Source organism: Nonomuraea fuscirosea, from assembly GCF_003001935.1.
Taxonomy (GTDB): domain Bacteria; phylum Actinomycetota; class Actinomycetes; order Streptosporangiales; family Streptosporangiaceae; genus Nonomuraea; species Nonomuraea fuscirosea.
Genome location: NZ_PVNG01000005.1, coordinates 225,790 through 453,664 on the forward strand (window position 1 = coordinate 225,790; position 227,875 = coordinate 453,664).

The 227,875-nt window shown below is 72.5% G+C and carries 193 protein-coding genes and 1 pseudogene (2 of these 194 running past the window's edge); 90 read left to right on the forward strand and 104 right to left on the reverse strand.

Going from position 1 to position 227,875, the window contains the following annotated elements; genetic code table 11:
* Nucleotides 1-1,078 carry the 3' portion of a serine/threonine-protein kinase gene (locus tag B0I32_RS13915; RefSeq protein WP_106238728.1) on the forward strand. Its footprint begins 614 nt before the window's first position, so 1,078 of the gene's 1,692 nt are visible here — the last part of the coding sequence; its start codon lies beyond the left edge, outside the window; the stop codon is at nt 1,076-1,078.
* A 64-nt stretch (nt 1,079-1,142) separates the two neighbouring features.
* Nucleotides 1,143-1,901 (forward strand): hypothetical protein, encoded by a 759-nt coding sequence (locus B0I32_RS13920; RefSeq protein ID WP_106238731.1) that lies wholly within the window; start codon nt 1,143-1,145, stop codon nt 1,899-1,901.
* A gap of 18 nt (nt 1,902-1,919) precedes the next feature.
* Here B0I32_RS13920 and B0I32_RS13925 read toward each other — a convergent pair whose 3' ends face one another.
* The 4 genes from B0I32_RS13925 to B0I32_RS13940 are packed head-to-tail and all read right to left on the reverse strand — an operon-like array spanning nt 1,920 to nt 5,411.
* On the reverse strand, nt 1,920-2,648 hold the full coding sequence (locus B0I32_RS13925) for an AAA family ATPase (RefSeq protein WP_245955817.1): 729 nt from the start codon (nt 2,646-2,648) through the stop codon (nt 1,920-1,922).
* A gap of 42 nt (nt 2,649-2,690) precedes the next feature.
* Nucleotides 2,691-3,761, reverse strand: a complete 1,071-nt coding sequence (locus B0I32_RS13930) for an ABC transporter substrate-binding protein (protein ID WP_106238736.1) — start codon at nt 3,759-3,761, stop codon at nt 2,691-2,693.
* Nucleotides 3,761-4,603: an ABC transporter permease gene (locus B0I32_RS13935; protein ID WP_106238738.1), complete on the reverse strand. Its 843-nt coding sequence runs from the start codon at nt 4,601-4,603 to the stop codon at nt 3,761-3,763. The genes B0I32_RS13930 and B0I32_RS13935 overlap by 1 nt, the downstream gene beginning before the upstream one ends.
* Entirely contained in the window at nt 4,587-5,411 is an 825-nt protein-coding gene (locus B0I32_RS13940) for an ABC transporter ATP-binding protein (protein ID WP_106238740.1), read from the reverse strand. Before B0I32_RS13940 ends, B0I32_RS13935 begins: the two co-directional genes overlap by 17 nt.
* Nucleotides 5,412-6,156: 745 nt before the next feature.
* Between B0I32_RS13940 and B0I32_RS13950 the strand changes: the two genes are divergently transcribed.
* The gene (locus tag B0I32_RS13950; RefSeq protein ID WP_106238742.1) at nt 6,157-10,164 is read left to right on the forward strand and encodes a S8 family serine peptidase; all 4,008 of its coding nucleotides are present in this window, start codon (nt 6,157-6,159) and stop codon (nt 10,162-10,164) included.
* A 170-nt stretch (nt 10,165-10,334) separates the two neighbouring features.
* Here B0I32_RS13950 and B0I32_RS13955 read toward each other — a convergent pair whose 3' ends face one another.
* On the reverse strand, nt 10,335-11,384 hold the full coding sequence (locus B0I32_RS13955; protein ID WP_106238744.1) for a saccharopine dehydrogenase family protein: 1,050 nt from the start codon (nt 11,382-11,384) through the stop codon (nt 10,335-10,337).
* A gap of 98 nt (nt 11,385-11,482) precedes the next feature.
* On the opposite strand from B0I32_RS13955, the gene B0I32_RS13960 reads away from it, so the two are divergent.
* Both B0I32_RS13960 and B0I32_RS13965 read left to right on the forward strand, forming a co-directional pair.
* Entirely contained in the window at nt 11,483-12,427 is a 945-nt protein-coding gene (locus B0I32_RS13960) for a helix-turn-helix domain-containing protein (protein ID WP_106238747.1), read from the forward strand.
* Nucleotides 12,428-12,793: 366 nt separating this feature from the next.
* Entirely contained in the window at nt 12,794-14,017 is a 1,224-nt protein-coding gene (locus tag B0I32_RS13965; RefSeq protein ID WP_219911784.1) for a glycerophosphodiester phosphodiesterase family protein, read from the forward strand.
* 17 nt (nt 14,018-14,034) lie between these two features.
* Here the strand turns inward: B0I32_RS13965 and B0I32_RS13970 are convergent, their stop codons facing one another.
* The 8 genes from B0I32_RS13970 to B0I32_RS14005 form a co-directional block, all read right to left on the reverse strand.
* Entirely contained in the window at nt 14,035-14,775 is a 741-nt protein-coding gene (locus tag B0I32_RS13970) for a polyprenol monophosphomannose synthase (RefSeq protein ID WP_106238749.1), read from the reverse strand.
* Nucleotides 14,776-14,784: 9 nt separating this feature from the next.
* Entirely contained in the window at nt 14,785-16,263 is a 1,479-nt protein-coding gene (locus tag B0I32_RS13975; protein WP_106238752.1) for an ArnT family glycosyltransferase, read from the reverse strand.
* Nucleotides 16,264-16,586: 323 nt separating this feature from the next.
* Nucleotides 16,587-17,261, reverse strand: coding sequence for a response regulator transcription factor (locus B0I32_RS13980; protein ID WP_106238755.1), 675 nt, complete (start codon nt 17,259-17,261; stop codon nt 16,587-16,589).
* Complete coding sequence (locus B0I32_RS13985; protein WP_245955835.1) at nt 17,258-18,355, reverse strand: sensor histidine kinase; 1,098 nt, start codon at nt 18,353-18,355, stop codon at nt 17,258-17,260. Before B0I32_RS13985 ends, B0I32_RS13980 begins: the two co-directional genes overlap by 4 nt.
* 227 nt (nt 18,356-18,582) lie before the next feature.
* Complete coding sequence (locus B0I32_RS13990) at nt 18,583-19,005, reverse strand: hypothetical protein (protein ID WP_106238760.1); 423 nt, start codon at nt 19,003-19,005, stop codon at nt 18,583-18,585.
* 31 nt (nt 19,006-19,036) lie between these two features.
* The gene (locus tag B0I32_RS13995) at nt 19,037-21,340 is read right to left on the reverse strand and encodes an ATP-binding cassette domain-containing protein (RefSeq protein WP_106238763.1); all 2,304 of its coding nucleotides are present in this window, start codon (nt 21,338-21,340) and stop codon (nt 19,037-19,039) included.
* A 103-nt stretch (nt 21,341-21,443) separates the two neighbouring features.
* Entirely contained in the window at nt 21,444-22,208 is a 765-nt protein-coding gene (locus B0I32_RS14000) for a MerR family transcriptional regulator (protein WP_106238765.1), read from the reverse strand.
* 169 nt (nt 22,209-22,377) lie between these two features.
* Nucleotides 22,378-25,320, reverse strand: coding sequence for an AfsR/SARP family transcriptional regulator (locus tag B0I32_RS14005; protein ID WP_146178153.1), 2,943 nt, complete (start codon nt 25,318-25,320; stop codon nt 22,378-22,380).
* A gap of 357 nt (nt 25,321-25,677) precedes the next feature.
* On the opposite strand from B0I32_RS14005, the gene B0I32_RS14010 reads away from it, so the two are divergent.
* The 3 genes from B0I32_RS14010 to B0I32_RS14020 all read left to right on the forward strand — a co-directional run bounded on the left by B0I32_RS14010 (nt 25,678) and on the right by B0I32_RS14020 (nt 28,535).
* On the forward strand, nt 25,678-26,778 hold the full coding sequence (locus B0I32_RS14010; protein WP_106238770.1) for a HesA/MoeB/ThiF family protein: 1,101 nt from the start codon (nt 25,678-25,680) through the stop codon (nt 26,776-26,778).
* Nucleotides 26,775-28,001, forward strand: a complete 1,227-nt coding sequence (locus B0I32_RS14015; protein ID WP_106238772.1) for a hypothetical protein — start codon at nt 26,775-26,777, stop codon at nt 27,999-28,001. Before B0I32_RS14010 ends, B0I32_RS14015 begins: the two co-directional genes overlap by 4 nt.
* 66 nt (nt 28,002-28,067) lie before the next feature.
* A complete protein-coding gene (locus B0I32_RS14020; protein ID WP_245955818.1) occupies nt 28,068-28,535 on the forward strand; it encodes a GNAT family N-acetyltransferase in 468 nt (155 codons plus the stop codon).
* Nucleotides 28,536-28,548: 13 nt separating this feature from the next.
* Here B0I32_RS14020 and B0I32_RS14025 read toward each other — a convergent pair whose 3' ends face one another.
* From B0I32_RS14025 to B0I32_RS14040, 4 genes are read right to left on the reverse strand one after another with little or no spacing between them, the layout of a single operon-like run.
* Nucleotides 28,549-29,064, reverse strand: a complete 516-nt coding sequence (locus B0I32_RS14025) for a GNAT family N-acetyltransferase (RefSeq protein WP_245955819.1) — start codon at nt 29,062-29,064, stop codon at nt 28,549-28,551.
* Between the two features lie 26 nt (nt 29,065-29,090).
* Complete coding sequence (locus tag B0I32_RS14030; RefSeq protein WP_106238778.1) at nt 29,091-29,723, reverse strand: helix-turn-helix domain-containing protein; 633 nt, start codon at nt 29,721-29,723, stop codon at nt 29,091-29,093.
* A gap of 45 nt (nt 29,724-29,768) precedes the next feature.
* Nucleotides 29,769-30,554 carry a hypothetical protein gene (locus tag B0I32_RS14035; protein WP_106238780.1) on the reverse strand — a complete coding sequence of 262 codons (786 nt, stop codon included), beginning with the start codon at nt 30,552-30,554 and terminating at the stop codon, nt 29,769-29,771.
* 37 nt (nt 30,555-30,591) lie between these two features.
* Nucleotides 30,592-31,446 carry an enoyl-CoA hydratase/isomerase family protein gene (locus tag B0I32_RS14040; RefSeq protein WP_106238782.1) on the reverse strand — a complete coding sequence of 285 codons (855 nt, stop codon included), beginning with the start codon at nt 31,444-31,446 and terminating at the stop codon, nt 30,592-30,594.
* A 138-nt stretch (nt 31,447-31,584) separates the two neighbouring features.
* Between B0I32_RS14040 and B0I32_RS14045 the strand changes: the two genes are divergently transcribed.
* Entirely contained in the window at nt 31,585-32,226 is a 642-nt protein-coding gene (locus B0I32_RS14045) for a TetR/AcrR family transcriptional regulator (protein ID WP_106238784.1), read from the forward strand.
* Here the strand turns inward: B0I32_RS14045 and B0I32_RS14050 are convergent.
* Complete coding sequence (locus tag B0I32_RS14050; protein ID WP_106238786.1) at nt 32,205-33,227, reverse strand: Lrp/AsnC family transcriptional regulator; 1,023 nt, start codon at nt 33,225-33,227, stop codon at nt 32,205-32,207. The two genes, B0I32_RS14045 and B0I32_RS14050, sit on opposite strands and share 22 nt — an antisense overlap.
* A 123-nt stretch (nt 33,228-33,350) precedes the next feature.
* On the opposite strand from B0I32_RS14050, the gene B0I32_RS14055 reads away from it, so the two are divergent.
* The 9 genes from B0I32_RS14055 to B0I32_RS14095 are packed head-to-tail and all read left to right on the forward strand — an operon-like array spanning nt 33,351 to nt 41,619.
* Nucleotides 33,351-34,616, forward strand: a complete 1,266-nt coding sequence (locus B0I32_RS14055; protein ID WP_245955820.1) for a metal-dependent hydrolase family protein — start codon at nt 33,351-33,353, stop codon at nt 34,614-34,616.
* Nucleotides 34,613-36,073 (forward strand): MFS transporter, encoded by a 1,461-nt coding sequence (locus B0I32_RS14060; protein WP_219911813.1) that lies wholly within the window; start codon nt 34,613-34,615, stop codon nt 36,071-36,073. Before B0I32_RS14055 ends, B0I32_RS14060 begins: the two co-directional genes overlap by 4 nt.
* A gap of 10 nt (nt 36,074-36,083) precedes the next feature.
* Nucleotides 36,084-36,464 (forward strand): RidA family protein, encoded by a 381-nt coding sequence (locus B0I32_RS14065; RefSeq protein ID WP_106238788.1) that lies wholly within the window; start codon nt 36,084-36,086, stop codon nt 36,462-36,464.
* A 1-nt stretch (nt 36,465) separates the two neighbouring features.
* Nucleotides 36,466-37,443 carry a threonine ammonia-lyase gene (locus tag B0I32_RS14070; RefSeq protein WP_106238791.1) on the forward strand — a complete coding sequence of 326 codons (978 nt, stop codon included), beginning with the start codon at nt 36,466-36,468 and terminating at the stop codon, nt 37,441-37,443.
* A gap of 31 nt (nt 37,444-37,474) precedes the next feature.
* Nucleotides 37,475-38,008 (forward strand): thiamine pyrophosphate-binding protein, encoded by a 534-nt coding sequence (locus tag B0I32_RS14075; protein ID WP_106238792.1) that lies wholly within the window; start codon nt 37,475-37,477, stop codon nt 38,006-38,008.
* Nucleotides 38,008-38,598 carry a thiamine pyrophosphate-dependent enzyme gene (locus tag B0I32_RS14080; RefSeq protein ID WP_106238795.1) on the forward strand — a complete coding sequence of 197 codons (591 nt, stop codon included), beginning with the start codon at nt 38,008-38,010 and terminating at the stop codon, nt 38,596-38,598. The genes B0I32_RS14075 and B0I32_RS14080 overlap by 1 nt, the downstream gene beginning before the upstream one ends.
* Nucleotides 38,595-39,977 (forward strand): aldehyde dehydrogenase family protein, encoded by a 1,383-nt coding sequence (locus tag B0I32_RS14085; protein WP_106238797.1) that lies wholly within the window; start codon nt 38,595-38,597, stop codon nt 39,975-39,977. The genes B0I32_RS14080 and B0I32_RS14085 overlap by 4 nt, the downstream gene beginning before the upstream one ends.
* A complete protein-coding gene (locus B0I32_RS14090) occupies nt 39,970-40,977 on the forward strand; it encodes a homoserine dehydrogenase (protein ID WP_106238799.1) in 1,008 nt (335 codons plus the stop codon). Before B0I32_RS14085 ends, B0I32_RS14090 begins: the two co-directional genes overlap by 8 nt.
* A 57-nt stretch (nt 40,978-41,034) precedes the next feature.
* Nucleotides 41,035-41,619, forward strand: coding sequence for a carboxymuconolactone decarboxylase family protein (locus tag B0I32_RS14095; RefSeq protein WP_106238801.1), 585 nt, complete (start codon nt 41,035-41,037; stop codon nt 41,617-41,619).
* A 15-nt stretch (nt 41,620-41,634) separates the two neighbouring features.
* Here the strand turns inward: B0I32_RS14095 and B0I32_RS56430 are convergent, their stop codons facing one another.
* On the reverse strand, nt 41,635-41,895 hold the full coding sequence (locus B0I32_RS56430) for a hypothetical protein (RefSeq protein WP_146178154.1): 261 nt from the start codon (nt 41,893-41,895) through the stop codon (nt 41,635-41,637).
* Between the two features lie 54 nt (nt 41,896-41,949).
* Between B0I32_RS56430 and B0I32_RS14100 the strand changes: the two genes are divergently transcribed.
* Nucleotides 41,950-42,744 (forward strand): maleylpyruvate isomerase family mycothiol-dependent enzyme, encoded by a 795-nt coding sequence (locus B0I32_RS14100; RefSeq protein ID WP_245955821.1) that lies wholly within the window; start codon nt 41,950-41,952, stop codon nt 42,742-42,744.
* 58 nt (nt 42,745-42,802) lie between these two features.
* On the opposite strand, the gene B0I32_RS14105 is transcribed toward B0I32_RS14100, so the two are convergent.
* Nucleotides 42,803-43,645 (reverse strand): SDR family NAD(P)-dependent oxidoreductase, encoded by an 843-nt coding sequence (locus B0I32_RS14105; RefSeq protein WP_106238802.1) that lies wholly within the window; start codon nt 43,643-43,645, stop codon nt 42,803-42,805.
* A gap of 65 nt (nt 43,646-43,710) precedes the next feature.
* Here B0I32_RS14105 and B0I32_RS14110 point away from each other — a divergent pair, with 65 nt between their 5' ends.
* Complete coding sequence (locus tag B0I32_RS14110) at nt 43,711-44,436, forward strand: TetR/AcrR family transcriptional regulator (RefSeq protein WP_106238804.1); 726 nt, start codon at nt 43,711-43,713, stop codon at nt 44,434-44,436.
* Between the two features lie 68 nt (nt 44,437-44,504).
* Here B0I32_RS14110 and B0I32_RS14115 read toward each other — a convergent pair whose 3' ends face one another.
* Nucleotides 44,505-45,353, reverse strand: a complete 849-nt coding sequence (locus tag B0I32_RS14115) for an alpha/beta fold hydrolase (RefSeq protein ID WP_106238806.1) — start codon at nt 45,351-45,353, stop codon at nt 44,505-44,507.
* 331 nt (nt 45,354-45,684) lie between these two features.
* Here B0I32_RS14115 and B0I32_RS14120 point away from each other — a divergent pair, with 331 nt between their 5' ends.
* Both B0I32_RS14120 and B0I32_RS14125 read left to right on the forward strand, forming a co-directional pair.
* The gene (locus tag B0I32_RS14120; protein WP_106239198.1) at nt 45,685-46,842 is read left to right on the forward strand and encodes a sensor histidine kinase; all 1,158 of its coding nucleotides are present in this window, start codon (nt 45,685-45,687) and stop codon (nt 46,840-46,842) included.
* Nucleotides 46,839-47,498 (forward strand): response regulator, encoded by a 660-nt coding sequence (locus tag B0I32_RS14125; RefSeq protein WP_106238808.1) that lies wholly within the window; start codon nt 46,839-46,841, stop codon nt 47,496-47,498. Before B0I32_RS14120 ends, B0I32_RS14125 begins: the two co-directional genes overlap by 4 nt.
* An 18-nt stretch (nt 47,499-47,516) precedes the next feature.
* Here the strand turns inward: B0I32_RS14125 and B0I32_RS14130 are convergent, their stop codons facing one another.
* Both B0I32_RS14130 and B0I32_RS14135 read right to left on the reverse strand, forming a co-directional pair.
* The gene (locus tag B0I32_RS14130; protein WP_106238811.1) at nt 47,517-48,317 is read right to left on the reverse strand and encodes a hypothetical protein; all 801 of its coding nucleotides are present in this window, start codon (nt 48,315-48,317) and stop codon (nt 47,517-47,519) included.
* A 66-nt stretch (nt 48,318-48,383) separates the two neighbouring features.
* Nucleotides 48,384-48,716, reverse strand: coding sequence for an STAS domain-containing protein (locus tag B0I32_RS14135; RefSeq protein WP_106238814.1), 333 nt, complete (start codon nt 48,714-48,716; stop codon nt 48,384-48,386).
* 191 nt (nt 48,717-48,907) lie between these two features.
* Here B0I32_RS14135 and B0I32_RS14140 point away from each other — a divergent pair, with 191 nt between their 5' ends.
* From B0I32_RS14140 to B0I32_RS14155, 4 genes are all read left to right on the forward strand, one after another.
* The gene (locus B0I32_RS14140; protein WP_106238816.1) at nt 48,908-49,432 is read left to right on the forward strand and encodes a DUF2243 domain-containing protein; all 525 of its coding nucleotides are present in this window, start codon (nt 48,908-48,910) and stop codon (nt 49,430-49,432) included.
* Nucleotides 49,429-50,244 (forward strand): cytochrome c oxidase assembly protein, encoded by an 816-nt coding sequence (locus tag B0I32_RS14145; protein ID WP_106238818.1) that lies wholly within the window; start codon nt 49,429-49,431, stop codon nt 50,242-50,244. Before B0I32_RS14140 ends, B0I32_RS14145 begins: the two co-directional genes overlap by 4 nt.
* Nucleotides 50,245-50,253: 9 nt before the next feature.
* Nucleotides 50,254-50,862, forward strand: a complete 609-nt coding sequence (locus B0I32_RS14150; protein WP_106238820.1) for a hemerythrin domain-containing protein — start codon at nt 50,254-50,256, stop codon at nt 50,860-50,862.
* A 77-nt stretch (nt 50,863-50,939) separates the two neighbouring features.
* On the forward strand, nt 50,940-51,386 hold the full coding sequence (locus B0I32_RS14155; protein WP_106238822.1) for a DUF4383 domain-containing protein: 447 nt from the start codon (nt 50,940-50,942) through the stop codon (nt 51,384-51,386).
* Nucleotides 51,387-51,477: 91 nt separating this feature from the next.
* On the opposite strand, the gene B0I32_RS14160 is transcribed toward B0I32_RS14155, so the two are convergent.
* From B0I32_RS14160 to B0I32_RS14170, 3 genes and pseudogenes are all read right to left on the reverse strand, one after another.
* Nucleotides 51,478-51,801, reverse strand: coding sequence for a DUF3040 domain-containing protein (locus B0I32_RS14160; RefSeq protein WP_245955836.1), 324 nt, complete (start codon nt 51,799-51,801; stop codon nt 51,478-51,480).
* 100 nt (nt 51,802-51,901) lie between these two features.
* Nucleotides 51,902-52,189, reverse strand: a pseudogene (locus B0I32_RS14165) (cbb3-type cytochrome c oxidase subunit I); the annotation flags it as partial.
* Between the two features lie 162 nt (nt 52,190-52,351).
* Complete coding sequence (locus B0I32_RS14170) at nt 52,352-52,801, reverse strand: DUF6789 family protein (protein WP_106238827.1); 450 nt, start codon at nt 52,799-52,801, stop codon at nt 52,352-52,354.
* A 137-nt stretch (nt 52,802-52,938) separates the two neighbouring features.
* Here B0I32_RS14170 and gdhA point away from each other — a divergent pair, with 137 nt between their 5' ends.
* Nucleotides 52,939-54,297 carry an NADP-specific glutamate dehydrogenase gene (gene gdhA / locus B0I32_RS14175; protein WP_106238829.1) on the forward strand — a complete coding sequence of 453 codons (1,359 nt, stop codon included), beginning with the start codon at nt 52,939-52,941 and terminating at the stop codon, nt 54,295-54,297.
* Nucleotides 54,298-54,442: 145 nt separating this feature from the next.
* On the opposite strand, the gene B0I32_RS14180 is transcribed toward gdhA, so the two are convergent.
* The 4 genes from B0I32_RS14180 to B0I32_RS57620 all read right to left on the reverse strand — a co-directional run bounded on the left by B0I32_RS14180 (nt 54,443) and on the right by B0I32_RS57620 (nt 61,361).
* Nucleotides 54,443-57,463 (reverse strand): P-loop NTPase fold protein, encoded by a 3,021-nt coding sequence (locus B0I32_RS14180; protein ID WP_146178155.1) that lies wholly within the window; start codon nt 57,461-57,463, stop codon nt 54,443-54,445.
* A gap of 52 nt (nt 57,464-57,515) precedes the next feature.
* Nucleotides 57,516-58,964, reverse strand: a complete 1,449-nt coding sequence (locus B0I32_RS14185; RefSeq protein WP_181307363.1) for an MFS transporter — start codon at nt 58,962-58,964, stop codon at nt 57,516-57,518.
* A 152-nt stretch (nt 58,965-59,116) separates the two neighbouring features.
* Nucleotides 59,117-61,018 (reverse strand): tetratricopeptide repeat protein, encoded by a 1,902-nt coding sequence (locus B0I32_RS14190; protein WP_106238836.1) that lies wholly within the window; start codon nt 61,016-61,018, stop codon nt 59,117-59,119.
* Nucleotides 61,019-61,211: 193 nt separating this feature from the next.
* Nucleotides 61,212-61,361 carry a hypothetical protein gene (locus B0I32_RS57620; RefSeq protein WP_181307366.1) on the reverse strand — a complete coding sequence of 50 codons (150 nt, stop codon included), beginning with the start codon at nt 61,359-61,361 and terminating at the stop codon, nt 61,212-61,214.
* A gap of 150 nt (nt 61,362-61,511) precedes the next feature.
* Here B0I32_RS57620 and fxsT (B0I32_RS14195) point away from each other — a divergent pair, with 150 nt between their 5' ends.
* On the forward strand, nt 61,512-64,052 hold the full coding sequence (gene fxsT / locus B0I32_RS14195; RefSeq protein WP_245955822.1) for an FxSxx-COOH system tetratricopeptide repeat protein: 2,541 nt from the start codon (nt 61,512-61,514) through the stop codon (nt 64,050-64,052).
* On the opposite strand, the gene B0I32_RS14200 is transcribed toward fxsT (B0I32_RS14195), so the two are convergent.
* The 4 genes from B0I32_RS14200 to B0I32_RS14215 all read right to left on the reverse strand — a co-directional run bounded on the left by B0I32_RS14200 (nt 64,040) and on the right by B0I32_RS14215 (nt 69,147).
* Nucleotides 64,040-65,368 (reverse strand): HEXXH motif domain-containing protein, encoded by a 1,329-nt coding sequence (locus B0I32_RS14200; protein ID WP_106238839.1) that lies wholly within the window; start codon nt 65,366-65,368, stop codon nt 64,040-64,042. The genes fxsT (B0I32_RS14195) and B0I32_RS14200 overlap by 13 nt on opposite strands.
* A gap of 10 nt (nt 65,369-65,378) precedes the next feature.
* On the reverse strand, nt 65,379-66,533 hold the full coding sequence (locus tag B0I32_RS14205; protein ID WP_219911815.1) for an FxsB family cyclophane-forming radical SAM/SPASM peptide maturase: 1,155 nt from the start codon (nt 66,531-66,533) through the stop codon (nt 65,379-65,381).
* Nucleotides 66,534-66,725: 192 nt separating this feature from the next.
* On the reverse strand, nt 66,726-68,201 hold the full coding sequence (locus tag B0I32_RS14210; RefSeq protein WP_106238843.1) for an MFS transporter: 1,476 nt from the start codon (nt 68,199-68,201) through the stop codon (nt 66,726-66,728).
* 220 nt (nt 68,202-68,421) lie between these two features.
* Nucleotides 68,422-69,147 carry an alpha/beta fold hydrolase gene (locus B0I32_RS14215; RefSeq protein ID WP_106238846.1) on the reverse strand — a complete coding sequence of 242 codons (726 nt, stop codon included), beginning with the start codon at nt 69,145-69,147 and terminating at the stop codon, nt 68,422-68,424.
* A 133-nt stretch (nt 69,148-69,280) separates the two neighbouring features.
* Here B0I32_RS14215 and B0I32_RS14220 point away from each other — a divergent pair, with 133 nt between their 5' ends.
* Nucleotides 69,281-70,201, forward strand: coding sequence for a helix-turn-helix domain-containing protein (locus B0I32_RS14220; protein WP_106238848.1), 921 nt, complete (start codon nt 69,281-69,283; stop codon nt 70,199-70,201).
* On the opposite strand, the gene B0I32_RS14225 is transcribed toward B0I32_RS14220, so the two are convergent.
* The 10 genes from B0I32_RS14225 to B0I32_RS14270 all read right to left on the reverse strand — a co-directional run bounded on the left by B0I32_RS14225 (nt 70,176) and on the right by B0I32_RS14270 (nt 78,242).
* Nucleotides 70,176-70,646, reverse strand: coding sequence for a hypothetical protein (locus B0I32_RS14225; RefSeq protein ID WP_146178156.1), 471 nt, complete (start codon nt 70,644-70,646; stop codon nt 70,176-70,178). The two genes, B0I32_RS14220 and B0I32_RS14225, sit on opposite strands and share 26 nt — an antisense overlap.
* 21 nt (nt 70,647-70,667) lie before the next feature.
* Nucleotides 70,668-71,048, reverse strand: coding sequence for a peptidase inhibitor family I36 protein (locus B0I32_RS14230; RefSeq protein WP_106238852.1), 381 nt, complete (start codon nt 71,046-71,048; stop codon nt 70,668-70,670).
* Nucleotides 71,049-71,186: 138 nt separating this feature from the next.
* Complete coding sequence (locus tag B0I32_RS14235) at nt 71,187-71,570, reverse strand: peptidase inhibitor family I36 protein (protein WP_106238854.1); 384 nt, start codon at nt 71,568-71,570, stop codon at nt 71,187-71,189.
* Between the two features lie 96 nt (nt 71,571-71,666).
* Nucleotides 71,667-72,266 (reverse strand): hypothetical protein, encoded by a 600-nt coding sequence (locus B0I32_RS14240; protein ID WP_219911785.1) that lies wholly within the window; start codon nt 72,264-72,266, stop codon nt 71,667-71,669.
* 6 nt (nt 72,267-72,272) lie between these two features.
* Nucleotides 72,273-73,124 (reverse strand): carbohydrate ABC transporter permease, encoded by an 852-nt coding sequence (locus tag B0I32_RS14245; protein WP_181307368.1) that lies wholly within the window; start codon nt 73,122-73,124, stop codon nt 72,273-72,275.
* On the reverse strand, nt 73,121-74,080 hold the full coding sequence (locus B0I32_RS14250; RefSeq protein ID WP_106238859.1) for a carbohydrate ABC transporter permease: 960 nt from the start codon (nt 74,078-74,080) through the stop codon (nt 73,121-73,123). Before B0I32_RS14250 ends, B0I32_RS14245 begins: the two co-directional genes overlap by 4 nt.
* Nucleotides 74,080-75,408, reverse strand: a complete 1,329-nt coding sequence (locus tag B0I32_RS14255; protein WP_106238861.1) for an ABC transporter substrate-binding protein — start codon at nt 75,406-75,408, stop codon at nt 74,080-74,082. The genes B0I32_RS14250 and B0I32_RS14255 overlap by 1 nt, the downstream gene beginning before the upstream one ends.
* Before the next feature lie 46 nt (nt 75,409-75,454).
* Nucleotides 75,455-76,180, reverse strand: coding sequence for a cupin domain-containing protein (locus tag B0I32_RS14260; RefSeq protein ID WP_106238864.1), 726 nt, complete (start codon nt 76,178-76,180; stop codon nt 75,455-75,457).
* The gene (locus B0I32_RS14265) at nt 76,177-77,097 is read right to left on the reverse strand and encodes a DUF6807 domain-containing protein (RefSeq protein WP_106238865.1); all 921 of its coding nucleotides are present in this window, start codon (nt 77,095-77,097) and stop codon (nt 76,177-76,179) included. The genes B0I32_RS14260 and B0I32_RS14265 overlap by 4 nt, the downstream gene beginning before the upstream one ends.
* The gene (locus B0I32_RS14270) at nt 77,094-78,242 is read right to left on the reverse strand and encodes a Gfo/Idh/MocA family protein (protein ID WP_106238868.1); all 1,149 of its coding nucleotides are present in this window, start codon (nt 78,240-78,242) and stop codon (nt 77,094-77,096) included. The genes B0I32_RS14265 and B0I32_RS14270 overlap by 4 nt, the downstream gene beginning before the upstream one ends.
* A gap of 336 nt (nt 78,243-78,578) precedes the next feature.
* On the opposite strand from B0I32_RS14270, the gene B0I32_RS14275 reads away from it, so the two are divergent.
* Nucleotides 78,579-79,598 (forward strand): LacI family DNA-binding transcriptional regulator, encoded by a 1,020-nt coding sequence (locus tag B0I32_RS14275; protein WP_245955823.1) that lies wholly within the window; start codon nt 78,579-78,581, stop codon nt 79,596-79,598.
* A gap of 71 nt (nt 79,599-79,669) precedes the next feature.
* Here B0I32_RS14275 and B0I32_RS14280 read toward each other — a convergent pair whose 3' ends face one another.
* Both B0I32_RS14280 and B0I32_RS14285 read right to left on the reverse strand, forming a co-directional pair.
* The gene (locus tag B0I32_RS14280) at nt 79,670-80,677 is read right to left on the reverse strand and encodes an alpha/beta hydrolase (protein ID WP_106238872.1); all 1,008 of its coding nucleotides are present in this window, start codon (nt 80,675-80,677) and stop codon (nt 79,670-79,672) included.
* Between the two features lie 76 nt (nt 80,678-80,753).
* Nucleotides 80,754-81,071, reverse strand: coding sequence for a putative quinol monooxygenase (locus B0I32_RS14285; protein WP_106238874.1), 318 nt, complete (start codon nt 81,069-81,071; stop codon nt 80,754-80,756).
* A 158-nt stretch (nt 81,072-81,229) separates the two neighbouring features.
* Between B0I32_RS14285 and B0I32_RS14290 the strand changes: the two genes are divergently transcribed.
* The 3 genes from B0I32_RS14290 to B0I32_RS14300 all read left to right on the forward strand — a co-directional run bounded on the left by B0I32_RS14290 (nt 81,230) and on the right by B0I32_RS14300 (nt 85,605).
* The gene (locus B0I32_RS14290) at nt 81,230-82,123 is read left to right on the forward strand and encodes an AraC family transcriptional regulator (RefSeq protein ID WP_106238877.1); all 894 of its coding nucleotides are present in this window, start codon (nt 81,230-81,232) and stop codon (nt 82,121-82,123) included.
* Between the two features lie 118 nt (nt 82,124-82,241).
* The gene (locus tag B0I32_RS14295; protein ID WP_219911786.1) at nt 82,242-83,330 is read left to right on the forward strand and encodes a LacI family DNA-binding transcriptional regulator; all 1,089 of its coding nucleotides are present in this window, start codon (nt 82,242-82,244) and stop codon (nt 83,328-83,330) included.
* Nucleotides 83,331-83,397: 67 nt separating this feature from the next.
* Nucleotides 83,398-85,605: a glycosyl hydrolase family 28-related protein gene (locus B0I32_RS14300; protein ID WP_106238878.1), complete on the forward strand. Its 2,208-nt coding sequence runs from the start codon at nt 83,398-83,400 to the stop codon at nt 85,603-85,605.
* Nucleotides 85,606-85,777: 172 nt separating this feature from the next.
* Here B0I32_RS14300 and B0I32_RS14305 read toward each other — a convergent pair whose 3' ends face one another.
* The 4 genes from B0I32_RS14305 to B0I32_RS14320 are packed head-to-tail and all read right to left on the reverse strand — an operon-like array spanning nt 85,778 to nt 90,567.
* Nucleotides 85,778-87,220: a sulfatase family protein gene (locus B0I32_RS14305; protein ID WP_106238881.1), complete on the reverse strand. Its 1,443-nt coding sequence runs from the start codon at nt 87,218-87,220 to the stop codon at nt 85,778-85,780.
* Nucleotides 87,221-87,278: 58 nt separating this feature from the next.
* A complete protein-coding gene (locus B0I32_RS14310) occupies nt 87,279-88,121 on the reverse strand; it encodes a carbohydrate ABC transporter permease (RefSeq protein ID WP_106238883.1) in 843 nt (280 codons plus the stop codon).
* On the reverse strand, nt 88,118-89,074 hold the full coding sequence (locus B0I32_RS14315) for a carbohydrate ABC transporter permease (protein ID WP_106239208.1): 957 nt from the start codon (nt 89,072-89,074) through the stop codon (nt 88,118-88,120). Before B0I32_RS14315 ends, B0I32_RS14310 begins: the two co-directional genes overlap by 4 nt.
* 8 nt (nt 89,075-89,082) lie before the next feature.
* Nucleotides 89,083-90,567 carry an ABC transporter substrate-binding protein gene (locus tag B0I32_RS14320; protein WP_106238886.1) on the reverse strand — a complete coding sequence of 495 codons (1,485 nt, stop codon included), beginning with the start codon at nt 90,565-90,567 and terminating at the stop codon, nt 89,083-89,085.
* 253 nt (nt 90,568-90,820) lie between these two features.
* Between B0I32_RS14320 and B0I32_RS14325 the strand changes: the two genes are divergently transcribed.
* Nucleotides 90,821-91,831 (forward strand): LacI family DNA-binding transcriptional regulator, encoded by a 1,011-nt coding sequence (locus B0I32_RS14325; RefSeq protein WP_181307369.1) that lies wholly within the window; start codon nt 90,821-90,823, stop codon nt 91,829-91,831.
* 17 nt (nt 91,832-91,848) lie between these two features.
* Here B0I32_RS14325 and B0I32_RS14330 read toward each other — a convergent pair whose 3' ends face one another.
* Both B0I32_RS14330 and B0I32_RS14335 read right to left on the reverse strand, forming a co-directional pair.
* Complete coding sequence (locus B0I32_RS14330) at nt 91,849-93,069, reverse strand: FAD-dependent monooxygenase (RefSeq protein WP_106238890.1); 1,221 nt, start codon at nt 93,067-93,069, stop codon at nt 91,849-91,851.
* 165 nt (nt 93,070-93,234) lie between these two features.
* Nucleotides 93,235-96,264, reverse strand: coding sequence for an AfsR/SARP family transcriptional regulator (locus B0I32_RS14335; RefSeq protein ID WP_106238893.1), 3,030 nt, complete (start codon nt 96,262-96,264; stop codon nt 93,235-93,237).
* A 152-nt stretch (nt 96,265-96,416) separates the two neighbouring features.
* Between B0I32_RS14335 and B0I32_RS14340 the strand changes: the two genes are divergently transcribed.
* The 3 genes from B0I32_RS14340 to B0I32_RS14350 are packed head-to-tail and all read left to right on the forward strand — an operon-like array spanning nt 96,417 to nt 103,860.
* Nucleotides 96,417-97,745 (forward strand): SWIM zinc finger family protein, encoded by a 1,329-nt coding sequence (locus B0I32_RS14340; protein WP_106238894.1) that lies wholly within the window; start codon nt 96,417-96,419, stop codon nt 97,743-97,745.
* Nucleotides 97,742-100,978, forward strand: coding sequence for a DUF7824 domain-containing protein (locus tag B0I32_RS14345; protein ID WP_106238897.1), 3,237 nt, complete (start codon nt 97,742-97,744; stop codon nt 100,976-100,978). Before B0I32_RS14340 ends, B0I32_RS14345 begins: the two co-directional genes overlap by 4 nt.
* Nucleotides 100,975-103,860, forward strand: coding sequence for a hypothetical protein (locus B0I32_RS14350; protein WP_146178157.1), 2,886 nt, complete (start codon nt 100,975-100,977; stop codon nt 103,858-103,860). Before B0I32_RS14345 ends, B0I32_RS14350 begins: the two co-directional genes overlap by 4 nt.
* Before the next feature lie 45 nt (nt 103,861-103,905).
* Here B0I32_RS14350 and B0I32_RS14355 read toward each other — a convergent pair whose 3' ends face one another.
* Nucleotides 103,906-104,790 carry a helix-turn-helix domain-containing protein gene (locus B0I32_RS14355; RefSeq protein ID WP_106238901.1) on the reverse strand — a complete coding sequence of 295 codons (885 nt, stop codon included), beginning with the start codon at nt 104,788-104,790 and terminating at the stop codon, nt 103,906-103,908.
* Nucleotides 104,791-104,930: 140 nt separating this feature from the next.
* Here B0I32_RS14355 and B0I32_RS14360 point away from each other — a divergent pair, with 140 nt between their 5' ends.
* The 7 genes from B0I32_RS14360 (at nt 104,931) to B0I32_RS14385 (ending at nt 111,302) form a co-directional block, all read left to right on the forward strand.
* Nucleotides 104,931-105,947 carry an alcohol dehydrogenase gene (locus tag B0I32_RS14360; protein ID WP_106238904.1) on the forward strand — a complete coding sequence of 339 codons (1,017 nt, stop codon included), beginning with the start codon at nt 104,931-104,933 and terminating at the stop codon, nt 105,945-105,947.
* 211 nt (nt 105,948-106,158) lie between these two features.
* On the forward strand, nt 106,159-106,728 hold the full coding sequence (locus B0I32_RS14365; protein WP_106238906.1) for an IS607 family transposase: 570 nt from the start codon (nt 106,159-106,161) through the stop codon (nt 106,726-106,728).
* The gene (locus B0I32_RS14370; RefSeq protein ID WP_106238907.1) at nt 106,725-107,945 is read left to right on the forward strand and encodes an RNA-guided endonuclease InsQ/TnpB family protein; all 1,221 of its coding nucleotides are present in this window, start codon (nt 106,725-106,727) and stop codon (nt 107,943-107,945) included. Before B0I32_RS14365 ends, B0I32_RS14370 begins: the two co-directional genes overlap by 4 nt.
* Before the next feature lie 158 nt (nt 107,946-108,103).
* The gene (locus B0I32_RS14375) at nt 108,104-108,568 is read left to right on the forward strand and encodes a hypothetical protein (protein WP_106238909.1); all 465 of its coding nucleotides are present in this window, start codon (nt 108,104-108,106) and stop codon (nt 108,566-108,568) included.
* A 131-nt stretch (nt 108,569-108,699) separates the two neighbouring features.
* A complete protein-coding gene (locus B0I32_RS57625) occupies nt 108,700-108,891 on the forward strand; it encodes a hypothetical protein (protein WP_181307371.1) in 192 nt (63 codons plus the stop codon).
* Between the two features lie 72 nt (nt 108,892-108,963).
* Nucleotides 108,964-110,058 carry a TOMM precursor leader peptide-binding protein gene (locus B0I32_RS14380; protein ID WP_106238911.1) on the forward strand — a complete coding sequence of 365 codons (1,095 nt, stop codon included), beginning with the start codon at nt 108,964-108,966 and terminating at the stop codon, nt 110,056-110,058.
* Entirely contained in the window at nt 110,055-111,302 is a 1,248-nt protein-coding gene (locus tag B0I32_RS14385) for a hypothetical protein (RefSeq protein ID WP_146178158.1), read from the forward strand. Before B0I32_RS14380 ends, B0I32_RS14385 begins: the two co-directional genes overlap by 4 nt.
* On the opposite strand, the gene B0I32_RS14390 is transcribed toward B0I32_RS14385, so the two are convergent.
* Nucleotides 111,297-111,731, reverse strand: a complete 435-nt coding sequence (locus tag B0I32_RS14390; protein ID WP_106238915.1) for an HIT family protein — start codon at nt 111,729-111,731, stop codon at nt 111,297-111,299. The two genes, B0I32_RS14385 and B0I32_RS14390, sit on opposite strands and share 6 nt — an antisense overlap.
* 125 nt (nt 111,732-111,856) lie before the next feature.
* On the opposite strand from B0I32_RS14390, the gene B0I32_RS14395 reads away from it, so the two are divergent.
* From B0I32_RS14395 to B0I32_RS14405, 5 genes are all read left to right on the forward strand, one after another.
* Nucleotides 111,857-115,555: a WD40 repeat domain-containing protein gene (locus B0I32_RS14395; protein ID WP_106238916.1), complete on the forward strand. Its 3,699-nt coding sequence runs from the start codon at nt 111,857-111,859 to the stop codon at nt 115,553-115,555.
* Nucleotides 115,556-115,807: 252 nt separating this feature from the next.
* Nucleotides 115,808-115,975 carry a hypothetical protein gene (locus B0I32_RS57630; protein ID WP_181307373.1) on the forward strand — a complete coding sequence of 56 codons (168 nt, stop codon included), beginning with the start codon at nt 115,808-115,810 and terminating at the stop codon, nt 115,973-115,975.
* Between the two features lie 16 nt (nt 115,976-115,991).
* Nucleotides 115,992-116,114, forward strand: coding sequence for a hypothetical protein (locus tag B0I32_RS60915; protein ID WP_281262595.1), 123 nt, complete (start codon nt 115,992-115,994; stop codon nt 116,112-116,114).
* A 10-nt stretch (nt 116,115-116,124) separates the two neighbouring features.
* On the forward strand, nt 116,125-116,655 hold the full coding sequence (locus tag B0I32_RS14400; RefSeq protein ID WP_106238919.1) for a TlpA family protein disulfide reductase: 531 nt from the start codon (nt 116,125-116,127) through the stop codon (nt 116,653-116,655).
* Nucleotides 116,652-118,505, forward strand: a complete 1,854-nt coding sequence (locus B0I32_RS14405) for an ABC transporter ATP-binding protein (protein ID WP_106238921.1) — start codon at nt 116,652-116,654, stop codon at nt 118,503-118,505. Before B0I32_RS14400 ends, B0I32_RS14405 begins: the two co-directional genes overlap by 4 nt.
* On the opposite strand, the gene B0I32_RS14410 is transcribed toward B0I32_RS14405, so the two are convergent.
* Complete coding sequence (locus B0I32_RS14410) at nt 118,466-118,957, reverse strand: S26 family signal peptidase (RefSeq protein ID WP_219911787.1); 492 nt, start codon at nt 118,955-118,957, stop codon at nt 118,466-118,468. The two genes, B0I32_RS14405 and B0I32_RS14410, sit on opposite strands and share 40 nt — an antisense overlap.
* 106 nt (nt 118,958-119,063) lie before the next feature.
* Between B0I32_RS14410 and B0I32_RS14415 the strand changes: the two genes are divergently transcribed.
* The 5 genes from B0I32_RS14415 to modA all read left to right on the forward strand — a co-directional run bounded on the left by B0I32_RS14415 (nt 119,064) and on the right by modA (nt 125,406).
* Nucleotides 119,064-119,504, forward strand: coding sequence for a S8 family serine peptidase (locus B0I32_RS14415; protein WP_181307375.1), 441 nt, complete (start codon nt 119,064-119,066; stop codon nt 119,502-119,504).
* Nucleotides 119,505-119,614: 110 nt separating this feature from the next.
* Entirely contained in the window at nt 119,615-120,514 is a 900-nt protein-coding gene (locus B0I32_RS14420) for a LysR family transcriptional regulator (RefSeq protein ID WP_106238923.1), read from the forward strand.
* Nucleotides 120,515-120,609: 95 nt separating this feature from the next.
* Complete coding sequence (locus tag B0I32_RS14425) at nt 120,610-121,623, forward strand: phosphoglycerate dehydrogenase (protein ID WP_106238926.1); 1,014 nt, start codon at nt 120,610-120,612, stop codon at nt 121,621-121,623.
* Nucleotides 121,624-121,873: 250 nt separating this feature from the next.
* Nucleotides 121,874-124,441 carry an insecticidal delta-endotoxin Cry8Ea1 family protein gene (locus B0I32_RS14430; protein WP_181307377.1) on the forward strand — a complete coding sequence of 856 codons (2,568 nt, stop codon included), beginning with the start codon at nt 121,874-121,876 and terminating at the stop codon, nt 124,439-124,441.
* A 122-nt stretch (nt 124,442-124,563) separates the two neighbouring features.
* Complete coding sequence (modA, locus tag B0I32_RS14435) at nt 124,564-125,406, forward strand: molybdate ABC transporter substrate-binding protein (RefSeq protein ID WP_245955837.1); 843 nt, start codon at nt 124,564-124,566, stop codon at nt 125,404-125,406.
* 56 nt (nt 125,407-125,462) lie between these two features.
* On the opposite strand, the gene fxsT (B0I32_RS14440) is transcribed toward modA, so the two are convergent.
* Nucleotides 125,463-128,255: an FxSxx-COOH system tetratricopeptide repeat protein gene (gene fxsT / locus B0I32_RS14440; protein ID WP_106238933.1), complete on the reverse strand. Its 2,793-nt coding sequence runs from the start codon at nt 128,253-128,255 to the stop codon at nt 125,463-125,465.
* Between the two features lie 181 nt (nt 128,256-128,436).
* On the opposite strand from fxsT (B0I32_RS14440), the gene B0I32_RS14445 reads away from it, so the two are divergent.
* Together B0I32_RS14445 and B0I32_RS14450 are read left to right on the forward strand one after the other, a co-directional pair.
* A complete protein-coding gene (locus tag B0I32_RS14445) occupies nt 128,437-128,838 on the forward strand; it encodes a cold-shock protein (protein WP_281262596.1) in 402 nt (133 codons plus the stop codon).
* A 123-nt stretch (nt 128,839-128,961) separates the two neighbouring features.
* The gene (locus B0I32_RS14450; protein ID WP_106238938.1) at nt 128,962-130,752 is read left to right on the forward strand and encodes a PA14 domain-containing protein; all 1,791 of its coding nucleotides are present in this window, start codon (nt 128,962-128,964) and stop codon (nt 130,750-130,752) included.
* An 83-nt stretch (nt 130,753-130,835) separates the two neighbouring features.
* Here the strand turns inward: B0I32_RS14450 and B0I32_RS14455 are convergent, their stop codons facing one another.
* Both B0I32_RS14455 and B0I32_RS14460 read right to left on the reverse strand, forming a co-directional pair.
* Nucleotides 130,836-131,042 (reverse strand): hypothetical protein, encoded by a 207-nt coding sequence (locus B0I32_RS14455; RefSeq protein WP_106238940.1) that lies wholly within the window; start codon nt 131,040-131,042, stop codon nt 130,836-130,838.
* Nucleotides 131,043-131,375: 333 nt separating this feature from the next.
* Complete coding sequence (locus tag B0I32_RS14460) at nt 131,376-132,008, reverse strand: TetR/AcrR family transcriptional regulator C-terminal domain-containing protein (protein WP_106238942.1); 633 nt, start codon at nt 132,006-132,008, stop codon at nt 131,376-131,378.
* 69 nt (nt 132,009-132,077) lie between these two features.
* Between B0I32_RS14460 and B0I32_RS14465 the strand changes: the two genes are divergently transcribed.
* From B0I32_RS14465 to B0I32_RS14475, 3 genes are read left to right on the forward strand one after another with little or no spacing between them, the layout of a single operon-like run.
* A complete protein-coding gene (locus tag B0I32_RS14465; protein ID WP_245955825.1) occupies nt 132,078-133,034 on the forward strand; it encodes a hypothetical protein in 957 nt (318 codons plus the stop codon).
* A 35-nt stretch (nt 133,035-133,069) separates the two neighbouring features.
* Entirely contained in the window at nt 133,070-134,260 is a 1,191-nt protein-coding gene (locus tag B0I32_RS14470) for an FAD-dependent monooxygenase (RefSeq protein WP_106238945.1), read from the forward strand.
* The gene (locus B0I32_RS14475) at nt 134,257-134,757 is read left to right on the forward strand and encodes a GNAT family N-acetyltransferase (protein ID WP_106238947.1); all 501 of its coding nucleotides are present in this window, start codon (nt 134,257-134,259) and stop codon (nt 134,755-134,757) included. The genes B0I32_RS14470 and B0I32_RS14475 overlap by 4 nt, the downstream gene beginning before the upstream one ends.
* On the opposite strand, the gene B0I32_RS14480 is transcribed toward B0I32_RS14475, so the two are convergent.
* Nucleotides 134,738-136,900 carry a hypothetical protein gene (locus tag B0I32_RS14480; protein WP_106238949.1) on the reverse strand — a complete coding sequence of 721 codons (2,163 nt, stop codon included), beginning with the start codon at nt 136,898-136,900 and terminating at the stop codon, nt 134,738-134,740. The genes B0I32_RS14475 and B0I32_RS14480 overlap by 20 nt on opposite strands.
* Nucleotides 136,901-136,963: 63 nt before the next feature.
* A complete protein-coding gene (locus tag B0I32_RS14485) occupies nt 136,964-137,476 on the reverse strand; it encodes a GNAT family N-acetyltransferase (RefSeq protein ID WP_106238952.1) in 513 nt (170 codons plus the stop codon).
* Nucleotides 137,477-137,638: 162 nt separating this feature from the next.
* Between B0I32_RS14485 and B0I32_RS14490 the strand changes: the two genes are divergently transcribed.
* Complete coding sequence (locus B0I32_RS14490; protein WP_106238954.1) at nt 137,639-137,995, forward strand: helix-turn-helix domain-containing protein; 357 nt, start codon at nt 137,639-137,641, stop codon at nt 137,993-137,995.
* Nucleotides 137,996-138,023: 28 nt separating this feature from the next.
* Here the strand turns inward: B0I32_RS14490 and B0I32_RS14495 are convergent, their stop codons facing one another.
* The 4 genes from B0I32_RS14495 to B0I32_RS14510 all read right to left on the reverse strand — a co-directional run bounded on the left by B0I32_RS14495 (nt 138,024) and on the right by B0I32_RS14510 (nt 140,930).
* Nucleotides 138,024-138,614 (reverse strand): ClpP family protease, encoded by a 591-nt coding sequence (locus B0I32_RS14495; RefSeq protein ID WP_106238956.1) that lies wholly within the window; start codon nt 138,612-138,614, stop codon nt 138,024-138,026.
* Nucleotides 138,611-139,237 carry a ClpP family protease gene (locus tag B0I32_RS14500; RefSeq protein ID WP_106238958.1) on the reverse strand — a complete coding sequence of 209 codons (627 nt, stop codon included), beginning with the start codon at nt 139,235-139,237 and terminating at the stop codon, nt 138,611-138,613. The genes B0I32_RS14495 and B0I32_RS14500 overlap by 4 nt, the downstream gene beginning before the upstream one ends.
* A 96-nt stretch (nt 139,238-139,333) precedes the next feature.
* Nucleotides 139,334-139,930, reverse strand: coding sequence for a TetR/AcrR family transcriptional regulator (locus tag B0I32_RS14505; RefSeq protein ID WP_181307379.1), 597 nt, complete (start codon nt 139,928-139,930; stop codon nt 139,334-139,336).
* A gap of 79 nt (nt 139,931-140,009) precedes the next feature.
* Entirely contained in the window at nt 140,010-140,930 is a 921-nt protein-coding gene (locus tag B0I32_RS14510) for an endonuclease/exonuclease/phosphatase family protein (protein ID WP_106238961.1), read from the reverse strand.
* Between the two features lie 714 nt (nt 140,931-141,644).
* Here B0I32_RS14510 and B0I32_RS14515 point away from each other — a divergent pair.
* Complete coding sequence (locus B0I32_RS14515; RefSeq protein ID WP_106238963.1) at nt 141,645-142,742, forward strand: hypothetical protein; 1,098 nt, start codon at nt 141,645-141,647, stop codon at nt 142,740-142,742.
* A 28-nt stretch (nt 142,743-142,770) separates the two neighbouring features.
* Here the strand turns inward: B0I32_RS14515 and B0I32_RS14520 are convergent, their stop codons facing one another.
* Nucleotides 142,771-143,607, reverse strand: coding sequence for an alpha/beta hydrolase (locus B0I32_RS14520; RefSeq protein ID WP_106238964.1), 837 nt, complete (start codon nt 143,605-143,607; stop codon nt 142,771-142,773).
* Between the two features lie 318 nt (nt 143,608-143,925).
* On the opposite strand from B0I32_RS14520, the gene B0I32_RS14525 reads away from it, so the two are divergent.
* Both B0I32_RS14525 and B0I32_RS14530 read left to right on the forward strand, forming a co-directional pair.
* A complete protein-coding gene (locus B0I32_RS14525; protein WP_106238966.1) occupies nt 143,926-145,452 on the forward strand; it encodes a serine/threonine-protein kinase in 1,527 nt (508 codons plus the stop codon).
* A 101-nt stretch (nt 145,453-145,553) separates the two neighbouring features.
* On the forward strand, nt 145,554-146,330 hold the full coding sequence (locus B0I32_RS14530; protein ID WP_106238967.1) for a phosphotransferase: 777 nt from the start codon (nt 145,554-145,556) through the stop codon (nt 146,328-146,330).
* A gap of 25 nt (nt 146,331-146,355) precedes the next feature.
* Here the strand turns inward: B0I32_RS14530 and B0I32_RS14535 are convergent, their stop codons facing one another.
* Nucleotides 146,356-146,568: a hypothetical protein gene (locus B0I32_RS14535; RefSeq protein ID WP_106238969.1), complete on the reverse strand. Its 213-nt coding sequence runs from the start codon at nt 146,566-146,568 to the stop codon at nt 146,356-146,358.
* A 240-nt stretch (nt 146,569-146,808) separates the two neighbouring features.
* Here B0I32_RS14535 and B0I32_RS14540 point away from each other — a divergent pair, with 240 nt between their 5' ends.
* Genes B0I32_RS14540 through B0I32_RS14550 form a run of 3 tightly spaced genes read left to right on the forward strand, consistent with a single transcriptional unit; the run spans nt 146,809 to nt 150,651 of the window.
* Nucleotides 146,809-147,504, forward strand: coding sequence for an NUDIX hydrolase (locus tag B0I32_RS14540; RefSeq protein WP_106239215.1), 696 nt, complete (start codon nt 146,809-146,811; stop codon nt 147,502-147,504).
* A gap of 13 nt (nt 147,505-147,517) precedes the next feature.
* A complete protein-coding gene (locus tag B0I32_RS14545) occupies nt 147,518-148,660 on the forward strand; it encodes a 5'-methylthioadenosine/S-adenosylhomocysteine nucleosidase family protein (protein WP_245955826.1) in 1,143 nt (380 codons plus the stop codon).
* Nucleotides 148,657-150,651: a hypothetical protein gene (locus B0I32_RS14550; protein WP_106238972.1), complete on the forward strand. Its 1,995-nt coding sequence runs from the start codon at nt 148,657-148,659 to the stop codon at nt 150,649-150,651. The genes B0I32_RS14545 and B0I32_RS14550 overlap by 4 nt, the downstream gene beginning before the upstream one ends.
* 158 nt (nt 150,652-150,809) lie before the next feature.
* Here the strand turns inward: B0I32_RS14550 and B0I32_RS14555 are convergent, their stop codons facing one another.
* The 5 genes from B0I32_RS14555 to B0I32_RS14575 all read right to left on the reverse strand — a co-directional run bounded on the left by B0I32_RS14555 (nt 150,810) and on the right by B0I32_RS14575 (nt 157,811).
* A complete protein-coding gene (locus B0I32_RS14555) occupies nt 150,810-153,794 on the reverse strand; it encodes a golvesin C-terminal-like domain-containing protein (RefSeq protein ID WP_219911789.1) in 2,985 nt (994 codons plus the stop codon).
* A gap of 226 nt (nt 153,795-154,020) precedes the next feature.
* Nucleotides 154,021-155,298: an ABC transporter substrate-binding protein gene (locus tag B0I32_RS14560; RefSeq protein ID WP_106238973.1), complete on the reverse strand. Its 1,278-nt coding sequence runs from the start codon at nt 155,296-155,298 to the stop codon at nt 154,021-154,023.
* A 7-nt stretch (nt 155,299-155,305) separates the two neighbouring features.
* Nucleotides 155,306-156,184, reverse strand: a complete 879-nt coding sequence (locus B0I32_RS14565; protein ID WP_106238975.1) for a carbohydrate ABC transporter permease — start codon at nt 156,182-156,184, stop codon at nt 155,306-155,308.
* Entirely contained in the window at nt 156,181-157,020 is an 840-nt protein-coding gene (locus B0I32_RS14570; RefSeq protein WP_106238977.1) for a carbohydrate ABC transporter permease, read from the reverse strand. Before B0I32_RS14570 ends, B0I32_RS14565 begins: the two co-directional genes overlap by 4 nt.
* Nucleotides 157,017-157,811 (reverse strand): IclR family transcriptional regulator, encoded by a 795-nt coding sequence (locus B0I32_RS14575; RefSeq protein ID WP_106238978.1) that lies wholly within the window; start codon nt 157,809-157,811, stop codon nt 157,017-157,019. The genes B0I32_RS14570 and B0I32_RS14575 overlap by 4 nt, the downstream gene beginning before the upstream one ends.
* 47 nt (nt 157,812-157,858) lie before the next feature.
* Here B0I32_RS14575 and B0I32_RS14580 point away from each other — a divergent pair, with 47 nt between their 5' ends.
* From B0I32_RS14580 to B0I32_RS14590, 3 genes are all read left to right on the forward strand, one after another.
* Entirely contained in the window at nt 157,859-158,995 is a 1,137-nt protein-coding gene (locus B0I32_RS14580) for a mandelate racemase/muconate lactonizing enzyme family protein (RefSeq protein WP_106238980.1), read from the forward strand.
* A complete protein-coding gene (locus B0I32_RS14585) occupies nt 158,996-159,865 on the forward strand; it encodes a dihydrodipicolinate synthase family protein (RefSeq protein WP_106238981.1) in 870 nt (289 codons plus the stop codon).
* Nucleotides 159,866-159,929: 64 nt separating this feature from the next.
* Nucleotides 159,930-160,646 carry an SDR family NAD(P)-dependent oxidoreductase gene (locus B0I32_RS14590; protein WP_106238983.1) on the forward strand — a complete coding sequence of 239 codons (717 nt, stop codon included), beginning with the start codon at nt 159,930-159,932 and terminating at the stop codon, nt 160,644-160,646.
* A gap of 16 nt (nt 160,647-160,662) precedes the next feature.
* On the opposite strand, the gene B0I32_RS14595 is transcribed toward B0I32_RS14590, so the two are convergent.
* Together B0I32_RS14595 and B0I32_RS14600 are read right to left on the reverse strand one after the other, a co-directional pair.
* Entirely contained in the window at nt 160,663-161,676 is a 1,014-nt protein-coding gene (locus B0I32_RS14595; RefSeq protein ID WP_106238984.1) for an NADPH:quinone reductase, read from the reverse strand.
* Between the two features lie 13 nt (nt 161,677-161,689).
* Nucleotides 161,690-162,391, reverse strand: a complete 702-nt coding sequence (locus B0I32_RS14600; protein WP_106238986.1) for an NADPH-dependent F420 reductase — start codon at nt 162,389-162,391, stop codon at nt 161,690-161,692.
* Between the two features lie 91 nt (nt 162,392-162,482).
* Between B0I32_RS14600 and B0I32_RS14605 the strand changes: the two genes are divergently transcribed.
* Entirely contained in the window at nt 162,483-163,037 is a 555-nt protein-coding gene (locus B0I32_RS14605) for a TetR/AcrR family transcriptional regulator (RefSeq protein ID WP_106238987.1), read from the forward strand.
* A 118-nt stretch (nt 163,038-163,155) separates the two neighbouring features.
* On the forward strand, nt 163,156-167,040 hold the full coding sequence (locus B0I32_RS14610; RefSeq protein ID WP_106238989.1) for an nSTAND1 domain-containing NTPase: 3,885 nt from the start codon (nt 163,156-163,158) through the stop codon (nt 167,038-167,040).
* A 44-nt stretch (nt 167,041-167,084) separates the two neighbouring features.
* Here the strand turns inward: B0I32_RS14610 and B0I32_RS14615 are convergent, their stop codons facing one another.
* Nucleotides 167,085-168,335 carry a serine hydrolase domain-containing protein gene (locus B0I32_RS14615; protein ID WP_106238990.1) on the reverse strand — a complete coding sequence of 417 codons (1,251 nt, stop codon included), beginning with the start codon at nt 168,333-168,335 and terminating at the stop codon, nt 167,085-167,087.
* Between the two features lie 108 nt (nt 168,336-168,443).
* On the opposite strand from B0I32_RS14615, the gene B0I32_RS14620 reads away from it, so the two are divergent.
* Nucleotides 168,444-169,097, forward strand: a complete 654-nt coding sequence (locus tag B0I32_RS14620; protein ID WP_106238992.1) for a TetR/AcrR family transcriptional regulator — start codon at nt 168,444-168,446, stop codon at nt 169,095-169,097.
* A 20-nt stretch (nt 169,098-169,117) separates the two neighbouring features.
* Nucleotides 169,118-170,062 carry an MBL fold metallo-hydrolase gene (locus B0I32_RS14625; RefSeq protein WP_106238993.1) on the forward strand — a complete coding sequence of 315 codons (945 nt, stop codon included), beginning with the start codon at nt 169,118-169,120 and terminating at the stop codon, nt 170,060-170,062.
* On the opposite strand, the gene B0I32_RS14630 is transcribed toward B0I32_RS14625, so the two are convergent.
* From B0I32_RS14630 to B0I32_RS14655, 6 genes are all read right to left on the reverse strand, one after another.
* Nucleotides 170,059-170,565 carry a monooxygenase family protein gene (locus B0I32_RS14630; protein ID WP_106238995.1) on the reverse strand — a complete coding sequence of 169 codons (507 nt, stop codon included), beginning with the start codon at nt 170,563-170,565 and terminating at the stop codon, nt 170,059-170,061. The genes B0I32_RS14625 and B0I32_RS14630 overlap by 4 nt on opposite strands.
* Nucleotides 170,566-170,578: 13 nt before the next feature.
* Nucleotides 170,579-171,865 carry an MFS transporter gene (locus tag B0I32_RS14635; protein WP_106238997.1) on the reverse strand — a complete coding sequence of 429 codons (1,287 nt, stop codon included), beginning with the start codon at nt 171,863-171,865 and terminating at the stop codon, nt 170,579-170,581.
* A gap of 23 nt (nt 171,866-171,888) precedes the next feature.
* The gene (locus tag B0I32_RS14640) at nt 171,889-172,704 is read right to left on the reverse strand and encodes an alpha/beta fold hydrolase (RefSeq protein ID WP_106239000.1); all 816 of its coding nucleotides are present in this window, start codon (nt 172,702-172,704) and stop codon (nt 171,889-171,891) included.
* A 234-nt stretch (nt 172,705-172,938) separates the two neighbouring features.
* Nucleotides 172,939-176,199, reverse strand: coding sequence for an ATP-binding protein (locus B0I32_RS14645; protein WP_219911790.1), 3,261 nt, complete (start codon nt 176,197-176,199; stop codon nt 172,939-172,941).
* On the reverse strand, nt 176,196-177,098 hold the full coding sequence (locus tag B0I32_RS14650; protein ID WP_106239003.1) for a bile acid:sodium symporter family protein: 903 nt from the start codon (nt 177,096-177,098) through the stop codon (nt 176,196-176,198). Before B0I32_RS14650 ends, B0I32_RS14645 begins: the two co-directional genes overlap by 4 nt.
* A gap of 119 nt (nt 177,099-177,217) precedes the next feature.
* The gene (locus B0I32_RS14655) at nt 177,218-177,940 is read right to left on the reverse strand and encodes a TetR/AcrR family transcriptional regulator (protein ID WP_106239005.1); all 723 of its coding nucleotides are present in this window, start codon (nt 177,938-177,940) and stop codon (nt 177,218-177,220) included.
* 203 nt (nt 177,941-178,143) lie between these two features.
* Between B0I32_RS14655 and B0I32_RS14660 the strand changes: the two genes are divergently transcribed.
* Together B0I32_RS14660 and B0I32_RS14665 are read left to right on the forward strand one after the other, a co-directional pair.
* Nucleotides 178,144-179,274 (forward strand): FAD-dependent monooxygenase, encoded by a 1,131-nt coding sequence (locus B0I32_RS14660; protein WP_106239008.1) that lies wholly within the window; start codon nt 178,144-178,146, stop codon nt 179,272-179,274.
* Nucleotides 179,275-179,306: 32 nt separating this feature from the next.
* Nucleotides 179,307-179,876 (forward strand): hypothetical protein, encoded by a 570-nt coding sequence (locus B0I32_RS14665; RefSeq protein ID WP_106239010.1) that lies wholly within the window; start codon nt 179,307-179,309, stop codon nt 179,874-179,876.
* Nucleotides 179,877-179,888: 12 nt separating this feature from the next.
* Here B0I32_RS14665 and B0I32_RS14670 read toward each other — a convergent pair whose 3' ends face one another.
* The 3 genes from B0I32_RS14670 to B0I32_RS14680 are packed head-to-tail and all read right to left on the reverse strand — an operon-like array spanning nt 179,889 to nt 183,057.
* Entirely contained in the window at nt 179,889-181,358 is a 1,470-nt protein-coding gene (locus tag B0I32_RS14670) for an MFS transporter (protein WP_106239012.1), read from the reverse strand.
* On the reverse strand, nt 181,355-182,512 hold the full coding sequence (locus B0I32_RS14675) for an MFS transporter (RefSeq protein ID WP_219911791.1): 1,158 nt from the start codon (nt 182,510-182,512) through the stop codon (nt 181,355-181,357). The genes B0I32_RS14670 and B0I32_RS14675 overlap by 4 nt, the downstream gene beginning before the upstream one ends.
* Nucleotides 182,509-183,057 (reverse strand): SRPBCC domain-containing protein, encoded by a 549-nt coding sequence (locus tag B0I32_RS14680; RefSeq protein ID WP_106239015.1) that lies wholly within the window; start codon nt 183,055-183,057, stop codon nt 182,509-182,511. The genes B0I32_RS14675 and B0I32_RS14680 overlap by 4 nt, the downstream gene beginning before the upstream one ends.
* 126 nt (nt 183,058-183,183) lie before the next feature.
* Between B0I32_RS14680 and B0I32_RS14685 the strand changes: the two genes are divergently transcribed.
* A complete protein-coding gene (locus B0I32_RS14685; RefSeq protein WP_181307381.1) occupies nt 183,184-185,967 on the forward strand; it encodes an ATP-binding protein in 2,784 nt (927 codons plus the stop codon).
* A 6-nt stretch (nt 185,968-185,973) separates the two neighbouring features.
* On the opposite strand, the gene B0I32_RS14690 is transcribed toward B0I32_RS14685, so the two are convergent.
* From B0I32_RS14690 to B0I32_RS14700, 3 genes are all read right to left on the reverse strand, one after another.
* On the reverse strand, nt 185,974-187,335 hold the full coding sequence (locus B0I32_RS14690) for a sensor histidine kinase (RefSeq protein ID WP_181307383.1): 1,362 nt from the start codon (nt 187,333-187,335) through the stop codon (nt 185,974-185,976).
* A gap of 212 nt (nt 187,336-187,547) precedes the next feature.
* A complete protein-coding gene (locus B0I32_RS14695) occupies nt 187,548-187,832 on the reverse strand; it encodes an MBL fold metallo-hydrolase (RefSeq protein ID WP_219911792.1) in 285 nt (94 codons plus the stop codon).
* Nucleotides 187,833-187,861: 29 nt separating this feature from the next.
* Nucleotides 187,862-188,692, reverse strand: a complete 831-nt coding sequence (locus B0I32_RS14700) for an alpha/beta fold hydrolase (RefSeq protein ID WP_106239021.1) — start codon at nt 188,690-188,692, stop codon at nt 187,862-187,864.
* Between the two features lie 94 nt (nt 188,693-188,786).
* Between B0I32_RS14700 and B0I32_RS14705 the strand changes: the two genes are divergently transcribed.
* The 3 genes from B0I32_RS14705 (at nt 188,787) to B0I32_RS14715 (ending at nt 190,726) form a co-directional block, all read left to right on the forward strand.
* Nucleotides 188,787-189,209, forward strand: coding sequence for a MarR family winged helix-turn-helix transcriptional regulator (locus tag B0I32_RS14705; protein WP_106239023.1), 423 nt, complete (start codon nt 188,787-188,789; stop codon nt 189,207-189,209).
* Between the two features lie 103 nt (nt 189,210-189,312).
* Nucleotides 189,313-189,891, forward strand: a complete 579-nt coding sequence (locus B0I32_RS14710; RefSeq protein WP_106239025.1) for a TetR/AcrR family transcriptional regulator — start codon at nt 189,313-189,315, stop codon at nt 189,889-189,891.
* 61 nt (nt 189,892-189,952) lie between these two features.
* Nucleotides 189,953-190,726 carry an SDR family NAD(P)-dependent oxidoreductase gene (locus B0I32_RS14715; protein WP_106239028.1) on the forward strand — a complete coding sequence of 258 codons (774 nt, stop codon included), beginning with the start codon at nt 189,953-189,955 and terminating at the stop codon, nt 190,724-190,726.
* Between the two features lie 182 nt (nt 190,727-190,908).
* On the opposite strand, the gene B0I32_RS14720 is transcribed toward B0I32_RS14715, so the two are convergent.
* Nucleotides 190,909-191,892, reverse strand: a complete 984-nt coding sequence (locus tag B0I32_RS14720) for an amidohydrolase family protein (RefSeq protein ID WP_219911793.1) — start codon at nt 191,890-191,892, stop codon at nt 190,909-190,911.
* Nucleotides 191,893-191,965: 73 nt separating this feature from the next.
* Between B0I32_RS14720 and B0I32_RS14725 the strand changes: the two genes are divergently transcribed.
* Together B0I32_RS14725 and B0I32_RS14730 are read left to right on the forward strand one after the other, a co-directional pair.
* Complete coding sequence (locus tag B0I32_RS14725; protein WP_106239030.1) at nt 191,966-192,955, forward strand: CPBP family intramembrane glutamic endopeptidase; 990 nt, start codon at nt 191,966-191,968, stop codon at nt 192,953-192,955.
* Nucleotides 192,952-193,689, forward strand: coding sequence for a helix-turn-helix domain-containing protein (locus B0I32_RS14730; protein ID WP_106239032.1), 738 nt, complete (start codon nt 192,952-192,954; stop codon nt 193,687-193,689). The genes B0I32_RS14725 and B0I32_RS14730 overlap by 4 nt, the downstream gene beginning before the upstream one ends.
* 58 nt (nt 193,690-193,747) lie before the next feature.
* Here the strand turns inward: B0I32_RS14730 and B0I32_RS14735 are convergent, their stop codons facing one another.
* The 4 genes from B0I32_RS14735 to B0I32_RS14750 all read right to left on the reverse strand — a co-directional run bounded on the left by B0I32_RS14735 (nt 193,748) and on the right by B0I32_RS14750 (nt 198,128).
* Nucleotides 193,748-195,268 (reverse strand): tripartite tricarboxylate transporter permease, encoded by a 1,521-nt coding sequence (locus tag B0I32_RS14735; RefSeq protein ID WP_219911794.1) that lies wholly within the window; start codon nt 195,266-195,268, stop codon nt 193,748-193,750.
* Between the two features lie 90 nt (nt 195,269-195,358).
* Entirely contained in the window at nt 195,359-195,919 is a 561-nt protein-coding gene (locus B0I32_RS14740) for a tripartite tricarboxylate transporter TctB family protein (protein ID WP_181307385.1), read from the reverse strand.
* A gap of 14 nt (nt 195,920-195,933) precedes the next feature.
* Nucleotides 195,934-196,914, reverse strand: a complete 981-nt coding sequence (locus tag B0I32_RS14745) for a tripartite tricarboxylate transporter substrate binding protein (protein WP_106239037.1) — start codon at nt 196,912-196,914, stop codon at nt 195,934-195,936.
* A complete protein-coding gene (locus tag B0I32_RS14750; protein ID WP_106239038.1) occupies nt 196,911-198,128 on the reverse strand; it encodes an acyl-CoA dehydrogenase family protein in 1,218 nt (405 codons plus the stop codon). Before B0I32_RS14750 ends, B0I32_RS14745 begins: the two co-directional genes overlap by 4 nt.
* Before the next feature lie 193 nt (nt 198,129-198,321).
* Between B0I32_RS14750 and B0I32_RS14755 the strand changes: the two genes are divergently transcribed.
* The 5 genes from B0I32_RS14755 to B0I32_RS14775 all read left to right on the forward strand — a co-directional run bounded on the left by B0I32_RS14755 (nt 198,322) and on the right by B0I32_RS14775 (nt 203,520).
* The gene (locus B0I32_RS14755; protein ID WP_106239224.1) at nt 198,322-199,536 is read left to right on the forward strand and encodes an acyl-CoA dehydrogenase family protein; all 1,215 of its coding nucleotides are present in this window, start codon (nt 198,322-198,324) and stop codon (nt 199,534-199,536) included.
* Nucleotides 199,533-200,360, forward strand: a complete 828-nt coding sequence (locus B0I32_RS14760; RefSeq protein ID WP_106239041.1) for an enoyl-CoA hydratase/isomerase family protein — start codon at nt 199,533-199,535, stop codon at nt 200,358-200,360. Before B0I32_RS14755 ends, B0I32_RS14760 begins: the two co-directional genes overlap by 4 nt.
* A 7-nt stretch (nt 200,361-200,367) precedes the next feature.
* Complete coding sequence (locus tag B0I32_RS14765; RefSeq protein WP_106239043.1) at nt 200,368-201,498, forward strand: CaiB/BaiF CoA transferase family protein; 1,131 nt, start codon at nt 200,368-200,370, stop codon at nt 201,496-201,498.
* A 32-nt stretch (nt 201,499-201,530) separates the two neighbouring features.
* Nucleotides 201,531-202,538, forward strand: coding sequence for a LysR family transcriptional regulator (locus tag B0I32_RS14770; protein ID WP_106239045.1), 1,008 nt, complete (start codon nt 201,531-201,533; stop codon nt 202,536-202,538).
* 73 nt (nt 202,539-202,611) lie between these two features.
* Complete coding sequence (locus tag B0I32_RS14775; protein WP_146178162.1) at nt 202,612-203,520, forward strand: hypothetical protein; 909 nt, start codon at nt 202,612-202,614, stop codon at nt 203,518-203,520.
* A gap of 4 nt (nt 203,521-203,524) precedes the next feature.
* Here the strand turns inward: B0I32_RS14775 and B0I32_RS14780 are convergent, their stop codons facing one another.
* From B0I32_RS14780 to B0I32_RS14800, 5 genes are all read right to left on the reverse strand, one after another.
* Nucleotides 203,525-205,654: an FtsX-like permease family protein gene (locus B0I32_RS14780; RefSeq protein WP_106239049.1), complete on the reverse strand. Its 2,130-nt coding sequence runs from the start codon at nt 205,652-205,654 to the stop codon at nt 203,525-203,527.
* Nucleotides 205,651-208,905, reverse strand: coding sequence for an FtsX-like permease family protein (locus B0I32_RS14785; RefSeq protein WP_181307386.1), 3,255 nt, complete (start codon nt 208,903-208,905; stop codon nt 205,651-205,653). The genes B0I32_RS14780 and B0I32_RS14785 overlap by 4 nt, the downstream gene beginning before the upstream one ends.
* A gap of 16 nt (nt 208,906-208,921) precedes the next feature.
* A complete protein-coding gene (locus tag B0I32_RS14790) occupies nt 208,922-209,701 on the reverse strand; it encodes an ABC transporter ATP-binding protein (protein WP_245955827.1) in 780 nt (259 codons plus the stop codon).
* A complete protein-coding gene (locus tag B0I32_RS14795; protein ID WP_106239228.1) occupies nt 209,698-210,630 on the reverse strand; it encodes an ABC transporter ATP-binding protein in 933 nt (310 codons plus the stop codon). Before B0I32_RS14795 ends, B0I32_RS14790 begins: the two co-directional genes overlap by 4 nt.
* 113 nt (nt 210,631-210,743) lie before the next feature.
* The gene (locus B0I32_RS14800) at nt 210,744-211,373 is read right to left on the reverse strand and encodes a TetR/AcrR family transcriptional regulator (RefSeq protein WP_106239051.1); all 630 of its coding nucleotides are present in this window, start codon (nt 211,371-211,373) and stop codon (nt 210,744-210,746) included.
* 42 nt (nt 211,374-211,415) lie between these two features.
* Here B0I32_RS14800 and B0I32_RS14805 point away from each other — a divergent pair, with 42 nt between their 5' ends.
* The 3 genes from B0I32_RS14805 to msrA all read left to right on the forward strand — a co-directional run bounded on the left by B0I32_RS14805 (nt 211,416) and on the right by msrA (nt 215,092).
* On the forward strand, nt 211,416-212,873 hold the full coding sequence (locus tag B0I32_RS14805; RefSeq protein WP_106239054.1) for an FAD-dependent monooxygenase: 1,458 nt from the start codon (nt 211,416-211,418) through the stop codon (nt 212,871-212,873).
* A 134-nt stretch (nt 212,874-213,007) separates the two neighbouring features.
* Nucleotides 213,008-214,408 (forward strand): sensor histidine kinase, encoded by a 1,401-nt coding sequence (locus B0I32_RS14810; protein ID WP_106239055.1) that lies wholly within the window; start codon nt 213,008-213,010, stop codon nt 214,406-214,408.
* A 177-nt stretch (nt 214,409-214,585) separates the two neighbouring features.
* Nucleotides 214,586-215,092 carry a peptide-methionine (S)-S-oxide reductase MsrA gene (gene msrA / locus B0I32_RS14815; protein WP_106239058.1) on the forward strand — a complete coding sequence of 169 codons (507 nt, stop codon included), beginning with the start codon at nt 214,586-214,588 and terminating at the stop codon, nt 215,090-215,092.
* A gap of 163 nt (nt 215,093-215,255) precedes the next feature.
* Here the strand turns inward: msrA and B0I32_RS14820 are convergent, their stop codons facing one another.
* The gene (locus tag B0I32_RS14820; RefSeq protein WP_219911795.1) at nt 215,256-215,885 is read right to left on the reverse strand and encodes a TetR/AcrR family transcriptional regulator; all 630 of its coding nucleotides are present in this window, start codon (nt 215,883-215,885) and stop codon (nt 215,256-215,258) included.
* A gap of 162 nt (nt 215,886-216,047) precedes the next feature.
* Between B0I32_RS14820 and B0I32_RS14825 the strand changes: the two genes are divergently transcribed.
* Nucleotides 216,048-216,965 (forward strand): NADP-dependent oxidoreductase, encoded by a 918-nt coding sequence (locus B0I32_RS14825; protein WP_106239059.1) that lies wholly within the window; start codon nt 216,048-216,050, stop codon nt 216,963-216,965.
* Here the strand turns inward: B0I32_RS14825 and B0I32_RS60920 are convergent.
* From B0I32_RS60920 to B0I32_RS14855, 7 genes are all read right to left on the reverse strand, one after another.
* On the reverse strand, nt 216,946-217,071 hold the full coding sequence (locus B0I32_RS60920) for a hypothetical protein (protein ID WP_281262597.1): 126 nt from the start codon (nt 217,069-217,071) through the stop codon (nt 216,946-216,948). The genes B0I32_RS14825 and B0I32_RS60920 overlap by 20 nt on opposite strands.
* A 55-nt stretch (nt 217,072-217,126) precedes the next feature.
* The gene (locus B0I32_RS14830; RefSeq protein WP_219911796.1) at nt 217,127-218,047 is read right to left on the reverse strand and encodes a serine protein kinase RIO; all 921 of its coding nucleotides are present in this window, start codon (nt 218,045-218,047) and stop codon (nt 217,127-217,129) included.
* 183 nt (nt 218,048-218,230) lie between these two features.
* Nucleotides 218,231-219,685, reverse strand: a complete 1,455-nt coding sequence (locus B0I32_RS14835; protein ID WP_106239065.1) for a condensation domain-containing protein — start codon at nt 219,683-219,685, stop codon at nt 218,231-218,233.
* A complete protein-coding gene (locus tag B0I32_RS14840; RefSeq protein ID WP_245955828.1) occupies nt 219,682-219,936 on the reverse strand; it encodes an acyl carrier protein in 255 nt (84 codons plus the stop codon). Before B0I32_RS14840 ends, B0I32_RS14835 begins: the two co-directional genes overlap by 4 nt.
* Nucleotides 219,933-220,136 (reverse strand): MbtH family protein, encoded by a 204-nt coding sequence (locus B0I32_RS14845; RefSeq protein ID WP_106239067.1) that lies wholly within the window; start codon nt 220,134-220,136, stop codon nt 219,933-219,935. Before B0I32_RS14845 ends, B0I32_RS14840 begins: the two co-directional genes overlap by 4 nt.
* Nucleotide 220,137: 1 nt before the next feature.
* Entirely contained in the window at nt 220,138-225,678 is a 5,541-nt protein-coding gene (locus B0I32_RS14850; protein ID WP_245955829.1) for a non-ribosomal peptide synthetase/MFS transporter, read from the reverse strand.
* On the reverse strand, nt 225,675-227,875 hold the final stretch of the coding sequence (locus B0I32_RS14855; protein WP_106239072.1) for a non-ribosomal peptide synthetase. It continues 4,147 nt past the right edge of the window; only the last 2,201 of its 6,348 coding nucleotides appear in the window; its start codon lies beyond the right edge, outside the window; the stop codon is at nt 225,675-225,677. The genes B0I32_RS14850 and B0I32_RS14855 overlap by 4 nt, the downstream gene beginning before the upstream one ends.

Below are 227,875 nucleotides of genomic sequence, written 5' to 3' on the forward strand. Positions count from 1 at the left end.
GCCGGAACGGCTGCGCGGCGAGCCCACGGGCCCGGCCTCCGACCACTGGTCGCTGGCCGCCACCCTGTACACGGCGGTGGAGGGGCAGAGCCCGTTCCGGCGCGACACCCCCATGGCGATGGTGGCGGCGGTGCTCACCCAGCCCCCGCTGCCCGCCGTGCACGCGGGGCCGATCGGCGGCCTGCTCATGGCGCTGCTGGACAAGAACCCGGCCGCGCGCCCGCCGCTCTCCGTGATCAAGGACGTGCTCGGCCCGATCGCGGCCCCCCTGCCCACCCGCCGCCCGGTCGGGGGCTCCGTCACCCCCGCCAGGCCACCCACCGACCCCTCCACCGGCGTCGCCACGATGCCGGTGACCCGGAGCAGGAGCAGGCTGCCCCTGGTGCTGGCCGCTCTGACGGCCGCCACCGCCGTCACGGTGAGCGTGGTGCTCCTGGTCAACGCCGCCAACGGGACGACCCCGCCCCCGGAGACCCGCCCGATCGCCCAGCCGTCGAACGGGCCCTCGAACGAGCCGTCCAGTGGACCGCCCTCCAGCCCGCCACCGAGTCCCACGGCCGGCACGACCGCGTCCCCGCGCGCACCGGGCGACGGCAAGTTCGCCACCGCGCCCAGCGCGTGCGGCCTGGTGCCGGAGGACCAGGCCGCGAAGATCATTCCCGGCCTGGCCAAGCGGCAGTCCGGGATGGACCCCGCCGAGTGCGGCTGGAACGGCGGGGAGGACGTGATCACGGTCAAGGTCACCCGCTCGGCCACGGTGGCGGCGGCACGCAAGGTCTTCGGCGGCAGGAAGGAAGCTCAGGCCTCCAAGACGGGCAGCAGCGGCGGTTCGACCTACCAGGCCGTACGCGATCTCCCCGGCGTCGGGGACGGCGCCTTCGGCCAGAACTGGTACGCGACGACGTTCACCCAGACCCACAGCATCGTGTGGCTGCGGGTCAGCAACGTGGTCGTGCAGATCGACGCGGCCACGTTCGGCGAGTCCAAGCCCCAGGCCAAGCACCAGAACTGGGCGCTCAAGCTCGCCGGAGCGGCGGCGGACACCCTCAGGAACACCTCGCCCCAGGACACCGGCTGATGCGGGCAGCAGTTCCCCCAGACTCGCGGAGAGGAGACGTGGCGGCCGCCCCGCCACGAACGAGATGAACGACTACCCGAACACGGCTCCCACCAAGCGGCCCGGTCTCCGGATGACGCCCGGCCTGCTCAGCGGGGCGATGGCGGTGCTCGTGCTGATGGTGTTCACCATCGTCTTCCTGGCCACCAGGCAGCCGCCGCCCGCGCCCGTCATCACGCAGGTCTCCGCGCGGACGTCCCGGCCCACGGAGAAGGCCACGGAGCCCGGCACGCCGCCGCCGGCCTCGCCCACCGAGCAGCCTTCGACCAGCGAGCCGGTGCCGACGGGGGAGGCGAAGTTCACCAAGGAGGTCGATCCGTGCAAGCTCGTCGGTGAGGACCTGCGGGTCAAGCTCGTGCTCTTCCCCAAGGAGACGAAGATCTACAAGGAGGAGTGCGAGTGGGGGACGCTGCCCAGGTTCGGCGCCGGGATCCCGGACAACATGTACCACAAGCTGAAGGTGTACACGAAGGTGTTCACCGGCGGTGTGGCCGAGGCGCATGAGCAGTTCGTCGCCCGCAGGGGCGAGGCCGCACTGATCCCCAAGGGCTACACCAAGCCCGACCCGATCGTCGGGGACGACTCCTTCGTCACCGGGTGGACCCTGCCGGGCGACACGGGCAAGGGACCGACGACGGCGGTCGTGGGGGTCCGCGTGAGCAACGCGGTGATCGAGGTGACGTACGACCGCCGCGTCACCGAGGACCCGGAGGGCAGGCTGACCCGGGGCGCGATGGAGGTGGCCAAGGCCGTCGCCGACAAGCTCAGCTCCGGCGCGGGGTGAACGAGGCCGTGGTCGTCGTCAGTCCTCTTCGAGCACGTACCGCAGGTAGAGGTCCGGCTTGGTGAGAAAGCGCCGCCAGTCGTCGACCAGCTGGAGTGACTCCCACTCGGTGCGCTGGACGCCGTGGTCGCCCAGTTCGACGATCTGCGCTCCCGGCAGGCCGGCCAGGATCGGCGAGTGCGTCGCGCAGATGATCTGCCCGCCTTCGCCGGCGACCTGGTGCATGAGGGCGAGCAGGCGAAGGCAGGACCGGAACGACAGGGCCGCTTCGGGTTCGTCCAGCAGATAGAGCCCCGGCCCTGACACCATGCGGTCGAGGACCGTGAAGAACCCTTCGCCGTGCGACTGCTCCGTGAGGTCGTCCTCCCAGAACCCCTTCATGCCGGACACGTGCTGTCCCAGGGTGAACAGCGTCTCAGCCCGGAAGAAGAAGCCCCGCCGCCCGCGCCGGGGACCGCGCAGCAGGCGAAGACCTGTCGTGGTGAGTTCGACGTCCAGCGCCTCCCCGAGCGGAGAGGGCATCCCCGTGGAGGCGTATTTCGTCCCCGCCTTGCCGCCCTCGGAGTTGATGTCGCACGCGTCGGCGATGGCCTCCACCAAGGTGGACTTCCCCGATCCGTTCTCCCCCACCAGGAACGTCACCCGCTCGGTGAAGGTCAGCCCTTGCGACTCAAGATGGCGAACCACGGGGAGGGCGGCGCACCAGTCGGTCGGGGGCCGGGACAGTTCGAGCCGCGTCAAAAGCACGTCCACCACCTTTCCACGACATCGAGAAGTTTGTCCGCAGGACTACGAGCCGTTCTCCTTCTTGACCGTGTCGAAGACGATGTCGCGCCAGTCGGCCGGGGTCTTCTTGATCACGCCGACCTCCTTCATGAAGGCGCTGAGCTTGAGTACGCCGTGCGGCGCCGTGGTGAACTCGATGCCGGTGTAGGTCAGGTACTCCTGGTACTTCTCCGGCGCGATCTCGCCCTTCTCCGCCTCCGAGAGGATCTCGGCGGCCTCGGCGGGTGACGCGGTGATGAGCTCGTTGGCGCGGGTGACGTTCTTGTGGAAGGAGGCGAGCACGTCGGGGTTGGCCGCCGCGTACTCCTCGCTGGTCACCACCGCGTTGAAGCCGTGCGGGCCGAAGAGCTCGTAGCTGTCGACCAGTTTGCGCGCCCCCTGCTCCACGGCCTGGAACTGGAACGGCGGCGAGGTGTAGGCGCCCGCCAGTTGCCCGGCGACCAGGGCCTGCAGCGCCTCCGGGTGGGCCATGGCCACGATGTTCTTGTCCAGCGCGTGCGCGTCGCCGAGTTGCTGCTGGGCCGCGCGCTGCAACATCACCGACTGGATCGAGCCGGGCGAGACGGCGGCGATCTGGTCGGCCGGGCCGAAGTCCTTCAGGCTGCGGAACTTCGGGTCCTTGGCCACCAGCCACAGCGGCATGTCGTTCAGCGAGCAGACGACCTTCCAGGGGACGCCCGCGTCCCAGCCGATGAGGTAGGGGCCGTAGCCGCTGACCCCGAGCTGGAGGCTGCCCGAGACGATCCCGTCCCTGGTCGCGGCGCCGCCGCTGACGGTCTTCCAGTTGATCGTCCGGCCGGGGAGGTCCTGCTCCAGCCAGCCCTTGGCCTGGATGATGATCAGCGCGGCGTAGCTGATGCCCGAGCCCTGGGAGATGTTGATCTCGCCGCCGGAGCCGCCCGAGCCGCCCGACCCACCGGAGCCGCCCGGCCCGCCCGAACCCCCGCCGCCGCACGCGGCGGTCAGTGCCAGCAGGCCGGCGCCGGTCACGCCGAGGCGCAGCGCGTCCCTGCGGCTGTACGAGCACCGCCCGGCGGGGGCGAGGCGGTCCCCGGCGGCGCGGGAGAGTGTCATCACGTTCCTTCCTTCATGCCCCACCGGGTCACCGTGTGCCGTTCGACCAGACTGAAGACCAGGTCGAGGGCGATGCCGATGAGAGCGATCGTCACCAGGCCGGCGAACACGTCGGGCGTGCGCGCGTAGTAGCGGGCGTTGTTGATGAAGAAGCCGAGCCCGCCGTCGGTCCCGGCGGTGCCGAAGACCAGCTCGGCGGCGATGATCGTGCGCCAGCCGAACGCCCAGCCGGTCCTCAGGCCGGAGATGGCGTGCGGCAGCGCGGCGGGCATCATCACGTCACGGGTCAGCCGCCAGCCGCGCAGGCCCAGGTTGCGGCCGACCATGAGGAGGGTGGCGGGCGTGGTGCGCAGGCCCATGCTGACGTTGACGGTCATCGGCCACAGGACGGCGTTGGCCGTGACGAAGATCAGCGCCGTGTCGGTCAGCCCGAACCAGAGCATCGCGAGCGGCAGGATGGCCACCGACGGCAGCGGGTTGATCATGGAGGACACCAGTTGCAGCGCGTCGTTCCCGATCGTGGTGGTGGCGGCCAGCACGGTGAGCAGCACCGTCAGCACGATGCCGATGGCCATGCCGGTGCCCAGCAGGCGCAGGGTGGTCAGGGTGGAGACGGCCATCTCGCCGTCGGCCCAGCCGCCGGCCCAGGCCACGGCCACGTCCCAGGGTCCGGCGAAGACGAACGGGCTCACCCCGGACAGGGACGCGTACGCCTGCCAGATCCCGATCAGGACGACGAGGATGATCGCGCGCCGCGACCAGGCAGGCAGGCGCGTCCACGAGCCGGCCGTAGCGGGCCCCGCCGCGCGCGCGACCGCGGGGGCGCTATTCGAAGACGGCACCGTCGAGGTCCTCCCCTTCCTCGGCGAGCAGCGCGCGGAGCCGCTGCCGGGCCTCGGCGAAGCCGGGCGCGTCGGAGCCGTCCAGGCCGGACACGTCCACGATCTCCCTGACCCGCGAAGGACGGCCGCCGAGCACGACCACCCGGTCCCCGAGCAGCACCGCCTCGTCGATGCTGTGCGTGACGAACAGCAGCGCCACCCGGGTGCGCGTGACGATGTCGGCCAGCTCGCGCTGCAGCCGTCCGCGCGCCTGGGCGTCCAGGGCGCCGAAGGGCTCGTCCATGAGCAGCATCAGCGGGTCGATCGCGAGCGCCCGCGCGATGGCGACCCGCTGCTTCATCCCGCCGGACAGCTGGTGCGGATAGCTGTCGAGGACGTCGTGCAGGCCCATGAGCTCCAGGAATTCGACGGCCCTGCGCCGCGCCCCGGCCCGGTCGGAGCCGGTCACCTTGAGCGGGTGACTGACGTTGCCGAGGATGGTGCGCCACGGGAACAGCTGGTCGAACTCCTGGAACACGAACGCCCGGTCGGGGCCGGGCTCCGGCGCGTCCCTGCCCCGCAGGACGACGCGGCCCGACGTGGGACGCAGGAACCCGCCGACGGCCTTGAGGATGGTCGACTTGCCCGACCCCGAGGGGCCGAGCAGCATGACCTTCTCCCCGTACGCCACCTCGAAGGTCGCCTCCTCGACGGCGGGCACGTGCCGGCCCTGCCGCTGGTAGCCGATCGCCACCTGGTCGACGAGCAGCAGCGGGCCGTCGGAGGGCGGGTCGTCGCGCGGGGTGGCGACCGTCGTTGCGGATGTCACGGCAGGTCCCTTTCGGAGCGTCCACGCAGCAATTGGAGGGTAATCCTACAGACAATGTAGGAAATATACGACACGTGGAGGTGCGCCCGCCGGGAAGCAGCGGCGGCGTGATGTTGAAGCCGTCCGCCGCGCCGCCCAGGAACCACTCCTGGAGCTGGTCGGCCATCTGCTCGGGCGTCCCCGCGAAGACCCGGTGCCCACGCCCGCCCGGGCAGCGGCCCGTCCAGGTGCTCCTCGGTCAGCTCAATGCCGGTCATGCGGGAGAGCTGGGCCAGCCCGTACGCGGGGATCAGCAGCTCTTCGAGCCCCTTCTCCAGGGCGTGCGCCTCCCGCTCGGTCGAGCCGATGATCGGTGGGGCGGCCCTGGCGTAGCGGGTCGCGTGCGCGGGACGTTCGACGCCGAAGTCGCGCGGCTCGGCCTCGCCGGTGGAGGTGGCGGGTCAGCGGTTCGAGCCCGCGGAGCGTGTAGTGCCGCACGTCGCCGGAGAGCGCCACGCCGTCGGCCAGGAAGACCGCGTCGAGCTTGCCGCGCTCGGCGATCCTGGCCGGCTCCAGGTGACGAGCGGTTATGTGTTTCCTACCAAATTTGCATGAAATACTTTTCGGTGTGTCGTGTTCATGACATGGCAGGATTTCGCCGTACCGAAAACCTTGAATCGGACAGGGTCGCTGGGCCAGGCTGCTCGACGGCGTTCACGGCGCCGTCGAAAGCGATGGCCGGGCGCCTGTGTGCTTGGAGGCCCCGGTGCGGCGCAACCCCCCTTCCACCCGGCTGCGCCGTGGCGCGTTCGTCCTGCTCGGCGTGCTGCTGGCGCTGACAGGAGCGGTCGTTCCCGCTCAGGCGGAACCCCCTGGACCGCTGCCGCCCGACCTGTCGGCGCGGCTGACCGCCGACGGCGGCGCCACCGACTTCTGGGTGGAGTTCAAGGAGCAGGCCACGCTGAAGTCGGCGGCCGCGATCAAGGACTGGTCGGCACGCGGCGAGGCCGTGCTGCGGGAGCTGCGCTCGACCGCCGAGTCCAGCCAGGCGCGGGCCCTCGGCCTGGTGCGGGCCGCGGGCGCCGAGGCCACGTCCCTCTACATCGACAACTCCCTGTACGTACGCGGCGGCTCCGCCGAACTGGCCACGAAACTGGCCGACGATCCCGCGGTCGAGCGGGTCCGGGTGCCGCGCACGTACACGCTGCCCCGGCCCACCCCGGGCGAGCGGGTCGCCGCGAGCGGCCCGGTGGAGTGGGGCGTCAGCGCCATCCACGCCGACCAGGTGTGGAGCGAGTACAAGAGCACCGGCCAGGGCATCGTGGTCGGCAACATCGACTCCGGAGTGGACTACACCCATCCCGCGCTGGCCGGCTCGTATCGGGGCGCGAACGGCGACGGCGGCTTCACCCACGACTACAACTGGTACGACCCCACCGCGCTCTGCGCCGAGGCCGCGCCGTGCGACAACTTCGGCCACGGCACCCACACCATGGGCACGATGACCGGCGGCGAGGGCATCGGCGTCGCGCCCGGCGCCCGCTGGATCGCGGCCAAGGGCTGCCGCGACTACCAGTGCGGCGAGCTGACGCTGGCGCTGTCGGCGCAGTGGATGCTCGCCCCGACCAAGGCCGACGGCTCCGACCCCGACCCGGCCCGGCGGCCCGACATCCTCAACAACTCCTGGTCGTCGGGGACCGGGAACCCCTGGTACCAGGACTACGTGCGCCAGTGGGTCGCGGCGGGCATCTTCCCCGTCTTCGCGGCCGGCAACGACGGGCCCGCGTGCGGGACCCAGCACTCGCCGGGCGAGTACCCGGAGTCGTACGCCGTCGGAGCCGTCGACCAGGACGGGAACGTGGCCGGCTTCTCCTCGCGCGGCGAGGCGGGCCTGTCCGACAGCAAGCCCGACATCGCCGCGCCCGGCCAGAACGTGCGGTCGAGCATGCCCGGCGGCGGCTACCAGGTGCAGCAGGGCACGTCCATGGCCGCGCCGCACGTCAGCGGCGCCGTGGCACTGCTCTGGTCGGCCGCGCCCGCCCTCGTCGGTGACGTCGCCGCGACCCGGGCGATCCTCGGCGGCACCGCCCGCGACCACGCCGACACCACCTGCGGCGGCACCGCCGGCGACAACAACGTCTACGGCGAGGGCATGCTGGACGTCTACCGCGCCGTCGGCGCCGCCCCCCGCACCGGCACGGGCGTGCTGACCGGCCAGGTCACCGACCAAAGCACCGGCGAGCCGGTCGCCGGCGCCCGCGTCACCGCCACCGGGCCGCGCGTGCTCGACACCATCACCGGCGCGGACGGCGTCTACCTGCTGCACCTGGACGAGGGCGACTACGACGTCGCCCTGTCGCTCTTCGGCTACGACGCCGCGAAGCTCGGCGGCGTGCGGGTGACCGGGGACGAGAGCACGACCAAGGACGTCGCGCTGTCCCCGACGCCGACGAAGAAGGTGACCGTGCGGGTCGCGGACGGCTCGGGTCACGGCTGGCCGCTCTACGCGGAGCTCTCCGTCGAGGGCGCTCCGGCCACCTGGTTCACGGCTCCGGGCGACGGGCGGGCGCGCCTGGACCTGCCGGTGGGCGGCACGTACGAGGTCACCGCCACTCCGCGCTACCCCGGCTACCGGCCGGTCACGGCGCAGGTCTCCGGAACCACGCTCGAACTCAAGGCGGAGATCGACCCCGCGGCCTGCTCGGCGCCCGGCTACGCCACCGACGGTGGCACGTGCGCGCCGGTGGCGGGCGGGCTCGTGTACGGCAACGTGACCGACGCGAACACCCGCGAGCCGGTCGACGGCGCGACCGTCACCCCTGACGGCGGAGCCGGCCACGACACCGCCGCCACGCCCGACGACCCGGCGCTGGCGGACGGCTTCTACTGGGCGTTCGCGCCCATGCCGCGGGCGGGCCGGCGGGTCCTCACCGCCGTCCAGCGCGGTTACCAGAGCGCCACCGTCCCGCTGCGGTCCGGGGCCGACCAGGTGTCCAGGGCCGACTTCGCGCTCAAGGCGGGGCGACTGTCGGTGAGCACGGACGAGGTGACGGAGCGGGCCCAGCTCGGGGGGCGGGCGAAGGCCCGGGTGACCCTCACCAACCGGGGGTCGGCGCCGCTGACGTACGACCTCGCCGGGGCGAAGGGCAGCGCGTTGGCCCAGGCGCAGGGTCAGGGCACGCCCGCGACCCGCATCGAAACACCCGGCCTCACCCCCGCCGCCCGCACCCCCGCCGGCCGCACCCCGGCCACCGGCCCTGAGAACGGCCCTGAGAACGGCGCTGAGAACGGCGCAACACCCGAACCCGCTGCCACCGCCACGGACGGTGGCACCCGGGCGGCGGACGGTGGGACGCCTGCGGCGGATGGTGGGACGCCTGCGGCGGATGGTGGGACGCCTGCGGCGGATGGTGGGACGCCTGCGGCGGTGCCTTGGACGGATATATCCAACTATCCGACCACGATCAGGGACAACGCCGTCGGGTACCACGACGGCCGCGTCTACTCCTTCGGCGGCTCCCTGCGCGGCGAGGGCGGCACCCCCGCCTCCTACGTCTACGACCCGGCCGCCAAGACCTGGACCCGGCTGGCCGACATGCCGGACGCCAGGCAGAAGCCCGCCTCGGCGTTCGTGGACGGCAAGTTCTACGTGGTCACCGGCTGGGGTCAGGACGGCACGCCCGCCGCCCGTACCCTCGTCTACGACCCGGAGGCCGACACCTGGAGCACCGGCGCGGACAACCCGCACCCGTGGGGCGCGGTCGGATCCGCCGTGCTCAACGGCAAGATCTACACGGTCGGCGGATGCACGGGCGAGTGCCAGAGCGCGACCGACCAGGTCACCGTGTACGACGTGGCGAGCGACACCTTCACCGAGGCGGCCCCCTACCCCGAGCCGATCTCGTGGGCAGCCTGTGGCGGCATCGACGGGAAGGTCCACTGCGCGGGCGGCCTGGCGGCGGGCCCGCACGGCACCACGCACGCCTACGCGTACGACCCGGCGCGCGATGCCTGGTCCAAGTCCGCCGACCTGCCGATCGACCTGTGGGCCAGCGGCTACGCCGTGGCCGGCGGCCGGCTCGTGGTGGCGGGCGGCGTGACGAACGGCGGCAGCGCGCTGACCAACGAGGCGTTCGCGTACGACCCGGACGCCGACGCCTGGACGGCGCTGCCGAACTCCCGCAACGCCCTCTACCGCGGCGCCGCCGCCTGCGGCCTGTACAAGATCGGCGGCGCGAACGGGCCGCGCGTGACCCCGTTCGGCGAGGTCCTGCCCACCCTGGACGCCTGCGACCCGGCGGGCACGGCCGCGCCCTGGCTGAACGCGGACCCCGGGCACGGCACCCTCGCGCCCGGCCGCAGCGTCCGCGTCACCCTCACGCTCGACGCCCGCGAGATCGCCGAGCCCAGGACGTACGAGGCACGGCTGACCGTCAACGAGGACACCCCGTATCCGGCGCCGGCCATCGACGTGACCCTCAAGGTGGACGCGCCCTGGCACTGGGCCCGGCTGTCCGGTGAGGTGAGCTCGAAGGCGTGCGACGGGAAGGCGGGCCCGCTGCCGGGCGCGACAGTGACGCTGCGGCGCGGCCGCGACACGTGGACGGCGACCACCGACGCGCAGGGCCGTTACTCCCTGTGGCTGCCGGGCGGCCTGGGGAAGCAGGAGGTCAAGGTGAGCGCCGACGGCCACAAGCCGGCCTCGTTCAACGTCCGCCTGCTCCCGCACACGCAGATCCGCCACGACACCACCCTGCCCCGCACGGCCTGCTGACCCCGACCTGGCGCAACGCTGGAAGGCCCCGCCACAACAGGGCCTTCCAGCACCCGGCCGGCACGTGCACCCCGACCGAAATCGGGCCACGTCGGACGGTCAAGCCCCCCTTGGCCGCCCCAAGCACCCGACCGGCCAGAGCACCTCGACCGGATCGGCACCCCTGCCGGTCAGGGTGCCTTGGCCGGTTCGGGGGTCTCGACCGTCAGGTGCGGCTCCAGTGAGCGCAGGAAGTCCGTCGCGTCGAACATCGCGCCGGCCGAGGCGAGCCCCTTCACCCGGAAGTCCCCCGCCAGGATGCGCGCCACGGCCTCCACCGCCAGCGGCGCGGTGATCGCGTAGATGTCGCGGCCGGCGGCCGTGGCGCGGCGCTCGACGCCGTCCTTGCGCACCACGACGTCCACGACGAAGGTCTGGTCGGAGCGGCCAGAGGCATCGGCCGCCTCCGGTGCGGGGGTGTCGGCGCCGGCCAGATCCCGCGCGGCCACGACCGTCATGTAGCCACGCACCTCGGGCACGTCCAGGTGGCTCGGCACGGTCACCACATCCGCCATGGTGAACTCCGCCAGCACCGCCCGCCGGCCCATCGGCTCGGGGAAGGGCCAGTCCTGCTCCGTCAACTGGTCGTCGTGGTACTCCAGCGCGCCGTTCCTGAACCGCACCCGGCGACCCGCGCGGCGCTCGTGGGACACCCGGCCCGCCGCCCTGGTCCCCTCCGTGGGATGCCAGCCGCTCAGCCCGTACGCGACGTGTACCACGTCGGCGTCCGTCGAGCCACCCATGGCCGCGGTGGCCAGCAGGTCGCCGAGCCCGCCGTAGAAGGCCATCGCCGGCACCACGGGCGTACCGGCCCGCGCCGCCCGTTCCGCGTAGGTGGCGAACATCGACGCGTTCGCCTCGATCTCGGCCGCGACGTCCACGTACGGGATGCCGGCTCGCAGGGCCGCCTCGACCACGGGACCTCCCGTCACCGCGAACGGCCCCGCACAGTTGACCACGGCGGCCGCACCGGCGAGCGCCCGATCCAACGCCTGCGCATCATCCACCGCGGCCGCCCGCACCTCCACCCCACCCCCGATCTCTTTGGCCAGTGGCGCCAGGCGGTCCGCGTCGCGGCCCGACAGGATGGGGGTGAAACCGCGCCGGAGCAGTTCGGCCACGACGAACCGTCCCGTGTGCCCCGTAGCCCCGTAGACCACCACCGCGTCCGACGTACCCATGACTTCCCCGATCTTCGATCTGCTGAGGAGTCCACTCTCCACGGTCGCCGACCCCGGCCGTGAGAGTCCGGAACGACAGCATGCGTACACTTTCCGACATGCACACCGTCGCGCTGGCGACCGCCGGTCACCTGCTGCACTTCGAGCTGGGCGTGGCCTACGAGATCTTCGGCAACCCGCCGCAGGAGGCCGTGGACGGCTGGTACGACGTCCGGCTGTGCGGGCCGGGCCCGGTGCGGGTGGGCCCGTTCGCGGTCGAGCCGGACCACGGGCTGGACCGGCTCGCCGAGGCCGGCACCGTGATCCTGCCCGCGTGCGCCGACATCGACGAGCCGCCGCCCCCTGAGCTGGTCGAGGCCGTACGGGCGGCCCACGCGGCGGGGGCCAGGATCGCCTCCCTCTGCACCGGGGCGTTCACGCTAGGGGCGGCGGGGTTGCTGGACGGACGGCGGGCCACCACCCACTGGGCGCACACCGCGGAGCTCAGCGCCCGCCATCCGCGCGCCGTCGTGGACCCGGACGTGCTCTACACCGACAACGGCAGCGTCCTGACCGCCGCGGGTAAGGCCGCCGCCGTCGACCTCTGCCTCCACCTGGTCCACCTCGACCACGGGGCGGCGGTCGCCAACGCGGTCGCCCGCCGCCTGGTCATGCCGCCTCACCGGCCGGGCGGGCAGGCCCAGTTCGTGTCCACGCCGGTGCGGGTCACGGGCGATCACGCGCTCGCCTCCGTACTCGCCTGGGCCATGGAACGGCTGGACCAGCCGCTCACGGTGACGCACCTGGCCCGGCAGGCGAACACGAGCCCGCGCAACCTCGCCCGCCAGTTCCGCGCCGTGACCGGGCAGACGCCGCTGCGGTGGCTGCTGACCCAGCGGGTACGCCGTGCCCAGGAGCTGCTGGAGACCACCGACGAGAGCGTGGAGGCGGTCGCCACCGCCACCGGCATGGGCACCGCCACGACTTTGCGCCGCCAGTTCAAGCGGATCGTCGGCGTCCCACCCGACAACTACCGCCGCTCCTTCCGCGCCTCACCCCGCTGACCCACCCAGGTGCCCGAGGCGCGTCACTCGTGCCGGACCTCGGATGCGGCGCGAGACGGCCGGAACACCGGCCCTCGGGGGCGCCATGAGATCATCTCGGCTTGCGGGGGCGTCCGCCGTCTGTTCATATGAGCGACATGTCGCCATTACAGGGTCTATGTCCATGATTCGGAAGCTTTGTCGTGGCCTGGCCATCGCCGGCCTGGTCGGCACCGCCGCCCTGACCTCACTCCCCCCGGCCCCCGCGGCGGCGACCGCAGAGGCCACCCTAGGGGTCACTGGGCCCGGCGGGATCGACCGCGTGCACCAGCGGCTGCTCAAGCACGGCCGCGGCGCCCCGCTCATGATCGCCTCCCACCGCGGCCAGTGGCGCGAGGCCCCGAGAACTCCCTGGCCGCGATCGACGCCGCCATCGGAGACGGCGCCGAGGTCGTCGAGATCGACGTACGCCCCACCAAGGACGGCCACCTCGTGCTCATGCACGACGACAGCGTCGACCGGACCACCGACGGCACCGGCCGGGTCGCCGACCTGACCCTCGACCAGATCAGGTCGCTCCACCTCAGGCAGGGCCTGGGCGGCGGCCAGGCCGCGATCACCGAGCACACCGTGCCGACCTTCGAGGAGGCGATGCGGGCCGTCAAGGGCAGGGCGCTGGTCAACCTGGACAAGGGCTGGCCGGTCAGGGCGCAGATGTACGAGGTGCTGAAGCACACCGGCACCGTGGACCACGGCCTGTTCAAGGGCGCTCCCACGGTCGAGGAGGCCGCCGCCTTCATGGCCGGGGACCCGGAGATCCTCTACATGCACATCATCGACGACGCCACCGCCGGCGTCGTCGGCACCTTCCCCGGCCGTCAGCCGGTGGCGTACGAGGTGGTCTTCGACAGCACCGACGACCCGCAGGTCACGCGCGAGACGCTGGCGAAGATCGCGCGGCACAGCCGCGTCTGGATCAACAGCATGTGGTACGGTCTGGCGGCCGAGTACACCGACGAGGCGTCCCTGCGCGACCAGGACCTCGGCTGGCGCACCCTGGTCAGGACCTACGGCGCGAACATGATCCAGACCGACAACGTCGAGGCGCTCGCCTACTGGCGCGCCGGCGGCGACCTGTCCCGCTACGGCCGGCAGCCCGGGAACCGGACGATCCGCGTCGAGGGCGAGGACTTCGCGCCGGGCGGCGAGGGCGTCGGCTACCACGACCTGGACCCCAACCGCTGCACCGTGGCCCGCCCCGACGAGGGCGTGGACATCTGCGACCTGGAAGGCGCCGTCGCGGTGAACTGGATCCGCGGCGGCGAGTGGCTCAAGTACCGCTTCGAGGTCAGGAAGGCGGGCCTCTACCAGGTCTCGGCCCGCGTCTCCTCGCCCTACTCCCCCGCCGGCGCCGTCGTGCTCGACTGGGGCACCGGCTCCGGTACGACGGCCCCGATCGCGAACACCACCAGCCACGACGCGTTCACCCTCCAGCCCCTGGAACGCCGCCGGCTCACCAAGGGCACGCACGAACTGGTCCTGCGCATGCCGGAGACCGCGTACCAGAACTTCAACCTCGACTACCTGCAGCTCGACCTGGCCGGCCGCTGACGGAAGCGCCCGGCCTGTCATGATCGTGGGCCGGTGGGCGCGGGTGCGGGCCCGGAGAGGGCGCGGAAGGCCCAGGCGGTGATCCGCCAGAGCGCCTCGAACAGGACACCCGCGCTCATCTTGCTCGTCCCCGCCGTACGGTCGACGAAGGTGATCGGCACCTCAGCCACCGTGCAGCCCTGGCGTACCGCCCGCAGGGTGAGATCCACCTGGAAGCAGTAGCCGCGCGACTCGACACCGCCGAGCAGGATCCGGGAGAGCGCGGCGGCGCGGTAGACGCGGAACCCGCCGGTGACGTCGGCGACGGGCAGCCGGAGCGCCAGCCGGGCGTACCGGTTGGCCAGGCGCGAGAGCAGCTCCCGCCGGCGCGGCCAGTTCGCCACCCGGCCGCCGGGCGTCCAGCGCGAGCCGATGACGAGGTCGGCCCGCTCCGCCGCGCGCAGCAGCGCGGGCAGCCGCTCGGGCGGGTGCGAGCCGTCGGCGTCGATCTCCACCAGCAGGTCGTACCCGCGGGCGAGCCCCCAGCGGAAGCCCGCCGAGTACGCGGCACCGAGCCCCTGCTTCCGCTCGCGGTGCAGGACGTGCACACCGGGCAGCTCGGTCGCGAGCCGGTCGGCGATCCGGCCGGTGCCGTCGGGGCTGTCGTCGTCGACGACGAGCAGGTGCGCGGCGGGTACGGCGGCGCGGATCCTGGCGACGATGCGGGGCAGGTTGTCGCGTTCGTCGTAGGTCGGGATGACGATCAGGACGTTGCTCATGACGGCTCCTCAGCTCGCGTGCTTGTAGTCGGTCCAGCCGGTCGGCCACGGGGTGTGCGGTTCCGAGCAGATCGTGATGGGCAGGCCCAGCTCTTCGTTCGGGACGCCGGTGCCGTGGTCGACGGCTCCGGCGGACGAGCACTGCGCGAAGCGCGACCGCAGCTCGGCGGGCGGCAGCCCCACGGCGACCACCGTCCGCGCCGTCGCGGGCGGCGGACCCTGGTACCAGAGCTCGTTGTGCCCGCTGTAGACGGGAACGTCCGGGGCGAACCGGTTCAGCGCACCGGCCTCGCCGTAGTTCGCGGTGAGGACGACCGTCCCCGGCGGCAGCGCCCGCTGCACCCCGGCCACCTGAGCGGCGAAGCGCGGCCAGCCCACCGACTCCCTGGACACCTCGTTCGGCGAGTAGCCCAGCGCCGCCGGCGGGAGCAGCGGCAGCGCCACGGCGACCCCGATGAGCGAGGTGCCGAGCAGCCCGCACCAGACCGCTCCGCGCCGGGCGGTCCTGCGCTCCATCCACGCGGCGACGGGCACGCAGCCGGCCACGAAGGCGAAGATCAGGCTGCCCGCGACGTAGTCGGCCCGGCCGCCCGACGCCCAGCCGAGCAGGATCGTCACCAGGGTCGCGATGGCCAGCGGCCGGGTCTCGCGCCGCCCGCTCAGCCAGCGCCACCCGACGACGGCGATCACGAACGCTCCCATGCTGAGCAGCGCCACCGTCATCGGCACGAACATGATCCGGTTGATCGGCTCGCTCAGCGTGGCGGCCATGGTGAGCTGCGGCCAGCCGTTGACGGCCTGGTAGACCAGGTTCGGGGCGGCGAGCACGGCGGCCACGCTCGCTCCCGACCAGAACCATCTCTCGGCGAAGACGGCGCGCGGGCCGCGCACGGCCAGTCCGACGCCGATGAGCAGTCCGGTGACCAGCCCGGTGATCAGCAGCACGATCAGGTGCTTGTTGTACGTCGCCGCTCCGGTGACGGCGCCGGCCGCCAGCCACCACCGTCCGTCGCCGCGCAGCAGGGCGCGCAGCACGAACAGGATGCAGGTCGTCCAGAACACGAAGTCGGCCGACTGGGTCAGCAGGGTGTGCCCGACGACCAGCGGGAACATGCCGGTACCGAGCCCGGCGGCGGCCAGCGTCTGGGCGCCGGCCCGGCCGCCGAGCTCACGGGTGATCGCCGCGCCGACCAGGATCAGCAGCCCCGCGCACAGGGCGGGGACGACCCGCAGCCCGACGATGGTGTCGCCGAACAGCTCCGTGGAGAGCCTGGCCAGGAGCGGGGTCAGCGGGGGCTGGTCGAAGTAGCCCCAGGCGGGGGTCTGGCCGAGGAGACGGAAGTAGAGCTCGTCGCGGTGGTAGCCGTAGAACGGGCTCAGGATCAGCAGGGTGACCACGACGGCGGCGGCGATGGGGCCGATGATCCGCCAGGCGAAGGCGGGCAGCGGCAAAGCGGAGGTCTGAGGGCTGGGGGCTTTGACTAGCATGCCTCCACGGTCTTCGAACCCGCCCCGCCTGTCGTCTGGCCACAAGCAGAACCTGAAGTCAGACCCCGGTCATAGCCGCCGCCCCACCAAGGCAGACCCGGACACGCCCGGTCCACCTGAACGGCCGACGCCATGGCCGAACCCGGGGACAGACTCCAGACGCGGACGACCCACCCGGGAGGCGGACCAGCCATGGCCGAACCCCTATGCAGCCTCCGAACGCAGACGACCCGCCGGAACGGGCCATCTTGTGCCCGAGCCCAAGGTCAGGTTTCCGGCGCGGGCGGCCACCGGAGCGGAGCACGCCGTAGCCGAACCCCGGGTCAGGCTCCGGGAGCGGGTGACTCGCCGGGGTGGACCACGCCGTGGTCGAAGGCGAAGACGACCGCCGCCGCGCGGTCGCGTACCGCCAGCTTGGTGAAGATGCGGCCGACGTGGGTCTTGATCGTGCCCTCGCCGATCACGAGCTGCCGGGCGATCTCGGCGTTCGTGAGCCCACGGCCGATGAGTTTGAGCACGTCGAGCTCGCGGGAGGTGAGGTCGCCGAGCCGGCGGACCGCGTCGGGGTCGGTCACCGGATCCGTGCGGTAGCGCCGCAGCACCCGCCCGCAGACGGCCGGGTCGAGCCAGCCGTCACCCGCCGCGACCGCCCGGACCGCGCGCTGGATGTCCTCGGCCGGAGCGTCCTTGAGGCAGAACCCCGACGCGCCCGCCCGCAGCGACGCCGCCAGCACGGCGTCCTCGCCGAACGTGGTCAGCACCAGGACCCGGCAGGCCGGATCGGCGGCCAGCAGCGCACGGGTGGCCTCGACGCCGTCCATGTGCGGCATGCGGATGTCCATGACGACGACGTCGGGCCGGGCCCGCGCCACCTCCGCCAGCGCCGCCCGGCCGTCGGACGCCTCGCCCGCGACGTCGAACCCGTACGGCTCGCGCAGGATCGTGCGTAGACCCGCCCTGGCCAGCTCCTGGTCGTCCACCAGCACCACCGAGATCATGCCGGCAGCTCCGTCCGCACGACCCACCGGTCGTCCTCGGGGCCGGCCGTGACCCGGCCGCCGACCATGCGCACCCGGTCCGCCATCGTGCGAAGTCCCATGCCGCCATTCTGCCGAGGCGGGCGCTCCGGCAGCAGATTGACCACCGTGGCCTCGACGCCGCCTTCGTCCGAGACACGCAGCCGGACCTCGACGGAACGGCGCGGCGCGTGCCGGCTCGCGTTGGCCAGCGCCTCCTGCATGAGCCGGTAGAGCACCATGCCGGTGGTCGGGCTCACCACGGACAGCTCGCCCTCGACGCTCGACTCCAGATCGAGGCCCGCCGTACGGTATTCGTCGAAGAGCTCGGGCAGCCGGGGCGCGGTGGGCTGCGGCGCGACCACGGCCGGATCGGCGCCTTCCTCGGCCAGCACCCTGACCACCTTGCGCAGCTCCGCCATGCTCTGCCGGGCGAGCCGCTCGGCCTCGGCCAGCCCGGCCGCCGCCCGCTCCGGCTCGTGCTCGATCGCCAGCCGCGCGCCGCCCAGGTGCAACACCGTCACGGCGAGCGTGTGGGCGACGATGTCGTGCAGGTCGGCGGCCAGCCGCTGCCGCTCGGCCAGGGTGGCGGCGGCGTTGGCGGCGCGCTCGGCCCGATGTAACCGCTCGCCCACCTCGATGCGGTAGCGCGCGGCCCAGGCACTCCAGAAGACGAGCGTCACGGCGCCCAGCCAGTTGGGCCACCCCGGGTCGGGGGTGGTGAACGCCGCCACCAGCACCACGGCCAGCGAGGCGAGCCACATGACGATCCCCGGCCAGAGCCGCAGGGTGAGCCCGACGAACGCGATGTAGAACACCAGGATGAACCAGCCGACGCTGTTGACCGCGAGCCCGGTGAGGGCCGCGACGGCGGCGGGCGCCAGCAGCCCGGCCACCTCGGCCGGACGGCCCGGCGCCGTACGCACCATGACGAGGCAGAGCACGAGGAAGGCGGCTCCCCCGGCGAACGGCGGCACGCAGCCGCAGCCGTCCGCGATCGTCTGCGCCCATGACAGCCCGACCAGCAGCACCAGCAGCCCGAAACCGACCGGCACCAGCCAGCGGGGAGTCCGCATCACCCGCTCATAGTAGAAACCGGCTGCTCCCCCGCGCATCCACCCTGAGTCATACTCCGCCGTCTGCCCACGGTCTGACCGGCCGCGTCCTCCGGTCAGCCCGCGCCCGAACGAGTCGGCCTCCGCACGGCTCGCGAACGAGTGGATCGGCGTCGCACGGATCGTGGGACGCCCGGATCGGGCCTGACCGCGCCCCACGAACGGGTCAGGCCGCGCGGGCGGACGGGTCAGGCCGCGCGGGCGGCGCGGCGGGCGCGGTCGCGCAGGCGGCGGGCGGCCAGGTGGATGGTCGACAGGTGCCGGGCCGCGTCGGCCCGCATGGAGGCGGGAATGTCCGACAACCCTCGGTACAGCACGCACGAGAGCTGCAGATAGCTCATGAACAGCGCCAGTTCACCCGCCAGCGGCTCCGGCCGGCCGTCGGCGGTCACCGCCAGCGGCCCCTCCCACCCGTCCACCGCCTCCAGCAGGATCCGCTGCTGGCCGAGCAGGACGGCGAGCACGTCGCCGGCCGGGTAGGGTGCCGATCCGCGCATCGGATGCGCGGCCAGCACGCTCACGACCGCGTCCGCCGCCCCCGCCACCGTCGCCGCCAGCCGCCGCCGCTCCGCCCCAGCCCTGCCGCTCGTCGACCCCGCCTCGCCGCTCATGAGCGCTCCCTCGCCGGCCGGATGCGGCCGATCACGACGTGCTCCCCGCCAGTGCCCGGCGCAGGTAGGTCGCGGTCGGGGAGGTGGGAACGTCGAGCAGGCCGGTGGCCGGGCCCTGGTAGAGGAGCCGGCCGCCGCGGCTGCCGCCCTCAGGGCCGAGCTCGACCAGCCAGTCCGCGTGCGCGATCACGTCCAGGTTGTGCTCGATCACCACCACCGTGGCCGCGTACTCGTCCACCAGCCGGTCGAGGGTGGTCAGCAGCCGTTGCACGTCGGCCATGTGCAGGCCGCTCGTCGGCTCGTCGAGGACGTACGTGGTGCTCCTGCCGCTCAGATGGACGGCCAGCTTGAGGCGCTGGCACTCGCCCCCGGACAGGCTCGTCAGCGGCTGCCCAAGGCGCAGGTAGTCGAGCCCAACGTCGCCGACCGCCGCCAGCACCGGGGCGATCTTGCGGTTGCCCGCGAAGTGTTCCCGCCCCTCGCCGACGGTCAGCTCCAGCACGTCGCCGATCGTCAGGCCGCGCACCCGGTAACCGAGCACCTCGTCGGTGAACCGCCTGCCGTCACAGGTCTGGCAGGTCAGGCTCACGCCCTCCAGGGAGGCCAGGTCGGTGAAGATCACGCCCAGGCCGTCGCAGGCCGGGCAGGCGCCGGAGGAGTTGGCGCTGAACAGCGACGGGCTCACCTTGTGCGCCTTCGCGAACTCGGCCCGGATCGGGTCGGCCACGCCGGTGTAGGTGGCGGTGGTGGAGCGCCGGTTCGTGTGCGGCATCGACTGGTCCACGATCACGGCATCGGGGTACTGGCGGTGGAAGGCCCCGTTGATCAGGCTCGACTTGCCCGCCCCCGCCACGCCGCAGACCACCGTGAGCACCCCGGCGGGGATGTCCACGTCGAGGTCACGCAGGTTGTTGGTGCCGGCCTTGACGACCGGCATCATCCCGGACGGGGTGCGCACCCGTTCCTTGAGCCGCGTCCGTGCGTTCATGAAGGCGCCGGTCAGCGTGCCGGAGGCGGCCAGGTCCGCCGGCGGGCCCGCGAACACCGCCCGGCCGCCCGCCGCGCCGGCGCCGGGGCCCATGTCGATGACGTGGTCCGCGGCGGCGATCACGTCGCGGTCGTGCTCGACCACGAGCACCGTGTTGCCCTTGTCGCGCAGTGCGCGCAGCAGGTCCGTCAGCCGGTGCACGTCGCGCGGGTGCAGGCCCATGCTCGGCTCGTCGAAGACGTAGAGCAGGTCGTTGAGGCTGCTGGAGAGGTGCCGGACGATCTTCACCCGCTGCGACTCGCCGCCCGAAAGGGTGCCCGTACGGCGGTCCAGGCTCAGGTAGCCCAGGCCGATCGTGGCCAGGTGGCCCACGCGCGAGACCAACGCCTCGATCACCGGCTTCGCCTTGGGCACGTCCAGCGAGCGCAGCACGCCGAGCAGGTCGTCGGCCTCCATCGCGGTGAGGTCGGCGATGGAGTGGCCGTCGATCCTGCTGTCCAGGGCGAGCGCGGACAGGCGCGTGCCGCCGCAGGCCGGGCAGGGCACCGAGGTGGTGAACCGGGCGATCAGCTGCTTGGTCCGCGGGCCCGGCTCACGGTCGGGATCGAGGTGACGGCGGCGGAACTTCACCACCGCGCCCTCGTAACTCATGTTCACCCGCTGACCGCCCACGTCCACGGGGACCGTGCCCTCCGTGCCGTGGAGCAGCTCTTCCCGCTCCTCCGGCGTGAAGTCCGCCACCGGCTTGCCGGGGTCGAACCGGCCGGAGGAGGCCAGCAGGTACCAGTCGCGCGACCCGACGGCGAAGATCGGCGCCAGCAGCGCGCCGTCGTTCAGTGATCTCGCCGGGTCGAGGAAGGCGTCCAGGTCGACGCCGACGGCCTCGCCCAGCCCTTCGCACTCCGGGCACATGCCGGCCGGCATGTTGAAGGAGAACGCGTCGGCGTACCCGACGAACGGCTCGCCCGCGCGGGATAACAGCAGCCGCATCAGCGGCGCGATGTCGGTGATGGTGCCGACCGTGGAGCGCGGGCCGCCCGAGAGTGGCCGCTGGTCCACCGCGATCGTCGCGGGCAGGTGCTCGATCAGGTCGAAGTCGGGCCGGGCCGAGCTCGGCAGGAACGTCCGGACGAACGCGGGCAGCGTCTCGTTCCACTGCCGCTGCGCCTCCACCGCGATCGAGTCGAACACCAAGGACGACTTGCCCGAACCCGACAGGCCGGTGACGACGGTGAGCGTGCGTTTCGGGATCTCGACGTCGACGGCGGTCAGATTGTGTTCCCTGGCACCGACCACCCGGATCCACTCCGGCGCCGCTGCGAGGTCCGCACGGGGATGGACTTTCACGACTTCAAGTTTATCGTTGAAGTTCCAGGTTGAGAGTTAGCCGTCGCCGCTGCTGAAGACACAGGGGGTAAGGGGCTGGAAGTCTCAACTGAGCGGTCGAAGGTCACGCCTCCGGGAAGAGGCCGCCGTCCGGCGTGTCCGTGCTCAGGTAGTGGTGCAGCGCGGCGGAGCCCGTCAGCATGGCCGCCGCCGTACGGGTGAGCGCCGCCCGCCGCTCCTCGATCACGCCGCGCAGCGCCCGCGTGCTCCCCGTGCTGCGCAGCTCGTCGAGCAGGGCCCTGATCTGCGGCAGCGGGTGACGGCCCTGGCGCAGGATGTTGATCATCCGGGCATCGCGGACGTCGTCAGGGCCGTAGCGCCGGTAGCCGGTGCCGGGCTCGCGCGGCGGTTTGAGCAGTCCGGCCGACTCCCACAACCGCAGCGCCGAGGCACGCAGCCCGAGGTGCCTGGCGGCCTCCCCGATCCGCAGCACGCTCGCGGGCGCGTCAGGGGCCTGGGCGGCGCTCGCCACGGCGTGCAGGGCCTCGCTGGTCGCCTGGAGCTCCTGGCGCCGGCCGTGCAGGGCCGCGTGGCTCGCGTCGATGAGCGCGAGCCCCTTCGGCACGTCCCCCTCGTGGACGGCCTGCATGACCGCGCGGGCGGTGTCCCAGCCGAAACCCCTGGCCAGCGTCCGGTACGCGAGCAGCGCGGTACGGTGCCTGGTGTCGAACCGGCGATACCCCGAGGGCGAGCGCTCGGCCGGCGGCAGGATGCCGGCGTCGGCGTAGTTGCGGATCTGCTGGGTGGAGACGCCCACCTCGCGCGCCAGGTCCACCGGCCGCAACGCCGTCCGCCCGGCGCCGGGACGGGTCGAGGATTCTGCTGCCACGAGGCGATTCTCCCCTCCTGCGACGTCCGGCGGCCTGATCCGCGGCCGTCGGCCCGGCCCGCGTGCCCAGCCGCCAGCCCCTCCGCGACCTACGCGGGGCGGGTGAGTCGGTGATCTGCGCGGGGCGGGCCGGTCGGCGGGCTCGTCCAGGCCGGCGAGGCGGTGCGGGTCAGCCGGCGGGGTCGTCCAGGCCGGCGAGGCGGGCGCGGAGGGCGTCCGCGTCGCCGGGGGCGAGTTCGGCGGTGAGGGCGAGGGCGCGCTGGAGGGTCGAGCGGCCCTCGCGCAGCCGGCCCGCGGCCAGTTGCGCCTCGCCGAGCCGGCGCAGCGTCCTCGCGCCGAGCGCGCGCTTGCCGCCCCGCCGCCAGGCCAGGGACCCGCGGTAGTAGGAGATCGCCTGCTCGTACTGGCCCAGCAGGTGGTGGATGTGGCCCAGGCTGTCGAGGGTGGCGGACTCGCCGGGCAGGTCGTGCAGCTCGCGGTGGATGGCCAGGGCCTCCTCACAGCGCCGCAGTGCCTCCCCGTACGCGCCGAGCTGGGCGTGGAACCAGCCGATGTTGTTCAGCACCCGGCCCTCGCCGGCCCGGTCGCCGGCCGCCCGGCAGAGGCGGAGCGCCTGGTCGCTCAGGCGCAGGCCCTCGTCGTACCGGCCGCGGCGGTCCTCGATCACGCTGCGGTAGATGAGGCAGATCGCCTGCCCGGCCGCGTCGTCCTGCCCGCCGAACAGGTCCTGCGCCGCACGCAGGTGGGCGTCGCTGGTGGCGTCCTGGCCGAGCCGGATGAGGGCCTGGGCCAGCCCCACGTGGGCGTGGGCCTGCGCGGCGGGGTCGTCCAGCCGGGCCGCCGCCTCCAGCGCGATGTGGTGCACGGCGGCCTGGTCGTCCGAGCGTCCCTCCTGTGACAGGAAGCCCCAGCAAGCCCCGGCGAGCTGCCAGGCGTGCCGGTCGAAGCCGAGGCGGGCGGCGTGCCTGATCGCGGCCAGCAGCGTCCGGTGCTCGCGGCCGAACCAGGCCTCGCTCTGCGCGCGGTCGGTGATGCGGGACACGACCACGCCGGGCCGCGGCGGCGCCGGGGTCAGCGGGACGCGGTGATAGAGGTCGAGCAGCCGGTCGCCCAGGCAGGCGCTGTGCAGGTAGTGGTCGAGCAGCCGGTGCAGTGCCTCGTGGCGTTCCGTCTCGGAGTCGTGCAGGCGGGTCAGCTCCTCGGCGTACGCGCGCAGCAGGTCGTGCCGGCCGTAACGTCCCGGGGTGCGCTCGACGGCCAGGTTCGCCCTGGTCAGCTCGGTCAGCAGGCGTTGCGCCTGGCGTACCGGGATGCCGGCCAGGCTGGCGGCCGCGGCGGTGGAGATCTCGGGCGCGGGCAGCAGGCCGCACAGGCGGAACAGGCGGGCGGCGTCGGGGGTGAGCGCGCGGTAGGACCAGGACAGGACGGTACGCATGTTCGTCGAGGCGTCGCCGCCGTCGAAGACGTCCAGCCCGTCGGCGCTGTCGCCGCTGTCGGCCCGGCCGCCGCGCGGGCCTTCGCCCTCGCCTTCCACGCCCTCCGCGTCACCGCCCGCCGAGCCGTCCCCTGAGCCGCCCGCTGGGCCGTTCTCTGGGCCGTCCCCTGGGCCGTCGAGGCCCGAGATCAGGGTGCCGAGAGGGAACGACGGGCGCGTCTGGGCGCGGGCGGCCACGATCGCCAGGGCCAGCGGCAGCCCGGCGCACCGGGAGACGATGTCGTCCACCGCCCGCGGCTCGGCGTCCACCTTGTCCACCCCGAGCCGGCGGGTCAGCAGCAGGCGGGAGTGCTCGGGTGAGAACAGCCCCAGCGACAGCGTGCGGGCGCCCTCCGCCGCGACCAGTCCGGTCAGCTCGGCCCGGCTGGTGATCAGGGCCAGGCAGCCGGGCGCGTTCGGCAGCAGCGGCCGTACCTGGTCGGAGTCGAGGGCGTTGTCGAGCAGGATCAGCATGCGCCGCTCAGCGAGCAGGCTGCGGTAGAGCCCGACCTGCGCCTCCAGCGTGGCGCCCACCAGCTCGGACGGCACCCGCAGTGCGTCCAGGAACAGCCGCACCGCCTCCCCGGGCGGCCGGGCGATGTGGGTGGGGCCGTACCCCTGGAGGTTGACGTAGAGCTGGCCGTCGGGGAAGCGGTCGCTCACCCGGTGCGCCCAGTGCACGGCCAGGGTGGTCTTGCCGACGCCGCCGGTGCCGGTGATCACGCAGGGGGCCATGGCGTGCGCGGCGGCGGAGCCGGGAGCCGGGAGCGTCAGCCGGTCCAGCGTGGCCAGCTCCTCCTCGCGGGCCGTGAACAGCTCGGTGTCGGGCGGAAGGTGCCGCGGCACGGCGACGACGGCGGGCGCCGTTCCCGTCAGGTCGTCGCGGCCGGCCAGGATCGCCTGGTGGAGGCGTTGCAGCTCTTCGCCCGGCTCGATGCCGAGCTCCTCGGCGAAGCGGCGCCGGACGCGGCGGAAGACGGCCAGGGCCTCGGTCCTGCGGTCGCAGCGCAGCAGCGCCGTCATGAGCAGGGAGACCAGGCGCTCGCGCAGCGGGTGCTCGCCGACCAGGGCCGTCAGCTCCGCCGCCGCCTCCTGGTGCCGTCCCCGCCGCAGGTCGAGGGCGAGCCGCCGTTCCAGCGCCGCCAGCCGTTCCTCCTCGATGCCGGGAACGACGACGTCGGGCAGCCACCGGCCCGCCACGTCGGCCAGCGCCGTCCCCTGCCACAGCGCGAGCCCGGCGCGCAGCAGCCCGATGGCGCGCTCCGCCCCGCCCTCGCCGCCCGTCTCGCCGCCGGCGTTCCCGGCCTCGCGGACCAGCTCGCGGAAGCGGAACAGGTCGATGCGGTCGCGGGCCACCGCGAGGCAGTAGCCGTGCGCCGAGGTCACCAGCTCGACCTCCTCGTACGGCGCCAGCAGCCGGCGGAGCCGGGAGATGTGCCCCTGCACGGCGTTGCGCGCGGACTCGGGCGACTCGGCCCCCCACAACGCGCTCACCAGCCGCGTCACCGGCACGGGACGCCCCGCTTCGAGCAGCAACATCGCCAGCACGGTCCGCTGCTGGGCGGTGGCGGGGCCGAGCCGTCGCCCGGCGTGCCACACCCCCACCGGTCCGAGCAGGCGGAACTCAACGCCGTCCACGGTCAATCACCCACGTCTTCCAGCCACCCCATGCCTCCGCGAGTGCCCGACGTGATCATCTCATGGCAGCCTAACCGCCGACTCAGTGGAAATTCAGCGCTATTTCAGCACCAAAGACCACTCTTGCCTCAAGCGGCACTCACGGCCGCGGAACCCTCACGAGGAGGAATGTCATGGAGATCAAGGTCAAGAAGGTCGAGTCCGTCAAGGCCACCCAGAACCCCGCCACGTGAGGCGCTGACACCGCCTGGCGATTTCTCCGCGGGGAGGGAGACGAAAGAACGACGCTCACGTCGCGCAGCGCCGTCGCCCTCCCCGCGGGGCCCCTCGAATCCGCGTACTGGCGCTGGAGGCACGATGCGTGTGGCGTTGAAGGAATGTGACTGGGAGGCGGACGGCGAGGATCTGCTCGTGGTCTTCGACGCCCGCGAGGCGATCACGCTGAGCGATCCCGACGGACAGGTGGCCGCGCTCCTGAGCGAGCTGCGCCGGGCCCCGCGGACGGCGGCCGAGCTGAGCGCCGCCCTCGGCGCGCACGGGTTCGACGTCTCCGAGGACGACGTCGGCCAGGGCCTGCGCGGGCTCGACTCCCTGGGCCTGGTCGAGGACGCCGACGGCAGGAGCCTCGGCGACCCGGACGAGGACGAACGCCACTTCTCCAACCTCTGCTTCTACGGCACCTACGCCGCCCTGGACCGCCACCGGGCCGGCTTCCAGCGGCCGATGCGCGAGGCCCACGTCCTGGTGCTCGGCGTCGGCGGCGGCGGCTCCTCCCTGGTCCAGTGCCTGGCCGGCCTCGGCGTCGGCGAGATGACGCTGGTCGATCAGGACCGCGTCGAACCCCGCAACTTCGCCCGGCAGTTCCTCTACCGGCACGCCGACATCGGCCTGTCCAAGGCCGAGCGCGCGGCCGCGTGGGTGCGCGACTACGACCCGGGCATCAAGGTGAACGCCGTCGACCGCTGGGTCTCCTGCCCCGAGGACCTCGCGGACCTGGTCGAGGGCATCGACCTGATCGCCGGCGGGCTCGACGGCCATCCGCACGCCAATCTCTGGGCGAACGAGGCCGCGGTCCGGGCCGGGGTCCCGTACGTGCTGGGTGGCGCGAACCGTACGCAATTGATGTACCTCTCCGTGGATCCGGGCCGCACGGCCTGCCTGGCCTGCGACTACGAGGACCGGCCCGCCGAGGACACCTCGGAGGGGATCGCGTACCGGATCGTGGAGAACATGAAGCTGAGCAACCCGCTCACCGGGCCGATGGCGATGCAGGTCGGGTCGCTGCTCGCGTTCGAGGCGCAGCGCTACCTGACCGGGTACGAGCCGCCCCGCGCGGCCGGCTTCCGGGTGACCCTCGATCTGCGCGAAGGACTGACGCCCGCGTGGCAGGCCCTGCCCAGGAACCCCGACTGCCGGGTCTGCCGGCTGGCGCCGCCGCGCGAAGGTGAGCGCCGATGACCGCTACGGGGACGGTCGCGCTCAAGGCGCTCAGCGTCGTACCGGAGGGAGAGGACGAGGTGCTGGTCGGCGACCCCGCCACCGGCACTTTCGTGACGATCCCGGCGGTCGGCGGGGTGGTGATCGCCGCCCTCCAGCGCGGAGCGAGCGTCGCGGAGGCGGCGGCCGAGGCCGAGGAGTTCGCCGGCGAGCCGGTGAACGTGCCGTCGTTCGTGGAGACGCTCGGGGAGCTCGGCTTCCTGGCCGACCCCGCGGACGAGTCCGCCGCGCCCGATCCCGTACGGACCGCGCCGATCCAGGCCCGTCGCTGGATGACCAGCGTCCGCCCGGAGATCGTCCGGCCCTTCTTCGGCCGCGTGGCCTGGACCTGCTACGCCGCCTGCCTGCTGTTCTCGCTGGGCGTCTTCGTCTTCCGGCCGAACCTGATCCCCGCCCCCGCCACCGACGCCTTCCCCTTCGCCGACATCGGGCTGAGCGCGCTGGCCTGGCTGCCGTTCGTCTGGTTCGCGGCGGCCAGTCACGAGGTCGGCCACTGGCTCGGCGCGCGGGCGCTCGGCATCCAGACCCGCTTCGGCGTCGACCGCCGCATGATCATGCTGGTCTTCGAGACGGACCTCACCCAGCTGTGGACGCTGCCGCGCCGCGTACGCTACGGCCCCCTGCTGGCCGGCCTCGCCGTGGACTCGGTGCTGCTCGCCGCCCTGCTCACCGGCCGGCTGCTGATCGATCTCGGCGTCTGGCGGGCACCTGAGCTGGTCGGGTCGCTGCTGGCCGCCTGGGCGTTCATCAAGGTCATGCAGATGCTCTGGCAGTGCCTGGTCTTCCTGCGCACCGACCTGTACGCGGTGCTGGTCAACGCGCTCGGCTGCCGCAATCTGTGGCGGGTGAAGTCGCTGATGCTGAAGCGGGCGTTCGGCCGGCTGAGCGCGGAGGAGACCGCAGAACTGGCGGACGCGAGCGAGGCCGACCTGCGTACCGGGCGCTGGTTCCGCTGGGTGTGGCTGGCCGGTGGAGCCGGCGTGGCCGCCTGGTTCTGCCTCCTGCTGCTGCCGGTCTTCGCCGAGGTGCTGCGCTGGGCCGCGGAAGGGCTGGCCGAGGGGCCGCTGACGGTGGGCTTCTGGTACCGGCTGCTCTGCGCGGGACTCCTGCTCGGCCCCGAGACGCTGGCCCTGGTCCTGGCCGTCAAGGAACACGCGGGCCGCTTCGCCGCCCGCCGCTCCTGACCTCACAGGCCCGCTCGCACCACGACGCCCTCCGGCAATTCCCGGATTCGGGATAAGGTCTCAAATGTGGGACATCAGGTGAGGATCGTCGTGGATGATCTGTCCGGGGAGCGGATTGCCGCGTTTCTCCGTGAGCACATGCGGGAGATGCGGTCCACCACGCCCGAGGAGAGCGTGCACGCGCTCGACCTCGACGGGTTGCGCCGGCCCGAGGTCACGTTCTGGTCGGCGTGGGACGGCGAGGCGGTGATCGGGTGCGGGGCCGTCAAGCGGCTGGACGCGGAGCACGCCGAGTTGAAGTCGATGCGTACCGCCGCCGAGCGCAAGCGTACGGGGATCGCGTCCCTGCTCATGGAGCACATCCTCATCGAGGCCAAGTCCATGGGGTTCGGCCGGTTGAGCCTGGAGACCGGCTCGACCGAGTTCTTCCTGCCGGCGCGGAGGTTGTACGAGCGGTTCGGGTTCACGTACTGCGAGCCGTTCGCGGACTATCAGCCTGACGTGCACAGCGTGTTCATGACGCGGCGGCTCTAGCGTCGCGGCCGGCTCAGCCGGTCGCGAGGGGTCGTTGCATGAGGATCGTGTCGATCGAGCGGCCGTGCTTGTGGCCGACCTCGATCAGGCGGCCCGCATGGGCGAAGCCGAAGCGCTCGTGCAGGGCGACCGAGGCGGGGTTGCCGGTGTCGGCGATGACGGCGACCATGCGGCGGAAGCCCGCCGTCGCGCACCCGTCGATCAGAGGGCCGAGCAGGGCGCTGCCCAGCCCCTTGCCGGTCAGGCCGGGGGCCAGGTAGATCGAGTTCTCGACCGTGTAGCGGTAGGCCGGCTTGGGGCGCCACTGGCCGGCGTAGGCGTAGCCGGCCACGTCGCCCGACAGCTCGGCGATCAGGAACGGCAACCCGCGGGCGGTGAGGTCGGTCAGGCGCTGCCGCCAGTCGGTGAGCTGCGGCGGCGTCTGGTCGAAGGTGATCACGGTGTGGGTGACGTAGTGGGCGTAGATCTCCGCCACCTTCTTGAGGTCTTCCGGGGTCACGGGGCGGATGATCGTCTCGGCGTCTGTCACGATGTCCTCGTTTCTGCGGTTTCCGGTCATGGCAGGACGATCATGATGGTGTAGCGGACCGCTCCGGGGCCCGGATTGCGGAAGTGAGACGGTCCCCACAGCCGGAACCGCAGGCAGTCACCCGCATGGAGCTCGTGGGCGATGCCGTCCACGGTGAGCTCCAGGACGCCCTCCAAGATCCAGACGTGCTGCTCCTGACCGGGGACGGGCGGCCGGTCGTACGGGATGTCCGCGCCCGGCAGGAGGTGGCCTTCAACGATCTGGCCCTTGAGCCCGGGGTGCGGCGGGGACACCGAGCGCCGGGTGAAGCCCGACTCCTCGTCCCGCCACACCAGCTGCCGGCCGGCGCGCACCAGTTGCGGCGGCTCCGACTCCACCTCGGCCAGGAGGTGCGACATCGTCCGGCCGTAGGCCGCGCACAGCTTGCCCAGGAGTGCCGCGGTCGGGCTGATCTCCGCCCGCTCCAGCCGGGACAGGGTCGAACGGCTCACCCCTGTCCGGCCGGCGAGATCGTCCAGCGACCAGCCGCGCTCGGTCCGCAACTCGGCGAGCCGACCGGCCAGCCGCCCCTCGATGCCGCTGGAGGGATCGACCGGGCGGCCGGGGCCGTCGCTCTGGACGTCGGGACCGCCGGGTGCCCGCCCCTGGAGGCTTCTCATATGTGGGAGCATATCCCTGATCAGGGACGGGCGGCATCCCCGCGATCATGGTGCCGAGGGGACGCCGATCGTGTCGGCCCAGGTGCGGATCAGCTCGTCGTGGCCGGTGAAGTGGCTGCGCCGCAGGACGCCGGCCGGGTCGATGTGGCGTGACTCCGACAGCCCGAACCGGCGCAGCAGGTCGAGGACGAGCGGTCGCGCCGTCGCCGTCAGGGCGGGAGACAGGCAGGAAGCCAGGTCCACGGTGCGGCGGGCGGTGCCGGCCGTGGCGAGCCGGCGCACTCCCGCCCGGCCGTACGCCCCGCCGTCGTGGTTCCACACCTCCATCGGCACCACGGGACCCTCGCCGGCGGCGGGGATGATTCTGGCCTCGACGCCGGCTCCGCCCCACCCGGTGGCGTGAGCGGCGTAGGAGGTCAGGAGGCGGAGCAGCGCGATGGTGAGCCACGCCAGTGCCCCCTCGCCGATCGCCCACACCTCCCCGCCGTCGGAGGGACTCTCCTTGAGCGTGCCCACCTGGACGGCGCCGAGCGCGGAGCCGGTCGCGTGCAGCTCGCAGTAGTACGTGCCGGCGGGCCGGCCGGGCGGTGTGAAGACGGTCCTGTCCGGGTGGAGCTCCGGCGGTTCGGCGGCGATCCCGATCGGCGCCGGCCAGACGTCGACGTGCCGCCTGACCCACCGCCGTAACTCGTCGCCGCCCGCCACCGCATCGGAGCCCGCCGTTGGCCGATCGAGCGGGACCGTGCCCAGCACCAGCCAGGGCGGCCCGGGGCCGAGCCGGGTGGCGGCGTCCGTGAGGAGCCGGCCGAGGTGTTCGTGCCGTTCGTTCATCGTTCGCACTCCTACAGGACGAAGCCGCCGACCCCGGTCAGAACAGCTTGCGCGCCTCGGAGTCGGCGAGCAGCTCGGGATCGGGCACCAGGGACTTGCTCGCCACGTTGGCCAGCATCTGGTGCGCCATGTGGAAGCCGAAGTCCTCGCTCACGGCCTTCTTCCAGTGCCGCGAGATGATGTTGTGGGCCGCCCACCGCGTGTAGCGGGGCCGCTTCATGATGAACCGGGCCAGCTCCCACGCCCGGCCGAGCAGTTGCTCGCGCGGCAGCACGTCGCTGACGATGCCCCATTCGAGTGCCTTGTCGGCCGGGATGGATTTGGCGGCGTAGATGTAGTACGCGGCCCGCTTGGGCCCGATGAGCTCCTGGAGCGCCATGAACTGGCCGTCCCCGGGAGGGGAGCCGAGCCAGAAGTGCGGGTCCATGAAGTCGGCGTCCGGCGCCGCGAACGTGACGTCGCTCATCATCGCGAACTCGGTGTGCACGCCGGGCCCGTTGACGGCGGCGATGGTCGGGATGTCGATGTTGCCGACGAAGCTCTCGATGAGCTTCCAGCCGTCCATCATCCGCCGGTGGATGTGGTCGGGCTCCAGGTCGGAGGCGGGCTTGGGGTTGAGGCCCTTCGGGCTGCCCGTCATCCACCTGTCGCCGGTGCCGGTGATGATCAGGACCTGGTTCTCGGGGTCGTTGCCGACCTCCTGCCACACGCGCGGCCACACGTTGTGCGCGGCGTGGGTGTGCACGTACGGGCCGTCGTCCGTGTGCAGGCGGACCTCGATGACGCCGTCCTCGCGCCGCATCCGGAAGAAGTCCGCGTACCGGGCGGAGTACTCCTCGAACGTGGGCGGGGGGAGGTATCCCTTCCAGTGGTCGGCCGGATCGAATGCCATGTGACTGCCTCCTGGTGGCGGATGTCCGCCGAGCTCAGACGGGGTGCCAGGACACGCTCGGCGTCCCGGACCACAAAAAGTACACTAGCGAGTGTGCTTTTAGAAGCCGTACGGACGGAAGTGGCCTAGGCTGGGCGCATGTCGAGGGCTATCGCGGCGGTGCAGACTCCCGGGCGTCGCCGCCGGTCGGAGGGCAAGAAGGCGGCCATCCTGGACGCGGCCGAGGCGCTGTTCATCGCCGAGGGATACGAGCGGGCGAGCGTCGACGCCATCGCGGCCCGCGCGCAGGTCTCCAAGCGCACCGTGTACGACCACTTCGGAGACAAGGCGACGATCTTCCTGAAGGCGCTCGAACGGGTCAACGACGCGCTGGCGGACGCCGTCCAGGCCGCGATCGAGGAGGAGCTGACGCCGGGCCGCGACCTGCGCGAGGCGTTGACCGCGTTCGGCCGGCGGGTCGTCACGCAGACCGTGCCGTCCTCCGACTACGTGACCTTCCGCCGCCTGACCTCACAGCACTGGGCGGTCCCCCGGCTGGCGGAGGCCGCGCGCGACCGTCCCGAGCGGACGCTCGAAGAGCGCTTCGCCGCGCTGGCGGCCGGCGGCGAGCTCACGGCCGCCGACCCCCGCCTCGCGGCGCGGCACTTCACCGCTCTGACGATCGGCCTGGCACTGGAGACGCTGGAGGCGGGAGGCGACGTGAGCGAGGCGGAGATCGTGACGGTGATCGCCGACGGGGTCGACGCGTTCCTGCGCGCCTACCGCACCGGTCCCGCCTGAACGTCGGGGATGAGCGGCACCGCGCGGACGGATCGTCCCTCGGCGTCCAGGATGCGGCCCAGCAGCTTGGTCATGCTCAGCACCAGTGACCGGTCCTGGACGCGCAGCGCCGGCACCTCCTGACTCATCCGCCACTCCAGGTCGTGCACCTCGGCGGTCGAGCGCAGCGACGCGTCCACGATCACGTTGAACGGCCCGGCGACGAACGTGGAGGCACGCACCCCCGGCAAGGAGCGGATGCGTTCCTCGGCGGCGCTGAGATCCTGGACGTCCAGGGAGCCGAAGTAGACCGCGGACACCGACCGGCCGGACAGATGCCGGGAGATGTCGCAGCGGAAGGTGACCAGCCCCGCCTGCTGCATCCGCGTCAGGCGCCGCCGCACCGGCACCGGGCCGACACCCGCGTGCTCGGCCAGCCGTTCGAACGACATCCGCCCGTCGGTGTGCAACGCGCGCAGGATGCGCGTGTCGACGTCGTCCAGCGGGCCCGCGCCGCCGGAGCTCCGCCCCGCGTCGGAGCCGAGGCGGCGGCGCTGCTCGGGGTTGAGCGCGCCCTCCCGCCAGCGGCTGGCCTCCAGGGTCGACCGGGTGACCACGTGACTGCGGATCTTCGAGATGCCCGGGATCCGCCCCACGAGGTCGAGGAGGTAGCCGGACAGCTCGTCCAGGCCGGGCGCCTGGGCCAGCACGAGCACGTCGCGGGCGCCGCTGGTCACCTTGACGGTGGCCGCCTGGCTGTCCTCGGCGAGCGCGCGGGCGACCTCGGTCAGCCGCCCCGGCACGCAGTCGACCTCCACCAGCGCGCACGCGGGGGTCGCGCTGCCTGAGGGATGGGCGGCCACCCAGGCGGCGCCCTCGGATTCCATGCGGGCCCAGCGGCGGCCCACGGTGGCCGGGTCGACCCCGAGGACCTCCCCGAGGTCACGCCAGCTCGCCCGCGGCGCCGACCGTACGGCGTCGACGATGGCGACGTCGAGCTCGTCGAAGGACGACGGAAGCATCACATCAGCTTTCCTGCACAGAACAAGCCCACGGATCAGATTTCCTGCGATTCGGCGGCCGAACCGTGCGATCACCCTAGCGTGTCGCTCGTCAGCAGCCGGCGAACGAGGACAGGGCGACGAGTGGGATCGAACGACGGAGCCGCGTTGCGGGTGCGCAACGTACGGCTCATCGACGGGGTCAGTGCGCAGGCCGTGCAGGACGCCGTGCTGGAATGCGGCGACGACGGCCGGATCACCTACGCCGGCCCGGCGGCGCGGGCGCCCGAGCCCCGGCCGGGCGTCAGGACGATCGACGGCCAGGGTGGCACGCTCCTTCCCGGGCTGTTCGACTGCCACACCCACCTGGGCGTCCCGTCCGACCGGTCGCTCGTGGAGGCCGCCCTCCTGACGGACCCCGTCCTGGGCGTCCTGCAGACGACAGAACGCATGAAGCGCACGCTCGACGCCGGCGTCACCTCGGCCCGCGACCTGGGCGGGCTGCCCGCCGGGTTCCGCGACGCCGTCGCGGCGGGACTCGTTCCCGGCCCCCGCCTGCAGACCTCGGTCGGCGTGCTCAGCCACACCGGCGGCCACGCCGACGGCACCCTGCCCGGCGGGAAGAGCCTCGACCTCGACTACTGCGAGATCGCCGACGACGTGCCCGGCGTGCGCAAGGCCGCGCGGCGGATGCTGCGGGCCGGCGCCGACCTGGTCAAGATCTGCACCAGCGGCGGCATCAGCAGCGCGCACGACGACCCGGACGACCAGGACCTGCTCGACGAGGAGATCGCCGCGGTCGTGGACGAGGCGCGCCGCCACCGCGGCCGCCCGGTCGCCGCGCACGCGCAGGGCCGGGCCGGCGTCCTCGCCGCGATCCGCGGCGGCGTCCGCTCGGTCGAGCACGGCTTCGGCATCGACGACGAGGGATGCGACCTGCTCGGCGAGCGGGGGGCCTTCCTCGTGCCGACCCTGTCGACCGTCTTCCAGCCGCTGGACCCGCGTAAGACCACGCCGTGGCGCTACCAGAAGAAGCTGCGCTGGAACGAGCGGGCCAAGGAGAACATCGCCGCGGCCATCGCGCGCGGGGTCGACATCGCGGCCGGCACGGACGCCGGGATCTCGCCGCACGGCGGCAACCTCTCCGAGCTGTCGTACCTGGTCGAGCTGGGGATGTCGCCGATGGCCGCGATCAGGGCCGCGACCTCGGCCAGCGCCCGGTTGCTCGGCGTCGAGGACACGCTCGGGACGCTGCGCGCCGGGTACGCCGCCGACCTCGTCCTGTGCGCGGGGGATCCGCTGCGCGACATCGGCCTGCTGTCGGCCCCCGAGCAGATCGTCCTGGTCGCCCAGCAGGGCGTCGTCCGTAAACTCACGCTGCCAGAAAGGAGCGGCTCGTGCCAGACATGAGCTCCGACACCACAGCGCAAAGGCCGCCGGCCGATCTGCACACCGGCTGGACCGGCCGGGTCATCGGCTATGTCGCGGTCCTCGTCCTGGTGAACGTCATGGTCGACACCGTGCTCGCCTCGCCGACCTTCGTCCTGCCCCAACTGCGCGACGCCTTCGACACCACGCAGTTCGCCTGGCTCGACTCCAGCGCGATGCTGGCGGGCGCCATGTGGGCGCCGCTGCTCGGCAAGACCGCCGACATCTACGGCAAGCGCAGGATCCTCGTGATCACGCTGATCGTCGCCGGGCTCGGCGGGCTCGTATCCCTGCTGGCGCCGAACATCGGCGTCTTCGTCCTCGGCCGGGTCCTCCAGGGCGCCGCCGTCGCCGCCCTGTTCCTCACCGTCGCGATCATCAGGGACGTCTGCGCGCCCAAGTTCGCCATGATCGTGACCGGCGTCGTCACCTCGGGCTCGGCCGCGTTCGGGATCGTGCAGCCGTTCGTGCTGGAGATCGCGACGAAGGTGTTCGGCTGGCAGTTCGTGTTCGTCGTCTCGGCGGCGTTCGCGGCCGTGGCCGCGCTGTTCGTGCGCCTGGTGATCCCGAACTCCCGGATCACGACGCCGGGCCGGGTCGACGTCGCGGGCGCGCTCGTCCTCGGCGGCGGGCTGGCGGGCGTGCTGGTGTACATCAGCCTCGGGCAGGAGTTCGGCTGGCTGAGCCTGCTTCCGGTCGCCGCGCTCGTCCTGGGCGTGGTGGCGCTGCTCGTCTGGTACTTCGTCCTGAGCCGCGTCCCGGAGCCGGTGATCGACGTGCGCGGCATCTCCGCGGTGCTCGGGCTGGGCCTGCTCGTGGTGGTGATGGGGACGGGCGCGTACCGGAGCATGCTCGCGCTGTTCAGCCTGCTGATCGACGTCTCACCCGACGAGGGCCTCGGCTACGGGATCGCGGGGCCGGCGGCGCTCGGCCTGATGTTCGGCATCCCGTCGATCGGGATCATGCTCGGCGGCATCGTGGCGGGCGCGATCGCCACCCGCGTGGGACCGGCCTGGCCGCTCGCCGCCGGTCTGACGCTCGGGACGATCGCCTCCCTCACGATGTTCACCGTCGGCGCGGCGAACCTGCCGATCGCCGTGATCTGCTCGTTCCTGCTGAGCGTCACCGCGGGTTCGCTGGTCACCTCGGGGTTCAACCTGGCCTCCATCCTGGCCCCGCCCGAGCGGCAGGGCACCGTCTCCAGCATGGTGATGGTCATGGTCGCGATCGGTTCGGTGACCATGAGCTTCGTCGGCTCGGCGATCCTCGGCGCGACGGACGTGGTCGTGGCCGGCGAGACGGTCAACTCCTCGCTCGGCGTGCACTCCTACATCGCGGTCGCGGGCTGCGCGTTCGTCCTCGCCGCCGTACCCGTGACGTTCCTGCTGCGCCGGATGCGCGGCCACGTCGTCACGGACGTCCCCGTGAGCCAGGTCTAGGAGGAACGGCATGACCGACCACGCACCGGCGAGCCCCGCGCAGGCGCGGCATCCGTACAGTCCCGTGCGCGAGACCGGGACCGGGCTCGTCTTCCTCTCCGGCCAGCTCGGCGTGGAAGGCGGCCGGGTGGTGCCGGGCGGCGTCGCGGCCGAGACGCGGCAGGCGCTGGCGAACCTCCGAGCCAAGCTGGCCTCGGCGGGCCTGGATCACCGGCACGTCGTGAAGATCACCGTCTATCTGACCACGATGGCCGACCGCAACGCCATGGACGCCGTCTACCAGGAGACGCTGCCCGAGCCGCGGCCGGCCCGCACCTGCGTCGCCGTCGCCGAGCTGCCCTACCGCGCCCGGGTCGAGCTGGACGCCGTCGCGGTGCGGGACGGTGACTGACATGCGCACCGCCTCCCAGGGAGCGCCCGGTCTCGCGGTGACGGCCGGCGACGTCGTCGCGGCGCGCGCCAGGATCGCCGGCCATGTCGTACGGACGCCGCTGCTGCCCGCCTCGTGGGCGCCGGGCGAGCTCTGGCTGAAGGCCGAGAGCCTCCAGCCGATCGGCGCCTTCAAGCTGCGCGGCGCGGTGAACGCGATCGCGCGGCTGCGTCCCGACGTCCGCGCCCGTGGCGTCGTCACGCATTCGAGCGGCAACCACGGCCAGGCGGTCGCCTGGGCCGCCCGCGCGGCGGGCGTCCCGGCGGTGATCGTCATGCCGGAGGGGGCGACGGCGGTCAAGGTGGAGGCGACCAGGGAGCTGGGCGCCGAGGTCGTCATGGCCCCGGCCGCCCGGCGCGAGCGCGTCGCCGGCACCGTACGGGCGGAGCGCGGCATGACGCTGATCCCGCCCTACGACCACGCCGACGTCATCGCCGGCCAGGGGACGCTCGCCCTCGAAGTGCTGGAGGACCTGGACGAGATCGACACCCTGCTCGTGCCGGTCGGCGGCGGCGGGCTGATCTCGGGCGTGGGGATCGCCGTCGCGTCGCTGTCCTCGCGGACCCGGGTGATCGGCGTGGAGCCCGAACTGGCCGCCGACGCCCGCGCCTCCCTCGCCCGGGGCCACCGGGTCGAGTGGGACGCCCGATCGACCGCCCGCACGATCGCCGACGGGACGCGGACGCCGGTCGTGGGCGAGCTCAACTTCCCGATCATGCGGGCGACGGTCGACGACATCGTCACCGTGGGCGAGGACGAGATCCTCGCCGCGGTGGCGGCGCTGGCCCGGCGCTCCCGTCTCGTCGTGGAGCCCAGCGGCGCCCTCGGCGTCGCCGCCCACCTGGCCGATCCCGCCAGGTACGGGCGGGCGGTCGCCGTGCTCTCGGGCGGCAACATCGATCCCGCCGTCCTCTTCCGCGCCCTCGCCTTCCCCGTCTGACCGAAACCGTTCCTGAAAGGAGTCACCGCACATGACCTATGCGCAGGCCGTCGCCGACGGCATCTGGGCGGCCGGCACCGCGCGCGTCGGGTACATCCCGTCCGTGACCGTGGCGCCCATCGTCACCGCGCTGATCGCGTCCGACGGCGGCGCGGACGGCAGCTCGCCGCGCGTCACCCCGCTGTCGCGGGAGGAGGAGGCGATCGGCGTGCTGGGCGCGGTGGCGTTCACCGGCCGGCTCGGCGCCGTGGTCATGCAGGACAACGGCTTCGGCAACGCGCTCACGGCGCTCACCACGTTCACGCTGTCGTACCACCTGCCGCTGCTCGTCTTCGCCAACACCAGGGGCGGTCTCGGCGAGTACAACTCGATGATCCACTCCATCAGCCAGCCCATGCCGGCCGTCCTGCGCGCCGTCGGGCTGCCGGTCATCGAGTTGGACCGCAGGAGCGGCCCCGAGGACTGGCACGACACCGTACGGGAGGCCGGGACGCACGCGGTCATGACGTACCGGCCCGTGGTCGTCCTCGGGTCCTTCTGGAACACCGACGGAAAGGTCGCCTGATGAAGCGGATCGAAGCGCTCGGCGTGCTCGCCGGCCTGACGGAACGCCACCCCGTCGTCGTCACCTGCGCGGCGACGAGCCGCGAACTGGCCTCCGTGCGGGACCGCGACAACCACCTCTACCTGCTCGACGCGATGGGCCTGGTGGGCTCGGTGGCGACCGGGCTGGCGCTCAGCGTGGACCCGTCCGCGCCGAAGGTCGTCGGCATCGAGGGGGACGGCTCGCTGCTCATGAACCCGAACGTGCTCCCCACGGGCGGCTACCTCGCCCCGTCCAACCTGCTCCTCGTGCTGCTCGACAACGGCGTGTACGGATCGACGGGAGCGCTGCCGACCTACTCCGCCAGGATCGACCTCGAACGGCTGGCCGCCGCCGCCGGCTGGACCACGCGCAGGGCCGACACCCCCGACGGGCTGCGGGCCGCCTTCGGCGAGCTGCTCACCGTCACCGGACCGGCCTTCCTGTACGCCCGCATCGAGGAGGGCAACGCCCAGGGGATCGAGAAGCTGCTGATCGACCCGGTCACGATCACCGGCCGGTTCACCCGCTGGCTGCGCGAGGTGCACGCCGTCTCGGGGGCCGACGCGTGACGAACTCCGGCATTGTCACGATCGATCCCACTTCGGGGGATGAGCTGGGTTTCTACCCGTACACCACTCCCGAGGGCGTCGACCGGGTGCTCGACGCCGCCGCACGGTCGCCGTGGGCGCGGTCGAGCCCGGAGGAGCGGGTCGCGGCGATCGGCCGGCTCGGCGACCTCCTGGCGGAGCGGCGCGAGCCGTTCGCCGCGCTGATCACCCAGGAGATGGGCAAGCCGATCGCGCAGGCGCGGGCCGAGATCGACAAGTGCGTCGCGGCCTGCCGCCACTACGCCGGTGAGCTGCCCGGCCTGCTGCGGCCGGAGACGTTCGACCTGGACGGCGACACCGGGATCGTGCGGATCGTCCCGATCGGGGTGGTGTTCGCCATCCTGCCGTGGAACTACCCGTGGTGGCAGGTCATCCGGGCGATGCTGCCCGCGATCGCGGCCGGTGACACCGTCGTGCTCAAGCACGCCGAGTCCGTCACCGGGAACGCGCTGGCGATCGAGGAGGCGTTCGGCCAGGCGTTCGGTGCGGACGTGCTGCGGACCGTCGTCGTCGACGCGCAGGCCGCCTCGGCCGTCATCGGGGATCCGCGGGTCGCCGCCGTCACCTTCACCGGCAGCGACCGCGTGGGCGCGCTCGTCGCCGCGCGGGCCGGCGCCGCGCTGAAGAAGTGCGTGCTGGAGCTCGGCGGGTCAGATCCGTTCGTCGTCCTGGCCGACGCCGACATTCCCGCCGCGGCCGCCGCCGCGGCGCGCTCCCGGTTCCTGAACAACGGGCAGAGCTGCATCGCCGCCAAGCGGATCCTCGTCCACCGCGACGTACGGGACGCGTTCGCGGACGCGCTCATCCCGCACGTCCGCGAACTGCGGGTCGGCGATCCGGCGGACGAGCAGACCGACGTCGGGCCGCTCGCCCGCCACGACCTGCGCGACACCCTGCGCGACCAGCAGGCCCGGGCCCTGGCGGCGGGCGGCCGGCTGATCGCGCGGGCCGACGCGCCGGAATCCGGCCGGGGCGCGTGGTTCGCGCCGTCGGTGGTCGAGGTGGACGGGCCCTCGGTGCTGCTGTCCGAGGAGACGTTCGGCCCGCTCGGGGCGCTCACGACCGGCGCGGACGACGACGAGCTCATCGCGCTCGCGAACGCCTCCCGGTACGGGCTGAGCAGCAGCGTGTGGAGCACCGACGACGACCACGCCGCCGCCGTGGGCGCCCGGATCCAGGCCGGGGCGGTCTTCGTGAACACGATCTCGGCGACCGATCCGCGCCTGCCCACCGGCGGCGTCAAGGCCAGCGGGTACGGGCGCGAGCTCGGCCGGTGGGGGCTGCACGAGCTGGCCAACGTCCAGGCCGTGCGCGTCCGTCGAGGGGTACACCATGGATGACGTGAGTCAGGCCGAGGTGGTGCTGTCGGGTTACGGCCCAGTCGGCCGGGCCTTCGCCGGGCACCTGGCGGAGCACGCCGGCGAGCTGGCCCGGCGGCACGGCGTCCGGCCGGTCGTCCGCGCCGTCCGCGCGAGCACGGCGCAGTGCCTGCTCCAGCCGGGCGAGCCGGTGCCGCCGCGCCCGGAGTGGAGCCCGCTCGGCCCGCTGGCGGAGACGCTCGACCGGACCGGGGCCCGCGTGCTCGTCCAGGCGGTGCCGTCCTCACCCGGCGTGCGGCGGCAGGCCGCCGACGAGGCCCTGCTCGCGTTGCGGCGCGGGGTGCACGTGGTCACGGCCACGAAGAGCCACCTGCTCACGCACTGGCGCGAGCTCGGCGAAACGGCTCGCGCGCACGACGCCATGATCCGGATCTCCGGCGCGACCGGGGCCGCCCTTCCGGCCGGTGACCTGGCCAGGACGGGGCTGCGCGGCCTGGGCTGCGCGACGATCAGGGCCTGCCCGAACGGCACCGTCACGTACGTCCTCGACCGCCTCGCCGCCGGCGACCCGCTGCCGGACGCGATCCGCGAGGCGCAGCGCCGCGGCATCGCCGAGGCGGACCCCACCGCCGACCTGTCCGGCGCCGACTCCGCCACGAAGGTACGGCTGCTGGCGGCGCTGGCCTGGGGCTGGGACCCGGCGTCGGTGCGGGTGGCGGCGCAGGCCGTGGACGGGTCCGGCGCCGCCGCCGCGCTGGACGCGCTCTCCAGGGGGCGCCGGCTGCGCGCCGTGGCGAGCGCCCGCGCCGACCGGCCGCTGCTCGTCGAGGTACGGCTGGAGGAGACGGAGCCGGGTGATCCCCTGTACGCGCTCTCCGGGCCGGAGAAGGCGGTCGTGTTCGGCTGTCAGGAGGCCGGGGACGTGGTGGTGAGCGGCGGGCGGTCGAGTCCGCTGGGGGCGGCACTGGCCCTCGTCAAGGACACCATCGACGTCACGGCCCCGCGCCTCGGCTTCTTCTAGCCCCGCCCGGCTTCTTCTCGTAACGCTTTTCTGACACGCGCGACCCAGGAGTGATTCGTGAGAGTACCCCCCATCACCCCGAGCGAACTCTCCGACGAGCAGCGCCCGCTCGACGAACACGTCCGGCGGATGCTGCGCGAGCTGCGCGCCCCGTTCACCTCGACGGACGAGAACGGCGCGCTGATCGGGCCGTTCCCGGTGATGCTGCGCTTCCCCGGGCTGGCCCGGCCGCTGCTGGAGTGGTTCACGACCGTCACCGACGGGAGCGTGCTGCCGGCGCGGGTGCGCGAGGTCGCCGTCCTCACCACGGGGTCCCGGCACGGCGCCGCGTACGAGCTCTACTCCCACAGCCGGGTCGCGGCGGCGGTCGGGCTGCCGGACGACGTGGTCGCGGACCTGGTCGCCGGACGGCGACCGGCGGGGCTGAGCAGGCAGGAGGCGGTCGCGTACGACGTGGCGGCGGGCCTGCACGACGGCGGGCCGCTGCCCGCGACGCTCTACCGGGCCGCGGTCGGGGCGTTCGGGGAGACCGGCATGGCGGAGCTCGTCTTCCTCATCGCCCAGTACGCCGGGATCTCGCTGCTGCTCAACGCCTACGACGTCCCGGTGCCGTCGGACGCCTCTGGAGGGTCGCGTCCGTGAGCAGGCGGCTCGGGGTCAGATCTCGCAGATGGTGGAATTCAGTGTTCTGGTGGCCTTGGCGTGGGTCAGCAGGCGGCCGTCTGCTCGGGGGTACTCGGTGGAGTTCGTCGAGAGGGAGTGGCCTTCGGTGTGGTCCGCCCGCTGCCTACTGGCACCCGTCATCGTCATGGAGCGGGAGTAGCGGGACCGACCTTCTGGTACCACGCCGGTCAGCACGAACGGCCGGGCCGCCGCGGTCGCGTCCGGGCACGCGGCGATACGATACGTCGATTCCACCACTGGAGGCGATGTGTCGATCCACGCCGAGCCCGGCCGTTCGGAAGTGATCCTGTGACGGGTACGAAGCGCACCTGTGCCGACAGCATGCGCTGGCTGGCCGAGGGAACAACGATCTTCTTCGACGCCCTGGCCGCGATGCCGGACGAGCGGCTGGACGGGCCGTCGGCGCTGGACGGCTGGAGTGGCAGGCACCTGCTGGCCCACGTGGCCGCGAACGCCGACGCGCTGCTCAACCTGGCGTACTGGGCGCGTACGGGCGAGGAGCGGCCGATGTACGCCTCCCGCGAGCAGCGCGACGCCGACATCGAGGCGGGCGCGAAACTGCCGGCGGCCGAGTTGCGCGCCTGGGCCGTACAGGCGTCCGGCGCCCTTGCGGCGCGGCTGGGCGAGCTGGACGAGCAGCAGTGGAGCCGGGAGGTGCGCACCTCCCGGGGGCAGGCCATCCCCGCGAGCGAGGTCCCTTGGATGCGCGCACGCGAGTTCATGGTGCACGCCGTGGATCTCGACGCCGGGGTGACCTTCGACGATCTTCCGGCCGGGTTCCTGGCCGCGCTGGTCGACGACATCTCCGCCAGCCGGTCCGGCGCCGGCGGCCCGACGCTGACCCTCACGGCCACCGATCACGACGGCACGTGGACGATCGCGGGCTCGGACACTTCCACCGTTGCGAGTTCAGGCGTCCCTACTGTCGCGGACTCGGACGCTCCCACCGTCGCAACCCCAGGCGCCCCCGTCGAGGTCACCGGCACCCTCGCCGGCCTGGCCGCCTACCTCTCCGGGCGTCGAGCGCACGGTGTCACCGGCCCCGACGGCGGTCCGGCACCCCAGCTTCCTGGGTGGCTCTGAGGCGACGCAGGCCCGTAGGCCGCTTCCGTTCAGGCACCTCCCGTCCAGGCACTTGCCCTTAGCGGCCGGGCGGGAAGTCCGCGCCCCGCGCGACCGCCTCCTGCCCCCGCAACTCGGCCAGCATCCCCTCCAACTGCCCGGCAACCGCGTCGTACCCCGCGCTCCCGAGCACGAGCCGCCGAGGCGGGTCGTCCTGGGTCAACGCGGCCAGCACCGCCCGGACGCCACGCGCCGGATCCCCGGGCTGCCTGCCGTCCTGCTCGATCATGCCGGCCCGCACCTCGGCCAGCATCGGCCGGTAGTCCGGAAGGTCCCCGTCGACTGATTCGTCGGCGAAGCCGGCGTACGCCCGGGTACGGAAGGCCGCCGGCTCCACGGCGAGTACCTTGATCCCGAACGGCTCCACCTCCTGCCGCAGCACCTCGGTCAGACCTTCGAGGGCGAACTTGGCCGCGCTGTAGAAGCCGAAGCCCTGGATCCCGACCAGGCCGGCGACCGAGGACATGTTGACGATCCAGCCGCTCCGGCGCCGGCGCATGCCGGGCAGCGCGGCCCGGGTCACGGCCAGCACGGCGAAGAAGTTCAGCTCCATCACCTTGCGCAGCGCCCGGTCGTCCATGCCCTCGACGGAGCCGTACCAGCCGCGGCCCGCGTTGTTGACCAGCACGTCGATGCCTCCGAAGCGGCTTTCTGCCTCGGCCACGGCGGCCTCGGCCTGCTTGGTGTCGGTGACGTCGAGCGGCAGGACGAGCACCCTGTCGCCGTACGGGGCGGTCCACCCGCGTAGTTCCTCCGGGCGGCGCGTGGTCAGCACGACGCGATCCCCGCTCTCCAGCGCCGCGTCGGCGTAGGCCATGCCGAAACCGCCGGGCGTGCCGCCGGTGATGAACCAGGTCCGCATGAGTCTCCCCCTTGCTACATTCGCTACACACAACAATGTAGCGATATACGAGATACTATAGCGACATGAGAACCCGAGGTCAGAGCGGCGACGCCCGCGACCGGCTGCTGCTCGCCGCCGCCGAACTGCTCGACGGCTCCGGCGACCGCACGCTGTCGACCCGCGCCGTGTGCGAGCGGGCCGGCGTTCAGGCGCCCACCCTGTATCACCACTTCGGCAGCAAGCAGGGCCTGATCGACGCGGTGATCAACCACGGTTTCACTCAGTACGTCCAGCCGGCCGATCCCACGGGCGACCCGGTGGACGACCTCCGGCACGGCTGGGACCGGCATGTCGCGTTCGGGCTGGAACATCCCGCGTTCTACGCGCTGCTCTACGGGCGCGCCGAGCCCGGAAAGCCCTGCGCCGTCACCGCCCCCGCGCACGCCATGCTGCGCGAGCTGCTGACCGTGGCCGCCCGGCAAGGGCTGCTCACGGTCCCCGCCGGCGACGCGGCCGAGCAGATCCTGGCCGCGAACGTCGGCGTCACCCTGAGCCTGATCACCCAGCCCGTGGACGAGCGCGACATGGGGCTGTCCGACCGGGTCCGCGAGGCGGCGCTGGCCGCCGTACTCAAGCCCGCCGCCGTCCTCGAACCCGCCGCCGAACGACCGGTCCCGGGCGCCACGACGCGGGCCGGCGCGGCGCTGACCCTGCTCGCCCTCGTCGACGAGGACCCGGCCGGGCTGACCGCCGGCGAGCACGCCCTCCTCCGCGAACTGCTGGACCGCCTGGCCGGCGGCAAGCCCTGACGGCGGACCGGCGCCGCCATCGAGCCGGCGCTGACGGCGGACCGGCGCTGACAACGGCCCGCGCGCGGCTAGTCCCCCTTCACCGAGCAGACCGCCGCGCCGATCACGGGCGTGACCGCCTCCGGATGCGAGACCAGCGTGAGATGCGACCCGCCGGCGAACTTGGTGACCTTCGAGCCGGCCCGCTTCGCCATGGACAGCTGCGACTCGATCGTGATGATCTTGTCGCCGGTGCTGGCGAAGTACCAGGACGGGATCTTCTTCCACGCCGCGGCCCGTGACGGCGTCTGGAACGCGGCCGTCGAGGCGGCCCGCTGCGTGGCCCACAGCCGCTCGGCGACGTCCCCGGGCAGGTCCGAGGCGAACGAGCGGACGAAGGCGTCCCGCTTGAGGTACAGGTCGCTGGCCCCCACGGGCGCGTTCGCGTAGGAGGCCTTGTCGTACAGGGTGTCGGGGGCGCCGCCGAGCGCGGAGCCGGACCCGCTGAGCTGGGCGGTGGTCTCGCCCGTGTCCGGTGCGGCCGCGTCCACGTACACCAGTGCCTTGACGTTGGGGGCGTCCGCGGCGGCGTTCGTGATGACGGAGCCGCCGTAGGAGTGCCCCACGAGGACGACCGGGCCGGAGACGGTCTTCAGGAACGCCGCGACGGTGGCGGCGTCGCTGTCGAGGTTGCGCAACGGGTTCCCGATGGCGCGCGCGGTGTAACCGGCCTTGCGCAGGGCGTCCACCTCTCCGTCCCAGCTGGACGCGTCCGCCCACGCGCCGTGCACCAGGACGACCGTCGGCTTGGCGGAGCCCGCTGGACACGGCAGCGGGCTGCGCGCCCGCGCGGCGGCCGGATGCGTCACGGCCGGCGCGACCGCCACGGTCAGCGTGGCCAGGATCGCCACAGGCTTTCCCGCTGTTGTACGGCTCATCTCGTCTCCCCCATCGGCGCTCGTCCCCATATCGCGCGCTGACCAGGGACTTCTCCTTTCCAGTAAGCCGCGCCCCTAACTCGGCGGACGCGTCCCCCGTGCGAGCTACCGCGGAATGTCCACCGCGCGGTGACGATTCGCGAGCTGCGATTTCCTACCGTTCTCGGCAGGACCGCGGCGCTCCGGCCGCGGCCAGTGCGAGGGAGTCGTCATGCGGCTGTTGGAGCAACTCGTGGTCGGCGTGGCGGCCACCCCCCACCGGCGGCAGGGCCGTGAGCACGGTCCCTCGCCGCGGTGGTCGCCGGTCCCGCCCGGCCGCTACGCTCTTGCGGTGATCGCATTCCGGCGGATCGCCGACCTGTGGCAGCGGCTTGACGTCGTGCTCCGCGACCTTTCCCTCGCGCTGCTGCTGGGCGTCGCCGCGCTCGTCCCGGCGCTGCACGGCCAGGGGACGCAGGTCGGTGACCTGCCGGCCCGTCCGTTCGACGCGCTGGCGTACCTGGTGATCGCCCTGGAGTGTCTCCCGCTCGCCGTGCGCCGGCGCCGGCCGGCCGTGGCCCTCGTCCTGGTGTCGCTCGGCTTCGTCCTCGACGGGCTCCTCGCCTACCGCACGTTCGCCAGCATCGCGCTGCCGATCGCGCTCATCAGCGCGGGCGCCCATCTCGAACGGGGCCGGCGGCTCACCGCCGTCCTGCTCTCGGTGGCGTACGTGCCGCTGGCGATCGCGCTCAACCGGCTCGGCTCGGCCGAACGGCTCGACGGGTACGTGGTCTTCTACCTGATCCTGGTGCTCGCGTGGGGCGTCGGCGCCTGGCTGCGCAACACCAGGGCCGCCGAGGCCGAACGCCGCCGCCACGTCGCCGAGGCCACCCGTACCGCCGAACGCACCCGCATCGCCCGCGAGCTGCACGACGTGGTGACCCATCACGTGACCGCGATGGTCGTCCAGACCGAGGCCGCCCGCTACCTGACCGCCGCGCCCGACCGGCTCGACTCCACGCTCAGCGCCGTCACCGACACCGGCCGGCGGGCCATCACCGACCTGCGCCACATGCTCGACCTGCTCGATCCCGGCCACCACCCGGAGGCCAGGGCGTCCTCGACGGCCGGCGACCTGCACGCGCTCGTGGAGCAGACGCGCCAGGCCGGGCAGCCGGTCGAGTTCACCGAGGAGGGCACGGCCGCGGATCCGGCCGGCAGCGCGGAGTTCGTCACCTACCGGGTCGTCCAGGAGTCTCTGACGAATGCCCTCAAATACGCCCACGGCGCCCCTACTGTGGTCCGCGTGCGCTACGGCAAGAAGGAGATCAGCGTGGAGGTCAGTACCGAGGGTTCCGGCTCGCGAGCCGGCTCTCCCGGCGGGAGCGGGCGCGGGCTGACCGGGCTGCGCGACCGGGTCGACGCCCTCGGCGGCGAGTTCAGCGCGGACGAGCAGGCGGGCGGCGGCTTCGTGGTACGCGCCCTCGTCCCGGCGGGGAGCCCGTCGTGACCGCGCCCATCAGGGTCCTCATCTGCGACGATCAGACGCTGATCCGCACCGGGCTGGCGACGATCATCGACGCGCAGCCCGATCTCGAGGTGGTCGGCGAGTGCGGCGACGGGCGCGCCGCGGTCGAGCTCGCCCAGCGCCTCAAACCCGACATGGTGGTCATGGACGTGCGGATGCCGGTGCTCGACGGCATCGAGGCGACCCGCCTGCTGGCCGGCGCCGGCGTGGCGGACCCGGTCAAGGTGCTCGTGGTGACGACGTTCAACCTGGACGAGTACGTGTACGAGGCGCTGCGCGCGGGCGCCAGCGGCTTCCTGCTCAAGGACGCCCCGCCGGCCCAGCTGCTGCACGGCATCCGCACCGTCGCGACGGGGGCCGCGCTGCTGGCGCCCGAGGTGACGAGGAAGCTCGTCGGCAGGTACGCCTCGCGGATCCGTCCCACGGAGGACACTCCCGACAATGTGGCGCTCACGCCGCGTGAGCTGGAGGTGCTCCGGCTCATCGCCGACGGGCAGTCCAACAGCGAGATCGCCGCGACCCTGGTGATCAGCCAGGAGACCGTCAAGACGTACGTGTCGCGCATCCTGACCAAGCTCGACCTGCGCGACCGCGTACAGGCGGTGGTGTACGCCTACCGCAACGGCCTGGTCACCTGAACCGCCGGCACCACGCGATCACCCGCGCCTCAGTCCCGACGCGGTCACCCTTGCCTCAGGCTCGGCACGATCATCCGGGCGGCCGGCCGGACGGTCGTGGGCGGTCGCTCGGGGCACGGCCCGCTCCGGCAGGTCGGGCACCCGCTGGGCGGCCGTGTAGGCGGCGCCGCGGACCTCGTTCAGCCAGCCCGCCGGCCGCAGCCCGCGAATGGGATGCTGGAGCGGGTCGAACCGCATCGGGCGCTCCGCGTCCGTCCGCGCCGGCGCGGACAGCCGCACCTGGCCGAACAGCCGCCACGGCCCCGCGGGCGCGGCGACCAGCAGTTCGAGCACGACCGGATCGAACTCGACGGCCAGGGCGAGCGCGTCGAACGTGGCGGGCAGCGACGCGGGCGTGTGCAGCAACGCGCCCAGCAGCAACCGCCGCTCCCCCGCCTGGTACGGGAACAGGCTGGAGTACATCCCCGTCCACCGGGCCGCGGGCCGCAGCACGCGCCGGCTGATCCGGTTGCGGCCGGTGCTGGCCAGCAGCAGGTCGGCGACGGTGTCGTCCTGCTGCTCCCAGCGGAGCGCGACGCCGAGAATGTCGGGCAGCGGCGCGGGCACCCCGACGGAGCGGGACAGGCGGGCGACGCCACGCAGCTCCATCGCCTGGTCGAGGAACGGAGTCCCCCACGGGCGCGGGGCTCCGTGCAGCCGCAGGCGCGCGTCCAGCACGAGCCCGGACGGGTGCAGCGGCCGTCCGTGCCGCAGTCGCGCCGCCGTGCCGAAGGCCGCGGCCAGCGCCGACCTCGCAAGGGATGTGCCCGGCTGCCTCATCGGCCCGCTCCTCACCGTCGTGACCTGCCTGCGGCCCCTGGTGCTACCCCGGCACGGCGAGCGGAATCACGCCGGGCCGGTCGCGCCGGAAGGCTCCGGTCCGAGGGCCTGGTCGGGCAGGACGGTCCGCAGCACCAGCGCCGCCGGCGCGCTGGGGCCGATCAGGGTGAGGCTCCCGCCGAGCGAGCGGGCCAGCCGGCGGGCGGACAGCAGGGCGGAGGCGCCGCTCGAGTCCATGAAGGTGACCCGCCGCAGATCCACGCTCAGCCTGGGGCCGCGCTGGCTGATCACCGTGGCGAGAAATTCGTACAGATCGTCGGCGACGAGCAGATCGGCCTCTCCACCGATGGAGACGACGGGAGCGCCGGCGGACATGCTGACGCTGAGATCCAGTCTCATGAGGGTTCCTCGCTGGTGCACGCTCACCGCTCGGTGCGCTGAGTCCCCTCACGTACCCTCAGCCGATCGTCTCAATCGCCTGCTCACATTTCCCAGACGGCAGAAGTGAGGCCCTTCCGCCGCGCCCACGTCCAGGCGTGTTCCCCGGCCCCCGGGGTAGGCCAGGCACGGACGAAGACGAGGAGTGTCTCATGGCCATGGCCGCCCGAACCGGCGTCGAGCTGCCCGGCACGATCCTGGGCGTCGGGCTGGGCGGATTCGTCGACGGCATCCTGCTGCACCAGGTCCTGCAGTGGCACCACATGCTGAGCAGCACCGGCGCCGACAACATCGGCGTGCGCCCCTACCCGGTGGACACCGTGCCGGGGCTGCGCATGAACACGCTGTGGGACGGGCTGTTCCACACCTTCACCTGGCTGGCGGTGCTGATCGGGCTCGGCCTGCTCTACTCCCGGATCACCGGCTCGCGCGGGCAGGTGTGGCGCTCGCGGAGCCTGTGGGGCTGGATCCTCGTCGGCTGGGGGCTGTTCAACCTGGTCGAGGGCGTGATCGACCACCATCTGCTGGGCATCCACCACGTCCGCTCCGGCCCGTACCAGCTCTGGTGGGACCTGGGCTTCCTGCTGCTCGGCGTGCTGCTCATCGCCGGCGGCTGGGCGTGGCAGCGTACCGGCGGACGGCTCGACCTGTGCCGGGACGACGAGCCGGCGGCATGACGGCCCACGACGGCCACGGCGGCATGACGCCTGTCGTCCTCGTGCTCGTCCTCGTGCTCGTCCTCGTGCTCGTCCTCGTGCTCGTCCTCGTGCTCGTCCTCGCCGGGGCCGCCTACCTGGTCCTGGCCTGGCGGCACGGGATCGGGCGGTGGCGGGCGACCTCGTTCCTGGTCGGCCTGGCGCTGCTCGCCGCCGCCGTCACGGGGCCGCTCGCCGCGGCGGCGGCCGACTTCCGCGGCCACATGCTGCAACACCTGCTCATCGGCATGCTGGCGCCGCTGTTCCTGGTGCTCGGCGCGCCGATGACCCTGCTGCTGCGGGCCCTTCCCGCCGCCAGGGCCCGCCGGCTCGGGGCGCTGCTGCGCCACCGCGCCGCGCACGCCGTCGCCCATCCGGTCACCGCTCTGGTGCTGAGCGCGGGCGGCCTGGTGGTCCTGTATTGCACTCCGCTCTACCGGCACACCCTGGCGGACGGACGGCTGCACGCGGCGGTCCACCTGCATTTCCTGCTCTCCGGCTACCTGTTCGCCTGGGTCATCGCCGGTCCTGACCCGGCGCCCCGGCGCCCGTCCGTGCCCGCGCGGCTGGTGGTGCTGGGGGTGGCCGTCGCCGTGCACGCCGGGCTGTCCCAGCTCATGTACGCCGGGATCGGGGTGGACCTGCCCGTCCCCGTGGAGCAGCGCCGGGGCGCGGCCGAGATCATGTACTACGGCGGCGATCTGGCCGAGCTGATGCTCGCGGTGGCTCTCGTCCTCGGCTGGAAGCCCGCGGGCAGGGCACGACGGGCGCTTGCCGCTGGGCGAACGGGGTAGCGGGCGGCCATGGCAGACGACGTGATCACGCTCATCCTGGCCGACCACCGCAAGGTCGAGGAACTGTTCGCCAGGCTGACCACCGGCAAGGGCGACCGGCGGGCCATCGTGGGCGCGCTGCACGCCCTGATCACCGCCCACGCGCGGGCCGAGGAGGACGTGGTGTATCCGCTCCTCGACGCCCATCACGGCCTGGAAGAGCACAAGGAGGCCGAGGTGCTGCTGGACGCGCTGCGCCGGGCCGAGCCGGACAGCACGGAGTTCACCGGTGCCCGTACCCTGCTGGCGCTCACCATCGCTCATCACGTACAGGAGGAGGAGAGCACGCTCCTGCCGCTGCTGGCCCGCACGACGGACGACCGGCGGCTGCGCGACCTGGGCAAGACGTTCCGGCAGCGCCGGCAGCAGGAGCTGCGCGCGCTGACCGCCCCCAGGAAGGGGCGCGGCGCCGGCCCGTCCTCCCGCGCCAAGGCGCGCGGCGGCCGTGCGGCCTCCGGAGCGGGGCAGGGCCTCACCAAGACGGAGCTGTACGAGCGGGCCCGCGCCGCCGACATCCCTGGCCGGTCGCGCATGAGCAAGAACGAACTGGAGAAGGCCCTGGCGAAGGCCCGTACCTGACCTCCGGCCCGCGCCCGGCCATGACTGAGTCGGTGCCCGCGGGTAGTGAGGATGGTCCACCTATCCAAGGAGATCTCATGGGCACCCCGCGTACCCCCGCCGGCCGCACCCCCGTGCAGCTGGCCGCCCTCACCGTCGGTGTCGTGTTCCTCCTGGTCGGCGTGCTCGGGTTCGTTCCGGGCGTCACCAGCGACGTCGACGATCTGCAGTTCGCCGGCCACCAGTCCGACGCCCTCCTGCTCGGCGTCTTCCAGGTCTCGATCCTGCACAACATCGTGCACCTGCTGTTCGGCATCGCCGGCGTCGTGCTCGCCCGCAGCTGGAGCGGCGCGCGCAACTTCCTGATCGGCGGCGGGGTCGTCTACCTGCTGCTGTGGATCTACGGCATGCTCGTCGGCCACGACACCGCGGCCAACTTCGTGCCCGTCAACACCGCCGACAACTGGCTGCACCTGGTGCTGGGCATCGGCATGGTCGCCCTCGGCCTGCTGCTCAGCCGCCGCCGGGTGACCACCACCCCCTGACCACGATCGCACCGCGGCGCCACTCCCGGCCCCAGGAACATCGGGAGCGGCGCCGCGGCCGTTCCCGCCGGCGTTTGGAGAAACCCGGACGTCACACCGGCGGGACCACGATTCCCGCGGTGAGGCCGGGCGCGGGGACGGGAGGCACCGCCGGGGCGCCGGCGTGGCCGGCCAGCAGGACCAGGAGTATCGGCAGCGTGGCCAGGAAGATGACCACCAGCAGCACGTACCAGATCTCACGCCCGCTGATGCCGGCGTCGGAGCGCCCCTCGGAGCGCCCGCCGGAGCGTCGTGCTTCCCTCCTGCGGCAGGCGGCGTCGAACGACTCGACGCGGCGGACGAACGCACGGTCCTCGCGGCGGAGATCCTGCTCGATCTCGCCCAAGATGCGGCGTTCCCGGTCCGACAGCTCCATCGCCGTCACCGCGTCAGGTTCCGGAGAGCATGGAGGGGCGTCATGGCACCTTCTCGTCCCCGCCGCCCTCGTCCTCATCGCGGTCAGGGCGGTCGCGATCGTGCATGGTGAACAGCTGGTTGTAGGCCTCCTGGGTCACCACCTGCATGCCCGGCTGGGCCGGCTCCGCCCGGATGACCAGTGCCATCACCCCGGCCAGCGCGAAGAAGAGGAACGAGGTGATGAGGTACATGTACCCGATCACCTTGTGGTCGGTGGACGACAGCCAGGCCGCGATCACCGTCCCCTTGCGCCGTGATCGCACCGCGGCCAGAGGGGAGGTCAGGGGCTCGCCACCGGGCTTGATCGTCGTCACATCGTGCTCCGTACACCGTCGCGCAGCGGACATCGGACAAGAGTGATCACACGCACCACCTGCCGGTCTGACAGCCGACCTTCGTCCTCTACCCCTGCCGGCCGTGTCAACACTTATGGGTGGCTTGCGGGACTTATGGGTGGCTTGCGGGCCGGTGTCCGATCACCATCCGGTACTCCGCGCCGCTACGCGCGTTCAGCCGGCGTCATGCGGGTTCTGCCAGTTGAGCGACAGCACCAGGACCGTGCCGTACACGACGTGCCCCGCCACCATGACCGCCTGCCGCCCTGGCCGGTCCGTCGACGCCGGTGGCAGGATGTCCAGCCGGGGGATCCAGCCCTGATAGCTGGAGGCCCAGATCGCCAGGGCGTAGCCGACGCCGGCGACCGCCGGGGTGCGCCGTCCCCTGGCCAGCAGCCCGTACAGGGACCCGGCGGCGATGCCGAAGCCGAAGTGCGCGAGCGCGCCCACGACGCCCTCGCCCGGTTTCGGCCGGTGCCGGTGGCCCGGCAGCACCGCCCTGGCGATCCGTTTGGGCGGCTGATCCGGCATGAGGCCCAGCCGGCTGCCCGCCAGCATGACCCCGCTCATCGCGGCGGTCGCGGCGAGACCGCCCACCGCCCCCTTCAGCAGATCGCGCATCATGCGGGGTGGTTGCCCTCCAGATCCGCCCGGAAACGCGGGCGCCGATGGGGACCAGGTGACGCCCGCCTGATCCACTCCCCCGGGGCGCGTACTTCTCACAACACACCAAACCGTAAAGTGAGGGCCATTACGCCAACATGTGGGGAGAGAGCATCTTGCACGAAAAGCTGTCGTCGATCTACGACAACGTCCTGCGCCGCAACCCTGGAGAGGCCGAGTTCCACCAGGCGGTCCGCGAGGTGCTCGAAAGCGTCGGCCCGGCTCTCGGCAAACATCCCGAGTACGCCGAATCGAAGATCATCGAGCGCATCTGCGAGCCGGAACGGCAGATCATCTTCCGGGTGCCCTGGATGGACGACCGCGGCGAGGTGCAGATCAACCGCGGCTTCCGGGTCGAGTTCAACAGCGCGCTCGGCCCGTACAAAGGCGGGCTGCGTTTTCACCCGTCGGTCTACCTGGGCATCGTCAAGTTCCTCGGCTTCGAGCAGATCTTCAAGAACGGCCTGACGGGCCTGCCCATCGGCGGCGGCAAGGGCGGCTCCGACTTCGACCCCAAGGGCCGCTCCGACCGCGAGGTGATGGCCTTCTGCCAGAGCTTCATGACGGAGCTCTACCGGCACATCGGCGAGTACACCGACGTGCCCGCCGGTGACGTCGGCGTCGGCGGCCGCGAGATCGGCTATCTGTTCGGCCAGTACAAGCGCATCACGAACCGGTACGAGTCCGGCGTGATCACCGGCAAGGGCCTCGCGTACGGCGGCGCGCAGGTGCGGACCGAGGCCACCGGCTACGGATGCACCTTCTTCGTGGAGGAGATGCTCAAGGCCCGCGGCACGTCGTTCGACGGCAAGCGCACCGTGGTGTCCGGCTCCGGCAACGTGGCGATCTACACCATCGAGAAGATCGAGCAGCTCGGCGGCGTCGTGGTCGCCTGCTCGGACTCCTCCGGCTACGTGCTCGACGAGAAGGGCATCGACCTCGACCTGCTCAAGCAGATCAAGCAGAACGAACGCGGCCGCCTGAACACCTACGCCGAACGCCGTGGCGAACACGTCACCTTCGTCCCGGATCGCAGCGTGTGGGAGGTCCCCTGCGAGGTGGCGATGCCGTCCGCCACGCAGAACGAGATCACCGGCCGCGACGCCGCGTTCATGGTCGACAACGGCTGCGTCGCGGTCGGCGAGGGCGCCAACATGCCGACCACGCCTGAGGGCATCAAGGTGTTCCTGGAGGCGGGCGTCGCGTTCGGGCCGGGCAAGGCGGCCAACGCGGGCGGAGTCGCGACCAGCGCGCTGGAGATGCAGCAGAACGCCAGCCGCGACTCGTGGACGTTCGAGTTCTCCGAGCACCGCCTCCAGGAGATCATGCGCGACATCCACGGCCGCTGCCTGCAGACCGCCGAGGAGTACGGCATGCCGGGCAACTACGTGGCCGGCGCCAACATCGACGGCTTCCGCCGGGTCGCGGACGCCATGCTGGCCCTGGGCCTGGTCTGACCGACCCCCTCCCGCGCCACCCACCGGCGCCAGACCGGGTCAACGCCGCCCCGCTCTGGCCGCCCACCTTCGTTGAGCGTCGCCCCGCGCCGGCCGCTCCGGCCCCTTCATTCCGTGGCCTCTGGATGGCTGGGCGAAACCCTGTTCAGCGCCGTCCCGCCAGGTGCTCGCGTACCTGCCGGTGCACGAAGTGGAAGACGTGCGGCTCGCACTGCCGCAACAGACCCGCCCCTACCGCGGCTTGGAGCAGCGGTGACACGTCCATCGGGCGGACGCCCGCGCGCCGCAGCGTCGCCCTGACGTCCGGATCGTCACCCGGGAACGTCTCCGTCCGCCGCCTGGTCATCTCGGCGGCGATCTCCCTCAACCCTTCGGCCACCGCTCCGGCGTCGAACCCGGCCGCCGCCGTCGCGGCGAGCGTCCGCTCGGCGTACCAGGGCACGAAGCGGACGGGCTCTCGTGGCAGATCATCGATCCACTCCGGCGCGCCGATGAGCACGGCCAGCAGCACGGGCGAACCCAGCAACTCGGAGGTCAGCCCGAGCAGGCGATCCGGCTCGACCTGGCGGCCGGAGAGCAGCGTCTCCACCCGCCCGCGCGCCTCGGACGCCACCACGCCGATCACCTCCACCGCCTCGAACCCCGGCACCGAGGCAGCCCGGCCGGTCATGATCACGTCGTGTTCCGTGCGCCCCGCCCACTCTAGGAAGCCGTCACGGATCTCCGGGACCAGCGTCTCCAGCCCGTCGAGCACCAGGACGAACCGCCGCCGCACCAGCATGGCGTTGGCGTTGACGAGCGACAGCCCGTACTCGGCCGCCAGCGCGTGTGCCAGCGCCCGCTCGTAGGGCGAATGCCCGGCCCGGTACGCCGTGGGCTGCCCCGCCCGCGGCGGCGGCGCCTGGACGATGTGCTCGGGCTTCAGCTGCGCGAACGGCAGGAACACGGGCACGTGACCGTCCCGGTTCTCCGACAGGCGGCGCGCCAGCCTGGCCGCCAGGACGCTCTTGCCCGTCCCCGCCGCGCCGGTCAGCAGCAGCTTTCCGGTCCGCGCGCTGAGGATCTCGTCCAGCCCACGCGCGCGGGACGCGTCCTCGCCGCCGAAGCGCACCACCGGATCGATCAACGCGCCGTCGTCGCCGACCCTGCGGTTCAGCTGCTCGCGTACGAGCCCGGCCAGGTCGTCCAGCGGGCCCCGCAGCGGAAGCTCCTCCTGCCTGCTGATCCAGGGCGCGACCGCCGGCCGCCCGTCGTCCTGCGACTCCGCGACCAGCACGTCGCTGGGCTGCGGGGAGTCGCGTACCAGGTCGATGTAGGAGCCGGCGTCGTGCGGCACCTGTTCCCCGAGTCCGCGCAGCTCGCCCGCGATGCCGGCTACCGTCACGTCCGCGGGCTCCTCCACCGACTCGGCCAGCCGGCGCAGCAGCGACGGCTCCTCGGTGAGCCGCGCGTACGTCTCCGGCGCCCGGTCCCGCAGCAGCAGCACGGCCGCCAGGATCGAGACGTCGTAGCGGCCGCGGGACGTCCCCGTGGTGACGCCGCCATGCCGATCCCAGACGTGGCGCTGCCCGTCATCCCCGACGCTGTCCCTCACCTCCCTGGCGACGCGGTCCTGGAGGATGAGGACGTTGACGAAGCGCTTGATCGAACGCGGGTTGCGCGGCAGCGCGCACTTCAGCATCCCGCTCGCCGGCGCGATCTCCTTGCCCGCGAGCAGGCGGTCCAGGTAGAGCTCGAAGTCCGCCTCGGCCATCCGCGGCATCTCGAAGGGAAACTGGATGATCTTGTCCAGGTAGTCCCCGACCGGCTCCTCCCCGTACTTCTCCCGTACGGCCGCGATCAGCGGACCCTTGGCCACACCCAGCACGAACACGCAGTTGTGCCGGTTGAAGTGCAGCTTCAGCGACTCCAGCAGGCCGGTGATCCGGTCGGCGTCACAGCGATCCAGATCGTCGACGAACACGACCAGCCGCTCCCTGCCCTTCGCGGCCAGGGCGGCGTCGATGAGGAAGCCGAGGTACTCCTCCAGCCGCGTCCGCTCGGTACGGATGCGGAAGTGCTGGTCGTCGTAGTCCTCGATCGACTGGCGCACGTCGGACAGGTTGACCCTGAGCGTGGCCGACAGCACGAGCGAGCCGAGCACGTCGGAGATCGTCCGCAGCGTCCTGCGCACGTTCTCCCTGTTCCGCAGACCGAGGTCGTTGACGATGGCGTGCAGCAGCGGCAGCACCGGGTTGTCCTCATGCTGGTGCCGCCAGGGATCGAACCAGACATAGGCACACTTGGGGTCCTGCTCGTCGAGCTGTTCGAGCTGCCTGCGCAGTTGCAGCAACATCGAGGTCTTGCCGGTGCCCCACTCGCCGAACACGCCGACCACCATCGGCGGCGTCGCCTCGCGGGCCAGCGCGGCGAGCTGGCGCACGTAGGCGGCGCGGTTGAGCTCGTCCTCCCGTACGGGCTCGTCGCTGTGCGTGAAGCCCTCCGACGCGACGGGCACCTGGGTGGTCGGCCACGGCAGCGCTTCCTCCCCGGCGGCCTCCGCCTCCGTCGTCTCTACCTGCTCCTCTGTCTCCTGCTCCTGGGGCTGGAGCGGGGCGTGTCGGCCGCGGCGCCGCAGGAGCGGGGGCGCCACGATGAGCACGAGCAGCAGGAAGCCGCCGGCGTACGGCAGGAACGGGTAACGCTGCAGGAGCGACGGCTGCGCCGTGACGGCCACCCGTAACCGGTCGACACCGGCCGCCGAGACGAGGACCAGTTGCCCTGTCCCGGCGTGCGGGCGCGTGCCCCGTATGACGGTGAACGTCACCGCGCCTCCGGCCGGGACGCGGGCCCTGTTCCCACCCTTGAACGCGATGGCGTCGGCGATCGGCCCCGCGACCCGCACCTCGACGTCGGCGGCCGGCCCCGGGTTGACCACGACGACCGGCCAGGTGCCGGTGGGCAGGCGTTCCAGCGCGATGGAGAGCCGGTCCTCGTCCAGGAACTCCGGCGACGCCACGGCCTCCCGGACGGAGGCGACCCGCAGCGGCCCGACCGGCGCGACAGAGACAGTCATCGGCGGCGCGGCCCGCGCCGGGTACCCGGCCGCGATGAGCCCAGCGGCGATCACCGCGGTGAGGCCGACCCTGGCGGATGAGCGCGGCAGTGGACCAAGTCTCCTCGGCATGCTCCGATTGCAACCCGAAGTGGCGCTCCCCGCACCATTCGTCACCGATCGGTTATGTGACGACGGCCTGCGAAGCGGAGATCTGCGGCGCGGCGACGTGCGGGCCGACCACGTGCCGACCGGCAACGTGCGGGTCGACGACGTGCGGGTCGGTGTCGTCGTCGCCGTTCGGGGAGTCGTCCATTCGGCGCACGACCACCTCGGTCCTGTCCAGCGCGATCTGCGCCGTGCGTACGGCGGCCTCCGCGTGGCGCAGGGCGGTCTCCGTCTCCCGCATGGCGGCCTCCAGCCTCGGCACGGACACCAGGGCGCTCCTGAGCCTCGGCACCGTGGTCATCGCCAGGGCCAGCCCGCCCATCGGGACGCAGAGGATGAACAGCGCGACCCAGGACTCGACCTGCCCGACCAGCAGGCCCGCCAGCAGCGGCCCGAGCGCGACGGCGCTGTAGCTGCCCAGGCGGGACACCGCGGCCACGCGGGCGGCCCGGTCGAGCGGAGCCTGGCTGAGCACGGTGCGCATGGTGACGTTGCTCAGCCCTCCGGCGAGCCCGATGATGAGCAACGCGACCGCGAACGACCACGACGCCTGAAGGAAGAGCAGCGGGATCGCCAGCGCGATCGTGCAGGCCCACAGGTGCACCAGCATCACGGGGCGGTGCCGGAACCGCCGGCCGGTCCGGCCGCGGCGGAGCGACGTGATCGCCCCGATGACGCCGCCGACACCGGACGCGGCCAGGATGGTGCCGGCGAGGGCGGAGGGCAGGTTGTCGTCCGTCGCCTCCGACAGGAACACCACGATCATGCCCTGGACCATGAAGTTGATGTACGCGGTAATGAGCGTGGCAGAACAGAGGAATCGATTCCTCCGCAATTCGGTCAGACCGCCGCGCATCTCCCCAAATATCGCACCGAGCGGCTTTCCTCTCCCTGTGATATCGCGAGGCACCCGGCTCAGACTCGCGGCGGCTCCAAAAAGCATGGCCGCATTCGTGATAAAAGAGACAATGGGGCTCACTCCGTAAAGCAAGCCCCCCAAGGGACGCCCCGCCAGAACCATGCCGTGTACGGACGCCTCGTGCAGCGCCAAGGCGTTCTCCACCTTGTCCGGCTTGACCGTGGACGGGATGAGCACCGTCTCCGCGACCGACGAGTGCACGGAGAGCGTTCCCTCAAGCAGAGCGACGATCAGCAGCCATCTCAGCTCCAGCACCCCGGCGACCTGCGCAACCACGATGCCCATGACGAGCGTGCCGCGAAGGAACTCGCTCCACACCATGACTCGGCGCGGGCCGATCCTGTCGATCCACGCCCCGGCCGGGATGTACCACAACAGGCCAGGAACGGTCGAGGCGAACATGACCCAGGCGATCGAGGTGGCCGACTGCGTGAGACCGTACGCCAGCAGCGGGTAGGTCACGCCGATGGTGCGGCTGCCCAGCACCGAAAGGGTCGATCCCGCCCAGGACCACAGAAAGGGCGAATTTCCCTTAAAAACACTCACGAAGTCCGCTCCACGCCCGTGACCGCTTAAACGCGAAAACGGACGTTGGCGGCCTCTGATTCCCAAATGGCACATCGGTTGAGAGCCGAGGCTCGATATGATAATAGAGCAACACCAGTAACGCCTGTGACAAACTCCGGCCTATTTTTCGATCAGGCTGTGCCAATGAGCCGGTCAGCCGCCGCGGTCAGCTGCGGCGGGAGTGGCCGCCTGCCCCTGCTGTCCCGCGCCCGGCAGGCCAGCCGCGACGCCTCGGAGTCCCGCCCGGCCTCCTTCATCACCCGGGCCGCCCGCAACAGGGTCGCCGCGTCGCTGTCCACGTCAAGCCGGGGCACCGCCTCGACCGCCTTGCGCACGTCGCCGCTCAGCGCCAGCGCCAGCGCGTAGGCGGCCTGGGTGGAGGGCTGCTCGTGCGGCTCGACCTTGCGCAGATCCTTCAGGGCGCGCTCGGGCCTGGCCAGGTCGGACAGGATCTCGCCCCTGGCCCGCAGGATCTCGGGCCGCTCGCCGCTCTGCCGCATCGCGCTGTCGAGGACGTCCACCGCCCCGCTCTCCCTGCCGACGTACCACAGCGCCCAGGCCAGCTCGGTCCTGATGGCCGGCTCCCTGCTGCGCCTGGCCGCCGACTCCAGCTGGCTGACGGCGTCCTGGTAGGCGCCGCGGTCGAGCAGGATCGTGCCGATGGCGGTCAGGTGGGTGGCGACGATCTGCTCGGATCCCGGTGTCGCGTCGTAGTGGCGGGCCGCCGCCCGGTAGTGCTCCAGCGCGGAGTCGACGTCGTCGCGCAGGTACGCCAGGTCCCCCAGCAGCGACTCGGCCCTGGCCCGCGTCCTGTTGTCGGGCCGCTGGCCGATCTCGTCGCGGGCGTACCGCTCGGCGATGTCGAACCAGCCCTTGTGCAGCGCGGCGGCGGCCACGGCCAGCCGGTCGGCCACCCTCGCGGCGGGGACGGCGACGGCGCGCCGCAGAAAGGGCTCCACCAGCCGTCCGGGCATCTCGTAGCGGCACTTCTCACTGGCACGCAGCACATGGCGTTCGGTCAGAGCCTGGGCGACCGGCTGCGGCAACTCCTCGCAGGTGTCGTCCTGGCGGGCGATCGGACGTAACAACGCGACCAGTTTGTCCGTGTCGCCGCGGAAATGGTCGCGGGCCACCTCGTGGACCATCCGACGGGTGAACGAACCCAGCACGTCATCGACGTCCACCAGGTCACCGGCGCCGATGGGCGCGGAGCGGTCGCGGACGGAGTCCCACAGCGCGGTGCAGGCCAGTTGCAGGTGCAGCGGCTCGACGGTGGCAGCAGGCGCCGCTCCTTCGCCCCGCAGCCGGTCGGCGAAGGTCTCGTCCGCGCCCGGCTCGAACACGTGGCCCGCCGCTTCGAGCGGACGGCGGCACGCCTCCAGCGCGGCCTCGCGACTGAGCGGGCCCAGCCGGAAGGAGGCACCCCTGGCCAGGTGGGATCGCAGGCCGTCGTGCCGGCGTAGTGATTCGAGCTGCTCGTCCCCGACCACGACGAGCAGCCGGAGCGGCAGATCCTCCTCGGTGGCGGAGAGCGCGTCACTGAGCTGGTCGAGCAGCTGGGAGTGGCCGCGCGACGGCCGGCGGAAGGCGGTGAAGACCTCGTCGGCCTGGTCGAGCACAGCCATGATCGGACGGTGGTCCGGGCTCCAGTGGTGCCAGCGCAGATAGGAGGAGATGGTCAGGCCGGCGAACCGGATCGGGTTCTCGTACGGCGACCAGGCGGCCAGCAGCGCGAAGGCGTGCGGGTCACCGCCCTCGGGGATGACGGCCGCCGGCACGAAGGGCGGCGGCCGCACCCCGCCCACGGACAGCACGTCGTATCGCGACAGGTCGAGCCTGGGCAGCACGCCTGCCGCGACCAGCGACGTCTTCCCGACCCCAGGGGGGCCGTGCAGGACGGTGAGGCGATGGTTCTGCCAGCGTTCGGTGAGTTCGCGGATCTCGTCATCCCGCCCATGAAACCTGGCGACGTCTTCGCGGCGGAATGGTTGCAACCCGACGAACGGGGCCAGGCCCTTGCCGCTGGAAGTCATGCCACGCTCCGCCGCCTAGTGTCGGGACCGAACAATTCGTTCACCGTCGCATCACCGGATTAGCAGGGGCATCGTCGCCCGGTTGCGGACAGATAAACCTGACCTCACCGTACCGCGCATCCACCGGCGTCGTCTGTGTCCATGGACATTGATATGTAGGGCGAGCCGCGCCAGCACTTTTCCGAACGTCAGATCAGGTAGCCGACTGGAAGCCTGCGACTGTTTGGCTGCGGCTGGAAAGCCGCCGCAGCCCTCGCGTAATCACAGGTAAATCGAGGTTCTTCAAGTCTTCGAGGGTCTTCTCATCCAGGTCAATGATCCCGCTCGCGGGCTCGCCGCCCATGCACCCCTCCTCTAGCCGGTTTACGGCCGCCCGTAAACCGGGATTCGATCTGGACGTGCTAAATAACGCCTTAATAGTGATTCTGTGGCTCCCCTTCGCCAGAATCAATCGTAGGATCACAATTAAGTGGGACAGAGAAGGCGAGGCGACGTGAACGAGCAGGCCGCTCCTCAGACGGTGCCCCGGATGCCGCCCATCTGGGGCCGGAAGATTCCCGGCCGTAACAAGCATTTCACCGGGCGCGAAAACCTGCTCAACGGGCTGCGGAAAAGCCTGACGGAGACCAACACGGCCGCCGTCGTGCCCCTGCCACAGGCTCTGCAAGGGCTGGGCGGCGTCGGCAAGACGCAGCTCGCCATCGAATACGCCTGGGCCTACCGCGGCTATTACGACCTGGTCTGGTGGGTCGCGGCCGACCAGCCGCTGCTGATTCCGAGCGCGCTCGCCGGACTGACCGAGGACCTCAAGCTGCCGTCTGCGGGCAGCATGGGCATCGAGGAGGCGGCTGACTCGGTGCGCGACGCGTTACAGCGCGGCGACCCGGTGGACCGGTGGTTGCTGATCTTCGACAACGCAGACGATCCCGAGGAGATCCGGCCCTTCATCCCGCACGGCAGCCAGGACGGCCACGTTCTCATCACCTCCAGGAACAGCAGGTGGAGCGGCGTCGCCGAGACCGTGTCCGTCGACGTCTTCTCCCCTGCTGAGAGTGTGTTCTTCTTGCGCAAGCGCCTACGTCGCGATGTCCCGGAGAAGGAGGCCGTGCATCTGGCGCATGAGCTCGGCGACCTCCCGCTGGCGCTGGAGCAGGCGGCCGCCCTGCAGGATACGACCGGCATGTCTACCGACGAGTACGTACGACTGCTGGCCGAGCAGACCGGAAAGTTGCTTCAGCTCGGCAAATCCACCGAGTACCCGCACACGATGACCGCCGCCTGGCAGTTGTCCGTCCACCAGATCGAGTCACGGATGCGCGAGGCCGCCGAGGTGCTGCGCTGCTTGGCCTTCTTCGGTCCCGACCCGATCCCGCGTTTCGTCTTCGAGCGCGGGAGGGACAGCGGCGCCGAGCGCATGGGGACGGTCCTGTCCAACCCGCTCACACGCAGCCAGGCCTTCGCCGAGCTGGCCCGGTTCTCCCTCCTGCGGATCGAGCCCGACACCGGCACGGTCCAAGTGCACCGACTGGTGCAGGCGCTTCTGCGCGACTCGCTCGAAAAGGAGCAGCAAGACGCAATCCGACATGAGGTGCACCTGCTGCTGGCCGCCGGCGCCCCCACCGACCCTGAGGACATCTCCACCCAGGAGGAATACACCTTCCTGCTGCCTCACGTGCGTCCGTCCGCTCTCACGCGGTGCCACGACGAGCGCGTGCAGGAGTTCGCCCTCAACGTCGTTCGCCACCTCTACCGCGTGGCCAACTGGCGCTCCGCGCGGTCGCTAGCCGAGGAGTTCCGCCAGAGTTGGACCGCGGTCTCGGGCGACCGCAGCCCCTTCGTGCTGCGGTTGCACCGGCACCTGGGCAACGTGCTGTGGCAGCTCGGCGCGAACAAGGAGTCGTTCGACCTCAACGACAAGACGTTCGACCTCATGCGCGAGGTTTTCGGGAACGAACACGAGGAGACCCTGCGCATCTCCCTCACCTACGCCGCCAATCTGCGCGCCCAGGGCCGCTTCCAGGACGCCATGGAACAGGACGCGGCGTCGCTCGCCGCGCTCGAGGCCAGATACGGGGTGAGGGATCAGACGACCCTGCGCGCCATCAACAACCTGGCGCTCGACCACGCCCTGCTCAGTCGCTATGACACCGCCCTGGAACTGCAGACGCTCGCCTATCTCGAGCAGAGCAGCGCGCGTCACGGAGTCAACAAGTGGGACGTCCAGTCGACCTGGAACAACCTGGCCCGAGTAGTGCGTCTTTCCGGTCAGCACCAGCAGGCGTGCGACCTCGGCGAGGAAGCCTACGCCTACGGCATGAGGGAGCTCAAGATCGAGCATCCCCTCACGCTGGCCACCGCCCGCGACCTGTCCATCGCCAAGCGGCGGGTGGGAGACCTCGACGGCGCGTACGAGCTCATCCAGGACGCCCACACCAGGCTGAACAAGCTCTACGGCCCCGACTCCCCCGAGACCATGGCCGCCGCGGTCGCGCTGAGCAACACCCTGCGTCAGCTGAACCGCCTGGAAGAGGCCATGGCGCTGGCCAGGGACGCACACCAGCGATACAAGCAGACCTACGGTGACAGGCATCCGTTCACCTACGGCTGCCAGCTCAACCTCGCCCTGCTCTACCGGCTGCGCGGGGACGTGAAGAAGGCCAGAGAACTGGACGAACAGACCTACGAGGGCATGCTCGACCAGTTCGGCGCGGCGCACGTCTACACCTTCAGCAGCACCATCAACCTGGCCGGCGACCTGGCGGAGCTCGGCGAGCACGAGCGGGCCTGCGAGCTGGGCCGGCAAACGCTGACCGGCGTGCGCGACTTCGTCGGGCCCGCGAACGGCCTGTCGCTCTCGGCCGCGATCAACCTCTCCATCGACCTGCGCGCCATCGGGCAGATCGACGAGGCCACGGAGCTGTACGGCCAGACCATGGCGGCGTACGAGACCACCCTGTCGCCCACCCACCCGGAACGCCTGCACGCCGCCGAGGGCAAGCGCTTCAACTGGGACTTCGACTCCTACAGTCTGTGAGCGGGAGCGCTCCCGTTCACGGCCTGCCAGGTTCGCAGGTGTGCCTCGGCCTCCTGCCGCGCGATCTCGCGTGCGGCGGGAGGCACCGGCTCCGAGAGCCACGGGGTCAGGGTGCGCCGCATCGCCCCGACGAAGTGTTCGCCCTCCGTGGTGAGCAGGCCGCTGTCCAGCAGGGTGCCGGTCACCTGGTGCGCGGCCTCCCGCCAGTGGGCGAACTCGATGTGCGGCCGCAGGTCGGCCTCGTGCGCCCGCTGCCGTCGCCAGAACCCGGCCACGCCCAGGTAGGCGTAGGCGCCCTGGATCAAGCCTGACAGGGGGCGCGGGTCGGGGCGCCAGGGCGCGTAGTAGCGGTTCGGCTCGTCGCTTTCGTCGGGCTCCAGCAGCGTCACCACGTCCTGGATCGCGTTGAGCTTGCCGTGCTGGACCTCGTGCGCGAACGTCGAGGCCAGCCAGCGACCGTCCGGAGGCGCGGACATGCCGATCGTGCCGAACAGATCGCCCGAGGAGGCGCTGTTCATCCCCTGGGCCGGCCCCCTGATCGGGGTGAGGACCGTGACGAGGGCCTGGGTCTCCTCGGCGATCGTCCAGTGGTGGGCGCGCAGCATCGTCCAGGCCGCGTCCAGGCTCCCCCGCCACGTCCTGAGCTCCGGCTCGCCCAGGCGTCCGCCGACCTCGGCGGGGTCGCTCCAGCGGAAGGCGTCGAGGTCGTCCACGAGCACGCGCAGGCCGGCGTCGGCGGTCTGCAGGCGGCGGAGCGGACGCCAGCCGCGCTGTTCGCCCGCGCCGGGACGCAGGCAGAGGTCCCCGGCCTCCACCCGGCCGTCGGCGCGTACGACGAGGTCCGCGAGCCCGTCGTCCTGGCCGCCGCCCAGGTCGATCCGGCCCAGGGACGGCAGCATGATCGTGCCGCCGGAGACGGGGACCTGGACCTCGCACGGCATGCCCGACTTGAGCGCCGCGGCGGCGGCCACCGCGCCGAGCCGGGCCGGATCGCACTGCCCGTCCGGTGGCGGGCCGCCTTCCTCCAGTGAACGGACGGTGCGGGCGGCCCACGCGCCCACCGCCGGATGCGCCAGCGTGCCGCGTACCGCCGCCGGGCTCTTCTTCTCGATCTCGGCGAGCACGTCGTAGGCGTGTTCGGCGGCCCGCGCGTGCGGATGACCGGCCTCGGCGGCCAGTCGCATCGTGCCCACCACGTTCAGCAGGCGCTTGCTGCGCTGCGGGGCGGCCAGGTGGCGTACGGCGTCCGCACCGCCGCCCCCCGAGGCCAGCCGGGACAGGGCATGGCCGGGCAGGCGGTGATCACTGGGCAGCATGCGGGTCCTTTCAGCGAGAAGCGCGGCGGAGGTCGCCGACGAGGCGGTTGTGGATGTGCCCGATCAGCCGGTAGAGGTCCGGGCAGTACACGGACGGGTTGAGGAAGCCCGTGCCAGGCCGGTAACGGTGGGGGTAGAGGCCCGCCCCGCAGACCCGGCCGAACCGGCAGTCGCGGCAGGTGTCGCTCAGCGCGTCGGCGCCCAGTTGCCTGGCCACCATTCCGGGGTGGGTGAGGGCCAGGTCGAAGGGGTGGTCGACCACGTTCAGGCCGGTGACGGGCGCGCCGTGCCGGACGACCTTGAGCGAGTCGGTCTGCTCGATCGTGCCGTCGGTCTCGATGACGACCAGCGTGGACGGCGTCAGCCCGACCGCCTCACTGGCGGACGCGCCGCCCAGCATCAGGGTGACGATCTCCTGAAAGAGGCGGACGACCGTTTCACCGCTGCGTCCGTACCAGTGGTCGAAAACGGCGATCAGCCAGTCGGCATAGGGCGTATTCGACGGGTCGGATGATCGATACGGCGGCGGCGATTCCCAGGTGCCGTGCGGCAGCAGGAAATCCACCATCGGCGGCTCGAATTGCACCAGCGACTCATATGTTTCGACGGGGTCGTTCGCCAGGTCCACCGTGCACAACAGGCCGGTGTAGAGCGGACGGAACTCCGGGCCGCGCAGCAGGGCCAGCGCGTCGGCGACGGCGTCGTAACTGCTGCGGCCGTCGACGTAGCGGCGGTTGCGGTCGTTGGCCCCTCTACCGCCGTCGAGGCTGATGCCCACCCGCACGTCGAGCTCGCGGAACGTGCGCAGCGCGGCCTCGTCCAGGAGCACCCCGTTGGTCTGGACGACGGCGTCGACGTGCAGGCCGCCCGGCGCCGCCGCGCGTAACGTCTCCACGACCTTGCGCAGGTAGGCGTGGCCCGCCAGCAGCGGCTCGCCGCCGTGCAGGATCAGCCGGACCGAGCGCAGGTTGTGGGCGGTGGCGTGCTCGGCGATGCGGCCGGCGACGGCCGTGACCAGGTCGGGGGCCATGACCATGGGTTTGGAGCGCCAGCTCTGGTCGGCGAGCGTGTAGACGTAGCAGTAGTCGCAGGCGAGGTTGCAGCGGCTGTGCACCTTGAGCAGGAACTGCCGGAAGGGGCGGGGACGCCAGCCGTCCTTCAGCATTCGGGCCACGTCGAGAGTGTCGGGCCACTCTCCCGCTGGATCCTCCCCCTGGTACGTCAATCCTGTTACACCCCGCACCGCCGGAAATATCCGAGTGAATGACGATGCTATCCGAGACGCCATGCGATGGGGAGAACTAGTTTGCTACCCCTGGCAAATTCCCGCATATTCAGTGACCGGTTTGCGCGGCATTTATTTCCTGTTTTCGGTCGGCACCGGGAAGGCGTCCGTCGGCTCAGCCGCGGGCGGTGACCCCGCTCCTGGCCGGGGCCGGTGGCCGGTTACCTCGTGGCCGGCGTCGGGGCGTAGGCGCAGCATCAGCAGGGCGCCGGCCAGGGCGATCGCGCCGGTCAGTACGAACGCGAGCGAGAAGTCCCCCTGCGTGAGCGGGGTCGTGGCCGGTCCGTGCGAGACCTGGAGGATGATCGCGGCGGCGGCCACGCCGAGCGCCACCGAGATCTGCTGGGTCATGCTGAAGAACGTCGAGGCCGCCGCCCGGTCGGCGGGGCCGATGTCGGCGAACGACAGCGTGTTGATGCCGGTGAACTCGATCGACCGGGTGACGCCGGCGGCGAAGGCCACCAGGGCGACCACGGCGAAGCCGGTGCCGGCGTCCACCAGGCCGAGCGCACCGATCGACAGGGCCACCGCCACGCCGTTGCCGGCCAGCACCGTACGAAATCCGAGCCGGCGCATCAGCGGCGTGGTCACCGTCTTCACGACCAGGTTGCCCAGGAAGTACACCAGCACGACCTGCCCCGCCTCCAGCGGTGTCAGCCGCCAGGCCTCCTGCAGCATGAGCGGGAGCAGGAACGGGGTCGCGCTGATCGCCAGCCGGATGAGGTTGCCCGCGTGCAGGGTGGTGGCGGCGAACGTGGGCACCCGCAGCGGTCCCAGCGCGATCAGCGGGTGGGCGGTTCGGCGGAACCACCACACGGCGGACACGCCCACCAGGCAGCCGACGGCGAGCAGGGCGAGGTCCAGACCGAGCGCCGACGGCTGCGCCAGCTCGGACAGGCCGTAGATCGTCAGGCTGAGCGCGGTGACGATCAGGACCGTGCCCACGCGGTCCAGCGGCTTGGGGTCCGGCTCGCGCACATCCGGGATGTACGCCAGCACCAGCGCGATTCCGGCCAGGGCGAACGGCACGTTGAGCAGGAAGATCCACGGCCAGCCGTACCAGGTGGTCAGCGCGCCGCCGACGACCGGGGCGATGACCGGCGCGATCAGGGCCGGCCAGGTGATCAGTGCCGTGGCGCGGAGCAGGTCCTGTTTGCCGGCGTTCTTGAGCACGATGATGCGGCCGACCGGCATCATCAGGGCGCCGCCGATGCCCTGGATCACGCGGGCTAGGACGAACTGCCACAACTCCGTACAGGCCGCGCAGCCGATCGAGGCCAGGCCGAAGATCACGATGGCGAGGGCGAACACCCGCTTGGCGCCGTACCGGTCCGACAGCCAGCCGCCGAGCGGGATGAAGGCCGCGCCGGCGACGACGTACGCCGTGATGCCGACGTTCACGCTGACGACGTCCACGCCGAAGGTCTGCGCCAGTTGCGGGAGCGAGGTGTTGATGATCGTGATGTCGAGGTTCTGCATGAAGAAGGCCACGGCCACGATCAGTGCCACCCGCCGGGGTGCGGATCCTTCGGTGGTCTCGGCCGTCATGCGAGCGGGGTGCGGGGGGCGTGCGTCACTGTTCTCTCCGGGGGTGCCGGCCGTGGCGGCCTCGCGTCGGGGTCACGAGGCCGTCCGGCCGGCTCGGCTGTTCGCCGACCATGGTCACACACGAGCGCATGACGGTTGGGCGGTGGGTGCCCGGGCGCGGGTCCACCGTGGCGAGCGGCCGCCCGGCGGGTGCCCGGGCCGAGGGGACCAGCCGCTCGGGTCAGGCGAGTTTGAGCAGGAGGTCGGTGAGTTCGGCCGGCATGGTGATCATGCAGTCGTGGCCGGTCGGCAGTTCCCAGACCTGGGCGGGGCGGCCGTTCGGCTGCACCTCGGGGACGGGACGGCGGACGACGCCCTCCGGCTTGCCGACGGTGCAGTGGATGTGGGTACGGGGGATCGCCCGCGCGGCCGGGCCGCCCAGCCGGACCGGCTGCTGGAGGCAGCGCACCGGCTGATCCGACAGCATCGTGCGCAGCCAGGCGACGTCCGCCGGGTCGGTGACCCCGAACAGGCCCGCGGGCGGCGGCAGCTCGGGCATCGGCGGCACCCGCCAGCCGTCGCCGGACGCCGCGGCGAGCTCGATCAGTTGCCGCGTCACGGGCATGACGTCCTCCGCGCTCTCCCCGTCCTCCGGGACCATCGCGTCGAGGTAGACCAGCTCCGCGATCCGGTCGGGGACCTGCCCCGCCACGGACGAGATGACCAGCCCGGCGTAACTGTGCCCGACCAGCACCACCTCGGTGAGATCTTCCTCCGTGATCAGCCGGACGACGTCGGCGACGTGCGTGTCCAGGCCCACCTCGGGGCCGAGCAGATGGGCCTGATCGCCGTAGCCGGTCAGTGACGGCGCGAACGCCCGGTGCCCGGCCGCCTCCAGCAACGGGACCACCCGCTTCCAGCACTCCCCGCTGTGCCAGGCGCCGTGTACCAGCAGATATGTCGACATGATGGGCTCTCCTCGCCTCGTGAATCCTTCGCCGGCCACGTTGCCCGCCGGGCCGAGGCACAGCCAGGGCCGCCGCGATCCTGGGGGTGACAGGACCAGGCACGTACGCGGCCCCGGCACATACCGTGGAGGGATGAGCGAGCGATCGAACCCGCTGGGCGACTACGTACGGGCCCGGCGCGAGCTCGTCACCCCCGAGCAGGCCGGCATCCCCGTCCTCGGCGTGCGGCGGGTGCCGGGCCTGCGCAGGGAGGAGGTGGCGATGCTGGCCGGCATCAGCGCCGACTACTACCTGCGCCTGGAGCAGGGCCGCGACCGCAACCCGTCCGTGCAGGTGCTCGAATCCCTGGCCCGCGTGCTGCGGCTGGACGACGCCGCGACGGCGTACCTGCTGAGCCTCGCCGCCGCAAAACCCCGGCGGCGCCGGCGCCGGCCGCGCAAGGAGAGCGTGCCTCCCGGCGTCGCCCAGCTCGTCACCACGCTCGCGCTGCCCGCGTACGTCGAGGGTCGCTACCTCGACGTCCTGGCCGCCAACGCGCTCGCGACCGCTCTGTCACCGCGCCTCGTGCCGGGGGCGAACCGGCTGCGGGACGCGTTCCTCGACCCGGCCGAGCAGGCCCTCTACCCCGAGTGGGAGAGCGCCGGCGCGGGCATGGTCGCCGGTTTCCGCGCGTCCGTCGGCACCGATACCGACGACCCGAGGTTCATCGAGCTGGTCGGCGAGCTCTCCCTGGCCAGCCCCCGGTTCAGCCGGCTCTGGGCCCGCCACGACGTGAACGCGTGCGAGGGCGAGCCCAAGCGGATCGACCATCCCCAGCTCGGCGTGCTCCGGCTGAACCGGGAGCGGCTGGGCGTCGGCGGCGGGCGTACGCTCGTCATCTACCACCCGGACCCCGGCAGCGACGACGCCGAGAAACTGACCCTCCTCGCCGCCGCCACCCAGCCCCCGTACGACGCCGAGCAACCAACCCTTCTCGTCACCGCCACACAACCGTCACAAGACCGCGAACCGAGCCGGCCGTCGCCGGTCACCGTGCCGCGGCGATGGCGGTGAGCGGGTCGTCGTAGCGCCACCCCTCGGCCCGCCGCTGCTGCTCCGACAGGCTCGCGGTACGGCTCTCGCCCGCCGCGCTCCGCCGGGCCACGGAGGGGCGGTCGGGGGCGACGTGGTAGCCGTACCGGCGGGCGATCTCCGGTTCGACGACGCCGTAGCGGCGGCGGTTCGGCGGCTCCAGGTCCTCCTCGGCCGACGGCGGCAGCGTCTCCCAGGCCAGGCCCCTGCTCGGCATGCAGTCGCCGACGAGGAGGTCCTCGGCGCGTTCGATGACCGAGAGGTCGGCGGGGGTGAAGTTGTAGCGGTCGAACGGCAACGAGATCGCCCGCGCCTGCTCACCGGGGGGCGGCACCGGGGGCGGCGGCGACGAGCAGGCTGCGGCCAGCGGCAGCGCGGCCAGGAGCGCCGCGACCCTGCGACGCCGCCGGGCGGACATCTCGCTCACCGAACCCTGTGACCCCGGACGTTACGGGCTGACCCGCTTGACGGAGCTCGTCTTGTTGTCGAAGCCGTTGTTCGTCAGGTCGCTGTCGGACGATCCCGGCGCGGCCGCGTAGCCGTAGGAGCCCGAGCAGTTGGCGTTGTTGTAGAACTGGATCCGGCCGGCCGACGGGTTGCGCATGGAGCTGGCCTTGTTGTTCAGCGTGGTCACGTTGGCGCAGGTGTTGTTGCTGGTGAAGAGGAACTCCTGCTCGGCGCCGGCGTAGTCGTCGTGCTCGTACAGGCAGAAGCTGAGCCCGCACGAACTGGCCAGCCGGGCGTCGGCCTGCGCGGTGGCGCCCACCGTCATCAGGCTGCTCAATGCCAGCGCCACGACACCCGCCCGGCGCACCGATGTTCTCTTCATCAACGACCCCGTTCTCCGCTGCGTTGCGATTCGCCAAGATCATGACAGGTGATCCCGGCCCGCGCCAGAGGTCCTGTTCCCACCGGCGGCGGCGCGGGCCCGCCGCCGCCGTCCCTCACCGCACCGGCGGGGCCGGGCTCACGGCCGGACGAACTTGAGCGAGCTGGTCTTGTTGTCGAAGCCGTTGTTCGTCAGGTCGAGGTCCTGCGAGCTGGGGGCCGCCGCGTAGCCGTAGGCTCCCGAGCAGTTGGCGGAGTCGTAGAACTGCACCCTGGCGACGGTCTTGTTGCGCATGGAGCTGGCCTTGTTGTTCATCCCGCTGCCGACCTTGTAACAGCCGTAGGCCTGGAACATGTACTCCTCTTTGGCGCCGGTGAAGGCGTCGTGCTCGTACAGGCAGAAGTCCAGCACGCAGGCGGCCGCCGCCTGCGACGCCTCTGCCTGCGCGGCCGGGCCGGCCGCCGTGACGCAGGCCAGTGCCAGCGCCACCGCGCCGGCGCCGCGCACCATCGCTGATCGCATGGACGTCCTCTCTCTGGGGGGAAATCGCTAAAGATCATAAAGGGACCTCCCCGGAGAAAGCGCTCGATTCGCCGAGCCGGAGGACGGCGGGAAGGATCAGCTCCGGGGTTCCGGGGCGGAGCGCAGGTCCACGGCCGTGGCGGCGAAGGCCAGCGGCCCCGGCAGCAGCGGGGTGAGCATCGGGATCGACCAGGCGAGCAGCGCGGCCAGCAGCACGGCGCAGGCCAGCAGGAGGGTGCCGCGCGGGTCGCCGGCCGTGCGGCGCAGCGCCTCGCGCGCCGACAGCGCGTACGGCTCCGCGAGCGCGGTGGCGCGCAGCCCGACGACCGCGCCGCCCAGGGCGAGCAGGGCCAGGGCGGACGCCATCACGCCCGCCCCCGGCAGCCCGGCACGTACGAGAGCGGCGTCCACCAGCAGGACCACGACGACCACCGGCAGGGCGAGCCCGGCGGCCAGGCCGCGCGCGGACAGGCGGGCGCGCAGGTGGCCGAAGTACGCGCCGGCCGTGACGTGCCCGCCCTCGGCGGACCGCCGGAGCGAGGCCGAGGCGGCGGCGAACGCGGCCGGAAGCGTGACGACCGGCAGGCTGACGACGGCGGTCAGCAGGCCGGCGAGCAGCATGTCCGCGAAGAGCGTGAAGCCGGGGCCGAACAGCTCCCCCGGCTCACGGCGGGGCGCGGAGGGCAGGCGGGGCACGCCGGCTCAGCCCTTCAGCCCGGAGGTGGCCATGCCCTGCACCAGATAGCGCTGGAACACGAAGAAGAACAGCACGATCGGCAGCACGGAGATCACCGACATGGCGAACATGGGCCCGTACGCCGAGGTGCTGGACTGGTCGACGAAGCTGCGCAGGGCCAGGGTGACGGTGAACTTCTCCGGCGCGAACAGATAGATCATCTGGGTCAGGAAGTCGTTCCAGGCCCAGAGGAACGTGAAGATCGCCGTCGTGATCAGCGCCGGCCGGCTCAGCGGCAGCGTGATCGACCAGTACGTACGGAACGGCCCGCAACCGTCGATCCGGGCCGACTCCTCCAGCTCACGCGGCAGCCCGCGCATGAACTGCACGATGAGGAAGACGAAGAACGCCTCGGTGGCCAGGAACTTCGGCAGGATCAGCGGCCAGTACGTGTCCACCAGGCCGAGCCGGTTGAAGATGATGTACTGCGGGATCAGCACCACGTGGTGCGGCAGCATCAGCGTGGCCACCATGAAGGCGAACATCACCTTCCGCATCCGGAAACGCAGCCGGGCGAAGGCGTAGGCGGCCAGCGAGCAGGAGAGCACGTTCCCGATGACGGCGCCGCCCGCGATCAGCAGCGTGTTGCCGAACAACCGGGTGATCGAGACGCCGGACACCCCTTCCAGGGCGGTCGTGTAGTTCGACCACTCCAGGTGGCTGGGCCACAGGTCGAGGCTGGTCACCACCTCGTCGGCCGGCTTCAGCGACGTGGCCAGCAGCCAGACCAGCGGATACAGCAGGATCAGCAGGCTGACGACCGCGATGGCGTGCGGCAGCCACTTCCTCCTGGCCACCCCGAACGTAGCGGCGTTCATCGTCCCTCCTCGTCGGCGTAGAAGACCCAGGACCGGGACGTGCGGAACAGGATCACGGTGACCACGCCGATGGCGATCAGCAGCAGCCAGGCCATCGCCGCCGCGTATCCCATGTGCGAGGCGGTGAAGCCGCGCTCGTACAGGTAGAGCGTGTAGAACATGGTGGAGTCGGCCGGGCCGCCCTTACCGCCGCTGATGGCGAAGGCGGGGGTGAAGACCTGGAACGACTGGATGATCTCCAGCACCAGGTTGAAGAAGACGACCGGCGACAACATCGGCACGGTGACGGAGACGAACTTGCGCCAGGCGCCGGCGCCGTCGAGGGAGGCGGCCTCGTACAGGTCGGGTGAGATCTGCTGCAAGCCCGCCAGGAAGATCACCATCGGCGCCCCGAACTGCCACACCGCGAGCAGGACGACCGCGAACACCGCCAAGTTGGGGTTGCCGACCCAGCCGCCGGTGTCGATGCCGATCGAGCCCAGGACGTCGGGCACCGAGCCGCCGTCGTTGAACAGCGCCCGCCACACCAGCGCGATCGACATGCTCGCCCCGAGCAGCGAGGGCGCGTAGAACGCCGAACGGTAGAAGCCGCGGCCCCTGCTGCTGAGGTTCTTCAGCAGCATCGCCGCGCCCAGCGCGAGGGCCAGCTTCAGCGGGACGGCCACGACGACGTACAGCATGGTCGTGCCGACCGAGCGCCAGTAGCGGGGGTCCCCGGCCAGCATCTCGGCGTAGTTGCGCAGGCCCACCCACTGCGGCGGGTCGAACAGGTTGTAGTCCGTGAACGACAGGTACAGCGACACGGCCATCGGCAGCAGGGTCAGCACGCCCGCGCCGAGCATCCAGGGCGACAGGAACACGTAGGCGGGCCACTGCTTCTCGCGCACCCGGCGGCGGCCCTCCGTCACCGTGCCCCGTGGGGCGCGCGCGGGCGCGCTGGTCGACAAGGTGCTCATTACCTCAGCTCCCGGTTGGCCTCGTCGATGAGCTCACGCGCCGCCTGCCTGGGGGTGGCCAGCTCGAACATGACCCGCTGGTACACGCGGGTGAAGGCGGTCTGGATGGCGACGTCGCCGCTGGGCGGCGCGGTGGGCGGCGCGTCCAGGCCGTACTGCTCCATCTTCTGCGCGTACTGGTAGATCTCCACCTCAGGGCCTTCGAGGGTCTTGGCCACGTTCGCGGCGATCAGCCGGTTCGGCGGGGTCGACCGGGTGAATCCCTGGATGTCGCCCGCCCGTGGATCGTTGATCAGGAAGTCGATCAGCTGGGCCGCCTCCTTGGGGTGCGCGGTGTGCGCGCCGATGGCGAGGAGCATGCTGGGCTTGAAGTACGAGCCCGCGCGCCCGCCGGTCGTCGGCACCGGCATGAAGTGGATCTGGTCGCCGAGCAGCGTCGTGTAGCCGGGGAAGGGCGCGTCCCAGGTGAAGTCGGCGGCCGTCAGCCCGCGGCCCATGGGGCTGGTCTCGGTGCTGCCGGCCTGCGCGGTGTCCGCCGCCGACGCGACCGCGCCCTCCCTGCGCATCCGGTCGAAGTAGGTCCAGAACTCGGTGAGGTCGTCCTCGGTGAACCCGAGCCGGCTCTGGTCGGCGTAGAGCTGCCCGCCCCGGCTGCGCAGCCAGGTCTCGAAGATGTCCTCGTTGCCGCCGCCGTCGTTGGCCCCCGTGACCGGCCGGCCGTCGGGGCCCTTCAGCCCGAGGGCGGCGATGGCCTTGTTGGCCTGCTCGAAGTCCTCCCAGGTCCAGCTCGGCTGCGGCGCGGAGACGCCGGCCTTCTGGTAGAGGGCGGAGTCGTAGGCGTAGCCGGTGATGCCGCGGCCCTGCGGGACGGCGTACTGCCTGTCCTGGAAGGTGCCGGTGCGCAGGAAGCCGCGGTCGATCTCGGAGGTGCGGATGGTCCCGTCCCCGACGAAGGAGTCGAGCCGCAGGAGCGCGCCGCCGTCGGCGTACTGGGTGATCTGCCGGTAGTCGACCTGGGCCACGTCCGGGATGCCGCCGCCGGCCGCCTGGGTGGCCAATTTCTGCACGTACGCCCCGAACTCGCCGTTCGAGGTGCGGACGGTGATGCCGGGGTGCTCGCGTTCGAAGAGGCGGACGGCCTCCTGGGTGCGCGCGGCCCGGTCGTCGTTGCCCCACCAGCTGAAGGTGAGGGTCACGCCCCGGGACGACGACGCTCCTGCGCCTTCCGTGGAGCAGCCGGTGAGCGTGGACGCGATCGCGGTGCCGAGCGCGGCCAGGACGGCGCGGCGGCTGGGGGGCGGGCGCAGGCCGCCGGGTGGCTCGGGCATGGGGGCCTCTCCTGGTCGGATCGTGTAGGGGGACACGGGGGCGCTCTCAGATGCCCGGGTAGACGTCCAGGCGGCCGCACATGCCGAAGCGCCCGCGCGCGGCGGGGCCGGTGGCGGCGACCCCGGCCTCGGTCAGGTGGTCGTCCCGCCCGTCGCGCAGGGCGGCGAACTGGGCGCCGGTCGCCGTCGCCGCCGCGTGCGCGCCGTCGGCCCAGCGCCGCTCCCACTCGTCCAGCCGGGGCCGCACCAGATCGGCGGCCGCGCGCTGGAAGGCGGCCAGCGGCCCGGGGTCGCCGGCCTCGGTGGCCGCGCGCAGCTCAAGGAAACGGCGGGTGGCCAGGTCGCGCCGGGCGCGGGCGACCCCCTCCTGCTCAGCCTCGGGCACGTCGGCGGGGATGCGGACGGCGGCGGCGTACGTCTCCGGGTCCGCGAGCAGGTCCTGCGGCAGGGTGAGCACCGCGTCCCCCGCCTCGGGCAGGCCGCTGTTCTGCATGACGACGACGATCTCCAGGCCGCCCTCGTTGATCAGGCGATGGATGGTGCCGGGCGTGAACCAGGCCACGACGCCCGGCTCCAGCGGCGTCTCCCGGTAGCCGGAGGTGGTCAGGGTCTGCACGGCTCCCCTGCCGGCCGTCACCACGTACCCCTCGCTGCAGGTGAGGTGGAGGTGCGGCGTGCCGCCGCCGGCCCGGCCGTCCACGGCGGGCCAGTCGTAGACGCGCAGCCTGGACACGCCGACCGCCCCGGGGAACCCGTCGTAGGTCGCGCTCACCAGGCGTGCCCCGCGAGGTGCGCGGCGACCTGGTCGCGGTCCCACGCGCCGTCGGCGACGACGACGCGGTAGGCGCGGGCGAGCGTGTCGCCGGGTTCGAGGACCAGCTCCTCGTGGAACGCCCACGAGGGCGCGACGGCGGCGAACGGGTCGCTGCGCACGAACCAGTGCGCCGGGTGCGTGCCCTGCTCGCCCGTGTGGTCGTTGGACGGGGCGTGCTCAAAGACGACCGTGGCGTGCCCGTCGCGTCCGTCGTGCTCGCCCACGTACGCCAGCCAGGGCGCCTGGCTGCCCATCAGGTCGCCGCCGTCCGCCTCGGCGGTGAACACCCGGCCGCCGCGGAAGGCACGCGGCCCGCGCCAGAACAGCCCGGTGTAGCCGGCCGCCGGACGGCCATGGGTGGTGGGGCTGCCGAAGCGCAGCGGCTCGGCCCGCCGGTTGGTCACCGCCGACGTCCAGGTCAGCGACCAGCTGCCGCTCGCCTGGTCGACGCGGGCCTCGATGCGGCGCTCCTCGTCGGCCCACAGCTCGCCCCCGTACGGGTGCCAGGTGAGCCGCTCCCGTATGACAGCGCTGTCAACATGGGCGTGCACGTCCTCGAACGCCACGTGGGCCATCGAGCCGACCCGCTCGGGCAGCCGCAGGTAGCCCTCGCCGTGCACGTAGGTGTTGCCGCCCCACAGGTTCTGGCCGGACAGGTGGGAGGCCGTCAGCTGCAGGCCCTTGTGCCAGCGGTGGTCGTTGGGGCGGTAGTCGGTGACGAGCCCTCCCGACAGCGTCCTGATCGGGTGCAGGTACGGCTTGGGCGCCTCCCACGCGGCCTCGGGCCGGTAGACGTAGGCGAACAGCTCCGTGCCCGTCGCCTCGTACGCCACCGTGATCCGGTCGCCGTGGGCGTGGGTCAGTGCCAGGGTCATGCGTGTTCCTCTTCCTCGCGCGGAGCGGCCGGCGCCCAGCCGGGGGCGCCGCCGTGCAATGCGGTGTAGTAGGGGTCGCCGGGGCCGATCTCGCCGGCCAGGACGGGAGCGTCGGTGAACGCCGACTTGTACAGGGCGGTGATGAACTCCAGCGTCTGACGGCCGCCCGCGCCGCTGGTCGGGTGGCGCCGCCCGGCCCTGATGTCGGCGACGAGGGCGCGCAGCTGGGCCAGGTGCGAGCTCGGCTCGTCGGCCCCGAAGTCCTGCCAGGCGGCGGCGGTCTCCTCGGGTACGCCGGGCGCGGGGGTGATCCGCCAGTTCGCGTTGCGGTAGCCGTACAGGTGGGTCAGCTCGATCGTGGCCAGCTCGCAGTCGATGCGGATGCGGCTGACCTCGTCGGGGCTCAGCACGCTGTTGACCACCGTGGCCAGGGCGCCGCCGGCGAAGCGGACCTGCGCGGTGGAGACGTCCTCGGTCTCCACGTCGTGCACGAGCCTGGCCGCCATGCCGCGCACCTCGGCCCACGGGCCGAGCAGGTCGAGCAGCAGGTCCATCTGGTGGATGCCGTGCCCCATGGCGGGGCCGCCGCCCTCGGTGGCCCAGCGCCCGCGCCACGGCACGGCGTAGTAGGCACGATTCCGGTACCACGTGGTCTGGCAGTGGGCGACCAGCGGCCGGCCGAACGCCTGCGACCGCAGCAGCCGGCGCACGTGGTGCGCGCCGGAGCCGAAGCGGTGCTGGAAGACGATCGACGCGTACGGCTCCGCGTCGCCGCCCGGCTCCGCCGCGCTGATGGCGTCGAAGTCGGCCAGCGACGGGCACGGCGGCTTCTCGCACCACACCCAGGCGCCGGCCCGCAGCGCGGCCACGGACTGCTCCCGGTGCACGGCGGGCGGCGTGGCCAGCACCACCAGGTCGGGGCGTACCTCGGCGAGCATCGCGTCGAGGTCGGTGAAGGCGCCGGGGATGCCGTGCTCGGCGGCCACGGCGCGCGCCGCCGCCTCGTCGATGTCCGCCACGGCGACGACCTCGACCTCGCCTTGGGCGGCCAGCTTCGCGAGGGCGGGCAGGTGGCTGGCGCGGGCGATCCCTCCCGTGCCGGCCACGGCCGTGCGCAGCGGGAGGTTCGAGCCAAGCGGAGACATGCGGACCCTCTCATGGGGGCAGGGGGAACGGAGCGCGACCGGTCGGGGCTGTGACGCGGACCCCGGCCCCGCACCCGCTCCCGCGGGCACGCGGCCCCGTCCGCAGGTATGTGCCGGGCCGCCTCCTCATCAGCTGTTCCAACGTTGTAACAGCCGCTTTCACCGCGGGTCAACCCTTCGGTGGGAAAATGAGACGGCGCCGGCGGGGCCGCCGCGCCTTCGTACCGCCAGGCCCTCCGGCCTGCCCAGAAACTCACGAACCCCCTGTCCGGCCGGGCATAATGCAGGCAGACAGAGGGTGAGGGCCGGGCAGTGGCGGCAGTGACGCTGAAGGACGTGGCGGATCGCGCGGGCGTGTCGATCAAAACCGTTTCCAACGTTGTACGCGGGGTACCGAAGGTGTCGGCGGCGACGCGGGACCGGGTGATCCGCGCCGTGCACGAGCTCGGCTACCGGCCCAACCCGTCGGCGCGCCGGCTCCGGACCGGCCGCAGCGGGCTGATCGCGCTCGCCGTCCCCAACCTGACGACGCCCTACTTCGCGGAGCTGGCCCAGCACGTCCGCGCGGAGGCCGCCCGGCTCGGCCTCACCGTGCTCATCGAGGAGACGATGGGCGACGCGAAGGAGGAGCTGCGCCTGGCCACCGGCGTCGGGGCCGACCTGCTCGACGGCGTGATCCTCTCCCCGCTGCACGTCTCGCTCGACGAGCTGGCCCCCGTCACCCACGAGATCCCCCTCGTGCTGCTCGGCGAGCGCGGCTACGAGCGCGACCGGATCACCGCCGACCACGTCATGATCGACAACATCGCGGCGGCGCGTGACGTGACCGCGCACCTGGCCGGGCTGGGCCGGACCAGGATCGCCGCCATCGGGGTGACGACCACGCCGTCCGCCTCCGCCCGGCAGCGCCTGGAAGGCTTCCACCAGGCCCTGCACCAGGCCGGGCTCACGTACGATCCGCGCCTCGCGCCCGCGATCAGGCGGTTCGACCGCCCCGACGGCCTGCTCGCCATGCGCGACCTGCTTCGCCTGCCGGCCGGGGTCCGCCCCGACGCGGTCTTCTGCTTCAGCGACCTGCTGGCGATCGGGGCGCAGCGGGCCCTGTACGAGGCGGGCGTGGACTGCCCTGGGGAGGTGGCGGTGGCGGGCATCGACGGGTCGCAGGAGGCGCTCTACAGCACGCCGTCGCTGACCACGGTGATCCCCGACAAGGCCGCCATCGCCTCGCTGGCGGTCCGGTGCCTGGCCGATCGCATCGGGTCGGCGGGGCCGCTGCCGTTCGAGGTGCATCTGGCGCCGTACCGGCTGGTCGCGCGGGAGTCGACGGAGGGCGTGCGCCGGCCGCTGCCCGTGTGACCGGGGGCTGGGGCGCGGGCTTCCCGGGCGGCCCTCAGCTGTCCGGACGGTCCTCAGCTGTCCCGCGGTCCTCAGGCGCGGGCGTGCTCGGGGCGGGTGAGCGTGCGGGTGAGCCAGTCGGTACGGGTGCGGCGGGCGGCGGTGGACAGGCCGGCCTCGGGGAAGAGGGCGTCGAAGCCGTGGAAGCCGCCCGCCCAGACGTGCAGCTCGGCCTGGCCGCCCGCGGCCCAGATGCGGGTGGCGTACGCCACGTCCTCGTCACGGAAGACCTCGGCCGAGCCGGCGTCGACGTACGTGGTGGGCAGGCCGGACAGGTCGCCGGCCCTGGCGGGTGAGGCGTAGGCGGGGACCTGGTCGTCGGGGAGGTCGCCGAGCAGGGCCTTCCAGGCGAACGCGTTGCTCTCGCGGGTCCACACGCCGGGTTCGCCGGCGTACTGGCGGCTGGAGGCGGTGGTGTTGCGGTGGTCGAGCATGGGGCAGATCAGCACCTGGGCCGCGAGCGCCGGCGCCCCGCGGTCGCGGGCCATGAGCGTGGCACCCGCGGCCAGGCCGCCGCCGGCGCTGGCGCCCGCGACGACGATCCGGTCGGGGTCGATGCCGAGCTCGGCGGCGTGCTCGGCCAGCCACAGCAGGCCGTGGTAACAGTCCTCGACGGGGGTGGTGCCGCCGGTCTCCGGGGCGAGCCGGTAATCGACGGTGACCACGACGGCGCCGAGCCGGTCGAGCCATTCGAGGGGGATGTCGAGCTGCGAGAACCGGTCTCCCATGACCATGCCGCCGCCGTGGATCCAGTAGACGCACGGCGCTCCGGCTCGATTTCCGGGCTCCGCTTCAGGACGGTCGCCGGGGTCGGTGCCGGCGTCGGCCGTGGGGGTGAGGATCGTCATCGGGATCGGCGCGCCGCCGGAGCCGGGGACGGTGACCTCGCGCCGGTCGACGGCCCGGCCGGCCAGCAGCGGTTCGACCGGGACCGAGGTCATGCGGCGCAGCTCGGTGAGGATCTGCGGGGTGATCTCCTGGACCAGCGGCATGCCGGCGAGCAGGGAGTTCAGCTCGGGGTCGACAGCGGGTCGGGACATGAGGGTTCCTTTCTGCGGGGGAAAGCGGGGAAGTGCTCAGGTTGGGGTGGGCCGGGGCTCTGCGCCGGGGGCGGCGTCAGAAGGCGGCCTTGCCGCCGACCGGCACGTAGTCCGTGTACGGGGACTGCGCGGCGACCAGTTCCTGGACCCGCGCGACGAGGTCCTGGGCGGCCTGACCGGCGAAGAGCCGGTGGTGCTCCTCCTCGCTGGTCCAGCCCTCGGTGACATGGACGACGTCGGGGTCGGAGGCCGACCGGCTGACGAGGTAGACCAGGCAGTGCTCGCTCGCGGCCGGGTTGCCCTCGTCCAGGCCGGTCAGCAGCAGCTCGGCCAGCCGCTCCCCCATGCCGGGCCTGGCGGTCATGGCGGCGTTGAACCCGTATCCGATCTTCACGGCGATGCTCCTTTGCGGATGTACGTTCCTCCAGCCGGGTGGTGCTCGACCTCCCGGCCGGCTGATCCCATTCCACCGCTTGAGCTGGCCATAGGGTAGAACGAACCTCCTCGCTTCTTGCCTGATCCTCCACTTCAAAGGTGTGATGGAATCCGAGCATGGGATTCGACGAGCTCCGCGCGGCGCTGGCCCGGCACCTCCGGCCCGACGAGGCCACCGACATCGACGGGCTGCACATCGCGCGGGCCGATCGCGCGGGCCCGCCGTCGCCCTCGATGTCCGGCACGGTGCTGGCGGTCCTCGCCCAGGGCGCCAAACGGCTCATGGTGGGCGACCGCGCCCTCGAATACCGTCCTGGCAGCTACCTGGTGGCCTCCGTGGACCTGCCCGTGACCGGCTCCTTCGTGGACGTGACCCCGGAGCACCCGGCGCTGGGGCTGGCGCTCGTCCTGGAGCCGCGGGCCATCGCCGACCTGCTCCTGCACGCGGGCGCCCGCGACCTGCCCCATCCCCGGGCGGGGGCGCTGCCGGGCATCGCCGTGGCCGGCATGACGGCCGAACTTCTGGACGCGCTGATCCGCCTGGTGCACCTGCTGGACCATCCGCGCGACCGGGAGGTGCTGGCGCCGCTGGTCAAGCGCGAGATCCTCTGGCGGCTGATCACCGGAGAGCAGGGCGATGCCGTACGCCAGCTCGGTCTGGCCGACAGCAGTCTCAGCCACGTCTCCAGGGCCGTCCGGTGGATCCAGGACCACTACGCCGAGCCGTTCCGCGTCGAGGAGCTGGCCCGGCTGACCGGCATGAGCCCGTCGGCGTTCTACCGGCACTTCCAGACCGTCACCGCGCTGAGCCCGATCCAGTTCCAGAAGCAGATCCGGCTCCAGCGGGCCCGGCTGCTGCTCGCCACCCGCGCCCACGACGTCACGGCCGTCGCGCACCGCGTCGGCTACGACAGCCCCTCCCAGTTCAGCCGCGAATACCGGCGCCAGTACGGCGTCCCGCCCAGCCACGACGCCGCCCGCCTCCACCCCGCCGCCGCCTCCGCGCCGTGACGCGGTCGCCATGAAGTGATCATGGTAATGCGGATTATTACTGGGGTTTCACTCTTGACGCCACGGCCGGTGAGGTCGCAGACTCCGTGCTGTCGCCCTTGATCGAGGAGAGGGAGCCGTGGCGAGACGTCTCACGCAGCAGGACATCGCCCGCATGGCGGGAGTGAGCCAGACCACCGTGTCGCTGGTGCTCAACAACCGCGCGGAAGGCGCTGTGCGCATCTCTCCCGAGACCAGGGAGCGCGTGATCCGCGTGATCAGGGAGACCGGCTACATCGCCGACCCGGCCGCGCGCCGGCTGGCCGAGGGCCGCAACCGCATCCTCGGCGTCTTCACCTACGAGGCGGTCTTCCCGGCCACCAGCGCCGACTTCTACCATCCGTTCCTGGTCGGCATCGAGGAGTGCACCGAGGAGGCCGGCTGCGACCTGCTGCTGTTCACCAGCGCTCGGGCCTCGGGCGGGCGGCGGCGGATCTTCGACCAGGACAGCCGGGTGCGGCTGGCCGACGGGTGCGTGCTGCTCGGCCACACGGTCGACCGTGACGACCTGGCCCGGCTCATCACCGACCAGATCCCGTTCGTGTCGGTGGGCCGCCGCGAGGACGCGGGCGGGCCGGTGCCGTACGTGGGCGCCGACTACGCCTCCGCCGCCGGCGCCCTGGTCCGGCGCGCGGTGGCGCTCGGGCACCGCAGGCTCGTCTACGTCGGAGCCGGAGCGGGCGCGGAGTCCTGGGTCGACCGCCACCGCGGCTTCCTGGACGCGGTGACGCGCCTCGACGTCGAGGGCGTCATGGTGAACGCCACCCCGGGCGCGGACCCGCCACCCGGCACACCTGGCGTGGGCCCGCCCGGCGTTCAGGGCGGCGCGCCTGACATGGACGCGGTGCTCGGGACCGGGGCCACGGTCGCGTTCTTCGAGGAGCAGGCGGACGCCGTCGCGTTCGTGGCGGCGGCGCGGCACCGGATCTCCATCCCGGCAGACCTTTCCGTGGTCACGCTCGGCTCGGCCACCCGGCCGGTCCGCTCCGACATCGACTTCACCGGATTCCGCATCCCCCGGCGCGAGATGGGCCGCAGGGCCGTCGAGCTGCTGACCGGGGTGATCGAGAGCGGCGGCACCCCCCAGGAGCTGCTGCCCTGCGACCTCATCGAGGGCTCCACGCTCGCCGCCGTGACCGGTGGCGGGCCCCGGCCGCCCGCGTCCTGATCGTCTTCGTTCTCACCCGGCCGCGGCAGATCGAGCAGCGGGCCGGGCCGCAAGGGGTGAACCAGCCATGTACTCTCGTCGCGCCTTCGTCACGCTCGCCGCCGGCACGGCCGCCTTACCGCTGCTGCCGGAAACGGCCGCATCCGCCGCAACCGTCACGTCGGCCACGCCGGTCACGCCCGCCGACCACCTGGACCCGACGGCGTTCACCTCGGTCCTCACCGCGCTCCCGCCCGACCCGTACGCCGTCGTGCTCGGCGGGCCGGGCTTCCAGGCCCCGGCCGACGGCGCGGGGGACGCCACGGCGGCGCTGCAGGCGGCCGTGGACGAGGCGTCGCGGCGCGGGATCGCGAACGGGCTCGGCGACATCCTCGGCGGCGCGCGCGACTTCCCGCCCGGCGACGGCGGCGGCGTGGTGCTCGTCCCCGAGGGCACGTACCGGCTCTCGGCCCCCGTGAACGTGCACGACTCCGTCCGCGTGATCGGTTACGGCCGCAAGCGGCCCCGCTTCGTCCTCGGGGCGAACTCCCCCGGCTACGCCTCGGGCACGCCGCGGGACGTGTTCGCCTTCCGCCGGCGCCCGGTCGGCGGCCCCGTCACGTACGCGAACAACGACACCTTCGGCTCCGCGCTGGTGAACCTGGACATCACCATCGAGCCGGGCAACCCGGACGCGATCGCCGTGCGGTTCGGCGGCGCGCAGCTCTGCCTGCTCCAGGACCTCGACATCGACGCCGGTCAGGGCCGTGCGGGCATCGACCACAACGCCAACCTGATCCACCGGGTACGGGTGCGCGGCGGCGAGGTCGGCCTGAACGCCTTCGCCGCCTCGGCCGGCTGGCAGACGACGCTGCTCGACTGCCGGTTCGAGGGCCAGCGCCGGGCCGCGGTGCTGCTGAACAACGACGCCAAGCTCGTCGTCGTCAGGGCGATCGTCGCGCGCACCCCTCGGGCGTTCGAGTCGGCGCCCGGCCAGTGGCAGCATCTCTACGTCCAGGACTCCCACTTCCAGGACGTCGGCGACGCCGCCGTGGTGCTCAACGACAGCGCGTCGATCCCCGGCGCGGACGACGACCGGATCCGCCGCAGCAACCAGCTGACCCTGCTCAACTGCACCACCTCGGCCACCGGGGACCTGCTCCTGCTGGCCGGCAGCGGCGCGCGCACCGCCGCCGGGCGGCCGTCGGCGCTGGTCCGCGAGCTGACGTACGGGCTGCGCGTCGAACGCGCGCTGAGCGGCAGGGAGACCAGACGCGAGGGCGTGCACGCCGACCTCACGGCGGGCGCCCCCGTGGCCAGGGTCCGGGCGAACCTGCGCCCCGACACCCCGCCGCCGCCACCGGTCCGGACGTGGGTGAGCGTCGCCGACGTCGCGGCCGGGATGGGCCGCACCATCGGCGCGGGCGAGGACGACCTGGCCGTCTTCCAGGCGGCCGTGGACCGGCACGACACGGTGTTCGTCCCGATCGGCCGGTACGTGCTGTCCGGCACGCTCAAGCTGCGGCGCACGTCCAGCCTGATCGGCCTGCACCCCCGGCAGACCTGGCTGCTCGCCGCCGACGGCCACCCGAACTTCACCGACCCCGCCGCGCCGCGAGCGCTGGTGTCCACCCCGCGCGGCGGCCGGAACGTCGTCACGGGCCTCGGTCTGGACACCGCCCGGCAGACGGCGGGCGCGGTCAACCTCCTCTGGCGCTCCGGCGCGGACTCCTACCTGGCGGACGTCACCACCCAGTTCGTCAAGTGGCATCCGGCGGACGCCCCGTCGGGCGACCCCGGCTACACCTACAGGGGCGCGCACAAGTACGGCATCTGGGTGAGGGGCGGCGGCGGCACGTTCGCCAACGTGTGGAGCATGAACGGCTGGGCCGAGAACGGCCTGCTCGTCGAGGACACCGACGTCCCCGCCCGCCTGTACGAGATCTCCGTCGAGCACCACGAGACCCGCGAGGTGGTGCTGCGCGGTGTCTCGGGATGGCGGTTCCTCGGGCTGCAGACGGAGGACCACATCTACGGCTGGCGCTCGCAGGCGGTCGAGATCGAGCGCGGCCGGGACATCCTGCTGGCCAACTCGGTCCTCTTCCGCGTGGCCACCGTCCTCGGCCCGCACCCGTACGGGGTGAGCGTGCGCGACAGCCGCCGGGTGACGCTGCGCGGCAACCGCGGCTACCGCGACAAGACCCCCGAGTTCACCCAGTGGGGCGCCGCGGTGTTCGACCACCGCAGCGGGCGAAGCGTCCCCGAGATCGAGTTCACCCTGATCGGCATCGCGTGACCGGCCCAGGCCGCGCCTCGCGGCTCAGAAGGACCGGGGGTCGAGGCTGCTTTCCCAGCCGTAGTGGCGGGTTCCGCTGATGGCCCAGTATCTGGGAGCTCCGCCGGCGATCCGGGCGGCTCACCAGCCAAGCAGGCGGAGACTTCATACCGGCTTCGTCCGGGCCTCGTCCTCACCAGTCCCCGAGCCGGGGCTGGCTGCGGTCCTCGGTGGCGACCAGGACGTCGAGCAGGGACTCCTGGAGTTCGGCGCGGACGGCGGCGTGGGCCGGGTCGTCCCACAGGTTGTCCAGCTCCGCCGGGTCGCGGTCCAGGTCGTACAGCTCGCCGGTGCGGGCCCGGGTGGTGGCGGGCGCGCCGTGGTAGACGACGATCTTCCAGTGGTCCCGCCTGAGCATCGTGGTGTGCACGGGCTCCGGGTACGGGTGGCCGCTGTTGCGGTATTCGCACAGCGCCCAGCCCCTGACCGGCGCGTCCTGCTCGCCGCGGGCCAGCGGCAGCAGGTCCAGCCCCTGCCCGCGCGGCAGGGGCGGCGCGCCGGCCGCGGCGAGGAACGTGGACGCCAGGTCGATCCACTGGACGAGCTCCGCCCGCCGTTCCCCGGCGGGCAGCCCGGCCGGCCAGCGCATGAGGAGCGGGACCCGGACGGCGCACTCGTACATCATCGGGCCCTTGAGCATGAGCTGGTGGTCGCCGAGCATCTCGCCGTGGTCGCTGGTGAAGACGACCAGGGTGTTCTCGGCCAGGCCCGTCTCGTCGAGGGCGGCGAGGATCCGGCCCACCTCGTCGTCCACGAGGCTCACCATCGCGTAGTAGTTGACCTTGACGTCGTGCAGCTCGGACTCGGTGTACTCGACGTAGCCGCGGGCGTGGCCGGCGTACGAGCGGTGCGAGGCCTCGGTGAGCACGGGGGGCTTGCCGGCGAGTTCCTGGTCGCGGGTGACCGGACGCCGCAGCGGCTTGTCCCGGTAGGCGTCGGCGTACTCCTTCGGCGCGCCGAAGCCGTGGTGCGGGTCGAAGAAGTTGGCCACGAAGAAGAACGGTTTACCGGGATCGCGGGAGCGCCGCAGGTAGTCGATGGTCTCGTTCCCGATCCACCGGCTGTAGTGGAACTCGGTGGGCATCGCGTCGAAGCCGGTGCCCGCGCCGGCCTGGACGGCGGACTCGTACAGGTCGGGCCGGACGGCGCGCAGCCACCGGTGGTAGGCGTTCTCGGACGATCCCGGGTAGGGGTCGTGGGCCCACCGGAACACGCGGAAGCCGTCGTCGAGCCGCGGTTCGAGCCGGCCGCCCGAGCAGGCTCCGCCGACGTGGAACTTGCCGACCAGGCCGCAATCGTAACCGTGGTCGGCCAGATCGCGTGAGAACAGCCGCTCGTGGGCGGGCAGGCCGACGCCGTTCGCCCAGGCGCCGTGCGCGTGGACGTAGCGGCCGGACATGAGGCTGGCGCGGGAGGGGCCGCAGACGGGACTGTTGACGTAGCAGTTCTCGAACAGCACGCCCTGCTCGGCCAGCCGGTCGAGGTGGGGCGTGTGGATCTCGTCGTTGCCGTACGCGCCCAGCGCGTCGAAGCGTTGCTGGTCGGTGCAGATGAGCAGGATGTTCGGTGCGTTCATGGTCCTCAATCGGGGTCGGTCGCGCCGGGCCCGCCCGGCTCGGGCGGGGGCCGGCGCGTCAGGACTTCACGGCTCCGGCGACGCCTTCGACGAAGTAGCGCTGGAGCGCGAGGAAGACGAGGAGCAGCGGGACCAGCGAGATGGTGCCCGCGGCGGCGAGGCCGGACCAGTCGGTGGAGTTGGTGCCGCGGAAGGCGAGCATGCCCACCGAGAGCGTGCGCAGGTCCGGGCGGCTGAAGGTGAAGACCAGCGGCAGGAGGAAGTTGTTCCAGGCCGCCAGGAAGGTCATCACGCTCACGGTCGCGGTGACCGGGCCGGCCAGGGGCAGCACGACGCGGAAGAACGTACGCAGGAAGCCCGCGCCGTCCATGATCGCCGCCTCTTCGAGCTCGCGCGGGATGCGGTTGAAGTAGCCGGCGTAGAGCAGGACGGCGGCGACGTGGCCGCCGCCCGCGAGGGCGAGGATGATGCCGGTACGCGAGTTCAGCAGCCCGAGCAGGTCGCTGAGCTCGACCACGGGGATGATGGTCAGGCCGCCGGGGGCGAACAGCGTGGCCACCAGCACGCCGACGACCACGCGCTTGCCGATGAACTCGCGGCGGGCGATGACGTAGCCGGCCAGGGCGCAGCGCAGGACGACCAGGACCACCGTGCCCAGGGTGACGATCACGCTGTTCACCGTGTAGAGCCCGAAGTCGGCGTCCTGCCAGGCCCGCGCGTAGTTCTCGAAGTGCGGCGAGCCGGGGAGCAGGCCGAGCCCGCCGGAGAAGACCCCCAGCGAGTCCTTCAGGGAGGCGGAGACGATCCAGAGCAGCGGATAGATCCACACCACGCAGATGACGGCGAGCACGGCCACCTGGGCCCAGATGCCCAGACGGCGGCGGCGGAGGGCGGTGTTCATGAGCTGCTCCTGACCCGGTTCGCGTAGCGGAGGCCGACGGCCTGGATCGCGGCGAAGACGAGCGTGAAGACCCCGAACAGCACGCCGAGCGCCGCGCCGTAGCCGAGCCGGGGCGTGGTGCCGGCGAAGGCCTGCTGGTAGATGTAGACCTCCGTGGTCAGGGTGGAGAAGAACGGCCCACCGTTCGTCATGGTCAGGACCAGGTCGAAGATCTGCATGGTCTCGATGGCCGTGAGCAGCGCGATGATGATCAGGAACGGCTTGAGCATCGGCAGCGTCACGTACCGCAGCGCCGCCCAGCCGCCCGCGCCGTCCGTCCGCGCGGCCTCGTAGACCGTGACGGGGATGGTCTGCAGCGCGGCCAGCCAGTAGACGAGGGTGATCCCGAACCACTTCCACATGTGCACGCCCATCACCGTCCACAGGGAGGTGGCGGGGTCGCCCAGGAAGTCGACGGGCTGGTCGACGATCCCGAGGTCGAGCAGCAGCTGGTTCACCGGGCCGCCGGCGGGGTCGAAGATGAACCCCATGACCACGCCGATGATCGCCGTCGTCGTCACCACGGGCACGAACAGCGCGGTCCTGAACAGCTTGGCCAGGGGCAGCCGCGGGTTGTTCAGGACGAGCGCGACCAGCAGGCTCAGCGCGACGCGCAGCGGCACGGTCACCGCGATGATCAGCAGGGTGACCCCGAGCGACTTCCAGAACAGCGGGTCGCCGAACGCCTCGCGGTAGTTGGCCAGACCGATGAAGGGGCGTTCCGCGCCGAGGCCGTTCCAGTCGAGCAGGGAGTAGTACAGGCCGGAGACGATCGGCCAGATCGTGTACATGCCGAACAGCACGACGGTGGGCAGCAGGAAGACGTACGACCAGCGTTCGGCCCAGATTCTGGCGGCGAGCCCCCGGCGGCGGGCCGGCACGAGCCGGCCGCCCGCCGGGGCCTTCCGCGTCATGGTGCTCATCACTGCCGGTACATCTCCGCCGTGTAGTCCTCGCCGCGCTTCCAGTTCGGGAACGCCCAGTCGTCGAGGCTCACCCGCACGCCCTTGCCCGACACCACCCGCGTGGCGCGCTCCCGCTCGGCGGTGAGCTTGCCGTTGTGCTCGCGCAGCGACTTCCCGATGTCGGTGATCTCGCCGCTGAGGATGCCCTGGGTGATCTCGCCGAGCGTGGGCCGCTGCTCCTTCATCTCGCTGATCACCTGCGTGACGGCGGGGTTGCGGGAGACGGGGCTGGGCGCGAGCCGTACGTTCCGGCCGAACAGCTCGACCGCCCGCTTGTACGTCGGGTGCACGTCCGCCGTGGCGACGGCCTCCAGGTCGAGGGGAACCTGGTCCATGTAGCCGGCCAGCGCCCGGCTGAACTCGGGTCCTGTGCACCGGGCGAGCAGTTCGGAGGCCGCCTCGACGTGCCTGGACTTGCTGGACACGAACAGCTGGCCCTGGGCGGGAGCGCCGTAGAGGACCGGCTCGCCGTCGGGCGAGGGCACGGGACCGACGCCGACCTTTCCGGCGAACTGCTTGAACTGCCCGTTGACCACGCCGATGTTCCACGACCCGTCGAAGAACATGCCCGCCACCCCGGTCGCCCATCTGGCCCGGGCGGTCCTGGCGTCCAGCGAGGTCGACGCGGGGAAGACGACCTTGTCACGGACCAGGGACAGCAGGAACTCCAGCGCCTGGACGAACGGCTCGCTCGCGTAGGGGTAGTCGCCGGTGCGCGGGTCCACCAGGCCCATCTCGCCGGCGCCCGGGATGATGGCGAACGCGGCTCCGGCCGACATGGCCAGCTCGGTCACGTGGGTCTGCATCCGCTCCTGGAACTGCAGCCCCTGGATCCAGCCGTACGCCCGGCCGCCGCCGTCCTTGGTGATGCGCGCGGCGAGGGCGCGGAACTCGTCCCACGTGGCCGGGCCCGCGTCCGGATCGCCGCCGGCCTTCTCGACCAGCTCGCGGTTGATCCAGGTGAGCGTGGTGTACTGGCGGGGGGTGAAGACGGGAAAGGTGTAGAGCTTGCCGTCGAAGACGTGCAGTCCTTCGAGCAGGCTGTCGGCGGGGAGTTTCGCCCGGATCGCGTCCGGGTCCGCCAGGGGGGAGAACCAGCCGCCGGCGACCAGGGCCGCCTCCGACGATCCGAGGCCGGCGACCGTGTGCACGTCGGCGATCTGGTTGCTCTTGAACGCCAGCTGCAGCGCCTGGCCCATCTCGCTCGGGTTGTAGACCACGTGCTCCACCCGGGTGCCGGGGTGGGCCTTGCCGTACTCGGCGAACATGCGCTCGTACAGCGGCTTGAGCGGCTGGAAGTGATCCCACCAGCGGATCACGTCGGCGCCGGCCGTGGTGACGGCCTCCTGCTGCGAGGTACGGCTGCATCCGGAGGCGCCGAGGACGCCCGCCAGAGCGGCGCCGGACAGTCCGAGGAATCGCCGGCGGCCGAGAACGGTCATGGTGGGTCCTCTCCTTCCCGCCGGAAGCGTGGCGCGGGAACTGAGACGAGGGAGCGGGGGATGGTCGAGGCGTCGGACCTGGGCCGATCCGAAGGCGAACGTTCGCCTATGGTGTGCCAGCCCAGGTGGCCACGTCAACCCTTCCGCGTTAGGGTGTGGACCAGTTCATCCCAGCCTGCAGGTGGGGAGCATGGCCGCGCGGCCGTGCTGCCACACCGACGATGCGAACGTTCGCCCTTCGGAGGTGACCACCGTGGCCAGTGTCTCGCTCAGAGACGTCGCCGCGCGCGCCAACGTGAGCTTCCAGACCGTGAGCAAGGTGCTCAACGGCAAGGGCGCCGTCAACCCGGCCACCCGGCAGCGCATCATCGAGGCGGCCGAGGAGATCGGCTACATCCCCAACGCGCTGGCCCGCAGCCTGAAGTCACGCAGCTCGCTGACCCTCGGGGTGATCACCGTCGACTTCAGCAACTCGACGCCGGCGCTGTCTCTGGTCGGCATCGAGCGCGAAGCCCGGCGGCACGGCCTCAGCGTGATCCTCAGCAGCCTGGAGCCCGACGGGTCCGACTGCGTGCGGTACCTGCGCGTGCTGATGGAACGCCGGGTCGACGGGATCATCATGAACGCCCCGGCGACCGAGGAGGACGAGGAGGTCGGGCGGCTGCTGCGGGCCGGGCCGCCGTGCGTCAGCCTGCACGACATCGCCGGCGGCGGGGTGCCGTCCGTCACCATCGAGGCGGAGAACAGCGCGGCGCTCCCGGTCCGCCACCTGCTCGCGCTCGGCCACCGCCGGATCGCCACGGTGACCGGACTTCAGCGGCGGCACAGCGCGCAGCAGCGCACCGCCGTCTACCGGGAGGTGCTGGCCGGGCACGGCGTGCCGGACGATCCGCTGCTGGTCGAGGACGGCGCGTGGGAGGTCGAGGGGGGCTACGCGGCCACGCACCGGCTGCTCGACCGAGCCCCCGACCTCACCGCGATCTATGTGCAGAACGATCTCATGGCGGTCGGGGTCCTCAACGCCCTGCACGAGAGGGGACGTCGTGTCCCCGACGACTGCTCGGTGGTCGGCTGCGACGACCATCCGGTCGCCGCCCGCACCATCCCGCCGCTGACGACCGTGCGCATGCCGTTCTTCGACGCCGGGGCGGCCGCCGTCCGCCTGCTCCTCGATCGCATCGCGGAGAGGAGCGCGGCGGAGGAGGAGGTCCTGCCCGTCTCCATGGTCTACCGCGCCTCCACCGCCGCGCCGCCGGCCGGTTGACGATCCGCCTGTGGGAGTCAGGATCCGCGCTTATGGAGTGACGGTGGGTAGTCGTCCAGGGTCATGGACTCGTACACGCGCCCGCTCTTGGTGGTGAGGCGGAGCAGGGCGCGCCTGGGGCCCGCGGGCAGGGCGGAGATCAGGCGGATGCCCTGGGTCAGCCCCGAGACGCCGAGGCGGGAGGTGGGCACCAGGGTTCTGGCCGCGCTGAGCGCCGCCGCGCGGCTGCCGCGCACGTGTTCCGCCATCGCGCGCTCGTACGCGGGGAAGGCGCGCTCGTGATCGCCGCCCGCCCGCGCCAGCTCCCCCGCCAGGACGTACGCGCCGACCACGGCCAGGCTGGTGCTGCCGCCGACGGCCGGTCCCGGGCAGTAGCCGGCGTCGCCGACGAGCGTCACCCGCCCCCGCGACCAGGTGTCCATGCGGACCTGGGTGATCGAGTCGAAGTAGAACGCCGGAGTGTCGTCGAGCTCGTCCAGCCATCGGTCCACCTCGGCGTGCAGCCCCTCGAACGCGCCGCGCAGCAGCTCCTTCTGCCGGGGCACGTCGTGCCGGTGGTAGTCCAGCTCGCGTTCGCTCCTGAACAGGAACAACGCCCGTGCCTCGCCGAGGTGCCGGGCGCCGTACATGCCGGCGGTGCGGCCGACGCCGACGTGCATGAGCATCTCGCCGTCGCGGCCGAAACCTTCCGGCAGGGTCAGCACCCCGAGATAGGCGCCGATGAAGGCGCCGAAGCGGGACTCCTCGCCGAAGACGAGGCGGCGCACGTTGGAGTGCAGCCCGTCCGCGCCGACGACGAGGTCGAAGCGGCGCGGCGGCGCGTTCTCGAACCGCACCTCCCCGTCGGGCGAGATCGCGGTGATGGAGTCGTCGAAGACGTACTCGACGTCGTCGCGCGTGGCGTCGTAACAGATCTCGCTCAGATCGTCGCGCATGATCTCGACGTGCCGTCCCGACGCGACGCTGAAGATCTTGGCGAGTTCGACCCGGACGGGACGCCGCGCGCCCTCCCCGCGCAGGGTCATCCTCGTCGCGCCGGTGGCCCGCTCCTCGACGCGCGGGAGCAGGCCCATCTTCTCCGTGATGTCCATCGCGGGCCGGAACAGGTCCACCGCGTGGCCGCCGGTTTTGCGCAGGGCCGGCGCCCGCTCGACGACGGTGACGGAGAAGCCGTGCCTGGTCAGCCAGTACGCCAGCACCGGGCCGGCGATGCTGGCTCCGGAGATGAGAATCCGCATGAACCTGCCCTCGTCTCTGTGGCTCCGCCGGCGGCGTGGCCGTCCACATGCGGCTCGATGGCGAAGCGGTCGTAATCTCAGTGTCGTCGCCGGCACGCGGCAGTGGATTGAACGAATGTTCCCCGGCCCGCTCGTCACGAGGGCGAAGCCGCGTCCGCCGTACGGTCAGGCGGTGTGCCGCTCGATCAGCGCGGCGACCTTGCCGGCCTCCGGTGGGGACGTGACCCGCAGGAAGGTGAGGGCGCGCCGCCAGGCGGCCACGGCGGCGGGCAGGTCTCCCGCGTCGCGGTGCACGTCGCCCAGCAGGCGCAGGGCCATGCCCTGGCGGCTCGGGGCCTGGATGGCCGCGCACATCGCGACGATCTCGTTGAGCAGCGCGGCCGCCGCGTCCAGGCGCCGCTGCCGGTGCCACACCTGAGCTCTGGTGAACAGCACCCGGGCCTGACCTATCTTGTCGTCTATATCGCGATAGATGGCGAGGGCCTGTTCCAGGAGGCGTTCGGCGTCGGCGAGATCGTGCCGCGCGAGCCGCGCCTCGGCCAGGCCCAGGGACGCGTAGGCGACGCCGCTCGGGAAGCCGAGCGCGTCGAGCACGCCCAGCGCCTGGCCGAAGTGCCCTTCCGCGCCGGCGGGGTCGCCCTGGGCGAGCACGATCTCCCCCAGCACGATCCTGGTGAACTCGCGCGAGCGCACGTCGCCGATCTCGTCCGCCGTCCGCACCGCCCGCCGGATGTACGTGTCCGCGAGCTCCAGCCGGCCCGTGCGGAAGTGGATCCGGCCGACGCCCCGCATGACGGTGATCTCCGTGCTCCGGTCGCCGGCCCGCGTCAGGGCGTCGCCGGCCTGCTCGTAGCAGGCCAGCGCGTCGGCGTCGCGCCCCCGCAGCCGGTGCAGCTCGGCCTGGTGGACGAGGGTCAGGGCGTGCCCGTGCCGGTCTCCTGCCTTGTCGAACAGCTCCAGGGCCTCCTCCAGGGCCAGGCCGCAGCCGTCCAGGTCGTCGAGGGCCAGGCACAGCCGGGCGAGCCCGGTCAGCATGGCCGCCTGCCCGCGCAGGTCGCCCGACACGCGGGCGCTGCGCAGCGCGGTCTCGTGCGTGGTACGCCAGGCGGTGTAGGAGTTCCTGGTCTGGAGCAGGTCCACGGTGCTGGTGGCCAGATCCCAGCACAGCTCGTCGAACCCCAGCGCCGCACATTGGCGCACGCCCGCCACGACGCCCGCCGCCTCGGCCTCGATCCAGGCCATCGGGTCGGCCACCACGTGCTCCGCGGCCTTCGCGTCCGGCCGCCAGACGATCCCGTCGCCGTGGACGACCCGGTAGTCGCCGCCGCAGAGCCGCTGGTGCGCGCGCTGGGCCAGGTCCAGCCAGCCGCTGAAGGCCCGTTCGAGAGCGGCGGAACGTGCGCCGTCCGTCTCGTCGGCCTCGGCCCGCTCCCGCGCGTACTCCCTGATCAGGTCGTGGAACCGGAACCGCACCTGCCCACCGGGCCCGTGGCCGGCCACTTCGAGCAGCCGGATGTCGGCCAGCTCCTCCATCAGCTGCTCGGCCTCGACCTCGGACGTGTCCAGCAGGGCCGCGCCGGCCCAGACCGCGAAGTCCGGCGCTTCCAGCAGGCCCAGCCGGCGGAACATCCGCTGGGCCTGGGCCGGCAGGCCCTGGTAGCCGATGGCGATGCCGGCCCGGACCTCGCGGGAGCCGTGGGAGAGCTGGCCCAGCCGGCCGCGGGTGTCGCTCAGCCGGGTGATCAGGTGGCCCAGGTCCCAGTGGGGCCGCGCGGCGAGCTTGGCGCCGGCGATGCGCACGGCCAACGGCAGCTCGCCGCAGAGCCGGACCAGGGTGCGGGCGTCGGAGGGCGCCTCGGCCACCTTCTCGGCGCCGATGATGTTCCCCAGCAGCTCGACAGCGTCCGCGACGGGCAGGACGTCGAGGTCGATGCGCCGGGTCGCGGGGAGCATGGCCAGCCGCTGCCTGCTGGTGATCAGCACGGCGCAGCCGCGCGTGCCCGGGATGAGCGGGCGGACCTGCGCCTCGTCCGCCGCGTTGTCCAGCACCATGAGGTAGCGCCGGTCGGCCAGGCTCTCGCGGTAGAGCTCGACGCGCTGGTCGAGGTCGGCCGGCAGCCGGGAGGCGTCCAGGCCCAGGGCGCGCAGGAACCGGCCCAGCGCCTCGGCCGCGTCGAGCGGATGCCGCTCGCAGCCGCGCAGGTCGATGTACAGCTGGCCGTCGGGGAACTCGTGCCTGAGCCGGTGCGCGACGTGCACGGCTAGCGTGGTCTTGCCCGCGCCTCCCTGGCCGGAGATGGCGCTGACCGGCACGGCCGTGCCGGCGGGCGCGCCGTGGCCGTGCGCCGAGAGCAGGTTCCCGGTCACCGCGGCCACCTCGTCGCGCCGGCCCACGAAGTCGGCGTGGTCGGGCGGGAGCTGGCAGACCGTGGCGCGCGGTCCGTGCTCGGCCGCTCTCAGGTCGTCGGCCAGGATGACCGCGTGCAGCCGGCGCAGGTCGAGGCCGGGTTCGACGCCCAGCTCCGCGACGACGTGGGTGCGGGCCCGCTGGTAGGCCTCCAGGGCTCGGTGGCGCTGGCCGGTCCGTACGTACGCGAGCATGAGCAGGTGCCAGCCCCGCTCGCACAGGGGCTGCTCGGCGAGGAGCGGCCGCAGGTCGCCGATGGCCTCGGCGGGCATGCCTGCGCCCAGCTTGCCCTCCGCGCCGTCCAGGCGCGCCTCGACCAGCCGTTCCGCCAGCTCCGCCAGCCGCTCGCGCATCCAGTCGTGCACCTGGACGCCTTCGGCCGGCCGCCCCCGCGACAACGCCAGGGCCCCCTGGAACCCGCGTATCGCGGCGACCAGATCGCCCCGCCGCATGTCGGCCCGCGCCCGGCGCACCTCCCGGTCGAAGACCAGCAGGTCGACGTCCTCCTCATCGGCTTCGAGCAGGTAGCCCGAGCCCGTGGTGAACAGCCGGAGGTCGGACGCGAGCGCCTTCCTGATGCGGGCGACGTGGGTCTGCAGGTTGGAGACGGCGGAGGGCGGAGCCGCCGCCCACAGCGCGGCGATCAGCCGGTCCCTGGGGACGGGCGTGTTGACGTTGAGGAGGAGCGTGGTCAGGACCGCGGCCTCTTTGCCCTTGAGCGCGATCTCCCGCCCGTCCGCCGCCCGCACCTGGACGGGGCCCAGGATGCCGAACGTCGCTCCCGCCATAGCCGTGCCCCCGCTGAGTGGATGTGTGGCTCCCCCGACAGAGTTCGATCACTAGTAGCGCGCGGTCAGGGCGGCCGTCAAGGCCGGGGTCCTATGCCCTCGCTCACATCGGCCGAGCCGGTTTGTCGGTGTGTTGATCTACTGTCCCGGCCATGACCTCAACGACGCAGGCGTACACGTACGCCGCGCCCTCCTCCCTCGTCGACGGCCGGCTCGGCCTGGCGACCTCCGGCGGCCGGGCCCTGTCCGGCCCGGCCGTCGCCCCCCGGTTCTTCAGCGGCGTGGTGACCCAGGCCGCCCCCGCCGCGGCGGCCCTGCTCGGTGTCGCCGACGTGGCGCTGGCCCGCTACCACCAGCCGCAGTCGCGGCCCGGCTGGGTGCGCGACCCCGTGGTGACGTGCAACGGCGACCGGCTCAGGTTCGAGTCGTTCTCGGCCTGCGGCGGCGTCTACGCCCGGCTCGACCTGCTGAGCGGCGCGCTCGACGGCGAGGTGTTCGACCGGGGCACCACCAACGTCGACGTGAACGCGCCGCTGCGCGAGGCTCTGGCCCGCATCGGCGCGCGTGACCCGCTGCACCTGGGGGTGGGCCTGGACGAGCTGGTCGTGACCACGATGGACGGCGCGGTGGTGGAGAAGAAGGTGCCGCTGCCCGAGCGCTGGCTGCGCGGCTTCGCCGAGGTGCAGGTCATCGCCTCCGGCATGGACCAGCGCGGCGAGCTGGCCGGCATGGCGGCGGTGCGGTTCCTGCGCGGGCTGCCCAGGAAGGGCACGGTGTGGGTGGCGCAGGCGGGGCGCGAGCTGAAGGTCTCGCCGCGTCAGGTCCCCGGCTCGGTCCAGCTCGCCGGCCCCAACCGGCTGGCCACCCTGCTGCCGCTGCTGCGCTTCGCGAAGTCCCTGCGGGTGTACGGCCCGGCCGACGCCGCCTCCAGCGCCTGGGAGCTGGAGCTGCCCGGCATGCGCTACACGCTGACCCTGTCGCCCGAGCGCTGGCGCGGCTTCTCCGGCGAGGGCGCGGTGCTCGACGACCTGGCCACCGACGAGGCCGAGAACGACGCCGACGTGGTGGGCATGCTGCTCAACTTCGAGCCCGAGGTCGAGATCGGCCTGCTGGCGGACCGGGCCGGTCTGCCCGCCGACCGGGTGCGGGCGGCGCTGACCCAGCTCGGCGTGGCCGGCCGGGTCGGCTACGACCTGTCGGAGGCCGCCCACTTCCATCGCGAGCTGCCGTACGACAAGGACGACGTGAGCCTGCTCAACCCGCGGCTGGCCAAGGCGCGCAGGCTCGTCGAGGCGGGCGCCGTGCGGCTCGAAGGCGAGTCGGCCACCGTCCGCACCACGGGCGGCACCCGCCGGGTCTCGCCGGCCGACGGCTCCTGCACCTGCGAGTGGTGGTGGGACCATCGCGGCTCGCGCGGGCCGTGCAAACACGTGCTGGCCGCCCGGATCGTCGCCCGCGCCGCCGTGGAGGTCTCCCGATGAGCCTCTGGACCGAGATCCGCGACCTGGTCGCCCGCGGCCAGGTCACCCTCCTGGCCGCCCGGCTGGTCAAGCTCACCGACGCGGAACGCGCCGAGCTCGGCGCGCGTTTACCCGGCCTGGTCAAGGAGCTGCGCCACGTCCACGCCGAGCAGGTGCGCGCCGCGCATCCCGACGACTTCGACGACGAGCTGGAGTCCTGGGAGATCGGCGACCTGATCGACACGGCCGCCCCCGCGTTGCTGCTGACCGGGGTCGCCGTCATCACCGGTCCGGCCGCCGCCGTGACGTGGATGACCAGCCGCGACGTCAACCGCCGCTGGGCCGGGGACATCGACGTCATCCAGGTGTGCCGGGTGGCGGCCACCCGTCCCCTGGAGTGGCGCCGCGACGTCGCCGTCCGGCTGGCCAGGCGGATCCGCCGCCCAGGCGACCGCATCGCGCCGCTGGCCGTGGCGCTGCTGCGCGAGTCCGGCGCTGCGCCGCCCGACCACGACCCGCTGGTGGCCGCCTGGCTGGCCGGGCCGGTCGTGGCCCGTGACCCGCTGACGCGCGTGCTGCTGCCCCGGGTCTTCGACGCCGACGGCGCGGGCCGCGCCCTGCGTGACGAGCGGCTGGAGCCGCGGCCGTCGCACTGGCTGGCCGCCGCCGTCCGCGAGCTGCCCAGGCAGCAGGTGCTCGACGGTTGCGTGAGCCGTTTCCTGCGCGGCGGCGAGGCGCAGGATCTGCGCTTCTTCGTCCGGCTGCACACGCTGCTCGCCCCCACGCCCGCCGAGTCCGCTCCCCGCCTGCGCGACTACCTGCGGCTGCTGCCGTCCGCGCCCGGCCCGGTCGCCGAGCTGGCCGCCGGGCAGGTGCGCGCGGCGCCGCCGCTCGGCCACGCCGACCTGGTCGAGGCGGTCGAGGCGCTCACCTTCAGGGCCGAGGCCAAGCTCGCCGTCACGGGGCTGCGCTGGCTCGACCAGGCGCTCCGTGCCGCGCCGGAGGCGGCCGGCGACTTCGTGCCCGCGCTGACCACGGCGTACGCGCACCAGTCCTTCGACGTACGCAACCGCGCGGTCGAGCTGAGCCTGAAGCACGCCGAGGTGTTCGCCGGCCACTCCGAGGCGATCCGCGACGGCCTGCACCACCTCCCCGCCGACCTGGGCGCGAAGCTGGCCGAGCGGTTCGGCGGGGAGATCCCGGCCGAGGCGCTGCCGGAGCGCAAGGAGTTCCCGCCGCTGCCGGAACCCGCCGCGCCGCGGCCGTTCCCCGAGCCTTCGCTCTCCCTGAGCGACGGCGAGCGCTGGGTCCGCGACGAACGCTGGCTGGCCGCCTTCGTCGCCGCGGCCGCCGGTGACCGGGAAGAGCTGCGCCGTCAGCTCGGGCCCCGCGTCGAGCAGGGCCTGCCTCACTGGCAGGACTGGCGGCGCAAGGACATGCGCCTCGACCCGGACGACTGGCAGTCGACGTTGTGCGCCGAGCTCGTGACCCCCGGCAGCGTGCCCGAACGGCCGCCGGTCGGGCCGCAGAAGTTCTGGGACGCCGCGAACCACTCCGTACGGGTGCGCGTCCTCACCCGTGGCGAGGAGCCCGACGACGAGCCGTCGCCCCGGCGGATCACCGTGGGAGGCTTCCACCGGCCCGGCCGCTACCTCGACGACGACGCCCCGCTGCGTGCCTTCTTCATCACCTGGACCAGCGACGACGGCCCCGCTCATGCGGTGGCCCACGAAGGCGGGCGGCCGGTCCCGTTCGCCGGCGGCCGGATCCACCTGGGCCCCTCCCCCACCGACACCACCGACGCCACCGACGCCACCGAGCCCAGGGATCCCACCGATCCCACTGACGCCGAGCAGCCGCCGGAGCGCGGCGAGGACCCGCGGCCGGATCGTCCGGTGGGGACCCGCGCCTGTTACGACGACTCAGCGGAGGCCATGCCGTCCCACGTCCTGAGCCTCGCCTACGACCGGATGGCCGAGCTCGGCGTCGACCCCGCCCGGATCAGGGCGATGCTGGCAGGAGGCCCAGTGCCTCCGCCGGGCGCGGACGAGCCGCTCGTGCAGGTGACCGTGGTCTTCGTCCCGCCCCGGCTGCGTTCGTTCCTGCCCAAGGCGCTGCCCGAGCACGAGGAGTGGCGGCGGCGCAACCACCTGCCCCATCCCCACCGCGTCACCCCGCCGCACGACTTCCTGCTCCTCCGCTACGCCGAGCTCCTCGCGGCCCTGCGCGACGGCGTCCTGCCGCCGGTGTTGCTGGCCACGCCGACCTGGATGAGCGGCCATCTCGACCCCGACGTGCTGGTCGACCGGCTGGAGACCTGCGCCGCCGCCGGCGTCGAGCCGGTCCCGTCCGACCTGGCGCAGGCGCTGCTGCGGCTGCCCAGGGGCCGCCACCAGGCCGCGGCCGAGCGGGCGGCCAAGGTCGACTCGGAGGCGGCGCGCTCTGCCGCCCACTGGCTCGCCGGTGACGGTATGGCCGACCCCGAGTGCGGCCTGGTGTGGCGTCACATGGTCGACGCGTCCATGGTCGAGTTCGGCGACACGGAGCCGGAACACTTCACCTCGGTCAGGTTGCGGCCCGTGCTGCGGGTGACGGCCCCGACCGGCCACCGGCTGATCGACGAGGTGCTGCTGCGCGAGCCGTCCGACTACCTTTACGACGACTACAACAGCACGACGTGGGCCTGGCCCGCCATGCTGCCCTCGCATCGCGAGATCGTGGCCGTCAACCTCCTGCCCTACCTGCTGCGCGGCCACTGGGGCACGTGGGCGGTTCCGGCGGAGCTCGCCGGCCTGGAGATCGCCCAGGGCCCGCTCGGCGAGGCCACCGCGGTGACGCTCGCCTTCCTCCTCGTCCAGGGTGTGCCCGGCCTGGTCCCGCTGATCCTGCGCCTGGCCGCCAAGGGCGAACTGCCCGCCGAGGCGATCGGCCGCCAGCTCGCGCTGGTGCTGCGCCGCACCTGGCTGGAGACCCGTCCCGCCATCACGGCCCTGACGGAGCTGGCCGAGGCCGGCGGCCACCACGAGGTGTGGCGCATCCTGCACGCCCTGCTGCCCGAACTGCTGCCGCGCGAGGGGCAGCGCGCCAACGTGACCCACACCGAGCTCGTCGCCCTCGCCGCCGACGTGGCCGGCTGGACCGGCGCGCGCGGGGAGATCCCGGCCGTGACCGCGTTCACGGGCAGCCGACGCAAGAGCCGCTTCGCCCACGAGTGCCAGCGCCTGCACACCCAGCTCACGGGGGCCACGTCATGACCATCGACGCCATTCGTACAGAGATCAAGGCTCTTGTGTTCGACCACGACGCCGAGGGGCTGGCCGGGCGATTAGCGCGGCTCACCGACGCGGAGCGGGCCGCTGTCGCCGCCGACGCGCGCGGTCTGCTCGCCGAGCTCCGTACCGACTGGGATGCCGGCTGGGGAGTCGGCGGGCTGGTCGTCGGCGCGGCCGAGGTGATGATGATGGTGGGCGCGGCGACCCTGCCGGGTCCGGCCGGGGCGGCCACCTGGCTGACGCGGCGCGACCTCAACCCCCGCTGGTCCGACGCGCCGAACCCGCACCGGCTGGTGCGCGCGATCTCCGGTCGCCCGGCGTCTTGGCGTGCCGATCTAGCGGTACGGCTGGCGCGCCGCGTCCGCCGTACCGACGACCGGTTCGTGCCACTGGCCCTGGCGCTGCTGCGTGACGCCGGGGTCACCCCGCCCGACCACGAACCCCTGGTGGCGGCCTGGCTGTCGGCGACGGTCCTGGCCGAAGACCCGCTGACCCCTCACCTGCTGCCGAAGATCTTCGAGGCCACCGGCGCGGGCCGGGCCCTGTCCGCCGAGACGCTCACCCCGCAGCCGTCCCACTGGCTCGCCCTGACCGCCCGCACGCTGCCGCGCGAGCAGATCATCGTCGGCTGCGTGGGCCGGTTCCTGCGCGGCGGCGACGGGCGGGACCTGCGTTTCTTCGTCCGGCTGCACACGTTCGTCGCACCTACGCCGCAGGAGTCTGCCGGGCGGCTGCGCGACTACCTGCGGCTGCTGCCCGTCGCGCCCGGCCAGGTGGCCGAGCTGGCCTGGCGGCAGGTGCGCGGGGCGCGGCTCGATCCCGCGGACGTGGCCGAGGCCATCGAGGCGATGACCTTCCGCCAGGAGACCGGGCTCGCCGTGAAGGGCCTGACCTGGCTCGACCGTCATCTCGGCCGCCATCCGGAACGGGTGTCCGACCACGTCACCGCGCTGACCCACGCCTACGGGCACGCCTCGCACGAGGTACGCGACCGCGCGGTCACCCTCACCCTCAAGCACGCCGCCCATCTCACTGACACGGCCCCGATCCTGGAGGCGGCCGACCTGCTCCCCTCCGCCTCGGCCCGGCAGCTCTTCGAGCGCTTCACCGAGGACTGGAGCGGCGACTTCACCCCCGGCCGCCTGCCCGAGGCCACCGTCCCCGGCCCGTTCCCCGGGTCAGGTCCGGCGAGCGGTCCGCTGGAGGTGGGCGACTGGGTCGGGGTCGAGGCGTGGCTGGCGGCGGTCACGCGGCAGGCGCACGCGGACCGGGACGCTCTGAAGCAGACGCTGGCCCGGCGGTTCGGCGAAGAGCTGCGGCCGGTGCTCTACGACATGCCGGCGTGGCGCTCGCCTCGTGACTGGTGCACCGCGCTGGCCAGGGAACTCGTCAACCCCGGCGAGGATCCGGGCCCGCCGGACGCACGTCCGCCGAGGCGGCGCTCCTCGTCGCGCGGGACGACGTCCGAGGGAGGGCGCGCCTCTACGCGGGGGACGACGTCCGACGAGCGGCAGGCTTCGTCCTGGGCTACGTCGTCCGGGGAGCGGCGGTCCGGGGCGGAGGAACCGGGTGATCTCGGGCAAGCCCTGTACGACAGCATGATGAACGTCGCGGCCACGGCGTACCAGCTGTTCCCCGGCCTGCGCACGATCTTCCCGCTGCACGAGATGCCCGACTCCTTCCAGGAGGAGTTCCTGCGGACGACCGATCTCCGGACGGATCCGCCCGAACCGGAGGCCCCACCTGAGGACCTCTACGACCCGCGGACCCGGCCCGCACCCGCCCCCTGGAACCGTCTCCCCTCGCCGCGGCGGTGCGCCGGCCCCGACCTCTTCCTGCTGTCGCGCCTCGACGAGCTGCTGCGCGCGGCCAAGGCCGGCACTCTGCCCCCGGTCCTGCTGGCCACCCCCACCCGTGCCGACGGCCACCTCGATCCGGAGACCCTGCTCGATCGCCTGATCGAATGCGCGGCGGCCGGGCGCGAGCCGCTGCCGCTGGACCTGCAGCAGGCCTTGTTGCGCGTCCCGCCCGGCCCCTCCCCCGATCTGGCCGAACGCGCGAGAGCCATCGGGACGGCCGCCGCCGCGACGGTCGCCCACTGGTTCGGGCGCGGCGCGCTCCCGTCCCCGCGGGTGGAGCTGACCTGGACCCTCCGCCCTGGCTCCTACGGCGATCAGGCCCTCGACCAAGACGCCAAGGTGAGCTGGGAGCCGATCCCGCCCACGGGTCTCGCCCACCTCGACACCCTGCTGACGGCGCCCGAGACGATCTCGTTCCGGCGCGGGTCACGGGAGTTCTGGCCGGGGATGACGCCCCATCACCGGGAGCTGGCGGCGGCGCACCTGGCGGTCGGCCTGATCGACGGGTTCCACCAGCCCCAGCTCACGATCGACGACCTCAGCGCCCTGGCTCAGGCCGAAGGCACGTCAGGGCCGGCGACGGCGCTGATCCTGGCCTACTTCCTCACCCTGGAGGGCGACGAGGCGGTGCCCCCGCTGCTGCGGCTGGCGGCCGAGGGCGCGCTGCCCGCCGCCGAGACGGGCCGGCTGCTGGGGCTGCTGGACCGGCGTACGCGTCATGCGGCGGGGCCCGCGTTGCCCTCGCTGGAGCTGGCCGCCAGGCAGGGCGCGCACGAAGAGGTCTGGACGATCCTGTGTCACTTCCTGGCCGTCTTCCTCCCCGGGGAGGGCGAACGGGCCCAGCGCCCGCACACCGACGCCGTCGTCCTGGCCACCACCATCGCCACGTGGGCCGGCGCACGGGGCGAGATCCCCGAGGTGGCCGCGTACGCGAAAAGGCGCGGTTCGACCTCGCTGACCAGGGCCTGCCGCGGCCTGCACCAGCTCCTGACCCGGCAGACCTGACCGGCTCGGCTGGCGCGGTAGGGGGCCGGCGGTTCTGTCCGCCCCCTACCGTCCTGGTGGCGGGGTCGGGGTCGCCGGGTCGGTGCCCGGTCTGGTCAGGGTCCAGCTCGCGAGCAGGTTGAGGGCTTCGCGGGACGCCGTGCCCGGCTCGGTGGTGTAGACGAACATGGTCTGGTCGTTGTCGCCCGGCATGGTGAAGGTCTCGAACTCGACGGTCAGCTCGCCGACGACGGGATGGCGCAGGGTCTTGCTGCCGAACGTGCGCTGGTAGACGCCGTGCTCGGCCCACCAGGCGCGGAACTCCCCGCTGCGCTCAGACAGGGTCGCGAGCAGGTCGCGGGCCAGCGGGTCGTCGGGGTTGGCGCCCAGGTCGAGGCGGAGGCTCTCGACGCAGTTGCGCGCGTGCTCCTCCCAGTCGACGAACAGGTCCCGCGTGGCCGGGTCGAGGAACATCCAGCGCGCGTAGCTCCGCTCCCTGGGCGGCATCGCGTCGAAGTCGGTGAACAGCGCGCGGGCCAGCCGGTTCGCCGCCAGCACGTCCGTGCGCCGGCCCAGGATGAGCGCCGGGTTGCCGTCGAGGCTGTCGAGCAGCTGGTAGAGCCCCGGTCGTACCCGCTGGACGCTCGGCGCGCGCCGGCGCGTGGTGCGCGTCGTCGCGCCGAACAGCTCGCGAAGGTACGTCCGGCCCGCGTCGTCGAGGTCGAGCGCGTTAGCGACGGCGTCGATCACCTGGTCCGACGGCGTGATCCGTCGCCCCTGCTCCAGCCGCGTGTAGTAGTCGGTGGAGACGCCGGCCAGCAGCGCGACCTCCTCGCGGCGCAGCCCGGGAACGCGCCTGATCCGGTCGTCGGGCGGCAGCCCGGCCCGTGCCGGATCCACCTTGCTCCGGGCGCGACGCAGGAAGTCGGCCAGCTCACGATTGACGCTCATGTCTCCATGGTGCCAAGCGGGCCGCCGTCGTGCCTGGGTCTGGGAGTCCTAGGTCGCGCAGGGCCGATGATGACCCTCAGACCGGCCTCTGACGAGGGGAAACTGGTGAGTGTCAGAACGACAGAGCAGCGAGGTACATCATGACCAAGATTCGTTCCGCCCAGGTGACCGAGGTCGGGGGCGGCTTCGATTTCGTCGACGTGGACCTGCCCGAGCCGGGGCGCGGTGAGGTCCGCGTCACCGTCGAGGCCGTCGGGGTCTGCCACACCGACCACTACTTCGTCAACGGCGGCTACCCCGTGGAGTGGCCGGCCGTGTTCGGGCACGAGATCGCCGGCCGCGTCGACGCCCTCGGCGCGGGCGTGACCGGCTGGAACGTCGGCGACCGCGTCGAGGTCGGCTGGTTCGGCGGCAACTGCGGGGCCTGCGACGCCTGCCGCGCGGGCGACTTCATCCACTGCGCCCAGGTCAAGGTGCCGGGCTGGCACTACGCCGGCGGATACGCGGACGCCACCGTCGTCCCGGCCACGGCGCTGGCCCGGATCCCCGAGGGGTTCTCGGCGGTCGACGCCGCGCCCATGGGCTGCGCGGGCGTGGCGACCTTCAACTCGCTGCGCCGCAGCTCGGCGCGTGCCGGCGACCTGGTCGCGGTGCTCGGCATCGGCGGGCTCGGCCACCTGGGCGTCCAGTTCGCCGCGAAGATGGGCTTCGAGGTGGTGGCGATCTCGCGCGGCACCGAGAAGGCCGACCTGGCCAAGCGGCTCGGCGCGCACCACTACATCGACTCCACAGCCACCGACCCGGCCCAGGCGCTGCAGGCTCTCGGCGGTGCGCAGGTCGTGCTGGCCACGGCCATGAGCTCCGCCGCGATGAGCGGGGCGATCGACGGGCTGAAGTACAACGGCGAACTGCTCGTGGTCGGCGCCACGCCTGAGCCGATCGAGGTCAGCCCGTTCCAGATCCTGCCGAGCACGAAGTCGGTGCACGGCCACCCGTCGGGGACCGCCAAGGACGTGGAGGACACCCTGCGCTTCGCCGCGCTGACCGGCGTCCGGCCCATCACCGAGGAGCGGCCGCTGGAGCAGATCAACGAGGCGTACCAGCGGGTCGTGGACAACCAGGCCCGCTACCGCGTGGTGCTCACCACGGGAAACTGACCGGAACGCATCAGGCCCGCCACCGTCAGGTGCTCACCGCCGGAAACCGTTCCGAACACACCAGATCGGGCGGGCCCGGTGGCGCCGGGCCGGAACGTCCGGCGGGCACGGGCGTCCGCCCGGCCGGTTTGAAGATCGACGGGCCGGGTGGGGTGGTCAGCTGATAGCGAATCATCAGTACTCCTCTGTCTTCGTCAGCGATGATCAGCGTATGAAGCTCTCCGAATGGGCCCAGCGGAACGGCGTCCATTACCAGACCGCCTGGAAGTGGGCTCGGGACGGGACGATGCCGGTCCCGGTCGTCAAGACCGCGACCGGCCGATACCTGGTGCTCGAACAGCCCGCCGACAGGGATGGACGGGCCGTGGCGTACTGCCGGGTCTCGAGCGCCGACCAGAAGGCGGACCTCGAGCGGCAGGCGGGGCGTGTCGTCACCGCCGCGACCGGGATGGGACTGACCATCTCGGACGTGGTCACCGAGGTCGGGTCCGGGCTGAACGGCCGACGGCCGAAACTGGCCCGGCTGCTGCGCGATGCGTCCGTTTCGGTGATCGTGGTCGAGCACCGCGACCGCCTGGCCCGGTTTGGCCTGGAGCATCTGTCGGCCGCGCTCGGGGCGAGCGGGCGGCGCATTGTCGTGATCGACGACGCCGAGGTGGAAGACGATCTGGTGCGGGACATGACCGAGGTCCTCACCTCGTTCTGCGCCCGCCTGTACGGGCGGCGCTCGGCTTCCCGCCGCGCCAAAGCCGCTCTGCGCGCCGCCCGGGAGGTCGCGTGAGCGACCGCCAGGGATTGCGCCTGGAGTTGGCTCCGACGCTCGAGCAGCGAGCCCGGCTCGGCCGGCATGCGGGGCTGTCGCGGGTGGTGGAGAACTTCTGCCTCGAGAAGGTAAAGGCCGCGCTCGAGCAGCGCGAGGCAGAGAAGACCTACGGCGTCCCCGACAAGGACTTGACGCCCGTGCCGTGGTCCGCCCCCGCACTCGAGAGGCTGTGGCGCCTCGAGCACCGCGACCGCTACCCGTGGTTCACCGAAGAGGGCCTGTCCTCGAGAGTGCCGAAAGAGGCGTGCCGGGTCCGGGCGGCCGGGTTCAAGAACTTCTTCGACTCCAGGTCCGGGAAAAGGAAGGGCCGCAAGATCGGCTTCCCGGACTGGCGCAAGCGCAAGCACGGCTCGAGGTTCCGCTACGACGCCGACCGCGCCCGGCCCGAGTCCCCTCGAATCATCCGCCTGCCCGGTGTCGGCAAGGTGCGCACACTCGAGGACATGTCGTGGCTGACCGACCGCATCGCGGACGGTCGTGCTCGAGTGGTCGGCTCCACCGTCCGGGAGCAGGCGGGCCGCTGGTGGGTGTCGTTCCAACTCCAGATCGACCGGACCGGCATCAACGAAAAGCGCGCGGTCTCGAGTGATGCGCCGGCGTGCGGGATCGACGTCGGGGTGAAGACGTTCGCCACCATCGTGGACGACGACGGCACCGTCACCGAACTGCACGCCCCCAAGCCACTCAAGGCCGCACTGCGGAAGCTGCGCAAGGCGGGCAAGGCGGTCTCGAGGAAGAAGTCCGGCTCGAGTAACCGGGCCAAGGCCGTCAAGCGGCTGGCCAGGGTTCATCTCGAGGTGGCCCATCGGCGGGCCGACTTTCTGCACAAGACGACGACGATGCTCGCGAGATCCAAGCGGGCCATCGCCGTCGAGACCCTGAATGTGACCGGCATGGTCGCCAACCGGCGACTCGCCCGCGCGATCTCCGATCTCGCCTTCGGCGAGTTCTTCCGCCAACTCGAGTACAAGACCCGCTGGTACGGCTCGAGCGTGTGGGCGGCCGACCGCTGGTTCCCGTCCTCGAGTCTGTGTGGCGGCTGCGGTGCCATCAACCGGGACCTCACGCTCGCTGACCGGGCGTGGAAGTGCGGGTGCGGTCTCGAGCACGATCGGGACGTCAACGCCGCCCGCAATCTGCTCAACGCGATGACGCTCGAGCAGAGCGCGGCCTAGTTCCACGTCGCCGGGCAGTTCCCCGTAGACGCTAAACGCCTGTGGAGGCGACGTAAGACCAGGCTCCGGCCTGGCAGATGCCAGCGAATCAGGCAAGAGGATCACTGAGATTCTCCGAACGGCGAGTAGGCTGTGCCGCGACCGCGAAGGAGCCGCGCATGACCGCCGACCCGACGATGGCCCGGATCGCCCAGGGCGTGGAGCTGAACCACCAGCAGGGCCGGCGTGACGACGCCCGTGAGTTGTTCGCGCGGATCTGGGACGACATCGGCGGCGAGCAGGGCGACCCGCTGCACGTCTGCGTCCTCGCCCACTCGATGGCCGACGTGCAGGACGACGTGGGCGAGGAGCTGATGTGGGATCTGCGGGCCCTCGCCGCCGTCGGCTCGATCACGGACGAGCGGGTGGCCCAGGCCGGGGTCCCGCTGTCGGTGGCCGGTCTGTACCCGTCGTTGCACCTCAACCTGACCGAGTGCTACCGCAAGCTGGGCGATCTCGACCGCGCCCGTGAGCATCTGCGGCAGGCGCGGGACGGGATCGGCGCGCTCGGCGACGACGACTACGGCCGGCTCATCAAGGGCGGCCTGGAGCAACTGGCCGCCCAACTGGACGAGACCGTCTGACCGCGAGCCTGGGCGGGCAGGCGGCCGGCCCCGCGGAGGAGGCCTCACTCAGCGCTGAGCCGCCTGTCACTTCGGCGGCTGTCGTCCGAAAAATACGGCATTGACGTCCATATCACGCGAGTGTCAGGATCTTGCCCACAAGAGTGGCGAGTGGGACTCACGTTGTTGCGCGTGTCCTTCGCCGGTCGTCGTTCGGGGAGTCTCCCCGGCTTGAGGTCGAGAGCGAGGAGATGTCGATGGAGAAGAAGAAGAAGCTCGAAGTCAAGATCAGGAAGCTCGAGAAGATCGAGACCACCATCAACCGCGGCGGACAGAGCGGTTGACCTACTGACCTACGGAACCGGCCGGATCTTGTCCGGCCGGTTCCGCTTTTCCTGCGAAGAAGGAGGTGACGAGTGCGTCTGCCCAGGGTCAAACGCGTTCACCAGCCGTTCCTGCTGCCGGGTAATCGCATCGTCATCGGATTGTCCCAGTACGGGGTGGCCTCCGAGATAGCCGACGACGACGAGGGCAGCATCGCCGCGATCGTGGCCCTCATGGACGGCACTCGGACGGTCGACCAGATCTGCGCCGACTTCACCGAGACCCGTCCCGACGTGGACGACGACAGCGTGCGCGACGTCGTCGCCGACCTGATCGAGAGCGGCTTCATCGAGGACGCGGGAGCGCCCGTGCCGGCCAACCTCACCGAGCGCGACCTCGCCCGGCACGAATCGGCACGCCACTTCTTCAGCTGGATCGACACCTCGCCGCGTACGTCGCCCCACGAGGTCCAGTCCAAGATCAAGGCGGCCCGGGTGAGCCTGCTCGGCGTGGGCGGCACCGGATCGGCCGTGGCGGCGGGACTGGTGGCGGGCGGCATCGGAGCGCTGCGGATCGCCGACTTCGACCGCGTCGAAGAGTCGAACCTGACCCGTCAGCTCCTGTACGCCGAGTCGGACGTGGGCGAGCCCAAGGTCGACCAGGCCGTCGCCCGGCTGCGGGCGATGAACGGCGCGGTGGCGGTGACCGGCGGCGACACCAAGGTGACCGGCCCCGGCGACGTCGTGGAGCTGATGAGCGGCTGCGACCTGTTCGTCCTGTGCGCGGACGAGCCGCATCCGGAGATCGTCGAGTGGACCAACGAAGCCGCGCTGCGGACCGGAACCCCGTGGTTCATGAGCCTCTACACCGGGCCGATGGTCGTCGTGGGCTCGTTCGTGCCAGGAGAGACCGGCTGCTGGGCCTGCCTGGACCGGCAGGAGGAGGCGCGTAAGGAGAAGGAGCTCGGGCGGCTGCTGCCCGAGTCACGGCCGAACGCGGTGGTCGCGGCCAGCGCGAACATCAGCGGCCACCTCTGTGCGCTGGAAGTGCTGTACCAGCTCGGCGGCCTGCCGGCGCAGACCCGCGGCAGGGTCTTCCACTGGAACATGGCCGTCTGGGACCACCAGTACTTCATCGACGTCCCGCGTGACGACGACTGCCCGCTGTGCGGGCCGGGGGCCGGGTGAGCGTCCCGGCGGCCGAGGTCGGCGCGGGCAGCGTCGTACGCCTGCACCCGCTCGTCGTCCGTCCCGACGACGACGACCCGGAGACGATCGTGGCGGGCCGCCCGGACCTCGGCGAGTTCGTCGAGCTGCCCGCGGTGTGCGGAGAGGTGATCCGGCTGCTCGGCGAGGGGCGTCCGGTCGCGGACGTCGAAGCCGCCGTCGCCGACGAGCACGACGTCGAGCTGGACGTGGCCGACTTCGTGGAGTCGCTCGCCGACCTCGAGTTCGTGGCCGAGATCGACGGGCTGCCGCTGCCGGGGACCGCGCCGAGGGCCGCCCACTTCCCCGGCGTCACCGAGCGGCACGTACGGTGGCTCTTCGCCGGGCCCGTCAGGCTGGTCTGGCTCGCCGTCGTCGCGGCCGCGGCGCTGACCGTCGTCGTGCGGCCGGAGCTGTTCCCCCATCACCGTGACTTCTTCTGGAGCGAGTACACCGGGCTCTCCGTGCTGGTCAACACGGCCTTCTTCTCCGTACTCGCGAGCGTGCACGAGATGATGCACCTGCTGGCGGCGCGTTCGCTCGGCGCTCCGGCACGCATCGCGTTCGGCACCCGGCTGCACTACCTCGTGGTGCAGACCGACGTCACCGCCATCTGGGGGGTGCCCCGCAGGCACCGCTACCGCGTGTACCTGGCCGGGATGGCCTCCGACCTCTTCCTCATCGCCACGATGCTGCTGGCCGTGGCGTACCTGCCGCTGCCGGGCTTCGCCGATGCGCTGCTGCGGGCCTTCATCCTGACCGCGCTGCTGTCCCTGCCCCTCCAGGCCCAGATCTACATGCGCACCGACCTCTACTTCGTGCTGCGCGACCTGCTCCGGTGCAAGGACCTGTTCGGGGACGGGCTCCGCTACGTCAGGTACCTGCTCGCCCGGGCGGTCACCCCGTTCAGGAGGCCCGCCTCGCCGGTGACCGACCCCACCGGCGAGCTGGCCCCGCACGAGCGGCGTGCCGTGCGGATCTACGCCGTCGCCCTCGCCCTGGGTGGTTCCGTCACGCTGACGGTCTTCGCCTTCTACGGCGGCCCGATCATCGTCAACGGGCTGGTCCACGCGTTCGCCGCCGTCTGGGACGGTCTGCACGGCGGGCCCGCGATCGCCGCCGTCGACGCCGCGCTGCTCATCCTGGTCGAGGGCGGCATCCAGGTGATGTTCCTGGTGACGTTCATCAGGACGCGCCGCCCGTGGCTCCGCCGATCGAGGTCATGACGCGTCCGGCCGCCGTTCCGCCGCGGCCCTGATCTGGTCGGCCACCGGCGTCAGCGACGACAGCGGCAGCTCGCGGTGCGTCCACGCCCGCCGGAGGTCGTCGGGGGCGTAGCGGGGCACCAGGTGCAGGTGGAAGTGGAACACGCTCTGCCAGGCCGTGGCGCCGGTGGCGTGCCAGATGTTCATCCCGCCCGGTTCCAGCGCGCGCCGCAGCAGGCCGGCGGTGTGTACGGCGCCGCGCATCAGCAGGCCGGCCCGGTCCGGGCCGATGTCGGTCAGGTCGCGGCAGTGCTCACGGGGGACGACCAGGGTGTGGCCGCGGGTCGCCTGGGAGATATCGAGGAAGGCGACCACGTGCTCGTCGGAGTAGACGATCTCCGCGGGGACCTCTCCGGCGACGATGCCGCAGAACGTACAGGTGCCGGTCATGTCGGGTCATTCCTCCCACTCGGTGACGCCAGCCATCGGCAAATACGGCCATACCGCTACAAGTGTAATGATCTTGCCCCGGAGCACCCTTGCCCGGTCGCTCCACGTGGCCCTATGGTCACCGTATGGGGCCGACGGGTGACGGACGTGACGTCCACCTCACGGCTCACGCCTCGGGAGACGCCGTCGTCCACCAGGCCGGGCGCGACCAGCACTTCCACTACGGCGACGGGGTGCGCGAACGGCGGCGGGGCACGGCTGCCGGGCAGGAGTGCCCCTACCCCGGGCTGGCCGCGTTCGGGCGGGATCAGGCCCGGTGGTTCTTCGGGCGGGACGAGGTGGTCGCGGAGCTGATCGACCGGCTCGACGGACGGCTGGAGCGGGGCGGGCCGCAACTGGTGGTGGCTCCCTCCGGGGCGGGGAAGTCGTCGTTGCTGCGGGCCGGGCTGGTGCCCCGGCTGGAGGCGGGGGCGCTGCCCGGGTCGGCGGCGTGGGCCGTGCTGACCCTGACGCCCGGAGCCGATCCGCTGCGGGCACTGGCCACGGCGATCCGCACGCGTACCGGCGGATCAGTCGACGAGGTGGCCGAGGCGCTGGCCACCGATCCGGGGAGCGGCGCGCGTTTGTCGCGCGCGGCCGGCCTGCCGGGACGGACGGTGCTGATCGTCGACCAGTTCGAGGAGGTCTTCACGCTGTGCGGCGCGGAGTCGCGGCGGGCGGCGTTCATCGAGGCGCTGGACCGCCTGGCCGGGCCGGGGCAGGCGCTGGTGGTGGCCGGGCTGCGGGCCGACTTCTATCCGGCCTGCGCCGGGTACGCGGCGCTGCGCCGGGCCTCGCAGGACCGGCAACTGCTGCTCGGGGCCATGAGCGCGGAGCAGGTACGCGAGGCGATCCGCTATCCGGCGCAGGAGGCCGGGCTGGAGGTCGAACCGGGGCTGACCGAGCTGCTGCTGCGCGACCTCGGCGGCGGCGGCCTGGGCGAGGGGTACGAGGCCGGACGGCTGCCGCTGCTCGCGCACGCGCTGCGGGCCACCTGGCAGCAGCGCCACGGCTCGGCCCTGACCGTGGCGGGTTATCGCGACACCGGCACCATCCACCGGGCCATCGCCACCAGCGCCGAACTCGTGCACACGGCCCTCGACCCCGACGCCCGGCGGGCGGCGCGGCCGCTGTTCCTGCGCCTGGTCAAGCTCGGCGACCACGGCGAGGACACCCGCCGCCCGCTGTCCAGGGAAGACGTGGCGGACGGCCCGGCCGCGGCCGCGCTGACGGCCTTCACCGACGCCCGGCTGATCACCCAGGACGCGGGCACGATCCGCATCACGCACGAGGCGCTGCTGCGCGAATGGCCCCGGCTGCGCGGCTGGCTCGGCGACGACCGCGCCGGCGGCCTGCTCCGCCAGGACCTGGAGGACACGGCCGCCGCCTGGAAGCGAGCCCGCCACGACGGATCCCTGCTGTATCGGGGCAACCGCCTGGAAACCGCCCGCACCTGGGCCGCCGAGCGAAGCGCCCTGGAAGGCGATGGGCTGAGCCCGGACGGGCGGGACTTCCTGGCCGCGTCGGTCCGGGCGTGGCGGCGGGCGCGGCGGCTGCGTACCGGCGTCACCGCCGCGCTGACCGCGCTCACCGTGCTCGCCGGCGCCGCCGCCGTGTTCGCCTCCGTGCAGCGGAGCGAGGCGGTACGCCAGCGCGACACCGCGCTCTACCAGCGCATCCTGGCCGAGTCCGACCGGAGCGCCGGCACCGATCTGGCGTTGTCCGCGCAACTGGCGCTGCTCGCCCACCGCAGGCGCCCGCCAGGACGACCGGCCGGCGACACCTACACGCGCCTGCTCGCCACCCAGCACGTCCCGCTGCCCACGCAGCTCGCGGGGCACGGCGGCGACGTCAACCAGGTGGTGTTCGGCCCGGACGGGAAGTTCCTGGTCAGCGCGGGCGGCGACGGCACGGTACGCCTGTGGGACGTGGCCCGGCGCGAAAGCCGGACGCTCACCGGGCACGCGGGGCCGGTCCACTCGGTGGCGATCGACCGCGCGGGCACGACCGTGGCGAGCGCGGGCGAGGGGGGCGAGGTCCGGCTGTGGGACGTGACCGACCCCGCCCGGCCCACGGCCCGGGGCATCCTGACCACCGGCTCGGCCGAGGACGTGAACCACGTGACGTTGAGCCCGGACGGCCGGACGCTGGCCGTCGCGACCGGGAACACGGGCACGATGTGGCTGTGGGACACCACCCGTCCTGACCGCGCCGGGCGCAGACTCCAGCGCCACGACGCCGCCGTCCTCATGGTCGCCTTCAGCCCGGACGGCCGCGCCATGGCCAGCTCGGACGGGGACGGTGTGGTGAGAATGTGGGACGTGCCCGCCACCGGCCGGCCTGCCGTGCGCGTCCAGCGGCGGATCGGCTCCGGCGGCGTGCCGGTCAACGCGCTGGCGTTCAGCCCGGACGGCAGGCTCCTGGTCACCAGCGGCGTCGACCGTGCCGTCAGGGTGTGGGACGTGGCCGTGCCCGGCCGGATCGAGCCGCGCGCCAACCCGGTCCCCGGCCACGCCGGCACCGTCCGAGCGCTGGCCTTCAGCCCCGACGGCCACACCCTCGCCAGCAGCGGCGACGACCAGACGATCCGGCTGTGGGACCTGACCTCGCCCTTCTGGCCCGTCCAGCGCGGACGTCCGCTCACCGGGCACCGGGACAACGTCTGGGGGCTGGCGTTCAGCCCCGACGGCACGACCCTGGCCGGCGGCGGCGACGATGACGTCATCCGCCTGTGGCACCTGCCCGCCGGGCAGGTCTCCGCGCACGCGGGCGGCGTCACCACGACGGCCTTCAGCCCGGACGGCCGCACCCTGGCCAGCGGCGGCGGCGACAGCATGGTGCGGCTGTGGGACGTGACCGGCTCCGACGGGCCGCGCCCGCGCGGCAGCGCGGGGCACGGTGGTTATGTCTACGCGGTCGCGTTCAGCCCGGACGGACGCACGCTGGCCGCCGCCGCCGACCGTGCCGTCAGATTGTGGGACGTGACCGACCCCGGCCATCCCGCCTCCCGCGGCCCGCCGCTGCGCGGCCACACCGGCACCGTGCGCGCGGTGGCCTTCAGCCCCGGCGGCCACACTCTGGCGAGCGCGGACGCGGCCGGTGTGGTGAGAATGTGGGACGTCACCGACCCGGACCGTCCCGCGTTGCGCGGCCGTCCGCTGCCGAGCCGTCCGCTGCCGGGATACGCCGGGTACGTCCACGGGCTGGCGTTCAGCCGCGACGGCACGACCCTGGCCGCCGCCACCCGCGACAAGTCGGTGCGGCTGTGGGACGTGCGCGATCCCGGCCGTCCCGTCGAGCGCGAGCGGCTGGTGACCGGCCACACCGGGAGCGTCCGCGCGGTGGCGTTCAGCCCGGACGGGCGGACCCTGGCCAGTTCGGGCGAGGACCGGCAGGTGCGCCTCTGGGACCTGACCGGCCGCACGGCGAGCCGCCGCCTCACCGGGCACGCCGGCGCGGTCTACTCGGTGGCGTTCAGCCCCGACGGCCGGACGCTGGCCGACGCGGGCGCCGACGGCTCGGCCCGGCTGTACGACGGCCGCGATCCGGCGCGTCCCTCCGTGCTCGGCGGCCCGCTCACCGCGCACATCGACAACGTCATGTCGGTGGCGTTCAGCCCGGACGGCACCAGGCTGGTCACCGGCGGCAACGACTACGTACTGTCACTGTGGGACCTCGACGAGACACGGGCCGCCCGCCGGATCTGCGCCCTCACCGCGCTCACCCGGCAGGAATGGCGGGACCACGTCGGCGCGGACCTCCCGTACGACCCGCCCTGCGGCTGACCCGCCGCACCGCTTCTGCCCCCGCGTGCGTACGCCGGCTCAGAAAGCCTGTCAACGGCAGTAACTACCGAAACAACAGTATCTCGCATGGGGATTTGTATCATTTTTTTCGGATCTTGGACCGGCATAAGTTGCAGGCGCCAACGGGCGAAGATCGCCGGCTCCGGCGCAACGGCGAGCGGACGACGTGCTCGGCGCTCGACGGCGTCCGGCGTCAGCGACCTCCCGACACGGCTCGACAGAGGAGATTTCATGATCCGTTCTCTTGGCAAGCTGGGTGACCGGCTGCTCGACAAACTGCTGCCCACGACCACCGCCGCCGCGGACACCTGCTGGGACGAGATCAAGTTCGTCGGCTACACCGTCCGCAGGACGTGCTGCATCGCCGCCGGATACACCGCCTGCACCCCCTGGCGCTGATCGAGATCGTCGCCGAGTGATCGCCGTCGCGCTGCCGGCGATCCGGCACCCGGCACCGGCCGGCTTCTGGCCGGCCGGAGCCACGCGCGCCGGCCTGTACGCCGGGCCGCCGCCCGCCCCCTGGCGGGCCGGCCCGTGAAGGGATTCCGATGCCGTATCTCGTCGCCGCCGTGGTCCTCGTCGGGGCCCTGTGCGCGGTGAACCTGCTGCTGACGCTGGCGGTCATTCGCCGCCTGCGCGAGCACTCCGCCCGGCTCGACGCCGACCGGCCGGCCAGGCCGCCCCTCGTGACCGCCGGCACCGCACTGCCCGAGTTCGCCTCCGCCGCCTCCGACGGCACGGAGCTGTCACGGGAGTTCTTCACCGGGCCGACCCTGGTGGGGATGTTCTCCACCACCTGCTCGGCCTGCCACGAGCGGCTGCCCGAGTTCACCGCCAAGGCCCGGTCCCTGGGGCCCGGCCGCGCGCTCGCGGTGGTCGTGGACGACCAGCGGGACGCCGGTGCGTTCGCCGCCGCCCTGACCCCGGTCGCCACCCTGGCCGTCGAGCCGCCGGACGGGCCGCTGGCCAAGGCGTTCCAGGTGACGTTCTTCCCGGCCTTCTACCTCGTGGACGACCGCGCGGTGATCACCGCCGCGGCGCTCACCCCGGACGAGCTGCCGCTGCCGGCGCACACGTGAGGGATCCGCGGGGCCCGGCGGGAGAGACCGGTGCGGGCTCCCTGTTCCGCCGCGGACGGGTGGCGGCCGAGCTGGCCTGGCGGGCGCGACCGGCCGCCGTGCTGGGCTCGCTGGCGCTGGTGCTGCTCATGGGCGCGGCGCCGGTGGCGACCGCCTGGCTGACCAAGCTGGTCATCGACCGGCTGGCCAACGGCGAAGGCGGCCTGCTCCCCGTCGCCGCCGCCCTCGGCGTGGCGGGCCTGGCCCTGGTCGTCCTGCCGCACGTCTCCGAATATCTCAACGGGCAACTGCACCGGGGATTGCAGCGGCTGGTCTACGACCGGCTGTTCCTGGCCGTCAACGCCGACCCCGGCCTCAGCCGCTTCGAGAACCCCTCCTTCCACGACGAGCTGCGGCTGGCCCACGAGGCCGGCCAGAACGCCCCGCAGCAGATCGTCGGCTCGTCCCTGGCGATCTGCCAGGGCGTCCTGACGCTGCTCGGGTTCGTCGTGACGCTGACCGTGCTCAGCCCCGTCATGGTCGTGATCGTCATCGCCGCCGCGCTGCCGTCGGCCCGGGTGCAGCTCGCGCTGAGCCGCCGCAGGGCCCGCACCCTGTGGGGGGTCAGCTCCAACACCCGCCGCCAGCTCTTCTACGGCGCCCTGCTGACCAGCCCGGACGCGGCCAAGGAGGTACGGCTGTTCCGGCTGGGCGACTTCCTGCGCACCCGGATGCTCACGGAGCTGGAGACGGTCAACGAGGCCGAGCGCGATCTCGACTGGCGGACGCTGCGCAGCCAGGGACTGCTGTCGCTGCTGGGCGCCGCCGTCGCGGCCGGCGGCCTGTTCTGGGCCGTGCTGACCGCCGCGTCGGGCGGTCTGAGCGTCGGGGACGTCTCCGTGTTCGTCGCCGCCGTCGCCGGGGTGCAGACGGCCCTGACCGCGATCGTCAGCCGGTGGGCCGGCGCGCACAACGCGCTGCTGATGTTCGGCCACTACGTCGGCGTCGTCCAGGCCGAGCCCGGTCTCCCGGTGGCCGCGCGGCCTTCCGCGCTGCCCGCGTTGCGCGCGGGCATCGAGTTGCGTGACGTGTGGTTCCGCTACGACGACGAGCATCCCTGGGTGCTGCGCGGCGTGGACCTGTTCATCCCGCACGGCCAGGCCGTGGCGCTGGTCGGCCTGAACGGGGCGGGCAAGAGCACCTTGGTCAAGCTGCTCTGCCGCCTGTACGACCCGGTCCGCGGCTCGATCCTCTGGGACGGCGTGGACCTGCGCGAGGCGCACCCCGACGACCTGCGGGCCCGGATCGGCGTGGTGTTCCAGGACTACATGACCTACGACCTCACCGCCGCCGAGAACATCATGCTGGGCGACCTGGCCGGCGGCGCCGATCCCGAGGCCGTCAGGGCCGCCGCCCGCCGGGCCGGGATCCACGACACGCTCGACGCGCTGCCCAGGGGCTACGACACGCTGCTCAGCCGGATCTTCTTCGGCGAGGGCGACGAGCGGCAGGCGGGCGTGACGCTGTCGGGCGGGCAGTGGCAGCGCCTGGCGCTGGCCCGCGCGCTGATGCGGCACCAGCGCGATCTGCTCATCCTCGACGAGCCCAGCTCCGGTCTGGACGCGGAGGCCGAGCACGCCGTCCACCAGGGCATGCGCCGGCACCGGGCGGGCCGCACCAGCGTGCTGATCTCGCACCGGCTGGGCGCCCTGCGCGACGCCGACCTCATCGTCGTGCTGAGCGACGGGAAGATCTCAGAACGCGGTACGCACGACGAGCTCATGGCGAAGGGCGAGCAGTACGCGCGCCTGTTCAGCCTCCAGGCCAGCGGCTACGAGCCGGCGCCCGAGCCCTCCGCCGCGTCCGGCTGAGGCGGTGCCGGGGAGAGCCGGCGGACGACCACGCCCAGGATCCGGTCCGCCGGCAGGTACCCCCAGTGCCGCGAGTCGGCGCTGCTCGTGCCGTCGCCGATGACGACCAGCCGCCCTTCGGGGACGAGATCGCCCTCTTTCGCGTCCGCCGCGGGCGCGACCGAGAGCGGCACCGGGTCGCCGGGCAGGGCGGTCACCCGCTTGATGACCCACTTCGCCGCGTCAGGGGCGGACAGCGGGCCGGTGCGCCACCGGCCCTCCAGCGCCGACTCGAAGACCACCACCTGGCCCCGCCTGAGCTTCGCCCCGGCCACGCGGCGGATGAGCACCCGGTCTCCTGGGCGGTACACCGGCAGCATGCTCGGCCCGGTCACCTGGACGATCACCAGCCGGCGCCGGGCGAAGACGAGCGCGCCGGCGATCACCGCGAGCGAGATCACCACGTACCACACGGACTCACCCTAAACCGTCAGCCGGGAGCTATCCGTTCCGTGCGGGAGTCATCGCCTCCAGGCCGGTGAGCGCGTCGACCTCTGCGGCGCGGGCGCCTCGCCGTGCGTGCTCAGCTTCACCAGCGCCCAGCTCTCGGGGCTGGAGAAGGTGCTGGAGCTCAAGGCGTCCGGCCTCCCGCTCGTCGCCGCCAACCTGAGCCTGGGCTCCGGCCGCTACACCGCGGACTGCGGGGAGAGCGACCCGCGCGGGCCGGTCATCGACGACCTGCTGGCCGATGGGGTGGCCGCCGTGATCGCCGCCGGGAACGACGGGGGCCTGAACGGCACCTCGATGGCCGCCCCGCACGTCACCGGCGCTTTCGCCGTCCTGCGCCAGAAGTTCCCGGCCAAGAGCGTCGCCGAGCTGCTCACACTGATGAAGAGCACGGGCCGGCCCATCACGAACGGCTCCGCCGTCACCCCCGGCTCCAACCGGACGCCGCCGCGCTCGGCAGCACCCCGAAGCCTGACCCGGAGAACCCTCAGGAGCTGGTGGCTCAAGTTCTGACCCGCCGACGGCGACCGCCGAGATCCTCATGGCGATGCTAGGTGGGCTCTCGGCCGCCGCGGGGGAAGGTAGGCTTTCGCCGCAGGAAAGACGGGTGGCGGAGGTCGGCCGTGCCGGAGTCTGTGGACGACCTGAGGTTCTTCACGGTCGTGGCCGCGAGCGAGACGCTGACGGCGGCCGCCCGCGGGCTGGGGTGCTCCCTTCCCGTGGTGAGCAAGCGGCTCGCCGCGATGGAGCAGCGCCTCGGCGTACGGCTCGTCCGGCGGGGCACCCGCAGACTGGTGCTCACCTCCGAGGGAGCCGCGCTCGCGAAGGGCATCGGCCCGATCCTCACCGACGTGCAGCGGCTGGAGGAGGAGATCTCCGGCGGCTCGGGCGAGCTGCGCGGGACGCTCGTCGTGGAGTCGACGCTCGGGATCGGACGGGCGCACATCGGCCCGCTGCTGGGCGAGTTCGGCGCGCGGCATCCGCGGCTAGCCATCCGGCTCACCACGACGCCCCTTCCGGTGAGCCCGCACCGGCGCGACTTCGACGTGGCGATCCACGTGGGCCCGCTGCACGACTCGACCCTGCGGATGCGGCGGCTCGCGCGGAACCGGCGCGTGGTGTGCGCGTCCCCGGCGTACGTCCGCGAGCACAACGCGCCGGCGACGGTGCACGAGCTGGCCGGCCACAACTGCATCCTGCTCCGCGAGAACCACGGCGACTACGCGCTGTGGCGCTTCGGCGAGGGCTCGGAGGAGTTCCGGGTCCGGGTCGCCGGCACGCTGTCCAGCGACGACGGCGACGTCGTGACCGGATGGGCGCTGGAGGGCCGCGGGCTCATCATGCGCTCCACCTGGCAGGTGGCCCCGTTGCTGAAGGACGGGCGGCTCGTCCGGGTGCTGGCCGACGTGCCCACCCCGAACGCGGACGTGTACGCCCTGCACGCGCCCGCCGACCACGTGCCCGCCCGGGTGACGGCGGTGCTCGACTTCCTCGGCGAACGGCTGCCCGAACGACTCGCCTGAAAGGTCACCTTTCGCCGCCGGGGCTTATCCCGCCACGGCCACCGCCGTTACGGTGCTGCGAGTACCACCCCGACGGAGAAGCGAGTGCCCGGCCGATGTCCCTCATCCTCATCACCACCGACTACCTCAAGCCCGGCGATCCGGTCGACGTGTACCTGAAGGAGCAGGGACACGAGACGGTGCACGCGCCGCTGCGCGGGCGGCGCGACCCCGACGAGCTGGTCCGGCTGCTCGACGGTGTCGAGGGCGCGCTCATCGCCAACGAGCCCATGACGGCCGGCGTCCTCGCCGCGGCGCCGGCCCTGAAGGCCGTGGTGCGGTCGGGCGTGGGCTACGACTCGGTCGACGTCGCCGCCGCCTCCGAGCTGGGCATCCTGGTCAGCAACCTGCCGGGCATCAACGCGAACGCCGTCGCGGAGTTCACGATGGGCGCGATCCTGGCGGCGTCGAGGCGCCTGGTCGAACTGGCCTCCGGCGTCGCCGCGGGCGGCTGGCCCCGTACGGACGGGCACGAGCTGCGCGGGTCGACCCTCGGCCTGATCGGGTTCGGCGCGGCGGCCCGTGCCGTGGTGCCGCTGGCCCGCGCGTTCGGGATGACCGTGCTGTGCCGCACCGCCGTCGAGCCCGGTCCCGGCCTGCCCGCCACCGATGTCGAGTTCGTCGACCTCGGCACCCTGCTCACGCGCTCGGACGTCGTCTCGATCCACACCGCCCTGACCCCCGCCACCCGCCACCTGATCGACGCCGGGGCGCTGCGCCTGATGAAGCCGGGCGCGCTGCTCGTCAACACCGCGCGCGGCGCGATCGTCGACGAGAACGCCCTGGCCGCGGCCGTCCGCGACGGGGTCATCGCCGGAGCCGCCCTCGACGTGTGCGAGGTCGAGCCGTTGCCGGCCGACAGCGTTCTGCGCGGCGTCCAGGGCATCACGGTCTACTCGCACATGGCCGGCCAGACGGTGGAGGCACGCGCGGCCGCCGGGCGGGAGGCCGCGGTCGAACTCGTCAACGCCCTGTCCGGCAGGCCGGCGTTCCGCGTCAACGACCCCTCGGCGCACCGGTTCCGCGTGACGCCGGACGACCCCGCGGGCCGTACCCGAGCAGCGCGCTGACAACCCGCGCCAGCCGGCGAAGTCCGCGGGGGCAGGGCTTTTCCCCGCCCGGAACCAAAGCATCCTATTTTTGGTTCCGCATTCGGCCGGGCGCGTTTGCCCGGATCGCCGGACGGAAGGAATCGACTGCTGGTGTCGGCCGGCCTCATGCCGGCGTTCGATTCACGGGGAAATGGTTGCCATGAGCTGGCAGGGCAATATGCAGTGCATCGTCATGAACAATACGGGTGGCCCCATCACGAATGTCAGCGTGGCACACACCTGGAATGCGACCCAGTCGGTCTCGGTGGGAGAACTGGCGCAGGGCGACGTCATTCTCACGCCCTTCTCCATCGAGACGGGGAGCGGCGGGAGCGACCTCTGGACGATTTCCTGCGTCGACGCGAGCGGCGAGAACTGGGTCCGGTCCGGCAAGCAGTGCGACGTCGAGGAGGAGGACTACGACAGCGGCGAGGCGGTACGCGTCACGTTCGGCCCGCTCACCGACGGCTGGAGCGTGATCATGCCGGTGAGCAGCTCGTGCACCGACAACTACTACACCGACAACGGCCCGGCCCGGCTCGATGACAGTCTTCCGTACAGCGCCATGGCGGAGATCATCGTCGCCACGGCGCTGGGGTTCGTCCCCGAGGCCGGAAACCTCCTCAGCGGCCTGGTGTACCTGTTCTGGCAGCCGGCGCTGTCCGGGGTCAGCCCGTGGACGCAGATCGTCCAGCAGACCGCGCAGATGATCGATCAGAAGATCGAGCAGAACATTTACCAGAATGTCGCGGACACGCTCACCGGACTGCAGAACAACATCACCGACTACGTGCAGGCGGCGGCCACGACACCGCCGGACAATTCCGTCACCGCAGGTTACTGGATAACCACGGACGCCCTTTTCGACAACGAACTGCCCAGTTTTCAGCAGGGCGGCTACGAGGTCAATCTGCTGCCGCTCTTCGCCCAGGCCGCCAATCTCCACCTGGTCCTGCTCCGCGACGGCGTCCTGTTCGGCCCGAGCTGGGGCTGGGACGAATCCTGGATGCAGAAAGTCCAGACGAAACTGACGGACAAGACGAAAAGTTATACGGACTACGCGAACAAGTACTGTCAGCAGGGATACGAGCAGATCACGAAGTCCACGACGCGGGACGACCACGCGTGCGAGCCCTTCGCGTCGGTCAACCGGTACGTGCGCCTGATGACCCTCGGCGTGACGGACTTTCTCCAGGTGTGGCCGTACCTGGATCCCACGAAATACCCCGATCCGGTCACGCCGTACCTCGATCGGGAGATCTACTCCGACCCGCAGGGCAGCTGCGACAACAGCGGCCCCATCGAGCTCGCCTCGCCCCCGACCCTGCCGATCGCCCAGATCGCCGTCTGGGGCGGAGATCGCATCGACGCGGCGCAACTGACCTACCCCGGTGGCGGCGGTCCGGGAGGCGTGACGCAGACGCCCCGCATGGGAGCGGCCGGAGGAGGCAGCCCGCAACCTCCGCGCGGCGGCGTCTTCGACCTGACGAACTCCAGTCAGGTCGTCGTCGCCGAGGGCCTGTCCGGCGACGTCGTGAACGCGCTGTCGTTCACCTTCGCCGACGGCACGGCGACGGACCAGCTCGGCGGGGGCTATCCGGGGGGCGGCTCGTTCAGCTTCTCGTATCCGGGCGAGTACATGTCGCGCCTGCACATCAACGGCGTCAGTGACTATTACGGCACCGCGGACTGCGTGGTCTTCGGCTTCAAATATCACAGCTTCGGGCAGCTCATGTCGATCACGTGGGACGGCACCGCCTGGTCGGCCGACAACCCCGTCGGCGGCATCGCCACCTCGGCCGCTCCCGCGCTGGGCACGTTCAACGGGTCCCTCTACTGCCTCTATCAGGGCGATCTGGACGCGTCCCTGCGCTACACCGTCTTCGACGGCACGAGCTGGTCGGCCGAGCAGCAGGTGCCCGGGGCCGGCCTCACCGCCTCGCCCGCCGTGGCCGAGTTCGACGGGCGGCTGTACGTCGCCCACCAGGGCGCTGGCCCGGACTACGCGCTGTGGTGCTCCGTCTTCGACGGCACCTCGTGGCAGGCCGACACGAACGTCCCGCAGGTGGGCCTCACCGCGGGCCCCAGCCTCGCGGTCTACGACGGCTCGCTCTACTGCTTCCATCAAGGAGCGGGCCTGGACGACCTGGGACAGCTGTGGTACATCCGCAACGACGGGTCGGCGTGGCAGCATCCCGACACGCGGATCTCCGGCGTGCGCATGACGGGACGGCCCAGCGCCGTCGTGTACGAAGATCAGCTCTACTGCTTCTACCAGGGCGCCGGTTCCGGCCAGCCGGGCGGCGACGGGCACCTGTGGTACGTCCGGTTCGACGGCGGCGCATGGTCGTCGCCCCAGCAGGTGAGCAACGTGGGGATCACCGGATCCCCCGAGGCCGTCGTCTATGACGGCGCGATCTGCGTGCTGCACAAGGGCTGGGAGAACATGCCGGGCGCGCCGCTCTGGTACTCGGTGTTCGACGGGAACACCTGGCAGCCCGACGCCCAGCTGCCGAACGCCTCGGGCGCGTCGGGCCCCGCCGCGGCGGTCCTCGGCGACGTCCTCTACTGCCTGTACCAGAGTCCTGGCCAGGCGCCGAGCCTGGATGCCGCGCGCATCCTCTACGTCTCCGCCCCCAACCCGGTGGAGCTGGACCGGCTGGCGGGCCTGCCCGGCTTCCGCCTCCCACCGGCCCAGCTGAGCGACCTGGCCACCCGCGAGAACTGGGCCGGCCTGCGCGCCGACCACTGGAGCACCGTCAACGCCCGCCGTCACCCCCGGCCGACGGAAGGGTGATCATGGACGGCTGACGGCCTTGTCTCGCGGATACGATGGCAGAAGGGTCGATGAGGCCGCCTCTGCGGGTGACAAATGGCGTTCAACCTCGCAAGTGCGCCGGGTATGGTGAGTGCGTGACGATGCTCCGGATCAGTGCGGCCACGGCGGCAATCGGAGGCGGCACCGTCCGCCGGCGGAGGTTCCGATGGGCGATGGCCCTGCCCGTCGCGCTGGCGCTCGCGGGCCTGTCCGGGTGCGGCTCCGGCGCGCCCGCCACGTCCGCCGCCGGGTCCGCGTCCGCTCCGGCCGCTGCCGCGGAGGTGACGGTGTTCGCGGCGGCCTCGCTGACCGGGACGTTCACCGAGCTCGGCAAGGTCTTCGAGGCCGCGCATCCGGGCACGGCGGTGCGGTTCAACTTCGGCTCCAGCGCGACCCTGGCGCAGCAGATCGTCCAGGGCGCGCCGGCCGACGTCTTCGCCGCCGCCAGCCCGGCCACGATGAAGACCGTCACCGACGCGTCCCTGGCGGCGGCGCCGGTCACGTTCGTACGGAACCGGCTGCAGATCGCCGTCCCCGCCGCCAACCCGGCCGGGGTGGACGAGCTGAAGGACCTCGCCGACCCGAAGGTGAAGGTCGCGCTCTGCGCCGAGCAGGTGCCGTGCGGCGCGGCGGCGGCGAAGGCGCTGGCCGCGGCCGGGCTGGCGGTCCGGCCGGTCACCCTGGAACAGGACGTCAAGGCCACGCTGACCAAGGTCGAGCTGGGCGAGGTGGACGCCGCCCTGGTCTACCGGACGGACGTGATCGCCTCCGGCGGCAAGGTGCGCGGCATCGAGTTCCCCGAGGCCGGGCAGGCGGTCAACGACTATCCGATCGCGGCCCTGGCGAAGGCCCCCGCCGGTGGGACGGCCGGGGAGTTCGTGCAGCTGGTGCTGTCTCCGCAGGGAGCGGACGTGCTGACCAAGGCCGGTTTCGAAGCTCCCTGACGATAGCCCCCCGACGACCTCTCGCCGACGCGGCTCGAAGGCCGGGCGGCCGCCTCTCACTCCGTGGCAGGCGGGCCGGGTTCAGGGGTCGCCTGGGCGGTGGCCCAGGTCAGGTTGTCCCGCACGATGACCGTCGTCGGGTGGTCGGCGCCGAGCAGGCGCTCGCAGTCGGCCAGCGCGCGCTCGTACAGCGGGATTGCCCGGTCCGCGTGCCCCGTCGACCGGTAGGCGAAGGCGAGGTTGTTGCGGGAGATCAGCGTGGCGGGGTGATCGGAGCCCAGCACCCGTTCGCGATCGGCCAGCGTCCGCTCGTACAGGGAGATCGCCCGGCCCGGATCCCCCGCCAGCTGGTAGGCGCCGGCGAGGTTGTTCCGCGTGGCCAGAGTGTCGGGGTGGCCGGAGCCGAGCACTCGTTCCTGCTCGGCCATTGTCCGCTCATACAAGGGGACGGCACGGCCCGCATCCACGAACTGGTAGACGTAGGCGAGGTTGTTGCGCGAGGCCAGGGTGTGCGGGTGATCGGGCCCCAGCACCCGCTCCCGATCAGCCAGCGTCCGCTCCAGCAGCGGGATGGCCCGGCCCGGCTCCCCCGCCGACTCGAAGGCGTAGGCGAGGTTGTTGCGCGAGGTCAGAGTGTCGGGGTGATCGGGCCCCAGCACCCGCTCCCGATCGGCCAGCGTCCGCTCGTGCAACGGGATCGCCCGGCCCGGGTCCCCCGCCGACCGGTAGGCGGCGGCGAGGTTGTTGCGCGAGGCCAGGGTGCCAGGGTGATCGGGCCCCAGCACCCGCTCGTAATCAGCCATTGTCCGCTCGAACAGCGGGATCGCCCGGCCCAGATCCCCCGCCGACCGGTAGGCGCCGGCCAGGTTGTTACGCGAGGCCAGGGTGTCGGGATGATCGGGCCCCAGCACCCGTTCCCGATCGGCCAATGTCCGCTCCAGCAGCGGGATCGCCCGGCGCAGATCCCCGGCCGTCTCCAGAGCGTGAGCGAGGTTGTTTCGCGAGGCCAGGGTGTCGGGGTGATCGGCGCCCGCCGACCGCTCCCGATCGGCCAGCGTCCGCTCGAACAACGGGATCGCCCGATCCAGATCCCCCGCCAGCTGGCAGGCGCCGGCGAGATTGCTCCGCGAGGTCAGCGTGCCGGGGTGGTCAGCGCCCAGAAGGCGTTCCCGATCGGCCAGCGTCCGCTCGAACAGCGGGATCGCCCGGCCCAGATCCCCCGCCAGCTGGTAGGCACTGGCGAGGTTGTTCCGCGAGGTCAGCGTGTTGGGGTGGTCGGCGCCCAGGATGCGTTCCTCTTCCGCCAGGTTGTGCTCCATCAGCGGGATCGCCTGCCGCAAATCCTCGGCCGTCCAGTAGGCGTAGGCCAGGCCGGCGCGTGCGTTGAGCACGACCGGATGGTCGGCCTCGTGGAGACGCAGGGCCGCGGCCAGGCAGCGCTTGAGGTACGTGAGCGAACGGTCAACCGCCCCTTGGCCGTTCAGGAAAAAGCCCGTGGCGCGGAGCAGCCGCTGCGCCTCGACGGTATCGGTCTCGGGGGACGTGCGGTCGAAGGCGGCGTCGATGTGGGGCAGCAGCGCCCGCCAGCGCGCCCACGACTCCGGCGCGTCGGGCTCGGCGGGGTGGGCCCGGTCCAGCAGGGCGATGGCGAGGGTGCGGGCGGCCTCGATGTCGGGGGCCTGGCGGTGCGGGTCGGCCGGGTCGGGGGTGCGGGCGATGGCCTGCACGAGGCGGTGCACGACGATGCCGGGACCGTCCAGGGTGATCATGTTGTACGCGGCCAGGGCGCCCAGAGCGCGCTGCAGCCGCGGCGGTTCGGCCAGGCCGTCGAGGACGTCGCGGGGGACGCTTTCCGGCGCGTACCAGGCCAGGACGCGCAGCAGGTCCACCGCCGGCGGGACGTCGGCGAGCCGGTCGAGGGTGAGCCGCCAGACGCGGGCGACGGTGCGCCGGGCGTCGCCGCTCTCGGCGGGCTGGTCCAGCATCTCGGCCGGGTACGCGGTGAGCAGGCCCAGGTAGGCGCGGGGGGTGAGCCGGTTCTGCCGCAGATAGGCGCCGGCCTGCTCGATCGCCAGCGGCAGCCCGCCCAGCTCCTCGACCAGTTCCGTCGCACCCTCCTCGGGTGTCCAGGGAGCGGAGGGCCCGGCGATCCGGGTGAGCAGGTCGAGGGCCTCCGCCTCGGCCAGCACGTCCAGCCGTTGCACCTGGGCGCCGAGCGGGTGCCAGCCCTGGCCGAGCCGGCTGGTGATCAGCACCCGCCCGGTCAGCGTACGGGCCAGCAGGGGCGTCACGTCGGAGGGGCGGGTGACGTCGTCCAGGACCAGCAGCCAGCCCTCGTGCCCGGCCAGCCACGCCGTGGCCCGCTCGGCCAGGGCCTTCAGCGGAAGGGCCGCGGCCAGTTCCGGCTGCAGCGCGGCGGCCAGGGCCGCCAGCCCCGCCCGGATCCCGGTCGGCGTGTCGGCGGTGATCCACCACACCGGGTTGAACACCCCGGCGTGCGCGGCGGCGTACCGGGCGGCCAGGGTGGACTTGCCGATGCCGCCCAGCCCGTGCACCGCGGCCACCACCACCGGCCGGCTGGCGGACAGGGCCGTCCGCAGGGCCGCCAGCTCGTCGTCACGTCCGACGAACACCTGCTGGTGCCCGGGCACGTTCACCGTCGCCGGCGGCGCGTCGACCTCGGTGACCGGCCGGAGCGCCGTGGCGGGCAGCACCGTCTCGTGGACGGTCAGGTCGCGCCCGGCCTGGTAGACGCGGCTGTGCCCGGACGCGACACCGATCTGCTGGACTCGGGGCCGCGCGGCCGGCGGATCGGCCGCGGGTTCCGTCCCCGGCGTCGGCTTCGGCATGATTCCAGAGTGCCCCCGGACCGGGCCGGGCGGGAGCCGTGACGACGAACGCGTTACCCGCGATCACGCCTCCGCCCGGAACGGTCATTCCCGTCAGCCGGCCCGGTGGCTCTATGTTGTGGAGCGAGGTATCGGACATGGGGTCCGAGGTTTGGGGGTTGTGGTGGTTTCTGGACGAGTGGTGAAGTTCGACGCGGCGCGGGGCTACGGCTTCATCGCGCCCGACGGTGGCGGCGAGGACGTCTTCCTGCACGTCAACGACATGCTGATGCCCGAGTCCGAGGTGCGGGCCGGGCTCGCGGTGGTGTTCGAGGTCGAGGAGGGCGACAAGGGGCCGAAGGCGTGGCGGGTGCGGCCGGCGGAGACCTCGGCGGCCCCGGTGACGACCGCTCCCCCGCGCGTCGCCGCCGCGCACGGGGACGACGACGAGTCCCTGTGCGACGTGCTCGACGCGGACGAGTACCTGCGGGAGGTGACGGAGCTCCTGCTCAGCCAGGCGCCGTCGCTCACCGGCGCGCAGATCGTGCAGATCCGTACCGGGCTGCTGCAGTTCGCCAAGAATCACGGGTGGGCCGAGGGCTGAGCGACGACGCGGAAGGCGGGCGCCGGTGACCGGCGACCGCCCTCCGTGCCCGCCCAGGAAACCGCCCCGTAACGATCTCTATGCCATGATCATCGAACATCTCTGATCTGCGGGGGGAACACGATGATCGCTTTAGCCGGCCGCCTGCTGCGTGCCGTCCTCGCCGGCGCTCTGGCCGCCGCCGTCGCGACCTCTCCGGTCCAGGCTCGGGCAGAGGCCGGGGCCGCCGCGCCCGCGTCCGTCTCGGTCGACTTCACCAAGCCGGTCCGTACGCTGTCCGCCACCGACTACGGCATCGGCATCACGGGGTACGGCAACCAGTCGTACATCACCAACGACGCCGAGCACCGGGAGCGCATCCGCAAGCTCGGAGCCGGCCGGATGCGCATCGAGCTGCACTACGAGGTGCCCGGCGACCACGACAGCCCGATCGTCTGCGGCGGCTTCTTCTGCGACACAACGATCACCGGCGACGCCTGGATCACCGCCATCCGCGACCTGGGCGCGGAGCCGGTCGTCATCCTGCCGGTGGACGCCCGCCAGAGCGCCGAGGTCAACCGGGACGACGCGGTCGCGCTCTACGAGCACTTCGCGGCCACGGGCACCCCGGTGCGGCGGTTCATCGTGGGGAACGAGACCGACTGCAGCTGCGTGCCGGGCAAGCCGGAGATCCCGGCCGCCGAGTACAGCAGGCGCTTCAACCTGATCGCCGACGCCCTGCGCGCCAAGGACCCGGACGTCGAGCTCGGCGGCCCCGCCACGTCCTCCAACAAGCTCGACTACCTGCGGACGTTCCTCACCGCGTCGGGCGAGCGCGTCGACTTCCTCGACTACCACGACTACGGCAGCGGCGACGACACCACCACCGACGAGCAGCTGCTCGGCCCGGTCATCCGCCAGTACGAGACCGACCTGAAGGAGGTGGCCGCGCTCGCGAAGTCGATCCTCGGCCACGAGATCGACCTGCAGATCGGCGAGTTCAACTCCGACTGGCAGGACGACGACGGGCACCGTACGCTGACGCACTTCAACACGCTGTGGGGCGCGGCTGCGCTCGGCCGGATCCTGCACGCGGGGGCGGCCGCCTACCAGTACGGCGACAAGAACGGCCGGCTCGGCCTGACCAGCACCGACGGCGAGGGCGGGGTGCCGCGCAACGAGCCGCTGCCCATCTACCACGGCATCGGCATGTTCACCGGCGAGGACCTGTTCCGGCCGTTCGGCGCCACGATGGTGACGGCGACCTCCGACGACGACCTGCTGCACGTGTTCGCCTCCGACGCGGCCAAGAACATCGTCCTGGTCAACGTCGGCGACCAGCCGCTGCCCGCCACGCTGTCGTTCACCGGCCTGACCGCCGCCACGGCCGCCGTCTGGCGCAGCACCTCCGACGCGTGGGCCCCGCACCGGGCCGGCTCCGCCACCGTCGCGGGCGGCGCGACCACGCTCACCCTGCCCGCCGCCTCGGTCACGACCCTGGTCGTCGAGGAGGCGGGCCTGAACGCCACCTACTTCGACAACGCCGGCCTGACCGACCCCAAGGTGACCCGCGTCGACCCGGGCATCGACTTCGACTGGGGGTCCGCCTCCCCTGACCCGGCCCTGGAGCCGGACACCTTCAGCGTGCGGTGGACGGGCAAGGTGATCGCCGACCGCGCCGAGACGTACACCTTCATCACCACCAGCGACGACGGCGTCCGCCTCTGGGTGGACGGGACGCTGCTCGTGGACAACTGGACGGACCACTCCAAGCGGGAGGACACCGGTCGGATCGCCCTGACCGCCGGGGCGCACGACATCAGGATGGAGTTCTACGACGGCGGCTTCGACGCCATCGCCCAGCTCCACTGGTCCAGCCCCAGCATCGTGCGGCAGATCGTCCCGAAGGAGAAGCTGCGCACCGGAGCGGCGTGACGAGCCGGCACGCGAACGGGCCCCGGCGTGAGCTGTTCAGCCGCTCGCGCCGGGGTCGGACTGTTGCCCGTGAGCGAGCAGGGTCACCCGACTCGCTTGCTCCCCTTGTCCGTCAGTGACGCCAGGTGCACCGCCACGCCGAAGGTGGTGAACCCCTCCCTGGCCGCCCGGGTGAACTCCGTGATCACCGCGTCGGACGGGTGGTCCTTGACGAGAACGTCATAGGCGGCGAATCCGTGGTCGCGGATGGCGGCGAGGACCACGTCCGTGTTCAGCTCAGCGTGTGCCACGATCTCCTCCAGCAGGTCACCTTGCCTTTTACAGTCCCACCAACTGCCGCGGCTGTCACCATCGAGGAGCTCCGGTCTTCCCCCGCTCGCAAGTGATCGTCAATCGCCTCTCAATCCGGGCCGCCTAATGTGCGGACATGCCCAACATCGGTATCTACGAGCTGGTCTTCGTCTTCATCATCCCCGTGGCGGTGCTCTGGATCGTCATCTACACCGCCGTACGGGCGGCGCTCCGCCACAGCAAGTGACACCTCGGTAGACAGGCCGGGCGCCCGCGTCGAGCCGCGGGCGCCGGCATGACGGCCGGGCCGGGCCGTCAGCGCAACCGGGCCGTCACCGCAGGCGGGCGGCCAGACCGTCGAGGACGACACCGAGCTGCCGGTCGAACCTCCGGTCACCGTCGTCGCGAAGATGCCCCGCCGCCTTGACCAGCTCGGCGCCCTCCCCCAGCCAGGCGTCCCGCCCGGCGAGCGAGTACCGGTCCGGATCGCCGCCGGGCTGACCGCGTTCCTGCTCCTCGATCACGAAGCCGACCACGAACGCGGTGACCAGGTCGAGGGTGTCGTCCGCCTCGGCCAGCGAGAACCCGGCCGAGGTCAGGCGTTCGAGCCAGCGTTCCTTCGCCTTGACCACGTCGGGGTCAGAGAAGCGGGTGCCGCTGAAGATGCGCGCCCCGTCGCGGTGCCGCAGGTATTCCGAGCGCAGCACCCGGCCGTACGCGGCCACGTCGTCGCGCCAGCCGGCGCCGGGCGCGATCTCCGAGAGGGCGTCGGTGACGCGGCGCATGACGAACGTGCTCATCTCGTCGAGCAGTTCCTGCTTGTTGCGGACGTGCCAGTAGAGCGCGGGGGCTCCCACGCCGAGCCGGGACGCGAGCGCCCGGACGGTCAGCGCGTCCATGCCCTTGTCATCGAGCAGGTCGAGGGCCGCCGCCACGATCCGCTCCCGAGTGATGCCCTTCGCCACGGTTGACACCTTAACAAAGTTCAGGCACGGTTGGTGACGTCCGAATTGAACTTAGTTCAGGAGCGTGTCATGCGTGCTGCCGTCGTCAACTCCGCACAGGCGACCCCCGTCTGCGCGGACTTCCCCGCCCCGGAGCCCCAGCCGGGCCGGGCTCCGCTGAGCCTCGTGGGCGCGGGTCTGCACCACGTCGTCCGAGGCATGGCCACCGGCCGCCACTATCGCGGCGGCAAGGCGTTCCCCCTGGTCCCCGGCGTGGACGCGGTGGCCAGGGCCGAGGACGGGCGGCTGGTCTACACGGGCCTCGCCCGGTCGCCCTGGGGCACGATGGCCGAGTCGATGGTCACCCCGTTCGAGGTGGACCTGCCCGCCGGGGCCGACCCGCTCGCCGTCGCCGCGGGCATGAACCCCGCCTCGGCGGGCTGGATGCCGCTGGTCGCCCACCGCAAGGAGGCGGGCGAGCTCGGCACCGTGCTGGTGCTCGGGGCGACCGGCATGTCGGGCGGCCTGGCCGTACGAGCGGCGCTGGCTCTCGGCGCGACCCAGGTCGTCGCGGCCGGGCGCGACCGTGAGGCGCTGGACCGGCTGAGTGGCCTCGGCGCCGTCACCGTCCCGCTCGCGGACCCGGCCTCCGATGCCGGAAGAGCCGCTCTCACCACCGCGGTCGCCGAGGCGCGGCCCGGGCTCGTCCTCGACTTCGTGTGGGGCCCCGTGGCCGAGGCCGCCTTCGCCGCGCTGGGCGGCATCCGCCCGCACGACGGCGAAACGACGTCGTACGTGCAGATCGGCTCGCTCGCCGGAACCGAGGCGGCGCTGCCCGCGGACCTCCTGCGCAGCCGGCGGATCCGGATCACCGGCAGCGGCATGGGCTCGGTCTCCAAGGCCGAGATGATCGTCGAGTTCCCCGAGATGATCACCCGGTTCGCCGACGGCACCTTCGACGCGCCGTACACCACCTACCCGCTCAGCCGCGTCGGCGAGGCGTGGGCGCACCAGGGGCGGACCCGCGCCGTCGTCGTCCCCGGCTGACCACGCCGCACCCACCGGAGAGAGGAAGGCACAGCATGCGGAAACGCGCATTGGTGGTCGGGCTCGGCATCGCCGGCATGGCCGCGGCGATCGGGCTGCGGCAGGCCGGATGGCAGCCGGTCATCGTGGAGAAGGCCCCGGATCGCCGCAGGGGCGGCTACTTCGTCGGCCTCATGCCCGAAGGCAGACAGGCCGCCGCCGACCTCGGCATCCGCGACCACCTGCACACCCGCAACCCGCCCGGCGGCGGGAAGGCCTGGTCGCTGAACCGGCACGGCAACCTTGAGCCGGGCCTGGGGTTCCTGCACCAGCCGGGCGACCCGGCGGCGGTGGTCCGCGGCGACATCGAGGCCGCGCTCTGGGAGGGCATCGGCGCACACGGGGCGGGCGAGCCCATCCCGGTGCGCTTCGCCACGCGACCCGTCGAGATCGACGACAGCGGAGCGGACGTCCGCGTCCTGCTCGAGGACACCGCCACCGGCGCGTGGCGGCGCGAGAGCTTCGACCTCGTCGTCGGCGCCGACGGAATGCGTTCGCACGTGCGCCGCATGGTCTTCGGCCCGCACGAGAACCACCTGACCGGCTGGAACGCGATGATCTGCGCGTTCCAGCTCAGGGAACAGGTGCCGTCGTTCCAGGAGGCGGACAGCATCATCAGCGCCCGCGCCGGCCGCGGAGCCTGGGTGTTCGGATTCGCCGACCGGCCCCCCACCGCTCTGCTGACCTACCGGACCGAGGACGTCGAGGCGGAGTTCACCGGATCCAGGATCGAGCGGCTGCGCACCGCGTTCTCCGACATGGACGACCCCGTGGTGCGGCACGCCCTGGACTCCCTGGAAGAGACGCCCGACTTCCTGTTCGACTCGGTGCACCAGGTGAAGATGCCCCGGTGGAGCAGAGGCAGGGTCGTGCTCGTGGGCGACGCGGCGTGGTGCCTGAACCTCTACTCGGGCATGGGCGCCACGTTCGCCCTCCGCGGCGGCGCCGACCTCGGCCGGGAGCTGCGCGACCACCCCGGCGACCTCGCCGCCGCGCTGACCGCCTGGGAGTCACGGCTGCGCCCCGCCATCGTCAGGCACCAGCACCTCGCCCGGGTGAAGCAGCAGCTGTTCGTGCCGTCGAACCGTCCCGCCGAAGCCGTCCGCTCGGTGGTCGTGCGGCTCGCGTGCACGGTACGGGAGCGCAAGCTGGCCAGGACCCGTACCACGGAGGAAAGGGCGGCATGACCGTCATCGAGGAGCCGCAGGACCCGTACCGAGGAAGGAAGGGCGGCGTGATCGTCACCGAGGAGCCGTGGGACGGCGCGGACGGCGTCCGCCTGCGCCAGGCCATGCGGGCCGAACTGGCCGCCCGCTACGACATACCCGACCAGGAGAGCGAGCCGCCGACCGCGGAGACCATCACCGTCTTCCTGATCGCCCGCGACCCGGCCGGCGAGGCGACCGGCTGCGGCGCGCTGCGCCTGCTGGACGACGGTACGGCCGAGATCAAGCGCATGTACGTGACCCCGGCGGCACGCGGCACCGGCGTGGCGACCCGCGTCCTGCGTGCCCTGGAGGAGCACGCCCGGCGGCACGGGGTCGGCACGCTGCTGCTGTCGACCGGCGTGCGGCAGCCCGACGCGATCCGGTTCTACGAGCGTGAGGGGTACCAGCGGATCGACGGCTACGGACCGTACGCCGGCGAACCCCTGGCCAGGTGCTTCACCCTTCAGCTCGGCTGAGCGGGAGATTGAGCGGCGTGGTGACCAGCAATGACCATCTGCCGTCGGAGAAGTACGAGCCGTTGTCGTCCGTCCAGAGGATCACCGGCCGTCCCGCCTGGTCGAGCGCCATGGCCAGGACGTCACCGGGACCGTTGCGCGTGCCGGTCACCGCGGTCCGGGCGCAACGGCCCTCCGCGCAGGTGGCGAGCATGACGTACGGGCGGACGGCGTCCTGGTAGGCCACCAGGACGCGCCCCGCCCGATCGATGACCGGCACCGGCGGTGCGTACGACTCCCCGGACAGCGTGACGGTGACGTGCCGCGCACAGTCCCGGGAGCGGCAGTCGACGAATCTGGCCGCCGAATCCCGGATGTCCTGGTACGCCAGCACCGGCCGGCCGTCGGGGCGCACCGCCACCGCCACGGCATGGCGCGGGGTGTCGCGGGTCCGCTCGATCGCCTGCGGCGGCACCGGCCGGGTGACGCGCGGGCGCGCGCAGGCGGGGGTGTCGCAGGAGATCACGTGGATCGCGCCGGTCCTGCTGTCCATCCTCGCCACCACCGGGCCGCCGTCGGCGCCGACCGCGACGGACAGGGTCTTCGACTCGGGGTAGTAGCCTCCCGAGGGGATCCGCGCCACCTTCCGGCTGACCGGGCGCGTACAGGCGGGGTCCGCGCAGAGGATCAGGGAGATCTCGGCGTCGTACCGCCCTCGGCCGCTCTCCACCTGCTCGGCCGTGGCGACGACCAGCCCGCCGTCAGGGCGTGCGGACATGGCCAGCGGCAGGAGGCCGGCCACGTCGTGCCGCGAGATGAGGGGTCGGCCGCCCGGCGGCGGGAGGCACGCCCGCTGGTCGCAGATCAGCAGGCCGAGCCGCTTCCAGGTGTCCCACTCGGCGTGGTGCCGCGTCCACGAGGTCAGCACCAGGCGACCGTCCGGCAGCGCGGCCCCGCCGGGCTCGAGACCGAGGTCCTGGTTCGCGCCGTGGGCGTGGCGTAAGCGGGCCCGGCGGCAGGTGGCGTCGGCGCACGCGAACATCGCCGACGGCTGCTGGAATCCGCCGTGGACCAGCGCGACCAGGCCCGTCCCCGGCCCCGCGTACAGAGCGCGCAGGTCTCCCGCGCGGAGTGCGAAGCCGTCCGTGCCGTCCCCGAACGCGTTCCACCACGCGGCGGTGACGTCCGTCTCGCTGGTCTCCAGCCAGCCGAACGGGTTGGCCGTCGCGACGCCGCCGTGCACGAGGCCGGGCAGGAGAAGCGCGGGCAGCACGAGCGGGAACCGGACCCGGCGGCGCGGGCCCGTATCGGGCAGGCCGGCCAGGATCCGGTCCAGCTCCTCGGCCGAGACCGGGTCCGGCCGCAGCGCCAGCCGGTGCAGGAACTGGCGGGTGATCACGCTCGCCTGGAAAGCGGTTCCGACCGGCGCCAGTACGCCGCCCGCCAGGCCCGTGGCGTACATGAGCGCCGGGCCGTGCAGCCCCGCCATGGCCGCGTCCAGGGCCGCGGAGACGACGCCGGGGATGACGTACACACCGCAGGCGAGGGTGAACACGCTGGACGGCTCATGACCGATCACCAGGTCGTAGCCGCGTCCGACGGCGCCGATCGCGGAGCGGCCCTCCAGCACGATGGCGGGCACGGCCAGCAGCGCCGGCATGGTGAACAGCGCCAGCCCCACGAACACGATCATCGCCGGAACGGCGCTTCCCGTCACCGTCAACGCCGCGTACCCGGCGGCCACCACCAGCGCGAACACGAGCGCGGCCAGCAGCACGAGCAGCATCATGGAGGGCAGCCGGCGCAAGGAAACCCCCAGCGCCCGACGCGCGGACACGGGCCGCCCGCCCGCCTGCAGGCTCGCCGCGATCAGCACGGTCGCGGGGAACACCACGGCCTGCGCCACGGTGAACGCCACCAGCACCGCCGCACCCGACACGAGCAGCTGACCCGGCTCGGCGCCGAAGATCTCCAGCTCGCCGTTCCGCACCACGGCCGACCCGCTGAGCAGCGGCAACAGCGCCAACGCGGTGATCAGGCCCAGCGGCGCGAACACCACCACGGCCGGCGCCACCAGCGGCACCAGCTGCCTGAGGGCAGCCAAAGAGGCGCGCCCGACGACGAACGGCCGCCCCAGCCGCGCCCGGGCATCCACGGTCTCCACAGACCGCACTGTCGCAGCCCTGCTGATCGTTGGCTGTCCACCGGCGGAAAAGGGTCTGCCGCGTCAGACGCCGAACGGGGCGGGGTAGACGATGGTGCCGCCGCCCGGCGCCGGCGCCGCCGGGTCCAGGGTGAGCGCCATCATCGCCTCGTCAGGCACCTCGAACGGGGGACGGATGCCGTAGGCGGAGGCGGGGGTGAAGCCGAACCGCGGATAGTACTCGGGGTGGCCGAGCACCAGGACGAGGTTCTCGCCCAGGTCGCGGGCGGCGGAGAGCCCGGCGCGGATCGCCGCCGAGCCGACGCCCCGCCGCTGGTGGCGGGGCGGCACGGCGCAGGGCGCGAGGGCCAGGGCGGGCGCGTCATCGACGTGGCAGCGGGTGAGCAGGGCGTATCCGGCGGGTCCCTCGGCGTCCGTGGCGACGACGGAGAGAGCCGGGATCCAGGCGGGGTCCTCGCGCAGGGCGTCGACGAGGTCGGCCTCCAGCGCGGTGGGGAACGCCGCCAGCAGGATCTCGCGGATCACCGGGACGTCCTGCTCGGTCTCCGCGCGGGTGCTCCAGACGATCTGCGACATACCGGCAGTCCTTTAGCAACGTTGACGTATCCATGTGACCCTAACGCGCGGCGGATAGATACGCAAACGTAGCCCGGGAAAGGCTCATCAATCAGGCGAGGGACGGTTCCGCTCTACGCGAAGCAGGCAGCACGCGAGCGCACCGGCTGTCTATGGTGAATTATGGCCTCCACCATCCCGCCGCTGCGTCCAGCGTTCGACCGGACCGTCCCCACGCCGTCGCCGGCCCGCGAGCCGCTGTGGCGGCACGCGCTCGGTGAGTGCCTGCGCGGCCTGCGCCACGAGCGGGGCGAGAAGCTGAGCGAGACGGCGAGCCGCGCCGGTGTCTCGCCGCAATATCTCTCCGAGATGGAACGAGGCCTCAAGGAGCCGTCGAGCGAGATGATCGCCGCGGTCGCCGGCGCGCTGGACGTGACCCTGATCGATCTGACCCTCGCCGTCGCCGACAACCTGCGCTCCGCTCAGCCCAGCACGTCGACGGGCGCCACCTGCTCGGCCGCGTACGCGCTGGCGGCGTGACGCGACCGGCCGGGGCGGTCCCACCGGCCTACGCGTGCTCCTCGATGATCTGGTCGAGGAGCCCGTACTCCATCGCCGCGGTCGCGGTGAACACGCGATCGTGGTCGGTGTCGGCGCGCAGGGTCTCGATGCTCTGACCGGTGTGCCGTGACAGGATGCGCTCGATGTCGGCCCGGACGCGGACGACCTCGTCGGCCTGCAGGATGAGATCGGGGATCGCGCCGCGCCCCTGGGCGGCCGGCTGGTGCAGGATGACCCGGGCGTGCGGAAGGGCGGCCCGCTTCCCCTCCGCGCCCGCGGCGAGCAGCACGGCGCCCACCGCGACCGCCTGTCCGACGCACGTCGTGGAAACGCGCGGCCTGATATGGCGCATGGTGTCGTAAATGGCGAGCATCGCGCTCGGATCGCCGCCTTCGCAGTTGATGTAGAACTGGATTTCCGCGTCGGGGTTGTCCGACTCCAGGAAAATCAGCTGCGCGATGAGCGCGTTAGCGACGCCCGCGTCAATCGCGGTGCCGAGATAGACGATGCGCTCGGTGAGCAGGTGCGAATAAACGTCCATGACGCGCTCGCCGCGCGGATTCTGCGCGATGACGTTAGGGATCGTATAGGTGGTCACTGGCCGACTCCTTCGGTGACGCCGAATCCGGGTCGTGGGCGATGTTGCGGCGCTATTTCGTCGAAGGTCTGCACGATGCCGTCGATGAAGCCGTAGTCGAGCGCCTCCTGCGCGGTGTACCAGCGGTCGTGCAGCGAATCCTCGAAGATGCGCTCGACCGGCTGGCCCGTGTCCTCGGCGATCAGGCCGAGCACGGTGTCACGCGTGTGCCGCAGGTCACCGGCCTGCAACTCGATGTCGACCGCCGTGCCGCCGATGCCCGCCGAGCCCTGGTGCATCAGGACGCGCGCGTGCGGCAGGGCGCGGCGCTTCCCTTTCGCCCCCGAGGACAGCAAGAATTGCCCGGCGCTGTAGGCGATTCCCAGAACAAGGGTGGAAACGTCACAGGGAATGAGGCGCATGACGTCGCGGATCGCCAGCATCGAGGGCACGGAACCGCCCGGGGAATGAATCCACAAGGCGATGTCAGCCGACGTGTCATGCGTGGCGAGCGCCATCATCTGCGTGGCCAGCAGAGTGCCGTTGTCGTCGTCGAGCGGGCCGTCGAGAACGAGAACTCGCTGTTCGTAGAGTTCGCGTCGCACCCGTGCGTTGAACAGGGGAAGTTTCGATTCTTCGCTCATGCGTCCATCATGTGAGGCGCCGCGGACCGAAGTCGACGTAATCCGCCTGGGGCAGATCTGCTGTGAGCAGATGAGAATCCCGTGACCTGCGGATGATCACGCCCGGTCGTGCGTGAGGAGGGGCATGATGGCCTGGTCGAGGAACTCCTGGATGCGCTCCTCGCCGGGCGGCGTGCCCGTGTGCAGGTAGTGCTGCAGCATCAGGCCGCTCGCCACCTCGATCGGGAGGGACGTGACGGCCGCGCCGGAGATCTGCCCCCGCTCGGCGGCCCGTTCCAGCGCCGCCAGGAACAGCCGCCGGCGCGGGCGGACGATCTCGTCCACCACCGCCTCCGCGATCTCGGGATGACGCCGGCGTTCGCCGGCCACCGTCAGCAGCACCTGGCCGGTCAGGCCGTCGAGCGAGGCGGACATGCGGCGCAGCAGCACCAGGAGGTCCTCACGCACGTGACCCGTGTCCGCCGGCTGGTCGAGGACCGGCAGGGCGTGCCTGAGGGCGTCGACGACCAGGTCCTCCTTGGTGCCCCAGTGGCGGTAGACGGAGGTCTTCGCCGCCCCGGCGCGGGCCGCCACGCCCTCGATCGAGACCTCTCCGTAGCCGCGCTCCGCGAGTTCGTCCAGCATCGCCTGGCGTACCGCCTGGAACAGCACTTCGCGGCCGCGCCGCTTGGGACGGGCGGAGGTGTCGGTCACCCCGCCCATGATAGCGACGGCACAGTAGCTAACGGGCTGCTCCCGGCGCGGACGGGGCTGCCCGCGCCGGGCTCCCGCGTCACGTTCCCGGCAGGTAGCCGATCAGTGGCGCGTGGTCGGAGTACCCGTTCGGCGGGCCGCTGTCCGGCTCGTTCGCGGTGCGGTCCATAAGCGACTGGTCGGCGTCGCACCAGGTGAAGCGCCGGCTCGTGCCGGTCCTGGTGGCGAAGATGTGGTCACGCTTGCGGTAGACGTGCTTCCCGCTGGTCCAGGCGTGATGGGTGACCTCGTCGCGGGAGTTGCCGAGCGAGTCGCACTCCTCGTACGCGCTGGACAGCGGCTTCAGCTCCGCCGAGCCGGGGAACAGGTTGAAGTCGCCGCCGAGCACCACGTCGAGACCGCCGGCGGAGGCCGCGGCCTTGACGTTCCTGACCTGCTGGGCCCGGCGTGGATCGGCGGGGTCGGCGAGCACGTGGGTGGTGCAGATCCGGGTGCCGGCCCAGGTGTCCGTGCGTACGCACAGCGTCGGCAGGGTCTGCCCGCTCTGCCCGGTGGGGTCGGGCGGCAGTGTCTGCGTGACCGTGGTCCCGGTGATCTCCGCCTTCACCGCGATGCCGAGGCCGAGATCGCCCTCCAGCGAGCCGCGGCAGTCGACGCGGCCGTCGGGGCGTGCGCCGTCGGCCCTGGCGAAGGACCAGCCGGGGCCGAGGGCCGCCTTCAGCAGGTCCAGATGACTGCCGGGCGCGGCGCCGCACACCTCCTGCAGCAGCAGCACGTTGGCCTGGTGCCGGGACACGAGCCCGGCGAGCTGCTCGACCTTCTTGTCCGGTTCATTGCGGTACGGGCAGTAGCCGGCGTCGCCGCGTTGCCCGCCCGCCTCGCCGCAGACGTTCCACGAGATGACGCGGAGCTCCGCCGCGGCGGCGGCAGGCAGGGGCAGTAAGGGCACGACCAGCGCCGCGGCGACGGCCGCCCAGAGGGGTTTCGCTCGTTCGAACATGAGACCGCAGCGTAGGGACGAGCGCTTTAACCGCGCTATGGGGCGGGCTGCTGCGCGTTGAGCGGGGCCTCGATCTCAGCGGCCTCGATGGCCTGGGCACCCTGGTCGGCCTGCCGATGGGTCTCGGCCAGGTGGTAGCGGACGTTGCCCTCCGCGGTCCTTCGCGCCAGGGCGCGGAACGCGTGCCGGGCTTCGGCCAGTTCCCGGGCGGCGCCCCTGACCAGGTCGGCGGCGAGTCCGACGGATCCTGGCCGGCGCGCCCCCTTCGGGCGCGGCGACCAGGTGGGGGACGTGGCCAGCGGTAGGTGCCGCAGAGGCGGACGATCTCGGCCGCCGCCTGCTGATGGGCACGATCCGGCCGGCGTCGAGCAGCAGAGCCGCCAGGACGACTCGATTGAGGCTGCCTCCGAGGTGGATCTCGTCTCCGCCGTGTTCCACGCTCAGCGGTCCGAGAATCCTGAAGTGCACGATCGCCTCCGCTGGCGGGATTGCGGTAGTTGACCCGATTTCAGGGGCCATGCCGACGTACCTGGCCTTCCAACGACCGGCCAGGCTACACAGCCTGTGCGGATCTTGCATGAATCGCGCATACGTTTCGCGGGGCGACCTCGCCTCCCCCTCGGGGAACCGCACCTGCCGAACCGGCCGCCCCGAACATTTACCGTTTTTTCGAAGAGATCGTGCCGCACCGCCTGGTCCCGCTTGGATGCGCCTATGAGATCTCTCCGACAGGGCGCCTTACTGGCCGCGGCCACGGTCGTGACGGCCGTGGCCACTCCCGTGACGGCGACGGCCGCGCCGGTCTCGTGCGAGGCTCCGGCGCGCGGCAGCGCCGGCTACAACGACTTCGTGCTCACGTACAAGTCCGAATGCGCCACGAAGAAGAACTACGACCGGACGTTCCAGGACGTCACGGTGTCCACCCTGGTCGACAAGCGCAACAAGCTGTCGGTCACGACGTCCACGGCGCTGGCCGGCTCGATCGCGTCGGTCAAGGTGAACGACAAGGAGTTCATCACCAGCGGCGGCCACGGCGCCGCCTTCCAGTACGCCTTCCACGCCTGGAACCAGGGCGAGTCGCCCAGCGAGTGCTACAACCCCACGCAGGCCGGCGCCAGCAAGGACGACAACCGCATGCCGCCGCCGTACCACGGTCCCAGCACCAGCGCGCTCTACACCATGGCCAAGTCGGGCAGCTCCATCCGCACGGCGGGCAGGCCCGCGTTCTTCGTCACCCTCGACGACCCGAAGCCGGGCTGGGGTGACTGCCGCGCCGCCGACCACCAGCCCGAGCGGGTGCCGTTCACCATGGGCCTGTCGCCGTACTGGCTGCAGACCTCGATCGAGCTCGCCCCCGACCACGACGTGCCCAAGCTGGAGAACGTCTTCCGCACCGCCGCCACGATCACCTCGGAGGACGAACGGCACGACCACTTCGACGGCGTCTTCGTCGCCTACCTGCAGCCGGACTTCACCAAGGTCTTCTCCTACGGCCTCACCACCGGCCGCCTGTCGCCCAGGCCCGCCGACTCCCACACCAGCAAGGACCCCATGGTCCGGTGTACCCCCGACGGCGACTACTGCCTCGGCATGTACGTCCGGCCCGACGTGCTCGGCAAGGCCTACTACTACACGATGACCCGCCCGCCGATGGACTACAACGCCCACTTCGGCGAGAACACCATCCAGGTCACCGCGCCCAGCGGGGCCATGGACAAGGGCGAGAAGGTCTCCTACGAGACGTACATCGTGGTCGGCAACAGGAGCCGCGTCCAGAGCACCATGACCCAGCTCCACCGCGCCCTGCGCTAGACGCCTTCCAGCCGCCCGTCACCCTCCGTCAGCCGAGCGCGGTGAGGACGCCGGCCAGTTCGCCGGGCATGGAGAGGAAGGGCGAGTGGGAGGCGTCGAGCGTGACGACCGAGGTCGGATTGTCGGGAAACGCCGCGTCGGCCTCGGCGATGAACCTCGTCTGCACGTCCGGCAGGAGGGCCAGGTCGCGTGTGCAGACGATGTACGTGCGCCGCACCGACCCCCAGCCATCGTGCGTCAGGGTGGTGGTGCCCAGCATGATGCCGACCGGGCTGTCGGGCGTCAGCAGGCCGGCGGCGGCCTCGGCGAGGGCCGGGTCGACGTCACTGTAGAACGCCTCGCGCACCTGCCGCCGGTAGGCCGGGTCGCCGGTGGCGAAGTCGAGCCGCAGCGCGCCGATCCTGGCCGGATCCCCGCGCAACAGCGGCACGACCAGGCTGTCGGCGGCCTCGGGAATCTGCGTGTACGCCACCGCGGGCACGTCCGAGGCCGGCATGTACGCGGTGAGGTACACCGCGTGCGCCACCAGTTCCGGCGTCCGCTGAGCGATTCGCGTCAGCACCGGGCCGGCCGCGCTGTGGGCCACCACCGTCACCGGCTCACCGCCGCCGATCCGCTTGAGCCGCGCGGTCAGCGACTCGGCCGCGTCGTCGAGGCTCACGTCCGCCACGGGTGAGACCTCGGTGCCGACCGCCTCCGGGTCGTACGGCTGCTCGGTGAACCATCGGGGACGGCGGGCGGACAACCCGTGCCCCGCCATGTCCACCGCCACGGCCGGCCGCCCGGCCGCCACGACATGGGGGACGACTTCGCTCCAGCACCAGGAGCCGTGCCAGAAACCGTGGACCAACACCAGCGTGGACATGGATGCTCCCTGAGGTGGCGCCTGTGTCGAGGCTCGGTGAACGGTGGCGTCTCGGGGCCGCGTCGGCGCCCGCGTGATCCATACTGCCCGCATCGTCAGGGCCTCGGAACACGCCGAAACTGCGCCTCTGCTCTGACCAGGCGCTTTCCCCGGCAAGATCCGCAGGAGGGAAGAGGACGGGTGCGGCGGCCGGGCAATCGGGCTGGCGGCAACCCCGGCGGCCGCACGCCATCGCCTCTATGGCCGTCGTTCCCGGCCTTCAGCCTCTTCGCCGGTAGAGGTTGCATGAGCATCCAATGATCGGGTAGGCCGGACGCTATGTCGGTTTCGCGGTGTGAAGGCTGGCTCCTGGCCGGACGATACCGGCTCCAGGCCGAGTTGGGACGCGGCGGCATGGGCCGGGTCTGGCGCGGCCATGACGAGATACTGGACCGCCCGGTCGCGATCAAGGAGGTCACCCTCGACGAGCGGCCGCAGTCCGAACGCGAGATGCTGCTCAGCCGCACCATGACCGAGGCCCGGCTGGCCGCCCGGCTCTCCCATCCGAACATCGCCACCGTCTACGACGTGGTGGAGGCCGACGAACGGCCGTGGATCGTGCTCCAGCTGGTCTCGGCCCCCACCCTGGCCGGTGTGCTGGCCAAGCGCGGGCCGCTGCCGCCCGTCGCGGTCGCCAGGATCGGGCTGCAGGTGCTGGACGCCTTACAGGCCGCGCACGCCGCCGGGGTCGTGCACCGCGACGTCAAACCCGCCAACATCCTGCTGGACGCCGGCGAGAGTCACGCCGTCCTCACCGACTTCGGCCTGGCCACCAGCGTGGAGCGGCCGGTGGACCTCACCGGGGTGGGCATCGTGGTCGGCACGCCCGCCTTCATCGCTCCCGAACGCGCCCGCGGCGGCCCGCCCACACCGCAGACCGACCTGTGGTCGCTGGGCGTGACCTTGTACACGGCGGTGGAGGGACGCTGCCCCTTCGGCCAGGTCGGGGTGCTGGCCACGATCAGCGCCGTACTGACCGCCGAACCGGCTCCGTTCGAGCGCGCGGGACCGCTGGCGCCCCTGCTCGCGAACCTGCTGGCCAAGGATCCGGAGCAGCGCATCGACACCCGTGCGGCCCGCCGGCAGCTGGAGCGGATCTGCGCCCCGCCCACCGACTACCTGCCGCAGACCGGGGACGTGGCACCGGCCGCCGCACCTTCAGCCGTACCCACTACCGCTGTGCCCGCCGCCGTTCCCGCCGCCGTGCCTTCGCCTTCAGCCGATGCCGGCTCCAGCCCGGCTGTCGTGCCCTTGACCGGGTTCGACTCCACGCCTCCAGCCACGCCCGGATCCCTGCTCGCCGCCGTACCGGCAGCCGATGCGCCCGATCCGCCGTCGCCGCGCGGGCGGGAGCGACGCGCCCACGTACGGCACGTGGTCGTGGCGGCCGCGCTGACCGTCGGCGTACTGGCCGCCAGCTTCTGGCCCGAGGCCCCGTCCGATCCGCTCCCAGCCGCACCACAACCCACCGACCGACTCCAGGCCGCGCTCACCACGCCCACCCCCACCCCCTCCCCCACGGCCTCCAGCGCCACCACGCCCGCGGCGACACCGACGACGTCGCAGCCGTCACGACCGTCGTCCGAGCCCACCACGGTTGCGACGACAACGTCTCGCCCCAGAACATCGCAAGATCAGCAGCCCTCGACCCAGCGCCGCTCGACGACGGCCGGGCGCGCGACCTCCTCGGCCGACATCTGGGTGCCGCCGGGCCAGGCCAAGAAGGCGACCACGTCCCGCGACCAGGTCCCACCCGGACACAGCGCCGGCCACCCCGGCAAGGGCAAGGGCAGAGGCCGCCGCTGACCGGAGACCGGCACCTCCACCCCTCCGCAGCTCCGACACATAAGATCCGGCCGCCGAAAACCAGATGCCGCGACCGGCGGCCCAGGCGTACAAACAGTGTCATGGACGAGCAGCCCCTGACGGGCGGCAGGCATGTCGGCGCAGTACGCATCGGTGAGACCGTCCACCGGACCGCCAACCCGTGGACCCGCAGCGTGCACACCGTGCTGGCGCATCTGGAGAAGGTCGGGTTCGAGGGGGCGCCGCGGGTGCTCGGCTTCGACGAGCAGGGGCGCGAGGTGCTGACGTACCTGCACGGCGACACGATCGGCGAGCAGCACCCCTGGCCCGCCTGGCCGTGGACGGACCGCGCGCTCACGCAGGTCGGGGCCTGGCTGAGGCGCCTGCACGACGCGACGGCGTCGTTCGTGCCCGAGCCCGACGCGGTCTGGTTCGTCGCCCGGCCGTGGCAGCCGGGACTGGTCATCACGCACAACGACGCCTCGCCCTACAACGCGGTGTGGCAGGGCGACGACCTGGTCGGCTTCGTCGACTGGGACACCGCCGGCCCGTTCCCGCGAGAGCGTGATCTGGCGTACTGCGCGTTGACCTGGGTCCCGCTGCACGCCCGGCACGTCGTCACCGCGCAGGGCTTCACCGCCTTCGACGACCGGCACCGACGCCTGCACCTGCTCCTCGACGCCTACGGCTACGAGGGCGACCGTTCGACGTTCGGCCTGGAGGTGGCCGACCGGGCACTCAGGAACGCCGAGGTCATCCGCCGCCTCGCCGCCGGCGGCGAGCCGTCCCACAGAGCACTCCTGCCGTTCGCCGCCAACCTCGAACAGGCCGTGACCGAACTCGAAGCCCTCCCGCCCTCCTTCTGGGTACGCGACTGACCGCCGTCCCCGCGATTCGCCGTACTCAGCCGGGAAGGCAGTCCGTCTCGCCACGGATGACCATGACGTGCTCAGCCGGTGACGACAGCACGATATGTGTCCTGAACTCCTCGCTGGCGAGATCATGCCGGGTACGCTGCGCGGGCCCTCGCAGCCTGACGTCCTTGGCCTGAGCTCCCTCGAAGGTCCGGGTGATGTGCTCCTCGAGTGTCGCACCCGCTCCGGCGGCCTTCGGCACTCCGGGCTCATCCGTCTTCGCGCACCCGGTCAGCACGAGTAACGCGATCAGAGGTCCTGCGAGTACGCACCATGCCGGATGTGACATTGATCTTCTCCGAAGGCGGGCCGACATCCGGCCAAGTCTCATGACGTTCGACAGGACGCCGCCCGCCATTCGACGAAACCGACATGCTCCGGTACCCGATCGTGGCCGAACGGAGAGGTTCCTGTCGAACTGACAAAAAGTTAGGGTGTGTTCATGCCCGACGACCCTTGGCAGCCGCCCCGCATCCTGCTCGCGGTCGACCTGGTGATCCTGACCCTGCGTGCGGCCCGCCTGCACGTGCTGCTCGTGAACCGCGGCATCGACCCGTTCCGGGGCGCCCCCGCCCTTCCGGGCGGATTTCTGGCCGACGAGCACGAGGACATCGAGGCGGCGGCGAGGCGCGAGCTGGCCGAGGAGGCCGGGCTGTCCGGCGTGCACCTGGAGCCCTTGGGCGTGTACGGCGAACCGGGCCGCGACCCGCGCGGACGCGTCGTGTCCGTCGCCCACCTGGCCATCGCGCCTCGCCTGCCGGAGCCGGTCGCCGGCACCGACGCCGTCCATGCCTCCTGGACCCCGGTGGACGACATCCTGGCTCCGGGCGCCGAGCTGGCCTTCGACCATCGCCGCATCATCGTCGACGGGGTCGAGCGCGCCCGGGCCAAGCTCGAGCACACCGCCTTGGCGACCGCGTTCTGCGCCGAGTCCTTCACCATCTCGGAGCTCCAGCAGGTGTACGAGGCCGTCTGGGGCGTCCGCCTCGATCCCCGCAACTTCTACCGCAAAGTACAGGGTGCCCGCGGCTTCATCGTCGCCGTCGGCCCGATGCGCAAGCCCTCGAACGGGCGGCCCGCCCGGCTCTTCAAGGCGGGTCCGGTCCACGTCCTCACTCCCCCGATGACTCGGCCTTAGGAGGTCGATGGTCATGATCGTGATTCTCTCCGCGCTGGACCTGGAGTATCAGGCCGTCCGCAGCCATCTGACGGACCTGCGCGTGCACCGTCACGCTGCGGGCACCCGCTTCGAGCTGGGCTGCCTCGCCGGCGACGGGCAGCAGCTGGCCCTGGGGCTGGTCGGCAAGGGCAATCATCCGGCGGCGGTGATCACCGAGCGGGCGATCGCCGAGTTCTCGCCGTCGGCGCTGCTGTTCGTGGGAGTCGCGGGGGCCCTGTGGCCCGGCATCGACCTGGGCGACGTGGTGGTCGCTACGCACGTGTACGCCTACCACGGCGGCACCAGCGAGGACAGCGGCTTCAAGGCCCGTCCTCGCGTCTGGGAGATCGACCACGAGACCGACCAGATCGCCCGCCATCTCTACCGGGCTGAGACCTGGACCCGCCGCCTGCCCGACGGTGCGGCCGTGCCCGCGCTCCGCTTCGGCCCGATCGCGGCGGGCGAGGTCGTACAGGACTCCACGATCTCCGCGCACGCACAGTGGGTGCGCCAGACCTACAACGACGCGCTCGCGATCGAGATGGAATCAGCGGGCGTGGCACAGGCCGCCCACCACAATCGATCACTCCCCATGGCCGTGGTACGCGGGATCAGCGACCGCGCGGACGGCGACAAGACCGCGACCGATGGCCTGAACTGGCAGCCGAGGGCGGCGTCCAACGCCGCCGCCTTCGCCATGGCCCTCGCCCAGGAACTGATCGTGGAGCACAAGAACCGTCCGGCGAGCAAGGCGAGAGAGGCGAACAGCATGTCCGACAACGTGAAGAACGTCGCCCGCGACAACGCCCAGGTGGGTGTACAGGCGGGGCACATCTTCGGCAACGTCACCGTCGGCCACCCGCCGCAGAGTCAGGCAGCCGATCCGGTCGCGCAGCTCGCCGAGCTGCGCGACCGGCTCGCCAGAGCGCGTAAGGCCCAGGACGTGGACGAGGACACGTTCATCGCGGCGCAGGACGAGATCGCCGTCGCCGCCGAGTCGCTGTCCGAGAAGACAGAGGCGGGCAGGGGCAAGGCGATGATCGCGCTGAAGAAGCTCCGCGGGCTGCTGGCGGACGTGGCGGAGCTGGCGGCGCATGTGTCGGCCGTCATCACAGCCATACGGAGCGTTCTATGAACGATTCCGCCTCCGGTCCGACCAACCTCGCCACAGATTCGGCGAACGTCGCCGTCCAGGCGGAGGCCATCCACGGACCTGTCAACGTCTACCAGGTCGCGGCCGCCGTTTCGGCCGAGGAGACCTTTCAGGCGGGGCTCAACTCCCTGCGCGCGGGAATGGCTCAGGAAGCGCGCAAGCACATCCGTGACGCCGTGGTCCTGCGCAACTACGTCAACGGCCACTCATGCTTCTACCTGCTGCTGGCCCTGCTCAGCGGGCGCACTCTGCAGCAGGTGCCGCGGGACGAGATCGCCATGTTGCGGTGCGTACGCGGTGCCGTCAAGGACGACGACGAGTGGACCGACGCGATCAAGCTGGTCGACCGCCTGCTGACGTCCCGTCCTCAGGAGGGCGGGGTTGTCGGCCTTGAGCAGGAGTTCCAGAAACTCACCGACGAGCAGCGCAACGACATCCTCCAGCACATGGAGATGTTCCTGGACAGCTCCGCCGAGGACGCCCTCTGGGCCCGGGCCTTCGACGCGGCCAGAACCGACCGCTGTGCGAACGACCGGCTGCGCCGGGCGTGGAAGTTCTTCCAGCCGGATCCCATCGGCGCACGGGCACTGCCCACGGATCCCGTCGTCATCGGACTCGGCGTCCGGACCGCGATCACGGCGACGACCACGCTGGCCGTGGCGACCGTCGGCTACATCGGAGCCATGGCGTGGCAGTACGACGGGACGGTGGCGCTGTCCGCCCTGCTCACCCTGGCGACCGCCTGCTACGTGAGCCTGCGCAGCGGCGTGGAATGGCGATACAAGAAGCAGCGTTGGCACGCGAAAGACCGCGCTTATCTGCTCCGGCCGGCCACCACCACCCGCGGCGACGGTTTCGCGAGCAAGATCGACCATCAGTTCGAGCACTATTTCGCGCGCTACACCCCACGGGGCGCCGACAGAGCCCAATGGCTCGCGGAGACGGTGGGTGTCCGCCGTGCCCTGCGCGACGAGGTGGTCACCATCTACCGGGAGAGCACGGTCAACGCCAAGAGCGTCGCCTGGCTCATCCGGTACATGGTCGCCGACGTCGCGCGCCGCTGGCAGGCGGACACGCTGTGGGACTTCCGCAAGAAACTGCGTGTTCCTTTCCTGCTGAAAGTGCTGTGTGTGCTCACCTCGATCACGGCGATCGCGGCAGGCGCTTTTCTCGTCTGGGCCGGCGCGCACGTCGAAATCCTGCTCGTGTCGCTGGCCGCGGTCCCGGCCCTGGCCTCGGTCTGGTCCGCGGCTCGCCTCTGGCTGCGCATCGCCGCGGAATACAGACGGTATTCCGCGGATGAGGCGGAGCGGGATCGCATTCTGGCCGGCCGCCGGGCGGCGTTCGACCGGTGGAAGAAGAAACTGGCCGACCGGCCGGACGATCTCGAAATGGCCCGCTGGCTGGAGTGCGACCGCAAAGCGCTGATGGAGGAGGCGATGACCCTCTACCGGTTGAAACGTCAGGACGTCCTTGCGCACGCCTTCATCGAAGCCCCCGCCACACCCTCCTATTCCCGCGCACGCGTCGAGGACGGGCCATGGCGCTATTCGAAATACAAGATTCTGCTCTTCCTGCTCACCACGGACGGTGTGCGGCAGCTGACCCAGCAGCTCGACTTTCAGAAGGCCACCACGCGCAGCCGGGCACGCACCAACTACCGCTACGACGCGTTCACCTCCGTCCAGGTGGCCGAGACCGACAGCGGAGAGAACGTCTTCGAGCTGACCCTGACCAACGGCGATCCCATCAAGGTGAAGGTGACCGATCCCCCTTCGGACATCACCGAGACCGAGGACAAAGACCCGCAAGGCGCGTCCCAGCTGACCCTCGGCACGGCGGGCCTCGGCAACGCCCTGCACGTCCTGGAGGGAGTGGCCGCGGAGGGCAAGAAGTGGATCGCCTTCGAACGCCAGCGCGAGAAGCTCCCGCTCGCGGAAGTGAGCAGAGCCGTGAACGCTCTCTTCACCTGACCGTCCTCGCCCGCGTCCCGCTCATTGTCAGTGAGCGGGACGGCGTCGAGCTGTCCTCGGCCTCCATCAGCGCGTCTCGACGCTGAGGCGGCCGGCCTCAGTGGCGATCGGTCACGTGAGGAGCGACGATGGCACGATCTCAGGCTGACGTACGGGCTTCATGAGGTGGGGGTGAAGCGGACGGCGTCGGCGCGATGGTTGCCGGGGGTGGTGACGGAGAGGGTCACCGAGGCGAGGCCGTCGAAGGGCCAGGTGCCGAGCGGGTGCCACTCGCCGCCCCCAGTGGTCTGGTCGACCACCGTCTCCTGCTCGCCGACCCGGTAGGTCGCCTGCGTGGTGCTGGCCCTGTGCGCCGGGTACCAGACGGCCACCTCGTACGAGCCGGACGGCAGGCGGGCCGTCCACGTGGCGGTCGAGCCGGTGGTCGCGCTGAACCGGGTGCCGGAGCCGTCGAAGCCCTTGAGGCTGCTGGAGGACCAGGTTCCCGTCTCCCGGTACGGCGGCGTGTCCGAGCAGGTGGGCGGGCCGCCCTCGTTGGTCACGACGACCGGCTCGGAGGAGACGGGGGGCGGCACGGTGTGGGACTCCGAGAGGGGGCCGGTGCCGGCCGCGTTCATCGCCGCGACCTGGTAAACGCCGGGAGCCACGGTGAGGGTGGTCGCTCCGGTCGTGCTGCCGGCCACTGCCGAGGTGCAGCCGCCGGTGACGACGTAGCCTCGGGCGCCCTCGACCGGGGTCCACGACAGTGCCGTGCCCTCGTGGGACAGCCCGGCGGGCGCCCCCGGGACGTCGGTCTCGATCGGGAACGGGTGCGCCGACGTGCCTCCGCCCGACAGCACGTACTGCCGTCCCTTGGCCACCGGGAAGCGGATCGCGCCGGTCTTGGGGTGCACGGTGAAGGGGACGCGGCGGCCGGTCTTGGTGTCGGTGACGACTAGTTCGGCCGGGTTCCAGCCGGTGTTCGCGTTGACGATCCTGGTGCCCTGGGCGTCGAAGGACGAGCCGCGCGCGATCGGGTACACCTCCGCACCCGTACGCGTGATCAGCACGCCCTTGCCGCCCACGAACACCGGCAGCCGGTCCATCCCGATCGCGAAATCCTTCAGGGTCCGCGGCCCCTGGTACACCGCGCCGGTCTCGTAGTCGATCCACTTGCCCGCCGGCAGGTACACGTCCCGCGTCTGCGCGGTGTCGAAGTCGCGTCCGAACAGCGGCGCGGCCAGCAGCGACTCGCCGAACATCCACTCGTGGCCCGCCCCGCCGGGGTCGGCGTCGGGGTAGGCGATGGGCAGCGGCGTCATCGCGTACGGGAAGCCGGACTCGTACCCGTCGAGCACCGCGTCGTAGATGTACGGGTGCAGCGCGTCGTGCCAGAGCGCCATCCGCTGCACCGACGCGGCCAGCTCGGGATCCTCCAGCTCCCACGGCCCCTTGCCGAAGGCCATGACCGGCGTCAGCGCGGCGAACTGGGCGTTGCGCCAGAAGTAGCGCCGGTAGGACGGGTCGGTCAGCGAGGCCTTGGGCGTGCCGCCGACGATGTCGGGTGAGAGGTTGCCGGGGCCGGTGGCGGCGATGTTGAGCAGGTTCACCGGGATCCGGTCGGGGTCCTCGTGGAAGACCTCGCCGCGGCCGTAGATCGTGTCGTTGATGCGCACGACGTCGCCCGGCACCGAGTACGCGGCGTTGCGGACGATCACGAGGTCGCCGTCGTCGTGCAGCGCCTGCTGCAGGGCGTTCCAGTTGCCGTCGCGGTTCAGGTTGGGCGCGTACAGCATGGTGTCCTCCTTGACACCGTCCACGCCCCATTTACGGTTCTGCGTCACGTACCACCGCACGGCCTTCGGGTTCGCGGCGTCCAGCACGTACGTCTCCCCCTGCGGGAACTGCGACTTGGTCACCTTGACCGGCAGGAAGTAGCCCTTGGCCAGGGCTTCGGCGGTGAACGGGCCGTCGTTGGCGTTGGGCGAGACCTTGAAGTTGTTCCGCGCGCCGAGCAGCAGGGCCATGCCGTTGCCGGCGAACAGCTTCTTCAGTGCGTCCGGGTCGGGGTAGCGCGGATTGGGCAGGCCGTCGTCGCGGCCCGGCTCGGGGGTCGAGTCCCACATGCCGAAGCTGTTCGTGGTCCCCTCGGAGGCGTCGCCGCGCGGGCCCGGCCAGAATCCGGAGCCGACCACGCCCCACCGGAGCGGGTAGCCGTGCTCCTTGAACGCCTTGACCGTCTCGGTCACCGACGACTGGTAGGTGTTCCAGGCCAGCGCCCCGTACGCCTCCCAGCCCAGCCCGAACAGCTCGGGCCGCGGCCGGGCGTCGGCGTAGCCGTGCCGGTGCCGTACGTCGCGGTAGTCGGCGTAGATGCGCTTGAGGTCGGGGGCGGCGAAGTAGTACAGGCCCTGGGCGGGCTCGACGCTGCCCAGCCGGTTCTCCGAGGTGGTGAGGCCGACCCGCTTCTGCCCCTCGTCGAAGAGCACCTCGGCGAAGCGCTGCCGGGGGAAGACGACGAAGGTGGAGATGAACCGCTTGCAGCTGCCCTCGTTGGTGAGGTTGTCCAGGACGATGCCGGTCAGCTCCGTCGTCCGGCGCGCCTCGACCTGGCCGCTGCACGGGGTGCCCTGGTCGGGCTGGCCGTCGGCGTGCGCGCCGTAGTCGCCGAGCCCGTACGCGGGCGCCACGGATCCGGTACGGAAGTCCGCGCCCCGATCGGCGGTGATCTTCACGTGCCGGGCGGACGGCTGGACCTTCACCCGCACCTTCGCGCCGGTCTCCAAGGTGACGTCGAGCACGGCCGTGCCACCCGCCCGGCCGGCGAGTTTCGTGGTGACGGCGTCCGCGTCGCCGACACGCAGGCCGGACTCGGCGTGGGCGGGGGCGATCACGGTGCCGTCGCGCCGGGCGAAGGAGTACCGGAAGCCGGCCTTCTGAATGGTCATGCGGTAGCTGTCGCCGCTGATGACGACGGTGTCGCGGGTGTCGGTGACGGAGCCGGAGGTGACCGAGCCGAAGGTGACCGAGCCGAAGGTGGCCGGGCCGGAGGTGGCCGGGCCGGAGGTGGCCGGGCCGGAGGCGGCGTGCGCCGGTGCGACGGGCGCCACGGCGGCGAGCGAGGCGAACAGGACAAGAGGGATGAGTGACGGGAAGCGACGCATGAGTCGTCCTCGATGGGGGGTCGTTTCGGGCATGGGCGCGGCTGGTGCGAGGCCGCGCGGGAGCGCGCCGAAGGGGTCCATGCTCGCGGCCCGCCCGAGGGCGGGCGCATGCGAGCATGGACCGTGCACCACTGTCGTGACGGGCAGAGGGTGTCAGGGGCCGCCCGGTGCACGCGGGACCGCGGAAATGCCGTTCCACGGAACACGCCCGCTGCCGGGCGGTCTTCTACTTCTGCAGGCCCTTGGCGGTCTCGGTGGCCTTCGCCAGTGCCTCCTTCGCCGAGGAGTCGCCGACGAGCACGGCCTGCACCTGTTCGGCGATGGCCGTCTCGATCTGGGCATATCCGGCGTAGCGCCAGAAGGGGTTGGCGGTCGCGGTCTTGGTGATCTTCTCGGTCCACTCGGTGGTGAAGGCGTCGCCGGAGACCTTGGGGTCGGCCAGACCGGCGGTGGTCGTCGGCGGCAGCTTCACCTGCTCGAAGAAGCGGGCGACGGTGGCGGTGTCGGAGGTGGCGTACGCGGCGAAGTCCGCGGCGGCGTCGGCGCCCTCGCCCTCGACCACCGCGATCACGTGCCCCCACAGCAGGGCCTGCGGCGAGTCGCCGGCCTTCAGCACGGGCCGCGACAGCGGGGCCATCTTGTCCGCCAGCGACTTGTCCGGCGCCTGGCTCGCCACCACGCCGCGCGCGATGATCGCGTCGTCGTAGAAGGCGGCCTTGCCCTGGGCGAACAGGGCGCGAGCGTCGAAGCGGTCCACGTCCGGCGCGATCAGCTTGGCGTCGTAGAGCTTCTTGTACCACTCCACGGCCGCCACCGACGGCTCGTCCCCGACCGTGATCGTGTCGCCGTCCAGCAGGGGGCTGCCGAACGTCCGCATCCACGGCAGGATGTCCTTGAGCTGGGCCGCCTTGGTGGCGGCGGCGTACGGGATGACGCCGTCGAGCGCGGCCACCTTGCGCAGAGCCGCCTCGAACTCCGCCACGGTGGCGGGCACGCCGTCCACCCCGGCCTTCTCCAGCAGCGCGGTGTTGGCGATGAGGCCGATCGAGCCGGTCGTCCAGGGCAGCCCGAGCTGCTTGCCGCCGCTCTGGCCGCTGGACAGCGCCACCTCCGTGTAGCCGCCCTTGGCGGCGGGCGCGGCGAGGTCGCGCAGCTTGCCCATCGCGGCGAGGGCGCCCAGCCAGGCCACGTCGAGCTGGATTGCCCCCGTGAGCTGCCCGCCGCGCAGTTTCAGCGTCACCTGGTTGAGGTACTCGTTGTACGGGAACGACGCCGTAGTGATCTTGACGCCCTCGTTGCCGGCGTAACCGTCCACGATGGCCTGCACCGCGGCCTTCTGCGCCTCCTCGTTCAGCGACCAGGAGGTGAAGCCGAAGGCTTTGGCGGCGGTGTCGCCCTGGGGGGCACCGCCTGAGGCGTCGGGGGCGCAGGCCGCCAGCGCGGTCACCCCGAGGGTCGACAGGCCGAGCAGCCGCAGGGCGTCCCGGCGGTTGAGTGTGTTCATGGGTCTCCTATCCCTTGACCGCGCCGGCCGTGAGCCCGCCCACCAGGTATCGCTGCAGGAACATGAACGCGGCGATGACAGGAAGCGAGACGACGAACGACGCGGCCATGAGGTCTGGCCAGGCGGTTTGGAACTCCCCGAGGTAGGTGTGCACCAGCCCCGGCGGCAGCGTCTGCCGCGCGGGGTCGGCGAGGGTGAGGGCGAAGATGAAGTCGTTCCAGGCGCGGACGAACGCGAACAGGCCCGCGGCGATCAGCCCCGGCGCGGCGAGCGGCAGCGCGATCGTGTGCAGCGTCCGCCAGCGGGACGCGCCGTCGATCGCGGCCGCCTCCATCAGCGTGGACGGCACCGTGTCGAAGATGCCCTTCAGCATCCACACGCACAGCGGCAGCGTGAACGTGGTGAACGACAGGATCAGCGCGGTGTAGCTGCCGAGCAGGCCGGTGGCGCTGAACACGGCGTACAGGGTGACCAGGAGCAGCGCTTGCGGGAAGAGCTGCGAGGCGAGCACGAGGTGCATGAGCGACCTGCGCCCGCGATAACGGAACTTGGCGAAGGCGTAGGCCATGTACGCCGACACGATCACGCTGAGGACTGCCGTGATCACCGACACGATCACGCTGTTGACCAGGTAGCCGAACAGCTGCTGGTTCTCCGCCAGCTTGGCGAAGTGGTCGAAGGTGATCTCCGTCGGGATCAGCGACGGCGGGAAGCTGAAGGCGCGCTCGTCGGGGGTGAGCGCGGTGACCACCAGCCAGTAGACCGGGGCCAGGCCGAACAGGCCGATGACGGCGACGGCGATCCAGGCCGCCACGCGGGAGCGGTTGACCGGCTTTCTCCGCCTGGCGCTGGTCGTCGGCACGGACGCGCTCAGTGTCACCGTCATGACGCCTCCTTGCGCAGGTAGAACACCATGAGCACGAGCAGCAGCACCATCCACAGCCCGCCCAGGGCGGTGGCGTGGCCCAGGTCGAACCCCTTGAACGCCGTGTCGTAGACGGCCACCGCGAACGTCTTGGTGGCGCCGGCCGGGCCGCCGCCGGTGAGCACGTAGATGGTGTCGAAGTGCTGGAAGTTCCAGATGAACTCCAGCAGGAAGACGATCCCGGCGATGCCCTTCATGTGCGGCACCGTGACCGACCTGAACCGGCGGATCGTGCCCGCGCCGTCCACGGAGGCGGCCTCGTGCAGCTCCTTCGGCATCGTCTGCAGGCCCGCGAGCAGCATGACCATCATCCAGGGGAAGCTGGACCACGTCTTGGTGACGATCACCGCGGCCATCGCCGTGCCGGGCTGCCCGAGCCAGCTGATCTCCGTCCCGAGCAGCCCGTTCAGCACGCCGTAGTTCGCGTTGAAGATCCACAGCCACAGGAAGGACACGACCACGGCCGGGATCACCCAGGGGAACAGGAACACGCCCCGCAGCCAGCCGGGCAGCCCGGAGTTGAGCGCCAGCGCCAGGACGTACCCGAGCACGAACGGGATCACGCTCGCGCCGATGGTGAAGACCAGGGTGTTGCGCAGCACCGGCCAGAAGTCGCCGCCGAGCAGGTCGGCGAAGTTCGCCAGACCGACGAACGTGCGGCCGGGACGGACCAGGCTCTGCTCGAAGAAGCCGGTGACCAGCGCGGACACCAGGGGGTAGGCGATGATCGCGAGGAACAGCGCCACCCCCGGCGCCATCAGCAACCAGGCGAACTGCCCGTTGGTCAGCTTCCTCATGTCCGGCTGCCCAGCAGGTGGGCGGGCCCGACGTAGCCCAGGCCGATGCTGACGGAGTCGGCGGTCTCGATGACCGTCCTGGCCAGCTCGGCCTCGCGGGCCGGCAGGTCGATCGCCGACAGCGGCCCGGAGATGGAGATCGCCGCCACAATCGCGCCGGACCGGTCGCGGATCGGGGCGGCCACGCAGGCGCGGCCGAAGGCCAGCTCCTCGATCTCGGTCGCGTAGCCGCGGCCGAGCACGGTGGCCAGCTCCTCGTCCAGGCGGTCGTGGCCGGTGATGGTGCTCGGGGTGAACGGCGGCATCGCGGGCAGCAGCGCCCGGCGCTCCTCGGCGGACAGACCGAGCAGCAGGCACTTGCCGATGCCGGTGGCGTACAGCGGCTTGCGCTGGCCGGTCAGCACGAAGGAGCGCGGGGCCAGCCTGCCCTCGAAGTTGGCCAGGTAGAACATCGAGTCGTCCTGCCTGATCGCCACGTTCACGCCCAGGCCGAGGGCCGCGGCGAGGTCCTGCGCGATCTGACGAGCCTCGCGGTGCACCGGGTGCTGGTTGAGCGCCACCCCGCCGAGCGTGATCGGCGCGGTGCCGAGCCGGTAGAGGCCGCTCACCTCGTCGCGCTCGACGAACTCCAGCGTCTCCAGCGTGGCGAGCAGCCGGGACGCGGTGGACGTGCCCAGCCCGGTGGCCTTCGCGACGTCCGAAACGCGCAGCTCGGGGCGACCGGTCAGGAACGCCCGGAGCACGGAGATCGCCCTTTCTACACTCTGGTTGTTGCCCTGATCGGAAGCCATTCTGTCTCCATTGCAATCGCCGTGCACTATGTGGGATCGTGGCGCACATGTCGCAAATCCGTCAAGTGCGCTGCTTCCCGGTGAAAATCCGGCACGAGGCCGCCTACTTGGGCACCCCGCCACAGGAGGAGGGCTACTTCCTGCGCCCGCCGTGGCGCAGTCTCTACTCCGCCCGGTTCGAGACGCTCCTCGTCTCGATCACCTGTGCCGACGGCACCACGGGCTGGGGCGAGGCGCTGGCCCCGGTCGCTCCCGAGGTGCCGGCGGCCATCGTCGAGAGGCTGCTCGCCCCCGCGCTGATCGGCCAGGACCCGACCCGGGTCCGGCCGCTGTGGGAGCGGCTGACCGGCCTGATGCGCGAGCGCGGCCACCTGACCGGCCACCAGGCCGACGCCCTCGCGGCCGTCGACATCGCCCTGTGGGACCTGGCCGGCAAGCTCACCGGGCTGAGCGTCGCGTCCCTGCTCGGCGGCGCGTTCACGGACGACGTGCCCGTGTACGTGAGCGGCCTGCCCCGCCCGACCGACGCCGAACGGGCCGCGCTGGCCGAGGAGTGGGCCGCCAAGGGCGCGACCTCGGTCAAGCTGCACCTCGGCCACGGCGTCGAGGAGGACCTGGCCACCGTGGACGCGGTCGCCGCCTCCGGGCTCAAGGTCGCGGTCGACGCCCACTGGGTCTACGACGTGCCCTCCGCCGTACGGCTGGCGCGCGGTCTGGCCGAGCGCGGGGCCCTGTTCCTGGAGGCGCCGCTCGCGCCCGAGGACGTCGAGGGGCATCGGGAGCTGGTGCGGCGGGCCGAGCTGCCGATCGCCGTGGGCGAGATGCTGCGCAACCGGTACGAGTTCGCGCACTGGCTGTCGCGACGCGCGCTGGGCCTGGCGCAGCCGGACGTCGGGCGTACCGGGATCACCGAGCTGATGTCCATCGCCGAGCTGGCCGCGGCGCACCACGTGCCGGTGGCGCCGCACCACTCGACCGGGCTGGGCGTCGCCCTCGCGGCGGGACTGCACGTCAGCGCGGCCCTGGGGAACCTCGCCTGCTTCGAGTACCAGCCCACCACCTGCGAGGTGGCCGGCGCGATCCTCACCGCGCCGCTGCCCGGCGGCGCCGGCGGCTTCCCCCTCCCCGCCGGTCCCGGGCTGGGCGTGGAGGTCGACATCACCACCCTGAAAGAGGAGTCGTAAGTGCCCATTTCCGGACTTATCCCGATCCTGGCCACGCCGTTCACCGCGGCCGGCGAGCTGGACGTGCCGAGCCTGCGCCGGCTGACCGAGTGGCAGTTCGCCGCCGGCGCCGAGGGCGTCGCGGTGTTCGGCATGGCCAGCGAGGGTTTCGCGCTCACCACGGCCGAGCGCGCCCGGATCCTGACCGAGGTGCGCCAGGTGGCCGGATCCCGCCCGGTGGTCGCCGGGGTCGGCTCGACCAGCACGGCGACCGCGGTGGAGCAGGCCCTGGCCGCGGCGGAAGGGGGCGCGGACGCCCTGATGGTGCTGCCGCCGTACCTGGTCAAGCCGTCCGGCGCGCAGCTCGTCGACTTCTACGGCGTCGTGGCCGAGCGGGCGGGGATCGACGTGATGGTCCAGGATGCGCCCGGCGCCACCGGGGTGTCCATGCCCGAGTCGCTGATCGTGGAGCTGAGCAAGCTGGACGGCGTCACCTCGGTCAAGATCGAGGCCCCGCCGACCGCGCCCAAGGTCGGCGCGGTCGCCGCCAAGGTGGGCGGCGACTTCGCGGTGTTCGGCGGCCAGAACGCGCTGTTCTGCCTGGAGGAGTACGCGCGGGGGGCCGTCGGCACGATGCCCGCCTGCGAGTTCACCGACCTGCTCGCGCCGATCCTGAAGGAGCCCCGTCAGGACGCCTTCGCCAGGCTGCTCCCCCTGATCCGCTTCGGCATGCAGCCCGGCCTGGCCTGGGCGGTGCACAAGGAGGTGCTCGTCCGCCGCGGCCTGATCGAGTCGTCGACCGTCCGTTCCCCCGCCAAGCCCCTCGACCCCGGCACCCTGACCGCCCTGGACGAGGTCCTCACCGCCCTGCCCGAGCTGGGAGCCGCATGACCGCCGTACTCAGCCCGAGGCGGAATGGCATGACCGCCCTGGTCACCCCGCGATCGGAGCGGGCATGACCGCCCTCCTCGCCGGCGGCAACTCGCCGATCGGGCTCGCCATCGCCGAGGCCCTGGCCCGCGACGGCCACCAGGTCATCGGCACCGGGCTGGAGCCTTGCGACGCCCCCGTCTACACCCGCTTCGAGGTGGCCGACCTGTCCGCGCCGGAGCAGGCCGACCGGGTGGTCCGCGCCGCCGTGGACGCCTTCGGCGGGCTCGACGTCCTGGTGCTGGCCACGGCCGTGATGCCGGTCGCCCCGATCACCAGGACCACCGACGACCAGTGGCGGACCGCCATCGGAGCGACCCTGGACGCCGCCTTCCACCTGTGCCGCGCGGCCCTGCCGCACCTGACGCGGGCGGTCGTGGCGGTCGGCTCGGTCAACTCCTTCCTGTCCGCCCCCGGCCTGCCCGCGTACGCGGCGGCCAAGGGCGGCCTGGACGCGCTGATGCGGCAGATCGCCCTGGAGTACGGACCGGCCGGAATCAGGGCGAACATCGTCGCCCCCGGCCTGATCGGCGGCGAGGACCTGGAACACGCCGCCGACGGCTACCCCATCGGCCGCACCGGCACCCCGCAGGACGTGGCCGAAGCGGTCGCCTTCCTCGCCTCACCCGCCGCCGCGTTCATCACCGGCGCCACCCTCCCGGTGGACGGCGGCCTCTCGATCGCCTCCCCCGCCGCCTACCTCCGCCCCGACCTCCGCGCCCGCTTCACCCCGACGCCGTAGCCGGCCGGGGCCGGCGTCACACCGTGGGGTCGACGACCACCTTGCCCACGGCGTGGTCCTGGACGGCGGTGTGCGCGGCGGCGGTTTCGGCCAAGGGGAAGCGGATGATCGGGAGTCCGTGCTCCGTGCCCACCCCCATCGCGCCGTCGCGCACCGCCTCCGTGACGTCGTCGGCCGCGGCCGCCATCCGGTCGAGGTCGGCGAAGAGGACGAAGAACTGGAACCGGGTGTTGAGCCTGAGGTTCCGCAGGATGTCCAGCTCCACCTTGGGACTGTCGTCGGCGTACACCGCGATCGTGCCGTTGCTCTTGAGCACGGCCAGGTCGAGGTCGATGTTCCTGGCCACGGCGACCTCGACGACGACGTCCACGCCGTCCTCGGCCACCGCGCGGATCTCCGCCGCCGGATCGCCCTCGCGGTAGTCGACCACGTGGTGCGCGCCGGCCGCGGTGGCCAGCGCCGCCTTCTCCGGGCCGCTGACCGTGGTGATCACGGTGGCGCCGGCCCAGCGGGCGAGCTGGATCGCGGCGTGACCGACCGCGCCCGCGCCGCCGGTCACCAGCACGGTGGTGCCGTCCAGCGCCTTGGGGGCCAGGCGGCGCGGGCCGTTCTCGGCGACGGTGAGCGCCCGGTGCGCGGTGAGCGCGGGCACCCCGAGGGATGCGCCCACCTCGAACGACGCGTTCTCCGGCAACGCTCGCACCAGGGACGCGGGCAGGACGGTGAACTCCTGGGCGGTGCCGCTCATGTGACCACCGGCCGCCAGCGTCACCCACACCCGGTCGCCGGGCGCGAACGACTCGACACCAGGACCGACCGCGTCGATCACGCCGCCGCCGTCGTGGTGCGGGATCACCTCGGGGTACGGCATCGGCCAGGCGGGGGTGGAGCGGGCCCGCCAGTCGGTCGGGTTGACGCCGGAGACGTGGACGCGGACGCGCACCTCGCCCGGCCCGGGTTCCGGCACGTCACGCTCGACGAGTTCCAGGACGGAGGGAGCACCGATCTCGCGGTACAGGACGGCTCTCATGTCTCCTCCCCTTTCAGGCGCTCTGCCGCCGGGCCGCCGCCAGCGCCGCGCGGAGTTCGTCGGCGGTCACCGTCCCGCCGGGGTCCTCCGCGGTCATCTCCCGCTGATCCTTGAAGTACAGCCCGACGTACGCCGGAGTGTCCCGCTGGAAGCGCCAGCTGCCGGCCAGCGGTCCGGTGTCGAGGGTGTCGTAGCCGAGCAGGTCGATCAGCCGGGTGGCGGCGGCCTTCGCGTCCGGCGCGTCACCGGCGATCGGCAGCACCGAACGGTCGGGCGCGCCGGACGGGCGGGCCAGCGAGGCCAGGTGGTTCACCCAGATGTTGTTGAACGCCTTGACGACCTCGCTGCCGGTCAGGTGCCGCTGGAGCAGCTCGCTGGTGGTGACCTGCTCGGCGTCCAGCTCCGCGATCGAGCCGTCGCGTTCAGGATAGTAGTTGGTCGCGTCGAGCACGACCTTGCCGGCCAGGGGCGCCACCGGGATCTGGCGCTGATGCTTCAGCGGCACCGCGACCACGACCCAGTCCGCCGCGGCCGCCGCTTCTGAAGGGGTGGCCGCGCGGGCCCGTGGTCCCAGGTCCGCGACCAGGTCGGCGAGCGTTTCCGGGCTTCGGGAGTTGCTGAGGACGACGTTCAGGCCGGCGTCCACGGCGAGCCTGGCGAGGGCTCCGCCGATGTTCCCGCTGCCGATGAGCCCCAGGGTGAGTTGGTCGGACATGCGAAGACCTCCTAGAATCGGGATGGTCATCCCGCTTGTTCCCGGACTATACGGGATGGCTGTCCCGGTTGTCGACGGAGAGGTGCGAACCATGACGGACGAACGCGCGTTGCGGGCCGACGCGCGGCGTAACCGCGCACGCGTACTGGAAGTGGCGGCCGAGGTGTTCGCCACCGAGGGGCTGTCCGTGCCGGTCCACGAGATCGCCCGCCGCGCCGGGGTCGGGACCGGCACGGTGAGCCGGCACTTCCCCACGAAGGAGGACCTGCTCACCGCGATCATGTCCAGCCGGCTGGTGAAGCTCACCGAGGAAGCCGACGAGATCGCCCGCCGCGAAGCCCCCGGCACCGCCTTCTTCGCCCTCTTCACCGCCCTGGTACGCGAGGGCGCCTCCGACTGCGGGCTGGCCGAACTTGCCGGGACCGACCGTCGCCTGGACGCCCTGGGCGAACGCGCGGGCGCCGACCTGTGCGGCCGGCTGCAGAGCCTGCTCGCCGCCGCCCAGCAGGCGGGCGACGTACGGGCCGACGTCGGCTACCTGGACGTCAGGGCGCTGATGTCGGCCTGCATGAGCAGAAGGGAAGACCCGCTGGAGCCGATCCTCGGCGTCGTCATCGACGGACTGCGCGGCGGCACGAGCGGGTGAAGGGGTCGCCCCTGCCCGAGGAAGGCCGTACAGGGCAGATGTAACCAATGGTGATCGGACGGCGACATACAGGTGACGCCTGACGACGGCGGGTAGCCGCACGACTGCAGGAGGCTGTGTGTCCCAGTCCGCCGACGCCGCTCCGGACCATCCCGATCCGGGCAGGATCGCCACCCGGCGGGAGTTCGGGCGAGAGCTCTCGTCGCTGCGTGAGCGGGCCGGTCTGACCGTGCGGCAGGTGGCGGCCGAGGCCGGCGCGTACGGCGCGCACAGCACCCTCGGCGACTGGTTCGCGGGCCGCGGACTGCCGTCCACGTCGTCGCGTGACCTGCTGGTACGGGTGCTGGAAGTGTGCGGGGTGAGCGATCCGGCGCACGTGGAGGCGTGGCTGGCCGCCTGGCTGCGGGTACGGCGGGCTCCCGGCCGCCGCGTCGCCGGTCCTGAGCCGTACCGGGGGCTGGCCGCCTACCGGCCGGAGGACGCGGGCTGGTTCTTCGGGCGGCGCGCGCTGACCGGCCGGCTGCTCGAACAGGTGGCCGGGATGAGGGCGGCGGGCGGAGGCGTGCGGCTGGTGACGGGGCCCTCCGGGTCGGGCAAGTCCTCCCTGCTGCGCGCCGGCCTGGTCGCGGCCCTGCGCGACGGCGCTCTGCCCGGTTCCGCGCACTGGCCGGTGGCCGTGATCGTCCCGGGGGCGCGGCCGGTCGATGAGCTGGCCGTACGGCTCGCGCCGCCGGCCGGCGTGCGGGCGGACGAGGTCGCCGCGATCGTCCGCGAGGACCCGGAGGCCGCCGCCGGGTACGCCGCCAGGGCAGGGGCGGACGACCGGCCGCTGGTGCTGGTGGTGGACCAGTTCGAAGAGGTGTTCACCGAGTGCGCGGACGAGGCGGAGCGGCGCTGTTTCATCGCCGCCGTACGCGCCGCGGCCACGCCACCCGGCGGCGCGCTCGTGCTGCTGGGGCTGCGGGCCGACTTCTACGCGGCGGCGTTGCGGCATCCTGAGCTGGTCGCGCTCGCCCAGGACGGGCAGCTCGCCGTCGGCCCGATGGAGGAGCACGAACTGCGCGAGGCCATCGTGGAGCCTGCCAGGCGGGCCGGCGTCGAGATCGAGGACGGCCTGGTCGAGCTGCTGCTGCGCCAGGTCGCCCCGTCCACGGGCGGCGGGGCGCACGAGGTCGGCGTGCTCCCCCTGCTGTCGCACGCCCTCTACGCCACGTGGGGCCAGGGTCAGGGCCGGAGCCTGACGGTGGCCGCGTACCGCGTGGTGGGCGGCGTCGAGGGCGCGGTGGCGGCCAGCGCCGACGCGGTCCACGACGGGCTGACCGGCCGCCGCCGCGAGCTGGCCCGCCGCCTCTTCCTGCACCTGGTGCACGTCGCGCCCGACGCCGGCGACACCCGGCGCAGGGCCACCCTGGCGGAGCTCCTCGACGGCTGCGACGCCGAGGAGGCGGCCGAGATGGAGGAGGTGCTCGACCGGTTCGTCGCCCGGCGGCTCATCACCGCGGACGCGGACACCGTCGCGATCAGCCATGAGGCCCTGCTGCGGGCTTGGCCGCTGCTGCGGTCCTGGGTGGACGCCGACCGGGCCGGGCTGGTCGTCGCGCGCAGGCTCACCGCCGACGCTGCGATCTGGGTGCGGCTGCGCCGCGACCCCGACGCGCTCTATCGCGGCGGACGCCTGGTCGCGGCGCAGGAGTGGGCCGCCGGGTACGACGGGCGGCTCCCGGCCGACGCGAGGGAGTTCCTGGAGGCGAGCGTCCGCCAGTCCCGGCGGCGGACCCGCCGGTTGCACCGGGCCGTCGCCGCGCTCGCGACCCTCCTGGTGCTGGCCCTGGTCGCCTCCGTCATGGCGGTACGCGCGCAGCGGGCCGCCGCCGGCGCGGAGCGCACCGCCACGTACCAGCGCGACCAGGCGCTCTCCCGTAAGACCGCGACGGACGCCGGCGCGCTGCGCGCCACCGATCCGAGCCTGGCCGCGCAGCTCGCCCTGGCCGCCTACCGGCTGTCACCCACCGCCGAGGCCAGGGGCGGCCTGCTCAGCGCGGTGGCCGGAATGCCGGCGACCCTGCTGACCGGCCACGAGAACGCCGTCCACGGGGCCGCGTTCCAGCCCGGCGGGCGGCTGCTGGCCACGGTGAGCACCGACGGGACGACGCGGCTGTGGGACGTACGCCGTCCGCATCGCCCGCAGGCGCTGCCGGTGCTCCGCGGTCACCTCGGCGCGGTGCTGGCGGTGAAGTTCGCCCCCGGCGGACACCTCCTGGCCACGGCCGGCGACGATCGCACGGCCCGGCTGTGGGACGTGGCCGACCCGCGCGCGCCGCGCCCGCTGGCCGTGCTGACCGGCCACACCCAGGGCGTCCGGCACGTGTCGTTCAGCCCGAGCGGCCGCATACTCGCGACGGCGGGCCATGACGGCGTCCCCAGGTTGTGGGACGTCGCCGACCCCTCGCACGCGCACCTGGCCGCCGAGCTGCCCGTCGAGCCCGGCACGATGACGACGGCGGTGTTCGCCCCCGGCGCGGATGTCCTGGCCACCGCCGGGCCGGGGAACACCGCGCGGCTGTGGGACGTCGCCGATCCGCGCCGTCCCCGGCGCCTGGCCGACCTCGAAGGCCACACGGCCGCGATCCTGGCCGCGCGGTTCAGCCCGGACGGCCGTACGCTCGCCACCGCCGGCTTCGACAACACGGTCCGGCTCTGGGACGTCGCCCGCCCGCGCGAGCCGAAGCCGATCGTCACCCTCACCGGGCACACCAACGGCGTCGCGGCGCTGGCGTTCAGCCCGGACGGCCGGCGGCTGGCCAGCGGCGGCTACGACACGACCGTACGGCTGTGGGACCTGCTGCGGCCCGCGAGCGTCCCGCTGACGCTGACCGGGCACGCCGACACGGTCCTCGCCGCGGCGTTCCAGCCCGGCGGCGAAACGCTCGCCACCACCTCCAGGGACGGGAAGGTCCGGCTGTGGGACCTTGGGGCGCCGCTGATCGGCGGGCAGGACGGCGCCGTCCGCACGGTCGCCGTCAGCCCCGACGGCCGCACCCTGGTCACCGGGGCCGGCCGGACGGCGCGGCTGTGGAGCCTGGTCCCCGGGCGCCCGCCCGCGCCGCAGGCCGTCCTGACCGGTCACACCGACGACGTCGTCCGGGCGGCGTGGCGGCCGGACGGCAAGGTGCTCGCCACCGCCGGCCTCGACTTCACGGTCCGGCTCTGGCAGGCCGGTGACGGCGGGCGGGCCGGCCCGCTCGCCGTCGTCAAGGCCCACACCGGCCACGTGTACGCGGCCGCCTTCGACCCGTCCGGGCGGACCCTGGTCACCGTGGGCGCCGACCGTACCCTGCGGACGTGGGACGTGACCGATCCGCGCCGCCCGCGGTCACTGGCGACGGTCACCGGGCACGGCGACACGGTCCTGTCGGCGGCCTTCTCCCCCGACGGCCGCACCCTGGCCACCGGCGGCGCCGACCGTACCGTACGGCTGTGGGACGTCACCGACGCCCGCCACCCGGCCGTCACCGCCACGCTGACCGGCCACCGCAACGCCGTCGGCGACGTGGCGTTCAGCCCGGACGGCGGCCGGCTGGCCGCGGCGAGCGCCGACGGCGTGATCCTGCTCCACGACCTCGCCGCCCGGCCCGGCGAGCGGCCACCCGTGCCGCTGACCGGCCACACCGGCGCCGTCGCCGCCGTGGCCTTCCACCCCGGCGGCAGGCTGCTGGCCTCCGCCGGCTTCGACGGCACCGTGCGCCTGTGGGACCTCACGCGCATCGGCCGGCCGGACGCCATGGTCACGCTGACCGGCCACACCGACCGGGTGTACGCCGCCGCGTTCGGCCCGGACGGCCGCACCCTGGCCACCGGCGGGGTGGACGCGACCGTCCGGCTCTGGGAGACCGACGCCGTCCGCGCCGCGCGGCGGGCATGCGTGCTCGCCCATCCCGTGATCAGCCCGGCGGAATGGGCCCGCCACATACCCGGCCTCCCTTACCGTCCGCCCTGCCCGTGACCTGGAGCAGCACCGCCCGGGGACGAGCCCGTGCCGGCGTCCGGTCAGGGGGTGGCCGTGCCGGCGTCCACGCCGATCGGCGGGAGCGGCCGCTCCGACCTGGCCGCCGTTCCCGCGTCAGGGCCGCAGGCCGCCTCCAGCAGGTGGCCGCCGATCGCGAAGTCGATGGCGTGCGCGACAGGGAGACCGTTCTCGTCGAGTTGGCGGTAGTTCCTCAGGTTGGTGCCGAAGGCGAACTGGCGGCCGCCACCGGCGTCCGAGAAGGCGAAGGTCTCCATGCCGGGGATGCTCCCGTCGTGCCCCCAGAACCGGCCGCACGGCAGGTCGAGCGGGTAGATCCCGAGACCGTAGTCGATCACGACGCCCGCGAGCGACCGGATGGGCACGGTCGTCCGCATCTCGGCGAGCAGGGCCGGGCCGAGGAGTTCGCCGCGCAGCAGCGACCGGAAGAAGCGGTTGAGGTCCTCCATCGTGGTGACGGCCGCGCCCGCCGTCCAGGCCCAGGACATGTCGTAGACGCTGTAGTCCCTGGGCGGGTCGAAGTAGCCGAACAGCGCCTCGTACGCCTTGGAGCTGGGCCCCGGGATGTGCGGCGTACGCGGGAACGACGTGTGCCGCAGCCCCGCCTTACGGAAGACGTGCTCGGTGATGTACCGCTCGGCGCTCGTGCCCGTCACCTTCTCCAGCAGCAGGCCGGCGATGACGTAGTTCGTGTTCGAGTACGCACCGGGGGCCGCCCCCGGCTGCCCGGTCGCGGGGGCGCCGAGGCCGGCCCGCGCCAGCTCCTCCGGCCGGAAGGCGCGGAAGCGGTTGGCGTCCAGGCTCTCGACCGTCGGGAAGATCACGCCGGCGTGGTCGGCGATGTGGCTGGTGTGGTTGAGCAGCATGCGTACGGTGATCCGCTGCCCGCGCTCGCCCGGGACCAGCTTCGGCAGGTAGCGGCCGACGGGGGCGTCCAGGTCGATCCTGCCCTGGCCGGCCTGCTGTAACACGGCCACGGCGACGAACGACTTGGTGACGCTCCCGGCCCGGTGCACCATCTCGGGACGCACCGGGCGGCGGGTCTCGACGTCGGCGACGCCCGCCGCGCCCTGCCAGCTCCGCCGGCCGTCCACGACGTTCGCGTAGATGCCGTACATGCCGGCCTCGTGCACGGCGTCCAGCGTCTGCCGCAGCCGCTGCCGGTCGAGGCCGCCGTCCTCGGCGGCGGCCACGGGTCCCGCCGCGAGCAGCGCGGCGGCCAGAGTCGCGGCTCCCAGCCGCGATGCGTGCCTGGTGAATCGACGAAGGGTCATGGCGCCCAGGATGAGCGTTCCGCCCGGCGGAGGTCAGTGCGCTGTGTCACCGGTCCCGTATGACAGAAGTCAACGGCGAGATTAGACTGTACTGTAAAGTAAAGCCGAGTGAGGGAACGTGACCACGTGAAAGACCTGCCGGGCCGCGACCCGCGAAGGTCGAGCTCCGACGAGAAGATCCTCGCGGCGGCGAAGGAGCTCTTCCTGGCCGACCGCTACGACGGCGTCACCCTGGAGCGGGTCGCCGAGCGGGCCGGGGTGTCGCGGCAGACCGTCTACAACCGCTTCGGCGCCAAGGAGACCGTGTTCCGGGAGATGGTCCGCCGTCACTGGGCCGCCTTCGACGGGCCGGACCGCCGGGGCGTCGAGTGGGACGCCGACGCGAGCGCCGAGGACGTCCTGCGGGGGTTCGCCCGGTCGCTCCAGCGTTTCGCCACCGAGACCGACCAGATCCGGTTCGCCCGGCTCGTGGTCGCCGAGTCCGGGCGGCAGCCGTGGATCGCGGAGGAGTTCTACCGGCTGGGCAAGGGGCCGATCGCGGCGGCGTTCGCGGCCTGCCTGGACGACCTGGCCGCGCGTGGCCTCCTCCGGTGCCCGGACCCCCATCTCGCGGCGCGCCAGTTCATGGGGCTGGTGCAGGAGTTCCTGGTGTGGCCGGGGGTCATGGCGTTCGCGGAGGAGGTCGCCGTTCAGCCCGCCGCGGAGGTGGTGATCGAGGAGGCCGTACGTACGTTCCTCGCCCGCTACGGGCCCGCGCACTGAACTCGGAGGAGAAACCGGCAATGTCCGCAGACAGCATCGTTCTCGGCGAGGTCCAGATCACCCGCGTCATCGAGTGGTCCGGCCCCATCCGCACCGCCCGCTTCATCATCCCGGACAGCGACGAGGCGGTCTGGCGGCGCAACCAGGAGTGGCTGGCGCCGGACTTCTGGACCCCGGCCGACGACGCCTACCGCTGCCACATCCAGACCTGGGTGCTGCGCAGCGAGGGCCGGACGATCCTGGTCGACACCGGGGTCGGCGACGACAGGGAGCGGCCGCAGGTCCCGCGGTTCGCGGGGCTGAAGACCGGCTATCTCGACCGCCTGCGCGCCGCCGGGGTCGCGCCCGAGGACGTCGACGTCGTCGTCAACACGCACATCCACTACGACCACGTCGGCTGGAACACCGAGTGGCGCGACGGCGCGTGGGTGCCCACGTTCCCCAACGCCACGTACCTGATCCCCCGGCTCGACCACCTCTACTTCGATCCGGACGGCGACCGTCGCCGCCGGGCGCCGCGCGACGAGCACGAGCGGATCCGCTGGGAGGGGAGCAAGCTGGTGTTCGAGGACAGCATCGCCCCCGTCCACCGGACCGGGCAGGCGGTGCTGTGGGAGGGCACGCACCGCGTCGACGGCAACCTGCTGCTGGAGGCCGCGCCGGGGCACACCCCCGGCTCGTCCGTGCTCACCCTGCGCTCGGGCGCCGACCGCGCCGTCTTCGTCGGGGACCTGCTGCACAGCCCCGTCCAGGTTCTCGAACCCCGCTGGAACAGCTGCTTCTGCGACGACCTCCGGCTCGCCGCCAGGACGCGCCGCGCCCATCTCGCCCGCGCCGCCGAACAGCACGAACTCGTCATCCCGGCCCACTGGCCGGGCCACGGCGCCGCCGAGGTACGAGCGGACGGCGACGGCTTCGCCATCTCCGCGTGGGCCCCTTTCGCGGAGGAGCCTCCGAGCGCCTAGTACCGGTAGAGGTCCCGCTCACTGAGCGCCGGGTCGCCGTCGTCGGAGCGTCTCAGGCGGGCCGCGGAGCCGAACATGGGGCCACGAGCGGGCTGGAGCCCGGCGAACCGCCCGAAACCGAGCGGCCGGGGTACGTCGTCGTAGACGGCCTCCATGCCGCCCCTGACCGAGTACGTCTCATGCCAGAAACCGGTGCCGCCCGAGTCACGCAGGAAGTCCAGCCACCACTGCCGATGCGGCTCGGACCGGGCGAAGGCGAGCAGCGACGGCAGGTCCCGCCAGTACTGGCGCATCCCCATGTTCATCGGGAAGAACGAGTAGTACACAGGCTCGTGCAGCAGCAGCCCGTCCGGCTTTCCCGCGACCGATTCGCTGATCTTGCGGCCGAAGCCGAAGAAGGTCCTGATGCCGTACCAGTGGTTCACGCGCATGCCGAGGTAGAGGACGAGGAGGTCGGGATAGGCGGACAGATCGACGGTCTGCCGGTTCACTCGGGTGGGCATGGGATGCCGCTCCTTACGGTCGCTTCGATGGGGTCGCGGGGAGCGTGGAGCGCCCCGTGGGTGCCGGGCCGGGCCGCCCGCCGGGTTTCGCCCTGGCCACGGTGCCGAGGTAGAGCAGCAGCCCGGCGGTGGTGAGGGCGAAGCCGGCCCAGACGGTGGACAGGGTCCCCCAGCCGGCGTCGAGGGTGAGCGCGCCGCCGATGGCCCCGAGCGAGTTGGCCAGGTTGAGCGCGGCCAGGTTGAGCGCGCCCATCAGGGCCGGGGCGCCCGGCGCGAAGCCGGTCAGCCGGACCTGGATGGTGGGGATCGCGAACATCATGGTCGCGCCGACGCCGAACAGGCAGGGCAGCAGGATCGCCAGGTCGCCGCCGGCCACGCCGATCAGCACCAGGAGCGCCAGCACGCCGCCGTACCCCCAGATCAGGCCGAGGTGCTCGTACCGGTCCGCGACGCGGCCGCCGAGGTGGTTGCCGGCGGCCATGCCGAGCCCGAAGACGGCGAGCGCGATCGGGATGAGCGCGGCGTCCTGCCGCGCCGCGTCGGTGACGAACGGGCCGATGAAGGTGTAGACGGCGAAGATGCTGGAGACGCCCAGCGCCGCGACGGCCGCCATCAGCCAGACGTCGAGCCGGCGCAGGGCGGCCAGCTCGTTCGCGACGGAGCCGCCGCGCAGGTCGCCGGTACGCGGGAGCCAGGCCAGCAGGGCGGCGCCGGCCAGCAGGCCGATGGCGAGCACGGCCCCGTACATGGTGCGCCAGCCGGCGCTCTGGCCGACGAACGTGCCGAGCGGCGAGCCGACGATGGTGGCCACGGTCAGGCCGCCCATCACGGTGGCGAACGCCTTGCCGCCCTTGCCGGGGCCGTACAGGTACGCGGCCACGACGGCGCCGGCGCCGAAGAACGCGCCCTGCACGCTGCCGGTGACGAACCGGAAGACGACGAGCAGCTCGATGGTCGGCGCCAGCGCGGAGAGCCCGTTGCCGAGCAGGAACAGCGCGATCAGGCCGAGCAGCAGGGTGCGCCGGTTGACCCGGGCGGCGAGCAGGGTGATCGCCGGGGAGCCGAGCACGACCCCCAGGGCGTAGGCGGTGATCGCATGGGTCGCGACCGGGATCGACACCCCCAGATCGGCGGCGAACAGCTGGATGATGCCGTTGCTGCCGAACTCGCCGGTGCCGATGGCGAAGGTGCCCAGGGCCAGCGCGAACAGGGCCGGTCCCGGCTTGCGGACGGGCGACCCGGCACGGGTGTGCCGGTCCTCTTCGGCGGTGCACTGGCCCTCGTACGCGTGCTGATGCATCGTCTCCTCCCGGAGGCCGGAGGTCAGCGCGCCGCGCGTCTGATGAGGTCGGCGGTCACGGAGGGCTGCGAGATCATCGCGACGTGGGAGGCGCCGACCTCGTGCACCCGTGACCCGGCCCGCCGCGCCATGAACCGTTGCGCGGCGACCGGGAGCACCTGATCGTTCCTGGCGATGAGGAAATAGGAGGGGATGGTCCTCCACGCCGGCGCCCCGGACGGCTCCCCGAGCGCGCGCGTGTCGGCGGGCCGCTGACCTGCCTGCATCAGGTCGGTGGTCGCCCTCGGTACGTCCTTGGCGAAGACGTCGTGGAACGCCTCCTTCTTGATGTATCCGTCGACCAGGCCGTCACCGTAGGGGCGGAAGTCCAGCGCCGCCTCGTCGAGCCGGCTGCCCGGATACTTCGTCTGCAGCTCCAGCAGCGACTCACCCTCGTCGGGGGCGAAGGCGGCCACGTACACCAGCGCCTTCACCTTCGGGTTGCCGGTCGCGGCGTTCGTGATGACCATCCCGCCGTAGGAGTGCGCGGCGAGAACGATCGGGCCGCTGATGGTGGCCAGGAGGGAGGCCAGGTAGGCGGAGTCGGCGGCCACGCCGCGCAGGGGGTTGGCCGGGACGATCACGGGATGGTGCTCGCGGATGAGCCTGGCGCCGACGTCGTTCCAGCCGGAGGCGTCGGCGAACGCGCCGTGCACGAGCACCACGGTGGGCTTGGGTTCGGGTTTGGGTTCGGGCTTGGCTTCCGGCCGGGGGCGCGCCTGCGCCTCGGACGTTCCCAGCAGGGCACCGGTCGCCACCGCGGCGGATCCGGCCAGCACGGCCCGGCGAGTCCTCGTCATGGTGTGGTCCTTCCAAACGGGTGATGGGCAGCTCTGATCGCAGGTCAGAGTAGGTCCCGGCCACTTGACGAGTACTGGATCCGGCAGGTCAGTCGTCGGGAAGTACGCCTCGGTCGCCGGCCGGTGCGCCGGGTCGGCCTGCGGGCATGCCGGTCTCCTCCGCGGCCGGAGCGATGACCCGCCGCGCACCGGGCCCGCAGGCGGTCAGAGGCCGCGCACCGGGCCCGCGGGCGATCAGAGTCCGGCGAGGAACTTCTCGGCGCGGCGGGCGAACAGGTGAGAACCCCGTTCGTCGGACCGGTCCCGGGCCTGCTCCGCGGCCCTTCGTACGACGTCGGCGGGCTCGCCGCGGGCATGCAGCAGCCGCGCCCGCAGCAGCAGGACGAGTCCTTCCGCGTAGCGCTGGCCGTAGGCCTCAAGGGCCTGCTCCGCCCGGTCGAGTGCGGTGCCCGCCTCCTCCGGCAGCCCGGCCGCCAGCCACATCTCGGCGCTCAGCGCGTGGTGGTACGCGACGCCCCACCGCGGCGGGTCGACCAGCGTCCCGGCCAGGATCCGGTCCGTCTCCGCCGCGATGCCGGCCGGGTCGTCGCCGTCGAGGGCACGCGCCCAGTTCCAGATCAGCCGGATGTAGTGCTCCTGCTGGACGGCGGCGCGGCCGGTGCCCGCGGTCGTCCAGCGGTCGATCGTGCGCAGCACCCAGCTCGCGTCGCCGGCCATCGACGCGATGATCGTGGTGTAGTAGGCCCAGGTCGCGACCGCGTACGAATCCTCGGGGCCGTTCCACTGGTCGATGATGGTCTCCGCCGTCTCGACGTCACCGTGCAGCGCCGTGACGACGGCCTGCCAGCCGGGCCACTCCCCCGAGACGTCACGCCGGATCGGGGACTCGCTGTAGGCGGAGACGACGCCGTCGAGCAGGGCGGGGTCGTTCTCGGTGAAGCAGCGGAACGCCGCGCCGATCTGGCCGACGTCCCATTGGTGCAGGCCCCAGGCTTGCCGGCCGTACACCCGGACGACCGGGTCGCCGGACGCCTCCCCCTGCTCGTACAACCGGCGGACGAGCCGGACGCGGTCCCACTCCAGAAAGGTGTAGGCGCCGAAGAGGCGGGCGAAGAGCAGGCCCGCGGCCTCCACCTCCCTGCCGAGCCGCCGGGCCAGCAGTTCCGCGCGCTCCAGCAGGTCGAACGTGGTGCCGCCGAATCCGGCCTGCCGGCGCGGGGCGATGGCGAGGAGGGAGAGGGCGGAGAGTTCGAGTTCCGGCAGCCCGGCGTTCCGCGCGATCTGGGCGGCCGTCTCCAGGTGCCGATCGGCGGCGGCGAAGGCGAGCTTGGTCGTGGCGCGCCGACCGGCGCGCTTCAGCGCCTCCACGGTACGCACCGGGTCGGCGAGAGGACCGGCGGCACGCAGATGGAAGGCGAGGCGTTCGACGACGGACTCGTCGTCCGCCCGGCTCCCTTCGAGCGCGTCCGCGACCCGCAGGTGCAGCCGGACGGCCCGCGACCGCTCCGTGGTCTCGGTGATCGACTCGCGCACCAGGTCGTGCGCGAAGCGCCACAGGAACGGATCCTCCGGCGCTGTTTCGAGCAGGCCGAGCGCGCGCAGCGGTTCGAGGTGTTCGAGGCAGTCCGCGACGTCGATGGCTGCGGCGCGGGCGAGCAGGCCGAGGTCGACGTCGCGGCCGATGAGCGCCCCGATCGTGAGCAGGTCGCGCGTGTCGTCGTCGAGGCCCGCCAGCCGATCGCGTACGACGTCGCGCACGGTGGACGGCACTCCGGCGCGGGCCGCGGCGTCGCCGTCGCCGAGCGCGCCGCGGTCGCTGAGGAGCCGCGACAGTTCGCGGACGAAGAAGGGGTTGCCGGCGGTGCGCACGTGGATGGTGCGGGCGATGTCTGCGCCGGGTTCGTGGCCGGTCTCGCGGCGGATGAGTTCGGCCACGTCGGTCAGGCGGAGCGGGCCGAGGTGGATCCTGCGGTGGCCGGGCAGCCGGCTCGCGGCGGCCAGCGCCCGCGACAGGTCGGGTCCGGGTGCGGGTGCGCGGTCGCGAAGGGCGCCGATGATCGCGGTGCCGGCGGGCAGCCGGCTCGCCAGGTGGTGGAACAGCTGGAGCGAGGTGGCGTCGATCCATTGCAGATCGTCCAGGACGAGCAGCGTCGGCCGTTCCGCCGAGACCTGGCCGAGGAACGTGACGACCTGCTCGAACAGGCGGAACTGGGCGCGACCGCTGGACAGCGGCGGTGCGGCGTCGTCGTCGCGGGCTTCGAGCAGGCGGCCGAGCTCGCCGGCCAGCCACTTCTCGCGCGCCAGGGCGGGCAGGCTGTCGAGGACGGCGGTGAGCGCCTGCTCCCATGGCCACATCGACGGCGTTCCGTCGCCTTCCAGGCAGGACGCCCAGGCGACGAGCGCGCCGTGCCGGTCCGCGGCGTCGGCGGCGGCCTCTTCCAGCAGGCGCGTCTTGCCCGAGCCCGGTTCGCCTTCGACTACGGCGAGGCCGGTGCGGCCGGTGAGAGCCGCCTCGATGGCCTGCCGCAGCACGCCGAGTTCCTCGGCCCGGCCGACCAGCCCGGCCGCCGGCCGCGCCGGTGCACGACCGCCCGCACTCCCCGCACTGGCCGCACTGCCCGCACTCCCCGCGCTGGCCGCGCTGGCCGCACTGGCCGCGCTGGCCGCACTCCCCGCGCTTTCCGTCATCGGCGACGCTGGGGTCTGTGTCAGCACCCGCAGGTGCGCGGCCCGCAACGCCGGGCCGGGGTCGATGCCGAGTTCCTCGGCGAGGCGGTCACGGACCGCGTGGAAAGCCGACAGCGCCTCCGCCTGCCGTCCAGCGGCGCCGAGCGCGGTGACGAGGGCGGCCTGTACGGGTTCGTGGAACGGCGCCATCGACGCGGCCAGCTGCAGCGGCGGGATCACCCGCTCCGGCCGGCGGGACGACACCGCCAGTTCGGCCGCCGCCGCGCAGGCGGCGTAGAACTCGTCGTCGAGCGCGGCCAGGATCGGCATCGCGGCCGGCCCGAAGGACAGCCCGTCCCCCGCGGGGCCGCGCCAGAGGCCGATCGCCCTGACGTAGTGGTCGAGCGCCACGTCGTGCTCCTGCCGGGCGAGGGCGGTCCCGGCGGTGTCGAGGAGTTCGCGGAACGTGACGAGGTCCAGCGTGCCGGGACCGGCGCTGAACACGTACGCGTTGCCCCGGCGGAGCAGGTACGTGCCGGCCGCCCGGGCGGCGACCCCGGGTTCGAGCACCCGCCGCAGGGCGCCGACGTACTTCTGGATCAGGTTGAGCGCACTGACGGGGGCGTCGTCCGCCCAGATCAGGTCGATCAGCTCCCTCGTGCTGACCGGGTGGCCCACCCGGGCCAGCAGCAGGGCCAGCAACTGCGCCTGCTGCCGTGGGCCGGCGTCCAGCTCGGCGCCGTCCCGCCACAGCCGCAACGGGCCGAGGACCTGCAGCCGTAGCGAACCGGCCCCGGCCGGCACCGCTTCACCACCGGGCCGGGTCACGCCGGCTCCTGGACGGACAGGCCCGGCTGGTCCGCCCGCGACCCGCGCCGGCGGCTGATCAACCAGCCGAACCCGGTCGCCGTGAAGAACATGACGATGCCGTACACCGCGCCGGGGATGGCGATCTCGGCGCTGTTCAACAGCGTCGGGCTCAGCGCGACCGTGATGGCGAGGCCGGTGTTGTGGATGCCGATCTCGAACCCGGCCGCGGTCGCGGCGCGATGCTCGACACCGGCCAGGCGCGGCACGCCGTACCCGATCAGCAGGCTGACGACGTTGAAGACGAGCGCGGCCAGGCCGACCGAGACGAAATAGCCGACGAGGTTCTCCCGCTCGGCGTACAGGACGGCGTAGATGACGCCGACCAGCACCACGACCGACAGCACCCGGACGGGCAGGTTGAGCCGCCGGGCCAGCTCCGGCGCCCGCCCGCGCACGAGCATCCCGAGCGCGACCGGCACGACCACCATCGTGAAGACCTGCATGATCTTGTCGAACTGCAGCCCGAGGGCGGCCCCGTCGGGCAGTAAGAACCCGGCCGAGAGGTTCACCACGATCGGCAGCGCGACCACGGCCAGCACCGAGTTGATCGCGGTGAGCGTGACGTTCAGCGCGACGTTGCCGCCGAACAGGTGGCTGAACAGATTGGCCGTGGGGCCGCCGGGCGACGCCGCCACCAGCAACATCCCGACCGCCAGCGCCGGCGCGAGCCCGAAGGCGAGCACCAGGCCGAAGCAGATCGCGGGCAGCAGCACGATCTGGCACAGCAGCGCCACCACCGCCGCCTTCGGATACTGGCCGACCCGCCGGAAGTCGTCCAGGGTGAGGCTGAGGCCCAGCCCGAACATGACGATACCGATGGCGAACGGCAGACTGGCCAATATCGACGAAGACCCCATGGCGGACATCTTCCGGCATACCGACGGGCCCCCGGTAGAGCCCGCGGCCTGCGGTTGTTCCAGGCGGACCGTTCCGGCACGGTCGTGCCCCTCTTACCGCACGTCGCGGTCGACGGCCCTCAGGACGCCGCGCCCTGCGTGTCGTCGATGCCGAGGGCGGTGGCCAGGTCGCGCAGGCACTCCTCGAAGACGGGCTCCATGTCGGTGTAGGCGAAGTCGAGCTGGTGCAGGACCTCCATGCAGAGCAGGCCGTACAGCCTGATCCAGCAGGCCAGGAAGACGTGCGCGGCCTCGGGCGGCAGCCGTCCGTCGATGGCGGCGGAGTAGGCGGTGAGCTGCTCACGCTGGGAGGCGGGCAGGGCGGCCAGGTCGGGCACCGGGAACGGCCGGTTCCGCCACAGCTCGGCCGTCAGGTCGAGCAGGACCTGCTCGAACCGCAGGGCGGCCTGGTGACGGGCCGAGGCGGCGCCGCGGTTCGGCGGGCTGATGGTGCTGGCGAAGATCCAGCCGAACTCGGCCGGGTGGGCGACGGACCAGGCGCGCATGGCCCGGCAGACGGCCAGCAGCCGCTCGCCGGTCGGTGCGCCGGCGCGGGCGTCGCGGGCCCGCTCCATGACGGCGGCCAGTTCGCGGAAGAAGTCCGCGGTCACCGCGCCGACCAGCTCGTCGTGGCCGGCGTAGTAGTGGTAGAGCGCCGGGCCGCTCATGCCGACCTGCCGGGCGACCGCGTTGATGGTCACCGCGGCCGATCCCTGCTCGACCAGCAGTTTGCGCGCGGCCGCGTGGATCTCCTCCAGGGTCGCCTGGCGCAGCCGTTCCCGCCTGCTGGTCTGTGCGGACATCGGCACCCCTCCGGTCGTTCCTTCGTCGCTTGACATCTTAGGGCACCTATGTTTCCTTAATGGCTCTAAGCAAACCTAAAGATCCTAAGGAGCGACTGTGGAATCCCTGTGGTGGATCCTGCTCGCGGTGATGGTGCTGGTGACGGCCGTGTGGTGGCGGATGTCCCGATCCGCCCATCTCCGGCGGCAGAGGAAGTCCTGACATGGCCGGTACGACGCGCGGCCGCCGGCGGAAGGCGATCATCGTGGGAGGCGGCATCGGCGGGCTCGCCACGGCCGTCGCCTTTCATCGGCGCGGCTGGCAGGTGGAGGTCCTGGAACGCGCCCCCGCGTTCACCGAGGCAGGCGCCGGGCTGAGCATCCAGCCCAACGGCCTGCGCGCGCTGGACGCCCTCGGCCTCGGCGACCGGCTGCGCGCCGACGGGCCGGCCGACCCACCCGCGGGCATCCGCGGCAGCCACGGTGACTGGTTGATCCGCAACGACGTCGACGGCCTCAAGCGCCGCTTCGGCCCGTGGGCGACCGTGCACCGGGCCGCCCTGGTCGCCCTGCTGCGCGCGGCCGTTCCGCCCGAGGCGTTACGGCCCGGCGTCGACGTCCGGGGTGTGCGGCCTGACGGCACGGTCCACCACGGCGGCGGCGCCTCCGCCGCCGATCTCGTGGTGGGCGCCGACGGCGTGCACAGCGTGACCCGGCGCTCCCTCTGGCCCGAGCTTCCCGGGCCGCGCTACGTCGGCTACACCACCTGGCGGCTCATCGCGCCGCCTCAGCTCGTCGAGGGAAGTGCGGAGACGTGGGGCAGGGGCGAACGGTTCGGACACGTGCCGATGCCCGACGGCCGTGTCTACTGCTACGCGATGGCCAACGCCCCGGCCGGCTCCCGCATCGGCCTGGCCGAGCTGCGCGAACGCTTCGCCCGCTGGCACGCACCCATCCCCGCGCTGCTCGCATCCGCGGACGAGAAGACGGTGCTGCAACACGACACCTATGAGCTGCCGAAGTTGCCCGCGTACGTCCGCGGCAACGTCGCCGTGCTCGGCGACGCGGCCCACGCCATGACCCCCAACCTGGGGCAGGGCGCCTGCCAGGCACTTGAGGACGCGGTCACGCTCGCGCACGCGGTGGACACCCTCGGCGTGCGCGCGGGGCTGGCGGCCTACGACGGCGCCCGCAGGCCGCGGACCCAGCTGATCGTCCGCCGTTCCCGCCAGGCGGGCGCCGCCGCGCACTGGACCTCCACGCCGCTGACCACGCTGCGGGACGCCCTCCTCCCCCGCCTCCCGAACGCGCTCTTCGCCCGCTCCCTCACCCCCGCCTACGACTGGAGGCTCTGACACCCTGATCGCGGAGCGCCTACGCTGCCGCCATGAACGACGGCCCCGCGTACGCGATGACCTTCAGCAGCGGCCCGCAGCCCATCGACGACTTCGCACCGAAGCTCGGCGGGGATCCCGTCTGGCTGGAGGCCCCGCAATGGCCGCTCTGCCACCGGCACGAGCGGTCCATGGGCTTCATCGGCCAGTTCCGGCTGCCCGGTCAGCCCCTTCGCATGGCCTATCTGTTCATGGGCGGCCGGTGCGAGCTGACCTTCGAACCCGACGCCGGCGAGAACGCCCTGATCGTCCAGCCCGGCCGGGTGCCGGGCTTCATCGAGACGATTCCCGTCGCCACCGGTGACTCCCTGGTCGGACCCGAGGTCCTCATCGATCTGGACGAGGTGGAGCAGGCGGAGCTGGAACGAGGAGAGTCCTACCTCCTGGGGGAGCCGACGTGGCTGCAGCATCGGCAGCACCCGCCCGGCGGCCCGTGGTCGTTCTTCTTCCAGCTCCACTCCTCCGTACCAGGCGTGTACGAGGTGAACTTCGGCGACGGAGGCGTCGGGTACGGCTTTCTCAGCGGCGACGAGCAGGAAGGGCGCTTCCTGTGGCAGTGCTGACCGCGTCCGGGGTCAGTCTGAGCGGACGTGGCCGCGTCGGGTGAGGGCGAGCACCAGCAGGAGCACGGCCACCCCGGCCAGGCCGACGACGTTGCAGGCGTCGGTGAACGCCGCCCGTACGCCGGCCAGGAGGTGGAGGTCACCGCGGGCCGTGGCGTCGCGGACGCCGTCGACGACGCTGCCGGCGGCCGTCGTGCCCGGGAGGTCGAGCCGGGCGCGGTAGACCACGGTGCCCAGCGAGCCGAGGACGGTGAGGCCGACGGCGATGCCGAGTTCGTTGCTGACCTGGGCCAGGGCGGCCCCCGCTCCGGCCCGCTGCGGTGGCGCGGCGCTGATGACGTGGTCCATGAGCAGCGGGAACGCCGCGCCGATGCCGAAGGCGGCCAGTGCCGCGCCGGCGGCGGCCAGGGGGCGGCCGGCCCAGGTGACGGGCAGGAACGCGTACAGGATGAAGCCGAGCGTCATGACCAGCAGCATCGCCAGGACGACCGTGCGCTGGGGCAGGTGACGGTTGAGCCACGGGCCCAGGTTCGAGGCGGCGATCATGAGAACGATCTGGGGCAGGGTCCACCAGGCGGCTTCGAGCGGGGTCAGTCCTTGGACGTCCTGGAGGTAGAGGTTGAAGAACAGCGAACTGCCGCCCATGATCACCGAGGTCAGGAACAGGGCGGCCAGGGTACGCGCCACCGCCGGGGTGCCGATCAGGCTCAGGTCGAGCAGCGGGTTGTCCAGGCGCCGCTGGCGGCGGGCGAACAGCGCGGCCAGGACGATCCCGGCGGTCAGGGTGAGCCACACCGAGGCGGTGGCGCCGTCGTTGATCCAGGCCTTGAGCGCGTACACGATCGCGAGGATCGCGGCCAGGCTCTGCGCGGTGCTCAGCAGGTCGATGCGGGGCGCCTGCTCGGATCGGGTCTCCGGCAGCAGGCGCGGGACGACGGCGATGGTGACGGCCATGACCGGTACGCCGACCAGGAACACCGATCCCCACCAGAAGTGGGCGAGCAGCAGTCCGCCGACGAAGGGCGCGACGGCCATGCCGCCCAGGAAGACGGTCATGTAGGCGCCCATCGCCTGAATACGTGCCTTGGTGTCGGTGAACAGGACGCCGATCAGGGACATGGAGGCGGGCATGATGGCCGATCCGGCCATGCCCATGACGGCGCGGGCGAGGATGACCAGGAGCGGGGTGGTGGCGAAGGCGCCGACGGCGGAGGCGGCCGCGAAGACGGCCGCGCAGATGAGGATCATGCGGCGGCGGCCGATCCGGTCACCGATGGCGCCGGTGGCGAGCATGGATCCGGCGACCAGGAAGTTGTAGCTGTCGATGATCCACAGCAGCTCGGCGGCGCTGGGATGCAGGTCGCGGGCCAGCGACGGCAGGGCGACGCCCATGACGGAGATGTCGATGGCGACCAGTAGGGTGGGCAGGGCGAGTGCGGCCAGCGCCCATCTCCGGCGTCGTACGTCCGTGAGCGTGTTCATGCTGCTGCGGGAATCCTTCGTGCGTTGCGGACGAGGGGGAGGACGGCCGCCATGAGGACCGCGGTGATCAACAGGGCCGGCGGGTAGCCGGTGAACGGTGCCAGGAGGCCGACGGCGAACGCCCCGGCGGCCATGCCGCTGTCGTAGGCGGCGTTCCACAGGGCACTGACGGTGCTGAACATCTCCGGCCGGACGCGGGCGTACATGACGGTCATGGTGGCGTTCTGCAGGACGCCGAATCCGGCGCCGAACACCGCCGCGCCGACCATGACGCTCACGCTCCAGGAGGTCAGCGACACGGCGGCCATCCCGGCGGCGGACAGCAGCAGCCCCGGCAGCAGCAGTCCCTCGTGCCCGCGACGGTCGCCGGCGCGGCCGGCGACCCACTTGGCGAGCGTCGCGGTGGCCGACTGGGCCAGCAGCGCGGCCGGCGCGAGCCAGAGGGGCCCGCCGCGCACGGCCAGCGGCACGAACGTGCACAGGATGCCGGTCCCGGCGGCCGAGGCGGCGAAGATCGCCGCCGGCCACATCAGGGAGGGCGTGCGCAACCCGGCCATCACCCCCGCGGCCCGCCCCGCCGCCGCGGGACGACCCGGCAGGAACGGGACGGTCAGCACCGACAGGATCGGGACGGCGGCGGTGACGGCGAAGACGGCGTCATAGCCCGCGACCTGCGCGAGCCAGCTTCCCGCCGGCAGTCCCACGAGCGCGCTGACCCCGCTGACCAGGCCCACCAGCGCCAGCCCCTCGCCGCGCCGCGAGGCCGGCACCAGTTCGGCGGTGAGCGCGCCGCCCGCCACCACGGTGATCGCGAAGCCCACGCCGCGCAGGGCGCTGACGGCGATGACGACCGCGGCGTCGGAGGAGGCCATGAGCACGAGGGTGGGCGCGCCCAGGGCGAGCAGGCCGAGGCCGAGCGCCCAGCGGTAGCCGATCCTGGCGACCAGGGCGGGTGCGGCCAGTTCGACGGCGACGGTGGTCACCAGCAGGGCGGCGTTCGCGGCGCCGGCCGCGGTGGCGCCCGACGACCGCTCGGCGTACTCGGGGACGACGGCGAACGGGAGGAAGAACCCGATCGACGAGGCCACCACGGTGGCCATCCGCACCAGCAGGGCACCGGTGACGATCGGCGGGCGGGAGGCGGCGACGTTCACGACCGCTCCTCCGCGACGGTGACCTGAACCGCGCGGCCGCCCGGCTTCATAAGGGCGGCTTGAGCTGCCGAGCCGCCCAGCTCCGGCTCCGCCTCCAGCGGGGCGGAGTCGTGCAGCTCCGCCGCCAGCGACTTCAGCGCGGCGCGCATGTGCCGCTCGAACGGGGAGGTGTCGTCGCCGGTGAGGAAGGCGGCCTGTTCGGTGTGGACGAGCCTGGTCCCCGGCCCGTGCCGGGCGAACTCGACCGTGGCCAGCGACACCAGGACGCGTACCTGGTCGAGCAGCACGTCATAGCTGTAGACGATGCGCTTGCTCGCCACGATGTCGAGGTAGCGGGCCTGGAGGGTGTGCGCGGGGCCGCCGGGCGGGCCGCCGTGGTACCGCTCCAGCCCGTCCACGCGGAAGTCCAGCTCCAGGCGCGGGCTCCAGCCGGTGGGGCCGCCGGCCCAGCGGGCCTTGACGACCGGGTCGGCCCAGGCGGAGAAGACCTCGACCGGCGGGAGCGTGTACACGTGCTCGGCCACGAACGTCGCGTGTTTGATCATGGGGCCCTCCGTCGTCCAAGCGTTCCCTGTGACGATGGCTCGGGAGGAAGCACGGGCACATCCGTGATGATCGCCCGGACACCACGGATTCGCCACGGAAAGAGCACGGAGTCCACAATGAGGCGCATGGTGCCCAGGAAGCCCGGCGAACCCCACGGGCTCTCACCGCGCGAGGCCGAGGTGCTGGCCGGGGTGACCGAGCAGCTTTCCAACGCGCAGATCGCCCGCCGGCTGCAGGTCTCGGTACGCACCGTGGAGAGCCACGTCTCCTCGCTGCTGCGCAAGTACGGCGTGGCCGACCGGACGGCCCTGACCGCCATGAACCGGCACCTGTCCTCGACCTCGGTCAAACCGGGACGTATCACGCAGATCCCGGTCAGCCACACCTCCTTCGTCGGGCGCCGCCAGGAACGGCAGGACACGCTGGCGGCCCTCGCCCACGCGGCGCCGGTCTGCCTGGTGGGGCCGGGCGGCGTCGGCAAGACCCGGCTGGGCGCGGTCGTGGCGCAGGCGGCTTCAAGGGAGTTCTCCGCCGGTGGGGCGTTCGTCGATCTCGCCCCGATCGGGGAGGGATTCGTGCTGCGGGCGGTGGCCGACGCGCTCGGCCTGGCGGAACGCCCGCCCCAGCCGCTGGCGGAAGTGGTCGCGGAACGCCTCGCCCTGGGGCGCTCCCTGCTGGTCCTCGACAACTGCGAGCACCTGCTGGAAGAGGTCGGGGACCTCGTCGAGCGGCTGCGTGCCACCTGCCCCCGGGCGGGCATCCTGCTGGCCAGCAGGGAGCGGCCGGGCCTGGCGGGCGAGCGCGTCATCACGGTGCCGCCGCTGGCGGGCGAGGCGGAGGCACTGTTCCTGGACCGGGCCCGCGCGATCGACCCGGCGTTCACCGCCGAGCCCGCCGCGGTCGCCGAGGTGTGCGCCCGGCTCGACGGGCTCCCCCTGGCGATCGAGCTCGCCGCCTCACGCGTGGCCGCGCTCGGGATCGACGCCCTGCTGGTCGGTCTGCAGGACGCGTTGCGGTTACTGTCCGGCGCGCGCGGCAGGCCGCGACGCCACCGCTCGTTGCGCGCGGTGATCGGCTGGAGCTACGACCTGCTGGATGAGGAGGAACGTACGCTGCTGCGCCGGCTGTCGGTGTTCGCCGGCGGATTCGACCTGGCGGCGGCCGTCGCCGTCATGCCCGACCTGTCGCCCAGCGCGGTGGCCGACCTCATCGGGCGGCTCGTGGACAAGAGCCTGGCCGGGATCGCCGGTGGCAGCAGGTGGCGGTTGCTGGAGACCATCAGGGCCTTCGCCGCCGACCAGTTGACCGGCAGCGGCGAGACCGAGGCGGCCCTGCGGCTGCGGCTGCGGTGGGCCGCCCAGGCGGCGGAGACGCTGGAGGCGCGGCTGGAGGGTGGCGGGCAGCCGCTGGAGTCACGGCTCCGTGGTAGCCGGCAGCCGCAGTTCGACCTGGTGGCCGACGACCTGCGGGCCACGCTCGCGGACACCCCGGCCGTACCCGACCGGGACGCGCACCGGTTGGCCCGGTCACTGGCGCACCTGACGTTCGCGCGGGGCCACCACAGGGAGGCGATCGATCACTACCTGGCCGCCGCCGACCGGGCCCGCGCCGCTACCGACAGGCACGCCGGCCTCCTGAACGCGGCCGACACCGCCGTCGCCATCGCCGACGGACGGCTGGCGCTGAGGCTGTTGCTCCAGGCCGCGGACGTGGTCGGGGACACGGGCCGGCGTACCGCCACGCTCGCCTCCGCCCTCGCGCTCACCCACCGCTACCTGCGCGGCAGCGACCTTCCTCCCGTACGCGCACAGGTGGCGGAAGCGCTCCAGGCGGCGGCATCGAAGCCGCAGTCGGCACCGGCACCGGCACCGACATCGGCACCGGCATCGGCACCGGCACCGGCGGGCGACCGAACCGCAGCGCTGGTCGCGATCGCCTGGGCCTGGCAGCGAGGTGGCCTGGAGCTCGCCCGTACCGCCGCCGACAGCGCCCGCCGGTGCGGCGACCCCCTCGTCCTGCTGGCCGCCCTGGACGTGCTCACCGGTGCGAACGTTCAGGCCGGCCGGATGCGTACCGTTCAGCGGATCTCCCAGGAACGGCTCGCCCTGATCAAGGACCTGCCGGCGCACGAGCCGGCCGCCGCGGCCGAGATCGTGGACACCTTCCACTCCGCCGCCCGCGCCGCGTTGTGCGTCGGCGACCTGCCGGCCGCGATCGCCCTGGCGGGCCGGGCCGAGGTGGAGGATCCCATCGGCGAGCACCCGTACCTGTCCATTCCCAAGCTCATCAGGCCGCTCGCCCTGAGCGGCCGGTTCTCCAAGGTCTTCCACCAGGCACCGGCCATGTGGCAGGCCTGGCACCAGGCGGGCCGGCCGCGCAGCACCTGGCTGTCGACCGGCGTGTACGCCGCCGCCCTGGCCCACGGGCTGGCGGGCACCGGCGAGTTCGCCCTGTGGCGCTCGCGTGCCCTGGAGATGGCCGGGACCGATGACCCGGCCACCGCACCGGTCCTGGCGGCCTTCGCCGCGTTCGCCGACGCCCGGCTCGCCACCCACACCCACGTCATCGCCGGCGCCCGGCTTACCGCGCCCACCCACGACGACGTCGCCACGCTGGTCGAGCGCGCCTTCGCCGCCTTCTCCAGCCGCTGGTACGAGTCCTACGCCCGCGCCGCCGGCGCCGAACTGGCCGTCGTCGCGGGCCTGCCCGAGGCCGCCGAACTGGTGGCCGCCGCCTCGCCGTACGCGGAGCAGAGCACCTGGGCCGCCGCGAGCCTGGCCCGTGCCCGCGGCATCCTGTACGACGACCACGACGCGCTGACCGAGGCCGTCGACCTGTGGACCTCGATCAACGCCCGCTTCGAACGCGCCTGCACCCTGCGCCTGCTCTCCGCCCGGGCCCAGGGTTGAGCTCGGTCATGGAGCGGCGGGAATGTGGCACAGCGGGATGCGGGCGACGAAACAGGCACCCCGTTCCGTGTCTTCGGCGGCTTCGGCGGCTTCGGCGGCTTCGGCGGCTTCGGCGGCTTCGGCGGCTTCGGCGGCTTCGGCGGTGAGGGTTCCGCCGTGCTGTTCGGCGATCTGGCGGGCGATCGGCAGACCGAGCCCGGTGCCGCTGGGGTCCTTGGCGCGGGCGTCGTCGCGGCGGACGAAGCGCTGGAACACCCGCTCGCGCTCCTCAGCGGGGATGCCGGGGCCGTCGTCACTCACCGCCAGCACGGCCTGCCCGTCCTCGGCGCGTACCGAGACGGCGACGGTGGAGACGGCGTGGCGTTCGGCGTTGTCCAGCAGGTTGGTGAGCAGGCGGACGAGCCCGATGCGGTCGCCGAGCACGACGGCCGGCGCGAGGTCGCGGGTGATGGTCAGCGGCTGAAGGCGGCGGTCGAGTTCGCGGGCGACCAGCTCACTCACGTCCACCGGCTTGCGGGCGCCGGCGCAGCGGGCGTCCAGGCGGGAGAGTGTCAGCAGATCCGCCGCGATGGCCTGCAGTCGCTGCAGGCTGTCCAGCGTGGTGGCGAAGGTGACGGGCCAGTCGGCCTCGTCGGGGTGCAGCAGCGCTTCTTCCATCTGGGCCTGCATGGCGGTGATGGGGCTGCGCAGGTCGTGTGAGGCGTCGGAGGTGAACCGGCGTTCCCGCTGCAGAGCCGCTTCGAGCAGGTCCAGGGTCTCGTTCACGGCGCGGGCCAGGTCGTGGATCTCGTCGCGCGGCCCGGGTACGGGGACGCGGTGCCCGAGATCGGTCGAGGTGATCTTGGACAGCTGGGCCCGGATGGCGTCGACCGGTCTGAGCGCCCGGCCGACGATGCGGTACGCGCCGGCCGCGGTGAACCCGATCAGCAGCACGGACCCGACCAGCACACCGCCCAGGAGCCGGCCGCTGACGTACCAGGGGTGGGCCGGGGCGGCCGCGTACCCGATCCAGTTGCCGTCCTGTCGGGGGGCGAGCGTGGCGGAGACGAGCATGCAGTCGGGGGAGAAGACGGGCATGTCGCACAGGGTCTCCGTCCGTCCCATGCGTCCTTCCAGCGGGACGAAGGTGGCCATCGGCGGCCGTTCCCGCATGTTCGGGCTCGCCGCCACGACGCGGCCCACCGGGTCGATCATCTGGAGGGCCGCGACTCCCGGCTCAGCGTGTACGGAGGCCAGTTCGCCACGGGCGAGCAGGGCGATGGCGCGCATGTTCGCGTCGTGGCTGCGGCGGTTGCGTTCGGTCGTGCGCTCGGTGTGCACGCTCGTCAGGATCAGCGCGCCGAAGCCCACGCACAGCAGGGTCATCATCAGTGTCGCCAGTATGGTGAGCCGGGTTCGCACCGACCATTCGGATTGTCGCCTCAGCATGTGTCATCCCCTGTAACCAACGTAGCGAGGCGACCTGGGGTTTCTAGAGATCAACAGTCCAGATTCCCCCAATGCTGGATCAAGCCCGGCAAAGCCAGATAAATGACGATTTGTCGTGCCTGCGATACGGGTAGATCACCCGGCCGCTACGGCTACTTCCGTCCCCCGGGGGTGACCGCCGGCCCGTTCACGGGACCACCAGTGCCGAGGTCGAAGCCGCCCGCCATGAGCGCGTCGAGGTCGCAGTGGTCGTAGTGCTCGTGGCTGATGACGACGGCGTCGATCCGGCCGAGGGTCTCGACGGACGCGGCGATCGGCTCGCCCGGATAGTAGGTCGCCTGCTGGGTGAACCACGGGTCGGTGAGTACACGCGTGTCGCCGAACTCGCTCAGCTGGCAGGCGTGCCCGATCCGGGTCGCGCTCAGGGTGGTGGTCATGTGGGGCTCTCCTTGATGTCGTACGGGCTTCAGCGGTTTCCGAGGTCGAGCAGCGCGCCGAGCAGTTCCTCGGGTGACTCGACCTGGGGAAGGTGTCCCGTGCGAGGGAGCAGGGTGAAGGTCGACATCGGGATCGCGGCGGCGAACGCCTTGCCGTAGCCCGGGGTGACGATGCGGTCGCTCTCGCCCCACACGACGTGCACCGGGATCGCGACCTTCGCGAGCCGCTCGGCGAGGCTGGGGTCGGCCATGGCCGGACCGGCGTAGCCGACCAGGGCCTGCACGTCGGGACTCGGGCCGGGGGCCGGCGGCTGCGTGCGCGGGTCCTGAGTGGCGGCGGGCGGCGGCTGCGGCGCCTTGCGCGGGTCGTGGAACGAGAGCCGCTGGATCTCGGGCAGGGACAATCCTCTGATGTCGGCCTGGGGATGACCCTCGACCTCGATGCCGATCGCGTCGACGGCCACCACGCCGCTGACCCGGGGGCTGTTCAGCAGCGCGATCTCGGCCGCGAGCCAGCCGCCGAAGGAGTTGCCGATCACGGTGACGTCGGTGAGGTCGAGCCGGTCGAGCAGCGCGACGTACGCCTGGGCCAGGGCGGCGACACCGGTGAGCCCGGCGGGTTTCGGCGTGCCGCCGAAGCCGGGGTGCGTGGGCAGCAGGACACGCGAGTGGGTGCGTTCGGCGAGCAGGCCGGCGAAACCGGCCATCGAGGCCACGCCACCGCCGCCGTGCAGCAGCAGGAACGGCCGGGCGCGGTCGTGGTCGCGCACGGTGAGCTCGACCGCTCCCGCGCTGGTCTCGAGGATGTGGACGTCGGTACGGACGGGCCGGAGACTGCCGGCCGCGGGGGTTGAGGGCATGGTCGCTCCCAGGCGAATCAGGTTGCTTACATAAAGAACCTTATATCATCTTGCTTATATAAGGAAGCTGACTTGGTGAGATAAGCTGACAGGTATGCGACACCGCCAATCCGACGTCGGCCTCGCCGTCAAACGTCTGCAGCACCGCCACCACCGGGCGTTCAGCCGGGCGCTGGCCCCGCTGGGCCTCTCCCTGGTGCAGTGGGACACGCTGCGCCACCTGCGCCGCAACCCGGACGCCTCACTGCACGACCTCGCGGTGCTGACGTTCCAGACCGACCAGTCCTTCGGGTCGCTCGCGACCCGGATGGCGCAGCGCGGCCTGATCGAGCGGATACCCGGACCGGGCCGAGCGGTGCGGCACCGGCTCACGGAAGAGGGCGAACGATTGCTCGTGGCCGGTCAGGAGCTCGCCGACGGAGTCCTGAACGCCTCGTTCCAGAACCTCACGGAAGAGCAACTCGACCAGCTCGGCGACCTGCTCGACCTCGCGCTCGGCCCCGACCCGGCCTCCTGAACTCCGCCCTGCCCCGCGATGGCGCGCCCGACCTCCACCCCCCTCGCGATGGCGCGTCCGGGCATAGCACGCGCAGGTCTGTAGCGGCGCTATAGTTATAGCGATGCTACATAACCCAGCCGCCGTCGCTCGCGAGCGCATGCTCGCCGCGGCGTTCGAGATAGCCAGGAATGACGGTGTCGACGCCGTCACGACGCGGGCGGTCTGCACCGCCGCGGGCGTGCAGGCCCCCTCGCTGTACCACCACTTCGGCGACCGCGCGGGACTGATCAGCGCCGTGGTCGATGTGGCGTTCGAGGAGTATTTCCACCGCAAGGACGCCGCTGCCGCACCGGATGACGGGGATCCGCGCGCCCGGGTCGCCGCGGGATGGGACGCGCACGTCGCCTTCGCGCGCGCCTACCCGGGTCTCTACCCCGCGATGTACCCGGCGTCGGGCCCGCCGCCGAGCCAGTTGGGACGGAGCGGTGCGCTGCTGCGCGCCGGTTTCGACGAGCTTGAGCGAGCCGGCGCCCTCCGTCCCGGAATCACCGCGGCGCTGGCGACGAACGCGCTCCGCGCGGCCCTGCGCGGCGTGGCCCACGCCGTCGCCACGAACCCCGGCGACCGCGATGACATGACGTCCGCCGTCGTCCGTGACGCGCTCATCCACGCGCTCATCGTGGCTGACGACAGGCCGTGACCGGCCCCTTCTCGGCCCGGCCCGGGGTGAGAAGGCATCCACTTCTCAGGGAGCCACACCGATGACCGACCTGCTCACCGGCAAGACCATCCTCATCACCGGCGCCTCGTCCGGTATCGGCGCGTCCGCCGCGCACCTGTTCGCCCGCGAAGGCGCGAACGTCGTTCTCACCGCCCGCCGCCAGGCCGAACTCGATCGCGTCGCGGAGAGCATCGCCGGGAACGGAGGCGACGTGCTCGCCGTTCCGGCCGACACCACCAGCGCCGACGATCTGCGACGAGCCGTCGCGGCAGCGGTCGAGAGGTGGGGCCGCCTCGACGGCGCCCTGAACAACGCCGGCCGCACCCAGGGCGGCGGCCGCCTCGCCGAAGTCACCGACGAGACCTTCGACTCCGTCGCCGAGGTCAACTTCAAGGGCGTGTGGCTGGCGATGCGCGCCGAACTGCGGGCGATGACCGCGGAGGGCGCCGGCGGTGGCTCGATCGTCAACGTCAGCAGCATCGGCGGCACGTTCGGCGCTGCCGGGCAGAGCGTGTACGGAGCGACGAAGGCCGCGGTCATCGCCATGAGCCGGGCCGCCGCGGCCGAGTACGGCCGCGACGGTGTCCGCGTCAACGCCATCGCACCCGGCGCCACGATGACCGAGATGATGGTCGCCTGGCAGCAGCGCGACCCGGGCATCGTCGAGCACCTCAGCTCCCTCGCCGCTCTGGGTCGCCCCGGCCGGCCGGACGAGATCGCCGAGGCGGCCGCCTGGCTCCTCAGCGACCGCGCCGGCTACGTCACCGGCATGACGCTCGGCGTGGACGGCGGCACCGCCCCCTGGCCGCACTGAACCCTCCCGGTCCCGTCACTCGCGGTCAAGGCGCATCAGCCCAGGACGGTGCCCGGGTTCTCGGTGCCACGAGGACGCTTGCGGGAGAACGCGGAAAGGTCGATGCGCGGGCCTCGTCACCTCGGCCTCGAACAAGGGGATCCTGCTCCCGTCCGCGAGTGTCACCGCCCGTGGAGTCGCGCTCAGCGGGCACGGCAGGACCTGAGGTAGCTGAGGAACGAAGCTTGCAGGCCGGTTACGTGGGTTTCGTCCAGGATCGCGCTGGTGACGGCTCCGCCGCGTGAGGTGAGGCACACGAAGTCCGCCCGCATGCCGGGAGCGATGACCCCCACCTGGTCCGACAGGCCGAGGATCTCGGCGTTGATCTTCGTGGCCGCCACGAGGGCTTCCATCGGCGTCTCCAGCTCCGCGCGCGGTTTGAGCTCCTCACCCGGCGGTCCTGGGCCGGGCCGATGAGATCGGAACCCAGCCCGATCCGCACTCCGGCCTCCTTGGCGACGGCGAGCGCCTCGGTCATCCGTTCCCCGACACCCATCACCCGGTCGCGGGCCGACTCGCCGGGGCCGTCTTCCGCAGGGGTCGTGCAGCAGCTTCTCGACGACGGCGAACGTGGGCACCAGGGCGACATCGTGCGTGGCCATCAGAGTGGCCGTGGCCTCGTCGAGGTCGGTGCCGTGCTCGACACAGCGCGCCCCGGCCTCGACCGCGTTCCGGATGCCCTGGTTGTTGTGGGCGTGAACCGTCACATACGTGCCCCGAGCCGCGGCTTCCTGCACGGCGACGGCGATCTCGTCCACGGTGAACCGGGTGTCGGTCAGGCGGTCGTGAGCGCCGACCACTCCGCCGGTCACACAGAGCTTCAGGAAGGAGGCCCCGCGACGGAACGCCTCGCGTACGTTACCGCGCAGTTCGTCCGCGTTGCCCGACATCATGGACAGGGCGGACAGACCCGGAAGGTGATGACCACTCCACAGCTCGGTGGGTTCCCACGCGGCTCCGTCGTAGCCGTGCCCGCCGATCTGGCACTGCACAGGTCCGCACGACAGCACGCGCGGCCCTCTGACCTTGCCCTTCGCGATCGTGGTGACGACGCCGCCGTCGATCCCGCCGGTGTTGCCGGATCGCCATGACGAGGTCGCCGAAGGCGTCGAGGAGCCGGACGACACGGGCTTGAGTGTGCCCCCAGGGCACGGTGTTCGCTGGTGCGTGGAACGAACGTCTCGACCCAGGAGGACCCCGATGCCCGCGCCAGGACCCGACCACCAGAGCCCGGCCACGCGCCCGAGCTCCCCGCCCCAGGCCGCAGGCCCGGTGCCCGGACGGCGCGGGGCGGGTGTGGACGAATCCCGGCCGTTCGGGGCTCACATCCGGATGAGCTGGTGGGGGCCGCTGGTCGTGCTCGTCGTGCCGCCGGTCGTGATGGTGCTGCTGCAGGTCCTGTTCTTCCAGGTCGTGGGCGTCATCGAGGGCAGCGGCGACCCGATGTCGGCCACGTTCACCCCGCTGAAGCTCCTGGCCGTCAACCTGAGTGTGGGCATCGCGGGCGTGGTGGCGATCCTGCTGCCGGCGCGGCTGGCGAAGGTGCCGTGGCGCGGCCTGATCAGCTCGCCGCGGGCGTTCGACGGCCGGCGCCTGGCGCGGTACCTGCTCGGCGCGGCCCTGCTGGTGAGCGCCGGCATCGGAGTGGTGGCGCTGGTCGCACCCGAGTCCCCTGGCTGGGTCGCGTTCGGTGTTTCCGGGACGACGATCCTCATGCTGGTGGTCACCGTGCTGACCACCCCGCTCCAGTCCGTCGGCGAGGAGCTGATGTTCCGCGGTGCCGTGCTGCCCGCCGCCGCGTCCTGGGTGTGCGCGGTGCGCCCGGCCCTCGCCGTCGGTCTGGTGGTCTCCAGCCTGGCCTTCGCGGTCGTCCACGGCTCCGGCGACCCCTGGCTGTTCGGCTACTACACTCTCATCGGCGTCGCCACGGGACTGATGGCGATCATCAGCCGCGGCATCGAGGCGCCGGCCGCGTTCCACATCGCCAACAACGTCCTGTTCTCGAGCGTCAACACGCTGATGGCGGACGGCGGGTCGTACGTCATCGACCGGTCCACCGACACCGGTGACGCGGCCCTGCTGATCCTCGCCGCCGTCAACGTCGCCATGGTCGCCCTCGTCTGGGCACGCGAGCGACGTACCCGGATGGCAGCCTGGAACGAGCACCGGACCACGAGGCAGGACCCATGACCTGGAGCACACGCGAGATCGCCGACCTGGCGGGCACCACGGTGAAGACGGTGCGCTACTACCACCAGATCGGGCTGCTCGACGAGCCCGATCGCGCGTCCAACGGCTACAAGCGTTACGAGGTGCACCACCTGACCCGCCTCCTGCAGATCAAGCGCCTGACCGGGCTCGGTGTGCCGCTCGCGCAGGTGGCCGGGATGGGCACGAGCGGCGACGAGCTGGCCGCGGTCCTGCGGACCGTAGACGCCGAGCTGGAGGCGACGGTCCTGCGGCTGGAGAGCATCCGGCGGGAGCTGGCCGCCCTGGCTCGGCCGGGCGCGTCGCCGGAGGTGCCCACCAGCTTCAGCGCCGTCGTCCAGGACCTGCGCGGCAACGACCGCGCCCTGCTGACGATCTACGCCCAGCTCTTCTCGGACGAGTCGATGGAGGCACTGCGCCGGACCCTTGAGTCACATCCGAACGACGACCTCGACGAGGCGTTCCGCGACCTGCCCGAAGACGCCGACGACGCCACCCGGCAGTCCCTCGCCGAACGGCTCGCCCCTTTCATCACCCCGGCCACCGCCGAGCCCGGCGTGACGCTGAAGCCGCGCGCCACCACACCGGGCCAGGCCGAGGCGGCGCGCCGCGCCGCCGGCCACGCCCTCAGGGCGCTCTACAACCCCGCCCAGATCGACGTCCTCCGCCGAGCACACCAGCTCCGCGAAGCCGGCGACTCCGGCACCGGCACTTGATGTTCGCCGGCCCGGTGATCAGCCGTCGTGCCGCCGCGGCCTCCCGGCTGAGGATCGGTCAAACCGTCACCTCTTGGTCTGTGTTCTGGCGGACTCTTCGTGCGCGGAGTGCTCGCCGTACCGACAGGGCCGTGGCCAGGACGACGAGACCCAGGATCACCATCGTGACGGGCCGGCCGAGGACGTAGCCGGGGTTGCCGTCGGAGAAGGCCAGGGTCTGGCGCAGCGAGGTTTCGAGCGTGGGCTGCAGGACGACCGCCAGTACGAAGGGGGCCATGCTGTAGCCGGCCCGGCGCAGGACGAAGCCGAGCAGGCCCGCGACCAGCATGACCACGACGTCGAACATCGAGTTGTTCTCGGCGTACACGCCCACGACGCACAGGCCGATCACGAACGGCATCAGCGCCTGCGGCGGGATGGCCAGCAGGCGGGTGAAGAGTCCCACCAGCGGCAGGTTGAGCACCAGCAGCATCAGGTTGGCGATGTACATCGCGGCGATCACGGTCCAGAACAGCTCGGGCTGGTCCTCGACGAACGTCGGCCCGGGCACGATGCCGTTGAGCAGCAGCGCGGCGAGCACGAGTGCCATGGTCGGCGCGAACGGGATCCCGAGCGCCAGCAGCGGGACGAACGCCGCGCCCGCCGCCGCGTTGTTGGCCGCCTCCGGGCCGGCCACCCCCTCGACGGCGCCCTTGCCGAACCTGCCGGGGTCCTTGGAGATCTTCCGCTCGGTGACGTAGGAGGCGAACGTCGACAGTACGGCGGCGGGGCCCGGCACCAGCCCCAGCAGGAAGCCGATCACCGAGCCGCGCACCGCCGCCGGAGCCGCCCGCCGGGACTCCTCCCCGCTCGGCAGGAGCTCCTTGAGCCGTGGGGCTTTGACCGGCTCGGGACGCCAGCGCCGGCCGACCATCGTGAGCGCCTCGGCCACGCCGAAGACCCCCATGACCAGGGCGATGAAGCTGAATCCCTCGGCCAGGGCGTCGGATCCCATGGTGAAGCGCAACTGGCCCCCGGCCGGGTCGATCCCGACCGTGCCGATCGCCAGGCCGGCGCAGATCATCACGATCGCCTTCGCGGCGGAGCCCTCGGCGAGCGCCGCCAGCAGCAGGAGCCCCGCCACGCACAGCGCCAGGTACTCGGGCGGGCCGAGCTTGACCGCCAGCCCGCTCAGCCACGGCGCCGACATCATGAGGCCGAAGATGGCGATGGTGCCCGCCAGGAACGAGGAGAGCGCCGCGATGGTCAGTGCGGGTCCTGCTCTGCCCCGTTTCGTCATTTCGTGGCCGTCGAGGGCCGTGACCACCGACGAGGCCTCACCGGGTACGTTCAGGAGGATCGAGGTCGTCGAGCCCCCGTACGTGGAGCCGAAGTAGATGCCGGCGAACAGGATCAGCGATCCCGTCGGGCCGAGCTGTGTGGTCATCCCGAGCAGGACCGACATCGCGCCGATCGGCCCGATGCCGGGCAGCACGCCGACCACCGTGCCGAGCACCACGCCGACCAGCGCGAGGATGATGAAGGCCGGGTCGGCGAAGGTGGCGAAGCCCGCGCCGAGGTTGTCGATCGCGTCACCCACGGGGGGTCCTTCCGTTCAAAGCAGTCCCGGTCGAAGCAGGCCGAGTCAGAGCAGGCCGAGTCAGAGCGGTCCGGGTCACAGCAGGCCAGGTCAGAAGAGGCCGAGCGTGCCGCTCGGCAGGGGGACGGCCAGCCAGCGGACGAAGATCAACCAGGTGGCGGCGCCGAAGGCGAGGCCGAAGATCACGGCTCTGCTCCACCGGGAGATCCCCATGATCTTGGCCATCAGGACCAGGGCGATCGACAGCGTCACGACCATCCCCACGGTGTCGCCCACCGCCGGCACCAGCAGGGCGGCGGCCAGCACGCCGGCGATCCGCCACCAGCGCACCTCACCCTCGCCCCCATCCCCATCCCCAGCGGCGACCTCCGCGCCGACGCCGCGATCCTCCGTAGCGACATCACCGCCCTCGGACGCCGCCCCGAGGCCGGCTTCCGGTGCGGTGACGTCGCCCGGTGTCCCCCGGCGGCTCTGCAGCAGGACGACGACGCTGGTGACGGTCAGGACCAGCGCGACGATCAAGGGGAAGAAGCCTGCCCCGCTGTCCGCCATCGTTCCCAAGCCCTCGCCGAGGGCGAGCACGCCGTACAGCAGGCCCAGCACCAGCAGCGATCCGGCGACGATCACCTCCGGCTCGACGCTTCCTCGCACAAGACCCGATCTTCTCATTTCGCCGCGATCAGGTTCGCCGCCTCGGCGGTCTTCTCGGCCAGCTTGGCCTTGGCCGCCTCACCGTCGGCCCCGCTGACGACCAGTCCCAGCTTCCGCGCCGCCTCGGCGAACTTCGGGCTCTTGACGGCCGAGCCGAAGACCTCGTTCAGCTTCCGCTGGACGTCGGCGGGCAGGCCCTTCGGCGCGATCACCACGTTGTACGCCTCCCACTCCAGAGCGACGTCCTGCTGCTTGAAGGTCTTGATCTCGGGGGCGAGCTCGATGGGCTCGGCGGAGGCGATCGCCAGCGCGCGCAGCTTGCCGGCCTTCAGCTGCGCCATCCCGCCGGCCAGTTGCATGACGCCCACCTCGACGTTGTCGCCGATCAGGGCAGTGACGGTGGCCTGGTCGCCGTCGAACTTGACGTGCTTGAACCGCGTACCCGTCAGCTGCTCGAATTTCTGGGCCGGGATGGCGTAGTTGAGCGGCCCCTCGGCGATCGTGATGGTCCCCGGCCGCGCCTTGGCGGCCGTGACCAGGTCGGCGACGCTCTTGTACGGCGAGTCGCCGGGCACCACGAACAGCACCGGCGACGTGGTGACCTCGCTGATCACCGAGATCGAAGCCGGGTCGTAGGAGACCTTCTCGGTCCGCGGAAGCAGTGTCAGCGGCCCGTCCGGCACGAGGCCGATCGTGTGCCCGTCCGGTTTGGCGCTGAGCGTCGCCGTGGTGCCGACCGCGCCCGCGCCGCCCTCCCTGTTCACGACCTGGACGCGCCGGCCCAGCTTGCCCTCGGCGTTGACGATCTCGACCAGCGCGCGGGACGTCGCGTCGATGGCGCTGCCGGCCGGATAGGGCACGATGAGCTGGACGTTCCTGGTCGGATAGCCGGCCTGGGACGCGGGCGCGCCGCACGCCGCGAGGACGAGGGCGACGGCCGCGAGGAGCGCGGGCAGCGCGGCACGGCCGCGTCCGCCGGCCGGAAGAACACTCATGGGGGACCTCCTGGGAGGGACTGGGGAGGATGGGTTCCCGGCCCGATGGCGGCCGTGGCGATGATCGGGTCATGCCAGCCGTCGTCGCCGAAGTCGTAGGCGTCTCGATGCAGCCGTTTGAAGAACAGGTGCGCGCTGTGCTCCCAGGTGAAGCCCATCGCGCCGTGGAACTGCACCATCGCGGCGGACATCCGGCGGGCCAGGTCGGCGGCGCGGCTCTTGACCACCGACGTCATCAGCACCGCGTCGTCGCGCCCGGTGTCGTGGGCGTGGGCGGTATACCACAACGCCTGGGTGATCGTCGTCCACGCCACGTACAGCTCGGCCAGTTCGTGCTGGATCGCCTGGAAGCTGCCGATCGCGCGGCCGAACTGCCGGCGCGCACGAAGGTGATCGAGCGTGATCCGCAGCGCCGTGCCCGCGGCGCCGACGAGGTCCGCGCTCACCAGCACGGTCAGCCGCCGTACGACGTGCTCGAAGCCGTCGGCGTGTGCCCAGCTCAGCGGCTCGGCGGGCACGCCGGTCAGGCTCACCCGGGCCGCGCGTACGGTCCGGTCGACGGTCTCGACCGGGCGGATCGACACCCCGGGATGCCCGGCAGGCACGACGAAGACGGCGGGGCCGGTCGCCGTCGTGGCGGCGACCAGCAGCAGGTCGGCGTCCTCGGCCTGGCCGGAGATCCCGGCGTCGCCGTCGAGCAGGAACTCGCCGGTGGCGATGCCGGCGCCGCCGTTGAGCGGACCGTCGCCGGTGGCGATGCCGGTCCCGGAGTCGAGCAGGCCGTCGCCGGTGGCGGTGACGGCGATGCCAGCGCGGTCCCACGAGCCGCCGGGAGCGCGCAGGGCGGTCGCGCCGACGAGTTCGCCCGCGACCATCGGCGCGAGCCAGCGGCGCCGCTGCTCCGGGTCGATCGAGGTGGCGAGGACGTCGCAGGCGGCCATGGCCGTACCGACGCCGGCCGGCGCGAGGCCGGCCCCCAGCGCCTCGGCGACCACGGCGAGATCGAGCAGTCCGAGCCCGAGCCCGCCGTCCGGCGGCGCGGCCGTCACCCCGAGCCAGTCGAGCTCCGCGGCCGCGCGTCGCAGTTCGGCGTCGAGCCCGGCCGAGGGCGCGTCGGCGTACTGCGCCACGCGCGCCAGGTCCAGGTGACGATCGAGTCGCCGCCGTACGGCGCCACCCATCGCCACCTGCTCCTCGCTCAGCCTGAAGTCCATGTCACCGGTCCACTTCCGCGAATGGCACACAGTTCACCGTGCGGGTGTGAAGTACGTCAAAGACGTGAACTCACCCCGACTCATTGCGTTACGCAATGAGTCGGTCATGGGTTTTGCTCTTTGACGCTCCAGAACGACGGTGCCCAGGATGGGCGTGCGACAGGGCCGAATCGGACGGGGAGTGGTGCACGGCATGGATCTTCGATACTCGCCGGCGGCGGAGAGATTCCGGCGGGAGATCCGTCGCTGGCTGGCGGAGTCCGTGCCGGCGACGTGGCGCCGGCCGGGTTTCTGGATCGACCGCGACGGGAGCGAGGAGTCCCTGGAGCTGCGGCGGCGCTGGGAGAAGGACCGCTTCGAGAACGGCTTCGCCGGCGTCGACTGGCCGGCCGAGTACGGCGGGCGCGGCGCCGATCAGGAGATCAGAGCGGTGCACGACGAGGAGATGGCGCGCGCCAGGGCGCCGATCGGCCCGTTCCTCGGCCTGACCTACCTCGGCACGGCGCTGCTCGGCCCCACACTGCTCCGCTACGGCACCGACGCGCAGAAACGCACGATCCTGCCGCGCATCCTGTCCGGCGAGACGATCTGGTGCCAGGGGTTCTCCGAACCGGAGAGCGGCAGCGACCTGGCGGGCCTCTCGACCGCCGCCCGGCGCGACGGCGACGTCCTGGTGGTCTCCGGCCAGAAGACCTGGACCACGCTGGCGCGGCACGCCGACGCGATGTTCGCCCTGGTCCGCACCGATCCGGCGGCGGAACGACGGCGCGGCATCACGTTCCTGCTGATCGACCTGACGCTGCCGGGGGTGCGCGTGCGCCCGATCCGGCAGATGTCCGGCTCGCAGGAGTTCGGGGAGGAGTTCTTCGACGAGGTACGGGTGCCGATCAACGGCAACGTCGTCGGCCGGATCGACGACGGCTGGTCCGTGGCCAGGTACCTGCTCTCGGTCGAGCGGAACGCCTCGCCGATCAGCCAGTACGTGGAGTTCCGCCACGAGCTGGACGACGTGATCGCCGCGGCCCGGCAGGTCAGGAAGGACGGCCGTCCGGCCATCGACGACCCTCAGGTCAGGACCAGGATCGCGCGCTGCCGGGCCGACCTGGAGCTGCTCCGGGTCCGCGGCTACGACGCGATGACCCGTACGGCCCGAGGAGAGGACCTGGGGGCCGACGCCTCGGTCACCAAGCTGCTGTGGTCACGGACCAGGCTGGCGATCGCCGACCTGGGCGCCGACATCCTCGGCCTGGACGGCCACCTCAGCGCCGGACCTGACGGCGGGCATCACGAACAGTTCGGGCATCTCCGCTGGCGGCACCTTCACGTACGCGGCCAGCGGATCGCCGGCGGCACCGCGCAGATCCAGCGCACGATCATCGCCCGCGACCTGCTGGGCCTCCCCCGATGAGCGCCACCGCGATCGGCTCGGGAACCGTGCTGTTCCAGCTCCACGACGGGGTCGGCACGGTGACCCTCAACCGGCCCGAGCGCCGCAACGCGATCTCCTGGCCGCTCGTGCAGGACCTCCTCGCCGCGATCGAGCGAGCCGGCGCGGAACGGGACCTGCGTGTCCTCGTCCTCACGGGCGCGGGCGCCGACTTCTGCGTCGGCGCCGACCTCGCGCGGGTCGGCTCCGACAGTGCCCAGGACCAGGAGACGCGGACGCTGCGCGGACGTTCGGTGGCCGACGACCGCGAACGGCTGCGCCGGGCCTCGGCCATCGTGGAGACGCTCGCGCACTTCCCCGCGCCGACGATCGCCGCCGTCAACGGCGCCTGCGCCGGGGCGGGGCTCAGCCTCGCCCTGGCCGCCGACTTCCGGATCGCGGCACGGAAGGCGGTGTTCAACACCGCGTTCGTCAGCGCCGGAGTGTCCGGCGACCTGGGCAGCGCCTGGCTGCTGACCCGTGCGGTGGGCGGCGCCCGCGCGCGGGCGCTGCTGCTCGACCCGGCCAAGCTCACCGCCGCCGAGGCGGCCGACCTGGGACTCGTGACCGAGACCACGGCCGACCTGGCGGCGCGGGTCGGCGCGCTGGCGGCCAAGCTCGCCGCGCAGGCGCCCAAGGCGATGCAGTACGCCAAGGAGAACCTGACCGACGCCGGAACGGCCACCCTGCCCGATTACCTGCGCCGAGAGGTGCCCCGTATGGTCGAGTGTGCCCGCAGTGGCGATGCGCGGCGGGCCGCCCAAGCCTTCCTGGAAAAGCGCAAACCGGTCTTCACCGGAGAGTAGGAGCGGCATGAAGCCCCCGCTTGAGGGAGTTCGCGTCGTCGAGTTCGGCCACTACATCGCCGCGCCGGCGGCGACCCAGATGCTGTCCGACCTGGGCGCCGAGGTCATCAAGATCGAGCCGCCCAGCGGCGACCAGGCGCGTGGCATCGGCGCGTACGGCGAGGGCATCGTCCTGGCCTACAACCGCGGCAAGCGCTCGATCGTGCTCGACCTCAAGCAGGCCGGCGACAGGGAGACCGCCCTGGGCCTGATCGCGGAGGCGGACGTCGTCGTGCAGAACCTGCGGGCCGACGCGCTGGCCCGCCTCGGGCTCGGGCCCGAGGAGTTGCGGGCGGCCAATCCCCGGCTCGTGCACGTCTCGGTCCGCGGGTTCAGCTCCCGGGGCCCCTCTGCACAGCGGGCCGGCCTCGACATCGCCGCGCAGGCCGAGAGCGGGCTGATGTCGGTCAACGGTGAGCTGGGCGGTGATCCGCTCCGGGTCGGCTTCCCCATCGCCGACGTCGCCGCGAGCTACGCGGTCGTCCAGGTCGTCCTCGCCGCGCTGCTGCGCAGGGAGCGTACCGGAGAGGGCGGGGTGGCCGAGGTCTCGCTGCTGGACGCCGCGATCCACCTGCAGTCGGCGATGTGGGGCGAATGGCACGCCTCCGGGCAGGAGCCGCGGCGCAAGGGCAACGGCCAGGCGACCGTGGCCCCGGCCGCCGACCTCGTCCGCACCGCCGACGGAACCATCGTCCTGTCGGCCTACACCGCCGAGCACTTCGCCCGGCTGTGCCGGCTCATCGACAGGACGTGGATGCTCGACGACCCCCGCTTCGCCGACAACCCCGCCCGGGTGGCCAACCGGGAGGCGCTCCTGGCGGAGATCTCCCAGGCCCTCGGCGGCCTGCGGACGGAGGAGTGCCTGGCGATGCTGGCCGGCCACGGGATCGTCGCGGCGGAGGTGCGGACGTACCAGGACGTGACCGAGGCGGCGGACGTGCGCGCCAGCGGCGTTCTGACCACGGGGGTCGGGCCGGACGGTGACCGCTTCACCGTTCCTTCGCTGCCCTTCACGCTCGACGGCGTCACCGTCGAGGCGGACCGGGCGGTGCCCCGCGCCGGGGCGCACTCGGACGCGCCCGGCTGGCACACCGCTTGACCTGGTACGCGGGGCCCCCATTGGATCGCACCATGAACGTCCGCGAGCTCGAATGTTTTCTCGCCGTTGTCGACCAGGGCAGCATCACCCGGGCCGCCTCCGCGCTCTACCTGGCGCAGCCGTCCCTGTCGCAGATCATCCGCCGCCTGGAGAGCGACCTCGGCGTGGAGCTGTTCCGCCGGGTCGGGCGCGGGCTGGTGCTCGCGCCGGCCGGTGAGGCGCTGGTCGGGCCGGCCCGCCAGGTCGTCCGTGACCTGCACCATGCCCGCCAGGTCGCCGAGGGCTACCGGGGGCTCGAACGCGGACGGGTCGACCTGGCGATCTCCACCTCCCTCACATCCAACTTCCTGGCCGCGTGGGTGGGGCACTTCCGGCGCGAGCATCCCGGGTTCACGGTCCGGCTCAAGCAGCACGACGGCGACACCGACGAGATCGTCCACCTGATCAGGTCGGGCGAGGCCGAGCTCGCCTACGCGGTCGCGCCCGTGTCCCGGTCGGGCATCGACTGCGTGCGCATCGGGGAGGGCGAGGTCGTGCTGGCGCTGCCGCCCAGCTGGCGCGCCGACTTCCCCGACCCGGTCCCGGCCGCCCTGCTCGGCGGCCTGCCGATGATCGTCGATCGGGGGTTCGGGCGGTCGTACCTCGACTCCATCGGCGTCGAGTCCACCGTCGTCGTGGACGTCAGCGAACCGGCCGGGCTGGTCCCGCTGATCATCGCGGGCGCGGGGGCCGCCGTCCTGCCGATGCGCCAGGCGCTGGACGCCCGGCGCAGGGGGGCGAGCCTGCGCATGATCGAACCGCTGACCGTACGGGCGATCTACGCCATCACCTCGACCTCCCCGCTGTCGATCCCGGCCCGCCGGTTCCTCGAACTCAGCAGGGAGAACCTCGACCGCTGGCGGCGCGCCGTGACCAGGCGCACCGACCGGGGCATGACGCTGCTGGAGGCGTCCATCGACGCCGACAGCGTGATCGAGGCCGCCTACCAGCGCCTGGACGAGACCCCGTACCACCTGGACTCCGGGCCCCGCGGGCGGTGAGTCCCGGGGACGAATGCCAGGTTCCGGCGCTCGCCACGCTCGGATCCGAGGCCGGCGAGGCAGAATGGCGGCGATGAGCCTCAAGGATGAGCGCGTGAACCGGAGGCCGGCGGCCTCGGCCGTCTGCGCGCTGCTCGCCGCGGCTCTGGCCGCCGCGCAGGTCCTCGCCGCGGATCGCCTCGGCATCAATCCGTGGACGACCCGAGCGGGCCCGTTCGACGAGTACGTCGACTGGGACCACGCGGTGACCCGTTCCACCTGGTATCCGGCCGCCTCCGCCCTGCTCGCCGCCGCGATCACCTACCGCGTGTTCCGGCGTGCGCCATGGTCCTGGCGGTGGCTGCCGCCGGCGGCCTGGCTCGGCTCCTCGCTGATCGCCGCCCCGCTGCTGTACGGCCTGGCCTCCGCCGCGCCGGAACACGGCCTCAACTCCAGCCCGTCCGAGGTGGCCTGGGCGACGATCGTCGGCGGCGCTGCCGGCGCCGCCGCGGCGATGGCCGCACTACGGCATCGAGAGGCCGGCGTGGGCCTGATGGCCTACACCCTGTGGATCTCCCTGCTGGAGTTCACCAGACCCTGGTGGTGGGACCGGCCGCCGGCCTTCGATCCCCTGCTCACCGAAGCCGTGCTGAGCGACGACGGCCGGCCCGTGGTGACGGCGCTGCTCCGGAAGGCCGGTGGGATCACCGCAGGGCTGATCGGACCGGTCCTGATCAGCGGGGTCGTCGCGGCCTGGGCGGCGGCGCGGCGGGGCCGGTGGCGGAGCGGCGCCCTCGCGGGCACGGCCGGTCCTCTCCTGCTCTGCGCCGTCTACCTCACGATCGACCCGGGCCTGAGCGACCAGGAGAGCCTCCAGAGCACCCTGTGGACGTACGCCGTCGTCGCGGTGCCGATCGGCCTGGGTGTCAGCACCATCACCGGCATCGTCGTCGCCCGGATCGTCGCGGCACGGAAGCGCACGGCAGGTTCGCCGGCGGTCTAGGGGATCAGTTGTCGCCCGCGCGGAGTACCTCGCTCAGCCTGCGTCGGCGGCGTAGCGCCGATTCGACCGGCACCACGACGGCGACCGCCGCCAGGAACACCCCTGCCACCAGGCCGAGCCCCCACCACGGCGCTGCCGGGGCCGGCGCGGCGCCGGTGAGCAGGTGCAGGGAGAGCGAGCCGAACGTCAGGTGGGCGAGCAGCGCCCCGAGCAGCGGGCCGCCCACGGCGGCGAGCAGCACCGGCGGCAGCAGTTCTCCGGCGGCGACCCATCGGGCCTCCCGGGGCCGCAATCCGAGGGTGCGCAGCCGGGTCAGGGTCTGCCAGCGCTCCGGCGCGCCGGCCGCCGTGCCGAGAGCGAGTCCCAGCAGGCCCAGAACCGGCAGCGTCACCGCCGAGACCCAGGCCAGCCGCAGCAGGCCCGTGGCCAGCGGCCCCGCCGCGGTTCCCTGGCCGACGGCGGCGAGGGCTGGCCCGTGGCTCATGGTGGCGGCGAAGATGAGCGCGTACGAGGTCAGGGCCACGGACGTCACGAGCACCAGCAGGGGCAGCAGCCGGGCCGAGGTCGCCGCCGCCCGCGCGGCCCCGAAGACCGCCAGCGGCCGGCGCGAGCGCAGCAGCCGCCCGAGCGCGACGCGCAGCGCGAGGGGCAGCGCCTTCGCCAGCAGGAGCGCGCCCGCGAGCGCGCACAGGGCGGGCGCGCTCGCGGCCAGCACTCCGCCGCCGATCCCCCGCTGGTAGAGGGCGACGAGGGCGCCGGCCGCGGCCACCAGCACGCCGAGCTCCAGAGCGGCCCGCCGCAGCCGTACGGTGTCCCGCATCCATCGCCGCGCGCTCCGGTTGGCCGGGACGCGGCGGTCCCGGGTGGCGCGGGCGGCGGTGAGCGTCCCGAACGCCGGTCCGGCGGCGACGGCCGTGACCACCACGGGCGCGATCCACTCCCAGGAGACCCCCGGCGCGACCGCCCGGGCCAGGCCGAGCCCGGCCGCCGCGGCCAGCAGCGCCGTCACCGCGGATTCGAGCAGCAGCTCGCCGCCGATCACCGGCAGCGACATCCCGCGCTGCCGGGCGGCGGCCAGGGCCCGGGCGCGGCGGCGCACCAGCAGGTCGGCGGCCAGCAGCAGGACCAGGACGGCGACGGCGAGCAGGGTGACGACCAGCAGGGACGCCTGCGCGAACGCGGCCTCGACCTGCGCGCTCACCGTCCGCAGCACCCCGTCGAGCCGGGTCTCCCACTTCAGCGAGCCGTCCCTGGCGGCGGAGGAGCCGGAGGCCGCCTTGAGCGCGACCACCCTCGCGGCGACCGGCGGGACCATGGCCCAGGTGAGCCGGTCAGGGTCGGGGGTGAACCGGACGGTACGCCGCAACTCGTCCTGGCCGAAGGCGAGCCGGGCGTCGGGCAGCGACTCGCGGGACAGCAGCCCGGCGAACCGGGTGCCGTTCGCGGCGGTGACGGGGTTCAGCAGCGCGGGCAGCGGCCGCCAGGCGGGATCGGCCTTGTCCTGCGGCCGGAAGATGCCGCTGACCTGGACGTCCTTCACGTTCCCCTGGTCGTCGGCCAGCGGGATGCGGGCGCCGGGACGGACCTGGAGCGCGGCGGCGGCCGCCTCGGACAGGCCCGCCTGCACCACCCACGGCGGCGCGCCGTAGGGAACCGACGCCGTCTCGGAAGCCGTGGGCCGGGGCGGGCCGCCCGCGACCCAGGTCACGGCGGGTCCGCCGTCGCGGGCCACGTAGGCGAGCTGGAACGTCCGCAGCACGCTGCCGTCGGTGATCTTGAGGGTGGGGCTGATGACGCTGGCGACCGGTGGGCGCAGGACGGCCCGCAGGCCGGGGCCGAGTTCCTCCGTCGCCCTGGCTCTGAAGTCGTCGACGTCCTCGGCGAGGCGGGGGTGCCGCAGGCGGCTGCCGTTCGGCCCGTCGTCGGCCTCCATGCGGCTGTGGACCTGGAGGTCGCCGCCGTTCCCGCGGACGGCCTCCCGTACGGCGGCGTCGGCGGTCGCGGTCAGGAGCGGCGGCACCGCGCCGGCCAGCAACGTGATGGCCGCCACCACGACGGCGGCCAGGAGCAGCGGCCCAGCGTCCGCGCGGGCGCGGCCGGCCACGCTGGGCCAGTGCGGTACCGGAATCCTCATGACGCCACCCGCAGGTACGCGGCGTCGGCGCGCCGGGCCTGGACGACGACCACCGCGCTCACCGCGAGCGCGCACCCGGCCAGCAACCCGACGAGCAGGACGGCCTCGGCGGCCCACGGCCAGACGGGCAGCACCTCGGGCACGGGAGCCGCGCCGGTGTCGGCGCGGACGAGCAGCGGAGCGACGAGGCGGGTGGCCAGCGCGCCGACGACCGCGCCCGCCGCGAGCAGCGGCAGCAGGATGCCGACGTGCTGGCCGAGCAGCACGGTACGGATCTCGCGCCGGGTCATCCCCAGCCCCCGCAGGCGCGCCACCTCGACCGCGCGGGCCCGCAGGTCGAACGTCACGTGCAGGACGATCCCGGCCAGCATCAGCAGCACCGCGGCCGGCACCAGCAGTCGCAGCACGGCCGGCAGCCCGGCCCGCAGCGGGCCGCCGGTCAGCCGGGCGGTCTCGGACGCGCGCGTGGTGACGCCGCCGAGACGGAGGTCGGCCACGTCGGCTCTGACGGGACGGCCGACCCACCACGCGTCCACGGGCACGTCGAAGTCGCCGCTGACGGCGAGGGCGCGGGAGAGGACGTCGAAGTCGGCCAGGACGGCCGCGGCGTTCGGAGCGGACGGCACGGCCGGCAGCACCTCGGCCACGCCGACCTGGACGCGGGCGAGGCCGACGGTGAGGTCCAGCTGGGAGCCGCGCCGGGCGCCCGCCTCGGCGGCGAAGCGGGCGGAGACGGCGACGGGCACCGGTCCTGGAGCGGGGAAGGCGGTGGCGACCAGGGTCCTGGCGGCGTCCGGCGGGCCCTTGAGCGCGACGGTCGTGGTCATCTTCAGCGCGGTGCCCGCGGAGGTGCCGGTCAGGGCGACGGCCGGCCGGCCGAGCTGCCCAGGGGAGGGCCCGGCCGAGGTGGCCGTCCAGGACGGCTCCGCCGAACCGCGTCCCGCGCCGGTCCCTGCGTCGGTTTCCGCGCCGGCTTCCGTGCCGGTCCCTGCGCCAGTCTCCGTGCCGGTTCCGGTTCCGGTTCCGGCCACGGTGAGTGTCACGGCGACGCGGCTGTCTCCGGCCGGGAGTTCGTCCAGGAAATTGGAGTAGCCGGTGCCCACGTTCCCCGTCGCGATCGCGAACGGCAGCGACACCGCGACCAGCCGGAGTCCTTCGGCGGTGGCGCAGTCCGGCAGCCGATGTGCCTTTCCGTCGAGCGGGATGGGCGCACCCGTGCAAGGCGTACGCAGCCCGGTCACGTCCTGCAGCAGCAGCCGCGGCGTCACGGTGAGCGGCGTCCCACCGGTCGCCTTCCCGACCAGGGAGAGCGCGGCTCCGGCCGGGACGGGCACACCGGCGGCACGCTCCGGCGGCGCGAGGGCGGCGCCGACGTCGTTCCAGGTGCGGCCGTCGTTCAGCCGCCCGCGCAGCAGCGCCTCGGCCCGCGTGGTGTCCATGGCGATCAGCCGCGGCGGGTCACCCGCCCCGCCGAGCCACTGCCCGACCGCGACGCCCCGATCGGTGGCCGGGCTCACCTCTCCCCCGACGGCCGCGCCGACCCTCCCGCCCTGCCCGGCGGCGGGCGGCGCGGTGAGGGTGAGCGCGAGGTCGGTGCCGACGGCCAGATCGGCCTGGTCCTGCTGCGAACGCTGCCACGTCGCGTCGAACCCGATCCCGTACGTGGCCGCCGCGCAGCCCAGCCCGATCAGCAGCCCCGCCGCGACCGCCTGGGGTCTGCGGGCGGCTTCGAACGCGGCCAGCGGCACCATGAACCCGCGAGCCCGGACGGCCAGCCGTTCCACGCCCCGCAACGCGGGCCACACCAGCCGCAACGTCACAGCCGACCCGGCGATGAGCAGCAGCGCGGGAGCGAGCACCCGTACGGCGTCGATGGGAGATCCGGAACCGGCCGGCTGGTCGCGCAACTGCCACCAGCCGACTGCGGCGAGCGCCACGAGCAGCAGGTCGGCGCCGGATCGGGCGAGCAGTTCGCGCCGCCCGCGCACCCCGGCGGCGGGGGTGCGCAGTGAGGGCACGACGAGCACCGCCGCCAGCGCCAGCGCGCCGCCGGCCACGGAGAGCACCTGCGCGGCGTTCACGGCGAAGGGCGTGGCCAGCCCGGCTCCGTCCATGGGCGGCAACTGGGTAAGCCCGGCGTGGAGGGCGGACGAGGCCGGGATCGCGACCGCGGTGGCGAGCACGGCGAGCACGCCGGCCTCGATGAGCGCGGCGCCGGCGAGCTGACCGCGGCCGACGCCCAGCGCGGACAGCAGCACGGTCTCGTCGCCGCGCACCCCGGCGCTGAGCCGGCCGGCCAGGGCGAGGGCGGTCGCGGTCAGGACGAGGCCGATGGCGGCGACGGCGAGCACGGCGGCCGTGGTGACCCGCTGCTGCTCGTGCCCGGCCAGCAGCGTCGAGGGCAGCAGGGAGGCGACGCGCTGGATGCGTACCCGGTCGCCGAGCGTCCGCCCGAGCCGGCGGTCGGCGCCGAGCACGGCCTGGGTGACGGTGTCGAGGTCGCGGACGTCGGGGGCGGACAGGTCAGGGTGGGCGGTGATCTCCAGCCGGTCGAGGACCGAGCCGCCGCCGAGCAGGTCGGCCAGGTCGACGATGAACGGCCCGTACGCGTGCACCGGCTGCGCGGAGCGGCCGTCGCGGTAGGCCGGATCGTGGCCGGTGGCGGCGAGCGGGTCACGCTCCCAGCCGGTGCCGGGCAGCGCGCGGACGATCCCGGTCACCCGCACCTCGATCCCCTCGTCGGGATCGTCGGTCAGCTCCCTGCCGAGCCTGACCCGGCTGCCCGCCTTCAGGCCGAGCCGCCGCGCGGTGCTCTCCAGCACCACCGACTCCGCCGGAACGGCACCCGCCCGGGGCAGGCGTCCTTCGGCGAGCTGGGTGCGGGCCGGCAGGTCCTCCACCCCCGACAGGTACGCCACGGCCGGAGCGCCGGCGTCAGGGAACGACCGCATCACGGACGACGCGCGCGCGGCCGTCGTGGTCGCGAACGGGGCGAGGGCCGAGGTCAGCACGGCGCGGGTGTCGTCGGCGACGGACCTCGCGTCCTCGCCGCGCACGGTGACGGTGTAGGCGGTGACGTCGATCTGGTCGGAGGTGGTACGGGAGGCGGCGGTCTCCAGCGCCTGCTCGGCGGTACGGGTGAGCAGGAGGGCGCAGATGCCGAGCAGCGTGGGGCCGACCACGGCGACGGCGAGGAGGGCGGCCAGCAGCGGCCACTGCGCACGGGCGCGCCGGGCGACCAGCCTCAGCACGGGCAGCCCTCACAGATCACGAATCGCCCCGGCCGTCGGAGTCGAGCCGCCCATGGGACCGCGTACCGGAAGGCTGATCGACCTGACCGTCAGAGCGCTGCCCGGGATCCTGGTCGAGATGCCCGTCGTTGATGCGGATCACCCGATCCGCCAGCGCGAGCATCGTCGGATCATGCGTGGAGACCAGCGCCGTCACCCCCTCCGACTCCACCACCCCCCGCAGCAGCGCCATCACCGACAGGCCGGTCTCGGCGTCCAGCTGCCCGGTCGGCTCGTCCGCGATCAGCAGCCGGGGTGAGGCGGCCAGCGCCCTGGCGATCGCCACCCGCTGCTGCTGCCCGCCGGACAGCTCACCGGGCACCTGCTCGGCGTGGTCGGCCAGCCCGACCAGTTCCAGCAGCAGCGCGACCCGCCGCTCCCGCTCCGCCGCCGGTACGCGGGCCAGCCGCAGCGGGGCGCCCACGTTCTCCGCGGCCGACAGCACCGGGATCAGGCCGAAGGTCTGGAAGACGTAGGAGACCTTCTCCCGCCGTAACAGGGACAGGCCGTCCTCGTCGAGGGAGGTGACGTCCGTACCGTCGACGAGGACCGTGCCGGAGTCCGGGCGGTCCAGGCCGCCGATGACGTTGAGCAGCGTGGTCTTGCCGGAGCCGGACCGCCCCACGAGGGCGGTCATGGTGCCGGGCGCGAGGTCGAACGTGACGTCCCGCAGCGCGTGCACGGCGGTCGCCCCGCTGCCGAACCGGCGGTGCACGCCCCGCACGCTGACCAGAGGTCCGCCGTTCCCGCCGGTCATCCGGCCTCGCCGCCGTCGGGACGGATAGCGACGTGATCGGCCTCCAGCACCAGCCGGACCCGCCGCGTCAGCGCCAGCGCCTCCCGGTAGTCGCGCGGCACCTGGACCCGTCCGGCCCGGTCCATCACCGCGTACTCCTCGGCGATCATCCGCTGGGCGCCGTCGTCGCCGGTGGCGGTACGCCGCAGCACCTCGCTGCTGGTGCGCCCGTCGCGGATCGCCACCGTCCGCTCCACCTGCCCGCTGACCGCGGGATCGTGGGTCACGACGACGACCGTGACGCCCAAGTGCCGGTTGACGTCGCGCAGCACCCCGAACACCGAGGCCGACGTGGCGCTGTCCAGCTCTCCGGTCGGCTCGTCGGCCAGCAGCACCCTGGGCTCGTTGGCGAGGGCCACCGCGATGGCCACCCGCATCTGCTGCCCGCCGGACAACTGCCCGGGCCGCCGCTCGGCGCACTCGGCGACGCCGAGCAGCTCCAGCAGCTCCGCGGCGCGCTTGCGACGCACCCGGCCGGACGTGCGGGCCGCCGTCATCGGCAGGTCGACCATCTGACGCGCGGTCAGGTACGGGATCAGGTTGGCGGCGGTCTGCTGGCGTACGAGTCCGACGGTGTGCCGCCGGTATCGGACCCGATCGGCCCGCGACATGTCCAGGAGGTTCCACCGATCGACCCGCACCCGCCCGGCGGTGGGCGCGTCGACTCCGGCCAGGATGGACAGCAACGTCGACTTCCCCGACCCGGACGCCCCGACGACGGCCACCATCTCCCCGCCGTCCACGACCAGGTCCAGCCCTTGCAGCGCCTGCACCTCGACCGACCCGGACTGATAGATCCGCACCAGGCTCTCGCACGCGATGAGCGCGTCTCGCCCGAACTCCGGCGCCTTGGCGGGAGGCTGCGGCAGGGACAAGGGCGTGATGGACATCTCCTCCTCGAACCCCGGCACGAGCGCCACTTCCGGGCCAGACTCTATCGCCCTGACAAATCCCACCCCAAGCCCTCACACCCCACGAATCTCAGCGTGCTCTCACGAGCCGTTCATGGGCGGGAGCCGTCGGCGGGCAGCAGGGCGTGGGTGGCCTGCTGGGCGAGCCAGTCCGCCGAGTCCTTCCAGTTCCAGCCGAAGGCGCGGACGGTCCGCCAGGCCTCGAAGCCGAAGTAGAACCACAGCGTCTGCTCGACCTGCTCGCCGGTGAGGCCCTCGCGCAGGCCGCCGACGGCGAGCAGGCGGGCGGCCGCGACCTTCAGCCGGTCCCGCACGGCGCGGACCGCCACCTCGGCCGCCGCGGCCACGTCCGGGTCGGCGTTCCTGTTGTCCAGCAGGATCGCCAGCGTGTCCTGGCGGCGCCGGCGCACCTGTCCGGTGCCGTCGGCCAGGAGGCGCAGGATCTCGCGCGGGTCGGCGGACTCGGCGATCCTGCGCTCCGTCTCCTTCGCCGTGTCGTCCGCGGCGCCGTCCTCGGACATCGCCATGATCAGCGCGGGCTTGTTGCCGACGCTGGTGTAGACGGTGTTGACGGCGACTCCAGCGGCGGCCGCGACGGCGGCGACGCTCGTCCTGGCGTAGCCCTGCTCCGCGAACAGCTTCGCCGCCGCCTCGATGATGGATCGCCGCGTGTCCTCGGCGTGCCTGGCCCGCACCGGTGACCGATAACCGCGCACAACCATGCCGGGATCCTACCTTCCTCAATTCATTGTAGAGTCCTTACTATGAATAGTGAGTCTATCCAGTCAATCGACGCGTCGGTCGTGGTGGCCGGTGCGGGCCCCGTCGGGCTGTGGGTCGCGGCGGAGCTGGCGCTGGCAGGGGTCCCGGTCGTGGTCCTGGAACGCGCGGCGGAACGCAGCCCGTACTCGAAGGCCCTGGGTGTCCACCCGCGCACGATCGAGGTGCTGGCCATGCGCGGCCTGGCCCGGCGGTTCCTCGACGAAGGGGTTCCGGTGCCGAAGTGGCACTTCGGGATGCTGGAGAGCCGCCTCGACTTCAGCGCGCTCGACACGCCGTACCCGTTCATGCTCGCCATCCCCCAGGTCCGCACCGAGGAACTGCTCGAAGAGCACGCGCTCGCCAAAGGTGTACGGATCCTGCGCGGCCACACCGTCACCGGGCTCGACCAGGACGCCGAGCACGTCACCCTGCGCGTGACCGGACCGGAGGGGGAGTACACCCGCACCGCGAGCTACGTCGTGGGCGCGGACGGCGCGGGCAGCACCGTCCGCAAGGCGGCGGGCATCGCGTTCCCCGGTACCGACACGACGTCCTACGGCTACGTCGGCGAGGTGCGCCTCACCGATCCCGCCGTGGTCAGCGCCCACAACGAGCACGGCGCCCTCATCAGCGTTCCCGTACGCGGCGGCAGGCACCGCATCGCCGGCGTGGACGCGCACCACAACGGCGCGGCCGACCCGTTCACGCTGGAGGCGCTGCGGGAGACCGCGATCCGGGTGGCGGGCAGCGACTTCGGGATGCACGACCCCGGCTGGTTGTCCCGGTTCGGCAACGCCACGAGGGTGGCGCGGACGTACCGGAGCGGCCGGGTCCTGCTCGCGGGGGACGCGGCGCACATGCACCTGCCCGCCGGCGGCGTCGGCCTCAACGTCGGCGTGCAGGACGCGATGAACCTCGGCTGGCGGCTCGCCGCCGTGGCCCGCGGCGACGCGGACCCCGCGCTGCTGGACGGTTACCACGACGAGCGGCATCCGATCGGCGAGCAGCTCGCGGAGCACACGCTCGCCCAGTCCGCGCTGATCACCGCGACCACCCCGGACGGCGCCGCCCTGCGCTCCCTGCTGAACGGCCTGATCGCGACGGTGCCCGAGTTCTCCCTGGCACTGGCCCGCAAGCTGTCCGCGCTGGACGTGGCCTACCCGCAGGCCGGACACCCCCTGGTCGGCACGCGGGTGCCCAGCCTCTTCGAGCTGCTGAGATCCGGTCGTCCGGCCCTGCTCGGCACCGTGGGCGAGGAAGCGGCGGCTCTCGCGGCGGCCATGGGGATCGACGTGGTCCCCGGCGACCAACCGTGGACCACAGCCGCGGCGGTGGTCGTCCGTCCCGACGGGCACGTGTGGTGGGCCTCGGACGACGCCGGCGACGCCGAGGTCATGACGGCGCTGAAGGGCCTCGGCGCCACCTTCGCCGCGGTCGGGCGAGGAGGAACGCCGGCCTGAAGCAGCCCTGGAGTGCGCCGGTCCGGCGATTTGGACGATGCCGAAAGGGACCATATAGTCCATTAGCGAATTCACGACGACGCCCACGGCACACCGTTGACGGGGCCACTGCCAGCGAAGGAGCGGACATCGTCATGAGCTACGACACGGACACCAAGGACCACACCCGCGCTTCGTGGATCGGCATGCGTTCCGTCCGGGCCTCGTGCACCCTCATCGTGGCGCTGTTCGCCAGCGGCGTCCTCGTGGTGCTCGGGGCGACGCTGGATCTGGCGATCCGGTCCCACATCGAGTCCAGCTCCTTCCGGCTGGCCGAGGAGGTGGCGAGCCGGTGGAGCCCGGTCGCCCGGCAGGGTCTGGTGCCGCGGCCGATCCCCGCCGGCCCGCCCGTCGGCCTGATCCAGGTCGTGGACGTCCACGACCGGGTCGTGGACTCCAGCCGGGACGCCTCCGCGACCGTGCCGCTGAGCCGACACCGGCCGCCGCCCGACGCCCGCTTCCAGCCGTACCGGGAGTGCCCGCCGGACGGGCGGTGCGTCCTGCTGCAGGCCATCCGCCTCACTCCGGCGGCGGACGCGGGCGTCGTCTACGCCGGCATCCCCGAGCCGGAGCTGCTGGCCACCCATCAGCTGGAGTACGCCATCGCGGCCGGGATCGTCGCGGTCACCGGGATCGCGGCCTGGGCCGCGTGGGTGCTGGTGGGGCGGGCGCTGCGTCCGGTCGAGGCGATCAGAGCCAGGATCTCGCAGATCACGGTGAGCGACCTCAGCCTGCGCGTGCCGGAACCTCAGGGCGACGACGAGATCAGCCGGCTCGCCACCACCGCCAACCACACCCTCGGCCGGCTTGAGGGCGCGGTGGAGCAGTTGCGCCGGTTCGCCTCCACCACGAGCCACGAACTGCGCACCCCGATCGCCGGTATGCGCACGCAACTGGAGGAGGCGCTGCTCTACCCGGACGACGTCGCCGCCGAGGACGCGCTCAGGGGCGCGCTCTCCACGGTCGGCCGGCTGGAGGCCATCGTCGACGACCTGCTGCTGCTCGCCCGGCTCCGGGCCGCCGATCCGCTGCCCGCGGCGCGGATCGATCTCGGCGAGCTCGTCGCCGCCGAGGTGAGCGCGCGGCCCTCACCCGTGCCGATCAAGGTCGACACGCCCGCCGGGCTGCAGATCCTCGGCTCCCGCATCCAGCTCATCCGCGTGCTGGACAATCTCCTCGCCAACGCGTGGCGGCACGCCGAGTCCGCCGTGACGGTCAGCGTCGGGCCGGCCGGTGACGGGGTCGCGGTGACGGTGGCCGACGACGGGCCCGGCATCCCGCCCGACCAGCGCGAACGTGTCTTCGACCGGTTCGTCCGCCTGGACGACGGCCGCCGCCGCGACCCCGGCGGGAGCGGGCTCGGCCTGGCCATCTCGCGCGACATCGCGCACGCCCACCGTGGCACCCTGACGGTCGAGGACTCGCCGCGTGGGGCTAGGTTCGTCCTGTGGCTGCCGCTCATCGGCGGAGGTCCCGCGACGGCACCTCGGACGTAAGGGCGACAGGCACGCACGCGGCCGCCATCGGCAGGAATAGATCGGGCGCGTGCAGTGTCTTTACGTGCACGTTCAGGTGCGTTTCATCTGGTTCACCGATTATGCGGAGAAAGGCCGGGATACGGCGATTACCGCACCCCGTTCACCAGTGACACCGACGACAACTAGGGAGACGACGTGACCACCGAGAAGGCCATCCTCGCCGGCGGCTGCTTCTGGGGCATGGAGGAGTTGTTCCGCAACCAGCCCGGCGTCGTGTCGACGCGCGTCGGCTACAGCGGCGGTGACGTCCCGAACGCCACCTACCGCAACCACGGCACCCACGCGGAGTCCATCGAGGTCGTCTACGACCCCGAGCAGACCGACTTCCGCGCGCTGCTCGAGTTCTTCTTCCAGGTGCACGACCCCTCGACGAAGAACCGCCAGGGCAACGACATCGGCACCAGCTACCGTTCGGCGATCTTCTACACCAGCGACGAGCAGAAGCGGGTCGCCGAGGACACGATCGCCGACGTCGACGCCTCGGGCCTGTGGCCCGGCAAGGTCGTCACCGAGGTCACCCCGGCGGGTGACTTCTGGGAGGCCGAGCCCGAGCACCAGGACTACCTGCAGAAGTATCCGAACGGCTACACCTGCCACTTCCCCCGTCCCGGGTGGAAGCTGCCTAAGCGGGCCTCGGCCTGACGGCCTGACACCTCCGGCGCGCGGATCCCGGTCCGCGCGCCGACGCATGTCCGGGAGAACGCGGGCCCGCTTCCGGGAGAACGCGGACGCACGTTCGGGAGAACGCAAGCGCATATTCGGGCGAACCCCGACGACAGCAGCTCCGTCCGCAGGACGCGCGCCGTCACGTCGTGAGGAACGACTTCACGTGGTCGAGCGCCAGGTCGAGGGCGACGGCCATGGGCTCGATGTCGTGCGCGGTCTCGGCGAGCAGGTATCCGCCCTGCAAGGCGGCCATCAGACCCGTGGCGAGTCGCTCCGGGTCGGCGTCCGGCCTGAGCACCCCGTTCTCCTTCATTCGCCGCAGACCGGCGGCGAGCAGCCCTTGCCACTGCGCGAAGGACTCGGCCAGCGTGACGCGGGCCTGCTCGTCCTGGTCGGCGAGCTCGCCGGCCAGCGAACCGAGCGCGCAGCCGTACGCGCCGTTCTGCAACGCGTTCCGCCGCACCAGCGCGTCGCGCCAGCGGATCAGGCCGCGGAACGACTTCAGCCGCTCCAGGTTGGCGCGCTCCCGCTCCAGGACCTGCGCGGAGCGCTCCGCGACGACGGCGCGGACCAGCTCCTCCTTGTCCGCGAAGTGGTTGTAGAGCTGGGACTTGCTGGTGTTGCTCGCGGCCCTGACGTCGTCCAGCGTGGTCGCGTTGACGCCCTTCACGTACATCAGCTCGACGGCGGCCGACACGATGCGCGCGCGGGTCGAGGCCCCACGGGGCGTCAGCCTCCGCTCCGGCTGTGCGTTCTCCGGCCTGCTCACCACTCCAGGCTACCTCGCCCGATCACTCTCGACGGACCGATGAGTCCATACAGCACACCCTTGCCCGTCTCCAGACGCATGGCCTGCTAGCATGATGGACGAAATAGTCCAAAGACTTGGTCCGGAGTACGGCGGCGAGGACCGGATGCGGGGAGGTGCCTGATGAAGGCGATCGTGGTGACGGACGAGGCCGCGGGGACGGCCGGGATGACCCTGACGGAGCGGCCACAGCCACAGCCGGCCGGAAACGACGTGCTGGTGGAGGTGCACGCGTCGGGCTTCACTCCGGGCGAGCTGACCTGGCCCTCGACCTGGACCGACCGCCTCGGCCGCGACCGGACGCCGTCGATCCCCGGCCACGAGCTGGCCGGCGTGGTCAGCGCGCTCGGCTACGGCACGACGGGGCTGTCGGTCGGCCAGCGGGTGTTCGGCCTCACGGACTGGACCCGCGACGGCACCCTGGCGGAATACACGGCCGTCGAGGCGCGCAACCTCGCCCCGCTGCCGGGCGACCTCGACTTCACGGTGGGCGCGAGCCTGCCGATCTCGGGCCTGACCGCGTGGCAGGGCCTGTTCGAGCACGGCCGGGTCCGGGCGGGGCAGAGCGTCCTCGTCCACGGTGCGGCCGGCGGCGTCGGCTCCATGGTGACGCAGCTCGCCCGCGAGGCCGGCGCGTACGTCATCGGCACCGGGCGTGCCGCCGACCGGCGGGCGGCGCTCGACTTCGGCGCGCGGGAGTTCGTCGACCTGGAGAACGAAACCCTGGAGGACGTGGGCGGGGTCGACCTGGTCTTCGACGTCATCGGGGGCGGCATCGGGCAGCGCTCCGCGGGCCTCGTCCGAGCCGGCGGAACGCTGGTGAGCATCGCCGGGCCGCCGCCGGCACGACCCGCCGACGGCCTGGCGATCGACTTCGTCGTCGTGCCCGACCGAGCTCAGCTGGGCGAGATCGCCCAGCGGGTGCGGGACGGACGGCTGCGGACGGTCATCGGCGACGTCGCGCCCCTGGACGACGCCGTCGCCGCCCTCAACCCGGCCGAGCGGGTCAAGGGCAAGACGATCATTCGCGTACGTCCGTGACGGACCGCTGGTAGCGGCCCGCGTAGGTGGATGAGTCCTTGATCAGGTCGTCGCAGAACCCGTAGAACCCGCGCGGCGGGCCCAGCTCGGACGGGCGCTCGGCCACCTGGACGAGCCCCTTCCTCTCCAGCGGAAATGCGTCCGTGCTCAGGCCGGTTACGTCAGAACACCATGGTGAGCAGGTCGGCGAACAGCTCGTGCTCGTCGACCTCCAGCCCGCGCTTCGTGAACCACGTGGCCATGTTGTGGCAGTCGCGCATCAGGAAGTCCATGCCCTGCGGGTTGCCGACGACGTCCACGACCTGGGGCAGGTCGATCAGCACGATCCGCTCGTTCTGCGCGAGCACGTTGTACGGCGAGAGGTCGCCGTGCGCGAGCCCCGCCCGGGCCAGCTCCCGCATGCCGTCGCGGAGCTGCTCGAAATACCCGCCGAGCAGCTCCTTCGACGGCCGGACCTGGGCCAGCCGGGGCGCGGCACCGCCCTCGCCGTCGTCGATGAACTCCATCAGCAACTCGGTGCCGTCCACCTGCACGGGATACGGCACCGGGACGCCTGCCAGCCAGAGCCGGTTGAGTGCCTCCCACTCGGCGTACGCCCACTGACCGGCCGCGACACCGCGGCCGTGCGCGGTCTTCTTCGCCATCGCCCGGCTGTCGCGGCTGTTGCGGATCCGGCGGCCCTCGGCGTACGACGTGCTGCGGTGGAAGGTGCGGTGCTCCTCCGTGCGGTACCGTTTCGCGGCCAGCAGCGAGGACTTCGCCGGGTTGTCGCCGATGGCTTCGACGGCCCGTTCGAGCAGGAAGACGTCGGCTTCCTTGCCGGTCTTGAGCACGCCGAGCTCGGTGTCTACGGCGGCCTGGTCCGTCACGACCCACGAGGGGCGCGGCTCCGGGCCGCGGCAACCGCGCTCGACGTCCAGCCAGGTGGACCACCGCTGGCCCGGGTCCAGCTCCTCGTCCACCGAGTGGAACGCGAAGACGAAGGGCGTGGCCGGATCCGACCGGGAGTCGTCACCGGCGTACGCGGACGGGCGGGGGCCGAGGCCGGAGGAGGTGTCAGAGAATTCGTACTCGGAAGACAACGGGAATGCTCCTGAACAGAGAGGTGAGACTGATGCGGACATGCCGCAGCACGGTGTTGGCCATCCGTCAGCCCTCCTTGGTCCAGGCAGCGCTCTCCGCCGCTCGATCGGCCCAGCATGCCCGACCCGTTTCGGCCCCCGCAACGTATTTAACGGCGCCCGGGTCGGTGCCGAAGCGCGTGGTCAGCCCCCACCGGGGCTGGTGCCGGACTCCTCTGCGGTCTCCGCCTGGACGAGGTCTCTGACGGCGGCGATCGGGACGTCCTCGGTGAGGCTGCGGACCAGCAGGGTCTCGACGCCGAGCAGCATGGCTCTCGCCCGCTCCCTGGGCAGGTACGCGGTGTCGATGATGAGGCTGAGCTGGCCGGTGTCCGGGGCGGTCCCCAAGGTGAAGAACACCTTGAACCGGACCCCCGGCCAGGCGTTCGTGACGTACGTACGGGTCTGCGCCGTGAGCGGGGTCAGATCCGCGCCGGGAGTGAGGCGGGGCAGGTTCGGCCAGGTCCCGTCGCCCCGCCTGTCGTTGAAGAAGGCGTCCAGGTCCGGTTCCCTGCCCCTGACGCGACCGATCTCCGCGCGCATGGCCTGCATCTCGAAGGGGTCGTAGTGGGCGTTGCGATAGGCCATGAGGGCGCTGCGGTGCGCGGCCAGGCAGGTGTCGGTGAAGCCGGTGCCGGGCAGGTCGAGCACGAGCAGGCCGTCCTGGCCCACGGTGGCGACCAGCGGCCGGGTGCGGGGATCGCGCCGGTTGCTGTGGACGAGCTGCATGACCGCCCGCGGCCGTTCGCTCACGACGGCCAGGACGGTGGCGCAGGCGGCGATGAGCACGCTCGTCGTGCTGATCGTCAGCCGTTCGGCCAGCCGCACGGCCGCCGCCGCGAGCGCCACCGACTCCATGCCGACCTCGATGAACCGGGGTTCCTCCGGCTCCCCCGGCGGATGGTCGAACACCTCCAGCGGGACCGTTTCGAGCACCGAGCGCCAGTAGCCGATCGACCGCCGCGAACGCGCCAGGAACGGCTCCGCACGCTCCAGCTCCGCCTGCTCCGTCGGCTGCCACTCCGGCGCCGGCAGGTCGTCGCCCCTCAGCAGCGCCCGCCACTCAGCCGACAGCAGGCTCAGCGCCTGGAAGTCCACCGCCAGATGCGAGAAGGCGAACGCGAGGGCCCTCGGCCTGCCGTCGGCGAGCACGATGACGCAGCGCAGAGGGAGATCCGCGTCGTGGGCGAAGACCGTGGTGCCCAGCTCGGCGGCGATGCGCGTGGCGGTGCCCAGCGGTCCGTCCGGGCCCGCCGGCGCCAGCTCCACGGTCAGCTCGCCGCCGCGCGCCACCCGCTGCACCGGGCCGTGCGGGGTGTCGGCGAAGGTGGTACGCAGGCTCTCGTGGCGTTCGAGCATCCGGCCCAGCGCGCCCAGCACGGTCGTGAGATCGCGCCTGCCGTGGACCGGCAGCACCCATGGGCAGTTGAGGAAGGACTGGCTGGGGCCCATCAGGTGAACGGCCCGCCACATCAGCCGCTGTCCCCAGGTCAGCGGCGCCTCGCCGTCCCGGGTCCCGCTGAACGGCACCGAGACGGTCTCACGAGTGGCCGCCGAGACGGCCGCCGGAGTGGTCGCCGGGGTCGTCGAAGGGGTCATCGGGCGTCCAGCAGGCCCGACAGGTGGGCGGCGAGGGCGTCCACCCGCTCGAAGGCGGACAGGTCGCCGCCGAGATCCAGGTCCACCTCGAAGGCGTCCTCGATCGCGTCGATGAGCCGGATCCACGCCAGCGAGGTCAGGCCCAGCGCCGACAGCGAGTGATCGCCCGCGAGCGCCTGCTCGGCGCTGATCTCGCCGCCGGACACGTCGGCCACCAGGTCCGCGAGCCTGTGCTCCAGGGCGCCGCTCACCGCGCGCTCCCGTCGGCGTCCTGGCGCAGCCGCAGACTGCGCGGCCGCATGTCCGTCCAGATCTCGTCGATGTGGTCCAGGCACTCCTGCCGGTCGCCCGTGAAGCCCGTGGCCCGCCAGCCGTCGGGGAGCCGCCGGTCGAGGGGCAGCAGCGAGTACTGGTCCTCGTCGTTGACGACCACCTGGTGCCGTCCCGTCATGTCATTCCTCCTGGGATCGCAGGGCTCGTACGCCGACCAGGTCGTCGGCGACGGCGTCGGGAACCTCGCGGTCGAAGCGGGCCAGCGCGGGCACCCGCATGGCGGCCAGCGTGATCGCCACGATGACGAGGCCGAAGAGCACGTACATGAATCCGATGCCACGACCGGGGCCGGTGCCGATGACCGCCCCGACCGTGCCGGCCAGCGCGCCGCCGTCCAGCAGCAGCGGGTCGAGCAGCGAGGCGGCGTAGGGGGCGACGAGCGCGTACCCGATCGGCAGCGTGGACCAGGCGATGAGCGTGTTCATCGCGAACACCCGGCCGTGGAACCGCTGCGGCACCTTGACCTGCACGATCGTGGTGTAGATGCCGTTCAGCAGGGTGATCCAGAGCGTGATGCCGCACACGCCGACGGCGATCACGGCCAGGTCGGCGCGCAGGCCGGTGAGCAGGCAGAAGCAGCCCAGGACGAGGCTGCACAGCAGGACCCCGCGCAGGCGCAGCCGGCGCGGGCCGCCCCAGACGATCATGACGAGCGCGCCCGCGAACGTCCCCGCTCCGGCCAGGAAGGCGATCCTGCCGACGTCGGCGAGCCCGGCGAAGGAGAGCACCAGCGGCGAGAACATCAGCAGCAGCGGCGCGAGGAACACGTTGAGCACGACGAAGAACAGCAGCATGGCGACGAATCCGCGATGGCCCAGCGAGTACCGCAGCCCGCCCAGGATCTCGTTCTTGATCGACTCCCGGCGTCGCCAGGGCATGGTGGCGGGGAACCGCACCACCAGCAGGACGACGATGGCGACCGCGTAGCCGGCGATGTCGAGGAGGAGGATGCCGCCGAGCCCGATGGCGGACAGCAGGCCGACGGCGAAGATGGGCACCAGGAGCTGGGCGGTGCCGTTGCCGAGCTGCGTGATGCCGACGGCGTGCCCGAGATAGTGCTTGGGCACGAGCTGCGGCACGGCCGAGAAGTACGCGAGCCGCTGGAACGTGAGCGCGACGGACAGGCAGCCCAGCAGCGGATAGATCATCCCCGTGGACAGATTCCCGGTCCACAGCAGCACGCCCAGCGCGAGCTGGATCGTGAACGCCGCGATGTCCCCCGCCAGCATCACCCGGCGCCGGCTCGTCCTGTCGATGATCGCCCCGGCGATCGGCGCGGTCAGCATCCCCGGCACCAGGCCCACGACCGCCATCAGGGCGAACAACGCCACCGATCCGGTCGTGGTGTAGATCCACAGCGGTACGGCGAACTCCGTCAGCGCCGATCCGGTCACGGACACGAGCTGGCTCAGCGCGATGGCGAGGAAGCGCCCGATGCCGGGCTGGGCTCCCGCCGGGGCGGACAGCGCGCCGGCGTGGGACACGTCGTGCAGCCACCAGGTACGGTCACCGCTTCGTGCCGCCGCTTCCTCCGGCTCCCGGGGGGCCTTTTCCTTCAGGTTCCGGTGGAGGGTGGTGACGATCTCGGACAGCTCTTGCGCCCGATATTTCAGGAAAAAGTGCCCTGCCTCCGCTAGCACGACCACCGCCGACACCGAGGTCAGGAAGTGCCACTCGCGAAAACGTTCCTGGTAGTAGTCCGTCGCCGGATCCTCGGTCCCCACGACACTGATCACGGGAGCGTTCAGCCGTCGCGTGCCCGACTCGAACAGACGGGTGTAGTACTCCTCGGCCTCGCGCGAGTCGCGGCGCATGTTCCGTACGATGCGCCGCGCCTGCTCGGGATCGAGGTCGCTCATGTCCACGCCCTGCGAGATCAGCCAGTTGACGTAGCGCTGGTCGCTGCGGAGCCGCTCGGCCTCGGCGATCCTGGCGATCCGCGACATCACCCGGCCGCGCGGGCGGGCGAACGGGAAGATGCCGCCGATGTAGACGCCTTCCAGGTCCCGGCCCGCGGCCTCCAGCCGGCGGGCGATCTCCACGGTCAGGGCCGAGCCGACGCCGCAGTGGCCGTACAGGACGATCGGGCCCTCGACCTTCTCCAGGATCTCGCGCACACATCCCTCGGCGAGTTCGTCGAAGGGCAGTCTGTCCTCGTCGACGCCCACGTCGTGGCCGGGGATCGCCACCGACCACAGCGCGTGCCCGTCCGGCAGGGCGTCGGCCAGCGGCTGGTAGACGACGGCGCTGCCGCCGCCGTACGGGACGCACACGTAACTCAGGACGGAGCTCGTGCTCCGGGCGGCGGTCAGCCGGTGCAGCAGCGAGCGGGGGCCGCGCCGGTCCGGCGGGATGTCGGCGAGCGCGGCCAGCTCGCCGAGGGTGCGGTGCTTGAACACGTCCATGACGCTGACCACGGCGCCCGCCTGCTGGCGGAGCCGGGCCACCACCTGGGTCGCGAGCAGGGAGTGGCCGCCGAGGTCGAAGAAGTCGTCGGCCACGCCGACCGCCTCGACGCCCAGCAGCTCGCCCCAGATCGCGGCCAGCGTCCGTTCCGTGGGCGTGTCCGGCGCGATGAACTCGACCGTGGCGTCCCTGGCGGCCACGGGTGCGGGGAGCCGGCGGCGGTCCAGCTTGCCGTTGGGGCTCAGGGGCAGGGCGGCGAGCGTGACGTAGGCCGCGGGGACCATGTAGTCGGGGAGCGTCTTCTTCAGCTCGGCCCGGAGCGCGCCGTGATCGAGCACCGCCTCCAGGACGTCCGCACCGTCGGCGGGGCCGGTCCGGTCGGCATCCGGGGTGACGTAGGCGACCAGGCGGTCGTCGCGGACGATCACGGCCGCGTCCCCGACGGCGGGCAGAGCACGCAGGGCGGCCTCGATCTCGCCGGGCTCGATGCGCAGCCCGCGCAGCTTGACCTGGGCGTCCAGCCGGCCGAGGAACTCCAGCACTCCGTCGGAGCGGCGTCTGACCAGATCACCGGTGCGGTAGAGCCGCGAGCCCGGCGGGCCGTACGGGTCCGGCACGAACCGCTCGGCCGTGAGCGCGGGACGGTTCAGGTAACCCCTGGCCAGGCCGGCGCCGCCGATGAACAGCTCCCCCGGCACCCCGATCGGCACCGGGGACATGGCCGCGTCCAGCACGTACAGGGTGGTGTTGGCGATGGGGGTGCCGATCGGGACGCGGGCCGCCGAGGTCAGGGTGGCGGGCAGGCAGTGCCAGGCGGACACGTCCACGGCCGCCTCGGTGGGACCGTACAGGTTGTGGAGTTCGGCGGCGGGGAGCGTCGCGACGCAGCGGCGAGCCAGGTCGGCGGGCAGTTCCTCACCCGAGCAGATCACCCGCCGCAGCGAGCCGCAACCGCCGGCGCCGTCGGCAGCGCCCCCGGCGCCGTGCTCGGCGAGGAAGACGGCCAGCATCGACGGGACGAAATGGGCGGTGGTCACGCCTTCCGTGACGATCAGTTCGCGCAGGTACGCGGCGTCCTTGTGGCCGCCCGGCGTCGCGAGCACCAGCTTCGCCCCGCTGCGCAGCGGCCAGAACAGCTCCCACACCGACACGTCGAAGCTCAGCGGCGTCTTCTGCGCCACGACGTCCGCGTCCCCCAGCCGGAACCGTTCCTGCATCCAGTCGAGTCGGTTCGCGATGCCGCCGTGGGTGTTCGGCACGCCCTTGGGCCGGCCGGTGGAACCGGAGGTGTAGATGACGTAGGCGACGTCGTCGGGCCGCACGTCGGGCAGCGGGCCGGAAGCGCCGGTCCAGACGTCCGGATCGTCCAGGTCGAGGATGGTCGCGGCGGTGTACGGCAACGAGGGGCGGATCCCGCTCTGGGTGAGCACCACGGCCGGTACGGCGTCCGCCAGCATGAACGCCACCCGGTCCGGCGGATAGTCGGGGTCGATCGGCAGGTACGCCGCACCCGCCTTGAGCACGCCGAGCAGGCCGGGCAGCAGCTCCAGCGAACGTTCGGCGCACACCGCGACCACCGACCCCGGGCCCGCGCCGAGGCCGCGCAGCGTGCGCGCGACCCGGTCCGCTGCCGCGTCCAGTTCGCCGTACGTCAGCGCGCGCCCTTCGAAGCGCACCGCGACCGCGTCGGGCGTACGCGCCGCCCGCTCCTCGATGGGACCGTGCAGCGTGGCGTCGCCGGGGAAGGCGGCCGCGGTGTCGTTCCACACCTCCAGGACCAGGCGGCGTTCGTCCGCGCCGAGCAGGTCGATCCCCGAGAGCCGCACGTCCGGCCCGGCCGCGACCCGTTCCAGCAGCGTGCACAGGTGGCCGGCGAGGCGTTCGACGGTGTCCGGCTCGAACAGGTCCGTGTTGTAGACGAACATCCCGCCCGAGTCGTCGCCGACGTACAGCTCCAGGTCGTAGCGGGTCGCCCAGGCGTCCACGGGGAAGTCGGCCACGGTCAGCCCGGCGGGCGGCTCGATGGCCTCGTTCCGGTAGTTCTGCATCGCGAACATCACGCCGAACAGCGGCGACCTGGACACGTCGCGCGGCAGGTCCAGCTCCGAGACGAGCTGCTCGAACGGCAGGTCCTGGTGGGCGAAGGCGTCCAGGACGACGCTCCGCACCCGGTCGACCAGCTCGGCGAACGTCAGGTCGCCCGTCAGGTCCACCCGCATGGTCAGCATGTTGACGAAGCAGCCGATCACGCCGTCGAGCTCGGGGACCTGGCGACCGGCTACCGGCGATCCCACGGCGACGTCCTCGACGCCGGCGTACCGGCCGAGCAGCGCGGCGAGCGCGGACAGCATGATCATGTACGGCGTGGCCCGGTGTTCGCGCCCGAGCCGGGCCAGCCCGGCGGCCGCCTCCCGGCTCAGGGTGAACGGGTGCGCGGCGCCGGTGTAGGTCCGTTCCGGCGGGCGGGGCCGGTCGGCCGGCAGGTCCAGCGGCTCCAGGCCGGCCAGCCTGTCCCGCCAGAAGTCCAGGTCGCGCGGGGAAGGGGCCAGGCCGCGCTGCCAGGCCGCGTAGTCGCCGTACGCCACCTGCGGGGTGGGCGGCGTGCGGCCGTCGTAGCGGGTGAAGACCTCGCGCATCAGCACGTCGGCCGACCAGCCGTCGGCGGCGATGTGGTGCACCGCGAGCACCAGAACGTGATCGTCGTCGCCCAGCCGCACCAGCAGCGCCCGTACCGGCGGGCCCGCCGCGAGGTCGAACGGCACCGCCAGGAACTGCTCGGCCAGCGCCTTCGCGGCGGCCTCGCCGGATGCGTCGCGTACGGTCAGCGGAAGCGTGGCGTCGTCGGCGAGGACCACGCGCGGGCGGCCGTCGTCCGTGGCGGGGAAGCGCATGCGCAGCGCGTCGTGCCCGGCCACGACGGCGTCGAGCGCGGCGGCCAGGGCGCCCGCGTCCAGCGGGCCGCGCAGCCGCAGCCTGATCGGGATGGTGAGCTGGGCGGTGCCCGGCGCGAACTGCTCCAGGAACCACAGCCGCTCCTGCGCGTGCGACAACGGCGGCGGCTCGTCGGCGGGGCGCGCGGGGATGGTGCGGCGCGGCACCGCCGCCGCCCCGCGCCGCAGCCGCTGCGCCAGCAACGCCTGCTTGGCCGCCGACAGAGCCCCGGACGACACCCCGGGCGAAGCCCCCGGCAAAGCCCCGGACGTCCCCGACAATGCCTCGGACGACGCCTCCGACGAGGTCTCCGAGTCGGTCACTCCCCCACCTCCAGCAGATCCGCCGCCTCGGCGTCGGTGAGCGAGGCGAGCTCCTCGATCACCAGCCTCTCGACCGCCGCCGCGAGCCCGGCGACCGTCGGCTGGTCGAACACCGTGCGGATCGGCACCTCCGTGTCGAGCGCGTTCCGCAGCAGGGCCGCGACCCGGGTCGCCAGCAGGGAATGCCCGCCGAGGGCGAAGAAGTCGTCGTCGACGCCGACCGCCTCGACACCCAGCAGCTCGCCCCAGATCCCGGCCACGAGCACTTCGGCGTCCGTGCGCGGCGGCACGAACTCCGCGACGGGGCCGGGCCCCGGCACGGGCAGGGCGGCCACGTCCACCTTGCCGGTGATCGTGAGCGGCAGCGCCGCCAGGCTCACCCAGGCCGTGGGCACCAGATGGGCCGGCAGGGTCGCGGCCAGACTCGTACGCAGCTCGTCCGGCCCGGCCGGCCCGACCACGTACGCGGCCAGCCGTTCCCCGTCCGCCGTCACCACCGCCTGGCGGACACCCGGATGGGCCAGCAGAGCGGTCTCCACCTCACCCGGCTCCACCCGGAAGCCGCGGACCTTCACCTGGGTGTCGAACCGGCCCAGGAACTCCAGCGTCCCGTCCGGCCGCCGGCGCACCCGGTCGCCCGTCCGGTAGAGCCTGGATCCCGGCGGGCCGTACGGATCGGGGACGAACCGCTCGGCCGTCAGCCCCGGATGTCCCGGATAGCCCCGCGCCAGCCCCTCCCCGCCCAGGCACAGCTCCCCGGGGAAGCCCGGCGGCACGGGCTCGCCGTACGGGCCGAGGACGTGCGCCGTCGTGCCGCCGATCGGCCGGCCGATGGGCGGGCGGCCGGTGGTGTCCGCCTCGCCGAGGTCGGTGGCCGTGGCGATGACGGTGGCCTCCGTGGGCCCGTAGGTGTTGACCAGCCGTACCCGGTCGCCGAACCTGTCGCGCCACCTGGCCACCGCCGCCGCGTGCGCCTGTTCGCCGCCGAGTATCACCAGCCGCAGTGGCTGCGGCCAGGTCACGTCGTCGAGCGCCTCGGTGAGCCGGTGCCAGTAGGCGGTGGGCAGGTCCAGCACGGTGACCCGGCCACCGGCCGCGGTCCGCAGCACGTCCGGCAGCGACGCGGCGCCGTCGGGCAGGAGCAGCACGCCCGCGCCCGCCGTCAGCGCCGGGTACAGCTCCTCGGCGTGGGCGTCGAAGCTGAGCGAGGCGAACTGCGCGACCCGGTCGTCCGGCCCGATGCCGTACGCCTCCCGCATCCAGCGCACGCGCCCCGCCAGGCTGCCGTGCTCGACCAGCACCCCCTTCGGCCGGCCCGTCGATCCGGAGGTGTAGATCACGTACGCCGGGTCGTCCGGCTGGACCGGCTGCCGGCCGCCGGCCCACCGGTCGTCGCCGGGCCCCGGCTCGCCGGCGGACCCCGGCTCGTCGCCGGGCCCTGGCTCTCCGGCGGAGACGAGCACGACCGTCTCCGCCGGCAACCTCGGCGCGAGTCCGGCGTCGGTCACCACCAGGCGTGCGGTGCTGTCCGCGATCAGGAAGGCGAGCCGTTCGTCGGGATAGTCCGGATCGAGCGGCAGGTACGCGCCGCCGGCCCGCCACACGGCCAGCAACGCCACGACGGCATCGGCCGAGCGCCGCAGGCAGACCCCGACCACGCACCCGCCCGCGACGCCACGCCGCCGCAGGTCCGCCGCGAGCCGCGCCACCCTGGCGTCGAGTCGTGCGTAGCTCATCGTCTCGCCGTCCCACAGCAGCGCCGTGGCGTCGGGGGTGGCGGCGACGGCCCGCTCGATGAGCGCGGGCACCGTCTCCGCGACGCCGCGACGGGCGTCCACGCCGCCCCGCGCCGAGGCGCCCAGGACGGCCGCGTCGGCGTCCGTCAGCATGGGCAGCCGCGAGATCGGGGTGCCGGGGGCGTCCGCGATGCCCTGGAGCAGCACCTCGAACCGCGCGGCCAGCCCCTGCACGGTGGCCGCGCGATACCGGGTGGCGTCGTAGCCGAGCACCGCGAGCAGCCCCTGCTCGTTGCGCCAGGTCTCCAGGGACAGATCGAACTTCGCCTGGCGATACCCGCCGTCGAACAGCTCCACCCCGAGGTCGCCGACCCGTTCCGGCGGCGTCCCCTCCCCCGCCTGGCTGTGCAGAATGATCATGGTGGCCAGCAGCGGATTGCGATGGAGGTCACGCGGCACGC

What these genes read in the sequence shown, in the direction of transcription:
- B0I32_RS14800 (WP_106239051.1), bottom strand. Translation starts at nt 211,373, where the DNA reads ATGGTTGTGCGCGGTTATCGGTCACCGGTGCGGGCCAGGCACGCCGAG.
- B0I32_RS14545 (WP_245955826.1), top strand. Translation starts at nt 147,518, where the DNA reads ATGATCGTGATTCTCTCCGCGCTGGACCTGGAGTATCAGGCCGTCCGC.
- B0I32_RS14750 (WP_106239038.1), bottom strand. Translation starts at nt 198,128, where the DNA reads ATGGACTTCAGGCTGAGCGAGGAGCAGGTGGCGATGGGTGGCGCCGTA.
- B0I32_RS14465 (WP_245955825.1), top strand. Translation starts at nt 132,078, where the DNA reads ATGCGTGCTGCCGTCGTCAACTCCGCACAGGCGACCCCCGTCTGCGCG.
- B0I32_RS14640 (WP_106239000.1), bottom strand. Translation starts at nt 172,704, where the DNA reads ATGACGAGGACTCGCCGGGCCGTGCTGGCCGGATCCGCCGCGGTGGCG.
- B0I32_RS14080 (WP_106238795.1), top strand. Translation starts at nt 38,008, where the DNA reads ATGAAGCGGATCGAAGCGCTCGGCGTGCTCGCCGGCCTGACGGAACGC.
- B0I32_RS14360 (WP_106238904.1), top strand. Translation starts at nt 104,931, where the DNA reads ATGACCAAGATTCGTTCCGCCCAGGTGACCGAGGTCGGGGGCGGCTTC.
- B0I32_RS14170 (WP_106238827.1), bottom strand. Translation starts at nt 52,801, where the DNA reads ATGATGCGCGATCTGCTGAAGGGGGCGGTGGGCGGTCTCGCCGCGACC.
- B0I32_RS14310 (WP_106238883.1), bottom strand. Translation starts at nt 88,121, where the DNA reads ATGAACACCGCCCTCCGCCGCCGCCGTCTGGGCATCTGGGCCCAGGTG.
- B0I32_RS14575 (WP_106238978.1), bottom strand. Translation starts at nt 157,811, where the DNA reads ATGGCTTCCGATCAGGGCAACAACCAGAGTGTAGAAAGGGCGATCTCC.
- B0I32_RS14390 (WP_106238915.1), bottom strand. Translation starts at nt 111,731, where the DNA reads ATGACCGGCACCTGTACGTTCTGCGGCATCGTCGCCGGAGAGGTCCCC.
- B0I32_RS14715 (WP_106239028.1), top strand. Translation starts at nt 189,953, where the DNA reads ATGACCGACCTGCTCACCGGCAAGACCATCCTCATCACCGGCGCCTCG.
- B0I32_RS14365 (WP_106238906.1), top strand. Translation starts at nt 106,159, where the DNA reads ATGAAGCTCTCCGAATGGGCCCAGCGGAACGGCGTCCATTACCAGACC.
- B0I32_RS14090 (WP_106238799.1), top strand. Translation starts at nt 39,970, where the DNA reads ATGGATGACGTGAGTCAGGCCGAGGTGGTGCTGTCGGGTTACGGCCCA.
- B0I32_RS14710 (WP_106239025.1), top strand. Translation starts at nt 189,313, where the DNA reads ATGCTACATAACCCAGCCGCCGTCGCTCGCGAGCGCATGCTCGCCGCG.
- B0I32_RS14345 (WP_106238897.1), top strand. Translation starts at nt 97,742, where the DNA reads ATGAGCCTCTGGACCGAGATCCGCGACCTGGTCGCCCGCGGCCAGGTC.
- B0I32_RS14425 (WP_106238926.1), top strand. Translation starts at nt 120,610, where the DNA reads ATGTCCCTCATCCTCATCACCACCGACTACCTCAAGCCCGGCGATCCG.
- B0I32_RS14685 (WP_181307381.1), top strand. Translation starts at nt 183,184, where the DNA reads ATGGTGCCCAGGAAGCCCGGCGAACCCCACGGGCTCTCACCGCGCGAG.
- B0I32_RS13990 (WP_106238760.1), bottom strand. Translation starts at nt 19,005, where the DNA reads ATGAGCGGCGAGGCGGGGTCGACGAGCGGCAGGGCTGGGGCGGAGCGG.
- B0I32_RS14665 (WP_106239010.1), top strand. Translation starts at nt 179,307, where the DNA reads ATGAACGACGGCCCCGCGTACGCGATGACCTTCAGCAGCGGCCCGCAG.
- B0I32_RS14605 (WP_106238987.1), top strand. Translation starts at nt 162,483, where the DNA reads ATGACGGACGAACGCGCGTTGCGGGCCGACGCGCGGCGTAACCGCGCA.
- B0I32_RS13970 (WP_106238749.1), bottom strand. Translation starts at nt 14,775, where the DNA reads ATGAGCAACGTCCTGATCGTCATCCCGACCTACGACGAACGCGACAAC.
- B0I32_RS14210 (WP_106238843.1), bottom strand. Translation starts at nt 68,201, where the DNA reads ATGACGGCCGAGACCACCGAAGGATCCGCACCCCGGCGGGTGGCACTG.
- B0I32_RS14205 (WP_219911815.1), bottom strand. Translation starts at nt 66,533, where the DNA reads ATGCTGAAGGACGGCTGGCGTCCCCGCCCCTTCCGGCAGTTCCTGCTC.
- B0I32_RS14655 (WP_106239005.1), bottom strand. Translation starts at nt 177,940, where the DNA reads ATGTCCGCACAGACCAGCAGGCGGGAACGGCTGCGCCAGGCGACCCTG.
- B0I32_RS14630 (WP_106238995.1), bottom strand. Translation starts at nt 170,565, where the DNA reads ATGCCCACCCGAGTGAACCGGCAGACCGTCGATCTGTCCGCCTATCCC.
- B0I32_RS14560 (WP_106238973.1), bottom strand. Translation starts at nt 155,298, where the DNA reads ATGAACACACTCAACCGCCGGGACGCCCTGCGGCTGCTCGGCCTGTCG.
- B0I32_RS14115 (WP_106238806.1), bottom strand. Translation starts at nt 45,353, where the DNA reads ATGAGCCGTACAACAGCGGGAAAGCCTGTGGCGATCCTGGCCACGCTG.
- B0I32_RS14110 (WP_106238804.1), top strand. Translation starts at nt 43,711, where the DNA reads ATGAGAACCCGAGGTCAGAGCGGCGACGCCCGCGACCGGCTGCTGCTC.
- B0I32_RS14510 (WP_106238961.1), bottom strand. Translation starts at nt 140,930, where the DNA reads ATGTTCGAACGAGCGAAACCCCTCTGGGCGGCCGTCGCCGCGGCGCTG.
- B0I32_RS14485 (WP_106238952.1), bottom strand. Translation starts at nt 137,476, where the DNA reads ATGTCGCAGATCGTCTGGAGCACCCGCGCGGAGACCGAGCAGGACGTC.
- B0I32_RS14315 (WP_106239208.1), bottom strand. Translation starts at nt 89,074, where the DNA reads ATGACGCGGAAGGCCCCGGCGGGCGGCCGGCTCGTGCCGGCCCGCCGC.
- B0I32_RS14035 (WP_106238780.1), bottom strand. Translation starts at nt 30,554, where the DNA reads ATGAACGAACGGCACGAACACCTCGGCCGGCTCCTCACGGACGCCGCC.
- B0I32_RS14330 (WP_106238890.1), bottom strand. Translation starts at nt 93,069, where the DNA reads ATGCGGATTCTCATCTCCGGAGCCAGCATCGCCGGCCCGGTGCTGGCG.
- B0I32_RS14660 (WP_106239008.1), top strand. Translation starts at nt 178,144, where the DNA reads ATGGCCGGTACGACGCGCGGCCGCCGGCGGAAGGCGATCATCGTGGGA.
- B0I32_RS14790 (WP_245955827.1), bottom strand. Translation starts at nt 209,701, where the DNA reads ATGACCGGCGGGAACGGCGGACCTCTGGTCAGCGTGCGGGGCGTGCAC.
- B0I32_RS14550 (WP_106238972.1), top strand. Translation starts at nt 148,657, where the DNA reads ATGAACGATTCCGCCTCCGGTCCGACCAACCTCGCCACAGATTCGGCG.
- B0I32_RS14075 (WP_106238792.1), top strand. Translation starts at nt 37,475, where the DNA reads ATGACCTATGCGCAGGCCGTCGCCGACGGCATCTGGGCGGCCGGCACC.
- B0I32_RS14525 (WP_106238966.1), top strand. Translation starts at nt 143,926, where the DNA reads ATGTCGGTTTCGCGGTGTGAAGGCTGGCTCCTGGCCGGACGATACCGG.
- B0I32_RS14520 (WP_106238964.1), bottom strand. Translation starts at nt 143,607, where the DNA reads ATGTCCACGCTGGTGTTGGTCCACGGTTTCTGGCACGGCTCCTGGTGC.
- modA (WP_245955837.1), top strand. Translation starts at nt 124,564, where the DNA reads ATGCTCCGGATCAGTGCGGCCACGGCGGCAATCGGAGGCGGCACCGTC.
- B0I32_RS14395 (WP_106238916.1), top strand. Translation starts at nt 111,857, where the DNA reads ATGGGGCCGACGGGTGACGGACGTGACGTCCACCTCACGGCTCACGCC.
- B0I32_RS14050 (WP_106238786.1), bottom strand. Translation starts at nt 33,227, where the DNA reads ATGCTTCCGTCGTCCTTCGACGAGCTCGACGTCGCCATCGTCGACGCC.
- B0I32_RS14515 (WP_106238963.1), top strand. Translation starts at nt 141,645, where the DNA reads ATGAGATCTCTCCGACAGGGCGCCTTACTGGCCGCGGCCACGGTCGTG.
- B0I32_RS13920 (WP_106238731.1), top strand. Translation starts at nt 1,143, where the DNA reads ATGAACGACTACCCGAACACGGCTCCCACCAAGCGGCCCGGTCTCCGG.
- B0I32_RS14730 (WP_106239032.1), top strand. Translation starts at nt 192,952, where the DNA reads ATGACCTGGAGCACACGCGAGATCGCCGACCTGGCGGGCACCACGGTG.
- B0I32_RS14805 (WP_106239054.1), top strand. Translation starts at nt 211,416, where the DNA reads ATGAATAGTGAGTCTATCCAGTCAATCGACGCGTCGGTCGTGGTGGCC.
- B0I32_RS57620 (WP_181307366.1), bottom strand. Translation starts at nt 61,361, where the DNA reads ATGGGCGGCGAGCCCGCGAGCGGGATCATTGACCTGGATGAGAAGACC.
- B0I32_RS14475 (WP_106238947.1), top strand. Translation starts at nt 134,257, where the DNA reads ATGACCGTCATCGAGGAGCCGCAGGACCCGTACCGAGGAAGGAAGGGC.
- B0I32_RS14775 (WP_146178162.1), top strand. Translation starts at nt 202,612, where the DNA reads ATGAGCCTCAAGGATGAGCGCGTGAACCGGAGGCCGGCGGCCTCGGCC.
- B0I32_RS14130 (WP_106238811.1), bottom strand. Translation starts at nt 48,317, where the DNA reads ATGAGGCAGCCGGGCACATCCCTTGCGAGGTCGGCGCTGGCCGCGGCC.
- B0I32_RS14335 (WP_106238893.1), bottom strand. Translation starts at nt 96,264, where the DNA reads ATGGCGGGAGCGACGTTCGGCATCCTGGGCCCCGTCCAGGTGCGGGCG.
- B0I32_RS13985 (WP_245955835.1), bottom strand. Translation starts at nt 18,355, where the DNA reads ATGCGGACTCCCCGCTGGCTGGTGCCGGTCGGTTTCGGGCTGCTGGTG.
- B0I32_RS14045 (WP_106238784.1), top strand. Translation starts at nt 31,585, where the DNA reads ATGTCGAGGGCTATCGCGGCGGTGCAGACTCCCGGGCGTCGCCGCCGG.
- B0I32_RS14105 (WP_106238802.1), bottom strand. Translation starts at nt 43,645, where the DNA reads ATGCGGACCTGGTTCATCACCGGCGGCACGCCCGGCGGTTTCGGCATG.
- B0I32_RS14595 (WP_106238984.1), bottom strand. Translation starts at nt 161,676, where the DNA reads ATGAGAGCCGTCCTGTACCGCGAGATCGGTGCTCCCTCCGTCCTGGAA.
- B0I32_RS14725 (WP_106239030.1), top strand. Translation starts at nt 191,966, where the DNA reads ATGCCCGCGCCAGGACCCGACCACCAGAGCCCGGCCACGCGCCCGAGC.
- B0I32_RS14670 (WP_106239012.1), bottom strand. Translation starts at nt 181,358, where the DNA reads ATGAACACGCTCACGGACGTACGACGCCGGAGATGGGCGCTGGCCGCA.
- B0I32_RS14530 (WP_106238967.1), top strand. Translation starts at nt 145,554, where the DNA reads ATGGACGAGCAGCCCCTGACGGGCGGCAGGCATGTCGGCGCAGTACGC.
- B0I32_RS14835 (WP_106239065.1), bottom strand. Translation starts at nt 219,685, where the DNA reads ATGACCCCTTCGACGACCCCGGCGACCACTCCGGCGGCCGTCTCGGCG.
- B0I32_RS14700 (WP_106239021.1), bottom strand. Translation starts at nt 188,692, where the DNA reads ATGCCCTCAACCCCCGCGGCCGGCAGTCTCCGGCCCGTCCGTACCGAC.
- B0I32_RS14615 (WP_106238990.1), bottom strand. Translation starts at nt 168,335, where the DNA reads ATGACCCTTCGTCGATTCACCAGGCACGCATCGCGGCTGGGAGCCGCG.
- B0I32_RS14290 (WP_106238877.1), top strand. Translation starts at nt 81,230, where the DNA reads ATGGGATTCGACGAGCTCCGCGCGGCGCTGGCCCGGCACCTCCGGCCC.
- B0I32_RS14400 (WP_106238919.1), top strand. Translation starts at nt 116,125, where the DNA reads ATGCCGTATCTCGTCGCCGCCGTGGTCCTCGTCGGGGCCCTGTGCGCG.
- B0I32_RS14250 (WP_106238859.1), bottom strand. Translation starts at nt 74,080, where the DNA reads ATGAGCACCTTGTCGACCAGCGCGCCCGCGCGCGCCCCACGGGGCACG.
- B0I32_RS14010 (WP_106238770.1), top strand. Translation starts at nt 25,678, where the DNA reads ATGCGTGTGGCGTTGAAGGAATGTGACTGGGAGGCGGACGGCGAGGAT.
- B0I32_RS14770 (WP_106239045.1), top strand. Translation starts at nt 201,531, where the DNA reads ATGAACGTCCGCGAGCTCGAATGTTTTCTCGCCGTTGTCGACCAGGGC.
- B0I32_RS14060 (WP_219911813.1), top strand. Translation starts at nt 34,613, where the DNA reads ATGAGCTCCGACACCACAGCGCAAAGGCCGCCGGCCGATCTGCACACC.
- fxsT (WP_106238933.1), bottom strand. Translation starts at nt 128,255, where the DNA reads ATGCCGAAGCCGACGCCGGGGACGGAACCCGCGGCCGATCCGCCGGCC.
- B0I32_RS14825 (WP_106239059.1), top strand. Translation starts at nt 216,048, where the DNA reads ATGAAGGCGATCGTGGTGACGGACGAGGCCGCGGGGACGGCCGGGATG.
- B0I32_RS14755 (WP_106239224.1), top strand. Translation starts at nt 198,322, where the DNA reads ATGGATCTTCGATACTCGCCGGCGGCGGAGAGATTCCGGCGGGAGATC.
- B0I32_RS13975 (WP_106238752.1), bottom strand. Translation starts at nt 16,263, where the DNA reads ATGCTAGTCAAAGCCCCCAGCCCTCAGACCTCCGCTTTGCCGCTGCCC.
- B0I32_RS14705 (WP_106239023.1), top strand. Translation starts at nt 188,787, where the DNA reads ATGCGACACCGCCAATCCGACGTCGGCCTCGCCGTCAAACGTCTGCAG.
- B0I32_RS14135 (WP_106238814.1), bottom strand. Translation starts at nt 48,716, where the DNA reads ATGAGACTGGATCTCAGCGTCAGCATGTCCGCCGGCGCTCCCGTCGTC.
- B0I32_RS14450 (WP_106238938.1), top strand. Translation starts at nt 128,962, where the DNA reads ATGATCGCTTTAGCCGGCCGCCTGCTGCGTGCCGTCCTCGCCGGCGCT.
- B0I32_RS14215 (WP_106238846.1), bottom strand. Translation starts at nt 69,147, where the DNA reads ATGTCGACATATCTGCTGGTACACGGCGCCTGGCACAGCGGGGAGTGC.
- gdhA (WP_106238829.1), top strand. Translation starts at nt 52,939, where the DNA reads ATGTGGGGAGAGAGCATCTTGCACGAAAAGCTGTCGTCGATCTACGAC.
- B0I32_RS14180 (WP_146178155.1), bottom strand. Translation starts at nt 57,463, where the DNA reads ATGCCGAGGAGACTTGGTCCACTGCCGCGCTCATCCGCCAGGGTCGGC.
- B0I32_RS14635 (WP_106238997.1), bottom strand. Translation starts at nt 171,865, where the DNA reads ATGCATCAGCACGCGTACGAGGGCCAGTGCACCGCCGAAGAGGACCGG.
- B0I32_RS14230 (WP_106238852.1), bottom strand. Translation starts at nt 71,048, where the DNA reads ATGAAGAGAACATCGGTGCGCCGGGCGGGTGTCGTGGCGCTGGCATTG.
- B0I32_RS14680 (WP_106239015.1), bottom strand. Translation starts at nt 183,057, where the DNA reads ATGATCAAACACGCGACGTTCGTGGCCGAGCACGTGTACACGCTCCCG.
- B0I32_RS14470 (WP_106238945.1), top strand. Translation starts at nt 133,070, where the DNA reads ATGCGGAAACGCGCATTGGTGGTCGGGCTCGGCATCGCCGGCATGGCC.
- B0I32_RS14300 (WP_106238878.1), top strand. Translation starts at nt 83,398, where the DNA reads ATGTACTCTCGTCGCGCCTTCGTCACGCTCGCCGCCGGCACGGCCGCC.
- B0I32_RS14650 (WP_106239003.1), bottom strand. Translation starts at nt 177,098, where the DNA reads ATGGGGTCTTCGTCGATATTGGCCAGTCTGCCGTTCGCCATCGGTATC.
- B0I32_RS14280 (WP_106238872.1), bottom strand. Translation starts at nt 80,677, where the DNA reads ATGTCCCGACCCGCTGTCGACCCCGAGCTGAACTCCCTGCTCGCCGGC.
- B0I32_RS14555 (WP_219911789.1), bottom strand. Translation starts at nt 153,794, where the DNA reads ATGCGTCGCTTCCCGTCACTCATCCCTCTTGTCCTGTTCGCCTCGCTC.
- B0I32_RS14500 (WP_106238958.1), bottom strand. Translation starts at nt 139,237, where the DNA reads ATGAGCGAAGAATCGAAACTTCCCCTGTTCAACGCACGGGTGCGACGC.
- B0I32_RS14810 (WP_106239055.1), top strand. Translation starts at nt 213,008, where the DNA reads ATGAGCTACGACACGGACACCAAGGACCACACCCGCGCTTCGTGGATC.
- B0I32_RS14625 (WP_106238993.1), top strand. Translation starts at nt 169,118, where the DNA reads ATGTCCGCAGACAGCATCGTTCTCGGCGAGGTCCAGATCACCCGCGTC.
- B0I32_RS13955 (WP_106238744.1), bottom strand. Translation starts at nt 11,384, where the DNA reads ATGGGTACGTCGGACGCGGTGGTGGTCTACGGGGCTACGGGGCACACG.
- B0I32_RS57630 (WP_181307373.1), top strand. Translation starts at nt 115,808, where the DNA reads ATGATCCGTTCTCTTGGCAAGCTGGGTGACCGGCTGCTCGACAAACTG.
- B0I32_RS14235 (WP_106238854.1), bottom strand. Translation starts at nt 71,570, where the DNA reads ATGCGATCAGCGATGGTGCGCGGCGCCGGCGCGGTGGCGCTGGCACTG.
- B0I32_RS14340 (WP_106238894.1), top strand. Translation starts at nt 96,417, where the DNA reads ATGACCTCAACGACGCAGGCGTACACGTACGCCGCGCCCTCCTCCCTC.
- B0I32_RS14265 (WP_106238865.1), bottom strand. Translation starts at nt 77,097, where the DNA reads ATGACCCTGGCACTGACCCACGCCCACGGCGACCGGATCACGGTGGCG.
- B0I32_RS14590 (WP_106238983.1), top strand. Translation starts at nt 159,930, where the DNA reads ATGACCGCCCTCCTCGCCGGCGGCAACTCGCCGATCGGGCTCGCCATC.
- B0I32_RS14780 (WP_106239049.1), bottom strand. Translation starts at nt 205,654, where the DNA reads ATGAGGATTCCGGTACCGCACTGGCCCAGCGTGGCCGGCCGCGCCCGC.
- B0I32_RS14350 (WP_146178157.1), top strand. Translation starts at nt 100,975, where the DNA reads ATGACCATCGACGCCATTCGTACAGAGATCAAGGCTCTTGTGTTCGAC.
- B0I32_RS14490 (WP_106238954.1), top strand. Translation starts at nt 137,639, where the DNA reads ATGGCCTCCACCATCCCGCCGCTGCGTCCAGCGTTCGACCGGACCGTC.
- B0I32_RS14040 (WP_106238782.1), bottom strand. Translation starts at nt 31,446, where the DNA reads ATGGCATTCGATCCGGCCGACCACTGGAAGGGATACCTCCCCCCGCCC.
- B0I32_RS14270 (WP_106238868.1), bottom strand. Translation starts at nt 78,242, where the DNA reads ATGTCTCCGCTTGGCTCGAACCTCCCGCTGCGCACGGCCGTGGCCGGC.
- B0I32_RS14160 (WP_245955836.1), bottom strand. Translation starts at nt 51,801, where the DNA reads ATGGAGCTGTCGGACCGGGAACGCCGCATCTTGGGCGAGATCGAGCAG.
- B0I32_RS14070 (WP_106238791.1), top strand. Translation starts at nt 36,466, where the DNA reads ATGCGCACCGCCTCCCAGGGAGCGCCCGGTCTCGCGGTGACGGCCGGC.
- B0I32_RS14140 (WP_106238816.1), top strand. Translation starts at nt 48,908, where the DNA reads ATGGCCATGGCCGCCCGAACCGGCGTCGAGCTGCCCGGCACGATCCTG.
- B0I32_RS14015 (WP_106238772.1), top strand. Translation starts at nt 26,775, where the DNA reads ATGACCGCTACGGGGACGGTCGCGCTCAAGGCGCTCAGCGTCGTACCG.
- B0I32_RS14760 (WP_106239041.1), top strand. Translation starts at nt 199,533, where the DNA reads ATGAGCGCCACCGCGATCGGCTCGGGAACCGTGCTGTTCCAGCTCCAC.
- B0I32_RS14145 (WP_106238818.1), top strand. Translation starts at nt 49,429, where the DNA reads ATGACGGCCCACGACGGCCACGGCGGCATGACGCCTGTCGTCCTCGTG.
- B0I32_RS14375 (WP_106238909.1), top strand. Translation starts at nt 108,104, where the DNA reads ATGACCGCCGACCCGACGATGGCCCGGATCGCCCAGGGCGTGGAGCTG.
- B0I32_RS14155 (WP_106238822.1), top strand. Translation starts at nt 50,940, where the DNA reads ATGGGCACCCCGCGTACCCCCGCCGGCCGCACCCCCGTGCAGCTGGCC.
- B0I32_RS14745 (WP_106239037.1), bottom strand. Translation starts at nt 196,914, where the DNA reads ATGAGTGTTCTTCCGGCCGGCGGACGCGGCCGTGCCGCGCTGCCCGCG.
- B0I32_RS14845 (WP_106239067.1), bottom strand. Translation starts at nt 220,136, where the DNA reads ATGACGGGACGGCACCAGGTGGTCGTCAACGACGAGGACCAGTACTCG.
- B0I32_RS14570 (WP_106238977.1), bottom strand. Translation starts at nt 157,020, where the DNA reads ATGAGGAAGCTGACCAACGGGCAGTTCGCCTGGTTGCTGATGGCGCCG.
- B0I32_RS14795 (WP_106239228.1), bottom strand. Translation starts at nt 210,630, where the DNA reads ATGTCCATCACGCCCTTGTCCCTGCCGCAGCCTCCCGCCAAGGCGCCG.
- B0I32_RS13960 (WP_106238747.1), top strand. Translation starts at nt 11,483, where the DNA reads ATGCACACCGTCGCGCTGGCGACCGCCGGTCACCTGCTGCACTTCGAG.
- B0I32_RS14065 (WP_106238788.1), top strand. Translation starts at nt 36,084, where the DNA reads ATGACCGACCACGCACCGGCGAGCCCCGCGCAGGCGCGGCATCCGTAC.
- B0I32_RS14765 (WP_106239043.1), top strand. Translation starts at nt 200,368, where the DNA reads ATGAAGCCCCCGCTTGAGGGAGTTCGCGTCGTCGAGTTCGGCCACTAC.
- B0I32_RS14190 (WP_106238836.1), bottom strand. Translation starts at nt 61,018, where the DNA reads ATGACTTCCAGCGGCAAGGGCCTGGCCCCGTTCGTCGGGTTGCAACCA.
- B0I32_RS14580 (WP_106238980.1), top strand. Translation starts at nt 157,859, where the DNA reads ATGTCGCAAATCCGTCAAGTGCGCTGCTTCCCGGTGAAAATCCGGCAC.
- B0I32_RS14245 (WP_181307368.1), bottom strand. Translation starts at nt 73,124, where the DNA reads ATGAACGCCGCTACGTTCGGGGTGGCCAGGAGGAAGTGGCTGCCGCAC.
- B0I32_RS14200 (WP_106238839.1), bottom strand. Translation starts at nt 65,368, where the DNA reads ATGCTGCCCAGTGATCACCGCCTGCCCGGCCATGCCCTGTCCCGGCTG.
- B0I32_RS14220 (WP_106238848.1), top strand. Translation starts at nt 69,281, where the DNA reads ATGAGCGAGCGATCGAACCCGCTGGGCGACTACGTACGGGCCCGGCGC.
- B0I32_RS14695 (WP_219911792.1), bottom strand. Translation starts at nt 187,832, where the DNA reads ATGACCACCACCCTGAGCGCGACCCGGATCGGGCACGCCTGCCAGCTG.
- B0I32_RS14540 (WP_106239215.1), top strand. Translation starts at nt 146,809, where the DNA reads ATGCCCGACGACCCTTGGCAGCCGCCCCGCATCCTGCTCGCGGTCGAC.
- B0I32_RS13930 (WP_106238736.1), bottom strand. Translation starts at nt 3,761, where the DNA reads ATGACACTCTCCCGCGCCGCCGGGGACCGCCTCGCCCCCGCCGGGCGG.
- B0I32_RS13980 (WP_106238755.1), bottom strand. Translation starts at nt 17,261, where the DNA reads ATGATCTCGGTGGTGCTGGTGGACGACCAGGAGCTGGCCAGGGCGGGT.
- B0I32_RS14150 (WP_106238820.1), top strand. Translation starts at nt 50,254, where the DNA reads ATGGCAGACGACGTGATCACGCTCATCCTGGCCGACCACCGCAAGGTC.
- B0I32_RS14030 (WP_106238778.1), bottom strand. Translation starts at nt 29,723, where the DNA reads ATGAGAAGCCTCCAGGGGCGGGCACCCGGCGGTCCCGACGTCCAGAGC.
- B0I32_RS14600 (WP_106238986.1), bottom strand. Translation starts at nt 162,391, where the DNA reads ATGTCCGACCAACTCACCCTGGGGCTCATCGGCAGCGGGAACATCGGC.
- B0I32_RS14690 (WP_181307383.1), bottom strand. Translation starts at nt 187,335, where the DNA reads ATGATGACCCTGCTGTGCGTGGGCTTCGGCGCGCTGATCCTGACGAGC.
- B0I32_RS14565 (WP_106238975.1), bottom strand. Translation starts at nt 156,184, where the DNA reads ATGACGGTGACACTGAGCGCGTCCGTGCCGACGACCAGCGCCAGGCGG.
- B0I32_RS14355 (WP_106238901.1), bottom strand. Translation starts at nt 104,790, where the DNA reads ATGAGCGTCAATCGTGAGCTGGCCGACTTCCTGCGTCGCGCCCGGAGC.
- B0I32_RS14320 (WP_106238886.1), bottom strand. Translation starts at nt 90,567, where the DNA reads ATGACCGTTCTCGGCCGCCGGCGATTCCTCGGACTGTCCGGCGCCGCT.
- B0I32_RS14255 (WP_106238861.1), bottom strand. Translation starts at nt 75,408, where the DNA reads ATGCCCGAGCCACCCGGCGGCCTGCGCCCGCCCCCCAGCCGCCGCGCC.
- B0I32_RS14305 (WP_106238881.1), bottom strand. Translation starts at nt 87,220, where the DNA reads ATGAACGCACCGAACATCCTGCTCATCTGCACCGACCAGCAACGCTTC.